The sequence below is a fragment of the Curtobacterium sp. CFBP9011 genome, from assembly GCF_034045095.1.
GTDB lineage: Bacteria > Actinomycetota > Actinomycetes > Actinomycetales > Microbacteriaceae > Curtobacterium.
Window position 1 is genome coordinate 110,889 of record NZ_JAXCWN010000004.1, and the last position, 225,407, is coordinate 336,295.

Below are 225,407 nucleotides of genomic sequence, written 5' to 3' on the forward strand. Positions count from 1 at the left end.
GGACGAACGTCTGCTCCATGTACACGGCGCGCTCGTCCACCCCGAGCACCCGCGACCGGAGCTCGAAGCGCTGCCCCAGCGTCAACGACCGCTTGTACGTGATCGTCTGCGCGGACACCACCGAGTACCAGCCGCGCTCGGCGTACGTGTGCCACGCGCCGGAGCGGAGCAGCAGGTCGAGACGACCGAGGTCGAGCAGCGACAGGTACTTGCCGTTGTTGACGTGCCGGAGCGGGTCCAGGTCGGTGAGCGTCACCCGGAACGGGGTCCGTGACTCGTCCCAGAGCGACAGGCGGCGGGGCGACAGGCGCACGCGCAGGGTCAGCAGCAGGAGCCGGAAGGTCAGGTTCACGGCACGATCCGACCACGTCCAGTACCGGGTCCAGGGCTTTCGGAGACGACCTTCAGCTTCGTTCGGCGATGACGGCCTCAGGCATTCCCACCAGGCGGGCACGGTCAGTGCCTCCCTCCGACGCTGCCAGGGCGAGTAGACCGGGACAGCAGACGAAAGGACCACGCATGCAGACACGCACGCTCGCCGACCTCCAGGTCGGCGCGATCGGCCTCGGCACCATGGGCATGAGCGCCTTCTACTCGGGCGCCGGCTCCGACGACGCCGAGTCCATCCGCACCATCCACCGCGCCATCGACCTCGGTGTCACGCTGTTCGACACCGCCGAGGCGTACGGCCCGTACACGAACGAGGACCTTCTCCGCCGGGCGCTGGAGGGCCGCCGCGACGAGGTCGTCATCGCCACGAAGTTCGGCCTGTACAAGCACGAGGCCGACGAGGAGACGCCGAGCCAGGAGCGCGGGCTGACCTCGGCCCCGCACTCCGTGCGCACCGCCCTCGAAGGGTCGCTCCGCCGCCTCGGCACCGACCACATCGACCTCTACTACCAGCACCGCGTCGACCCGGCCGTGCCGATCGAGGACGTCATCGGGCAGCTCGCCGGCTTCGTGCAGGAGGGCAAGATCCGCCACATCGGTCTGTCCGAGGCGAGTGCCGCGACGATCCGCAAGGCCCACGCCGTGCACCCGATCACCGCGCTGCAGAGCGAGTACTCGCTGTGGACCCGCGACCCCGAGGGCGACGTCCTCGACACGCTGCGCGAGCTCGGGATCGGTCTCGTGCCGTACTCGCCGCTCGGCCGTGGGTTCCTCACGGGCGCCATCACGAAGCCGTCCGACCTGGACGCCGACGACTTCCGTTCCGCCAACCCGCGCTTCCAGGAGGAGGCCTTCGCGGCGAACATGAAGATCGTCGACGCCGTGAAGGGCATCGCGGACGAGGTCGGCGGCACCCCCGCCCAGGTCGCGCTCGCGTGGCTCCTGGCCCAGGGCGACGACGTCGTCCCGATCCCGGGCACGAAGCGCGTCTCGCGGCTCGAGGAGAACGTCGGCGCGGCCGACCTCGCCCTCACGCCCGAGCAGGTCGAGCGCCTCTCGGCACTGCCGCTGCCGACCGGGGACCGCTACCCCGACATGTCGAGCATCGGTCGCTGACCGACGCCACCACCTGACGGACGGGAGGCACGGTGCCAGCTGGCACCGTGCCTCCCGTCTGTCGTCGGGTCGCGTCAGACCTCGGCGGCGAACGCCGCGACCCGCAACTGCAGGTCGTCCATCCGCTGGAGGCGGGCCGCCTCGACGTCGTACCCCTCGTACGCCGGCGGCGGGGTCTTCCGGACGTTCCGCGAACACTGGAAGTCCTGGCAGACCAGCGTGCCGACGGTGTCGCCCTTCCGACCCGCCGGGCCGGAGCGCTTGGCGCTGTAGAAGACGACGTCGTTCGGCAGCTTCACGTCCTGGCACCACGAGCACTGGGCGCGGGAGCGTGGCGAGGCCTCGGCCTGCCGGAACACGATGCCGACCAGCTCGCCGTCCAGGGTCGGGATGACTGCGTAGGCGCGGCGCGGGGTCTTCGGGTCACGCCACCCCAGGAAGGTGAGGTCGTCCCAGCGGACGGCCTCGAGGTCGGGGACGGTCATCTCGGTGACCTCGCGGCGGGAGGCGTTGACGAAGGAGGCGCGGAGGGCCTCGACGGTGATCGGGAGCATGGGTGAGCCTGTCGTTCTGGCACCGGCGCAGCAGGGTGCGTCACGGGTGCGGTTCGTTCGGAGGGTTCGACGACGACGCCGTGTCGGACGACACGGCGGGGGCGTCAGGCCCTGATGCCGGCGCAGGCGCCGACGACCTCCTCGGAACGGTTGCTCACACCAGCACCCTACGGCTGCGCGACGACGAGCACCAGCGAGCCCTCGTACGACGGCTGCACGCGGAGTCGGCCGTACCGGGCGTCCCACGAGCCGTCCTCGAGCGCGGTGCGGAGGGCGGCAACCGACCGGGCCGCGGTCATCTCGTCGACGGCCGCCCAGGCGGGGTCGGCTCGGCGGGCGGCGGCGTCGAGCAGGCGCTCCGGTCGTGCGTAGTACGCCTCGGAGAACCCGTCGACACACGTGAAGGGGATCGGCAGGCGGGTCGTCGAGACCTCGCCGCCCAGGGCATCGGCGATGCGGTCGAGCGTCGGCCAGCGTCGGGCGTCACGGGCCAGGACCTCGGGCGCGTAGGTGGCGAGCCAGTGGTCCTCGATGCGGGCCGGGTCGCGGGTGAGCAGGACGACGGGCCCCCGGGTGACCCGACGGACCTCGGCGAGACCCCGGTCGAGGTCCGACCACTCGGGCCACTCGGGCAGCGAGAAGGCCGACGAGGTGGCGTCGAAGGAGTCGTCGGCGAACGGCAGGGCCTCGGCGGCCGGGTCGACGACCGTGACGTCCCGGTCGCGCGGTGCGTACAGGACGCCCCCGGGGCCTGCGGTGACGTGCAGGACCGAGCGGGCCTGACCGAGCGCCACCCGGATCGCCCGCTCGAAGACCGGCTCCGGACGACGGTGGCGGGACGGGCTCGGACCACCGTCGGCCCCGCCGTGCTCGGCGTCGCCAGCCGGTCCGTCCGCAGTCCTCGTCACGCCGTCAGCCTACGGCGGGCAGGTCGGCGGCAACCGGTTGGTTCGGGGGCGGCTTCGGTCGGTCCGGCCGGTCTCAGTCGACCTGGTCGACCGACTCCGTCGACCGTACGGCGGCCCGCTGCTCCGCCAACTCGGTGGCGGCCCAGGTGCCGAGGAGCGACAGGGACCGCTCGGACTCCGACCCGGCGTCGGCGCCGTAGGTGAACACCGTCAGCCCGGGGTCGGCGACCAGTTCGAGCGCCTCGAACGTCAGCTCGAGCTCGCCGACGATCGGGTGGTGCAGGTGCTTCCGGCCCGAGCGGTGCACGTGCACGTCGTGCTCGGCCCACCAGGTGCGGAATTCCTCGCTCTTCGCCGAGAGCTCGCTGACCAGCGTCATCAGGCCCGGTTCGCACGGGTTCGAGGCCGCCGTGGTGCGGAGGACGGCCACGGCGTCGCGGGCGGTCTGCTCCCAGCGGGGGAAGAAGTCGCGGGCGGCGGGGTCGAGGAACGCGAAGCGCGCGGTGTTGACCGGGCGCCCGGCACCGGCGAACACCGGTGCGTACAGCGCGTGGCCGAGGGTGTTCGCGGCGACGATGTCGAGCCGCTCGTTGCGCACCCACGCCGGGGCACCGGTGATGGCGTCGAGCAGACGCTGCACCGCGGGACGCACCGACGTCGGCACCGGACGGTGGGTGGTCTTCACCCCTGCGTTCGCCAGGTGTGCGAGGTCCGCGAGGTGCGCGCGCTCCGCCTCGTCCAGCTGCAGGGCGTTGGCGAGGCCGTCGAGGACGCCCTCCGAGACGCCCTTGAGGGTGCCGCGTTCGAGTCGCGTGTAGTAGTCGACGCTGACGCCCGCGAGCATCGCGACCTCGTGCCGACGGAGTCCGGGGACTCGTCGGGTGCCGCCGCCGAACGACGGCATGCCCGCCTGGTCCGGGGTGAGCCGGGCTCGTCGGCTGGACAGGAAGTCGCGGATCTCGTTGCGGACGTCGATACCCATGTCCCCAGGCTACGTGCCCGCCGGTGTGCCCGGCTGCGGGCGTCGGACGGGAGGCGCGGCACCGGTCCGGAGGCGCGCCTCCCGTCCGTCGTCGGGTTCCGCCGGCACGGCGCTGCCGGATGCGCTGTGGCTAGAGGGCGCGGCCGGTGTGCGCGGCGAGCCAGGCGGCCGGGTCGATCGGCAGCGTGCCGTCCATGAGGACCTCGAGGTGCAGGTGCGCCCCGGTCGAGACCCCGGAGGACCCGACGCTGCCGATGAACTGGCCGGGCTCGACGCGGTCGCCGACCTTGAGCGGCGACGAACCGGGGATCATGTGGCCGTACAGGGTCGAGACCTTCCGGCCGTCCACCTCGTGGTCGATGATCACGGTCTCGCCGTACGAGAAGTAGATCCCCGACACCCGCACGGTGCCCGCGGCGACGGCGCCGATCGGAGCGCCCATGCCCGGGTTGAAGTCGAGCCCCTGGTGCAGGGACGAGCAGGCGCCACACGGAGCGGTGCGGTACCCGAAGCCGGAGCTCATCCGCACCGGGCCCGGGAACGGCGAGCGGACGTCGCCGCCGTACGTGACCGTCTCGCCGGCCGCCACAGCACCGGCGCCCGTCGAGGCGACACCGCCGCCGACCGTGAAGCCGTCGCGCGAGGTGCTCGGCAGCGCCACCTGGGTGACGGCGAAGTCCTGGGTGCTGACGGCGGGGGCGAGGGTCGCGATGGCGGCGGAGGTGCCGGTGCTGGCGTGCGCGGGCATCGCGGCGGCGCCGAACATCGCGAGTGCGGCGGCGGCGCTCGTCAGGGTGAGGCGGCTGGCGCGGGCTCCGCGGCCGCGGCGGCGGTTCACCGGGGTGGCGGGGTTGGCGGCCGTCTTGCTGGCGACGGCGACCGCGCGGCGGGGGACCCGGCGGATGCGGGTGTCGGCGTGCGCGGCGGCCGGCGTGGTGACGACCGGGGTGGTGCGCGCCTGAGCGGTGACGACCGGGGTCGTGGCGGTCGGCGTGCGCTCGGGTGCCGGTCGCGGTGCACGCGTTCGGGGCTTCGTCGCGGCGGCCTGCTCGGCACGCTCCGCCGCCAGGGCAGCACGACGCGTCAGGTGCACGACGGGCGTGCTGCGGGGGTGGTCTGCGTCAGGGAGAGTCATGGCCGGAGCCCATTCTGCACGAACCTGTCCGGTTGTACAGCCCCTCTTCCCCCGGCCGACCGCGGGCGGGGGTGCGCAGATCGACGGGATCCGGGCCTCCCGGCTGTGGATCAGTAGTGTCGAGACGAGCGACGGAGAGGACCCCTCATGGCCCGATCGCCGCGGGAGCGGCACGAACCCATCGACCTGCGGTCGGCGGAGGTCGTGCTCGCCGGCACCCAGGACCTGCTCCCGATCCTGCGGGCCGCTGCCGTCCGTGCCGGAGTCGATGCAGCGCGGATGCGCGTGGTCGGTGTCGACGACGTGCCGGAGCTGCACGAGACCGCCGATGCGGAGCTCGCGGTCATCGCGATCCGCCGGCCCGGCGAGGACCCCGCGTTCCACCGGGCGCAGGAAGCGGCCGAGCTCCTCGAACCCCTGCTCCGGCCGGGTGCGGTGCGCATCGTGATCACCGTGTCACGGGCGACCCGACTGGCCCCGAAGCTCGAGCGCGCCCTGACCGCCGAGGTCCTGCACCAGCTCGGTGCGGCGAGGGCCTGGTCGGGGTTCCGTCGGCCCTTCCGGAACCTGCGCACCCGGCTCGGGACGGCCGGTCTGCGGGCGGCCGGGCTCCGGGTGTTCCGCCTGACGGTCTGAGCGTTCCGCGGCGGACACGGCTGGTCGCTTCCTCCACAGGTCCGGGGATCACTGGCGCTCCTCCACAGGACGGGTATCTTGATGTCGAGACATCTCACGCCGCGAGTAGCGTGGGGGCACGGACCGCGCGAACAAGGGAGTACCCGCCAGCATGGCCAAGATCATCTACACGCTCACCGACGAGGCCCCGTTCCTCGCCACCCACTCCTTCCTGCCCGTCATCGCGTCCTTCGCGAAGACCGCGGGCGTCGAGGTCGAGACCCGCGACATCTCGCTGTCGGGCCGGATCATCGCCCTGTTCCCGGAGCGGCTCAGTGCTGAGCAGCGCCTGGACGACGCCCTGGCCGAACTCGGCGAGCTCGCCGGGACGCCCGAGGCCAACATCATCAAGCTGCCGAACATCTCGGCCTCGATCCCGCAGCTCAAGGTCGCCATCGCCGAACTGCAGTCGCAGGGCTACGACCTGCCGGACTACCCCGACGAGCCGACCACCGACGACGAGCGCGACGCCCGCGCCCGCTACGACCGCGTCAAGGGCAGTGCCGTCAACCCGGTGCTGCGCGAAGGCAACTCGGACCGTCGTGCACCCCTGTCGGTGAAGAACTACGCCCGCAAGCACCCGCACCGCATGGGCAAGTGGAGCTCCGACTCGAAGACGAACGTCGTCACGATGGGCGTCGACGACTTCCGCTCCAACGAGAAGTCCTGGGTCGCCCCGGCCGACGACACCCTGACCATCACCTTCGTCGGACAGGACGGCAGCGAGCAGGTGCTCAAGCAGTCGATCCCCGTCGTCTCCGGCGAGGTCGTGGACGGCACCGTGCTGCACGTCGCCGCGCTCGAGCAGTTCCTGCAGAAGCAGATCCAGCGCGCCGCGGACGAGGACCTGCTGTTCTCGGTCCACCTCAAGGCCACGATGATGAAGGTCTCGGACCCGATCATCTTCGGGCACGTCATCCGGGCGTTCTTCCCCGACGTGTTCGCGCGGTACGGCGCCGACCTCGCCGCCGCCGGGCTCACCCCGAACGACGGCCTGGGCTCGATCTACGCCGGACTCGACGCGCTGCCGAACGGCGCCGAGATCAAGCGGGCGTTCCAGGACGGCATCGACGCCGGCCCCGACCTCGCCATGGTCGACTCCGACAAGGGCATCACGAACCTGCACGTCCCGAGCGACGTCATCGTGGACGCCTCGATGCCCGCGATGATCCGCACCTCCGGCCACATGTGGGGCCCGGACGGCGACGAGCACGACACCGTCGCGGTCATCCCGGACTCCAGCTACGCCGGCATCTACCAGGCCGTCATCGAGGACTGCCGTGCCCACGGCGCCTTCGACCCGGCGACCATGGGCTCGGTGCCGAACGTCGGACTCATGGCGCTCAAGGCCGAGGAGTACGGCTCGCACGACAAGACCTTCGAGCTGCCGGGCGACGGCGTCGTCCGCGTCACGAACGCCGCCGGCGAGACCGTCCTCGAGCACGACGTCGAGCAGGGCGACATCTGGCGTGCCTGCCAGACCAAGGACATCGCGATCCGCGACTGGGTGAAGCTCGCCGTCACCCGCGCCCGCGCCACCGGTTCGCCCGCCGTGTTCTGGCTCGACGAGACCCGCGCCCACGACGCGGTCCTGATCGGCCTGGTCCGCACGTACCTGCAGGAGCACGACACCGACGGGCTGCAGATCGAGATCCTGTCGCCGGAGGACGCCATGCGCTTCTCCCTCGACCGGATCCGCCGTGGCGAGGACACCATCTCCGTCACCGGCAACGTCCTGCGCGACTACCTGACCGACCTGTTCCCGATCATGGAGCTCGGCACCTCGGCGAAGATGCTCTCCGTCGTCCCGCTCCTCGGCGGTGGCGGCCTGTTCGAGACCGGGGCCGGCGGCTCCGCACCGAAGCACGTCCAGCAGCTGGTGCAGCAGAACTACCTGCGCTGGGACAGCCTGGGCGAGTTCCTGGCCCTCGCGGTCAGCCTCGAGCACCTGGCCGGCGTCACCGGCAACGCCCGGGCGAAGGTCCTGGCGGACACGCTCGACCGCGCGACCGGCACCTTCCTCGACGAGGACAAGTCCCCGGGTCGCAAGCTCGGCTCGATCGACAACCGCGGCAGCCACTTCTACCTGGCGAAGTACTGGGCGGAGGAGCTCGCGGCGCAGACCCAGGACACCGAGCTCGCTGCGGCGTTCCAGGGCCTCGCGACGACCCTCGCCGAGCACGAGGACACCATCGTCGAGGAACTCGTCGCGGTGCAGGGTCACCCGGCGGACATCGGCGGCTACTACCGGCCCGACGACGCCAAGACCAGCGCGGTCATGCGTCCGTCGGCGACGCTGAACGCGGCGCTCGCCAGCCTGTAGGCGCGACCACACGACGGACGGGAGGCCCGGTGCCAGCTGGCACCGGGCCTCCCGTCCTGTGTGTGCGAGCCACGCCGCAGGCCACGTGGCGCGCTGCAGGCCACGCGCAACGCTGCGGGCCACGCGTCACGCCGCGGGCCACCCGCGCGGCGGCTCAGCGGGACGGGACCGGCGGGCCGATCGTCAGCAGGACGCCGAACACGGCGGCCACGAGCACGACCCCGACCAGCGCCGCGAGCACCGGGTGCCGCACGACGACGAAGAGCAGCCGGTCGAGCGGACCCGGGCGCTCCCCGGCCTCGGGGCCGCGACGCCACCCACCGTCGAGCATGCCGCGGCGGGCGACACCGACCTCGAACGGCAGCGTCGTGTACGGCACGACCGCGCTCAGCCAGCCGAGGACCGTCGCGCCGAACGACCACCGCTGGTTCACCGCGACGACCGTCGTGACGACGAGGTACGCCAGGAACACGAAGCCGTGCACCCCGCCACCGATCCGGACGGGCCAGTCACCGGCGCCCAGGCCGTACTTCAGCAGCATGCCCACCAGCAGCAGGGTCCAGGTCACGAGTTCGGCGATCGCGAGGCCGCGGAACAGGGATCGAGGGGTCATGGCCCCCATCGTGGCGGACCCCGGGTGGAAGACGGGTGGACGGCCCCCGCACGCCAGGACGCCCCGGGCCGTTGTGCCCGGGGCGTCCTGTCGTCAGCGGCGGCCGACGACGATCACGACGCTCAGCGGCGGACAGTCACCACCTGCCCGAGACGGTTCACGCCTGTCGTGGCGTCCCACGTACCGACGTTCGCGGTCTGGATCGCGAACGCCGGGTCGCGGGAGACGGACCGCTCGGAGGCGGGCATCGCGAGGGCCACGTCCCACTTGCCGGCCGGCACCCCACGGAGCGACGCGGTCACGGTCGCCGTCGTGCCCGGCTGCCACGAGGACGCGTCGGCACGGACGGGCACGGTGACGTGTCGGTGGCCGTTGGTCAGCACGAGCTGGACCGGGCGGTGGTTGTACGGCGCTGCCCAGCCGTCGTTCCGCACGGACACCGAGACCGCGGCGTGCTTGCCGGAGGTCACCGTGCTCGAGGTCAGCGTGAACCGGTAGCCGAGCTTCTTCGCCGCGTCGGTCATGCCGTCCTGACCCCAGGTCGACAGGACGTCCTTGTTGTAGTCCAGGTTGAGGTAGCTGTAGTGGTACTTCGCCATCTCGGCCGAGGCGGACGGGTACTCGGACCGCGGCGCGTTCACGGCGCAGGTCTCCCCGCCGACCGGGACGTACCGCGAATCGGCGGCCAGGTAGTCCTGGTCGAGCGACAACGGGTCGCTCAGGAAGGTGCCGAAGTCGTCGGGCGAGGCCAGGAAGCAGTCGTTGTGGTGACCGATCCGGGACGCGGCCGACCCGTCGTGCGCCTGCCGTGGTGTGAGTGCCCCGGCGGTGCCCGAGGGGGTCCGGAGCGCGTCCTGCTTCATCTGCATGGTGCGGACCTGGATGGAGCGGCTGGACGGCAGGGCTGCGAGCTCGGCCTGGATGACCTGTCGTCGGGCGTCCTTGTCCGCCTCGGTCAGCACACCGGGGTTGGCCGGGTCGCTGGCGAAGTGGTCGGTGTAGTAGCCCTCGCCCCAGAGGCCGATGAAGCCCTCCTGCAGGGTCGGGATCACGTCGGCGTTCCGGCGGAGGGTCGGCGTGAGCTGCTTGATGTGCGCGAGCACCGTCGGCAGGTCGGCGTCGCCGTACGGAGCCGAGTACGGGTAGCTGCCGCCCTGGACGTAGGCGAAGCGGGTGATCACGCTGACGCCGGCTGCTCGCGCGGTGTCGTAGTCGTGCTGCACCAGCTGCAGCCAGGCGGGGCTGAGTCGCCGCTGGTCGACGAAGGCCTCCATGTAGAACACCCGGACGATCTGGGTGACGCCGTCGGCGCGGTAGCCCTGCAGCGTGCCGGCGTCGAGCGGGGTGTAGCCGCTGCCGTCGGCGCGGTAGTGCGTCTCGGTGGTGTGGTCGAACCCACGCTGGGGGTTCGGGATGACGGCGTCGCTCGCCGTGTAGGACACGGTGGAGCTGGTCGGCGCCGGGTGGTGGTCGCTGTGTGACGACGACGCCCACGCGTTCGTCGGCACGGCGAGTGCGATCACGGCCGCGAGTGCGGCGGTGGTGATGGTGCGGTGCTGCATCGGACGAGCCCCTGACCTCGGCGCAGGTGCGGATCGACACCCCCTGGTGTCGGAACCTGCGCGAATGTGATCTGAAGGTAGGTCAAACGATCAGAAAACACCACCCCCGGTTCCTCGTATCGATTCGACCCGTTTCTCGGTAGCGTGGTCGACATGTCGCAGACGACGGACGCATCGAAGACGCTGCGCGTGGGGGTGGTCGGGCTCGGGTACGCCGGGACGACGCACCTCGACGCCTACACCGCACTCCCCGGCACCGAGGTGGTGGCACTCGCGGGCAAGGAGACCGAGCGGCTCCACGAGCTCGCCGAGACCCGCCACGTGCCGCACACGTACCCGGACTGGCAGGACCTGGTCGCCCGGGACGACCTGGACATCGTCTCGATCGGGGTGCCGAACTCCCTGCACGCCCCGATCGCCATCGCCGCGCTCGAGAGCGGCAAGCACGTCTTCTGCGAGAAGCCCCTGGCCACCACCGGCGCCGAGGCCCAGGCCATGGTCGACGCCGCCGTCGCGAACGACCGCGTGCTCGAGGTCGCCTACAACCACCGCCGCCGTGCCGACGTGCAGTTCCTGGCCGACCACGTCCGCCCCGTCGACGGGCAGGACGGCCCGCTCGGGCACGTCTACCACGCCCGCGCGAGCTGGCGTCGACGCGCCGGCATCCCCGGCATCACGTCGTGGTTCACGAACAAGGACGCCGCCGGCGGGGGCCCGCTCATCGACCTCGGCTCGCACGTGCTCGACATCGCGATGTACCTGATGGGGGAACCCCGGGTCGTCGCCGTCAGCGCCGTCGCGTACAACGAGCTCGGCACCGCCGGCCGCGGTGGCAGCACCGGCGGCGGCCCCGTCTCCGACGCGACCGGTCGCCCGTTCGACGTCGAGGACTTCGCGAACGCCCTGCTCCGCTTCGAGGACGGCTCGAGCCTGCAGCTGCAGGCTTCGTGGGCGTCCTACTCCAAGGACGACGAGGACATCGAGGTCGAGCTCCTCGGGTCCACCGGCGGCGCCCGGCTGTTCGTCCGGAACTACGCCACCGAGGGCACCGTCGAGCTGTACTCCGACATCGACGGCGTCCCCGCGGTCACCCGTCCCGCCGTGCACGTGCCGGCCGGCCACCACCAGCGGGTCATCGAGGAGTTCCTCGCCACCATCCGCTCCGGTGCACACGAGGGTCACCACGGCGAGTTCGCACTGCACCGCACCCGGGTCGTCGACGCCGTCTACGCCTCGGCGCAGGCCGGTCGCGAAGTGGAGGTCGTCCGGTGAACATCGTCGTCTGGAACGAGAACGTCCACGAGACCCGCGGTGACGAGACCGTCCGCGAGCACTACCCCGACGGCATCCACACCGTGGTCGCCGCCGGCCTGGAGGCACGACTCGCCTCCGCCGACACCGTCACGACCGCCACGCTGCAGGAACCCGAACACGGGCTGACCGAGGAGCGTCTGGCCGCGACCGACGTCCTGTTCTGGTGGGGTCACATCGCCCACGACGAGGTCGCGGACGAGGTCGTCGACCGGGTCGTCCGGCACGTGCACGCCGGCATGGGCCTGGTCGTGCTGCACTCCGGCCACTACTCGAAGCCGTTCACCCGGCTGATGGGGACGACCTGCTCGCTGAAGTGGCGCAACGACGGCGAGCGTGAACTGGTCTGGACGATCGCGCCCGAGCACCCGATCGCCGCCGGGGTCCCGCACCCGATCGTCATCGACCGCCAGGAGATGTACGGCGAGTACTTCGACATCCCGCGCCCGGACGAAGAGGTCTTCCTGTCGACGTTCGCCGGCGGCGAGGTGTTCCGCTCCGGCGTCGCCTACCGCCGCGGACTCGGTCGGGTGTTCTACTTCTCGCCCGGTGACCAGGAGTACCCGGTGTACCACCACCCCGACATCCAGCGGGTCCTGGCGAACGCCGCCGGGTGGGCAGCACCGACCGGTCCGCGCCGCCAGCTCACCGCAGACCCCCACCCGAGGGACTGGTTCCTGGACGACGCTTCGCGTAGACAGGGGGGATGACCGGACCGCAGGACGTCGACCACCGCACGGCCCTGGTCGAGGCGCTCGACGTCCTGGGTGCCGGCCCCGAGGAGCGCTTCGACCGGATCACCCGGATGACCCACGACGCGTTCGGGGTCCCGCTGACCTTCCTCAACCTGGTGCACGGCGACCTGGTGACCACGCAGTCGACCTACGGGTGGAACCAGGGCACGAGCGTGCCGGCGAACGAGCAGTTCTGCGCCACCACCGTGCTCACGCCGGAGCCGATGGTGATCCCGGACGCCCGGCTCGACCCCCGCTTCGCGCACACCCCGGCCGTCGCCGAGCACGGCATCCGCTTCTACGCCGGAGCGCCGCTGTCGATGCACGACGGCACCCGCGTCGGCACGCTCTGCATCATGGACGCCGAGCCGCGCACGTTCTCGGCGACGGACCTGGCGCTGCTCCGGGACCTGGCGAGGTGGGCCGAACGCGAGCTCGGCTACGCGATCGAACGCGACCGGCTCGCCAAGGTACGGGAGGCACTGGTGCCGGATCCACTCGACGTCCCGGGGCACGACATGGCGACGCTCGCTGTCCAGCGTCCGGACGGCGGTGGCGGCCTCACCGACTGGCGGATCGCCCCCGACGGCAGCCTGCACCTGACGGTCGGCGCGGTGGTCGCCGGACGCGTGTCGGCCCTCCTGGCCGCCGACGTGCGCGGTGCCCTCGCCGCCCGGACGCGACTGCCGATCACCGAGGCGATCGCCGGACTGGAGGCCCAGGTCGCCCCCGACCTGCGGGTCGCCGACGCGGTGGCCGAGCTGGTGCACGCGCGCATCGACCCGACCACCGGGCACGTCGACCTTGTCGACGCCGGACTCGGCACCGCGGTGGTGGTCGCGGCCGACGGCAGTGTCCGACCGGTCCGCTCCACGGAGCTGCCCGTCGGGCTCGGCACCGCGTCGGCACCCGGGTCCCGCTCGACGCTGTCGGTCGACCTCGCTGCCGGTGACCGGCTCGTCCTGGCGTCCGACGCGTGGGCGACCGTGCCCGGGGTCGAGGGGCCCGAGGCGATCGCAGCCCTCGTCGCCGCGCAGCCGGACGGGGCGGCGGCCGTCGAGCACGTCCGCGCGCTGCTGCCCGAGGGCGACCCGGCGACGGACCTGACGCTCGTGGTCGTCACCCGGCGCTGACTCACCGGACCCCGGTCGGACGCGTCAGCGGTACGACGTGCCGGGCTTCCCGGCGAACGCCGCGACGAGCAAGGTCGCGAGCATCCCGAACCCGGTGAGCACGACCCCGAGCCCTGCGAGCTGCCAGTACGCACTGGCGACGTGCTGCGGTTGCGTGACGATCTGCGGCCACCACGGGTCCAGGAACGGCACCGAGCCCGGGAACGGGTCGAGCCCGAACATCGCCAACCCGCCGAGCAGCAGCACGACCCCGAGGGCAGCCATCGCACCCCGACGTCCGCTGAGCATCCGGACCACGAGTGCCGCCCCCATGCCGACCAGCCCCACGACCGCGAGCGCGAAGGCCGCGACGAACACGGGCTGCGGCACGAGCGAGAACCAGTCGAGCACGGCGATCGGCACGAGCAGCCACCGCCCGGTCCTGGCCCAACGTGCGGGCGTGCGCCATCCATGCATGCCGGGAACGGTACGACACGAACCCGGACGACCGCCCGGCTACCATCGCGACCTGCACCCCTGCAACCTGCTCGTCGAGGCCGGCCCGCAGGGCGACCACCTGTCGGCGGTCGTCGACTTCGGCGACGTGACCGCGGGGGACTCCGCCGTCGACCTGGCGACCGCCTGGCTGACGCTCGACCGGGAGGCCCGGGCCGACTTCCGCCGCCGGGTCACCACCGCGGATGCGAGCCTCGACGAGCACTCGTGGGGGCGGGCCCGCGGTTGGGCGGTGTCGATCGCGTCGGCGCTCGCGGTCAGTGACGAGCCGTCCTTCCGCACGGTCGCGCGGCGGGCGATCGACGCGGTGCTCGACGACTGACGGTGCGTCGGCGTCTCTCGAGATCCCTACTGGCATCCAGAACTGCAATGTTGGTATGTTCGCATGGTCCGCTCACGAAAGGATCACCATGAACAAGCGCCTCACCGTCGCCGGCCTGTCACTGGTCGCCGCGCTCTGCCTCTCGTCGCCTGCTGTCGCCGCCGAGGGCGGGTCGGCGGATGCTGACGCACCTGCCTCCACCCGGTCCATCGTCCGTGTCGGCGGTGGGTACTGGGAGTACGGCACCGCGAACGGCTTCGTCCAGTCCTTCTACAGCCACGCCAGCAAGACCCACAAGGCGACCGCCTGCGACGGCAAGAACCGCTGTGCGTACAGCGGCTGGAAGCCCAAGGGGGCGTACGCCAGCGCCATCCGGGACAAGACCGCGAGCGGCAACACTGCCTACTGGGGCGTGAAGTAACGCGCCAGCGCGCCGCTTCTCCACACCATGCGTCCTGATCGGTCCTCCTGGCTCGTCCTCATGGCGATGACCTTCTCCGCCGCCGTCGCCATCGCGCTCGCCCTGCTCGCGACGCTCGACCGGTCCGAGCAGACCTTCCCCACCGCGCGAACGGTGGTCGTCGTCCTCGATGTCCCGGAAGACGTCGACTTCGCGCGGTTGCTCCGGGAGCAGGCAGACCAGGACCACATCGACTTCTACCGGGTCCAGGCCGACCCCGACCGGGTCGGCCGACGGCTCGTCCACGCGGTCGTCGGGGACCCGGGCGCGTTCACCCGTGTCTTCCGCGACGGCGAGTACCGCGGTGGTGTGGCTGAGCAGCCAGTGGTCCTCAGCGAGCGCGAGACGTCGACGCGTGGTGTGTACTTCTCGACCGCGTCGTCGGATCAGGCTTCGGCGTTCGTCGCCGAGCTCCGCAGCGCGGGTGTCGACGCGCGGAACGAACCGGCTGGCTGGTGGACAGCGATCGTGTTCACGATCGGCCGACCCGGGGTCGGGGTCGCCCTCGGCGCCTCGGGCGTCGCGGTCATGATGCTCGGGCGGCTGTGTGGGAGATCGGCGGCCCGTCGGCTGGGCGTCGCGGAAGTCCTCGGTGTGCCCCGGACACGGTACGCGGAGACCGCCCGAGCACTGCGGTGTCAGATCGTCGTCGCGCTCGCTGCGGCCGCTGCCGGGTCAGCCGCCGCGCTCGTCCTGGTCGGCTCACAACTGCCGGCCGTCCTCGCGGTCGCTGCGTGTGCGTACTGGACCTCCGCCGGCCTGTTCCTCGGAGCGATGGCAACGGGCTGGCCACGCACCGCGGCGGAACGGCTGCGGGCCGGTGGGAGCGCTTGGCGACCGCGGGGCAGTACCGCGCTCGCCACGTCGGTCCTCCGGATCACGGCGGTCACGAGCGTTGCGCTCGTGGCCGGTCCGCTCGTGGACCGCGTCGTCCTGCTCGACCAGTACCGCCTGGCGGGGGAGACCCGCCTCGACTGCTCGCAGTGCGTGACGCCGCTGTTGTCGGGGACGCTGCTCCCCGACGAGATCGAGTCGGCGGCACCGGCGTTCGCTCGTCTCTACCGGACGGTCGACGACGGGCGGTCGGTCTTGGCGAGCCATCCCGTCATGCCGGTCGGGCGCGGCGTGGAGCCGGACGTGGGCAACACGCTCGTGGTCAACCGCGAGTACCTCGACCGTGTGCAGCCCGCGCTCCCCGAGCCGTGGCCGGGGCGGACCAGCACGAGGTCCGGGGAGTGGGCGCTCTTCGTACCGGAGCGCGGCGTCCCGTCGACAGCGGGCGTCGTCGAACAGTGGCGTGAGTGGTTCACGTTCCAGCGCGAGGTCGACCCGACGCTCGCCGTACCGCGCGCCCCGGTGGTCATCGAGTACGCCCCCCGCTCGGTCTTCACCTTCGGCGCGGCGACGGACGAAGCGCCCCTGTTCGCGGACGCACCCGTCATCGCTGTCGTCCCTGCGGCGTCCGAGCTGCTGAGCGGCGACTTCCTGACGGCCGCTGCGTCGAACGGTCAACTGCTCCTCGACGTCGACGACCCGGAGCAGGTCATCCGCGCAGCTGGTCTGGCTGACGCCGTCGGTTCGCTGCATCGTTGGCCGGCGGTGACAGCCGCTCATCGGAGCGCTCTCATGCGGACGGCCCTGGCGGAGGCGATCGCTGTGGCGCTCGTGCTGGCGGTGATCGCCATGGCCGCCTCCACCCGCGCGCAGACGCTCCGCTGGTCGGACGCGATGCGGGTGCGGGAGGCGACCGCTCTGGGCCTCCGCCCGCTCCGTGTCCACGCGCGGACACTCGTCGCCGAGTGCGGCGTCCTCGTCACCTCCGTCGGGGTCGCGGCGGCAGTCTCGCTGGCACTCGGAGCTGCGTCGGCTCCTGCTCTCCTCGCGGCGTCGGTGCTCGCGTGCGCGACGTCGGGAGCCGTCGTCGGGGCAGTGGTCCGGAACGCCGGAGTCGGAGGCGACGCGGATGCGACCTGAGCAGACGGTGGAGGTCCGAGCGCATCGGCATGCGAGGAACGGGCGAGTGCTGGTCGCCGTCCCCGAGGTGGTGTTCGGGCCGTCCACGCTGACGGCGGTCACCGGTGCGAGTGGTGTCGGCAAGTCGACGTTCCTGCGTCTCGTCGGCGGAGTCGAACGTCCGGTACCCCGAGTGGTCCTGGTCGACGGCAACGACCTCGGCCTGCTCTCCGACCGGCGGCTGCGGCGGTTCCGTCGCGACCGGGTCGGTTTCATGTCGCAGGACGCGGGGCTCGTCCCGTCATGGTCCGTGCGCCAGAACCTGGCACTCGCGCAGCGAGCGACGCCGGACCGCCCGGTCAGCCGACCCGCTCCGCCGCTGCAGGCATGCGCGTCGCTCGGCATCGATGCCCTCATGGACACGCCGGTGCATGCCCTGAGCGGGGGCGAACGACAGCGGGTCGCGCTCGCCCGGGTGCTCGTCCGCCGTCCGGGTCTCGTCCTGCTCGACGAGCCGACCGCCGCGTTGGACGCAGGTACCACCGCGGTCGTCGTCGAGATGATCGACGTCCTCCGGAGCGAGGGCGCGACCGTGATCGTCGCGACACACGACGGCGACGTCGTCCGGGCGGCGGACCGGACGCTGTCCCTCGACGGGACCGCACCCGGGCTCCACTTCCCGCAGGAGGGGTGACGGGGGCTACCGCGAGCGCGACGGCGGGGTTAGCGTCTCCCCACACCATCCGTGCACGTGAAGATCGGGAGGGGCCTCATGACCCTCGAGTTCCGCGTCCAGCACGACGTCGCCACTGACGCCGACCCCGCACCCCGGACCGCACCACGCGGTCGGGTACGCCGGGTCCTCGAGCATCTCGCCGCCCGACGGACCGCTGCGCAGCTGCGTCGGCTCGACACGGACCTGGCCGAACTCGCCGACCTGCAGCGCGTGCTCTCCGAGGCCCGGGGCGTCGTCGACCGCGGATGGATCCAGCACGCCTGGTTCGCCTACGTCGACGAGCGGGGCCGGACCCGGACCGCGTCGAGTGCCGCCGCGACCGAGGTGGCCGGCCGTCCCCTGGTCGGTGCGTGCCTGGTCGGGGCCGTCGTGGACGCTGCGGGCGGGCCGCACGCGGTGCACTCGCAGCCGGTGCAGCGTTCCCTGGACCTCGTCTGGCACGCCCTCGCATCGGCCGAGGGATCGCCCGTCACGTGGTGCCCGGCGCCGGACATCCGGATGGGCCGGGTGCGGGACCTGACCCGCTGGAACGACAGCGCGGGACGGACCGCGGAGCAGGTCTCCGGGCTGCTGCTCACGGCGGAGCGGGTGGCGTTGCACGAGTCCGATCGGGTCGCCGGCCTGGCCGGTGCACTGCGGTCCCATAGCGCAGGAGTTCCCGTCCTCAGCTGAGATCGTTACAGACCTCCCAGGGTCGGCCGGGTCGAGTGCTGCTGATCAGGGGTTCTCGCCGCACAGGTTCCGCCGTGGAACCGTCGTTCTCCTGATCGGCATTCGGCGTGGGCTGAGCATCTGCGTAGCTTGGGGCCCGTTCGTGCCCCGATCCGTGGGTCGAACTGCCGACCCGAGGGAGTGCAGAACCGGTGTTCCAGTACATCGCCGAGCGATGGGACCAGATCTGGTTCTCGTCCTGGCAGCACTTCTCACTGGTGGTCCAGTGCGTCGTGCTCGCGACCGTCATCGCCGTGGTCCTCGCGGCGCTCGTCTACCGGGTGCCCGGACTGCGGTCCGCCGCGAACGAGATCTCCACGATCGGCCTGACGCTGCCGTCGTTCGCGGTCATCGGTCTGCTGCTCGTCCCGCTCGGCTTCGGCGTCGTGCCGTCCGTCGTCACGGTGACGTTCTTCGCCGCGCTGCCGATCCTCCGGAACGCGGTCGTCGGGCTCAACGAGATCCCGCCCGCGGTCGTCGAGTCGGCGCGGGGCATCGGGATGAGCCGCTTCCGCACGCTCGTGCAGGTCGAACTGCCGATGGCGTGGCCGATCATCCTCACCGGTGTCCGGGTCTCTGCCCAGATGGTGATGGGCGTCGCCGCGGTCGCCGCGTACGCGCTCGGCCCGGGACTCGGCAGCTTCATCTTCTCCGGACTCTCCCGCCTCGGTGGCGCGAACTCCCTCAACTCCGTCGTCGTCGGCACCGTGGGCGTCGTCCTGCTCGCCCTGGTGCTCGACCTCCTGCTCCTCGGCCTCGGCCGCCTGACCACCTCGAGAGGTATCCGTGTCCAGCACTGACTCCCCGACCACCGCGCCCGACTCCGATGTCACCGGTCGGAGCATCCTGCTCGACCAGGTCACCAAGCGGTACCCCGGTCAGGCGAAGCCCGCGGTCGACGGCATCACGCTCGAGATCCCGGCCGGCAAGATCGTCATGCTCGTCGGCCCGTCCGGCTGCGGCAAGACCACCACGCTGAAGATGATCAACCGGCTCATCGAGCCCACCGAGGGTCGCATCGTCGTCGGCGACGACGACGTGACGAAGATCGACGGCGACGAACTGCGCCGTCGGATGGGCTACGTCATCCAGGCCGGCGGGCTCTTCCCGCACATGACCGTCGCGGCGAACATCGCCGTGGTGCCGAAGATGCTCGGCTGGTCGAAGGACAAGATCGCGGCCCGCGTCGACGAACTGCTCGACCTGGTCTCGCTCGACCCGGACACCTACCGCGACCGGTACCCCCGCGAGCTCTCCGGCGGACAGCAGCAGCGCGTCGGCGTCGCCCGCGCCCTGGCCGCCGACCCGCCCGTCCTGCTGATGGACGAGCCGTTCGGTGCGGTCGACCCGATCACCCGCCAGCGCCTGCAGGACGAGCTCATCCGCATCCAGGCGGAGCTGCACAAGACGATCGTCATCGTCACGCACGACTTCGACGAGGCCGTGAAGCTCGGCGACTGGATCGTCGTGTTCTCCGAGGGCGCGCACATCGTGCAGTACGACTCCCCGGAGCGGATCCTCGCCGAGCCCGCGAACGAGTTCGTCGAGAACTTCATCGGCTCGGGTGCCGGGCTCAAGCAGCTGACGCTGACCCGCGTGCGGGAGGTCGGGCTCGCCGACGCCGTCACGTGCTCCCCGGGCGAGCAGGCCCAGGCCGTGCTGCAGCGGATGCGTGAGGCCGGGGGCCACGGTCACGCCGTGGTCGTCGACCAGCGCCAGCGTCCGATCGGGTGGCCGTCCCGCCGCCAGCTCGAGCGGCTCGACCGGATCCCGGACGGCACCGAGGCGAACCTGCCCGTCGTGTCCGAGGCCTCGACCCTCAACGACGCCCTCGACACCATGCTCGTCTCGAGCGCCGGCGCCGCACTGGTGACCGGTCGACGCGACGCGTTCCAGGGCGTCATCACGGTCGAGACGGTGATGGACGCGATCACCCGCACCCGTGCCGCCGCGGCCGAGGAGCAGGCGTACACACCCGTCGGCACGAACACGAACCCGCTCGAGACGCTGCCGAGCTCCCCCGTCGCCGCCCGGGACGACCAGTGAGCGACGTCGTCACCGCCTCCCCGGCCACCGGGAAGCGGACCAGCTGGCTCGGACTGGTGATCCAGCCCGTGGCGATCCTCGTGGTCCTCGGCGCGTTCGCCCTGTGGCTGGCGAACGCGGACCTGACCGCTTCCGAGCGTTCGACCCTCAACCCCTCGGGGCTGCTCGACCTGACCTGGCAGCACGTCATGCTCACGATCGTGTCGACGGTCATCGTGCTCGTGATCGCCATCCCGCTCGGCATCGCGCTCACCCGCGGTCCGCTGCGGAAGGCGAGCGGGGCGATCCTGGCCGTCGCGAACTTCGGTCAGGCCGCACCCGCGGTCGGGCTCGTCGTGCTCCTGGCGTTCTGGCTCGGCTTCACGTTCTGGGCCGCCGTCGTCGCGCTGGTGCTCTACGCGATCCTGCCGGTGCTCCGGAACACGATCATCGGCATCGAGAGCGTCGACTCCCGACTGGTCGAGGCTGGTCGTGGCATGGGCATGAGCGCCGCCGCCGTCCTGCTGAAGGTCGAACTGCCGCTCGCCGTCCCGGTGATGCTCGCCGGCATCCGCACCGCGCTCGTGCTGCTGGTCGGGTCCGCCGCCCTCGCGACGTTCATCGGCGCCGGCGGCCTGGGCCTCCTGATCACCACCGGTGTGAACCTGTTCCTGCCGAAGGTGCTCGTCTCCGGGGCGCTCCTCATCGCGCTCCTCGCCCTCTCCATCGACTGGCTCGGCCGCATCGTCGAGACGTTCGCCCGACCGAAGGGACTCCGATGACCCGCACGCGCACCACGGGCCGCCGCGCCCGCCGTCTGCTCGCCGCCGTCGTCCTGGCGGGCGCGACCACGAGCCTCCTGGCCGGCTGCGGTCTGCAGCCCGCTGCCGCCTTCGTACCCGCCGCGGCACCCGGCACGATCAAGCACATCGACGGCCTGCCGGAGGACGCGAAGCTCACCGTCACGTCGAAGAACTTCACGGAGCAGCTGGTCCTCGGCAAGATCGCGGTCCTGGCTGCCTCGGCCGCCGGCTTCGACGTCACCGACGAGACGAACGTGCCGGGCTCGGTGGCCGTCCGCCAGCTGATGACCGGGCACGACGCCGACGTCACGTACGAGTACACCGGCACCGCCTGGTTGACCTTCATGGCGCACAAGCAGGGGATCCCGGACAAGACGAAGCAGTGGCAGGCCGTCAAGGACGAGGACGCCGGCAACGGGCTCACCTGGCTGAAGCCCGCTCCGATGAACAACACGTACGCGTTCGCGGTGCGGAAGGAGGCGGTCAAGGACCTCGGCGGCATCACGAAGCTGTCGCAGATCGCCGACCTGCCGGCCGACCAGCGCACGTTCTGCGTGGAGTCCGAGTTCAACTCGCGCGCCGACGGCTTCAAGCCGATGCTCGCGAAGTACGGTCTGACGCTCGGCGGCTCCGGCGACGGGGCGATCCCGAAGGGCAACGTCGACATCCTCGACACCGGCACCGTCTACACGGCGACCGACCGCGGCACGTGCAACTTCGGTGAGGTGTTCACCACCGACGGCCGCATCAAGTCGCTCGGGCTGCAGGTGCTGCAGGACGACCGCGGGTTCTTCCCGGCGTACAACGTCGCCCCGGTGCTCTCGAGCGCGACCCTGGAGAAGTACCCGCAGCTCGAGGGGATCTACGACCAGATCTCGCCGAAGCTGACCGATGCGGTGCTGCAGGAGCTCAACCGGCAGGTCGACGTCGAGGGCCGCGAGCCGGCGGACGTCGCCTTCGAGTGGATGGTCAAGGAGGGCTTCATCACGAAGCCCTAGTCGCGACGTCGCGTCGCGACGTCGCGTCGCGACGCGACCTGCTGACGGACGGGAGGCACGGTGCCAGCTGGCACCGTGCCTCCCGTCCGTCCGTCTGTCGTCCGGTCCGTCTGTGCGACGTCTCGTCATCCTGTCCGGGGGACGCGGTCGACGTTCGGACCGGGCCCATTACGCTGTCCCCGTGTCAGAGCCACGACGGAGTCCGGGCAGCCAAGCTTCACTGCGTGAAGCCAACCGGGGTCGCGTCGTCGCAGCGGTCAAGCGCCACGGCGGTCTGACCCAGGTCGAGTTGGCCGGCGCGACCGGCCTCAGCCCCGCGACGGTGTCGAACATCGTCAAGGAGCTCGTCGCCACCGGTGCCCTGCACGCGACGCCGAGCACCTCGAGCGGCCGCCGAGCACTGCGGGTGACGCTGCCGCACGGCCTCGGCCTGGTCGCCGGCGTGCACGTCTCGCCCCGGCACCTGCGCCTGGCGCTGTCCGACCTCAACGGGACCGTCCTGGCCGAGCGACACATGCCCCTGGCCCGCGACCACCGGGCGGACGCCGAACTCGACAAGACGGCGCTGCTCGTGATGGACATGGCCGAGTCGGTGGAGTCCTCGATGGACGAGGTGCTGGCCGTCGGCCTGGCCGTGGCGGCGCCGATCGACCGGCGGACCGGGATGACCGCGCGGGGCGGGATCTTCCGCGGCTGGGACGGGCTGCCGATCGGGGAGTCGCTCGCACGTCGGGTCGGCAAGCCGGTGCAGGTGGACAACTCGGCGAACCTGTCCGCGCTGGCGGAGCACCGGAGCGGTGCCGCCCGCGGACGGGACACCTCGATCACGCTCGACGTCGGTACCGGCATCGGGGCGGGCCTGATCCTGGACGGCCGCTTGTTCCGTGGGCACCACGGCGTCGCGGGCGAGTTCGGTCACACGCCCGTCGTCCCGCACGGCCCCATCTGCCGGTGCGGCAACCGCGGCTGTCTGGAGGCCGTGGCCGGTGCGCCCGCCGTGCTCGAGAGCATCCGCGACGAGGTCGGGACCCTGAAGACGGCGGACCTGATCCTCCGGGCGATGTCGGGCGACCCGGTGTGCATCCGGGCGATCGCGGACGCCGGGCGGGCGATCGGGACGGCGGCGGTGGGGCTCTGCAACGTGCTCGACCCGGAGCGGCTCGTGGTGACGGGGGAGTTCGCGCGTGCGGGGGAGCTGCTCCTCGGCCCGATGCGGCACGCGCTCGAGTCGATGCTCATCGTCGACGCGGACGGGACCCCGGACGTCGTGCAGGGCCAGCTCGGCGAGAAGGCCGCCGTGACCGGGGCGCTGGCGGTCGCGATCGAAGCGGTGGACGTCCGCCACTGACGATCGCTCGATAACGATTCCGTCACGGCACCGCACCCTTGCGTTCAACTCTTGCAGCCAAGAACCGCCACTGGCACACTCAGGTCACCGCCAACGTGGGCGGTCCACCTGTTGGAGGACATTTCGATGAAGAAAGCCACCACACGAGCCATGCTGGGCGTCGGCGCCCTGCTGCTCGCGATCACCACCCTGGCGGGCTGTTCGAACGGAGCCGGTGCCGGAACGGGCTCCGGCGGCGGCGGGGGCGACGCCTCCAAGGCCAAGATCGGCCTGCTCCTGCCCGACTCCGTCACGGCTCGCTACGCCAGCGCCGACCGCCCGCTCTTCACCGCCGAGGTCAAGAAGCAGTGCAGCGGCTGCTCCGTCGTCTACGCGAACGCGGACGGCGACGCGTCCAAGCAGCTGCAGCAGGCCCAGTCCATGCTCACGCAGGGCGTCAAGGTCCTGGTCCTCGACCCGTTCGACGGTGAGGCCGCAGCCTCGATCGTGCAGCAGGCCAAGGCCAAGAAGGTGCCGGTCATCTCCTACGACCGACTCATCAACAGCCCGGACCTCAGCTACTACATCTCGTTCGACAACGAGAAGGTCGGTCAGCTGCAGGGCGAGGCGCTCATCAAGGCCCTCAAGGCGAAGGACGTCCCCGAAGGCTCCGGCATCATCATGGTGAACGGCTCCCCGACGGACAACAACGCCTCGCAGTTCAAGGCCGGTGCCCACAAGGCGATCGACGACAGCGGTTACAAGGTGCTGGCCGAGTTCGACACCCCCGGCTGGGACCCCGCCAAGGCGCAGGACTGGGCAGCTGGACAGATCAGCAAGCTCGGTGCCGACAAGATCACCGGCGTCTACGCGGCCAACGACGACACCGGCGGCGGCGTCATCGCGGCCCTGAAGTCGGCCGGCGTCTCCGAGCTCCCGCCCGTCACCGGCCAGGACGCGTCCCTCGCGGGCATCCAGCGCATCCTCTCGGGTGAGCAGTACATGACCGTCTACAAGGCGTTCAAGCCCGAGGCGTCGAAGGCGGCCGACCTGGCCATCCAGTTCGCCAAGGGTGAGACCCCGAAGGGTGACACCACCACGAAGACGGCGGGCGGCGCGAGCGTGCAGTCCACCCTCCTCGACCCGGTCGCCGTGACGACCGAGAACGTGCAGGACACCGTCATCAAGGACGGTCTCTACACGGTCAAGCAGGTCTGCACCTCGCAGTACGCCAGCGCCTGCTCGAAGAACGGCATCGAGTAAGCAACACCCCCCGGCCGCCCGGTCCGATCCGGACCGGGCGGCCCGCACGCACTTCCGATCGAGGACGACACCGTGAGCACCGAGCCCCCAGCAGCACACCCCACCACCGAACCCGTGATGTCCCTCCGCGGCATCGACAAGCGGTTCGGTGCCGTCCAGGCCCTCAGCGACATCGACTTCGACGTCTACCCGGGTGAGGTCGTCGCCATCGTCGGCGACAACGGCGCCGGCAAGTCGACGTTCGTGAAGATCCTCGCCGGTGTCTACACACCGGACGGCGGCACGATCACCTTCAACGGCGACGAGGTCACCGTCCCGAACCCGGCAGCGGCCCAGTCGCTCGGCATCGCCACCGTCTTCCAGGACCTGGCCCTCGCCGACAACCTCGACGTGGTGTCGAACCTGTACCTCGGTCGGGAGATCGCCAAGCCCTTCCTCGACGAGGAGGAGATGGAACGCCGCTCGTGGGAGCTCCTGCAGCAGCTCGCCGCGCGGATCCCCTCCGTGCGCATCCCGATCGCGTCCCTGTCCGGGGGCCAGCGGCAGACGGTCGCGATCGCCCGGTCCCTGATCGGCGACCCGCAGGTCGTCATCCTCGACGAACCGACCGCAGCACTCGGCGTCGCGCAGACCGCCGAGGTCCTCAACCTCGTCGAACGTCTCCGTGAGCGCGGCCTCGGCGTCGTCCTCATCAGCCACAACCTCGCCGACGTGCAGGCCGTCGCCGACCGGGTCGCGGTGCTGCGACTCGGTCGGAACAACGGCACCTTCCGCATCGACGACGTCTCCTACGAGGAGATCATCGCGGCCATCACCGGCGCGACCGACAACGCGGTCACCCGTCGTGCCGCGGCCCGGACCGAGCAGGAGACCACCGCATGAGCAAGACCGACGAGACCCTCACCGCGTCGAACCCGACCCCGTCGGCCGCCGACCTGCAGGACGAGCGGCTGCTCCGCGACCAGGGCATCGGCGGCGCCGCGAAGGCGTTCATCCGCCGGGTCCGCGGCGGCGACATCGGCTCGCTGCCGGTCGTCGTCGGCCTCATCGTCATCTGGGCGGTGTTCCAGGCGCTCTCGCCCGACTTCCTGTCCCCGGGCAACCTCGTCAACCTCGCCCTGCAGTGCGCGGCCGTCGGCACCATCGCGATCGGCATCGTCCTGGTGCTGCTCCTCGGCGAGATCGACCTGTCCGTCGGCAGCGTCAGCGGTCTGGCGGCCGCGATCCTCGGTCAGGGGCTGACGTCCCTGGGCTGGCCGCTCTGGCTGGTCATCGTCGTGGCGCTGGCGGTCGGTCTGGCAGCCGGTCTGCTCTACGGTCTGCTCTTCACCCGCTTCGGTGTCCCGAGCTTCGTCATCACCCTGGCCGGTCTGCTCGGCTTCCTCGGCCTGCAGCTGCTCATCCTCGGCCCGAACGGCTCGATCAACCTGCCGTACGACTCGCCGATCGTGCAGTTCGCCTCGGCGTCGTACCTGCCGCCGTGGCTGGCCTACCTGTTCGCCGCGGTCGCCGCCGGTGGCCTGTTCGTCACCGAGGTCCGTCGCGCCGGCCGTCGTCGTCGCGCCGGCCTGTCCACCGGGGCGATGTCCCTGACGATCGCGAAGTCCGCCGCCCTGTTCATCGGGCTCGCCGTGATGGTCTGGTACCTGTCGCAGGACTTCGGCACCGGCACGTCCTTCGTGTTCTTCGTCGTGCTCGTCGTCCTCATGAACTTCCTGCTCAAGCGCACCCGCTGGGGCCGTTCGGTCTTCGCGGTCGGCGGCAACGTCGAGGCCGCCCGCCGCTCCGGCATCCGGGTGAACCGCATCTACATCTCGGTGTTCATGCTCACCTCGCTGTTCGCCACGATCGGCGGCATCCTGGCGGCGGCACGGCTCAACTCGGCCAGCCTGTCCTCGGGTGCCGGCGACACGAACCTCAACGCGATCGCCGCGGCGGTCATCGGTGGGACGAGCCTGTTCGGCGGACGCGGCAGCGCGTGGTCGGCACTGCTCGGCATCATCGTGATCCAGTCGATCTCGAACGGGCTCACCCTGCTCAGCCTCGACTCCTCGATCCGCTACATGATCACGGGCGCGGTCCTGCTGCTCGCCGTCATCATCGACTCGCTGTCGCGTCGCAGCCGCGCCAGCCACGGGGCGGCCTGAGCCGACGGCCTGCGTCGCGACCCGATCCGGACGGGAGGCACGGTGCCAGCTGGCACCGTGCCTCCCGTCCGTCGGTCCACGGCCGCACCGTTCCTCCGCGGTCGGACCGTTCCTCCACAGCGGGCCGGTCCCGCAGCCCGCGGGCACCCGGTCGCCGCTATCGTCGACGCATGGCACTGTTCGGACGACGCAAGCCCGACGTGCGCGATCGGCCCGTCAGCCAGGTCGAACTGAAGCGCGCGGTGGACGAGGGGTTCCTCATCGCCAAGGCGGCGGTGACCGTCGCCGTGGCGAACCGGATCATCACCAACGCCCTGCGCGACCAGGGGTACTTCGACCACGCGCTCATCGCCGACGCCGCACGACAGGAACTGCACCGGATGGCCGAGGAGCAGCGCGGCGACGCCGAGCGGATGCGGGAGATCCGGGTCCGGTCGAGCAAGCAGGGCGGGCGCTCGCAGCACCAGCACGACTACCGACGCGGGGACGACCTGAAGCTCCGCACGCGCGAGGCCACGTACGAAGAACTGGCCAAGCGCCTCGACGCCCGCCGCGACGACCAGCACTTCGTCGACGGCATCGTCCTGGCCGCCCGGGCCCGCGCGTGGGACGACATCGGCACCACCGTCGTCGGGCGTCTCGGGTGGGCCCAGCGCCCGGCCGACGACTACGAGGTCGGGCGTGACGAGCGGGTGCAGCAGCTCCTCGACGAGGACTTCGCGACCCTGGTCGCCGAGCACCCGGTCGGCTCCGGCACCCCCGTCGGCGCCGACGAACCGGACGCCGACGGACCGGACGACGGCACCGACCCGGCCGAGGCGGACACCACCACGAGCTGACGCTCGGCCGTCAACGCACGGGACCGCCTCGACCCGTGTCCAGCCGCCACTCCGTAGGCTCGTCCGCATGGTTGATGCGGTGGTCGTCGGAGCCGGACCGAACGGGTTGGCCGCAGCGGTCACCCTCGCTCGGGCCGGTCTCAGTGTCGAGGTCGTCGAACGGAACGACACCATCGGCGGCGGTGCGCGCACCAAGGAACTCACGCTGCCCGGGTACCTGCACGACGTCTGCTCCGCTGTGCACCCGATGGCGCTGCAGTCCGAGTTCTTCCGCGCCTTCGGCATGGAGCGGCGCATCGAACTCCGCCTGCCCGAGGTGCAGTACGGCCACCCGCTCGACGGCGGCCGGGCGGGCATCGCGTACCAGGACCTCGACCGCACCGCCGATGCCCTGGGGGTCGACGGCCGCGCCTACCGGCAGCTGATGGCCCCGCTGGTCGAGCACGCCGACCGCGTCTCCGACTTCGCCACCGACGCCCTGCTGCACGTCCCGCGGCACCCGGTCACGGTCGCCCGCTTCGGTCTCCGCGCGCTCGAGCAGGGCTCCCGCGCCTGGAACCTCCGCTTCCGGGACGACGTCGCCCCGGCCATGATCAGCGGCGTCGCGGCGCACTCGATCCAGCACATGCCCTCGCTCGCCACCGCGGCCGCGGCCCTGTCGCTCGGCGTCTACGCCCACGCCCGCGGCTGGCCGGTGCCGATCGGCGGCAGCCAGGCGATCGTCGACGCGCTCGCCGCCGACCTCGTCGCCCACGGCGGCACGATCGAGACCGGGCGGGAGGTCCACTCCCTCGGCGACCTCACCCCGGCCAAGGCGGTGTTCTTCGACACCAGCGTCCCGTCGATGCTCCGGATCGCCGGCAACCAGCTGCCGGCGCCCAAGCGCGGAGCCCTGCGGCACTTCCGGTTCGGCAACGCCGCCGCCAAGGTCGACTTCGCCCTGTCCGAGCCGGTGCCCTGGACCAACCCCGAGCTGCACCGCGCCGGCACCGTGCACATCGGCGGCACCCGCGCCGAGATCGCCGAGGCCGAGGCGCAGGTCGCCCGCGGGCAGGACCCCGACCGCCCCTACGTGCTGGGCTCCGAGCCGACCGTCGTCGACCCGAGCCGGGCACCCGAGGGCGGGCACGTCTTCTGGGCGTACGCCCACGTCCCCGCTGGCTCGACCGTCGACCACCAGGAGAGCGTCATCCGGCAGATCGAACGGTTCGCCCCCGGCTTCCGCGACACCATCGTCGCGACGAACAGCAGGACCGCCCACGACATGGAGCAGTACAACCCGAACTACTCCGGCGGGGACATCGCCGCCGGTGCCGCGAGCTTCTGGCAGCTGGTCAAGCGGCCCGTGCTCTCGAGCGACCCGTGGCGGATGGGCGGCGGGATGTACCTGGCGTCGCAGTCCGCGGCGCCCGGGCCCGGGGTGCACGGCATGGCCGGGTGGCACGCGGCGAAGAGCGCCCTCCGGCACACGTACGGGCTGCCGGTGGACGTCGACCTGGCACCGAGGAGCTGACATGGCGAAGAACGTCCGGATCATCCACTGCACCCCGGAGGACGTGTTCGACGTCCTCCGCGACGGCTGGCTCTACCCCACGTGGGTCGTCGGTGCGTCGCGGATGCGCGGCGAGGACCCCGGGTGGCCCGCGGTCGGCACCGAGATCCACCACTCGTTCGGCGTCTGGCCGTTCGTCATCAACGACACCACCACCGTCCTGGAGTACGACGAGCCCCGGCGGATGGTGATCCAGGCCCGCGGGTGGCCGGTGGGGGAGGCCCACGTCGAGGTCGAGGTCGAGCCGCACCCCCGCGGCTGCCGGATCACCCTGCGCGAGAACCCGGTGAAGGGTCCGGGCACGCTCGTTCCCGGATTCCTCGCGCAGCCCGGAATCTGGCTCCGGAACCACGAGACCGCGCGGCGGCTCGGCTGGGTCGCCGCGGGGCGCGCGCGCAGCCGCTGAGCTGTCGCGCTCAGCGCGTGACGGCCGCCTGAGTCGGCGGTGTCTCCGTGGTGCCGGTGCGTGGCGGACGGGAGGGTCGGTGCGGCCCCGCCCCGCGCCTCCCGGCCCGAGACGCCCCCGTCTGTGTGAGACGCCGCGTTCTGCGCGGGACGCCGCCGGAAGTGGCGGCGTCTGGCGCACTCGGCGGTGTGTCGTCGTGGTGCCGGTGTGTGGCGGACGGGAGGGTCGGTGCGGCCCCGCCCTGCGCCTCCCGGCCCGAGACGCCCCCGTCTGTGTGAGACGCCGCGTTCTGCGTGAGACGCCGCCGGAAGTGGCGGCGTCTGGCGCACTCGGCGGCGTCTCGTCGTGGTGCCGGTGTGTGGCGGACGGGAGGGTAGGTCGGTGCGGGCCCGTTCCGCGCCTCCCGGCCCGAGACGCCCCCGTCTGTGTGAGACGCCGCGTTCTGCGGGAGACGCCGCGGGGAGTGGCGGCGTCTCGCGCAAGCGGCGGCGTCTCGCCGTGGTGCCGGTGTGTGGCGGACGGGAGGGTCGGTGCGGCCCCGCCCCGCGCCTCCCGGCCCGAGACGCCCCCGTCTGTGTGAGACGCCGCGTTCTGCGGGAGACGCCGCGGGGAGTGGCGGCGTCTGGCGCACTCGGCGGTGTCTCGCCGCCGTGCCGCCCCACCTACTCCTGGCGGGAGAACGCGCTCGCGCGCGCGACCTGGTCCGCCGTCAACGCGACGCCCGTGTACCGCTCGAACTGGCGCGCTGCCTGCAGCGCGATGACCTCGGCACCCGTGATGACGTGCGCACCGGCGTCGCGGCCGGCCCGGACGAGCGGGGTCTCGGACGGGAACGCGACGACGTCGAAGACGGTGCCTGCCGCGGTGATGCGGTCCGGGGCGAAGGACAGCGCGTCCTCCTGGTCGCCGCGCATGCCGAGCGGGGTGACGTTGACCAGGACGTCGGCGTCGCCGGCCTGCTCCTCGGCGCCCACCCACGCGTACCCGTACTGGTCCGCCAGGGCGCTGCCGGTCGCCTCGTTGCGGGCGACGACGGTGAGGTGCGCGAACCCGGCCCCACGGAACGCCGCCGTGACCGCCTTCGCCATGCCGCCCGAGCCCCGGAGCAGCACCCGGGCGTCGCGGTCGACCCCGTGCGAGTCGAGCAGGGCGGCGACGGCCTCGTAGTCGGTGTTCGACGCGGTCAGGACCCCGGCGTCGTTGACGATCGTGTTGACGGAGCGGATCGCGGCGGCGGACTCCTCGAGCTCGTCGACGAGTGCGATCACGTCCTCCTTGAACGGCATCGACACCGAGCAGCCGCGGATGCCGAGCGCGCGGATGCCGGCGACGGCCCCGGGCAGGTCCGTCGTGGTGAACGCCTTGTAGACGTAGTCCAGCCCGAGCTCGTCGTAGAGGAAGTTGTGGAACCGGGTGCCGATGTTGCTCGGACGGGCGGCCAGCGAGATGCACAGCTGCATGTCCTTGTGGAGGATGGGCATGTCGTCAGTCTCCCACGAGCGGTGCGATGGAGCGGTCCATACCGCCGCTGTCAGCGTGGAGTGCGACGACCGCGGCCGGCCTGGCGTACCGTCTGCGGGGATGACTGCTCTCCCTGACACCATGCGCGCCGTCCGCTTCGAGGAGTGGGGCGACCGTTCCGTCCTGCACGTCGCCGAGGTCCCCGTTCCCGAGGTCGAGCCCGGCCGCGTGCTCGTGAAGGTCCGCGCCGCCGGCATCAACCCCGGCGAGTCCGCCATCCGCCAGGGTGTCGTCGACGACCACGACCCCGAGAAGCTGCCCTCCGGCCAGGGCACCGACCTCGCCGGCACGGTCGCCGCGATCGGCCTCGACGTCGACGGGTTCGAGGAGGGCGACGAGGTCCTCGGCTGGTCGTGGGAGCGCTCGAGCCAGGCGGAGTACGTCTCCGTCCCCGCCGGCCAGCTCGTCCCGAAGCCCCGCCTGCTGTCGTGGGAGGCCGCCGGTGGCCTGGACGTCGCCGCGACGACCGCCGCAGCCGCCGTCCGCGCCGTCGACCCGCGGGCCGGCGAGACCGTCGTCGTCTCCGGTGCCGCCGGTGGTGTCGGTTCCTTCGTCACCCAGCTGCTGACGAACGAGGGCATCGACGTCATCGCGATCGCCTCCGAGTCCAACCACGAGTGGCTGCAGTCCAAGAACGCCCGCCCGGTCGCGTACGGCGACGGGCTGGAGGACCGCATCCGCGAGCTCGCCACGAACGGCATCGACGCCGTCATCGACACTTTCGGCGCCGAGTACGTGCACCTCGGCATCACGCTCGGCGTCCCGGCCGACCGCATCGAGACCGTCATCGCGTTCGAGGCCGCGGCCGAGGTCGGCGCGATGGCGTCGGGCAGCGCGGACACGGCCGACCCCGAGATCCTGTCGGCGCTGGCGAACATGGTCGCCGACGGCTCCGTCGAGGTCCCGATCGCCGCCACCTTCCCGCTCGACGCGGTGCAGGACGCCTACGCCCAGCTCGAGGAGCGCCACACCCGCGGCAAGATCGTCCTGCTGCCGTAGGACGGCGGGCCGGACCAGCCAGGAGGCCCGACCACCGTCCGGCAGGCTCGTCCCGTCTCGGTGGGGTTGTCCCCACCCCGGAGTGGGGGCCTGGCCGGATGCCGCCACGCAGTCTCGACCCGTAGCGTCGAGGACATGACGAACACACTCCACCGCCCCCGCTCCGGTCGCCTGCTCGCCGGGGTCTGTGCCGGTATCGCCGACCGTTTCGGCTGGTCCCGCACCGCCGTCCGCGTGCTCTGGGTCCTGCTCAGCCTGTTCCCCGGGCCGCTCTGGATCGCCTACGTCGTGCTCTGGATCGTGATGCCGACCCAGGGCGGGCGGCGCTGATCCCGCCCGCTCCCGCGGGTCCGTCCGGCGACGCGGACGGGACGGGAACGACGAACAGGGTCCGGACGCATCGCATCCGGACCCTGTTCGTCGTCCAGGCACTCAGCGGCGGCTGCGGCCACCGGCGAAGCGCGTGTAGAGGAGCAGCACGATGATCGCGCCGATGATGGAGCCGATGATGCCGGCCGGCTGGAAGAAGCCGTCCATCGGGTCGTGCTGGAAGATCAAGAAGCCGAGGAAGCCACCGACGAACGAGCCGATGATGCCGAGCACGATCGTCATCACGAGGCTGATGTCCTGCTTGCCGGGGACGATGAGACGGGCGAGTGCGCCGGCGATGAGGCCGACGATGATGAGGCTGAGGATGAGACCGAGCATGGGCTGACTCCTTGGTGCGTTCTGCACGACCGGTAGAAGGGCCGAGCGCGTCCGTCACCCGATCGGGCGACGTCGACAACCCTTCCACCCCCAGGGGTGTTCCGTCTCACCCTTTGGGGTGGAAAGGTAGCCCCATGCCGGTCGACGCTCCCACCACTCCGCTCCTCGTGACGCTCGTCGACGACTACGACGTCGTCCTCAAGGGCCTCGCGCACATGTTCGACGCGCACCGCGACCGGATCGTCGTGGCCGAGATCGACGCCAACGCAGAGCTCGACGACTCGATCGACATCGTGCTCTACGACTCGTTCGCGCAGCCGGAGTCCGACCAGGTCGAGATCGCCGCACTCGTCGCGAACCCACGAGCACGGCACGTCGTCGTCTACACGTGGAACTTCCAACAAGAGCTCGTCGACGCAGCGCTCGCAGAGGGGGTGCACGGGTACCTGTCGAAGACGCTGGGTGCCGCCGACCTGGTGGACGCGCTCGAGCGGATCGCTGCCGGCGAGGTCGTGGTCAGCCGCGCCGGACGTCGCGCCCCGAGCGCCGACGGCCTGGACTGGCCGGGCAAGGGCGTCGGCATCACCGATCGCGAGTCCGAGGTCCTCGCGCTCATCACCCAGGGCAAGAGCAACGCGCAGGTCGCTCAGCTGACCTACCTCAGCCCGAACACGGTCAAGTCACACATCCGTTCCGTCTACCGCAAGATCGGGTCCGACAGCCGCACCCAGGCGGTGCTCTGGGGCGTCGCGAACGGGTTCAGCCCGGACCACCACCGGATCGACCACTGGCTCGGCGGGCCCTGATCCACTGGTGGCAGGCCCGACCAGGCCACTGAGCCTGCCGTCCGGACGGCGTAGGCTCGATGTCGTGCCGGTCTCCGTCTTCGATCTGTTCAGCATCGGTGTGGGGCCGTCGAGTTCCCACACGGTGGGCCCGATGCGCGCCGGCGTCGACTTCGCCGAACGGGTCGCCGACCTGCCGGTCACGAGCATCCGCGTCGACCTCTACGGCTCGCTCGCCTCGACGGGGCACGGACACGGCACACTCGGCGCGGTCGCGATCGGCCTGATGGGTCACCGGCCCGAGGACGTCGACCCCGACGTGATGACGGCGGCGCTCGACGCCCTGGAGTCCACCGGTCGCCTGACCCTGGCGGACGGCCCGACCGTGGCGTTCCGGCTCAGCGACATCGTCCTGCACCCACTGACCATGCTGCCGCGGCACCCGAACGCCATGCGCCTGCGGAGCTTCGACGCGACCGGCACCGAGACCGCCGTCGAGACCTACTACTCGATCGGCGGCGGGTTCATCGCCCGTGACGGTGACGAGGAGCCGGGCGAGGACGTCGCCGGCACCGCGATCCCGGTCGAGACCGACGCGGTGCCCCACCCGTTCTCCAGCGGGGCCGAGCTGTTGGCGGCCTGCTCGACCACGGGCCTCCCGGTCAGCGGCGTCGCCCTCGCCAACGAGACCGCGACCCGCACCGAGGCCGAGGTCCGCGACCGCCTGCTCCGCATCCACGCCGTGATGGAGGACTGCGTCGACCGCAGCGTCCGTCGCACCGGCACGCTGCCGGGCGGCCTCGAGGTCCGACGCCGCGCCGCCGACTGGTTCGAGCAGCTCACCCGCGACGACCCCGGGCACGACCCGCTCTTCGCGATGGAGTGGACGAACCTCACCGCGATGGCGGTCAACGAGGAGAACGCCTCCGGAGGCCGCGTCGTCACCGCCCCGACGAACGGCGCCGCCGGCATCATCCCGGCCGTCCTCTTCTACGCGCTCACCTACGTGCCGACGATCACCCCGGACCGCCGGGACGACGCGATCGTCCGGTTCCTGCTCACCGCAGGCGCCGTCGGCTCGATCTACAAGGAGCGGGCCTCCATCTCCGGCGCCGAGGTCGGCTGCCAGGGTGAGGTCGGCTCGGCCGCCTCGATGGCCGCGGCCGGGCTCGCCGAACTGCTCGGCGGCACCCCGGAGCAGGTCGAGAACGCCGCCGAGATCGCGATGGAGCACAACCTCGGCCTGACGTGCGACCCGATCGGCGGCCTGGTGCAGATCCCGTGCATCGAACGGAACGCGATCGCGGCGAACAAGGCCGTGAACGCCGCCCGGATGGCACTGCGCGGGGACGGCGTGCACCACGTCTCCCTCGACCAGGTCGTCGAGACGATGCGGCAGACCGGCGCCGACATGTCGCACAAGTACAAGGAGACCGCGATGGGCGGTCTCGCGGTGAACGTCCCGCTCTGCTGACGCGGACGACCCCGCACCGAGCTGCGGCCCCGGAACTGGGGCTGCGGCGGGCCGGGAACGCCGGGGTACCGTGCACCGTCCGGCACCCCGGACCGACGGCCAGGGACGGTCGTCGTCCCGGATCCCCGGAAGCGATCGCCGATGCCACGCCGTACCCCGACCCTCCTCGCCGCGACCGCCGTGGCCGTGGCGCTCGCCGTCACCGGCACGGGCCGGCCGGCGCAGGCGCTGCCCGCGGCGACCGCGCCCGTGGCTGCCACGACCACACCGGTCGCCCCCGCGACCGCGGTGCCGGCCGCCGCCGGCGTCCCCGCACCGGCCGACCCCACCGCCGGCGCGACGCCCGGTGACGCCCCGGTCGACCTGACGCTGGTCCTCCGTCCGACGGACCCCGCCGCCCTCGCCGCCCTGCCCACGGCGACCACCGGCGACACCGCCGAGCAGCGCGCGGACGCGGTGGAGGCCGTGGCCCCCGCCGACGACGCCCCGTCGCGCACCCGATCGGTGCTGACCGGCGCCGGCTTCGCCGTGACCGACACCGACACGTGGGAGGTCGAGGCGCACGGCACCGCCGCCCAGGCCGAGGCACTCTTCGGCGTCACCCTGGTCGGCACCGGTGACGGCATGCACCCGACGACCGCGCCGACCGTCCCGCAGTCCTTCGGTGGCGCGGTCGTCTCGGTGCTCGGCCTCGACACCCGTCCGGCCCTGGCGCACGCCGCCGTCCCCGCCGGGTACGCGTCCGCCGACCTCGCCGGTGCGTACCGGTCCACGGGCTCGGCCACGGCGGGTGCCGGCGCGACGATCGCCACCGTGCAGTTCTCCGGGTGGGACCGCAACGACCTCAGCGCGTACGCCGTCGCGAGCGGGCGTCCGCTGCCCGCGCTCGACCAGATCGCGGTCGACGGCGTGGACCCGCACGTCGGCGACGGCTCCCAGGGCGAGACCGAGGTCGCGATCGACCAGCAGGCCCTGCTCGCCGTCGCGCCCGGCGCCCGGCAGCGCGTGTACGTCACCGACAACTCGTTCCAGGGCAGCTACGACGCGTACAGCCGGATCGCGGACGAGGTCCGGAGCGCCGGCATCACCGCCGTCAGCATCTCCTGGGGCAGCTGCGAGACCCGGACCCCGGCGGACGCCCGAGCCGCCCTCGACGCCGCCCTGTCCCGGATCGTCGCCGCCGGCGCGACGGTCTTCGCCGCCACCGGTGACGACGGCGCACGCTGCCCGACCGGCCCGAGGACGACCATCCGCGACGTGTCCTACCCGGCGTCCTCGCCCGCGGTCGTCGGCGTCGGCGGCACCTCGCTCACGAAGACGAAGACCGGGTGGACCGAGGCCGGCTGGTCGAACACCCTCGGTGCCGGTGGTGGCGGGACCTCGAGCGCCTACGCCCGACCCGCGTGGCAGACCGGGACGGGGACCAGCGGCACGAAGCGCCAGCTGCCCGACGTCGCCGCACTCGCCGACCCGGCGAAGGGACTCGGCGTGTACCTGTCGACCGCACACGGGTTCGTGCTCGGCGGCGGCACCAGCCTGGCGTCCCCGGTGCTCGCCGGACAGCTCGCCGTCGCGGTGACCGCCCGCGGGTGCGCCGCCGGCGTCGGTGACGTGCACCAGGCCCTGTACCGGAACCCGGCTGCGTTCCGTGACGTCGTCACCGGCAGCAACGGCACGGCCCGGGCGGCCCGCGGGTGGGACGCGGCGACCGGTCTCGGCTCGCCGAACTGGTCTGCTCTCGGACGGCTGCTCCCGACGGCGGAGGACTGCACGGCCCCGACCACGACGGCCGGGGCGACCGCGACCGCGATCGTCTCGGGGAACCGGACCGTCCCCGGCGGGACCTCGATCCACTCGCCGTCCGGGCAGTACTGGCTCGACCTGCAGGCCGACGGCTCGCTCGTCGAGTGGGGCAACGGCCGCCGTCTCTGGCGTAGCACCGGCTCGGCCGACGGCGCCGTCCTGCGCCTCGATGCGAGCGGGGTGCTCGCGGTGGTCGCACCGTCGGGCACGGTCCTCTGGTCGACGTCGGCCCGCACCGCGTCCGGCGGTGCTCGCCTGACCGTCGACGACACCGGCGACGTCCGGGTCACCGCGCGCGACGGCGCGCTCCTCTGGCACAACGGTGCACCCGGTACGGACCAGCTCGTCCCCGGTGCCACCCTCGTCGCCGGCCAGGCGATCCACGACGCGAGCGGGCTCCGCCGCTTCGCCGTCCGCTCGAACGGGCAACTCGTCGTCACGGTCCGCGGCACCGCCGTGTACCGCAAGGCGGGTGGCGGCGCCGGTGCGTCCCTCCTGCTCCTGCCGAACGGGGACCTCCTGCTCGCCGGGCCCCTCGGCGACCGACGCTGGTCGACCGGTACGGGCGGGAAGGGCGGCACGGGGGTGACCCTGCGCATGGGGTCGGACGGCAACGTCGTGCTCCGGAAGGGCCGCTCCGCGCTCTGGGCGAGCCACACCCGAGGCTGAGCCGGTCGGCTACCCGGCTACCCGGCTACCCGGCGAGCAGCGTCAGCAGCCGGGCGGTCTCGACCGCGACCGCATCACGTCCCGCCGACACGTACCGGCGCGGGTCGACCAGGTCCGGTCGCTCGTCGAGCACGTCCCGCAGCGCTCGGGTGAACAGCCCGTTGAGGTGCGTCGAGATGTTGATCTTCGTCATGCCGGCGCGGACCGCGCCCCGCAGCTCCTCGTCGGACAGCCCGGAGGATCCGTGCAGCACCAGGGGCACCGGCACGGAGGCCCGCAGCCGTTCCACGAGGTCGCGATCGACCGACGCCTCCCGCGTCTGCATCGCGTGCGACGTCCCGACGGCGACCGCCAGGGCGTCGACCCCGGTCGCGGCGACGAACGCCGCGGCGTCGGACGGGTCGGTACGGACCCCGGGGGCGTGCACGCCGTCCTTGCCGCCGACCTCGCCGAGCTCGGCCTCGATCGCGATGCCCGCTGCGTGGCAGCGGTCGGCGAGCTCCCGCGTCGCGGTGACGTTGGCGTCGTAGTCCAGGTGCGAGCCGTCGTACATGATCGAGTCGACACCGAGGTCGATGCCCGCGTGCACGAGTGCGGTGTCCTCGATGTGGTCCAGGTGCACGAGGACCTCGACGTCGGCAGCCCGGGCCACGGCCTGGGTCGCGGTGACGATCGGCGTCAGGCCACCGTGGTAGTGGATGCAGTTCTCGCTGACCTGCAGCACCACGGGCAGCCCGGCCCGCTCGGCGCCGGCGACGATCGCCTCGGCGTGCTCGAGCAGGACGACGTTGAACGCGCCGACACCCCGGCGGGCGGTGCGTGCGGAGTCGAGGAGGCCGGTGAGGGCGAGGGCGGTGGTCATGTGGGGCTCCCGGTTCGGTCGAGCAGGGTGGTGAAGCGGTCGACGGCGGCCAGGTCGACCTCGCCCGCGACGGGACGGAGGACCGCTGCGGCGCCGTACGCGGCAGCGGTGACCAGGGCGTGGCGGAGAGCGGCTGGGGCGAGGGCTGCGGTCGGACGGCTGCCCGGTCCGGTCAGCGCGAGGACGAGCCCGGCGGTGGCAGCGTCCCCGGCTCCCGTGGGGTTGCCGTGTACGTCGGGCACCGCGGGGACGGTCACGACGGCGTCGCGGGTGTGCGCGGTGATGCCCGACGAGCCGGCGGAGACGACGACGACCCCGGCGCCGCGCGCGAGCAGGTCGAGCGCACCCGAGCGTTCGTCCGGCGCTCCCGTGGCGTCGAGGAGTTCCTCGCGGTTGGGCTTGCAGACCGTGGCGCCCGCCGCGGCGGCTTCGAGGAGCGCCGGACCCGACAGGTCGGCGACGACGAGCAGCCCGGCGTCGACCGCGCTGCGGATCCAGGGCGAGACCACGCCGGGGTCGGTGCCGCGGGGCAGTGACCCCGAGACGACGAGCGCGGTCGCGTCCCGCTGGGCCGTGCGGACGGCAGCGGTCACGGTCGCCCACTCTTCCGCCGAGACGACGGGCCCCGGCTCGCCGTACATGGTCGGGTGCGCGTGGTCGTCGACGACGGTGACGGTGGTCCTCGTGTCACCGCCGACCGGCACGGCCGTGGTCGTCAGGCCGTCCTGCTGGAGCGCCGTAGCGACCCAGGTCCCGGACGTCCCGCCGAGCGGCAGGACCGAGGTCGTCACCGTTCCCGCGGCGGCGAGCACCCGGGCGACGTTGACGCCCTTCCCGCCCGGGCGACGGACGACCTCGAGGACACGCTGGGTGACCCCGACGGTCTGCTCGGCGACGCGGTAGGTGACGTCGACGGCGGGGTTCGGGGTGACGACGACGATCACGCGGGGACCTCCAGGACGGTGGGGCGGCCCTCCGGGTCGAGGACGACGAGGTCGGCGGCGGACCCGACCGACAGGGGTGGGCGCAGGCCGAGCAGGGCCGCAGCGTGCACGGACGAGGCGGCCACCGCCTCCCGGACGGCACCGGGGTCCGCGCTGGCCGGACGGGCCTCGCCAGCGCTGGTGGCGGAGGGACCGGCGGCGAGGACCCGGGCGACGGCGTCGCCGACCGTGATCGTGCTGCCGGCGAGCGAGGACCCGTCGGCGAGCATCGCGACCCCGCCCTCGACCACGACGTCGGAGCCGGCGATCCGGTACGCCCCGTCGGCGCAGCCGGTGGCGGCCATCGCGTCCGAGACGAACACCAGGCGGTTGCCAGCGGCACGGCGGACCAGGCCGACGGCGACCGGGTCCAGGTGGTGGCCGTCGACGATGCACTCCACGGTCAGTCGCTCGTCGGTCAGGGCGACCCCGACTGGACCGGGCTCGCGGTGGTGCAGCGGCGGCATCCCGTTGAAGAGGTGGGTGACCAGGGTCGCTCCGGCGTCGACCGCGCGCTGCACCTGCTCGGTGTCGGCGTCGGTGTGGCCGATCGCCGCGATGACGCCGGCGTCGACGAGTCGGCGGACCGCGTCGACCGCGCCGGGGAGTTCGGGGGCGAGCGTGACGATCCGGAGGGCGGGGCCGCCGGCGTCGACGAGGAGCTCGACCTCGGCGGCGGTCGGCGGGTGCAGCAGGGCGGCGGCGTGCGCGCCTCGACGTGCGGGGGCGAGCCAGGGCCCCTCGAGGTGCAGCCCGGCGAGTGTGCCGTCGGCGACGAGCGGGCGGAGCCGGTGGAGCGCGGCGACGGTGTCCGGCACGGTGCCGGTCGCGATCGAGGCGACCAGGTGGGCCGTCCCGCGGTCGGCGTGGTGGGCGACAGCGGCGCGGGCCTCGTCGACCGAGCACGAGGCGAAGTCGTGGCCGAGTGCGCCGTGTGCGTGGAGGTCGACGAAGCCCGGCGCGACGGTGCCGGGTGCCTCGACCACGGCGTCGTGGTCCGGAGCCGGGCCGGTGCCGACCGCGGCGACCCGGCCGTCGGTGACCGCGATCCAGCCGTCGGTGAGGTCGGCCGCGGCGGTGACGACGCGGGGCGCGCGGACGAGCATCGTCACGCCGACACCACCCTCGGGTGGTCGTGGGCGAGGTCGTGGTTGCGCTCCAGGTCGCGGGCGAGCAGCCCCTGCGCGAGGAGGGCCGCGCCGATCGCACCGGCAGCGTCGCCGTGCCGCGCGCCGACCAGCGTCGGGACGCGGACGCCCACCAGACGGTCGGTCACGGCCACGGCGAGGGGGTCGAGCAGGAGCGGGCCGGACTGCGCGAGCCCGCCGCCGATGACCAGGGTGTGGCAGCCGGCGGTCGCCGTCAGCCAGGCGAGCGCGTCGGCGAGGACAGCCACGCACTCGTCCCACGCCCGTCGGGCGACGGGGTCGCCGTCGACGACGCGGAGCATCGCGGCGTGGGCGGACGGGGCGCCGCTCCGGCGGGCGACGGCACCGGCCGAGGCGACCTCCTCGACCCGGAGGCCCGCGTGCGGCCCGGTGGGGATCCGCACCTGGCCGATCTCGCCGGCCCAGCCGTCACCGCTGACGACCCGGCCGTCGACGACCAGGGCGCTGGCGAGCCCGGTGCCGACCGGCACGAACGCGACCGTGCCGTGGTCCAGCCCACCGGACTGCACCTCCGCGAGGGCCCCGGCGCGGACGTCGTGGCCGAAGGCGAGGGGGACGTCGGTGCCCGTCGCCCGGAGTGCCTCGGTGACCCGCTGGCGGACCGGGACGTCCTGCCAGCCGAGGTTCACCGACAGCACCGAACGACCGGCGGCCTCGTCGACCACGCCGGGGACGACCAGGCCGACGGCGTCGAGGGTCGTCCCCTGCTGTCGGGCGACCGAGCGCGCGTGCACCGCGAGCTCGGCCACGACGACGGCGAGGGACTCGGCAGCGGGGTCGTCACGCGGGGTCGGGACGCGCTGCTCGTCGAGCACCTGTCCGTCCGTGCCGGTCAGTCGGGCCTTGATGCCCGTGCCGCCGACGTCGACCCCGAGCACTGCCCCGCGCGCGGCCATCAGGTGAGGATGACCGAACGGGTGAGCGAGCGCGGGTGGTCCGGGTCGAGACCGCGGCGCTCGGCGAGGGCGACGGCGAATCGGTGCACGACGACGAGTCCGGCGAGCGGGTCGAGGTCGTGGTGCACCAGGCGGGCACCGGTGGCGGCGACCTCGTCGGCCAGACCGTCCGGCACAGGGCCGAGCGACCAGACCAGGCGACCGGGCTGTGCGATCGCGATCGGACCGTGACGGTAGTCCATCGCCGGGTACGACTCGGCCCAGAACTGTGCGGCCTCGCGGGTCTTCAGGGCGGCTTCGAACGTCAGGCCCACGGCGGGGCCACGGCCGACGAACGTGACCTGCTCGGCGTCGAGCAGGTCGTCGATCGGCAGCGTCAGCGCGGTCTCGGCCTGGACGGCCAGGGCCTCGACGTCCTCGCCGAGCGAGGCACGGAGCAGTGCGAGTGCGGTGGTGGCGAAGCGGGTCTGCACGACCGAGCGCTCGTCGGCGAACGGCAGCGCGACGACGTCGTCGGCGTCCGCGGCGGCGGGGCTGTCCGGCACGGCCGTGACGAGCACGGTGCGCTGGGTCGGCAGGGCGCGCAGCAGGTCGATGATCTCGGTGGTGGTGCCGGAGCGCGAGATGGTGACGACGCGGTCGTACTGCCGGTCGGCGGGGTACTCGGAGCCGGCGAAGGCGTCGGTCTGCCCGAGGCCGGCGGACTCACGGGCGACGGCGTAGCTCATCGCGATGAACCAGCTCGTGCCGCAGCCGATGACGGCGACGCGCTCGCCGGGCTGGGGCAGGACGTCGGTGAACGAGGGCAGCAGTGCCGCCGCGGAGCGCCAGGAGGCCGGCTGCGATGCCAGCTCGTCGCCCACGAAGGTGTCGGACATGGTGTCCTTCCGGTCGGACCGATCCTTGGTGATCGGATACCGGCCAGCATGACGATCGATCGTGCTCGATGCAAGTGCAAAACGTCATTTCCGATCATCCACGGGCCGGAGGAGCGCCCGTAGGATGACGCCATGACCCCGCAGCAGAGGCTCAACGCCCTCCTCGAGTTGGTGAGCGACCGCGGCAACGTCTCGATCACCGAGATCGGGGACGAGCTCGGGATCTCCGCCGCCACTGCCCGCCGCGACCTCGCCACCCTCGCCGACCAGCGGCTGGTCACCCGGACCCACGGCGGTGCGGCTGCCCTCGGCGCCGGCTACGAGCTGCCGCTGCAGTACAAGATCGCGCGGCAGGCCGAAGCGAAGACCGCGATCGCCCGCGCGACCGCCGCACTCGTGGCCCCCGGGGACACCGTCGGCCTCAATGGTGGGACGACCACGACCGAGGTGGCGCGGGAGCTCGGCAAGAGCGAGCGGTTCATCCGCGCGGACGGCGAGTACGGCATCACGATCGTCACGAACGCGCTGAACATCGGGTACGAGCTGTCGGTCCGGGCGAACGTGAAGATCGTCGTCACGGGCGGAGTCGCACGCCGGCAGTCGTACGAGTTGATCGGGCCACTGGTCCGGGACACGCTCGACGAGTTCGCCCTGGACGTCGTCGTGCTCGGCGTCGACGGGCTGACCGGGCAGTACGGGGCCACGACGATGCACGAGGGCGAGGCCGAGGTCAGTCGACACTTCGCCTCGGTCGGGCGTCGGGTGATCGTGGTCGCCGACTCGACGAAGATCGAGCGTTCCACCTTCGCCCGGATCTGCCCGCTCGACCGCATCGACGTGCTCGTCACGGACCGGGACGTCCCGGCACGGTTCGTCGCGGACCTGGCCGCCGCCGGCGTGGAGCTCGTCGTCGCCGACTGACCGCCGGCCCGCACGTCACACGGGGCGGCCCGTACGGGGTGCCCGGGCGAGCCGCGTCGGCAGCCGGGCCGGCCCCGGGGACGCACCCCGTGCCTCCCGTCCGAGCGCCGTCACGTTACCGGCGTGTTAAACCCTCGCATCTCACTTCCGTGAGCGATCCGTGAGCGCATATTGTGCATTCATGATCGATTTGGCATCATGGCCGTCACAATCACGCAAGGGAGCGAGATGAGCATCACGAGCACGCGCACACTCCGAGTCGGCGTGGTCGGCATCGGTCAGCGGTCGTACATCGCGAACCACGTCGCCGCCGCCGGACTCGACGCCGACGGGGTCGACGCCCGGATCGTGGCCGCAGCCGACGTCACCGGACCCGGCCGCCAGCGCGCCGCCGAGGCCTGGCCCGACGCCACGGTGGTCGACGGCCACCGCGCACTGATCGGCACCGACGGCGCCCCGAACCTCGTGGACGCCGCCATCGTCACCACCCCGGACTGGACCCACGCCGAGATCGCGATCGACCTGCTCCGCGCGGGCATCGCCGTCTACCTCGAGAAGCCCCTCGCCATCACGGTCGAGGACGCCGACGCGGTCCTCAACACCGCCGCCGAGACCGGCACCCCGCTCTACGTCGGCCACAACTTCCGGCACGCGGCCGTCGTCCGCCTGATGCGCGACGTGATCGCCCGCGGCGAGATCGGCGAGGTGAAGGCCGTCTGGGTCCGCCACTTCGTCGGCAACGGTGGTGACTACTACTTCAAGGACTGGCACGCCGACCGCAGCCGGGTGAACTCGCTCCTGCTGCAGAAGGCCAGCCACGACCTCGACGTCGTGCACGCCCTCGCCGGCGCCTACACCAGCCGGGTCGTCGGCATGGGGTCGCTCTCGGTCTACGGGGACGTCACCGACCGCCGCGACCGCAGCGACGAGCTCATGACCGACTGGTTCTCGTTCGACAACTGGCCGCCCGCCGAGCAGACCGGCCTGAACCCGGTCGTCGACGTCGAGGACGTGTCGATGGTCATGATGACGCTCGAGAACGGCGTGCAGGCCAGCTACGAGCAGTGCCACTTCACGCCCGACTACTGGCGGAACTACACGGTCATCGGCACCCACGGGCGTCTCGAGAACATCGGGGACACCGGGGGTGGCGTGGTCAAGGTCTGGAACCACCGCCGCAACTGGGACGTCGCCGGGGACGTCGAGTACCCGATCGACGGCGTCGAGGACGGCCACGCCGACGCCGACCTCCTCACCATGACCGAGTTCCTCCGGTCGCTGGCGTTCGGTGAGCCGACCACCCTGTCCCCGATCGCCGCCCGTGCCGCGGTCGCCGCCGGGGCACTCGCCACCCGCTCGCTCCGCAACGGCTCGGTCCCCATCGACGTGCCGCCCCTCCCTGACGCCACCCTCCGACACTTCGCGACCACTCCCGACCGCGACGACGTTCCCGAAAGGACCACCCGATGACCGCTCCGACCGCCCGCCCGGGCCACGGCCGCCGCCGCGCACTGCTCGGTCTCGCCGCCGCTGTCAGCGCCGTCGCGCTGCTCGCCGGCTGCAGCACCTCGTCCTCCGGCAGCTCCGGCGGCTCCGGCGAGGTCGCGAAGGACACCAAGGCGAACCTGACGTACGCCGTCTGGGACCAGAACCAGGTGAAGGCCATCAAGGCCAACATCAAGGGGTTCAACGAGGAGTACCCCGACATCAAGGTCAACGTCGACGTCACCCCGTACGCCAGCTACTTCACGAAGCTGCAGACGCAGGGTTCGAGCAACACGCTGCCCGACCTGTTCTGGATGAACGGCCCGAACTTCCAGCTGTACGCAGCCAACGGCAAGATCGCCCCGATCACGGACGAGGTGAAGTCCGGTGCGATCGACCCGGACAACTACTCGGCAGCGCTCAACAAGCTGTACACGTACGACGGCACCCAGTACGGCGTCCCGAAGGACTTCGACACGATCGGCGTCTGGATGAACAAGGCCCTGTTCGAGAAGGCCGGCGTGCCCATGCCGTCGAAGGACTGGACCTGGAGCGACTTCCAGAAGACCGGCGCCGAGCTCTCCCAGAAGCTGAAGTCCGACGGCGCGTACGGCGCCGCGGCCGGCATGGACGGCCAGACGACCTACTACGACACGATCTTCCAGGCCGGAGGCTCGGTCATCGACGGCGACAAGTCGGAGTACGACTCGAAGGCCGCCGAAGCCGGGCTAACCTACTGGACCGACCTCATCAAGTCCGGCGCCTCGCCCTCGATCAAGCAGCTGACCGACACCACCGCAGACCAGTGGTTCACCTCCGGCAAGGTCGCGATGTACCAGGGCGGCAGCTGGTTCCGCTCCGCGCTGATCGGCTCCGACATCGAGAAGGACGTCGTCGCCTACCCGCTGCCGAAGGGCAAGGAGCAGGCCACGGTCATCCACGGCGTCTCGAACGTCGTCGCCGAGGGCTCGAAGGACAAGGCCGCCGCGCAGGCACTCCAGGCGTACCTGGCCAGCAAGCCCGCCCAGCAGCAGCAGGGCGACATGGGTGCGGTCATCCCCGCCTACACGGGCACGCAGGACGCCTTCACGAAGACCATGCCGGACGCCGACCTGCAGGTCTTCCTCGACGCGGTCGAGTACGCCAAGCCGCTGCCGGTGTCGAAGAACACCGCCGCGTGGAACACCCTCGAGACGAACCTGCTCCCGAGTGCGTTCGACGGCTCGGAGCCGGTCGACCAGGTCGCGAAGGAACTCGCCCAGAAGATGGACGCAGCACTCGCCAAGGAGTGACGACGAGCCGGCCGGTCGGGCACCCCGACCGGCCGGCCGCCGCACGCCCACCACCCGCAGCATCCGCACCACCCGGACCACCCGATCCGACCGCCCTGGCCGAGGAGCGACCTGATGACGATCCACACCCAGCGACCCGACGCCGCCGAGGCGTCCCCACCGCCCGAGACCCGCCCCGCCGCCCGATCGCGACCGACGCGGGCCCCCCGCACCGACGGCTTCTGGCCGTGGCTGTTCGTCCTGCCGCTGCTCATCGGCGTCGGCACGTTCTTCATCTGGCCGATCCTGCAGACGTTCTACTACTCGTTCACGAGCTGGGGCGTCTTCGGCGGCTCGAGCTTCACCGGTCTGGCGAACTACACCCGCCTGATCGCCGACCCGCAGCTGTACCAGTCGCTGCTCAACACGATCATCTACACGGTGATCGTCCTGCTCGGCATCCCGATCGCGGTCTGGCTCGCCAGCCTGCTGAACACCCCGGGCCTGCGCTTCGCCCAGTTCTACCGGGTGCTGTTCTTCCTGCCCTACGTGGCGATGCCCGCCGCGATCGCGCTGGTCTGGCGCATCATGTTCAACGGTGACTTCGGCATCGTGAACTCGTTCCTCGGGTTGTTCGGCATCGCCGGCCCGTACTGGATCTCCACCCCGGGGTTCGCCCTCGTCGCGGTCTCGCTCGTCGGCCTGTGGTCGTCCCTCGGCTTCTCGATGATCATCCTCGGCGCCGGGCTCAAGGACATCCCGCCGGAGCTGTACGAAGCAGCCGAGCTCGACGGCGCCAGCCGGTGGCGGCAGTTCCGCTCGCTGACCGTGCCGCTGCTCAGCCCGAGCATCTTCTTCGTGCTCATCGTCACGACGATCTCGAGCTTCCAGCTGTTCGACCTGCTCTACGCGATCCTGGGCCCCCTCAACCCGGTGATCCCGAAGACGATGTCCCTCGTCTTCTACTTCTACAACTCCGGGTTCGTCGACGGTGACAAGGGCTTCGCGGCGGCGATCGCGATGGTGATCTTCCTGCTCATCGGCATCATCACGGTCATCCAGTTCCGTGTCCAGAAGAAGTGGGTGCAGTCATGACCGGCATCATCGAAGCGCACGGCAGCAAGCTGTCCGCGGCGACCAAGGCCGCCAGCCGCACCCGTGTCCGTGGCCAAGTCCGTCCCGGTCGTCGCGGCGGCAGCCACTGGTGGATCCACGTGGTGCTCGGCGTCGGCGGGTTCGTGATGGCGTTCCCGTTCCTCTGGCAGATCATCATGGCGCTGTCCACCAACGCGCAGGTGACGTCGCCCACGCCGGTGTTCTGGCCGGGCCAGCTGCAGTGGCAGAACTTCGCGCAGGTGTTCGAGCGGCTGCCCTTCCTGAGCCAGCTCGGCACGTCGATCTGGGTGACCCTGATCCGCACGGCAGCACAGATCGTGCTCTGCACCCTGGCCGGGTACGCGTTCGCGCGGATGCGCTTCCGGGGCCGTGGACTCATCCTGGGGATCGTGCTGTCGATCCTGCTGGTGCCGTCGCAGGTCTACCTGATCTCGCAGTACCAGATCGTGCAGGGCCTCGGCTGGCTCGACACCCTGGCCGGCATCGTCGCGCCGGGCCTGTTCAGCGCGTTCGGCACCTTCCTGATGCGGACCGCGTTCCTGAGCATGCCGGCCGAGCTCGAGGAGGCCGCGCGCATGGACGGCGCGAACCCGTTCCAGACGTTCTGGCGGATCATGCTGCCCCTGGCCCGGCCGTCGATGAGCGTGCTCGCGATCACCACGGTGCTCTGGTCGTGGAACGAGCTCCTCTGGCCCCTGGTGGTGTCCACCCGGGCCGAGGCGATGCCGCTGGCCGCCGGGCTCGCGACGCTCTCGAGCGACCGGACCGTGGACTACCCCGTGCTCATGGCCGCGAGCCTGATGGCGATGGCGCCGGTGCTCATCATGTTCATCGTGCTCCAGCGCCGGGTGATCGACGGGCTCGCCTCCTCGGGTCTCAAGTGAGTCCGGCAGCCGTCGGCCGGGAGGCCCGCCCCGACCCCGTCGCGCTCCTCACCGCCGCCGTCGGGTCGCGTCACGAGCCCGCCGGGCTGGCCCCGGCGCTCGAGGCGGCCGTGCAGCACCTCGGCCCGGCGGGCCGGGAGGCCGCGCTGCTCGCCGCCCTCCGCGCGGTGCTGCCGGTCACCGAGCGGTGGCTCGTCACACACGGCTGCAGCGCCGAGGACGCCGCCGCGAGCGTCGCGGACGTGGACCGGAAGGCCGACCACTACGGGCTCGACGGCACCGGGCTGGACTGGCTGGCGCAGGTCGCGACCGGGCGCGTGGTGGCCGTGGGGCGCCTCCAGTTCGAGCGGGCCGCCCACCTGGCGGACGGGACGCCCGCGTGGGGCGTGCACGTGCCGGAGGCGGGTCCGCTCGCCCCGGCGGCTTGCGACCGGTCCTTCGCGGCGGCACCCGCGGTGCTCCGGCGGCTCGACCCCGACCTGGCGGTCGACACGTTCGTGTGCTCGTCGTGGTTGCTCGATCCCGAGGTCACCGCCGTCCTCGGACCGTCGTCGAACACGGCGCGGTTCGCGGCACGGTTCACCCTGCTGCCGGAGTCGGACGACCCGGACGAGCTGCACGAGTCGCACCACGAGGGTGACGCCTCGATGGCGAAGTTCGTCTTCGGCACGGACCAGGCCTCGGCGCGCCAGGCCGTCCCCGTCGGCCGACTGCAGCACGCCGTCCAGGAGCGGTGGGCGGCCGGCGGGCACTGGTCCGAGCGCACCGGGACCGCCCCGGTCGGCGTACCGTTCCGGACATGAGCGCACCCGACCGAGACCACCTGGACGACGGCGTCGACATGACCTTCGAGGAGCGTCGCCACGACACGTTCCGCCGGATGTCCGGGTCGGACGAGCACGACGAGGCACCCCGTGTCGAGGTCGAGGAGACCGAGTCCGGCGACGTGCGCATCGACGTCGCCGACAGCGCGGCCGTCCGACCGGGCGACTGAGCACCTCCCTGCACCGACACCGCCGAGTTCGCGTTCGTCCACTGAGCGGAGCCCGCGTCCGCCGGTGACGGCGGCGCACGGCAGAATCAACGGCGTGCACCTCGTCCTCGCCCGTGTCGACGGCGGCCTCACCGCGACGCCGCTGACGGACGCGGGAGCGCCGGACGGTCAGCCGACGCGCCTGGACGAGTCGGGCCTCCCGGCCTTCGTCGCCGCGCACGACGGCCCCGGCGTCCGCTGGGTGTGGTCCGACACCGCCCGCTGGTACCCGGCCGTGCTGGCAGCCGGCGGACGCGTGGCTCGTTGCGTCGACCTGCGCCTCGGCCACCGCCTGCTCCGCACCGCGCTCGCCACCCGCGGGTCCGCGCTCGCGCAGGCCCCGGTCAGTGCGTGGGACGCCGCCGCCGCTCCGGAGGCCCGACCCGCGCCCGCCACGCAGGCCTCGCTCTTCGACGACGACCTGTTCACGATCGCCCCGGCCGACGACGACCTCGACCCGGTCGCCGAACTGCGTGCGCAACTCGAGGCGGTCGCGGGAGCGACTGAGCCGGGAGCGCTGCGGCTGCTCCTGGCGGCGGAGTCCGCCGGCGCCCTCGTCGCCGCCGAGATCAAGCACGCCGGTCTGCCCTGGCGGACCGACGTGCACGAGCGGCTGCTCGCCGACGCCCTCGGCCCGCGCGTGCCGTACGGGGTGCGGCCCCGGAAGCTCGAGGAACTCGCCGTCGTCCTCCGTCAGCGACTCGACGACCCCGACCTGAACCCGGACTCGCCCGCCGACGTCCTGCGCTCCCTGCGGCGGGCCGGACTCGTCGTGGACAGCACCCGGAAGTGGGAGCTGGAACGTCTGGAGCACCCGGCGATCGAACCGCTGCTGGAGTACAAGCGCCTCTACCGCCTGCTCACCGCCAACGGGTGGACGTGGCTGGACGAGTGGGTGCAGGACGGCCGGTTCCACCCGGAGTACGTCGTCGGCGGGGTCGTCACCGGACGCTGGGCGGCGAACGGCGGCGGCGCGCTGCAGCTCCCGAAGCAGGTGCGCGGCGCCGTGGTCGCCGATCCGGGCTGGGAGCTCGTCGTGGCGGACGCCGCCCAGCTCGAACCGAGGGTGCTCGCCGCGATGGCCGGCGACACCGACATGGCCGCCGCCGGGGACGGGCAGGACCTGTACGACGGGGTCGTGGCCTCGGGTGCGGTGCAGACCCGCCAGCAGGCGAAGATGGCGATGCTCGGCGCGATGTACGGCGCCACCCAGGGCGAGGGCGGACGGTTCGTCCCACGGCTCGCCCGGGCCTTCCCGCGGGCACTCGACCTGGTCGAGCAGGCGGCCCGGGCGGGCGAGCGCGGCGAACCGGTGACCACCCGGCTCGGTCGGACATCACCGGTGCCGGAGCAGTCCTGGTTCGAAGCCCGGAACCGGGCGTACTCGGTCGACGGCGCTCCGGCGATGCAGCGGGCCGTCGAGTCCCGAGCGCGGAGCTGGGGGCGGTTCACGCGGAACTTCGTGGTGCAGGGGACGGCGGCCGAGTGGGCGCTGTCCTGGATGGGCGGCCTGCGCACCCGGCTGGCCGCGCGGACGGACGGACCGGTCACCGCGGGCCCGCACATGGTCTTCTTCGTGCACGACGAACTCGTGGTGCACGCGCCGGCCGCCGACGCCGAGTGGGTGGCGGAGCAGGTTCGGGCCGCGGCGGTCGACGCCGGGCGGATCATGTTCGGCGGGTTCCCGGTCACCTTCCCGCTGACGGTCGCGGTGGTCCGGTCGTACGACCAGGCGAAGTAGCCACCCCGGCCGTCCCCGCACAGCCGCGGACGGGCAGGGTGGTCGGATGGAACAGCACCACGCCGACGGCCGCCCACCCGTGACCGGCCGCGCACCCGCGATCGGCGGCGCCGAGCGCGAGCGCGTCGACCGGACCGTCGGCGACGTCGACCTCACCCGCTGGCGCACCCGTGCCGGCCGGACGATCGCGGACTCGTGGGCCGCCCTCGGCCGCCGCTTCGGAGCGCTGCCGCTGCTGCTCGTCACCCTGCTCGTCGGGATCGGCATCGCCGCGCTCGCGACGTGGGTGGCGTCCGAGGTCTACGACGCCGTCCGCGAGTCCGACGACGTCGCCGTGCTCGACCGGCCCGTGCTCGACTGGATGATCGCGCACCGCACCCCGGCGCTCGACCAGGGCGTCACGTGGTGGACCGACATCGCCGGCACCATCGGGATGCCGATCGTCGCCGTGCTGTTCCTGGTCGGCCTGACGATCCAACGCCGGGCGTGGACACCGCTCGTGCTCCTCGTCGCCGCGAGTGCCGGCTCCCTCGCCATGACGATCGCCGGCAAGGACCTCATCGGCCGCGCCCGGCCGCCGCTGTCCGACGCCGTCCCGCCGTTCGAGCACTCGCCGTCGTTCCCGTCCGGGCACACCCTCAACGCGACCGTCGTCGTCGGCACGATCGTGTACCTGCTGCTCCTCCGGCAGAGCCGTGTGGTGACCCGGGTCTGGACGATCGTCGTCGGGACGCTGTTCGTGTTGTCCGTCGGGGTCTCGCGGGTGTTCCTCGGGCACCACTGGACCACCGACGTGCTGGCGGCGTGGGCGCTCGGGCTGGCCTGGCTGGCGCTCGTCATCACGGCGCACCGGCTGTACCTGACGGCGTTGCACCGGGGGGCGGAGCCGACCCCGTCGTGAAAACTTGAACAACACGATCGTGAATTCAAGTTCCCGGCGATCGACTTGAACCCCGGTGCCTCTGGTTCAAGTAACGCGCTCGAAACTTGAACCGTGGAAGTCGGCATCCTCGACGAGGTCGAGCGGCAGGGGGTGCGGATGTTCCGCGCCACCGACGTGGTCCGTGTGACCACACGACCGGTCCGTCGTACGCCCCGGTGACGGCGCTGCACCGGGGCGCCGAGCCGACCCCGTCGTGACGCGGCTGCGCGCCCTCGTCAGGTCGGCCCGGTAGGTTTCCCCGCATGGAAGAACGGCTGATCGGCGGCAGGTACCGGGTGACCGGGACCCTCGGGCACGGGGGGATGGCATCGGTGTACCGCGCCGTCGACGAGCAGCTCGGACGAGAGGTCGCGGTCAAGCTCTTCCGCATCGGACCCGTCGACCACGGTGAGCGTGCGCGCGCCGAGGCCGAGATCCACGTGCTCGCCGGCCTCCGCAGCCCGAACCTCGTCACCCTGTTCGACGCGGCCCTCGACACCGACGACGGCGACTCGTTCCTCGTCATGGAGCTCGTCCCGGGCAGCGACCTCGCCACCCGGCTGCGCGAGGGGCCGCTCGACCCGACGACCACCGCCCGCGTCGGCGCCCAGGTCGCCGAGGGCCTGGCCGCCGTGCACGCGCAGGGCATCGTGCACCGCGACGTGAAGCCCGCGAACGTCCTGCTCGAGCAGGACGGCGAGCACGTCAAGCTCGCCGACTTCGGCATCGCCCTGCTCCGCGACGCCGCCCGCGTCACCGGGACCGGCACCGTCATCGGCACCGCCGCGTACCTGGCGCCGGAGCAGGTCCTCGGCCAGCCCGTCACCGGCGAGGCCGACGTGTACGCGCTGGGTCTGATGCTCCTCGAGGCCCTCACCGGCAAGCAGGCGTTCCCGGGCAGCGCGGTCGAGGCCGCCACCGCCCGACTCGCCCGAGCGCCGGAGATCGACCAGCACCTGCCGACGGCGTGGCGCACGCTGCTCCACGTCATGACGGCGCAGCACCCGGGAGACCGCCCGTCCGCCACCGAGGCAGCAGCACGCCTCCGCGCCCTCGGTCGGGACGAGGTCGCGCCCGCCACGCAGCTCCTGCCGGGAGGCCCGGGGGCCGTCACGCGCGCCGCCGCCGGTGCCGGGGTGGCCGGTGCCGCCGCGGCAGCTGCCGCTGCCGGAGGTGACCCCGCGGACGCGGCGACGCGTCAGATGCCGGTGAGCGGTGCCTCCCGTCCGGACGACGCCACGCGCCGACTGCCGGCCCAGTCCCAGCCGTCGCGGAGCGCGGACGACGACGTGGCGACCACGATCCTCGGCACGCCCGGAGCCGCAGCGGCGGGTCCGGGCTCCGGCGGCGGTGGGCGCTCCGGTGGCACCGCCACCCCGGCCCGGCCGCTCGCGATCGACCCCGACGAGCCTCGGCGGAAGCGATGGGTGCTGCCGCTGATCGTCCTGGCGGTCCTCGTGGTCGCCGGCATCGTCGTGGCGGCCCTCGCGTTCAACCGTGACGACAGCAGCACGCCGAACCCGACCGAGTCGACGCAGCAGACCGCACCGACCGACGACCAACCGAGCTCGGAGCCGTCCGACGAGTCGAGCGAGCCGGCGCAGCAGCAGCCGAGCCAGCCGGCCGAGCAGCCGTCCCAGCAGCCCTCCGAGCCGGCGCAGGAGCAGCCGTCCGACGAGCCCTCCGAGCCCACGGACGAGTCGAGCGACCCGACCGACCAACTGCCGACGACCGACCCGGTGCCGGGCAACGACACGACCCTGCCGGTGCAGGACCCGCTGGACACCGGGGTCGACACCACCTCGCGGCAGGGCCCGGGTGCTGGCGGCGGGACCGGTCCCGGCAAGTCCGGCGACGCTCCGGGGCAGAACAAGCCCGCAGGCTGACCTGTCGTTCACCTCGGCGGAGCACACTCGAGCCATGTCGATGAGCGCACCGTTCGATCCCCAGCAGCCGGGCAGCGACGTCCCCGTGGACGGCTCCGACCAGTACGACCTCGAGGTGGAGGAGTCCCGCGGGACGGCCTCGGGCTCCGAGCCGTCCGGAGCTGACGTGACCGGAGCGGACGCGACCGGCGACCCGGCCGACTCCCCGGTCCGGCACGACGACGAGGACGAGGCCGGCGGTGGCCCGGTGTTCCGGCGTCCGCAGCCCGGCGACCGGCTGCACGCGGACGACCTCGACGGCTAGTCAGCTCGACAGCTCGACGGCTGGACAGGCGACGTTGCGGGGACTCCCGGGTCTGCCGTGCATGCTCGTCGGATGTCGATGAGCAGCGCGTTCGACCCGTCGAAGGGTCTCGCCATCCCCGAGGAACAGGTCACCGGCGACGGTCTCGAGCTCGACGAGGACCCGGCAGTGCTCGGGATCCAGTTCGAGGTCGTGTCCGGCGGCACGGCGGACCCCGCGGCGGCCCTGCCCCCGCGCGAGCCGGGCGAGGACGACGCTCCAGCGGGCTGAGGCTGCGCCGGAGCGTCGTCCACGGCGGCGACCGTCAGGGGACGGTGTGTCCCGCCGCGGTGAGCACTCGGTACCACTCCTCGCGGGACAGCTCCACGTCGGAGCCGGCGGCCGAGTCCCGGACGCGCTGCGGGTTCGTCGTGCCGAGGACGACCTGGAAGTGCGCCGGGTGCCGGGTGATCCACGCCACGGCGATGCCGGTCGGGGTGACGCCGTGCGCCGCGGCCAGTTCCTCGAGCGCGTCGTTCAGCTCGGCGTACTGCTCGCGGTCGCCCAGGAAGACCCCGTCGAAGAAGCCCTTCTGGAACGGCGACCAGGCCTGCAGCGTCACGTCGTTCAGCCGCGAGTAGTTCAGGATGTCGTTGTCGCGGTCGATCGCCTGGTCGAGGCCACCCATGTTCGCCACGAGGCCCTGCGTGATGACGTTCGCGTGCGTGATGCTCAGCTGTACCTGGTTGAACGCGAGCGGCTGCTGCACGGACTTCTTCAGCAGCTCGACCTGCCCGGGGGTGTGGTTCGAGACGCCGAAGTGGTGCACCTTGCCGGCCGCGTGCAGCTCGTCGAAGGCCTTCGCGACCTCTTCCGGCTCGACCAGGGCGTCGGGGCGGTGCAGCAGCAGGACGTCGATGTAGTCGGTGCGGAGGGCGGCGAGCGACTCCTCGACCGAGGACAGGATGTGCTCGTACGAGAAGTCGAAGTACGCGCCGCCCGCCGTCGGCCGGATGCCGACCTTGGTCTGCAGCACGATCTCGGCGCGCTCCGCCGGGGTCAGCGTGACCGCGCCACCGAACCGCTCTTCGCAGCCGTGCCAGCCGCCGTACACGGCCGCGTGGTCGAACATGGTCACGCCGGCGTCGCGCGAGGCGGCGTACAGCGACCGGATGTCCTCGTCGCTCATGTCGTTGATCCGCATCAGGCCGACGACGACGTCGGATGCGGTGAGGTCCGTCTGTGGCAACTCCAGTGTCTTCACCCGACCGATCCTGCCAGCGGCCACCCGGGTGAGCCAGGCCCTGGCCGTACCCGCCAGCGCAGGGCGGACTGCCCCGCCAGCGCAGGGTGGACTGCCCCGCCAGCGCAGGGTGGACTGCCCCGCTGTCGCAGGGTGGACTGGCCAGCGCAGCCGGTCTACGGCAGCAGCACCGCGACGACCGCCGAGCCGTCGGCGCCCCAGCCGGCCGTCAGGGTCGCCCCGGCGGGGACGTCGCCCCCGAGCACCCGAAGCACGGCGAGCGTGCCGTGGTCGGTCGTGACGGTGGTGACCGAGCCGTCGGTGCGGGCATCGACCGTCGTGACCGTCGGCGACGTCTGCTCGGTACCGTCGCCGGACGCCCGGCCCTCCTTCTCGAGGGTGCCCGGCCCGGAGGCCCGCTCGAGTTCCGCCTCGTGGCCGCCGGTGGCGATCGCCCGCCGCAGGACGTCGGCGTACACCGGGTCGCCGACGGCGTCGTAGACCCATCGGTGGCCCAGGACCGAGTGCTCCATCTCGGTGACGAGGAACGCCTCGGCACCCGCGAGCGGCGCCCCGCGGTAGGTCAGCGGCACGTGCAGCACGGGGCCGTCGCCGGCGCGCACGAGGTACGTCTCCACGCCGACCTCACCGTCCGGGTCGTCGAACCGGAAACGCCCGACCTGCTCGACCGTGGTGCCGGCGGGGACTGCGCTCCACGGCTGTCCGGGCAGCCAGGCGCTGATCGCGTCGAGCTTGCCGGGGGTGAGAGTCGCTTCGTGGATGACGGCCATGATGGCAACCTACCGGCACGCCCGTACCCTGGACCGGTGCGTGACGACCTGCTGCCCGTGCTCGCGTGCCCGGTGTGCGCCGAGCCGCTCGCCCGCACCGCCCCGGTCCAGGCCGGCTGCCGGAACGGGCACCGCTACGACGAGGCGAAGCAGGGCCACCTGACGCTGCTGCCGGCCAGGCGCCGGGCACTCACCGCGGACACCCCGGCGATGGTCGACGCGCGACTGCGCTTCCTCGGCCGCGGACACTACGCCCCGGTCGAGCGGGCGCTCACCCGCGTGGTCGGCGAGGCGACCGCGCCGGGCGTGGTCCTCGACGTCGGCTCCGGCCCCGGCACCTACCTCGCCCACACCCTCGACGGTGCCGGCGACGACTCTGCCGGCGACGACACCGCCGTCGCCGGTCCGGCCGGGAGGCTCGGGGTCGCCCTGGACCTGTCGGCCGTCGCCGTCCGCCGCGCGGCTCGCATCCACGCGCGTGTCGGGGCCGTCGTCGGGGACGTGACCGAGCGCCTCCCGGTCGTCGACCGTGCCGTAGCCGTCGTGCTCGACGTCTTCGCACCCCGCAACCAGCACGAGTACGCCCGGGTGCTGCACCCGGAGGGCGTGCTCGTCGTCGTCACGCCCCGGGCCGGCCACCTGGCGGAGCTCGCGGCGGCGACGATCAGCGTCGACCCCGAGAAGGAGCGGCGGCTGCACGACAGCCTGACCCCCGCGTTCACACTGCGGGCGAGCGAAGACCTGACGTGGACGATGGCGCTGACAGCCGAAGACGTGCACGACGTCGTGCACATGGGGCCGAGCCACCACCACGTGGCACCCGACACCGTGTTCGCGCCGGAGTCGGTGACGGCGGCGGTGACCGTCAGCACCTGGGCGCCCACGGCCTGAGCGGCGGGCTGCGGTCCGCGGTCAGACGGCCGACCCCGGGCGCTGCCGGGGGTGGCGTCCGACCCGGGCCTCGTACAGCCGACGTGCGACGAAGCCGAGGCCCGCGCCCGCCATCCCCGCGGTCAGGGACACGGGCTGCCCGTGCACACCGGCCGCACCCCAGGCGTTGAACAGGATGCCCCACTGCGCGGCGGCGACCGGCGCGCCGCCCACCGCGTACCGGCTCTGCGCCATCCCGTTCCACCACCCGGTCGGCACCGCCCATGCCAGAGCCAGCGTGACGAGCAGCAACCACGCGGGCAGCGTGCTGGGCGCCGGCAGCACGAAGAACAGCAGGGAGAAGACGAGCAGCCCGACGCTGGCCACACCCGACGGTACGAGGGACGCCCGTTCCGACCGGGTGAGCGGCGCCGGGCGTCGGGGGCGGCTCCGGTCGACGAGCTGCTGCTGTGGCCACGGGGGTGCGGACTGACGCCGTCGTCCGACCAGGAGCCAGCGGACCTGGATGCCGACCATCCACCCGGCGACCAGGCCCACGATCCCTGCGAACACGGCCCCGGGGACAGCTGGTCCGAACGTCAGCTCGGCGACGAAGAAGCTCACGACGATGACGGGGACGCCGATGAGCGGTGGTGCGGCGGCCACCACCAGGGCGCCCCAGACGACACCGCCGGCGATCCCGGTCAGGGCGACGGGGAGCCCGGCCACATCGAGGTCGCCGGGGTCGGCTGCACTGCCGTAGAGCAGGCCGGAGGCGACGGCGACGAGCGCCACCCACCACCCCAGCAGCGGGACGGGCCACCCGCGCCAGTCCATCTGCAGCCGGAGCGCGCGGCGCAGGTCGCGCCGCTTCCTGAGCTTTCGCGCCCGGGCCTTCCGCGCCCGCGCGACTTCCTGCTCAGGTCCTGGTCCCACCGCGGCGCCCGTGTCCCCCATGCCACCAGCATGCCGGTCCGGACGCTCCCGGGATCGTCGGTCAGTACTTCGGCGCGTCCGGGCCCTGCGCGTTCGGCCCCGGCGTCTCGGGTGTGGGCCACGGCTCGGCGGGTCCACGCTGTGCGGGCCAGCCCTGCGGTGCAGCGCCCGGTGCCGGCCAGCCCTGCGTGGCAGCGGCCGGGTACGGAGCGCCCTGTACCGGAGCATTCGGTGCCGGCCGGCCCGGTGCCGGCGCGTTGGCCGCTGGCCAGTTCGCCGCCGGGGTGGCTGCGCCCGCGTAGGCGATCCACGCCCAGGGGGCGCGTTCGGCCAGCCAGGCCTCGAGGTCGGGGTAGCCGATCGCGATCGAGACCGTGTCGAACAGCACGGCACCGTTCGGGTCCCGCGCCTGGATGCCCCCGTACGGGCCGGTCCAGGGGCGGATCGAGGCGATGGCGGTGTGGTGCACCTCGCGTTCGGCCCGGAAGCCCTTCCGTACGATCAACCGGTCCGGCAGCGCGTCGATCCGCGTCCGTGCCAGCGCGCCGGCGAGCAGGACGAAGGCGACACCGGCGAGTAGGGCGAACCCGCCCGTGATGCCCACGGGCAGCGCGTCCGGTTCGTCGGTCGACGTGACCCCGGCGAGCAGCAGCACGGCGCCGACGACCGCGAGGAGGATGCCGATCGTGCGCAGGATCACCCGCTGCCACCGTCGCGGCCGCACGGTGAACAGCGCGTCCGGTGCTGCTCCCGCGAGCACACGCTGGTGCTTCCGCTTCCGGTCCCCCCGGCGGATGGCCGACGTCACCAGTACCGGGACGACGGCGGCGATGACGAAGGCGATGGTCACGGATGTGATCGTGGTCCCCATGCGGTCAGCGTACGGACCGACGGCGTGCGCGTCCGCCTGCGGTCCGCCGTCGGGGAGTGAGCCGTTAGGGCGGTGCACGCGTCACCCACGGGGCCGTGAGGGAACCGTTAGGACCGTCGGTCGCGACCCCGACCGGAGCCACCATCGGATTGCACCACAACCGGTGCGGTCCACGGCAGCTGCCGCGGGCACCTCGATCTCCAGGAGTCCCACGTGTTCGACGTCTTCGTCGTCGCCGGTGTCCTCGCCGTGTTCGGCGTGGTTGCACTGATCGCCAAGGGGGTGGAGCGGCTGTGATCGCCATCACCATCGCCGCCGCCGTCCTCGGCCTCGCCGCTGTCGTGTACCTCGTCTGGGCGCTCGTCCGCCCCGAGAAGTTCTGATGGGCGCCGCGCAGACCTGGGCCGGCATCGCCCAGGTCGCCCTCCTCGTGCTGCTCCTCGTCGTGGCCCACCGGCCGCTCGGCGACTGGATGGCCCGCGTCTTCACGAGCACCCACCACGGCCGCATCGAGCGAGGTGTCTACCGCCTGATCGGTGTCGACCCCGACGCCGAGCAGTCGTGGGCCGCGTACCTCCGCGGCGTGCTGCTCTTCAGCGTCACCGGCGTGCTCCTCGTCTACCTGCTCCAGCGGATCCAGGTGGTGCTGCCGGGTGACCTCGGCCTGCCCGCCGTCGGTCCCGCGCTCGCGTTCAACACCGCGGTCTCGTTCGTCTCGAACACGAACTGGCAGTCGTACTCACCCGAGGCCACCGTCGGGTACACCGTGCAGATGGCCGGCCTGGCGGTGCAGAACTTCCTGTCCGCCGCCGTCGGTCTCGCCGTCGCCGTCGCCCTGGTCCGCGGGTTCGCCCGTCGGAAGTCCGGCACGCTCGGCAACGTGTGGGTCGACGTGGTCCGCGGCGTCGGGCGTCTGCTCCTGCCGCTGGCGTTCGTCTCCGCACTCGTGCTCGTCGCCGGCGGCATCATCCAGTCGTGGGGCGCCGGCACCGACGTCAGCACACTGGCCGGTGGCACGCAGCACATCCCGCAGGGCTTCGTCGCCTCGCAGGAGGCCATCAAGGAGCTCGGCACCAACGGCGGCGGGTACTTCAACGCCAACTCCGCCCACCCGTTCGAGAACCCGCAGGCGTGGACGAGCCTCTTCGAGGTCTTCCTCATGCTCGTCATCCCGTTCTCGCTGCCCCGCACCTTCGGCAAGATGGTCGGCGACACCCGCCAGGGCACCGCGATCGTCTCCGTGATGAGCGGCATCTTCCTGGTGTCCCTCGCCGCGATGTCGATCGCCGAACTCGCCGGTGGCGGGTCCGCGACGCACGCCGCCGGAGCCGCGATGGAGGGCAAGGAGGTCCGCTTCGGCATCCTCGGCTCGACGCTCTTCGCCACCGCGACGACCTCGACGTCCACCGGTGCCGTGAACTCCATGCACGACAGCTTCACCCCGCTCGGCGGCATGATGGCGCTCATCAACATGATGCTCGGCGAGGTCACCCCCGGCGGTGTCGGCTCCGGCCTCTACGGCATCCTCGTGCTCGCCGTCATCACGGTCTTCATCGGCGGCCTGCTCGTCGGCCGCACGCCGGAGTACCTCGGCAAGAAGATCCGCGCCAAGGAGATGACCTACGCCGCGCTGTACATCCTGGTCACCCCGACCGTGGTGCTCACCGGCACGGCCCTGTCGCTCCTGATCCCCGGCGTCCGTGAGCAGGTGCTCGGCACGTCGCTCTTCAATCCCGGCAACCACGGCCTGTCCGAACTGCTCTACGCCTTCACCAGCGCCGGCAACAACAACGGCTCGGCCTTCGGTGGTCTCACCGCGAACACGACGTGGATGAACTCCGCGCTCGGTGTCGCGATGCTGCTCGGCCGCTTCGTGCCGATGGTGTTCGTCCTGGCGCTCGCCGGGTCGCTGGCCAAGCAGGACAAGGTGCCGGCGACCGTCGGCACGCTGCCCACGCACCGGCCGCTGTTCATCGTGCTCCTGGGCGGCGTCGCCGTCATCGTCACCGCACTCACGTACTTCCCGGTGCTCGCACTGGGCCCGCTCGCAGAAGGACTGTCCTGATGACCACCCTGACTCCCGAGACGGAGCAGCACACCGCTGAGCAGCCGGGCCGACGCTCGTCGGCCTTCGGACCCCGCCAACTGGCGGCGGGCCTCCCGGGTGCGTTCCGCAAGCTGGACCCCCGGCTGATGTGGAAGAACCCGGTGATGTTCATCGTCGAGGTGGGGGCCGCCCTGACGACGGTCACCGCCGTCGTCGAGCCCTTCACCCGGTCGGGAGGCGCGGCCGACTCCGGCGCGCCCGTCCCGTCCTCCTTCACCATCGCGATCGCCGTCTGGCTCTGGCTGACGGTCGTCTTCGCGAACCTGGCCGAGTCCGTCGCCGAGGGGCGCGGCAAGGCGCAGGCCGAGACGCTCCGCAAGACCCGTTCGACGACCAGCGCCCGCCGCGTCGTCGGCTACTCGGCGTCCGACCCGGCCGCACTGTCCACCGCCACGGAGGACGTCGCCTCGGTCGACCTGGCGAAGGGCGACCTGGTGGTCGTCGTCGCCGGCGAGGTGGTCCCCGGTGACGGAGACGTCGTCGACGGCATCGCCTCGGTCGACGAGTCCGCCGTCACGGGTGAGTCCGCTCCGGTGATCCGCGAGTCCGGCGGCGACCGCAGCGCCGTGACCGGCGGTACCCGGGTGCTGTCCGACCGGATCGTGGTGCGCATCACCTCGACCCCGGGCGAGACCTTCATCGACCGGATGATCCGCCTGGTCGAGGGCGCCGCCCGCCAGAAGACGCCGAACGAGATCGCGCTGAACATCCTGCTCGCGTCGCTGTCGATCGTCTTCGTGATCGTCTGCCTCACCATGCAGCCGATCGCCGGCCTGGTCGGCTCGACGGTCAGCATCACGGTGCTCATCGCGCTGCTCGTCTGCCTCATCCCGACCACCATCGGCGCGCTGCTCTCCGCGATCGGCATCGCCGGCATGGACCGGCTCGTGCAGCACAACGTCCTGGCGATGTCCGGCCGTGCGGTCGAGGCCGCCGGTGACATCACCACGCTGCTCCTCGACAAGACCGGCACCATCACGTACGGCAACCGCCGCGCCTCCCGGGTCGTCCCGGTGCCGGGCGTGACCGAGCCGGAGCTGATGGCCGCCGCGGCGCTCTCGAGCGCCGCGGACGGGACGCCCGAGGGCCGCTCGATCGTGGACCTGGCGCTCGCCGCCGGGGTCTCCACGCCCCTCCCGGCCGGTGGGGTCGAGGTGCCGTTCACGGCGCAGACCCGGATGTCCGGCGTCGACCTGCCCGACGGGTCCTCGGTCCGGAAGGGTGCTGCTGCGGCAGTGCTCGCCTGGGCGGACACCAGCGACGCCGGTGTCACCGCGGCGATCGACGCAACCGTCGCGGAGATCTCCGACCAGGGCGGCACGCCGCTCGTCGTCGGCCGTCGTGACGCTGCCGGCACGGTCCAGCTGCTCGGCGTCGTGCACCTCAAGGACGTCGTGAAGGACGGCCTGGCCGAGCGGTTCACCGAACTGCGCAGCATGGGCATCCGCACCGTGATGATCACCGGCGACAACCCGCGCACCGCCAAAGCCATCGCGGCCGAGGCCGGCGTCGACGACTACCTCGCCGAGGCCACCCCGGAGGACAAGCTCGCGCTGATCCGCCGCGAGCAGGAGGGCGGCAACCTCGTCGCCATGACCGGTGACGGCACGAACGACGCCCCGGCCCTGGCGCAGGCGGACGTCGGCGTGGCGATGAACACCGGGACGACCGCGGCCAAGGAGGCCGGCAACATGGTCGACCTGGACTCGGACCCGACGAAGCTCATCGACGTCGTCCGGATCGGCAAGCAGCTGCTCATCACCCGCGGTGCGCTCACCACGTTCTCGATCGCCAACGACATCGCCAAGTACTTCGCGATCATCCCGGCGATGTTCCAGGCGACGTTCCCGGGCCTCGGTGCGCTGAACATCATGCACCTGCACTCTCCGGCGTCGGCGATCCTGTCGGCGATCGTGTTCAACGCGCTCGTCATCGTGGCGCTCATCCCGCTGTCCCTGCGTGGCGTCAAGTACCGCGCAGCCTCGGCGTCGTCGATCCTCGGCCGCAACCTGCTCGTCTACGGGCTCGGCGGCGTCATCGTCCCCTTCATCGGCATCAAGTTGATCGACCTCGTCGTCGGTCTCATCCCGGGGTTCTAGTCATGGCTTCCTCTTCTCGCTCCTTCCTCCGCTCCACCGGTGTGGCCGTGCGCCTCACCCTCCTCGCCACCGTCGTCCTCGGCGTCGGCTACCCGCTCGCCGTCTGGGGTGTCGGCCAGGCCGCCTTCCACGACCAGGCGAACGGCTCGATGGTCACCGACTCCTCCGGCACCACCGTGGGCTCGTCGTTGATCGGGCAGTCGTTCACCGGCAAGGACGCGGCCCGCTGGTTCCAGTCCCGCCCCTCCGCAGCCGGCGAGCACGGGTACGACGCGAACGCCTCGTCCGGGTCGAACCTCGGCCCGTCCAACCCCGACCTGACCAAGGCGATCGACGAACGACGTGCCGCGATCGCGAAGGCCGACGGCGTGCCCGCGTCCGAGGTCCCGGCGGACGCGCTGACGGCCTCCGGCTCCGGGCTCGACCCGGACATCAGCCCGGAGTACGCCCGCCTGCAGATCGCCCGTGTTGCCTCGGCTCGCGGCGTCTCCGAGGCCCGGGTCCGTGCCCTGGTCGACGAGCACACCGAGTCCCGGCAGCTCGGGTTCCTCGGCGGCCCGGCGGTCAACGTCCTCGAGCTGAACCTGGCGCTGGCGAAGCTCGGCTGACCCCCCCCGCGAAACACCGGTGTTCGTGCATCGAGCCGCGAGATCCCGCGGCGCGACCGACGAACACCGGTGTCTTGCGGAACCGACAACCACCACGACGCGAGAGGATGAGCGCGTGAAGCGAGGGAAGCTGCGGGTGCTGCTCGGTGCGGCCCCCGGCGTGGGCAAGACCTACACGATGCTCGAAGAGGGCCGCCGGATGGCCGACCACGGCCGCGACGTGGTCATCGCCGTCGTCGAGACCCACGGCCGCGTCGCCACCGCCGCCCTCGTCGACGGGCTCGAGGTCGTCCCCCGTCGCACGGTCGAACACCGCGGGGTCGAACTCGACGACATGGACCTCGACGTCGTCCTGGCCCGCCGACCCGAGGTCGCCCTGGTCGACGAACTCGCGCACTCGAACGCCCCCGGCAGCCCGCACGAGAAGCGCTGGCAGGACGTCGAAGCACTGCGTGCCGCCGGCATCGACGTCATCTCGACCGTGAACGTCCAGCACATGCAGTCCCTCGGTGACGTCGTCCGCGAGATCACCGGCACCGTCCAACGCGAGACCGTCCCCGACGCCGTGGTCCGCGCCGCCGACCAGATCGAGGTCGTCGACCTCTCCCCGCAGGCCCTCCGCGACCGGCTGTCCGACGGGCTCGTGTACCCGGCCGCCCGGATCGACGCGGCCCTGTCGAACTACTTCCGCCTCGGCAACCTCACCGCCCTCCGCGAGATCGCCCTGCTCTGGCTGGCCGACGAGGTCGACGACGCCCTCAAGCGCTACCGCGCCGAACACGGCATCGCGAATCGGTGGGAGACCCGGGAACGCGTGCTCGTCGCCCTGACCGGCGGCCCCGAGGGCGAGACCCTGCTCCGCCGCGGAGCCCGCATCGCCGCCCGCTCGGCCGGCGGAGAGCTCGCCGCCGTGCACGTCACCACCAACGACGGCCTGCGCGAACGGCACCCGGGAGCCCTCGGCAAGCAGCGCGCCCTGCTCGAACAGCTCGGCGGCACCTACCACCAGGTCGTCGGCGACGACGTGCCCACCACCCTGGTCCGGTTCGCCCGGTCGGTCGACGCGACCCAGATCGTGATGGGCATCAGCCGTCGCAGCCGACTCGCCGCCGCCCTCACCGGGCCGGGCATCGGCAGCACCGTCATCCGCGAGTCCGGGGACATCGACGTGCACGTCGTCACCCACGAACGCGCGGGCGGCGGCTTCGCGCTGCCGAAGCTCGGCGGCAGCCTGTCCCGCTCCCGGACCGTGGCGGCGTTCCTGCTCGCCCTGATCGCCGGCCCCGTCCTGACCTGGCTCCTCAGCCTGACCGACGACCCCGACTCGATCACCGTCGACGTGCTCGCCTACCAGCTGCTCGTGCTCGTCGTCGCGCTGATCGGCGGCATGCTGCCCGCCGTGTTCGCCGCCGTCCTGTCCGGGCTGAGTCTCGACTTCTTCTTCGTCCGACCCCTGCACCAGGTCACCGTCCAGCAGCCCTGGCACCTGTTCGCCCTCGTCATGTACGTCGTCAGCGCGGTGCTCGTCAGCTTCGTCGTCGACCGCTCCGCCCGACGCTCCCGCACCGCACGCCGGGCCGCCGCCGAGTCCGGGCTCCTCGTCGGGATCGCCGGCAGCGTCCTCCGCGGGGACGACGCCCTCCAGGCCCTCGTCGAGCGCACCCGCGAGGCCTTCGGCTTCGCCGGGGTCCGGGTCCGCCAGGGCGACGAGGTGCCGGCCACCTCGGGGACGTTCGGCGACGAGCCGGACGCGGCCACGACCCTCCCGTCCGGCGCCGTCCTGGAGTTCGCCGGCGCGCCCGACGACCCCACCCAGCGACGGCTGCTGCGCGTCGTCGAGCAGCAGCTCGACGCCGCCCTGGAACACCGCGCCCTCACCCGCACCGCCGTCGACGCGGAACGCATCGCCGCCGTCGACCGGGTGCGGAGCGCCATCCTGGCGGCCGTCAGCCACGACGTGCGCCGGCCGATCGCCGCCGCCAGCGCCGCCGTCCAGTCCCTCCGCGCAAGGGATGTGCGGTTGGGCGAGGCCGACCGGGAGGCGCTCCTCGCGACCGCCGACGAGAGCCTCCGTCAGCTGGCGGTCCTGTTGGCCGACCTGCTCGACGTCAGCCGTGTGCAGGCCGGAGTGCTCGCCGCCGCCCCCGTCCCCACGGCACTCGACACGGTCGTCGCGCCCGCACTCGACGAACTCGAACTCGGCCCGGAGGACGTCGACCTCGACCTGCCCGCCGAACTGCCGCCGGTCCTCGCCGACCCGGTACTGCTGCAGCGCGTCGTCGTGAACCTGCTCGCCAACGCCGTCCGCTACTCACCCGACGGCGAGCGCGTCCGGATCGCGGCGAGCGCCTTCGCCGGCAGGGTCGAACTGCGCGTCGCGGACCGCGGCCCCGGGATCCCCGAGGACCGCCGCGAAGACGTGTTCCAGCCGTTCCAGCGGCTCGGGGACACGGACAACGAGACCGGACTCGGACTCGGCCTGGCGCTCGCGCGCGGGTTCACCGAGGGCATGGGCGGCACGATCGAGGTCGACGACACCCCCGGCGGTGGGCTCACCGTCGTGGTGCGGCTGCCGATCGCGGGACACCTGGGAGTGGTGGGCAGATGAAGGTCCTGATCGCGGACGACGACGTGCAGCTGGTGCGGGCGCTCGCCGTGACGCTCGGTGCCCGGGGCTACGACGTCGTCACCGCTCGCGACGGTCGGGCCGCCATCGACGCCGTGATCACCGAGCGGCCGGACATCGTGCTGCTCGACCTCGGCATGCCCCGGCTGGACGGCATCGGGGTGCTCGAGGGCATCCGCGGGTGGTCGCAGGTGCCGGTGCTGGTGCTGTCCGGGCGCACCGACTCGAGCGACAAGGTGGACGCCCTGGACGCCGGCGCGGACGACTACGTGACGAAGCCGTTCCAGATGGACGAGCTGCTGGCACGGCTGCGGGCCCTGGGCCGGCGACGGGCACCGGCGGGCGGGACCGAGGCCGCGCCGACGATCCGGATCGGGGACCTCGTGGTGGACCTCGTCGCCAAGCAGGTCACCGCGCCCGACGGACCCGCGATCCGGCTGACACCGACCGAGTGGCGGCTGCTCGAGGTCCTCGTGACGAACCCCGACCGGCTGTTGACGCGCGAGATGCTCCTCACGGAGGTGTGGGGTCCGACGCACGGCACCGACTCCGGGTACCTGCGGCTGTACATGGCGCAGCTGCGGCGGAAGCTCGAGCCGGAGCCGTCGCACCCGCGGTTCCTGGTCACCGAGGCGGGGATGGGCTACCGGTTCGCGCCGGCCGGCTGACCCGTCGTTGCGGCGCGGATCGACGCGGCGCAGTGCGGTGCCGTGTCGCGTGGCGCCGATCGGACCCGCACAACCCTGTCCCGTTCGCGCCGCGGCATCCCGTGGTTCGAGCGGGATGCTGTCGGGCGGCGACATCCGGCGACCGTCCGGAACGGGTGATGCGGCGCTGTCGGGAGGCTGTCGGGTCGCTGTCGTGCAGGTGGCGGGGCCCTGTCGTGGTGCGGATCGGCACCGTTCCCTAGCGTTGCCCCCATGAACGACATGCGGATCACGGAGCTGCGACGACTGCGCGGCTGGACCCAGGAACGACTGGCCGAGGAGAGCGGCATCGCGGTGCGGACGATCCAGCGGGTCGAGGGTGGGAACGACGCCAGCCTCGAGTCGCTGTCCTCGATCGCCCGGGCCCTCGAGGTGCCGGTGCGCGAGCTGTTCGCCGCCGACGGCGTCACCCTGCTGAAACCCGACGTGCAGGGGCTCGACGACCGGACGGCGGCGGACCAGGACCGGCGGGACGCCTTCAGCCGCAGCTGGCGGTACCTCTACTCGGGCGTCGGCATCGCCCTGGCGTTCCTGACGATCGCGCTCATCGCCAGCCGGGTCTGGCCGGGCGTCACGATCCTGCTGCTCGGGGCCTACTGGGTGGTCGGGTCGCTCGTCGGACGGTTCCTCATGACGACGGTCATCGACCCCTGGCTCGACCGCCGCTACCCGCTGTCCCGGTCGCGTCGGTCGGTGGCATCTTCCTGATCCGCCGACCGCCGGGCCGCCGCGGACCACGCGGGCGCCGCTCAGCCGGCGTGGGCGTGCGCTGCGAGCTCCGCCCGGGTCCGGGCACCGTGCTTCCGGAGCAGGTTCGCCACGTGGTACTTCACCGTGTTCACGGTGATGCCGAGGCCGTCCGCGATCTCCCGGTTCCCGACCCCGGTCGCCACGAGCCGCAGCACGTCGAGTTCGCGGGGCGTCAGGTCGGAGTCCTCGGGGGCCGGGGCGGAGGCGACGGGCGGGTCCAGCGGCACGGTCACGTCGATCACGGATCCCCACCCGGGCGTCGAGTCGACCCGCATCTGCCCGGCCAGCGCCGCGACCCGTTCGGCGATCGGCCGCATCGCGTCGTCCTGCACGTCGTGCGTCCCGGCGCCGTCGTCGCGGAGCTGCATGAGCAGGTTCCGGCCGTCGCAGTCCCACTGGATGCGGACCCGGTTCGCCCGGCCCTCGTCCACGAGAGTGAGCACCGCCGTCCGCACCACCGCCCGGGCAGCGTGGGCGACGTCGCCGGGCAGGGCGCGACCGTTCGCAGGCGGCTCGACGAACTGCACGTCCAGGTCACCGAACCGGACCAGGGGGCGCAGGTCGGCCCGCAGGCGCGAGAACGCCCCGGCCACCGGCTCGAGCAGGACCTCCCGCTGCCGGTCCGTCGACGTCCGCAGGTCGACGAGTGCCGCCGAGGCGATCTCGACCGCCTCGGCCCGGGCGGCGGCGTCGCCCACCCGGGGTGAGCGGAGCACGGCCAGGACGGACTCGAGCGTGAGCGTGTGCCGGTCGGCCTGGTCGGCGAGGAGGCGAGCATGCTCGGCGGGGGTGATCCGGGCCTCCCGGCCGGGCTGCGTGTCCATCTGGACGAACCTACCCGCCCTGCCCGTCCGCGGACGGGGAGCCGTCCGAACGGGTGGGACGCCCGCCGTGTCGGGTAGCGGCACCCGCAGGTGCGGGGGAGCACTGTTGTTGCATGACCACACACACGCTCGCTGCCGCGCTCGACCTCGTCAGCCACGAACTCGACGACCTCGTCGACGGCGTGGCCGAGGGCGACCAGGCGGCTGCCGACCGGGCACTCGACCTGCTCGACGGCGCCGAGCGCGTGTTCGTGCACGGCGCCGGACGCTCCGGGCTCGCGCTGCAGATGACCGCGATGCGGCTGATGCACCTCGGGCTCGACGTCCACGTCGTCGGCGAGGTCACGACCCCCGCGATCGAGTCCGGCGACGTCCTGCTCACCGCGAGCGGGTCGGGCACCACCGGCAGCATCGTGCAGGCCGCACGGACCGCCGTGGACGTCGGCGCGCAGGTCGTCGCCGTCTCCACCACCGCGTCGTCGCCGCTCGCCGAACTGGCCGAGGTCACCCTCGTGCTGCCGGCCGCGACGAAGACCGACCGCTCCGGAACGGCCTCGGCCCAGTACGCCGGCGGCCTCTTCGAGCAGGGCGTCGTCCTGCTCGGTGACGCACTGTTCCACGCGCTGTGGCAGCGCAGCGGGCACTCCGCCGACGACCTCTGGCCGCGGCACGCCAACCTCGAATGACCCCTTCGGAAGGAACCACCATGCAGCTCCAGTTCGCCATCGACACCCTCTCCACCGACACCGCCCTCGAACTCGCCGCCGCGGCAGCCCCGCACGTCGACATCCTCGAGCTCGGCACCCCGCTCGTGAAGAGCGCCGGCGTCGCCGCCATCACGGCGATGAAGGAAGCCCACCCGGACAAGATCGTGTTCGCCGACCTCAAGACGATGGACGCCGGTGAGCTCGAGGCCGACATGGCATTCCAGGCCGGCGCCGACCTCGTCACCGTGCTCGGCGTCGCCGGGGACAGCACCATCGTCGGTGCCGTCAAGGCCGCGAAGAAGCACGGCAAGGGCATCGTCGTCGACCTGATCGGCGTCCCCGACAAGGCCGCCCGTGCCCGCGAGGTCACCGAGCTCGGCGTCGAGTTCGTCGAGGTGCACGCCGGCCTCGACGAGCAGGCCGAAGAGGGCTTCACCTTCGACACGCTGCTCGAGGAGGGCAAGGCCTCGGGCGTGCCGTTCTCGATCGCCGGTGGCGTGAAGGCGTCCTCCGTCGCCTCCGTCAAGGCCGCGGGTGCCCGTGTCGCCGTCGCCGGCAGCGCGATCTACAGCGCCTCGGACGTCGGCGCTGCCGCCGCCGAGATCCGCGCCGCGATCGACGCCGCGTAGTCCTTCCGCAAGACGCACCGTGGGCGGTTCCACGCAGCGGTACTCCGTTGCGTGGGGCCGCCCACGGTGCGTTCCGCGGGGAGCCCGGCCGGGAGGCATGTGGCCGGCTCCGTCTTCCGGCTGACCCGGCACCACCGTTCGGCCGATGTCGACGTCCCCCGCGCTGCCTAGCGTTGAGCCATGACTTCGGGGTGGGACGCGTGGGGGCAGGACGACGACTGGGAACGGTGGACGGCCAGGCCGCCACGAGTCGAGCGCGAGCCGAGGGAGCGGGTCGAACGCCCGTCCCGGGAGCGGGCGCGGACGCTGGCCGTCGTGACGAGCGTCGGGGTGCTGCTCTGGTGCGCCGGACTGCTCGCGATCGTCGAGCGCGCCGGAGCCTGGGGTGTCCCGCTCGGCGGCGTGGCACCGAGCAACATCGACGGGGCATCACCGGACCAGATGGACCACGTCCGAGCGGCGTGGGGCATGCTCCAGCTGACGACGCTGCCGGTCATGGTGGTCCTGTCCGCCACGGCGGCGTGGTCGGCCCGCCGACGTCGGATGCGGTGGAGTCCCGCGGTGGCCCTGGTCCTCAGCGGCGTCGGCGTGCTGGTCGGCCTCGGGCTCGTCCTGCAGGGCATCCAGACCTGGGCGCTCAGTCGCTGAAGGCCTCGCACGACGCAACGTGGGCGGTTCCACGCAGCGGTACTCCGTTGCGTGGGGCCGCCCACGGTGCGTTCCGCGGGGAGCCCGGCGCTGTTGTGTCCTCGAAGCGCCGCGATGTCCCCGAGACGCCTCCGAATCCGGGGGCGTCTCGTGCGGTCGGGGGCGTCTCCGGCTGACGGGGGCGTCTCGGCAGCAGGAGGCCCGTGGCCGGCTTCAGCGGCGGTTCAGGCCGCCCGGCCATGCTCGGACGATGCGCGTGCTGGTGGTCGACGACGAGGTCCGGCTCGCCGAGGGCATCCGGAACGGGCTGCAGGCCGAGGGCTTCGCCGTGGACGTCGCCCACGACGGGGTCGACGGCCTCTGGTACGCCCGCGAGAACCCCTACGACGCGATCGTGCTCGACCTGATGATGCCCGGCATGAGCGGCTGGAAGGTCTGCGAGACCCTCCGCGCCGAGCAGGACTGGACCCCGGTGCTCATGCTCACCGCCAAGGACGGCGAGTGGGACCAGGTCGACGCCCTCGACGCCGGCGCCGACGACTACGTGACGAAGCCGTTCTCGTTCCCGGTGCTGGTCGCGCGTCTCCGTGCGCTCGTCCGGCGCGGGTCCCGGGAACGGCCCACGGTCCTCCAGGCCGGTGACCTGCGCCTGGACCCGGCGGCGCGACGGGTGTGGCGGGGCGAGGTCCTGCTCGACCTGACCAGCCGGGAGTTCACGGTCCTCGAGTACCTGATGCGCCATCCCGGGCAGGTGCTGTCGAAGCGCGACGTCATCGCGAACGTCTGGGACGACGACTTCACCGGTGACCCGAACATCGTCGAGGTGTACGTCGGACACCTCCGCCGCGCGGTCGACCGCCCGTTCGGCCGGAACGCCATCGAGACCGTCCGCGGGGCCGGGTACCGCCTCGACGCCGACGGTGGCTGAGCGCACCGCCCGGTCGCGTCGGCCTGCGTCGATCCGCGCACGCGCGACGGGAGGCGCGGCCCTCGTCGTCCTGGTCGCCCTCGTCATCGGGGCGGTCGCCTTCGTCGGGGTCCTCCGCACCTCGCTCACCGACGGCGTGCGGACCGCCGCCGAGCAGACCCTCGACGGCCTGAGCACCCGGGTGGAGGCCGACGGCGCACCCGCAGTGGAGGCGGAGGACGACGACGTGCTCGCCCAACTGCAGGACTCTGACGGCCGGGTGCTCGCCCGCGCTGACGACAGCCCTGCCCGGCCACTCGACACCGCCGAGGAGTCCCGCTCCCGGCACGACGGCGAGCGGTGGCTGCTCGTCGCCGACGACGTCGACCTGCCGGACGGCAGCGAGGGCACCCTGGTCGTCGGCGCACCACTGGAGGACGCCGACGCCGCCGTGCGGACCGTCTCCGTCCTGCTGGTGGTGGCGGTGCCCGTCGTCGTGGCACTGATGTCGCTCGTCACGTGGTTCGTCGTCGGCCGGGCCCTGCGCCCCGTCGACCGGATGCGCCGCGAGGTCGACGCCGTCGAGGGCACGAACCTGCACGCCCGCGTCGACGAGCCGGGCTCCGGCGACGAGGTCGACCACCTCGCCACGACCATGAACCGGATGCTCGGGCGGCTCGAGGCGTCACAGCAGGCGCAGCGGCAGTTCGTCTCCGACGCCTCGCACGAACTGCGCTCCCCGCTCGCGACGATCCGGCAGCACGCCGAGGTCGCCCGCGCCCACCCGGAGGTCACCGGCACCGCGGACCTCGCGGACGTCGTGCTCGACGAGGGCGCCCGGCTGCAGGAGCTCGTCGAGTCGCTGCTCCTGCTCACCCGCGTCGACGAACGCGGCCGCGACCGCGACCGGGCGGTGGACCTCGACGACCTCGTGTTCACCGAGGCATCCCGACCACGCTCCGTCCGCGGGACGGACGGAGCGGCCGTGCGTTCGGACGGCCGCGCGGCCGTCCGGGTGGACGTCTCCGGCGTGACCCCGGCCCGGGTCCGCGGCGACGACCGGTTGCTCGGCCGGGTGGTGCGGAACCTCGTCGACAACGCGGTCCGGCACGCCGAGCGGACGGTCGTCGTGGGGCTCGGGACCGACGGCGGCAGCGCGGTGCTCACCGTGGACGACGACGGGCAGGGTGTCCCCGAAGCCGACCGGTCCCGCGTGTTCGAACGGTTCGTCCGGCTGGACGAGGGGCGGGCGCGGGACGCCGGCGGCTCCGGGCTGGGGCTCGCGATCGTCGACGCCGTCGTCCGGGGGCACGGCGGCGGCGTCGTGGTGTCGGCAGCGCCCGGCGGGGGAGCACGGTTCACGGTGCGGCTGCCGCTCCTGCACGACTGAACGGGCAAGCACAGGCACAGGCGCAGGCCCGACCGGCGCCAGGCGTCGCCCCAGGTCGCTTCAGGTCTGCTTCAGTGCCCGTTGCACAGGGTGGTCCCATGCAGACCACGACGAAGACCACCGCCCGCCGCATCGCCCTCCTCACCGCACTCCCGCTCGTCGGGGCCCTGGCGCTCACCGGCTGCTCGTCGGACGACGACGACCGCGACGACGTGGCCGCACCGGCAGCGTCCGCGCCCGCAGCGTCCGCGCCGTCGGTCGCGTCGGACGGCAGCAGCGCCGCCGCCACCGCCGGCAACGACGCCCTCCCGACCGCCGCCGCGACCGCCCGGAAGGCCGTCGGCTCCGGCACCGTGACCGCGATCGAGCAGGAGGCCGGCGGCACCTCGTGGGAGGTCCTCGTCGTCACCGCCGACGGCCGTGAGCAGGAGGTCCACGTCGACGCCGACGGCCGGCGCACCACGGCCGGCCCGACGAAGGAGACCTCGGACGCGGACGACGTCGCCGAGGCGAAGCGGTTCGTCGGTGCCGCCGACCTGTCCGTCGCCCAGGCGGCCTCCGCCCTGACGAAGGCCGTCTCCGGCACCGTGACCGAGCTCGGCCTCGACGACCACGCCGGCGCGGTCGTCTGGGAGGGCGACGTGCGCGACGCGTCCGGCACGAAGCACAGCATCCGCATCGACGCCGGCAGCGGCGAGGTCGTCACGAACACGGTCGACACCGACGACTGACCCCCGTGTCGTGCGGGTCAGGCGGTGGCAGTAGCGTCGGCGGCGTGAGCACCGACGGACGAACCACGCCAGCCCCCCGCCACCGCGTGCTGCGGATCGGCGGGTGGGTCCTGGCCGTCCTGCTCGTGCTGGTCCTGGTGTTCCTCGTCTGGGCGCACATCGTCATGCAGGGCACCCGCTCGGCCGCCCTCACCGTCTGGCGTGACGACCGGGTGTCCGTCCGCGACGCCGGCGACTCCGTCGTGATGACCCCGACGGGCACCCCGGACGGCGTCGGCGTCGTGTTCGTCCCCGGCGCGAAGGTCGACGCGTACGCCTACATGGCGACCTTCCGGCAGGTGGTCGCCGACGGTACGACGGTCGTGATCACGAAGCCGACCCTCAACCTGGCGTTCTTCGACACCCGGGCCCTCTCGGTCTTCCAGGCGCACGCCCCCGAGGTCCGCACCTGGGCCGTCGGCGGCCATTCCCTCGGCGGCGTCCGCGCCTGCCAGCTGGCCGACGGTCCCGACGTCGCCGGCCTGCTGCTGCTCGGCAGCTACTGCGCGAACGACCTGTCGGCCACCGACCTCGACGTGCTCAGCGTCTCCGGTTCACGCGACGGCCTGTCGACGCCGGACAAGGTCGCCGCTGCCCGCGAGGAACTCCCGTCAGACGCCACGATGACGCGGGTCACCGGCGCGAACCACGCCGACTTCGGCGCGTACGGGGCGCAGCCGGGCGACCGGACGGCGACGATCAGCCCCGACGAGGCACGGCGGGCGATCACCGCCGCGATCGAGAGCTGGGTGCGCGACCTGCGCTGACGCGCACGGGCCAGCGCACGTACAAGGGTCAGCGCGCGGGCCCGGGCTGCGTGGCGGACGTGGGGCGGGCCTCCAGTCCGGCCGGGAGGCCCGCCCCACCCCCGTCAGGAAGCCGACGTCCCCGAGTCGGTGCGGTCGCGACCCCGCGTCGCGCGGGCGACGAAGTACAGGACCACGCCGACCGCGAGCAGGACCGCCGCGTACAGCCAGACCTGCCCGCTCTGCTGGGTGAGCAGCAGGATGCAGGACGCGACCCCGAGCACGGGCACGAACGTCCACACCCGGAAGTGCTCGTGCTCCACCCGGTCCTTCCGCAGCACCAGGACCGCGACGTTCGTGCTGATGAACACGAAGAGCAGCAGCAGCACGACGGTCTCGGCGAGCGTGCCGACGTCCCCGACCAGCGTGAGCAGCATCGCGACCACGGTCGTCGCGACGATCGCCGTCCACGGGGTCTTCCGGTTCGCCAGGACCTTGCCGAGCAGCCGCGGCAGCAGGCGCTGCTCGGCCATGCCGTAGGTGACACGGCTCGCCATGATCATCGTGAGCAGCGCGCCGTTCGCCACCGCGACCAGGGCGATGATGCTGAACACCCAGTCCGGGATCGGCACGCCGGTCGCGGCGACGACCGCGAGCAGCGGGCCGCTCGAGTCGGACAGCTCGGACGCGGGCAGGGCGATCGAGCTCGCGAGTGCGACGAGCACGTAGACGACGCCGGCGGTGGCGAGGGAGCCGAACAGGGCGCGCGGGTAGACCTTGCGGGGTTCCCGGACCTCCTCGGCGACGTTGGCGGACGTCTCGAAGCCGACGAACGAGTAGTAGGCGACGATGGCCGCGCTGAGGGTCGCGAGGGCCGGGTTCGCCTCGGCCGGGAACGCCCCGACGCGCGAGACGTCACCGCCGCCGCCACCCATCATCACCGCGACCGTGACGATCACGATGACCAGGCCGGACAGCTCGATGATCGTCATGACGACGTTGCTCCGCAGCGAATCTGAGATGCCGCGGGCGTTGAGGCAGGCGACGAGGGCCAGGAACACGATCGCGGCCGGCACCGGCGGGACGTCGATGAACGTGCCGAGGTAGTCGCCGGCGAAGGCGAGCGACAGCCCCGCGGCACTCGTGACCCCGGCGGCGAGCATCGAGAACCCGACCAGGAACGACACCAGCGGCACCTTGTACGCCCGCTCGGCGAACACCGCGGCGCCGCCGGCCTTCGGGTACTTCGTGACGAGTTCGGCGTAGGAACCCGCGGTCAGCAGGGCCAGCAGCAGGGCGAGCACGAGCGGTGCCCAGAGTGCGCCGCCGACGTCCTTCGACAGGGTGCCCATCAGGGCGTAGATGCCCGCCCCGAGCACGTCGCCCAGGATGAACAGGAACAGCAGAGGGCCGGTGATCGCCTGCTTCAGCTTCGATCCGGTCCCGTCCTGCGGCGGCGCTACGGTGTCAGAGGTCATGCCCGCGAGCGTCCCGGCACCCGGCTGGACGGTGGTCCAGATCCGCGCTCCCCGGACCGGGCGGCACACTCCCCAGCGTGGAACACGCGGCGGCGGAGCGGTCCTAGAGTTGACCCCGCAGCAAACGTGTTCGACACCGCTCCCCTGGAAGGTCTGCCCATGACGTCGTCGGATCGGCGAACCCCTGCACCGCTCGCTGACCAGCGAGCCCTCCTCTTCGACCTGGACGGCGTCCTGACGCCCACGGCCGAGGTGCACATGCGTGCCTGGAGTCGCCTCTTCACGCCCTACCTCGAGCACCACGGGGTCGCGCCGTACACGGAGCAGGACTACTTCGCGTACGTCGACGGCAAGCCCCGGTACGACGGGGTCAGGTCGCTGCTGCAGGCCCGCGGCATCGACGTCCCCGAGGGCACCCCGGACGACGACCCCACGCTCGACACCGTGTGCGGGCTCGGCAACCGGAAGAACGCCGAGTTCACCGCCGAGCTGCAGGAGCACGGCGTCTCGCCGTACCCGGGGTCGCTGCGGTTCCTCACCGCGGCGATCGACGCCGGGTACGAGGTCGCTGTGGTCTCCAGCTCCGCGAACGCGAAGCAGGTGCTCCGGACCGCGGGCATCATCGACCGCTTCGACGTCATCGTCGACGGTGCCGTGGCCCGCGCCGACGGTCTGGCCGGCAAGCCCGCGCCGGACACCTACCTGGACGCCGCGACGCGGTTCGGCCTGACCGCCGCCGAGTGCGTCGTGGTCGAGGACGCCACCAGCGGGGTCGAAGCCGGCCGCAACGGCGCGTTCGGGCTCGTCATCGGGGTCGACCGCGGCGCCGGTGCCGACGCCCTCCGCGAGCACGGTGCGGACCTCGTCGTGACGGACCTCGCCGACCTGCTGCCCGACCTGTCTGCTGCCGACTCCGGGAAGACCGCATGAACCCCATCACCTCCGACCCCCTCGACCGCGTCCGGTACCCGGTCGACGAGTGGGCGTTGATCGAGACCGAGTACGCGGACGAGCAGGGCGTCGACGAGACGAACTTCGCCGTCGGCAACGGGTACCTCGGTCTCCGCGGCAACTTCGACGAGGGCCGCGGCGGCGTGCAGTACGGCACGTACATCAACGGCTTCCACGAGACCTGGCCGATCCGGCACGCCGAGACCGCGTTCGGCTTCGCGAAGACCGGGCAGACGATCATCAACGTCCCCGACGCCAAGGTCATCCGGCTGTACGTCGACGACGAGCCGCTCGTCCTGTCCGAGGCCGACATCCTCCGCCACAGCCGCCGGCTCGACTTCCGCGGCGGCTACCTGCTGCGTGAGACCGAGTGGTCGACGCCGTCCGGCAAGCGGGTGCTCATCCGCTCCCGGCGCCTGGTGTCCTTCGTCGAGCGGCACCTCGCCGTCATCGACTACGAGGTCACCATGCTCGACCACGACGCCTCGGTCCTGCTGTCGAGCCAGGTGCTCAACCGCCAGGACGTCGCCGACGAGTACCACGCCGGCATGAAGGCGGCCGCAGCGGCGTTCGACCCGCGCAAGGCCGAGTCCTTCACCGACCGGGTGCTGCAGCCGCGGCTCAAGCGGAACGCGGGTTCGCGGTCCCTGCTCGGCTACCAGGCGGCCAGCTCGGGCATGACGATCTGCGTCGGCGTCGAGCACCGGCTCGAGACCGAGAACAGCTGGGACGAGACCTCGAGCATCGAGGACGACCTGGCGAAGCACGTCTACCGGGTGCAGGCGAAGGCCGGGCAGCCGATCCGCCTGGTCAAGAGCGTCGTCTACCACACGTCCCGCGGGGTCCCGGCGCGCGAGCTCGCCGACCGCTGCGACCGCACCCTGGACCGCGCGAAGTACGAGAGCGTGGAGCAGGTCTTCGGCGAGCAGCGCAAGTGGCTCGACGACTACTGGGCCCGCAGCGACGTCGAGGTCGCCGGCCAGCCCGAGGTGCAGCAGGCCGTCCGCTGGAACCTGTTCCAGCTGGCGCAGGCGACTGCCCGCACCGACGGCCACGGCATCGCGGCGAAGGGCGTCACCGGCTCCGGCTACGGCGGCCACTACTTCTGGGACATGGAGATCTACGTCCTGCCGTTCCTGTCGTACACGGCACCGATCGTCGCCCGGAACGCCCTCCGCTTCCGCTACAACATGCTCGACGCCGCACGGTCCCGTGCCCGCGAGCTGAACCAGCGCGGTGCCCTCTTCCCGTGGCGCACGATCAACGGTGAGGAGTCCAGCGCGTACTACGCCGCCGGCACCGCGCAGTACCACATCGACGCCGACATCGCCCATGCCCTGATGCAGTACGTGCGGGCCTCCGGCGACACCGACTTCCTCAAGCGCGGTGCGATCGACATCCTGGTCGAGACCGCCCGTCTGTGGGAGGACCTGGGGTTCTGGCGTTCGAACGGCGACCAGAAGTTCCACATCGACGGCGTCACCGGCCCGGACGAGTACACGACCGTCGTCGACGACAACATGTACACGAACGTGATGGCCCGGGCGAACCTCTGGTCCGCCGTCAACGCCTGCCGCCACCTCGCCGTGGACGACCCGGACGAGTACGCGCGGATGATCCGTCGGACCGGCCTCGACCAGTCCGAGGTCGAGAGCTGGGAGCGCGCGGCCGAGTCGATGGAGATCCCGTTCGACCCGCACCGCGGCATCCACCCGCAGGACGCCCAGTTCCTCGACAAGGAGCTGTGGGACCTCGAGCGCACGCCCGAGTCCAAGCGGCCGCTGCTGCTGCACTACCACCCGCTGGTCATCTACCGGTTCCAGGTGCTCAAGCAGGCCGACGTCGTGCTCGCCCTGTTCCTGCAGGGCCACGAGTTCACGCCGGCCGAGAAGCGTCGTGACTTCGACTACTACGACGCCCTGACCACGGGCGACTCGACGCTGTCGGCCGTCGTGCAGTCGATCATGGCGGCCGAGGTCGGCTACCACGAGCTCGCCGGCCAGTACTTCCAGACGGCGCTCTACGTCGACCTCGCCGACCTGCACGGCAACACCACCGACGGCGTGCACATCGCGTCGACCGGCGGCATCTGGGGTGCACTCGTCAACGGCTTCGGCGGCATGCGCGACCACGGCGGACGACTGTCGTTCAACCCGCGGCTGCCGGTCGACTGGGACCGTCTGACGTACCGGATGACCGTCCACGGTTCACGGGTGCGCGTCGACCTCGAGCAGAAGGTGCTGACCTTCACGGTCGAGACCGGTGACGGCTTCGACGCGTGGGTCCACAACCAGCAGATCGAGGTCCGCCCGGGCGACCCGACCGTCGTCCCGCTGCCGCACCAGGGTCCGCGGATGGCCGGCCACGCGCCGACCACCAGTGACATCCAGGGGACGCTCCGCGCCGATGGTTCGGTGATCACCGCCTCCATCCCGACGATCTCGCTGGAACGCGACATGGAGAACGAGGACACCACCGCCTGATCGCCTGATCGCCTGATCGCCTGATCGCCTGATCGCCTGATCCGGCCGGGAGGCCCGCCCTCCGTCCGCCACCGATGCCCGCCTCCGCCTGGACTCCCGTCCAGGGCGGGGCGGGCACCGTGGTCTCCCGTGTCCTCCGGGCCGACGGTGTCCCTGACGAGGGGACCACCGACGCGAGAGGAAGACACCATGGGCAAGCGGTTCGAGGGCAAGGTCGCGATCGTCACCGGCGCGGGGTCCGGCATCGGCGAGGCCACCGCACGCGCGTTCGTCGCGGAGGGTGCCGGGGTCGTCCTGGTCGACAGCGTCGAGGACAAGGTGCGCGACGTCGCCGACTCCCTGCCGACGGAACAGGCACTGTGGCTGCAGGCCGACGTCGCCGACCCGGACGCCTGGCAGACGATCGTCGACGCGGCGATCGACCGGTGGGACCGGCTCGACGTGCTGGTCAACAACGCCGGGACGTTCACCTCGGGCGACATCACGGACATCTCGCCCGCCGAGTGGCACCGTGTCGTCGAGACGGACCTGTCGAGCGTGTTCTACGGCACCCGGGTGGCGCTGCCGTTCCTCCGCGAGACGAAGGGCTCGATCGTGAACACCTCGTCGGTGTCCGGTGAGGCCGCGGACTGGCGGATGAGCCCCTACAACGCGGCGAAGGGCGGCGTCTCGAACTTCACGAAGGCGGCGGCGCTCGACAACGGCGGGTTCGGCGTCCGCGTGAACGCCGTCGCCCCGGGCCTGATCTGGACGGACCTGACGCAGTCGCAGGCGGAGGACGAGGAGCTGAAGCGGGAGTTCTCGGAGCGGATCGCCCTCGGCCGCGGCGGCCGGTCCGAGGAGGTCGCGGCGGCGGTGCTGTTCCTGGCGAGCGACGAGGCGTCGTTCATCACGGGCGCGATCCTGCCCGTCGACGGCGGCACGATGGCGAGCAACGGGCAGCCGGCGCAGGCCTGATCCCAGCTGCTCCGGTCAGAGCAGCTTGCGGAGCGTGTTCGTGTTGCGGGCCGTCGTGGTCCGCTTGAACCGGGCAGCTGCGGCGCGCTTCGCGAAGGCGGTCGACGTGCTCGACCCCTTCGGGCACGACCAGTAGACGACGCCGTCCCCGCGGGCGACCTGCTCGACCGACGGATCGAGGTCGAGTCCGGCGAGCAGGTCGTCGAGAGCCGCGGGGTCGGAGGCGAACACCACGGAGTCGTGCCGGTCGGCCGTCGATGCGAAGGGGAACCCCGCGACGAGGCCGGCCAGGGCGTCGTGGCGCACGAGCACGATCCAGGCGTCGTAGCCGAAGCGCTTGCGGAGTGCCTGCTCCACGGACGACCGCAGCGCCGCGGGCTCGACGGGGTCCGCCGCGGTGAACACGACGTTGCCCGAGGCCAGGACCGTCCGGACGTCGATGTGCCCCAGGGAACAGAACAGCTCGGCCAGGTCGGCGCTCCGGATCGTGATGCCGTTCACGTTGACCCCGCGCAGCAGGGCGACCCAGGTCGTCATGCGGTGACCGTAGCGCGGCGTCGGGTCGGGGTCCACACCCACCCGGTGCTCACGTCCACGTCCGGGCGACGGTCCACCCGCTGCCGTCCGGGACGATGTCGACCACCAGGGTCTCGCCGTCCTCGGCGGTCGCCTGGAAACGCCACCCGGCGGTGCGTTCCGGTGCGTGGGTGATCGCGGTGGGCAGGTCGGTCGGGGTCGTGGTCAGTCGGGTCGGGACGTCGGTGACGCGCCAGCGCCGGCCCAGCCAGACCAGTCGGACGGGTGTGCCACCGGTCCACCACACGGTGACCGCGGTGTCGACGATCATCATCAGGAGCCTCCTCGTTCGAACGTGTGTTCGAATGCTAGGTCGGCCATCCGACACCCGCAACCGCTCCGGCGCGCCGCGTTCGTCCCGTGGCGGACACCGACAACGGGCCGAGGAGCAGTCGTGTAGACGAGCATCATGACGAACGACGACAGCCAGGGTCCCGACGCCGCACACCAGGTCCCGGACGGGGTCTCCGAAGCGACGGTCGAGGCGCTCGGCAGCCTGTCCGCGGCGCTCGAGGTCATCGAGCACGCCCGCGGTCTGCTCTACGGGTTCCACCGACTGACCGGCACCGCCGACCTGAACATCGGCGAGGCGGTGGAGCAGCTGCGGAAGGCCGGACACACCGAACTTGCGGACCGCATCGACACCGAGCTCGTCGGCCGGAACGTGATCGCCGGACGGTGGACGTTCCAGATCGTCGAGGACTACGACGACGGCTACTACGCGACCGTCAAGGAGCTGGAGCGGACCGCACGCGAGCAGCTCGTCGGCGGCAGGCGCCACCTGTTCGAGGCGGGCATGAAGGAGGACCGGCGCACGCCGGCCCACCGCCACCACGAGGCGACGCCCACCGACCTGCCGGACTGAGCCGCGCCTCCCGTCCGTCCCGGGTCGGGTCAGCCGACTCCGAGCGCCGTCTCCAGCGGGCCGCGGGCGAAGTAGAGCAGGAAGCCCGCGGCGACGACGTACAGCAGCCACGAAACCTGCCGGCCCTTGCCGGACAGCGCCTTGATGAGCACCCAGCTGATGAAGCCCGCGCCGATGCCGTTCGCGATCGAGTACGTCAGCGGCATCACGACGATGGTCAGGAACGCCGGCAGCGCCGAGCCGAAGTCCGACCAGTCGATGTCCGCGACCTGCGCGACCATGAGCGCGCCGACCACGACGAGTCCGGCGGCGGCGACCTCGAGCGGGACCACCTGTGTCAGCGGCGTGAGGAACATCGACGCCAGGAACAGCAGGCCGGTCACGACCGAGGCCATGCCGGTCCGGGCGCCCTCGCCGATGCCGGCGGCGGAGTCGATGAACACCGTGTTCGACGACACCGAGGCGCCACCACCGGCGATCGCACCGGCACCCTCGACGACGAGCGCGGCGCGGAGACGGGGGAATGTGCCGTCCTTCTCCGCGACCCCGGCGGCCTTCGCGAGCCCGGTCATCGTGCCCATGGCGTCGAAGAAGTTCGTGAAGACCAGCGTGAAGACGAGCATCGACGCGGCGAGCGGGCCGATCCGGGCGAAGGCGCCGAAGTCGAACTGACCGACGAGCGACAGGTCGGGCAGGGCGAACAGGGCGCTCGGCAGGCCCGGGGCGTTGAGGTTCCAGCCGGTCTTCGAGTCGACCGAGGTCGGCACGTGGAACACCGCCTGCAGGATGATCGCGATGATCGTCGTCGCGATGATGCCGATGAGCAGCGCGCCCTTGACCTTGCGGGCCATCAGCGTGCCGATGATCACCAGGCCGATGAGGAACACGATCGTCGGCAGGGCCCCGACCGAGCCGTCCTCACCGAGCTGCAGCGGCGGCGAGGCGAGCCCCGAGGAGCGCACGAAGCCGGAGTCGACCAGACCGATGAACGCGATGAACAGGCCGATGCCGACCGTGATCGCCGCCTTGAGCTGCGCGGGCACGGCGGTGAAGATCATCGTCCGGATGCCCGTCAACGCCAGGATCACGATGATCACGCCGTTGATGACGACGAGGCCCATCGCCTCGGCCCACGTCACCTGGTGGACGACGCTGACGGCGAGGAACGAGTTGATCCCCAGGCCCGCCGCGATGCCGAACGGCAGGTTCGCGACCACACCCATCGCGATGGTCATGAGACCGGCGACCAGGCCGGTGGCCGCGGCCACCTGAGCGTTCTCGAGCCATCCGCCATTGACGTCCTTGGCGGCCTGGTCGGCGCTGAACCCGCCGAGGATGAGCGGGTTGAGGATGACGATGTAGGCCATCGTCACGAAGGAGACGAGACCACCACGGATCTCTCGGGGGATCGTCGATCCGCGCTTCGTGACCGAGAAGAAGCGGTCGAGGCCGGATGCGACGCTGTTCCGGGGCGGGCTGGATGTCTGCGGGGCGCTCACCGGGGGAGTTTAAAGGAACCTGGGACCGCCGGCACGTCGCGGCCGCAGGGTAGCCATCCGGGAGGCCCGTTCCCCGTGATCGGGGTACGTCACCGCGTTCCGTGTCCAGTCGCACCCCCGCCGGGCGGTGTTGGATGACCGGGTGACGCAGCGCATGGACCGTGCCCGTGTCGAGGCCGCCGTGCGAGAGCTGCTGGCGGGCATCGGCGAAGACCCCGACCGACCCGGACTGGAGCGGACCCCGCAGCGGGTCGCCGACGCCTACACGGAGTTCTTCCGCGGGCTCGACCAGGACGCGACGCAGATCGCCCGCGACGGCACGGTGCCCGCCGGCGACGGCGAGCGCGGTGACCTGGTGATCGTCCGCGACATCCTGTTCCGGTCGGTGTGCGAGCACCACCTGCTGCCGTTCCTCGGCACCGCGCACCTGGCGTACGCCCCGGGCGAGCGGCTCATCGGCCTCGGGACGCTGGCGCGGGTGGTGGAGGCGCTGGCCTCCCGCCCGCAGCTGCAGGAGCGTCTCGGCGAGCAGGTCGTCCAGGCGGTGCAGGACGGCCTCGAGGCGCGCGGCGTCCTGGTCGTCCTCGACGCCCAGCACCAGTGCGTGACGACCCGGGGGGAGCGGCAGACGAGCTCCACGACCGTCACCGTCGCGGCGAGCGGGATCCTCGCCGACGCGGCGGGCCGGGCCGAGGCGATCGCGCTGATCGGCAGCGGAGCAGGAGCTAGCAGCGGCACCGGCAGCAGCACCGACACCGGGGCGGACGCCTGATGCGCGTCGGACTCGGCACGGGCCTCCCGTCCGGTGCGGCCGCGTCGTCCGGACCCGGGTGGGTGGTGCCGGACCTGCGCGAACCCGTCCGCACCATCGGCCGCCGCACCTTCGACTTCGACCACCGCATCGCCGTGATGGCGATCGTGAACCGCACGCCGGACTCGTTCCATGACAAGGGCCGGACCTTCGCGCTCGACCGCGCGGTCGAGGCCGCCGTCACCGCCGCCGAACAGGGCGCCGACTGGGTCGACATCGGCGGCGTGAAGTTCGCCCCCGGGCCGGAGCTGTCCGCCGCCGACGAGATCGAGCGCGTCCTGCCCGTCGTCGAGCAGGTCGCGCAGCAGTCCGACGTCACGATCAGCGTCGACACCTTCCGGCCCGAGGTCGCGGCCGCCGCGATCGCCGCCGGTGCCAGTGTGGTCAACGACACCACCGGCCTGGCCGACCCGCGGATGGCCGCCGTCGTGGCGGACTCGGATGCGACGATCGTCATCACGCACTCGCTCGCGGCACCGCGCCAGCAGTACCCGAAGCCGCAGTACGCCGACGTGGCGGGCGAGATCGCGGCCTTCCTGCGGCTGCGCGTCGACCGGGCGCTCGAGGCCGGCATCCCCGAGGACCGGATCATCATCGACCCCGGACACGACCTCAACAAGACGACCGTGCACACGCTGGAGCTGACCCGGCGTCTGCCGGAGGTCGTCGCCCTCGGCTACCCGGTCCTCGCCGCGGTGTCGAACAAGGACTTCGTGGGGGAGAGCCTCGGCCGTCCCCGCGGTGAACGGCTGTCCGGGTCGTTGGCGGCCGCGACGGTCAGCGCCATGCTCGGTGCCCGCATCGTCCGGATGCACGACGTCGTCGAGTCGGTCGACGCGATGCGCATGGTCGAGACCGTCCTCGGCTGGCGCGCCCCCCTGGAAGCGAGGCACAACACGTGACGCACCTGCCCGACCCGATCGCCGACCTGTCCGACGACGAGCTGCTCGCCGCCTACACCGACGGTGCCGAGGGCACCGCTGACGGCGGCTGGCTCCGCGTGAACTTCGTCAGCTCCCTCGACGGATCCGCCACCGCGGCCGGCAAGTCCGGCTCCCTCGGCGGTGACGACGACCTGCGCGTGTTCGACCTGCTGCGCCGCGTCGCCGACGTCGTCCTGGTCGCCGCGGGCACCGTCCGCGACGAGGGGTACGGGCCGATGGTGCTGCACGACGCCGACGTCGCTTGGCGTCGAGAGCACGGACTGCCCGACCACCCGGTGTTCGCGATCGTGACGGGGTCGCTCGGCCTCGACCCGGCCTCGCGGGTGTTCACCGAGGCGCCGGTCCGACCGGTCGTCCTCACCTCGGCGTCCGCGGACCCGGAGCGGCGGCACGCGCTCGAGGCCGTCGCCGACGTGGTGTCCTGCGGCGACGACGCCGTCGACCCGGCACAAGTCCGGGCCGCCCTGGTCGACCGGGGCCTCCGCACGATCCACTGCGAGGGTGGGCCGTCCTTCCTCGGCGCCCTGGTGGCGGCCGACCTGGTCGACGAGCTGTGCCTGTCGATCGACCCGTCGCTCGAGGGCGGCGACGGCGGCCGCATCGTGCACGGGTCGTCGCCAGAACTCCGGCCGATGCGGCTCGCGCACGTGCTGCACGGGGCCGGGGACGTGCTGTTGACGCGGTACGTCCGGGCGCGCTGACGAGGACCCCCCTGCTCGTCCCGCTGCACGTCACGCCTGCCGGGTAGGGTCGGGCGCGTGATCGACGTCGTGGTGTCCGGGGTCCTGTTCGACATGGACGGGACGCTCGTCGACTCGACCGCCATCGTCGAGGGTGCGTGGGGCCGCTTCGGTGCCGAGCACGACCTCGACCCGCAGACGATCCTCGGCTTCTCGCACGGCCGACAGACGATCGACACGATCCGCCACTTCCTGCCCGACCTGGCTCCCGACGAGCAGCGCCGGGTCGCGCTCGAGCTCGTCAACGACGAGGTCGAGAACACCGACGGCATCATCGAGGTCCCCGGCGCCGGTGCGTTCGTCCGACGGCTCCTGGCCGCAGGTGTGCCGGTCGCGCTCGTCACCAGCGCCCCGCGGGACCTCGCCGTGAACCGGATGCGGGCCGCCGACGTGCCCGTCCCGGACGCCGTGGTCGCCGCCGACGACGTCGAGCACGGCAAACCCCACCCGGACGGCTACCTGCGCGGTGCCGCCCTGCTCGGCGTCGCGGCCGAGGACTGCCTGGCCTTCGAGGACGCCCCGGCCGGACTGGAGGCCGCGCTCGCCTCCGGTGCGACGACCGTCGCCGTCGGGACGCTCGCCTCCGCCGACCTGCCGGCGGACCTGGTGCGCATCACGGGGTACGACGGGGTCACCGTGACGGCCGAGGGCGACGGGTTCCGCATCCGGGGCTGACGGCAGGCCCGGTCCGGACCGGACCGTCAGGCCGGTCCGCGCACTCCGGCTGAGCGTCCCCTGCGCTCTGCGAACACACCCAGCGGCGTCCGACGACCGTGGTGTGCGCAGCCGGAGACCCCGGCCTGCGGAAGGAGTGACCATGGCAGCCCTCGACGGCAAGAAGATCCTCGTCATCGCGACGAACTACGGCGTGGAGCAGGACGAGATCGTCGTCCCCACCGACCAGCTCCGTGGGCGCGGCGCCACCGTGACGGTCGCCGCGAAGGAGTCGGGCTCGATCCAGACCCTGGTCGGCGACAAGGACCCGGGCAAGGACGTCGACGTCGACACCACCCTCGACGGTGTCTCGGCCGGCGACTTCGACGCCCTCGTGGTCCCCGGCGGCACGATCAACGCCGACACCATCCGCCAGGAGGCCACCGCGATCGACCTCGTGAAGGCGTTCGTCGAGGCCGGCAAGCCGGTCGCGGCGATCTGCCACGGCCCGTGGACCCTGGTCGAGGCCGGTGTCCTGCCGGGTCGCACGATCACCTCGTTCCCCTCGCTGCAGACGGACGTCCGCAACGCCGGTGCCGAGTGGGTCGACCAGGAGGTCCAGGTCGACGAGACCGGCAGCACGATCATCACGTCACGGAACCCCGGCGACCTGCCGGCGTTCGTCGACGCGATCCAGGCTGCCCTCGCCTGACCCCTCGCAACACGCAACGTGGGCGGCATCGCGCAGCGGTACTCCGTTGCGCGGAGCCGCCCACGTTGCGTTCCGCGGACCCACCAGGCGGCGCGACTCAGCCGGCGGGGACCGGGTGCGCGGTGCGGAGCACGGCGTGGCCGAGGGTGAGCACGCCGTCGGATTCCGGGTCGCAGCGCACCCCGCCGCGGCCGCGCATCGCCCGGAACGCCCCCGGCGCAACCTCGGTGTCCATCCACGCGCACGGGTTCGCCGGCCGGTAGCCGCGGAAGAGCACCGGGCCGTCACCGGAGTCCAGGGCGAACGGCTCGCCCCGCAGTGCCTCGACGTCGACGCCGCGCAGGAACACGTTCCGTCGGGTCGCCGCCGGGTCGATCGACACCCCGAGCTCCCGTCCCACCGCCTCGAGCCCCGCGAGCCCGATCAGGGTCACCGACGCGTGCACGTGCGCCCGGGCCGCGAAGTAGCGGTCGCCGACGATGCCGAGTCCGGCGCGCAGTTCGATGCGGTCACGGAGCTCCTCCTCGTCGGCCGGTGTCGCCCCGTCCGCGGGACGGCCCTCGTAGCGGTGCCCCCGGGAGACCAGCAGCATCGTCACCTCGACGTCGCGGGCGTGCGGCAGCGCGACGGAGGCGACCGGGTCGAGGACGGGAGGCATGCGGTCGACGGTAGCCGCGCCTCCCGGCCGTCCCGTCCACCCGGGGTGCTGCGACGTCCGATTCCCGCCAGTCCGGTGTCGTCGGCCCGTGCCAGGCTGACCGCATGACGACCACCGGAGCCGACGCGCCGCTCGACGCGCCGCTCGACGCGCAGCCCGTCTCGCAGCCAGTCTCACAGCACGACGAGCGGTACCGGATCGCGGCCTCGCGGGACGCGCGGTTCGACGGTCAGTTCGTCACCGCCGTGCACTCCACCGGCATCTACTGCCGCCCAAGTTGCCCCGCCCGCACGCCCCGCTCGACCGGCGTCACCTTCTACCGGACGAGCGCCGCCGCGCACCTCGCCGGCTTCCGCGCCTGCCGCCGGTGCCTGCCCGAGGCGACGCCGGGCAGCCCGGAGTGGGACCTCCGCGAGGACGTCGCCGCCCGCGCGATGCGCCTGGTCGTCGACGGCGTCGTCGACCGGGAGGGCGTCCCCGGCCTCGCCAGCCGCGTCGGCTACTCGGAACGACAACTCAACCGGATCATGACCGACGAGCTCGGCGCCGGACCGAAGGCCCTCAGTCGCGCGCACCGGGCGCAGACCGCGCGGACCCTGCTCACCTCGTCCGACCTGCCGATGACGGACGTCGCGTTCGCCGCCGGGTTCGCGAGCGTCCGCCAGTTCAACGACACCGTGCGCGAGGTCTTCGCGCTCACGCCCACCGAACTGCGGTCCCGACGGCGGGTCGCGCCGGGCGGTGACGGCGCGCTCCGCGTGCACCTGCCGGCGCGGCCGCCGTTCGACGTGCAGGGGCTGCTCGAGTGGCACGCGTTGCACGCGCTCGCCGGCATGGAGCAGGTCGGTTTCGACGCTGCTGGGCGGGTCGCGTCGTACGGGCGGGTGCTGGACCTGCCGGGAGGCCCGGGCTGGTTCCGCGCGACGGCCACGGACCACGACGGGGTCGCGTCCGGTACCGCCGGGGCCGGGGCCGGGGCCGGGGCCGGGTCCGGTTCCGGCGCCTCCGGCGCGCGTTCCGGTCGGGGGCGGACCGGGCTGGACCTGCTCGTCCGGCTCACCGACCTGTCCGACCTGCCCACCCTCGTGGCCCGGGTGCGATCGTTGTTCGACCTCGACGCCGATCCGGTGGCGGTGGACGCGGCCCTCGCGGCGGTGCCTGAGCTCGCACCGGTCGTCGCACGGGTGCCCGGCATGCGCCTGCCGGGGGCGGTGGACCCGCATGAGGTGGTGTTCCGCACCCTCATCGGGCAGCAGGTGTCCGTCGCGGCGGCCCGGACGGCGCAGACGCGGCTCGTGGCGGCGCTGGGGGAGCAGGTGGCGGCGGGACTCGTGCCGGAGGTGCCGGGAGCGCCCGGTGCTCTGCGTTCTCCCGGTTCGCCGGACGTCGGTGAGCCCGTCGTCCGGCTGTTCCCCCGTGCCGCGGTGATCGCCGAGCGCGGGCGGGAGGTCCTCCGCGGCCCCGCAGCCCGCGTCGACACGATCATGCGCGTCGCAGCGGCGCTCGCGGACGGCAGCCTCGTCGTCCACGGTGGTCAGTCGCTCGACGAACTCCGCTCCGGCCTGCTCGCCGTGAAGGGCATCGGCCCGTGGACGGCGGACTACGTCGCACTCCGGGTCCGGCACCACCCCGATCTCTTCCTGCACAGCGACCTCGCCGTGCGGAACGGTGCACAGGAACTCGGGCTGCCCGGGACGGCGCGTGAACTCTCCCTATGGTCGGAACGGGTGGCCCCCTGGCGGAGCTACCTCACGATGCACTGCTGGCGGCCGATCATCGATCGCGCGATGGACCGGACCGCAGCGACCTCCACGAACTCCGGGAAGGAACCCCGATGACCGACGCCGTCCTCACCACCCTCTCCACCCCCGACGGGCCCTTCACCGTGCTCGAAGACGACCGCGGGCGGGTCCTCGCCTCGGGGTGGACCGCCGACCCCGACCGGATCCTCGCGCGCCTGGCCGAACGGCACCGGCCGACCCGGGTCCTCGACGGGCAGGTCCGCGCGGCCGAGGCCGTGGACGCCTACTACGCGGGCGAGCCCGAGCACGCCATGCAGGTGCCCGTCCACCAGGTCGGCACCGAGCTCTTCGCCGAGGGCTGGCGGCGGCTCCGGGACATCCCCGCGGGGTCCACGTTGACGTACACGGCGTTCGCCAGCGCGATGGGGCGCCCGGACGCCGTCCGTGCTGCCGCCAGCGTCTGCGCCCGGAACGCTCCCGCCCTCTTCGTGCCCTGTCACCGGGTCCTGCGCTCCGACGGCTCACTCGGGGGGTTCGCCTGGGGGCTCGACGTCAAGCGGTCGTTGCTCGAGCGCGAGTCCGTGGCCGCCGACGCCCTCGTCTGAGCGCCCCTCGGACAGGTCACGCGTTCACAGGGAGCATCAAGCGCTCCCCCAGGACGTGGGTGGTGACGCGGAGGCCCGGGCCTGTCAGACTCACGACGACGGCGTGGTCCACGGAACTCCGTGGACCGAGATCAGCGTCGAGCGCGATGCGTGTCGTACCCTCCGGGTGCCGCACGACCGGGGGCGCGCCACTCGCCGTCGAGACCGAACGAGGACGCCATGACGACCACCGCCGACCGATCGGTGCTGTCAGCGGACGGCACACGGATCGCGGTCTCGTCGAGCGGGGACGGCCCCGCGCTCGTCCTCGTGGGCGGAGCCTTCGACCACCGGGGCACCCCGTTCGTGGACGGTGTCGTCGCCGCGTTCGCCGACCGCTACCGGGTCGTCACGTACGACCGCCGCGGCCGCGGAGAGAGCGGTGACACCCGGCCCTGGTCGGTCGCGCGAGAGGTCGAGGACCTCGCCGCCGTGGTCGCCGACGTCGGCGCTCCCGTCGACCTCCTCGGCATCTGCGTCGGTGCCGCCGTCGTCCTACACGCCGTCGCCACCGGCGTCCCGGTCGGCCGTGCCGTGCTCTACGAACCGCCGTACCGCGCGAGCGTCGACGCGCACGCCGACGACGTCCTCTTCGCCGACCGCCTCGACGAGATGATCGCCGGCGGCCGCCGAGCCGCCGCGGTCCGCGCCTACCTCACCCGGGTGCTCGGCATCCCGATGCTGCAGGTCTCCGCCGTGCCCCTCAAACCGAAGCTGTGGAAGGCCCTGCTCGCCGACGCCGGGGTCCTCGGCCGTGACGTCCGGGTCCTCAGTGGCCTCGTCGTGCCGGAGCGGGCACTCGCCGCGGTGGGGATCCCGGTGCTCGTCGCCGCGGGCACCACCGGACCCACCTGGACCCGGGCGGCCGCGCGCGCGGTGGTCGAGACGGTGCCCGGCTCGACGGCCGTGGTGCTCGAAGGGCAGGGCCACGTGCCGGACCCCGCGGTGCTGCGGAGCACGGTCGACGGGTTCCTCCAGACCCAGCCCAGTCCAGACGCGCACTGAACCGCACGCCGCGCCGTGGCTGCGCCCGCTGACCTACGCCAGGATGGACGGGTGAACGCACCCCGCCTCGGACTCCTGCTCGACGTCGACGGCCCGATCGCCAGCCCGCTCTCGCGGACCATCGCGATCCCGAGCATCGTCGAGGACCTCGTCGCCCTGGCGGCCGAGGGCATCCCCGTCGTGTTCAACACCGGACGCAGCGACGCCTTCATCCGGGAGCAGGTCGTCGGCCCCCTCCTCGCCGGCGGTCTCGCCGCGGGCGGACGGGTGCACGCGGTGTGCGAGAAGGGTGCCGTCTGGTGCTCGATCGGCCCGCAGTTCCCCGACGGCATGGGAGACCTGACCGTCGCCGAGGACCTGGCGCTGCCGCGGGACTTCGCCGACGAGATGCGCGAGCTCGTCCGCGACGAGTACGCGGACCTGGTGTTCTTCGACGAGACCAAGCACGCCATGGTGTCGATCGAGCAGCTGGTCGACGTCGACAGTGCGGCGTACCTCGCGCGGCAGCCCGCGTTCGACGCGCAGGCGATGGCCGCACTCGAGCGCCGGGGCCTCGGCGTCCGCCGCCTCGACGACGTGCGCCCGGACGAGCACGGCGCGGTCGCGTGGCGGGTCGACCCGACGATCATCTCGACCGACGTCGAGTCCGACCGCAGCGGCAAGGACCTCGGCGCCGAGCGGGCACTCGAGCTCCTGGCCGAGGACGGCGACCTGCCCCTCGAGTGGCGGACGGTCGGCGACTCCCGCAGCGACTACGCGATGGCGGACTGGCTGCACGCGAACGGGCACCGGGTCGCGCACGTCGACGTCCGACCGGCCGACGGTGTCCCCGAGACGCCGTACCCGGTGCTCACCGCGCCGGACGGGGTCATCCACGACGAGGCCGGTGCCCGGTTCCTCCGTGCGTGGCGCGAGGGGCGCTCCGACGCTGCCGTCTGATCGGCGCCTCGCGGTCCCCGGTTGCACCGTCGTCCGGTATACCACTACCCTTCCGGGGTCCGCCTGCTCCGATGACGGGAACGTCCCATGGCCCTCCGCACCAAGTCCATCGAGGCGTCGCTCGCCGACGCCGACGAGAAGGGGCGCTCGCTCAAGCGCTCCCTGAAGACGTTCGACATCGCCGCGATGGGGATCGCCGTCGCGGTCGGCGCCGGCATCTTCTCGGTCGGCGCGAACGCCGCCGCGAACTTCGCCGGCCCCGGCGTGATCGTGTCGTTCCTGCTCGCCGCCGTCACGTGCGGCCTGGCGATCATGTGTTACGCCGAGTTCGCCTCGACGATCCCGGTCGCCGGCTCGGCGTACACGTTCACCTACGCCACGATGGGCGAGCTGCTCGCGTGGATCGTCGGGTGGGACCTGATCCTCGAGACCCTGACCGCCAGCGCCGTCATCGCGAAGTACTGGGGCATCTACCTCAGCACCGCGTTCGACGTGTTCGGCGTCACGCTGCCGAGCACCATCGCGATCGGCCCGATCGGCTTCACCTGGGGTCCGGTCCTCATCGTCGGCGTCTTCACCGCGCTGCTGGCGTTCGGTACCCGCCTGTCCAGCCGGGTCTCCGCGGTCATCACCGTCATCAAGGTCGCGATCGTCCTGTTCGTCATCGTGGTCGGTGCCTTCTTCGTCAAGGCCGCGAACTTCACGCCGTTCATCCCCGCCGCGGAGCCGACCAAGGGTGCCGAGGGCAGCGTGCTGACCCAGTCGCTCGTCTCCTTCGTGACCGGTGCGGCACCGGCGCAGTACGGCGTCTTCGGCCTGCTCGCCGCGGCGTCGCTGGTCTTCTTCGCCTTCATCGGCTTCGACGTCGTCGCCACGAGTGCCGAGGAGACCGAGAACCCGCAGAAGACCCTGCCCCGCGGCATCTTCATCGGGCTCGGCATCGTCACGCTGCTCTACGTCGGCGTCAGCATCGTGATCACCGGCATGGTGTCGTACAAGCAGCTCGCTGAAGAGAAAGCGCCCTCGCTGGCGTCCGCGTTCGACATCGTCGGGCTGCCCTGGGCGGCCGGCATCATCGCCATCGGCTCCCTGATCGGCCTGACCACGGTCGTCATGGTGCTGCTGCTCGGCCTGTCCCGCATCGTGTTCTCGATGAGCCGCGACGGCCTGCTGCCCCGCTGGTTCTCGGTCACGAACCCGAAGACGCAGACCCCGGTCCGCGTGCAGGTCGTCGCCGGCATCGTCGTCGCGTTCCTCGCCGGGTTCACCGCGGTCGACAAGCTCGAGGGCATGATCAACATCGGCACGCTCTCCGCCTTCGTGCTCGTGTCGATCGGCATCATCGTGCTCCGGAAGTCCCGCCCCGACGCTCCCCGCGCATTCCGGGTGCCGTGGTCGCCGGTGGTCCCGATCCTGTCCGCGGTGCTCTGCTTCTGGCTGATGCTCAACCTCGAGGTCGAGACCTGGATCCGGTTCGTCGTCTGGCTCGTCATCGGCTTCGCGATCTACTTCGGCTACAGCCGCCGCAACAGCCGCGTCGGCCGCGCGATGCGCGAGTAACCAGTCCCTGCGGAACACCGGTGTTCGTCCTCCGCGCCGCGCAGAGTCGCGATGCGACAGACGAACACCGGTGTTTTCCGTTTCTCGTCAGGCGCCGAGGAGCAGCGTCAGGCCGAAGGCGAGCATCACGACGGCGACCAGGGCGTCGAAGACCCGCCAGGTCAGCGGCTTCGCGAACAGCGGGCGCAGCAGTCGGCCCCCGAAGCCGAGGGCCCCGAACCACAGGCAGCTCGCCGCGACCGCCCCGACGGTCCACCACCACCGGTCGTCGACCCCCTGCTGGTTCGCGACCGACCCGAGGAACACCAGCGTGTCCAGGTACACGTGCGGGTTCGCCCACGTGAACACCAGCATGGTCAGGACCGCGGCGCGCATCGTCGGCCCCGCCGGGTCGCCTCCCGGACGCCGACCATCCACGTGCCGGTCGCCCAGACCGGCCCGGCCGGGAGGCACGCCCTCCCCCCGCAACGTCGGTGCAGCCTCCAGACCGTCGGCCCCAGGGCCCGCACCCGCCGAGACGGGCACCCCGTCCTCGGCGGCCCGCTCGTCGAGACGGATCGCCTCGCCCGAGGGCCGCAGCGCCCGCCGGGCCGCGAGCACCCCGTACGTCAGCAGGAACGCCGCGCCGACGAACCGGATGACCAGCAGTGCTGCCGGGACCCGTTCGACGACGGCCCCGACGCCGAGCACCCCGGCGATGATGAGGGCCGCGTCCGACAGTGCGCAGACGGCCACCGCGACGGCGACCACCCCGAGTCGCGCGCTCACCGCGAGCCGCAGCAGGTACGTGTTCTGCACCCCGATCGCGACGATGAGGGCGAGCCCCGTGCCCAGGCCGGACAGGGCGGGGAGCAGGGCGTCGAGCGGTGTGGTCACAGGGGAACGCTAGGCCGGTGCGCTCCCGTAGACCAGCTCAGGTTCCTGGTGCGCCGTAAGCTGCGCTGATGGTGCAGTTCCAGCGTGACCACCTCGAGACCCTCCTGGCCGCCGTCGACGCGGGGACCTTCGACGCCGCCGCCCGCGAGCTGTCGATCACACCGTCGGCGGTGTCCCAGCGAGTGAAGGCGATGGAGCAGCTCGTCGGCCGGGTGCTGCTGCAGCGGACCACGCCGATCGTGCCGACGCCGGACGGTGAGGTCGTCCTCCGCCACGCACGACAGGTGCGGCTGCTCGACGAGGAGACCTCCCGGGCGCTCGACGTGCCGGACGCCGACGTGCCGGGACGCACGCCGTCGATCCCACTCGCCGTCAACGCGGACTCACTCGCGACGTGGTTCCTCGACGCCCTCGCGATCGTCCGTGCCGACACCGAGGTGGTCTTCGACCTGCACCGTGAGGACCAGGACCGCACCGCCGAGCTCCTCCGCGCCGGCACGGTGATGGCCGCGGTGACGGCCGAAGCGGAGCCCGTGCAGGGGTGCTCGTCGGTGCCGCTCGGGGTGGACCGCTACCGGGCCGTCGCCGCACCGTCGTTCGTCCGGCGGTACCTCGACGGCGCGGACACCGAGCGGCGGATGACGGCCCGCCTGGACCGGGTGCCGCTCGTGGACTACGACCGCGACGACGACCTGCAGCAGGGGTTCCTCCGGCGGGTGCTCGGCCACGCGCCCCGCGGTCCGCGGCACTTCGTCCCGAACTCGGCGGACTTCGCGCGGGCGGTGCAGCTCGGTTTCGGGTGGGGGTTGTTGCCGGAGGCGCAGTGCCTCGGGGCGATCGAGCGGGGCGACCTGGTCGAGCTCACCCCGGGACGTCGGGCGGACGTGGCGCTCTGGTGGCAGCGGTGGAACCTGGCGTCGCCGCTGCTCGAACGGGTGACCGAGGCCGTGCGGGCGGTCGCGGCGGAGCGGCTGCACCAGCCAGCGGCCGTGTGATGCAGCCGCGGTGATGTGACTCTTGCGACCCCGTCGACGCCGTGGCAGCATCATGTTCCCGGTGGAATACTGCCGGTGGGGACGGGTCTCCGGCTCCCGCGCGACCGAACAGCTGGGTGACTGGCTGCTCGCGAACGAGGCGGCCTCGGCGGAGCGGGACGTCCTCGACCCGGACCTGCGGCCGTTCCCCGGGTTCCAGCACACCGTCGTCTCCCTGAACTGGGGTGGCAAGCGGGACCACGCCACCTGGTTCAGTGCGGACCCGGCGGCACCGGCCGGCATCGAGCTCATCCCGATGCCCGCCGTCGCCGCGGACTACGTGGCCGCCGGCGGCAAGGAGCAGATCGGGAAGGTCCTCGACGAGGCCGTGCCGGAGGGCGACTACGCGGTGCAGTTCGGGGACTACCTGCTGATGTACCGGGCGTTGGCCTCCGGCAGCCAGGCGACGGCAGCACTCGCCCTCGCCCGGGACCTGCCGGCGGAGGACATCGACACGGGCAACACCCGGTCGTACCTGCTGGCGTGGATCATGTCGCACCAGTAGCGGGAGCGGACCCGTGTGCCGGGCCCTCGTGTGCCGGAGCCACGGGACGCACTCCTGGGCTCCGGCACACCTCGGTCCGCCTACCGTCCACGCCATGAGCACGCGCGCGAAGACCACTGCCACCCTCGTCGGCCTCGCCACCGTCGCCATGCTGCTGGGCGGCTGCTCGAACGCCGGCGCCCAGAACGGCGACCCGGTCGCGAAGGTCCCGGGCTCCGAGGAGTCCGCCACCCGCACCGACCCCGGTCAGCGCAACAGCGCCCCCTGCCAGGTCGCCTCGAGTGCCGCCGTCGACGCGATCGACCAGGCCGTGGGCCCGCACGACAACACGGACGTCGCGAGCGTCACGAAGGGCGAGGCCGGCTGGTACCTCGGCGTCTCGGTCGCCCCGAACCAGAGCGACGACCCCAACGACGACGAGGTCGCGGTCTTCGGCACCGAGTCCGACCCGACCGCCGAGGACTTCGACGGCATGGTCGTCCCGGTGAACGAGGTCGCCGAGGACGTCGTCGCCGACGAGAGCACCGCCACCGCGGCACCGGCCGACTTCTCCGAGACCTCGGACGCGGCGAAGCAGGTCCAGAGCTGCATCGCCGAGGCCGTCGACCACTGACGCCCGATCACGACCAGACCTGACCAGTCAGGTCTGGTCCGCGGTCAGCTCTGTCCTCCGCGGTCAGGTCTGGCAGCGCGGGCACCAGTAGGTGTCCCGCAGCGTCAGCTCCGACTCGCCCAGGTCGCCCGATCGGACCCGGGTCCCGCAGCGCAGGCAGGGCTTGCCCGCCCGGTTGTAGACCCAGAAGCGCTGCCCCGGGCGGTCCACGCCCGTGGCCACCCGGTTGCTCCGGTCGCGGTTCGCGACGATCAGCCGGGAGGCCATGGTCACCATCCGCGCCGGGTCCCGCACCTCGCTGACCGGCCGGGTCGGCAGCACGCCCCGGAGGAAGCAGAGCTCGTTCCGGTAGACGTTGCCGAGCCCCGCCATCACCCGCTGGTCGAGGAGCGCCAGGCCGACGGGTCGGTCCGGGTCCGCGGTGAGGTTCCGGAGGGCGACGTCGGCGTCCCAGTCCGGTCCGAGCAGGTCCGGGCCGAGGTGCCCGACGACCTCGGACTCACGGTCGCGCGGGACGACCTCCAGGACCCCGAGGGTGAAGCCGACGGTCGAGACGTCGGCGGCGTCCAGGACGACCCGCGCCTGGAACGCCGGTCGGCGCCAGCGCTCACCCGGGGCGTAGACGTCCCATCGGCCCTCCATCTTGAGGTGCGAGTGCACGGTCAGGTCGCCGATCCGGTGCAGCAGGTGCTTGCCGCGCGGGACGACCTCGTCGACGGTGCGGCCGACCAGGTCGAGGGTGGCGAACGCGGGTACCCGGAAGTCGCTGCGCGTCAGCACCTTGCCCGCCAGCGCCGTGTGCAACCGGGCCGCCGCGCGGAAGACGGTGTCGCCCTCAGGCACGGAGCCGCAGTCCCTGGGGCGTGGCCGTGAAGCCCGCGGTGCGGAGGGCGTCCCCGAGCGGGGCTTCCAGTACGAAGACGCCGTCGACCCGTTCGACGGACAGCTTGCCGAGGCCGCTCCGGACGGTCGCCGCGATCGAGATGGCGGCCGCTGCCAGGTCGGCCGGGTCCTCCGTGAACGTCAGCACGCTCTTGCCGCCGCGTTCGACGTAGACGGCCAGCCGACCGTCGACGAGCACGACGAGCGCGCCGGCCTTGCGACCCGGACGGTGGCCGCGGGCACCGCCCTTCGCGGATGTCGTGCTGATGCTGGTCTGGGCGACCGGACCGGCGCTCGCGGCCTCGGCCGGTTGCGCCGCCACGGCCGGGTCATCGGGGTCGACCGGTGCGGGTTCGTGCGGCCAGGGCAACGAGGCGCCGAAGGGGTTCGCCGGGTCGGTGGCCGACAGCGTCAGGGCCTCACGGGCGCGGTCCGGGTCGGCGCGCTCCTCGTCGTCCAGGTCTCGGGCGTACGTGCGGAGTCGGTCGACGGTCGGGCCGGTGGCGAACTGCGCGGCACCGAGCCCCTCGACGAAGTACCCGCGTCGGGCGCGGCCGGACTCCTCGAACTTGGCGAGCACGCGGTAGACCCCGGCGAAGCCGCCGCGCACGCCCTCGACCTGCACGGCCCCGCGGGTGACGACGCCGTAGCGCTCGAGCAGCAGTTCCGCGGTCGCCGCTGCCCGGACGGTGGCGTCGGGTTCGGCGAGCGGCAGCAGTGACCAGCGTCCGCCGACGTTCGGCGGACCGGACTGGCTGGGCAATGTCGGGCGCCGGCGTCCCCGGTAGGCGCGGGTGCGCGGTGCGCTCGAGGTCCGGGCCTTGCCGCCGAGCATCGCCCGCAGCGGGGCGAAGGTGTCGTTGGTGATCTGCCCGGCCCACACCAGGTCCCACAGTGCGGTGGTCAGGCCGGAGTCGTCGGTGCTGCCGACGGCCTGCCCGAGCTGCCGGAAGAAGTACGCGCCGCCGCCGGCCAGGGCACCCAGGACGTCGCGCTGCAGTTCGGTGGTCTCGTCGCCCGCTGCCTCGGCCAGGGTGGTCGCGGCGGTGTCGGCGAGGTGCAGCCGGACCCAGCCGTCGTTGCCGGGCAGGGTGCCGCCACCGGACCAGAGGACCTCGCCGGTGGCGGTCAGTTCGTCGAGCATGCTCGGGGCGTAGTCGGAGACGCGAGCCGGCAGCACGAGCGACTCCCACGAGCTGGCGGGCAGGGCGACCCCGGACAGCTGGTCGACCACCTGCAGCACGCCGTCGATGCCGCGCAGCCCACCGCGGGACCCGGGGACACGGACGTGCTGCCACGCGGGCAGGAAGCGGGCGAGGGCGTCCGGTGCGACCGGTTCGACCTCGTGCCGGAGCGCAGCGAGCGACTTCGTCCGGATGCGTCGGAGCACCTCGGAGTCGCACCACTCGGCACCCTGGCGGTCGGGTCGGAACTCGCCCTCGACCAGGCGTCGGTCGGCGGTCAGACGGCGCAGGGTGTCCTGCACCACCGCGACGCCGAGCCCCAGACGCGACGCGGCCTCCTGCGCGCCGAACGGACCGTGGCTGCGGGCGTACCGGCCGACCAGGTCACCGAGCGGGTCGGCGACCGGCTCGACGAAGGCGGTCGGTACGCCGATCGGCAGCGGAACCCCGAGGGCGTCGCGGAGTCGGGAGGCGTCCTCGATCACGGCCCAGCGGGTGGCCCCGGCATGCGAGAAGGCGAGGACACGGCGGTCGCGCTCGAGGGCCTCCAGCGCCGTGCGGAGCGTCGCCTGGGCCTCGCTGCGGTCCGTGGCGTCGGCCAGCCAGCTCCGGTCGACCAGCTCGTCGAGGTCGAGCGCCCCGACCAGCCGGAGGACGTCGACCATGCCCTCGACGTCCCGCGCGCGGCGGTCCGGGGAGAGCCGCTGCAGGTCGCGTTCGACACCGTCGATGACGGCCGGGTCGAGCAGTTCGCGCAGTTCCGCACGACCGAGCAGCTCGCTGAGCAGGGTCGAGTCGAGGGACAGCGCGGCGGCCCGGCGTTCGGCGAGCGGCGAGTCCCCCTCGTACATGAAGGCCGCGACGTACCCGAACAGCAGGGTGCGGGCGAACGGCGAGGGCTGCTCGGTCTCGCTCTCGACCAGGCGGATCCGCCGCCGGGCGATCTCGTCCGCGATGCCGAGCAGGGCGGGGACGTCGTACACGTCCTGCAGCACCTCGCGCACGGTCTCGAGCAGGATCGGGAACGTCGGGTACTTCTGCGCCACCTCGAGCAGCTGCGACGCACGCTGGCGCTGCTGCCAGAGCGGGGACCGGCGCCCCGGGTCACGGCGGGGCAGCAGGAGCGCCCGGGCCGCGCACTCGCGGAAGCGTGCGGCGAACAGCGCGGAGCCGCCGACCTCGTCGGTGACGATGGTCTCGAGGTCGTCGCGCTCGAAGACGAAAAGCTCCGCTCCGGGAGGCTCGGCGTCCGTCTCCGGGATCCGCACCACGATCCCGTCGTCCGCGGCCATGGCGCCGCCGTCGATCCCGTGCCGCTCCCGCAGTCGGGCCGCGACCGCCAGGGCCCACGGCGCGTGCACGGTCATGCCGTAGGGGGAGTGCAGGATGAGCCGCCAGTCGCCGAGCTCGTCGCGGAAGCGTTCGACGACGAGCGTCGTGTCGCTCGGCACGTGACCGGTGGCGGCGCGCTGGTCGCGGAGGAACGCGATGAGGTTCGTGACGGCCCGTTCGTCGAGGCCACCGGCGGCGACCCGGGCCCGGGCGTCCTCGTCCGAGGCGGACTCGACCTCCCGCACGAAGGCACCGGTGGCACGGCCGAGTTCGGCGGGCCGTCCGAGTCCGTCGCCCTTCCAGAACGGCACCCGGCCGGGCTGCCCGAACGCCGGGCTGACGAGGACCCGGTCGTGCGTGATCTCCTCGATCCGCCAGCTGGTGGCGCCGAGGGCGAAGACGTCGCCGACGCGGGACTCGTAGACCATCTCCTCGTCGAGCTCGCCGACGCGGGACGCCCGTTCGCCGACCATGAAGACGCCGAACATGCCACGGTCCGGGATCGTGCCACCGCTCGTGACGGCCAGGCGCTGCGCTCCGGGGCGCCCGGTGAGGGTGCCGTGCACGCGGTCCCAGACCAGGCGTGGTCGGAGTTCGGCGAACTCGTCGCTGGGGTAGCGGCCGGTGACCAGGTCGAGCGTCGCCTCGAACGCCGAGCGGGGCAGGCCGCTGAACGGGGCGCTGCGTCGGACGAGCTCGAACCAGTGCTCGACGTCGACCGTGTCGATGGCCCCGGCCGCGACGGTGTGCTGCGCCAGGACGTCGAGCGGGTTGGCGGGCACCGAGATCGACTCGATCTGCCCGCTGACCATGCGCTCGACGGTGACGGCGCTGTTGACGAGGTCGGCCCGGTGCTTCGGGAAGAGCACGCCCCGGGATATCTCGCCGACCTGGTGGCCGGCGCGGCCGACGCGCTGCAGGCCGCTGGCGACCGAGGGCGGCGCCTCGACCTGGATGACGAGGTCGACCTCGCCCATGTCGATGCCGAGTTCGAGCGAACTGGTGGCGACGACGCAGCGGAGTCGTCCGGACTTCAGGTCGTCCTCGATGATCGCGCGCTGGTCCTTGGACACCGAGCCGTGGTGGGCGCGGGCGAGCACCGGGATGTTCCGGTCCGAGCCGCCGCCGTCGGTCTGGCCGGACCCGCCGATCAGCTGGGCCGGCGGCCGGGTGGGCTGGGGCACCGGCGCATGTGCCGACGCCCGCCCCGGTGACTGCGAGACCACCGGCACGCCGACACCGGCACCCACGGGTTCGGCCACGTCCGTCGTCGCCAGGGCCCGTTCCTCGTGGATCTCGTTGAGCCGGGCGGTCAGGCGTTCGGCCAGCCGGCGGGAGTTGGCGAAGACGATCGTCGACCGGTGCTGCTCGATGAGGTCCACGACCGACTCTTCGACGTGCGGCCAGATCGAGCCGTTGGTCGGGCTGGAGGTCGCGTCGGCGCCGACCGGCGGGGCGCCGAGCTCGGTCATGTCGTCGACCGGCACGACGACGCGCAGGTCGAAGGTCTTCTGCGCGGGCGGCGCGATGATCTGCACCGGGGCCCGACCGCCGAGGAACCGCGCCACTTCTTCCGCCGGGCGGACAGTCGCGGACAGCCCGATGCGCTGGACGGGTTTCTCGAGCAGGTCGTCGAGGCGTTCCAGCGAGACGGCGAGGTGTGCGCCACGCTTGGACGCCGCGACCGCGTGCACCTCGTCCACGATGACGGTGTCGACGTTGACCAGGGTCTCGCGCGCCTTCGACGTCAGCATCAGGTAGAGCGACTCGGGCGTGGTGATGAGGATGTCCGGCGGCAGGCGCAGCAGTTTCTGCCGGTCGGACGAGGGGGTGTCACCGCTCCGGACGCCGACCGTGACGTCGGGCGGTTCGAGCCCGAGCCGCTTGGCCGTCTGCGTGATGCCGACGAGCGGGGAGCGCAGGTTCCGTTCGACGTCGACGCCGAGGGCCTTGAGCGGCGAGACGTAGAGCACGCGGGTGCGCTGCTTGGCGGGCGGGGTGTCCGACGCCGAGATGAGCCGGTCGATCGACCACAGGAACGAGGCCAGGGTCTTGCCGGAGCCGGTCGGGGCGATGACGAGCGCGTGCTGCCCGGTCGAGATGGCGTCCCATGCGCCGGCCTGCGCGGCCGTCGGTTCGCGGAACGCCCCCCGGAACCACTCGGCGGTGGCGGGGGAGAAGCGCTCGAAGACGTCCGTCATGGTCCGGTCCATCCTGCTCCTCACCACCGACAGGAGCCCGGGGCGGATCGGTGCTTGACAACGAGAACACTACCGATCTATCGTTACTGCATCGCGACCGGTCCTGAACAGGTCGCGAACCAACTTCGAGAAAGGAGTCGTCATGCGCCCCATCGACGACGAGAACAGCTCCACGTCCCCCCGCGGCCCCTTCGGTCGCGGCCAGCGCGGGCCCCGCTTCGGCAGCGCCCGCCAGCACCACGGCACCGGGTTCCCCGGCCGTGACCACGGTGACCACGAACACGGCCGCGGTGGCCGCGGTGGGCGGGGCTTCGGTCCCGGCTTCGGCGGACCGGGCTTCGGCGGTCCGGGGTTCGGCCCCGGCTTCGGCGGCGGCTTCGGTCCGGGCTTCGGCCCCGGCCGTGAACGACGCCGCCGCGGCGACGTCCGCCTCGCCATCCTCGGACTCCTCGCCGAGGGCCCGCAGAACGGCTACGCGGTCATCAAGACGATCGCCGAGCGCACCGGCGGCGCCTGGAAGCCGAGCCCCGGCTCGGTCTACCCGACGCTCCAGCAGCTCGTCGACGAAGACCTCGTGGTCTCGACGGGCGACGGTCGGAAGACCCTCTTCGAGCTCACCGACGCCGGTCGGGCCGAGGCCGAGTCCAAGGCCGACGAGATCGCCGCCGCGTGGGAGTCCACGCCCGGCATGCCGGACTCGCAGCGCGAGCTGTTCGAGTCGCTCCGCAAGCTCGCCAGCGTCATGCACGTGTTCCGCACGAGTGCGACGGACGAGCAGACGAAGGCCGCCACCGAGAAGATCGACGGCCTGCGCCGCGACCTGCTCCAGGTCCTCAGCGACTGAGCGGTCCGCACCACCGGACCCCGGCGCCGCAGCACCACAGACGAACGGGAGGCCCGTTGCCAGCTGGCAACGGGCCTCCCGTCCGTCTGTGGCCGGTTCCGGCGGTGTCAGCCGGCCGCGGGCGGGACCACGTCCCAGTGCTCGCGGATCAGGCCACCGTCGACACGGAACAGGTCCGCGGCGAGGAAGGGGCTGTCCGCCGAGGCACCAACCGGGCGGGAGAACGTCCACACCAGGTCGCCGTCGGACAGGGAGACCACCGACTCCTGCGCCGGGAACCCGGTGCCGCCGCCGAACAGCTTCTTCAGCGCGGCCGTGCCGTTCGGCGCGACCGGGTTGTGCTGCAGGTACCCCGGGTCGAAGTCGCGGTCGAGCACCGACACGTCGTGGTCGCGGAACAGGGTGTCGTAGGCGCTGACGGCGAAGCGGCGGTTCCGCTCCTCCTGCCGCTCCGACGGGTGTCGCTGCGCGGCCGGGGCCCGGTACAGGTCACTGAACATCGTGTTGGTGTTGCCGCTGGCCGGCGTCCCGGTCGCCACCGGCTGGGCGAGCGACCAGTGCTCGACGACCCGACCGCCGCTGACCCGGAAGAGGTCGACCGCGGCCTCGCCCTGCCGTTCGTCGTGGACGTCCGCGGTGAGCTGCCAGTGCACCGCGACCAGGTCCCCGTCGGCCGCCAGGTGCTTGACGACCGCGTGGGCCCCGGCGATCCGGGCGTGGTCGGCACGGAACGCGGCGAGGAGCCCGGCCGGCCCGGACTCCCCGCCGTGGGAGACGGCGTCCGGTGCGACGATGCGGCCCGCGGTCCGGACTGCGGCGGCACTGGACGGGGCCGGGAAGACCTGGGTGAACAGCCGCCGGACCAGGCTGGCGTCGGCGTGTTCGGCGGCGGCGTCCAGGCGGTTCCCGGTGCCGCCGGACGCGGACCCGGACGCCGACCCGGTCGCGGCAGAGGTCGTCGCGGGGGACGTGGTGGTCGAGGGGGCGGCCGAGGCCGGACCGGCGGAGCAGCCGGCGAGCAGGGCGGCGCCGGCGGCTGCAGCGGCAGCGCGCGCGAACAGGAGTGCTGTCGTTCGTGGTGTCGTCATGGGCTCACCCTCGGGGCGGGGGCTGGGCCCTGCCGGCGAGACCCCGGTCCCGCTCGTGAGGACCCGCTCATCACGAGCACCGCTCACCCGGACGCAGCGCCGACCCAGCGACGAGCAGGGCGCACCGAGGACCGGGAGCGCACCGCGGCCGGGTCCGTTGCCGAGTTCGCCGCCGGGCCTGGTAGGAACGGTGCATGTCCTCGACCCGCACCCCTGATCCCGATCCCGACTCCGGCTCCGGCTGGCTGTCGGACGAGGAACTCGCGTCCGTCCGCCGTCGTCTCCCGATCACCTACGTCGAGGCGGTGCCCGTGCGGCTCGACGGCCTCGGGGTCGTGACCGAGGTCGGCGTCCTGCTGCGGGTGTCGCCCAGCGGCTCGATCGCCCGCACGCTCGTCTCCGGCCGGGTGATGTACGGCGAGTCGATCCGCACCGCGCTGTTCCGCCACCTCGAGAAGGACCTCGGCCCGATGGCGTTCCCGCAGCTGCCGGCGAGCCCGAACCCCTTCACGGTCGCCGAGTACTTCCCGCTGCCCGGCGCCTCGGTGTACACCGACGAGCGGCAGCACGCGATCTCGCTCGCCTACGTCGTCCCGGTCACCGGGACGTGCGAGCCCCGGCAGGACGCCCTCGAACTCACCTGGATGACTCCGATGGAGGCCGCGTCCGACGCCGTCGCGGACGAGATGGAGGGCGGCCGCGGCACGCTCCTCCGCGGGGGCCTGGCCTCGGTCGGCGCGCTGCACTGAGTCGCGCTGCACTGACCGGCGCTGCACCTGGCACACGACGAAGCCCCCGGATCCGATCGGATCCGGGGGCTTCGCAGCACGGCCTGTGGCCGGCTTGGTTACTTGTCGTTCTTGAAGCTGTCGGCGACGCCGTGCGCCGCGTCCTTCACGTCCGTGACGCCCTGCTTGGCCGAGGCCTTGCCCTGGTCGGTCTGGCCTTCGGCCTTCAGACGGTCGTTGTCCGTGGCGTTGCCGAGGGCTTCCTTGGCCTTGCCTGCCGCCTTCTCAGCGGCGTTCTTGATGTCTTCGATCCCAGCCATGTGCGCTCCTCTCGACAACGGAAAAAGTCGCCGGCAGGTGCTCGCGCTCCCGCCGGTGACCAGAACCGTACGCTCGTCGTCCGTGGTCTTCGGAGGAAGCGTTCAGGACCAGGGTCAGCGACCGGTACCGGCCGGACGGGAGGCGCGGCGCGAGCCACCACGACGGCCTGCGGGAGCAGCGTCGTCGCGCGGGGCGCGGCCGGCGCTGTAGCCGCCGTCCGAGGACCAGACCGACGCCGAGCCACCGCGGGTGGTGTCGGAACCGGCACGACGCGGGGCGCCGCCACGCTGACCGGCGGAGGCGCCACGACGGTCGTCACGACCGGCGCCCTCGGCGCGACCGCCACGGCGGGCACCGGAGCCGGCCGAGTCGGAACCGGCGGCGGAGCGTCCGGCGGAGGACGAGCCTCCCGAACGGCCACCGGTGCCACCGGCGGGGGCGCCACGACCACGCGAGCGGCCACGGCCCTGGCCGGCGGCGTCACCGGACGACTGACGGCGCGGCTGCTGCTGCTGCGGTGCCGGGGTGGTGTCCTCGCGGTACGGGGCCACCTCGCCGACGAGCTCGGTGACCGCCGCGGAGGTCGCGGTGACGTGCTGCGGGCTGACCTTGATCGCTGCGGCACGCATCATCTGCGCGACGTCGCGACGCTCGGCCGGCATCGTCACGGTGACGACGTCGCCCGACGAACCGGCACGGGCGGTGCGGCCGGAACGGTGCAGGTACGCCTTGTGCTCGGTGGGCGGGTCGACGTGCACGACGAGCTCGACGGCGTCGACGTGCACACCGCGGGCGGCGACGTCGGTCGCGACGAGGACCAGGGCGTCGCCGGAGGAGAACCGGGCGAGGTTCCGCTCACGGGCACCCTGCGACAGGTTGCCCTGCAGGTCGACGGCCGGGATGCCCTGGCTGGAGAGCTGCTTGGCGAGGCGCTTGGCGTGGTGCTTGGTGCGCATGAAGAGGATGCGACGGCCGGTGCCGGAGGCGAGGGCCTTGACCAGGTCCTTCTTGGCGTCGGCGTCCGCGACCTCGAAGAGGTGGTGGGTCATCGCCTCGACGGGGCTGTTCTCGTCGTCGACCGAGTGCATCACCGGGTCGTGCAGGAACTTCTTGACGAGCTTGTCCACGCCGTTGTCGAGCGTGGCGGAGAACAGCAGGCGCTGGCCCTTGACCGGGGTCGCCTGCATGATCTTGGTGACGCCGGGCAGGAAGCCCATGTCGGCCATGTGGTCGGCCTCGTCGAGGACGGTGACCTCGATGGCGTCCAGGTGCACGTGGCCCTGCTGCATGAGGTCCGCCAGGCGGCCGGGGCAGGCCACGACGATGTCGACGCCGCGGTTGAGGGCCTCGACCTGACGGCCCTGGCCGACACCACCGAAGATGGTCGTCGTGTTCAGGCCCATCGCCTTGGCGAGGGGGGCGAGCGTCGCGTCGATCTGCGTCGCGAGCTCACGGGTCGGGGCGAGCACGAGGGCACGGGGGCGACCGGCGCGACGGTTGCGGGACGACGCTGCCAGGCGGGCGGCGAGGGGGATCGCGAAGGCGATCGTCTTGCCGGAGCCGGTGCGTCCGCGGCCGAGCACGTCCTTGCCCTGGAGCGAGTCGGGCAGGGTGTCGACCTGGATCGGGAAGGCCTTCTCCTTGCCCTGGCCGACGAGGACGTCGACCATCGGGGCGGGGACACCGAGGTCGGCGAACCGGACGTCGGTGCTGTCAGCGCTCTGTGTCGTGCTGGAGTTCTGGGTGGTCATGGTGACCTCTCGGGCCCGGGAGGGCCGGAAGGGCGCGCGGTCGAGGCCGGCGCGGGCGGGAGCGCATCCGCTCAGCGGTCCGGGTCCTGGTGGACGTCGGTGCTGGAGTGCGGGTGCTGTCGCCGCAGCAGAGAGCCTGGCACCGGGATCTGCGCCACCGGACGGATTCCGGGGCGAGGGTGGTGCGCGATACACATCGGTGTCGGTTCCGCACGCGATCCGACCAGACACGGGAGTCTGTTCGGGTGTGCGGGACACCGGGAGGTTTCGGGGGCGTCCGTACGACGCACGAGGCGATCGGCGCCTCGAGTGGTCCCAGCATAGCGGCCTCGGGCGTCGGAACGGGAGGGGTGTTCGCGTCGGGCGTTGCGATCCGGTCTCGACGACGGCGGCACAGGCGGGTCACCGCCACGTGCGAGGATGCCTCGTGCTCTTCCGCAGGACCCTCGTCACCACCGCGCTGCTCGCCGTCGCCCTCACCGGCCTGACAGCCTGCGCCGCCCCCTCCGGTTCCGCGGGCACCACCCCCGGCGCGCACCGCACCGTCGACGACGCCGGGACGGGAGGCGCGACCGCCGGTGCCGACGTCGCCGCGCGTGCCCTGCCCACCGGCGGCGTCCCCGACTACCAGCTCGGCGGCTCGTACACGCCACCCGCCGGCGTCACCGTGGTCGAGCGGGACAGCACCGAGAAGGCCGCCGCCGGCGTGTACGGCATCTGCTACGTCAACGGGTTCCAGACCCAGCCGGAGGACCGGGCGTCCTGGCTGTCCGAACACCCCGACGCCGTCCTCCGCACGGCCGCCGGCAAGCCCGTCATCGACCCGGGCTGGCCGGACGAGCTCATCCTCGACACCCGGACCGTGAGCGCCCGGGCCACGATCACCTCGGTGCTGTCACGGTCGATCGCCCGCTGCGCCGACCACGGGTTCGACGCCGTCGAGTTCGACAACCTCGACTCGTGGACCCGTTCCGGCGGCCGGATGACCCGCTCGGGGAACCTGGCGCTCGCCGCGTCGCTCGTCCGGGTCGCCCACCAGCACGGCCTGGCCGCCGCGCAGAAGAACACCCCGCAGCTCGGCGCCGCCGGACGGGAGCGCACCGGGTTCGACTTCGTGGTCGCCGAGGAGTGCGTGCAGTACGACGAGTGCGCCGCATACACGGACGTGTACGGGGCGCGCGTGATCGACGTCGAGTACGCGGACACGCTCAAGGGGAAGTGGTCCGCGGTGTGCGCGATGACCGACCGCCCGCGGATGACGATCCTCCGCGACCGGGACCTCGTGCCGGCCGGCGAGGACGGGTACGTCTTCCGCCACTGCTGAGCGCGGCGGGCGTGGTTCGCGGCGGGCGCGGTTCGCGCTGGGCGACACCGCTCGTGTGTGGCGGGCCGCGCGCTGTCGCTCAGCGCGAACCGGGCCGGACCGGCTACGCGGGCCAGGCGTCGTGCAGCGCGGCCGCGGTCTGGTCGGCCGACAGCCCGGCCTCGCGTGCGGCGGCGACCAGGGCGGCTGCGGCGTGCGTGACCGACTCCGGCACCGCGGCCGGTCGGACCACCCGGGTGCCGGCACCGCGTGCGGTCTGCACGAGCCCCGCTTCCTCGAGCAGCTGGTAGGCCTTCGCGACCGTCCCGGCGGCCAGCCCGAGTTCGGCGGCCAGTCCGCGGACACTCGGCAGGCGCTCCCCGTCGACCAGGTACCCGGCGGCGATCTGGGCGGCGAGCTGCGAGCGCACCTGTTCGAAGGGCGGCACGCGGCCACCGGCGTCGATCGCGACGAATCCGGACATGCGGTCCACCCTAGGAGCCGTACCGCTCGCCGACCGGGACCGCCACGGGCAGGGTGTTGCCGGGAGGCGCGAGCGGGCACGCCCACGCCGGGTCGTACGCACACGACGGGTTGTACGCGAAGTTGAAGTCCAGGACGAGCTCACCGTCCGCGTCGCCGAGGTCGGAGCCCTTGATCGTGTCGATCAGGTAGCGCCCGCCGCCGTAGGTGCCACCGGGCTTGCCGGCGCTGGCGTCCTTCACCGGGACGAACAGGCCGCCCGCGTAGCCGCCGTGCTTCCAGACGTCGAGCGATCCGACCCCGGGGACCTGCACGACACCGAGGCGGTCGAAGTGCACGATGCCGTCGGTGCCGGTCTCGACGTCGAGCACCTTCGGCTCGGCCTCCTCGATCCGGGCGTGGAAGCGCCAGGCCGGGTCGTAGGCCGGGAAGGGCAGCGACGTGAAGCCCTCGGCGTCCTCGGGCAGCAGCGGGCTGGCCGGGTGCCCCGCGAACATCGCGTCACGACCCTCGCGCCACAGCGTGTGTGCCGCCTCGGGCTCGGGCGTGGCCCGGACCCGGCGGAAGAGGTCGAACGTCTCGCGGCGCCAGTCGGCGGTGGCGAGGGCGGTGCGGACGCGGTCGGTGGTCTCCGTCTGGGTCACGTCGACGAGCGTACGCTCACGCCCGCCAGGTGGGGGCGAGGGCGCGCATCCGGAACGCCCGCCACTGCCAGATGACCCACATGCCGGGCCAGAGCGCGATGCCGAGGAGCGCCGGGCGCGTGCGGTAGGTCAGGCGGTCGCGGAACAGGGTCCGGCCGTCGGGGAGGGCGGAGACGGCCATCCGGTGGCGCATGTCCATCCGCGCGAACAGGCCGCTCGTGCCACCGCCGCGGTCGACCTGGATCGGCACGCCGTCGGTCTCGTGCAGGTCGATGTCGACGTGGCTCGTCCCGCTCGGCACCAGGCCGAACGTGGACGCACCGATCGGGTGTGGCTCGTCCGGGGTCCAGTGCTCCGGGAACCCGGCGGGGTCGAGCGAGCGGTAGACGAGGAACGGCTTGGTGACGGCGACCATCACGGACGGCCGGAGGAGGGCATCCCGGACGGCGTCGACGGGAGCGTCCAGGACGATGCGGAGACCGACGTGCATGCGGCGGACGCTACGCGGACCGGCTGGGGTCCGGCCGCACCGACCGGCTGCGGGGCGGGACGGCCAGGTGTGGCGGGTTCGGGTGTGGCGGGGCTCAGGCGTGGCGTGCCGACCGGCGGCGGGCACCCTCGGCCCGGTCGTGGCTGCGCAGACGTTCAGACAACGACAGACGGACCGTCGGCCACTCCGACTGGATGACCGAGAACACGACGGTGTCGCGCATGCTGCCGTCCGGCCCGACCGAGTGGTTCCGGAGGACGCCGTCCTGCTTCGCACCGATCCCGGCGATGGCCGCTCGGGACCGCGTGTTGTGCCAGTGCGTGCGGAACTCCACGGCGATGCACTGCCACGTCTCGAAGGCGTGCGAGAGGAGCAGCAGCTTCGCCTCGGTGTTGATGCCGGTGCGCTGCGACGAGGCGGCGAGGAACGTCGACCCGATCTCCACCCGGCGGTTCGCGTCGTCGAGGTGCAGGAACGTGGTGGCCCCGACGACCCGCCCGGTCGGCCGGTCGCGCACGGCGAAGGGCACCATCCGGCCCGCCGACTGCTCGGCCAGCCGTCGTTCGATCTCCGTCTCGACCTGCGACGGCGCGGGGACCGAGGTGTACCAGGCACGCCAGAGGTCCCCGTCCGCCACCGCGGCCCGCAGGTCGTCCGCGTGCTCGAGCGACAGGGGCTCGAGCGTGACGCGGTCGCCGGTGAGGGTGGGCGCGGGGTCGGTCTCCATGGCATCGGATCGTACCGGCCGGCGCGGACACCCCGGCTGCGAGCACCCCCTGCCGTCTCGGTATCGTGTCTGCGTGCAGGAGCGAGGGCAGCGGGGGTACCAGGTGCGGTTCGGCTGGGGCGCGGCGGGTGCCGCACGGATCGCGGCGGACGCGCACCTCCTCGTCTGGGTCGACGTGCTCCCGGCAACGGCAACGGCAACGGCACCGCGCCCCGGGTCGGACGGCACGCGCGCACCCCTCGCGTTGCTGCCGGACGGACCGGAGGTCGTGCTCGGCCACCTGGGGAACGTGACGGCCGTCGCAGAACGGGTGCTGCGCCTCCAGGTCGACCGGGGGGACCGCTGTGTCGTGGCGGTCGTCGCGGCTGGCCACCTCGACGAGCCGGTCGGCGGCGGCACGGCGGACGACGCCGGCGAGTTCCCCGACGTGCCCGCGGTGCCGGAGTTCGCGGTCGAGGACCTGCTCGCGGCCGGCGCGGTCGTGGACGCCCTCGTGACCAGCGGCGTCGACCACACCTCGCCCGAGGCGGCGGCGGCCTGTGCGGCGTGGACGGGCCTCCGGCAGGCGGCCACGCACCTGGTGACCGCGTCCGAGTCCGCCGGTGCGCTCGATGTCGACCGGGTGCACGCAGCCCTCGCCGTCGGACCGCAGCTGGTCACGCTGCGGCCGTCCACCGAGCAGGCGTAACGTCCCGAGTCGACCGCCGTCCCACCGACGGCGAAGAACGAGGAGTGAGCCATGCAGGCACTGATCGGTGACACCGTCATCGCGGAGGCCCCGGAGACGGACCTCATCCAGATCGAGGGAAACTGGTACTTCCCGCCGGCGAGCGTGAAGACCGAACTCTTCAGCGAGAGCCCCACGCAGTACCACTGCCCGTGGAAGGGCGACACGCAGTACTGGACCGTGACCGTGGACGGGCAGCAGCACGTCGACGCCGCATGGTCCTACCCGCAGCCGATCCCGACGTCGTTCGACCGCGTCGGCAAGGACTACAGCGGGTACGTCGCGTTCTGGAAGGACGCCAAGGTCTCCGAGTGAGACCCCGCGACCGCACCGCCGTCGGGCGGTGCGGTCGCCACGCCTGCCCGGTGTGATCAGCCCGTGACGGTGAGCACGATCAGCGCGATGTTCAGCGCGACGATCACCGCCGCGATCAGCCACGCGAGCACCTTCGTGCCGAGCGCGTTGACGTCGTCACCCATGACGCTCGGCCGGGACGTGTAGGCCACCAGGGGGACGATCGCGAAGGCGATCCCGAAGCTCAGCACCACCTGGCTGATCACCAGCAACTGCGTCGGGTCGTACCGCAGCGCCAGCAGGACGATCGCCGGCACGAGCGTGACGAGGCGCCGCACGACGAGCGGGACCCGCACGTGCAGCAGCCCGTGCATGATCTCCGCCCCGGCCATGCAGCCCACCGAGGTGGACGCGAGGCCGGACGCCAGCAGCCCGACCGAGAAGAGCACCCCGACCACGGGGCCGACGTTCTCGGCGATGGCGTGCTGCGCTCCCGGGATCGAGTCGGTGCCGGACACCCCCTGCAGCGTGGCCGCGGCGAGGACGAGCATCGCGATGTTCACCCCGCCCGCGAGGACGAGCGCCAGCGCCACGTCCCACCGGGTGGCGACCAGGATGCGCCGACGCTCCGGGCCGACCGGGGTGTCGCCGTGCCGGTCGCGCGCCAGAGCCGAGTGCAGGTACACCGCGTGCGGCATCACCGTCGCGCCGAGCATCGACGCGGCGAGCAGCACCGAGCCGGAGTCGGCGAACCGCGGGGCGATGCCGGCGACGAGTGCCGCGGGGGAGACCTGCGCGAACAGCAGTCCCGCGCAGAACCCGACCGTCAGCACCGCGAGCATCGCCGTGACGACGGCCTCGAAGGTCCGGGCGCCCCGGTGGTGCTGCAGCAGCAGGATCGCCATCGAGACCACGCCGGTGATGAGCCCGCCGACGACCAGGGGGACGCCGAAGAGCAGGTGCAGGGCCAGGGCGCCGCCGATCACCTCGGCGACGTCGGTGGCGGCGGCGACGACCTCGGCCTGGGCCCAGAACAGCAGGCGGGGCGTGCGGCGCATCCGCAGGCCCAGCAGTTCCGGCAGGGACCTGCCCGTGACGATGCCGAGCTTGGCGGAGAGGTACTGGACGACGACGGCACTGGCGTTCGCGGCGATCAGGACCCAGAGCAGCAGGTAGCCGTAGCGGGCGCCGGCGGTCAGGTTCGCGGCGACGTTGCCGGGGTCGACGTAGGCGATGGCCGCGACGAACGCCGGACCGAGGAGCCCGAGTCCGGCGGCGCGGCGACCGGGCGGGCGCTGGCCCCCAACCGGGGTGGCGGTGTCCGTCATGCACCCACCATGCCAGAGGTTTCGGTACGCCGAATCCAGACTTTCGGTGTGCCGTCCGTGCTGCGCGGATCCTCGCCCACGCTGCCGACGGCCGCGCGCTGCGCTCGGTTCAGACGGCCGCGCGGCGGGCCCGGTGGGCGCGGACCTTCGCGCGGTTGCCGCAGCGCTGCATCGAGCACCAGCGACGGGTGCCGCCGCGCGAGGAGTCGTAGAACACGAGCCCGCAGTCCGGCGCGGAACAGCGGCTCAGACGCGCCGGGCGTCCGTCCGCCTCGACGTCGTCGAAGCCGACCTCGGTGAGCAGGGCCACCGCGTCGCGCGCGACACTCGACAGCGCCTGCGCCAGCCGCACCCGGTTCGCCCCGGCGCGGCGTCGGCCACCCGGGAGGCTCGGGGGCACGTCCGGCAGGGCGGCGAACAGGTTCACCGTGTCGATGTCGTCCGGCACCGGACGCGTCCGGCCGGTCCCCGCGCGGAGTCCTGAGGCGACCGCGGTCCGCTCGGCGGCGGAGTCGGCGGAGTCGGCGGGTGCCGGGGCAGCGGCGGTGGCCAACCGGGCGATCGCGGCCCGGAGCGCCCGAGCGTCCTGCAGCTCGCGGGCGGTCGCGCCGACGTCGATCGGTTCGGTGTGCAGCCCCAACCACTCGTCGAGGTCGGCGGGGGTGGCCAGCAGCTCCCCGAGGTGTCCCCGGGGGCGTCGGCGGTCCGGGTCGTCCGCGAACCCGCCGGTGTGTGCGAAGTCCAGGGCGATCCGACCCGCGTCGAAGAACCACGAGGACCCGGCATCGGTCCGGATGTCCTGGCCTGTTCGCATCCGCCCAGGCTAACGGGTGAGCGGCGCGCCTCCGGCACGATCTGCCGAAGCTGGGGTAACCGTCCCGCTTCGACGGCGCCAGGTGATGACGTTGCGCTCGTCGAACCGCCGCCCGCAGCGTGCACACGCCAGCGGTCGGGTGGGCGTCCGGTACCGGAAGTGCTCGTGCCCCGCGGGGCAGGTCCCCACCCACGGCGCCAGCTCGCTGGCGATCGGGCCGTCGTGCAGCCGTGAGCCCGTGTACCCGAGGCCCTGGGCCGTTCGCCGCCACGTGGGACCGTGGCCGGCGCGCGGCCCGCTCAGCGCGTGCGCGATCTCGTGCAGCAGCACCTGCTCGACGTCCTCCGGGGTGAACCGGACCGCCAGGTGCCGGCTCACCGTGATCCGCCGCCGCGCGAAGTCGCACTGGCCGGCGCGGGTCTTCGCGTTGTCGAACGCGAAGGTCCACGAGCCGTCGGGCAGGTGGTCGCCCATCAGTTCCGCGGCACGGGTCCGTACGTCGTCGAGCAGCGTCACTCGTCCCGGTCCGTGCGCGACGGACGGGCCAGTCGACCCCAGAGCGAGTCGCCCTCGGTCCGCGCGGCGTCCGGAGCGCCGAGCACCCGTCGCGGGGTCGTCGGCAGCGGCGTGGCCGGCTCGGCCGCACGCGGTGCGGGTTCGGCGTCGGTGCGCACCGCGAAGTCGCGGGCGGTCCGGGGACGCTCGGCTTCGGGTTCCGCCGCCGGCTGCGTCATTGAGGCCCGGAGTGCGGCCTCGACGGCGGTCCGGAGCGCCTCGGTGCGCTCCGCCGGGGCGCCGGCAGCGCGGAACGCGTCGTACGACCGGCTGAGGACGGCGCGGGCCTCCTCGAAGCGGGACAGTTCGTAGAGGGACCAGCCCTCGAGTTCGGCGGCGGCGCCCTCGAGCTCCGGCCACTCCTCGGTCGCGGCGGTGTCCCGCGCCATCGAGGCCTCGGTCGCGGCGCGCTCGTAACGGCCGAGGTCGTGCAGGATGTGGGCGCGGCGGATCCGTGCGGACACCTTGTCCTGGCGCTCGCCGGTGAACATCGTCAGGCGGAACACCTCTTCCGCGACGGTCAGCGCCTCGTCCAGGCGGCCGAGCAGCCGGAGCAGCTCGGCCCGTTCGGCCAGCGCGTCGGTGCTGCGGCTCTGCCCGAGGTCGCGCAGGCGGTCCTGCACTGCCTGGACGTCGACGGAGGGGCGCAGGCTGATCGGCGCGAAGGTGCTGCCCGGGCTGACCCCGGCGGTCACCGGGGCAGCATGACGGGGCTCCCGGGCCTGGTCGGCGCGGTCGTGGTCTCGGCGTTCGTCGGGCGGGAGGGACATCAGGGTCGAGGGTATCCGCGTCGCCCCGGGAGGTGACCGTGCCACGCGCACGAACGCAGACGGCCCGCCCCGGGAGTCCGGGACGGGCCGTCTGCGTGAGCGCTGTCGGTCACATGCCGGTCATGGAGCTGGCGGCGACGCCGATGTACACGGCGCCGGCCACGATGGCGGCCACGACCGCGAGGATGATCGCCAGGACTCCCCAGAGCCGGCCGCGCTTCGCGACGATCGCCACGATGCCCTGCACGATCGCCCACAGGCCGAAGACCGACCCGACGAGCATCAGGACCGAGCCGGTACCGAGGCCCGCCATCGACTCCGGGTCCTGCATGAGCTGACGCTGCAGCTCCTGCGTGTCCGCGGGGTTGCCGGAGCCGCCGTTCTGCGCGTAGTCCTGCAGCACCTGGCTGTTCGACAGGGCCGTGCCGAGCAGGTACCCGCCGACGGCGCCGATCACGAGGGCGACCACTGCCGCGAGGAACGCGATGACGCCGACCGTCTTCTTCTTCTTCTTCTCCTCGGGCTCGTCGTACGAGTGCCAGGCGGGCGCTCCGGCCTGCTGCTGGTTGCCGTACTGCTGCGGCTGCTGGCTGTACTGCTGCTGCCCGTACTGGTCGCCCGGCTGCCCGTACTGCTGCTGCCCGTACTGCTGGTGCTGCTGCTGGTCGTGCTGACCCCACTGCGGCGCCGACTGCTGCTGGTACTGCTGCGTCGGCTGGTCCTCGGAGCGGAGTGCGCCGCCCTGCTCCGGGCTGACGCGCTCGCCGTAGCGCGGCTGCTGCGGCTCGCCGTAGCGGGGCTGTTCCTCGTTGCGATCGTCGTTGGTCATCGGCGGCCTCCTCGTGGTGTGCGGTCGCGCGCTGGCGCGGCGTGCTCCGACCATCCTGGCAGCGTCCCCCGCCCGGGGTACGGCGCCCGCGCGATCCGCAGCGAGGCCCCAGGTCGGCGCGTGCCCGATCGTGTTCAGGCGCCGAAGACCGACTTGTTCGGCTCGGGCGACCCGACGGCCGTGGTGTCGGTGACGATCGGGGCCCCGGCGATGAAGGCCCGCAGCTCGTCGCCGTGCACGACCTTGCTCGGCAGCGGGTCGGACGAGTACCGCCGGGGCATGTCCGCGATCGGCAGCTCGCCGGGGGAGCCGAGCAGCACGATGTTGCCGAAGCGCCGACCCTTGAGCATGCCGGTGTCCGCGACCGCCGCCACCGAGGGCAACACCGACTGCAGCGTCGACGCCTGCCCCCGGGCGAAGGCCAGCCCGGCCCCGTCCGCGACGTTCACCGCGACCATCCCGGTCGGGGACAGGAACGACGCGACGGACCGGTAGAACTCGACACTCGTCACGTGCGCCGGCGTGCGGGCGCCCGAGAACACGTCGACGACGGCCAGGTCGACGGTGCCGCGGAGACCGGCCGGCAGCTTCTCCATGACCTCGCGGGCGTCGCCGTACCGCACCCGGATCGAGGCGCCGCGGGGGAACGGCAGGGCGTCTCGGACGTGGTCGACCAGGTCCCGCTCGAGCTCGATGATCTGCTGCCGCGAGCCCGGCCGGGTCACCGCCACGTACCGCGGCAGGGTCAGCGCACCGGCGCCGAGGTGCAGCGCCGTGACCGGCCCAGGCGGCAGCAGGTCGATCGCGTGCCCGATCCGTCGGATGTACTCGAACGCCAGGTGCGTCGGGTCCTCGAGGTCGACGTGCGACTGCGGCGTCCCGTCCACCACCAGGGTGAACGACCCCGGTCGGTGCCGGTCCGGCTCGACGACCGCGTACCCCGCACCCACCCGGAACCCGTCGAACGCATCAGCCATGCGTCCATGGAACACCACCCGGACCCCCGCCCGGTCCCCACCCGTGGGTGGTGGGCCGGCGGACGCCCCCTGGCGACGATTGGACCACCGGCGGGGAACACCCCGCCGGACCACGACCGGGAGGCCCACCCCATGTCCGTCCAGCTCCTCACGAACGTCGTCATCGGACTCGCACTCGTCGGGTACCTCGCCTGGAAGCAGTCCACCTGGCAGTTCCTGGACCCGGCCCGGATCTGTCGCGGCCCGGTCGTGATGGCGGGCATCGGCATCGTTGTCCTCGCCCAGAGCGCCGCCACGATCGACCCGCAGGACGTCGTCTTCCTCGGCATCGAGGCGCTGCTCTCCGTCGGCATCGGCCTGGCGATGGGCAGCCGCACACGCTTCCGCACCGTCAGCGCCCCCGACGCGAAGGGACGCACCCTGCAGTCCCGCACCGGCTGGATCGGTGCCGCCCTCTGGGTCGCCCTGATCGTCGTCCGCATCGGCCTCGACGTCGTCGGCGCCCACCTCGGTGCACACCTGCTCACCTCGACCGGCGTCATCCTCCTCATGCTCGCCGTCAACCGTGCCGCCCGTGCCCTGGTCGTCGACCAGCGCCTCCAGCACGACGCCCGCTCCGCTCGCGGCATGATGGTGGGATGACCGACCTCCGCGGCCCCGAGGGGCGTGCCGCCGGGACCGACTCCGCACGGGGCCGGTCCCGCGCCGGGTTGTCGATCGGGCTCAACGCGGTCGGCATCGTCGTCGTGGCCTTCTGGTTCGTCCGGAACGGCGTCGCCCAGGAGCTGCCCGTCTGGGTCTGGGTGACCGGCGCCGTCGCGCTCGCCGCCTGGGCCGTCCGCGAGTACGGACCACCCCGCATCGCCGTGCCCGCCGCCGTGCTGATGGTCGGCGTCGGGTCGCTCGCGGTCGTCCACACCGACGGGCTCCTGCTCGTGCCGGTCATCATCGGGCTCGTCGTCCTCGAGGCCGCGCCGACCCTCCCCGTCTGGGTCGCCGTCGTCGCCGCGCTCGCCGCCGTCGTGGTCGTCGCCGCGGTCGCCACGGCCGCCGGCACTTCGGTCGCCCTGGTGCTCGGCACCGCGCTCGGCCTGGCGCTCGGCGTCGTGATCGGCGTCAGCCGCCGACAGCTCCGGGTCGCCGCCGAGCAGGCACGCGTCCTCGAGGAACAGGCCCGCCAGGCGGACCGCGACCAGCAGCGGGCACGTCTGCTCGCCGACCGGGCGCGGGTCGCCCGGGACGTGCACGACGTGCTCGCGCACTCGCTCGGCGGCCTGGTCCTGCAGCTCGACGCGGTGGAGGCGCTCCTCGAAGCGGGCCGCGTCGAGGACGCCCGGCAGCGCGCGACCGACGCCCGGGCCCTCGCCGCCGACGGACTCACCGAGGCGCGTCGGGCGGTCCGCGCGCTCCGCGACGACCAGCCCGACGACGCCGCTCCCTCGGGTACCCCCGGACCGGACGCGGGTGGTGTGGCGGAGTCGCCACGGGCCTCCCGACCGGCTGGCGACGGCATCGCCGCCCTCGTCGACGCACACCGCTCCTTCGGCGGCACCGCCGTCGTGCAGGGCGACCTCGACCTGCCCGACGTCGACGAGGCCACCCGCGCGGTCGTCGTCTCCGCCGTCCGGGAGGCCCTCAGCAACGCCCGCAGGCACGCCACCGGCCGCCCCGTGTCCCTGTCCGTCATCCGGGACGGCGACGCCGTGGACGTCGTCGTCGCGAACCCCGTCGCCGCCGACGGACACGGTCTGCTCGGGATGCGCGAACGGTTCGCCGAACTCGGCGGGGACGCGACCGTCGAGGCCGAACGGTCCGACGGCGAGTTCGTCGTCGCGATGCACGTGCCGGTCGCCCAGGACGTCGAGCGTCCGGCCGTCGGCGGCACGAGCGGTCGGACCTCGTGACCATCCGGGTCCTGGTCGCCGACGACCAGGCGATCGTCCGCGACGGTCTGGTCACGGTCCTGTCGCTCGTCGACGACCTGCAGGTCGTGGGCGAAGCCGAGGACGGCGCGGCCGCGGTGGCGATGGTCGCGGCGCTCGCCCCGGACGTGGTGCTCATGGACCTGCGGATGCCCGTCCTGGACGGAGCCGCGGCGACCGGGCGGATCACCGCCGAGCACCCGGGGACCGCGGTCCTCGTGCTGACGACGTACGCGGACGACGACTCGATCCTCACCGCGCTCGCCGCCGGCGCCCGGGGGTACCTGACGAAGGACGCGGGGCGGGCGGAGATCGCCACCGCGATCCGGGCGGTGGCGTCGGGGCAGACGACCTTCGATGCGACCGTGGGCGCGATGGTCCTGGCACGGTTGGCGGCCGGGGCCACTGGTGTCGGAGCGGCTGCTGGTGCTGGTGCTGGTGCTGGTGCCGGTGCCGGTGCCGGTGCTGGTTCTGGTGCTGGGGAGCCGAGCGCGGCGGCCGGGGCGCCCGACGTGCGGCAGCGGTTCCCGGAGCTGACCCCGCGCGAGGCCGACGTGCTGACCCGCATCGCCGAGGGTCGCACCAACCCGGAGATCGCCGCCGAGCTGTTCCTCACCGTGCCGACCGTGAAGTCGTACGTCAACCAGGTCTTCGCGAAGCTCGGTGTCCGCAGTCGGGCGGAGGCGGTCGCCCGCGTCCTGCGCTGACGCTGCCCGTCGCCCGCGGCGATCCTGCGCCCGGTGGCGGCTCCTCGCCCGTGCTGGCTCAGGTCCTGGTCGATGCTCCTGCATCGACGGACAGGAGACGTCAAGCCTCGCGACGTACCGTGGACGGGTCCTCGCGGCGACGAGCGACGCGACCGCGGATCCCCACCGACCGGTCGTGCCCGTCGTCCCGGACCCGCTCAGACCGCGTCGTCGACTGCCCGCCACCGGCAGCCGCCCGCGCGTCCGTCGGGACCGACCCGGACGCCTGCCCGACGACGAGCCCCGCGCCCGTCGCGGGTCCCGACGACGTGCTCCGCGTCCACCCGCACCGCTGCGACCGCACCGCCCTCACCAGCACCGCGGCCAGCACACCCCGCACGACGTCCGGGCGCCCACGCCCGAAGGAGCACCCCCATGACCGCCGACACCCTGTCCGTCCCCGTCCGACCGAGCCGACCGGGCTGGACCCCGACGCACGCTCCGGCCCGGGTGCGGAGCGAGGCGGGGGCGGGTCGGGCCTCCCGTCCGCTCGTCGAGGACCACCAGGGCGCACCGATCTGGATGCGCGCCGTCGGCGGGGTCGTCCTGGCGGCCGGGCTCGCGCTCACCGCGGCCGTCCTGGCCTGGCCGGGGGACGCGCCCGAGTCCGCCCTGCTGATCCCGGGCCTCGTCGCGGTCGTCGTCGGTGTCCTGGCGCTCGTCGCCCGGGCCGGCCTGACCGTCACCGAGGACGCGGTCGTCCTGCACTTCCGCCCACTCCCGCCGCGGCGCATCGCCCGCCGGGCCATCACGGCGGTCCGGGTGACCGAGGCGGACGCGCACACATACGGCGGCATCGGCCTGCGGATCGGTCGTCGCCGGCGTGCACTCGTGCTGACGCCGGGGCCCGGCGTGGAGATCACCGACGTGTCGGGGCGGACGACGTTCGTGCGGAGCGACCGGCCCGAGGACGCGGTGCGGGCGCTGGTCGGGGCTGCCCGATCGGGCTCCGCTCTGGCTCCCGCCGAGGGCTCCGCTCTGGCTTCCGCCGCGGGATGAGACAGGTCGTCCGGCGCTTATACACGCCGGACTCGATCTCGGTCAAGCCAGGGACTGGACAGCGCACTGCCGAGCCACCTATGATGACAGTTCGCGCTCCCTGGCATCCGTGTCGTCATATTGCGGTCGACCGAGTTCCACGAAGACGCCTCTCAGCAGGTGCTTCGCTGAACACGCCTGGTGATGCCGGTCCCGTATATGGCGGCGGGACCCGCTCACCGATCATCCCACACGCGGCTCCGGACCCGGAGCACACCGTACTCGTGTCCTGATCACCGGGTTGCGCCGAGCGATCTATCCACTCACCTACACACTGCTTCGTCAGTGTCGGCCCGACGGGGCCTACCGGAGGTCACACCCTTGGCTGCTGCGCCCAACGCATCCACCAACCCCAAGAACGGTCGCAACCACTCGCGACTCTCGTTCGCCAAGATCACGGACACCCTCACGGTTCCTGATCTGCTCGCCCTCCAGACGGAGAGCTTCGACTGGCTCGTCGGCAACGACGCATGGAAGGCCCGCCTCGCCGAAGGGCAGGAGCAGGGTCGTACCGACCTCGCGCTGCACTCCGGCCTCGAGGAGATCTTCGAGGAGATCTCCCCGATCGAGGACCTCGGCGAGACCATGCAGCTCTCGTTCACGTCCCCGGAGCTCGAGGACCCGAAGTACTCGATCGACGACTGCAAGGAGCGCGGCAAGACCTACGCCGCTCCGCTGTACGTCAACGCCGAGTTCATGAACCACATGACCGGTGAGATCAAGACGCAGACGGTCTTCATGGGCGACTTCCCGCTCATGACCGAGCGTGGCACGTTCATCATCAACGGCACCGAGCGTGTCGTCGTCTCGCAGCTCGTCCGCTCGCCGGGCGTGTACTTCGAGCGTGCGCAGGAGAAGACGTCCGACAAGGACATCTACTCGGCGCGCATCATCCCGTCGCGTGGCGCCTGGCTCGAGTTCGAGATCGACAAGCGCGACCAGGTCGGCGTGCGCATCGACCGCAAGCGCAAGCAGTCCGTGACCGTCTTCCTCAAGGCCCTCGGTCTGACGAGCGAAGAGATCATGGAGGAGTTCCAGGGCTTCGCGTCCATGGAGTCGACCCTCGAGAAGGACGCCGTCCTCACGAAGGAAGAGGCGCTCAAGGACATCTACCGCAAGCTGCGCCCGGGCGAGCAGGTCGCTGCCGAGGCCGCGCGTGCGCTCCTCGACAACTTCTACTTCAACTCCAAGCGCTACGACCTGGCGAAGGTCGGTCGCTACAAGCTGGACCGCAAGCTCGGCATCGACGCCCCGCTGTCCGACTCGGTGCTCACCGTGCAGGACATCGTCGCGACGATCAAGTACCTGGTGTCCCTGCACGCCGAGCGCACCACCATGGACGGCGTCCGTGACGGTGAGCCGGTGCAGCTCCGCCTCGACGTGGACGACATCGACCACTTCGGCAACCGTCGCATCCGTGCGGTCGGCGAGCTCATCCAGAACCAGGTGCGCACCGGTCTGTCCCGCATGGAGCGCGTCGTCCGCGAGCGCATGACCACGCAGGACATCGAGGCCATCACGCCGCAGACGCTCATCAACGTGCGTCCCGTCGTCGCTGCGATCAAGGAGTTCTTCGGGACGTCCCAGCTGTCGCAGTTCATGGACCAGAACAACCCGCTCGCGGGTCTGACGCACAAGCGTCGCCTGTCGGCCCTCGGCCCGGGTGGTCTGTCCCGTGAGCGTGCCGGCGTCGAGGTCCGTGACGTCCACCCGTCGCACTACGGCCGCATGTGCCCGATCGAGACCCCGGAAGGCCCGAACATCGGCCTGATCGGCTCGCTCGCGTCCTTCGGTCGGATCAACTCGTTCGGCTTCATCGAGACCCCGTACCGTCGCGTCGTCAACGGCGAGGTCACGAAGACGATCGACTACCTGACCGCCTCGGAAGAGGACGAGTTCGTCGTCGCGCAGGCCAACGCCCCGCTGACGAGCACGTTCCACTTCGCTGACGACAAGGTGCTCGTCCGCAAGAAGGGCGGCGAGGTGGAGCTCGTCGGCAAGGACGAGGTCGACTACATGGACGTCTCGCCGCGCCAGATGGTGTCGGTCGCGACCTCACTCATCCCGTTCCTCGAGCACGACGACGCGAACCGCGCCCTCATGGGTGCGAACATGCAGCGCCAGGCCGTGCCGCTCCTCCGCTCCGAGTCGCCGCTCGTCGGCACCGGCATGGAGGGCTACACCGCCATCGACGCCGGCGACGTCATCACCGCCGACAAGGCCGGTGTCGTCTCCGAGGTCTCGGCCGACGCCGTGACCCTGCAGCTCGACGAAGGTGGTACGCAGACCTTCTACCTGCGCAAGTTCGACCGCTCGAACCAGGGCACCAGCTACAACCACCGCGTGATCGTCAGCGCCGGTGAGCGTGTGGAGCAGGGCGAGGTCATCGCCGACGGCCCCGCGACGGAGAACGGCGAGCTCGCGCTCGGCAAGAACCTCCTCGTCGCGTTCATGCCGTGGGAGGGCTACAACTACGAGGACGCGATGATCCTGTCGCAGAACCTCGTGAAGGACGACACGCTCTCCTCGATCCACATCGAGGAGTACGAGGTCGACGCCCGCGACACCAAGCTCGGCAAGGAAGAGATCACCCGCGACCTGCCGAACGTCAGCCCGGACCTCCTGGCCGACCTCGACGAGCGCGGCATCATCCGCATCGGTGCCGAGGTCCGCCCCGGCGACATCCTCGTCGGCAAGGTCACGCCGAAGGGCGAGACCGAGCTGTCCGCCGAGGAGCGCCTGCTCCGTGCCATCTTCAACGAGAAGTCGCGTGAAGTCCGCGACACCTCGCTCAAGGTGCCCCACGGTGAAGAGGGCACGATCATCGGCGTCAAGGTGTTCGACTCGCAGGACGGCGACGACGAGCTCGGCTCGGGCGTCAACCAGCGCGTGGTCGTCTACATCGCCCAGAAGCGCAAGATCACCGCGGGCGACAAGCTCGCCGGTCGTCACGGCAACAAGGGCGTCATCTCGACGATCCTGCCGGTCGAGGACATGCCGTTCCTCGCGGACGGCACCCCGGTCGACATCGTCCTCAACCCGCTCGGCGTCCCCGGACGCATGAACTTCGGCCAGGTGCTGGAGATCCACCTCGGGTGGCTCGCCAAGCAGGGCTGGCAGGTCGAGGGCATCCAGGAGTGGGCCGAGAACCTGCCGGAAGCCGCGCACAGCGCAGCCCCCGGCACGAAGGTCGCCACCCCGGTGTTCGACGGTGCGTACGAGCGCGAGATCGAGGGTCTCCTCGACTCCACGCTCCCGAACCGCGACGGCGAGCGTCTGATCGGTTCCTCGGGCAAGGCACAGCTCTTCGACGGCCGCTCCGGCGAGCCGTTCCCGGAGCCCGTGTCGGTCGGCTACATGTACATCCTGAAGCTGCACCACCTGGTCGACGACAAGATCCACGCCCGTTCGACCGGCCCGTACTCGATGATCACGCAGCAGCCGCTGGGTGGGAAGGCGCAGTTCGGTGGACAGCGCTTCGGCGAGATGGAGGTGTGGGCGCTCGAGGCATACGGTGCCGCGTACGCCCTCCAGGAGCTCCTGACGATCAAGTCCGACGACATCCTCGGCCGCGTGAAGGTCTACGAGGCGATCGTCAAGGGCGAGAACATCCAGGAGCCCGGCATCCCGGAGTCGTTCAAGGTCCTCATGAAGGAGATGCAGTCGCTCTGCCTGAACGTCGAGGTCCTCTCGGCGGACGGCCAGGCGGTCAGCCTGCGCGACACGGACGACGAGGTCTTCCGTGCCGCTGAAGAGCTCGGCATCAACATCTCCTCGCGGTTCGAGTCGTCGTCCGTCGACGACATCTGATCCCGCCCGCTGAACACGTTTCGAACCAGCAAGAGAGAAGAACATTGCTCGAAGCAACTTCCTTTGACGCCATTCGGATCGGCCTCGCTACCGCCGAGGACATCCGCCAGTGGTCGTACGGCGAGGTCAAGAAGCCGGAGACGATCAACTACCGCACCCTGAAGCCCGAGAAGGACGGTCTGTTCGGTGAACAGATCTTCGGTCCGTCCCGCGACTGGGAGTGCGCCTGCGGCAAGTACAAGCGAGTCCGGTTCAAGGGCATCGTCTGCGAGCGCTGCGGCGTCGAGGTCACCAAGTCCTCGGTCCGTCGTGAGCGCATGGGCCACATCGAGCTCGCCGCACCCGTCACGCACATCTGGTACTTCAAGGGCGTTCCGTCGCGCTTGGGCTACCTGCTGGACATGGCCCCGAAGGACCTCGAGAAGGTCATCTACTTCGCGGCGTACATGATCATCAGCATCGACGAGGAGGGCCGTCACGCTGACATGCCCGGCCTCGAGAACGAGATGCGCCTCGAGATCAAGACGCTCGAGGGTCAGCGCGACTCGATCATCGCCGACCGCCTCAAGAAGCTCGAGGACGACCTCGCAGCGCTCGAGGAAGAAGGCGCCAAGGCCGACGTGAAGCGCCGGACCAAGGACACCGCCGAGAAGGAGATGTCCCAGGTCCGCAAGTCCTTCGACGAGGACATCACCCGTCTCGAGCGTGTGTGGGAGGACTTCCGCAACCTCAAGGTGGGCGACCTCAAGCCCGAGGACGCCGTGTTCCACGAGCTCCAGGACCGCTTCGGGATCTACTTCGACGCCTTCATGGGCGCCGAGGCGATCAAGCTGCGGCTCGAGGCCTTCGACCTGGCCGCCGAGGCCGAGGCACTGCGTCTGCAGATCGCCGAGGGCAAGGGCCAGAAGAAGATCCGTGCGATCAAGCGTCTGCGCGTCGTCAGCTCCTTCCTCGCCACCGGCAACTCGCCGGCCGCGATGGTGCTCGACGTCGTGCCGGTCATCCCGCCGGAACTGCGCCCGATGGTGCAGCTCGACGGTGGCCGCTTCGCCACGTCGGACCTCAACGACCTCTACCGTCGTGTGATCAACCGCAACAACCGTCTCCGCCGCCTGCTCGACCTCGGTGCCCCCGAGATCATCGTGAACAACGAGAAGCGCATGCTGCAGGAAGCGGTCGACGCGCTGTTCGACAACGGTCGTCGTGGCCGCCCCGTCACGGGTACCGGCAACCGCGCCCTGAAGTCCCTGAGCGACATGCTCAAGGGCAAGCAGGGTCGTTTCCGCCAGAACCTGCTCGGCAAGCGCGTCGACTACTCGGGTCGTTCGGTCATCATCGTCGGCCCGCAGCTCAAGCTCCACCAGTGCGGTCTGCCCAAGCAGATGGCGCTCGAGCTGTTCAAGCCGTTCGTCATCAAGCGCCTGATCGACCTGTCGCACGCGCAGAACATCAAGTCGGCCAAGCGCATGGTCGAGCGTTCGCGTGCCCAGGTGTGGGACGTGCTCGAGGAGATCATCCGCGAGCGCCCCGTCCTGCTGAACCGTGCGCCCACGCTGCACCGTCTCGGCATCCAGGCGTTCGAGCCGCAGCTCGTCGAGGGCAAGGCCATCCAGCTCCACCCGCTGGTCTGTGCTGCGTTCAACGCGGACTTCGACGGCGACCAGATGGCCGTGCACCTGCCGCTGTCGGTCGAGGCCCAGGCCGAGGCCCGCATCCTGATGCTCGCCTCGAACAACATCCTGAAGCCGTCCGACGGCCGCCCGGTGACCCTGCCCGCACAGGACATGATCATCGGTCTGCACCACCTGACGACCGTCCGCGAGGGCGCCGTCGGTGAAGGCCGTTCGTTCTCCTCGGTCGCCGAGGCGATCATGGCGAAGGACCAGAACACGCTGCACCTCAACGCGATGGTGAAGATCCGCATGTCGGGTGTCCACTTCGCCGAGGGTGAAGCACCCGAGGGCTACGAGGTCGGTCAGTCGATCCTCCTCGAGACCACCCTCGGTCGCGCGCTGTTCAACGAGACCCTCCCGACGGACTACCCGTTCGTCCAGAAGGTCACCGACAAGGGCACGCTCTCCGCGATCGTCAACGACCTCGCCGAGCGCTACTCCAAGACGGAGACGGCCGCTGCACTCGACCGGATCAAGGACGCCGGCTTCTACTGGGGCACCCGCTCCGGTGTGACCGTCGCCCTCTCGGACGTCGTGACGCCTCCTCGCAAGAAGGAGATCATCGCGGGCTACGAGATCCAGGCCGCCAAGGTCCAGGGTGAGTTCGACAAGGGTCTGATCACGGACTCGGAGCGTCGCGCCGACCTGATCAAGATCTGGACCGAGGCCACGAACGAGATCGCGCAGGAGATGCGCGACAACTTCCCGAAGGACAACACCATCAACCGCATGGTGTCCTCGGGTGCTCGTGGAAACTGGCTGCAGGTGCGCAACATCGCCGGTATGCGTGGTCTGGTGAGCAACCCGAAGGGTGACATCATCGCCCGCCCGATCATCAACTCGTACCGCGAGGGCCTGACCGTGGCGGAGTACTTCATCGCCACGCACGGTGCTCGCAAGGGTCTGGCGGACACGGCTCTCCGTACCGCCGACTCGGGGTACCTGACCCGTCGTCTCGTGGACGTGTCGCAGGACGTCATCATCCGTGAGGACGACTGCGGGACGACCCGTGGCCTCGAGCTGCCGATCGCGACGATGGGTGCCGACGGCAAGCTCGTCCGCGACCCGCGTGTCGAGAACACCGTCTACTCGCGCACCCTCGCGACCGAGGCCGTCGACGCCTCGGGCACCGTGGTGGCCGAGGGCGGCGAGGACGTCGGTGACGTCCTCCTCGACAAGCTGCTGGCAGCCGGTGTCGAGAGCATCAAGGTGCGCTCGGTCCTGACCTGCGAGTCGGCCGTCGGTGTCTGCGCTCAGTGCTACGGCCGTTCGCTCGCCACGGGCAACCTGGTCGACATCGGTGAGGCGGTCGGCATCATCGCCGCCCAGTCCATCGGTGAGCCCGGTACCCAGCTGACGATGCGTACCTTCCACACGGGTGGGTCGGCCTCGGCCGACGACATCACGCAGGGTCTGCCCCGCGTGACCGAGCTCTTCGAGGCTCGCACCCCGAAGGGCGCGTCCCCGATCGCCGAGGCCCCCGGCCGCGCCACGATCGAGGACACGGACAAGGGTCGTCGGATCATCCTCACGCCGGACAACGGCGACGAGCCGTTCATCTACCCGGTGCTCAAGCGTGCGACCCTCCTCATCGAGGACGGCCAGCACGTCGAGCTCGGCGAGCAGTTCATCGCCGGCACCGTCGACCCGAAGGAAGTCCTCCGGGTCAAGGGTGTCCGAGAGGTCCAGAAGCACCTGGTCAACGGTGTGCAGGACGTCTACGGCTCGCAGGGTGTGCCGATCCACGACAAGCACATCGAGGTCATCGTCCGTCAGATGCTCCGCAAGGTCACCGTCGTCGACCACGCCGACACCGACCTGCTGCCGGGTGAGCTCGTCGACCGGTCGCGCTACAACGCGATCAACCGGGCTGCGCTGCAGGAGGGTCGCAAGACCGCCTCGGCTCGCCAGGAGGTCATGGGCATCACGAAGGCGTCCCTCGCGACCGAGTCGTGGCTGTCCGCCGCGTCCTTCCAGGAGACCACCCGCGTCCTGACGCAGGCGGCCATGGAGGGCAAGCAGGACCAGCTCGTCGGCCTCAAGGAGAACGTCATCATCGGTAAGCTCATCCCCGCCGGGACGGGCCTCAGCCGGTACCGTGACGTGGACGTGAACGCGACGGAAGAAGCGAAGGCGGAGCGGTACCCGAACCGCATCTTCGCGGACGACTCGTCGTTCTCGGACGCCGACCTGAGCTTCGTCGACTTCGACAGCTTCTCGTCGGACGACTTCACGCCGGGTACGTACAACTGAACCGAGTGAGTCCCTGAGGAGGGCCCCGCATCCAGTCGGATGCGGGGCCCTCCTTCGTTCGTCGGTGGTACTGATATGTTGGCGCTCATGTCGTCATCTGCTCCGACGCGTGCCCGATCCGCCGGGTTCCTGGCAGCGGCCGCAGTCGTGATCGCCCTCTGGGCTCCGGTGGCTGCCGTCACCGGGCTGCCGTTCGCGGTGGCCGCCGGCGCGAGCGGCGTGGGTCTCAGCGCGCTGGCCGACGTAGTCGATCGCGACGACCGCCGAGCGCCGGGTGCCTTCCTCGTCTGTCTGGCGATCGTCGGCGTCGCGCTCGTCCTGCACGTCACACGCTGAGACGGGCGAGCGACTTCTTCGGGTCGCCACGGTGACGGACGGGAGGCGCGGGGCGGACCCGCCACGTGCCTCCCGTCCGGGTCTGTCTGGGTCCTAGACCGAGCGCCCGGCGTCGCTGTCGCGTCCGCCGGAGCCGCGGCCACTCTCGTCGGCGAGTGAGTAGAGGCTGAGGACGTTGCCGTCGGGGTCGCGGGCGTCGAACCAGTCGACGGCTCCGTCGACGCACTCGATCGGTCCGACGTCGATGCCGAGGGCCGCGATGCGCGCGTGCTGGGCGGCGACGTCGTCCACGCCGAAGCGGACGATGACGGGGTTGTCGTCGGCGTCGGGGTCCTCGAGGAGCTGGATCCAGATGCCGCCGACCTCGTACTCGGCGACGCCCTCGGTCGGTTCGAGGTCGGGCTCGAGCCGTTCGAACACCGCGCCGTACCAGAGGCAGGAGGCCTCGAGGTCGGTCACGGGCAACCCCACGGTCACGCTCGTGATGTCCATGTCTCATCATGGTCCGTCGATGCCGGGCGCGTCGAGGGGTAGGGCATGCTGGAGGCATGGCGACGCTGCGCGAACGGGTCACGGCTCCGGCTCACCTCGACTTCCCCGAGCCGGTCGGCGGGCTGACGTTCCGGCCGGCCACGATGGGGGACCTGCCGGCCGTGCACGGCATCGCCCTCGAGTCGGCGGCGGTCGACGAGCCGCACGCGCATCCCTCCACAGAGGACTTCGTGCACCGGCTGTCCACAGAAGGGCTCGACCCCGAGCGTGACACGGTCGTCGGGATCGATGCTGACGGGCATGTGCACGCGTACGCCATCGTCATCCCCGTCCCGACCAGGGACACCGCTGCCCGGATCCTCCTGGGCGGCTCGGTGCGCCCCACCTACCGCGGTCAGGGCATCGGCCGACGGGTGCTCGCCTGGCAGACCGTGCGGGCACGACAGCACCTCGCCGGGCTCGACCTCGATCTGCCCGGTGCCGTCGACCTCACTGCTCCGCAGGGGTCGTCCGCGCTCGCGCTGGCCGCACGGGCTGGACTCCACCCGGTGCGCACCTGGGTCGACATGCAGGTCGTGCTCGACGGTGACGAGCGCGCTGCGGAACGGGACTCCCTGCCGGCGCTGTCGGACGGCCTCGTGCTGCGCGCGGCGACCGGAGACGACATCGAGCCGATGCGGGCGGCCAAGAACGACGCCTTCCGCGACCACTGGGGCTCCCAGCCGATGGTCGAAGCGGACTGGCGCGGGTACCTCACCGCCGAGAAGAGCCGGCTGGACCTGTCTCGCGTGGTCGTGGACGAGCAGGGGGACGTCCTGGCGTTCACGGTGGTCGAGTCCGACCCCGGTGCCTTCGCCGCCCGCGGACGGAGCTTCGGGTACATCCACTGGGTCGGCGTCGTCCGTCGAGCACGCGGGCGGGGCCTCGCACCGCTGGTCGTCCGGGCCACCCTCGACGCCCTGCGCGACGCCGGACTGTCCGCGGCGTCCCTCGAGGTCGACGCTGAGAACCCGAGCGGTGCCGTGGCGCTCTACGAACGACTCGGGTTCGTCGGCGGGAGCGCCACGATCACGACCTCGATGGCGCTCTAGGCCCCACCCACGGATCTCGATACCCGCGGGTACCCCTGTTCTGGGTCCAGTCAGAACCCCTCCGGCCCCTCCTTCTGGGACTGCTCCGCGGCCGGGCGCCAGACGTACCGTGGTCGAGCGCCGCAACCCTGGCGGCGCCCATCGATCCACGCCGATCCGTCGCGCGCGCAAGCAAGGAGGTACAGGGCACATGGCAACCCTGTCCGAGATCCTGATCCTCAACGGCGCCCTCCCGATCGAGTACCTCGACGCGATGACCGGTCACGAAGACGTCGACGAGCAGGCGATCCGCTCACTCGTCGAGCAGGGCGTCGTGAGCGAGGCGCAGTACATCACCGCGCGTGCGGCGTCCCACAACTCGAAGACGGTCCCGCTGACCGACTACCCGGTGGACGGCACGGCCGTCTCGGTGCTCCCCGCGCCGCTGTGCCGCCGGCACGCGGTACTCGGCATCGGGTTCGAGGGCGAGACCCTCGTGCTCGCCATGGTGAACCCGGCGAACGTCCTGGCGATCGACGACGCCCGCACGGCGTCGGGCCGGCCGATCAAGCCGCTGCAGGTGGACGAACGGGACCTGCTGTCGGCGTTCGACCGGTACCTGCGCGCCGACGACGAGCTCAACGACCTCACCTCGTCGCTCGAAGAAGAAGCACGGACCACCGAGCACCAGGCCGACATCGGTGACGGCTCGCTCGACGACGTCCCGATCGTCCGCTTCGTCAACCTGCTGGTCTCGCAGGCGATCCAGGACCACGCGTCCGACATCCACATCGAGCCCGGCGAGCACGAGGTCCGGGTCCGCTACCGCATCGACGGTGTCCTGCACGAGATGACCCCGGCGCCCAAGAACATCCAGAACGGCGTCATCAGCCGGCTCAAGATCATGAGCGACATCGACATCGCCGAGCGGCGGAAGCCCCAGGACGGCCGCATGTCCGTCCGGCACGGCGGCCGACAGATCGACCTCCGCGTGGCGACGCTGCCGACGGTGTGGGGCGAGAAGGTCGTCATGCGCATCCTCGACAACACGAACACGTCGTTGACGCTGAAGGACCTCAACCTGCTCGACCGGAACGCCGCTGCCTACCAGCGCTCCTACTCGAAGCCGTACGGCATGATCCTGGTCACCGGTCCCACCGGTTCCGGCAAGTCGACCACGCTCTACACGACCCTGAACGCGGTCGCCAAGCCCGAGATCAACGTCATCACCGTCGAGGACCCGGTCGAGTACCGGATGGCGGGCGTCAACCAGGTGCAGGTCAACCCGAAGGCCGGACTGACCTTCGCGTCGGCGCTCCGCAGCATCCTCCGCTCCGACCCCGACGTCGTCCTGCTCGGTGAGATCCGTGACCACGAGACCGCGCAGATCGCGATCGAGGCGTCGCTGACCGGCCACCTCGTGCTCTCCACCCTGCACACCAACGACGCCCCGTCCGCGATCACCCGGCTCACCGAGATGGACATCGAACCGTTCCTCGTCGGGTCCGCACTCGACTGCGTGGTCGCCCAGCGTCTGGCCCGCAAGCTCTGCGACCGGTGCAAGGCCCCCGCGTTCTACGAAGCCGAGCAGCTGCACGCCCTCGGGTTCCTCGACAGCGCCGCCGCCGAGGTGCCGGACTTCTTCGCGCCGATCGGCTGCTCCGTCTGCTCGAACACCGGGTACCGCGGACGCATCGCCCTGCACGAGGTCATGACCGTGTCCGAGGAGATCGAGCGCCTCGCGGTGTCCCGGGCCTCGAGCGCCGAGATCAGCCGCGTCGCCCAGGAGCAGGGCATGCTCACCCTCCGCATGGACGGGTGGGAGAAGGTCAAGCTCGGGCTGACGAGCGTCGACGAGATCCTGCGCGTGGTCGCGTAGGCGTGGGAGACGGACAGATGACGGACTCCGTGTACGACCTGACCCCTGCCGGCGACGAACCCGTCGACGGTTGGCACCCCGGGACGCCCGGCCTGGAGGTCGGCGGCCGCCGGGCCGCACGCCTGGCGCAGGCCGCGCAGCAGCACCCCGTGCAGCCCTCCGAACCCGCCACCCCGCACGCCGGCGCCGCACCCGCGGTGCCGGCCACCCCCGTCTACGACCTGAGCGACGATCTCGCCGGCTGGTGCGCCCCGAGCGGCGCACCCGTCGCCGTCCCGGTCGCCCAGCCGTACGCCGTGCCGGCCACCCCGCCCGCGGCGGTGCCGCCGTCGACCGCGAGCTACGGCTACGCACCGGACTCCGCACTCGGGTACCAGGCGACCGAACGGCTGCCGGTCGTGCCTGCGGTCGCGACCACGAACCTCCAGGCCGTCGCCGCACCGCCGGTGCCGATGGCCGCTCCGTCCGGCAGCGCCGAGATCAACTTCACGCGCCACGCGCGGGAGGACGCCGACGCCGACCTCGTCACCGCACTCGCCCAGGTCGTCTACCAGGGCGCGTCCGACCTGCACGTCACCGCCGACGCGCCGCCCACGGTCCGCGTCGACGGCTCGCTCCGTCCCGCCGTGCCGGGAGGCCCGTGGGCGCGCAACAAGGTCATCGCAGCCCTCAAGACCCTGATGTCCGCCGAACAGGCGGCGCAGTTCGATCAGGAACAGGAACTCGACTTCGCGTACTCGCTGTCGCCCGAGTTCCGCTTCCGCGTGAACTACTACCAGCAGCGCGGCAACTGGGGTGCGGCCTTCCGCATCATCCCCACGAAGATCAAGACCCTCAAGCAGCTCGGCATCCCCGAGCACGTTGGGGAGTTCGCCAAGCTGCCGCGCGGTCTCGTGCTCGTCACCGGCCCCACCGGCTCCGGCAAGTCGACCACCCTCGCCGCGCTCATCGACCTGGTCAACGAGACCCGGGCCGACCACATCGTGACGGTCGAGGACCCGATCGAGTTCATGCACGACCACAAGAAGGCGATCATCAACCAGCGCGAGGTCGGCGCGGACACGCAGTCCTTCGCCCGCGCGTTGAAGCACGTGCTGCGCCAGGACCCGGACGTCATCCTCATCGGCGAGCTCCGCGACCTCGAGACGATCTCCGTCGCCCTCACCGCCGCCGAGACGGGCCACCTGGTGTTCGCCACCCTGCACACGCAGAGCGCTCCCGGCACCATCGACCGCGTCATCGACGTGTTCCCGCCGCACCAGCAGGGGCAGATCCGCACCCAGCTCGCCGCCACCCTCGAAGGTGTCGTGTGCCAGACCCTCGTCCCCAAGGCCAACGGCACCGGGCGGATCGTGTCCACCGAGATCATGAAGACGACCCCCGCGATCGGCAACCTCATCCGCGAGGGCAAGACCTACCAGATCACCTCGGCCATGCAGGCCGGGCGTGACGCGGGTATGCACACGATGGACCAGGACCTGGCCGAACTCGTCAACGTCGGCACCATCACCCGCAAGGCGGCGCTCGAGAAGGTGCACGACCTCGAGGGCTTCGACCGACTGGTGCAGCGCGTCGAGTCCCCGTCCGACGCGTCCGCCGACGCCATCGCCGCGAGCGGGATCGACTTCGGCGACAAGTTCTCCGGAGGCTACTGATGTCCCTCGCATTCGACTACCGCGGACGGGACGGCGCGGGGAAGCTCGTCAAGGGCCGCGTCGACGCCGCGTCCGAAGGCGCCGTCGTCCAGCGCCTGCGCGGCATGGGCGTCTCGCCGATCGCCATCACCGAGGCGAACGCCGGCACCGGGCTGCAGACCGAGATCAAGATCCCGGGCTTCGAGAAGGGCGTCGGGCTCAAGGACCTGGCGATCATGTCGCGGCAGGCGTCGACGATGTTGTCGTCGGGGTTGTCGCTGCTTCGCGCGCTGACGATCCTCGCCGACCAGACGGAGAACAAGAAGCTCAAGGTCATCCTGGGGAAGGTGCGCGACGAGGTCGAACAGGGCGTCTCGTTCTCCGATGCGGTCGGCAAGCACCCGGTCGACTTCCCGCCGATCATGATCAACATGATCCGCGCGGGGGAGACCGGTGGGTTCCTCGACCAGGCCATGGACTCGATCGCGACGAACTTCGAGAAGGAGCACAAGCTCCGGTCGACGATCAAGTCGGCGATGACCTACCCGGTCGTGGTGCTCTGCATGTCGCTGGCAGCGGTCGTGATCATGCTGGTGTTCATCGTCCCGATCTTCCAGAAGATGTTCTCGTCGCTCGGCGGCCAACTTCCGCTGCCGACCATGGTGCTCGTCTACGCCTCGCATGCGATGGTCTACGTCGGCCCGGTGCTCGCGGTGGTCGGCTTCTTCGGATGGCTGTGGTGGCGGGCGAACAAGAACACCGAGCGCGTCCGTGCGGTGGTGGACCCGATCAAGCTGAAGATGCCGGTGTTCGGGCAGCTCAACCAGAAGATCGTCATCGCACGTTTCTCGCGGAATCTCTCGGACATGATCGGTGCCGGTGTCCCGATCCTGCAGGCATTGCAGATCGCCGGCGAAGTCTCGAACAACCACGTCGTCGACAAAGCCCTCGGAAGAATCGCGGAATCGGTTCGGAAGGGTGAATCAATCGCGGCTCCGCTGGAAAAGGAAACAGTCTTCCCGGCGATGGTCTCGCAGATGATCGCCGTGGGCGAAGACGCCGGTTCCCTCGAGGTGATGCTCGAGAAGATCGCTGAGTTCTACGACAACGAGGTCGAGACGACCACTGATGCCCTGACCTCCCTGATCGAACCGCTCCTCATCGCCTTCCTCGGCGTGGTGGTGGGCGGCATGATCGTCGCGCTCTACCTCCCGATCTTCCAGATCACTTCGCTGGTCAAATGAGGACGTTCTGCCCCCTCCACGGGGGCAGAACGTACTCGTGCTGCCCCCGGTAATGGGGGTATTTCGTTCGGATGTGCCCCCCGTTCTCGGGATTATGCGACTGGCGTGTCCGCATTACCTTTGACATCGCGGCGGAGCAGTCCCCGGCACAATCCCCCATTGCATTCCCACGAAACGGAAACCACCATGTACTTCGCTCTCATGGGCAAGCTCGACGCTCGCCGCAAGGGTCTCCTCGAGGACAAGGAGAAGGGCTTCACGCTCATCGAACTCCTGGTCGTCGTCATCATCATCGGCATCCTGGCCGCCATCGCGATCCCGGTGTACCTGAACGTCCAGAACAACGCGAAGGACGCCTCCGCGAAGTCGGACCTCCAGAACGCGAAGACCGCGGTGATCGCGAGCTTCACGCAGAACAACACTTTCCCGACCTCCCTCGCTTCGCTCAGCGGTTACAGCGCGAGCGGTACCTACGCGTCCCCGGGCGTTGCCCCGGACATCAAGAAGTCCGATGTCACCGCAGGTTCGTTCTGCATCCAGGTCACGAGCAACACCGGCAAGCCCTTCTTCGTCAACCAGGACGGCGGAGCCAAGGACGGGAGCTGCCCGGCCTGATCCAGGAGGTGTGCGAGCGGGCTCTGATGACGTCAGGGCCCGCTCGTTCGATCGTCGGCCCTGACTGGACCGACCGACCCGGACCAGAGCGGAAGGAGAGACCATGCTGCGCATCACGACCCTGCTCGACCGAGCCCGTGAGCGGGACGAGGGTGTCTCCATCGTCGAGGTCCTCGTCGCGATGACGGTCTTCGCCATGATCGCCGCCGGCGTCGCGATGGGCATCGCCAGCTCGCTGTTCCTGGCGCACGGATCGCGCTCACGCGAAGTCGCGATCAACTTGGCACAGGACGCCGTCGACAGTGCTCGGACGAGCGCCAACCTCTTCTCCGTCGTCGACGGGACGACCACCCCGACGGTCGGCGGCCTGCGGTACACGGTCAAGCAGACCGCCCGGTGGGTCCCCGCCTCCGGGTCAGCGAACGCCTGCGGCGCGACCGGTGTGACCGGTGGCCCCCTTGCCTACAAACGGATCTCCCTCACGGTGTCGTGGGCGTCTGCCGGCAAGCAGTCGGTCTCGATGAACAGCCTCGTGGCACCGACCTCCTCGGTGACCGCCGCGAACCTCGGCACGATCATCGTCTCGGCCAGTTTGGTGAGCGGCTCCGGCAACGCCGGGGCCGCCGTTTCGATCGCCCCGGCCGTCACGAACCCGGGCGGGGCAGGCGCCATCACCGCGACGATCCCGAAGACCGATGCGAACGGCTGTTCGTACGCGCTGAACGTCAAGCCCGGGCGGTACGACGTCAAGCTGACCGAACCCGACAACATCGACGACGGGACCTCCTCCGGCTCGCTCGGGGCACAGACCGCGACGCCGTCGACCACCGTCACCGTGCAGGCGAACCAGACCTCGGCGGCGAACTTCAACTACGACCAGGCACTCACCGTCGTGCCGCAGTGGTCCGACCCGAACGCGAGCGCGCGACCGTTCACGACGCCGACGAGCACCACGGTCTCGCTCCGTCGGAAGTCCGCCGACTACGGGCCGTACCCCACGGGCGTGACGACGCAGGTCTTCCCGTACACCGACGGCTACAAGGCGGTGGCGGGGTCCCCGAGCACCTGCCTCAGCGTCGACCCGGAGAACTGGACGCCGACGAGTGGTACGGCCGTCGCCCCGCGGAACGCCCCACAGCCGGAAGCCGGGACGAACGCGGTGAAGGCTCCTGTCCAGACGCTCGCAGTCAAGCTCAACGGCAAGCTGGACAACTCGCTCCGAGCAGTGTCGGTGGCTCCCGATGCGGGCAACGGCGACCCAGGATGCGCAACGGCCGCGACCTACACCTTCACCAACCTGCCGGCCAACGGCACGGTGACCATCGCCCTGCCCTACGGCACCTGGTCGCTGCAATCGGGGACCGTGGTCTCGATCCTGCCCAACCTCGTCAACATCACCTTCTCGGTCACACCGCCCACCGTGGCCGCCGCGGCCGGGGTCACGCCGATCGCCGCCGGCAAGGTGCTCCTCGACCCGCGGAGGACTCCGTGATGCGCGCCCTCGCTCGCCTTCGTCGGGACGAGCGGGGCGTCTCGCTCGCTGAACTGATCGTCGCGATGAGCGTCAGCATCTTGGTGCTGACGATGGCCGGCGCGTTCTTCGTCTCGGTGTCGCGGGCCTCCAGCACGACCACCGGTGTCGACAGCAACACTCGCGTGGCGTCGACGACGATGCTCGAGGTGCAGCGGATGTTCCGCGTGGCCTCGAACAACCCGGTCGCCAGCGGCATCGACACACAGCTCGCCTTCCAGTACGCGTCACCGACGTCGGTCCGTTTCTTCGCGTACATCAACCTCAATTCGACGTCCGACGTCCAGCCGGTCGAGGTGCAGTTCTCACTCGACGCGACGAAGCGCACGATCGTCGAGACGAAGTGGAACGGCGTGGCGACGGACCTCTCTCGTACCTACTTCGACTTCCCGCGGTCGAACACGCCGACGCTGTCGAACACACCGACGTCACGGCTCACGCTCGCGTCCTCGGTCGTCCCGGGTCCGCTCTTCTCCTACGCCGATGCCGGCGGCAACCCGCTCGTTCCGGGCGTCGCCGGGCTGAGCGCCACCGACCTGCAGGCGGTCCGGTCCGTGGCCGTCTCGCTCACTGTGGGCGAACCCGACCTGGCTCGTCCTGCTGCCCGTGACAACGTCACGCTCACGAGCACCGTGGCCATGCCCAACCTCCGGATCTGACATGCGCCGTCTCCTCGTTCTCCTCCGCCGCCACGACGATGACCGCGGGGTCGCCCTCGCCGCGGTCATCGGGCTCGGGATGATCGTGATGATCCTCGCGGCGACCATGGTCGGCATCTCGACCTCGGGCGCCGTGAAGACGACCTCGGACCGGGACTACGCCAACGCCATGGCGGCGGCCTACGCCGGTCTGGCCGAGTACCAGTCGCGCGTGAACGGTGACAACACCTACGCCACGAAGTACGGCGATGCGGCGCAGGGGTTCAGCTCCGGCGACGTGTTCCCGAACAAGACCGGCGGGAACCCGGCCTTCACGAGCTGGGTCACCGTGCCGGACTCCAGCGGCGCTGGCGGATCGACCGCGTACCGCTACGCCGTCGACAACAGCATCTACGGCCAGCAGGGGATCGTCCGCGTGCAGGTCACGGGTCGAGCGGGGAAGACGACCCGCACCCTCGTCGCGAACGTCAAGCCGGACGGCTTCTCGAACTACCTGTACTGGACGGACTACGAGTCGGGGGACCCGGACATCACGGGCGAGGACTGCCGGAACGTGTACCAGAACGCCACGTTCACCGCCCCGTCGATCGGTGGCAAGCCGGTCTGCTCGCGGATCCAGTTCCAGGACGGCGACACGCTCAACGGGCCGATCCGCTCGAACGACGTGATGCTCATCTGCGGTGGGACGTTCAAGAGCACGGTCCAGTCGGCCGTCGGGACGACCGACTCCGGCTGCTCCCCGAAACGGACCCCGTCGTACCAGCTGTACGCCGGGTACCAGCCGGAGGTCGTCGGGTCCTACACGCCTCCGTCGACGATCAGCGCCGGCCGCGACCGCATGTCCTCGGACGACCCCACTGTCACGGGCACCACCCCGGGAACGGGCTGCCTGTACACCGGCCCGACGCAGATCACGTTCAACGGCGACGGCACCATGAAGATCCGTTCGCCACTCACCCTCGCGACGAACCTGCAGCAGACCAGCCCGTACGGCTCCAACCCGTTGAAATGTGGGGCGGTCAGCGACTTGCAGGGCGCCGGAGCGACCGTGAGCACGAACCTGCTCGCGAACAACCTCCTGTACGTGCAGGACGAACCCGCGTCGGCCGGCAGCGGGAGCACGACCAACCCGAACTACTACTGGTCGAAGTACACGACACGGAACGCCCCGTCCGCGTGCATGCGCAGCTCGTCGGTGACCGACAACGGCCTCGGGTTCCCCTTCACCGGTCAGGCGTCCGGCTACTCCGGCACCTACACGGAGGCGAATCCGCGGAACGCACAGGGCGGTTCGGTTGCCTTCAGCACCGCCTACGGATGCAGCAATGGCGACCTCTTCGTCTCGGGCAAGGTCGACGCGTCGGTGACCTTGGTAGCGGAGAACTACGTCTACGTCACGGGTGACCTGAAGTACACGACGGGTCGCGCGGCGTCGACCGTGCTCGGACTCGTCGGCCAGGAGGCGGTCATCGTCTGGAACCCGATGTTCGACCGCAGCACTTCGTACCTCGGCACGACCCCCACGCCGTTCCTGCCCGACAACCGCACCGTCTCCGGTGCGATCCTGTCCAACCAGGGCACCTTCACCGTGCAGAACTACGCCTACGGCGGCGACCGGGGTTCGCTCACTCTGAACGGGTCCATCGCGCAGCGCTACCGCGGCGCGGTCGGCAAGGGCAGCAACGGGTACCTCAAGGCCTACGGCTACGACACGAGTCTCGCGAGCTACACGCCACCGTTCTTCCCACAACCGGTGATCACCACCTACAAGGTGACGTCACAGGTCGAGGTCAAACCCGCCTACGACGCGAACGGCAACCCGCGGTGAGTCTCGTCATCGTCACGCTCGCAGCGGTCCTCGGACTCGCCGTGGGCTCGTTCCTCAACGTGGTCGTGTACCGCGTCCCGAACGGCCTCTCGGTGGTGGCCCCCGCGAGCGCCTGCCCCTCCTGCGGTCACGAGATCCGGGCACGGGACAACGTCCCGGTGCTCTCGTGGTTGGTGCTTCGTGGCCGTTGCCGCGATTGCTCCGCGCCGATCTCGGCCCGGTACCCGCTCGTGGAGATGGCCACCGCCGCCCTCTTCGCGCTCGTCGCAGGACTCGCAGCACCCGCCGTCGACAGCGCGCCGACGAGCCCCTCGACTGCCGTCCCGTTCATCGTCCTCATCGCACTGCTGTACTTCATGGCCATCTCCATCGCCCTGGCGCTCATCGACGCCGATGTCCACCGGCTACCGAATGCCATCGTGCTCCCGGCGTACCCGGTGCTCGCCGCCTTGCTCGTGTTGAGCAGCGCTGCCAGCGGCGACTGGGTCGCGCTCGGTCGTGCCGGCATCGGCCTGGCCGCGCTCGGGGGGATGTACCTGGCGCTGGCACTGGTGGTGCCGGGCGGCATGGGGCTCGGGGACGTGAAGCTGGCCGGCGTACTCGGCATGGTGCTCGCGTACCTCGGATGGGGACCCCTCGCAGTGGGAGCTTTCGGTGCCTTCGTCCTCGGCGGTAGCTTCGCCATCGGCCTCGTGTTGGCCGGTCGGGCTCGACGTGGATCCGGCATCCCGTTCGGCCCCTGGATGCTCGCGGGGGCATGGCTCGGTGTGTTCATCGGCCAGCCACTGCTCGACGGGTACCTGCGGATCATCGGACTGGCCTGAGGAAGGACCATGCACATGGCGAAGAGCGTCGTCGGAGTCGACATCGGTGGGACCTCCATCCGCGGGGTCGAGGTCCTCCGTCCGGGACGGCCCGAGCCCGTGATCCAGCGGGTTGCCGAGGTGCCGCTCCCGGTGGGTGCCACGAAGCGCGGTGAGGTGTTGGAACCGAACACCATCGCAGCGGCACTGCGCGAACTGTGGCAGGTCGGACGCTTCCGATCGAAGAACGTGGTGCTCGGCGTGGGGAACCAGCGCGTGCTGTCGCGGGACCTCACGGTGCCGAAGGCGTCACTCGCGCAGATCCGTGAGTCGCTGCCGTTCCAGGTGCAGGACATGCTCCCCGTCCCCGTTGGGGATGCGATCCTCGACTTCTACCCGGTCTCCGAGAGCACCGGCCCGGACGGCCCCGTCGTGCACGGTCTGCTCGTCGCAGCGATCAAGGACGCCGTCCTGGCCAACGTCCGCGCCGTGCAGCTCGCCGGGCTCAAGCCGGTCGGGGTCGACCTCATCCCGTTCGCACTCACCCGGGTGTACCTGCCGGCGGCTCGGTTCCGCGGGACGCACGCCCTGGTCGAGATCGGCGGGAACACCACAACGGTGATCATCGCTTCCGACGGCGTCCCGCAGTTCGTCCGGATCATCCCGACGGGCGGCGAGGACGTCACCTCGGCGTTGTCGGCCTCCCTGGAGATCCCGGCCGAGCAAGCCGAAGCCGTCAAACGGTGGATCGGCATGGGCTCCAACGTCCAGACGCCCGACGACCTGCGTGCGGCTGCATCGATCCGCGAGCGCAGTGGGGAGCTGCTCACGAGCCTCCGGAACACCGTCAGCTACTTCGCGAGTACCCGCGCGGACGTGTCCGTGTCGAGCATCGTCCTGGCCGGCGGCGGTGGGCAGCTGTCCGGGTTCGCCGACGCCCTGCAGTCGCAGACCCGGATCCCGGTCTCGGTCGGCGATGCCTTCGTCGAGGCCGCGACCTCACGCGCTCTCCGCCGTGAGGACATCACTTCACGGGGGACGTCAGCAGCCGTCGCCTGGGGCCTGGCCGTCGGGAGCACCGCCGTATGAGCAAGACACTGGATGCGCCGAAGGCGAGACGCCGTCGCGGGGCTGCATCGAACGAAGTCCGTATCGCGGCCGAGGTCGCGCAGCGCACGAAGCGGCAGGGTCGCGGCGCTGCCCAGGCGCTCCTGGTCGGTGGGGTTCCACGTGTCGACCTGCTCCCCACCGAGGTGCTCGTCGACCGGCGACAGCGCGCGGTCGTCCGACGGGTCTGGCTCGGCGTGGTCCTCCTCACCGCGGCAGCCGGAGGCGTGGTGCTCCTGACCGCTGCGGATGCGATCCAGCAGGACGCCCACCTCGCTGACGTGCGGCGCGAGACGGATTCGCTGCTTCTGCAGCAGCAGCAGTACCGGGACGTGCGCAGCGTCGAGACCCAGTCGGGCCTGCTCCGGGCTGCCCAGTCGGTCGGTGGGTCCACCGAGATCGACTGGCAGGCCACGCTCCGGGGCGTCCAGAACTCGCTGCCGACCGGCGTGGCGATCACCGGCGTGCAGATCGACTCCGCCACTCCGCTCGAGGCCTACACACAGTCGACAGGTCCCCTGCAAGGGCAGCGCGTCGCCACCTTGACTGTCGATGCCGCCAGCCCGACCCTCCCGTCCGTGCCGTCCTGGCTCGACGCGGTCAAGAGCCTCCCGGGGTACGTGGACGCGAACGCGAACTCGGTGACGCTCGACACGTCGACCGGCATCTACACGGTCGACATGACGATCCATCTCGACAAGACCGTCTTCGACGGCAAGTACACAGCGAAGGACAAGTCGTGAGCCGGAACCGTTTGATGCTGCTCCTCGCCGCGCTGACAGCCGTCGTCGTGATCGTCGGCGGTTTCTTCCTCGGAGTCCGGCCGCAGCTCGACCGCGCCGCTGCGGCCCGCTCGGACGCATCCAGCATCGACGCGACGAATGCCGTCACACGGGCCGAGCTCGACCGCCTCCGCGATCAGGCGAAGACGCTCCCGCAGCAGAAGGACGAACTGGCTGCGCTCCGTCGTTCCGTCCCGAGCACCGCGAGCTCGTCGGCATTCATCAGCGCGCTGAACACCACCGCTGACCAAGCCGGGGTGACGGTGTCGTCCCTCACCGTCGGTGACGCGCAGGCGTACATGCCGCCGGTGGCGGCCGACGCGAACTCGACCGCCGGGACGGACTCCGCGTCGGCGACGCCCTCACCGTCTGTCACCGCGGCACCGGCTGCCGTCGGTGCACAGGTGCCGGCAGCGCTGGCACCGACGACCAGCAGCAGCATCACGGCGCAGAACTTCTCCGTGGTACCGGTCTCGGTGTCGGTGAACGGCGACTTCGCGCAGGCGCTCGCCTTCGTCAAGGGAGTGCAGACCAGCGACCGGCTCTTCCTCATCACGTCCATCTCGTCGTCGATGTCGGCCCCCTCCGAATCCGACGGGGCGGGAGCGGCAGCTCCGAGCTGGTCGTTCAGTGGCTCGGTCTACGTCTTGGCGGACGCGGTCCAGGCGGGAGTCTCAGCAACCCCGACGCCTGCTCCGGCCGGCTGACCTCTCGACACCCCACCCCGCCACGCCGCTCGCACTTCCGCCACGCCGCCGGCCCCGTTTACGATGCTGCTCGGGCCCGCGCTCGCGGCCGCCCATCTCCCTCTCGGACGCCCGCGAAACGGGTGCTCCTCGTCGTGCCCGGAGTCGCGCGTGTTCGTCGGTGTCATCGAGTTCCTCGGTTGGTTCGGAGCAGGAACCGTCCTCGCCGGTTATCTGCTCTTCTCGCTCGGCAAGATCCCGAACGGCCCGGTGTACCAGCTGTTCAACCTCGTCGGAGGGATCGCCGTCGCCGTCAACGTGGCCGCTCACCACGCGGTCCCGTCGACGATCGTGAACGGCATCTGGGCGGTCGTCGCAGCCGTGGTCCTCGTCCGGATGCGTCTCCGCCGGCGACGCAGCAGCACGAGTGGGGTGCCCACTGCCCGGTCCACCGACCTCCACGCCGAGCTCCCGACGACCACGGCGGTCCTGCCGATGATCGGCCCGGCACTGCGTGACCACGAGGCGGACGTCACCGCGACCCCGGAGCCGGCCCCGGGCCTCCCGGCCGTGTCCGGCGGCAGTACCGGAACCGGCATCGACGCCCCCGCCCCGATGACCGAGAGCGTCCCCGTCATCACCGCGACGATCGCGCTCGCGCTCGTCCGCGCGGCCACAGAGCAGCACGCCATCCAGCAGCAGGACACAGAGCAGCACGCCATCCAGCAGCAGGCCACCCAGCAGCAGGCCACCCAGCAGTACGCGACGCCGCAGCGCGCCGCTCAGCACCACGCACCCGAGCCGGAACGCGCCGACGCCCCGTAGCCGCCACCCCGACCGTCGGCGGGTGAGGGCTACGATCAGCCCATGTCCCGGTGGTTGGTGGCGACGATGACGTCCGTCCTGTTCATCGCGCTCGTCATCGCCGTGGCGGGCTTCGAAGCGCTGCTCGCCGACGCCGAGGCGATCCGCCAACCCGACGCCACCCCGTACCTCGGGCCGGGCATGGTGGTCGGCGCCGCGATCGTGGTGTTCCTCGCGACCGCGACGGGCGCCCGTGAGGGCAACCCCGGCATCACCGGTCTGGTCGCCGCCGCGACGACGTACCTGGTCATGCTCGGCGTGGGCGCGGTGGGCTACGCCCTGGTCCGGTCCGACGTCGCCGAGCTCCTGGTGTTCCCCGCGGGCTACGCCCTCAGTCCCTTCGTGGTCGGTGCGGTCGTCGTCGCCCTCCTGACCGTCGTCGGCGGCATCTCCGCCGTGCGCTGGCAGGCGAGTCATCCACAGGAGCCCCAGCAGCCGCCGGTCCGTCCACAGGACTGACGGGAGGTCCGCACCACCCCCGCCTCGGCCGGTACGATTCCGGGGAAGCGCTGACCAACGCACCATGGGGGACCGATGACCGACCGAGCTGACCGCACGCCGGGCTGGGAGTCGGTGCCGGACGACGAATCACTGCACGGTGACCGCGCCCTGCCACCCGCCATGACGGCTGTCCAGCCGACGCCGGGCACGACCGGGCGGCGGCGTGGACTGCGCCGCGGTGCGGTCGTCGGCATCGTGGCCGGGGCTGCGGCACTGGTCCTGCTCGTGGTCGCCGGGGGCATCGGCTGGTCCGTCGGATCGGACGCGCACTCGGCGGAGCGCCCGGTGCAGTCCTTCCTCGACGACGTCGAGCACGGCCACCTCTCCGCCGCACTCCGAACGGCCGGCATCGACCGCGAGAAGAGCGACGTGCTGCTGACCGACGCGGTCTACGCCCGTGCCGGCGACAAGATCACGGCGCACCGGATCACCTCGGTGGACCAGCAGTCGGACCACGCGACCGTCCGGACCGTCCTGACCCAGGCCGGGCGGATCATCCCGGCGACGTTCGAACTCGAACGCACGGGCACCGACTGGGGCGTCTTCCCGGTGTGGTCGCTGCGGGCGCCGGTGCTCGGGTCGGTACAGGTAGCGGTGCAGGGGCCGCCTCGGAGCACCGTGCAGGTCGCGGGCGCCGACGTCCGGACCGACTCGTCCGGCACCGCTTCGCTCCGGGCGTTCCCGGGGTCGTACGGGGTGCACCTCGACGGCGGCAAGTGGTTCACCGCGACGGACTCGACGGCGCCCGTCCCGGGGTTCGGCGCGACCGGGACCCCGGTGGTGGTGGCGACGACCCTGACGGAAGCCGGGTCGACGGCGGCGTCGGCCGCGGTGGACGCATGGGTGGACGCCTGCGTGGCCGCAGCGACCGCGGCTCCCGACGGCTGCAGCTTCTACGCCTACGGCGAGGACCCGGACAACACCTACACCGACCAGAAGTGGACACTCGAGTCCCGCCCATCCGTCGCCGTCGGGGGATGGGCGTCGAAGGGCTGGGCGGTCTCGACCCGTTCGGCGGGTTCCGCGACGTTCCGCGCACAGTTCACGGGTCCCGAGGGCCGCGGCACCGCGACCGCCGGGCCGATCACCGTGCGCGCGTCCGGCTGGATCACGGGGTTCGGCGCCGACGGGGCGACGTTCGTGTCGGCCGTCGGCAACGCGCAGTCCGAGTCGGGGTCCTGACGCCCGTCAGGAGCTCGTCGCCGCCGTCAGGCCGACAGCGGACGGGCCGGTCGGCGGGTTACCGCGGATTGACCTCGTCTGTCACGACGGCTAGGCTCTTCTGGGTGTGCGCCTTCGGGCGCGCCCAGATCTTGCAGGCCTCCGGCCTCCCGATCACTCCATCCCCCATCTCCCTCCGCCGTCAGGCGTTGGTCCGCGTGGGATGAGGAAGCCGACGGACCGCGTCGGCCAGAGAGCACGAGCGAAGAACCAGGAGAACAGTTGCCTACCATCCAGCAGCTCGTTCGCAAGGGTCGTACGCCGAAGGTCGTCAAGACCAAGGCGCCGGCACTGAAGGCGAACCCCCAGCAGCGTGGCGTGTGCACCCGCGTCTACACGACCACCCCGAAGAAGCCGAACTCCGCCCTGCGCAAGGTCGCTCGTGTGAAGCTCTCGAACGGCACCGAGGTCACGGCTTACATCCCCGGTGAGGGCCACAACCTCCAGGAGCACTCGATGGTGCTCGTCCGCGGCGGTCGTGTGAAGGACCTCCCGGGTGTGCGCTACAAGATCATCCGCGGTGCCCTGGACACCCAGGCCGTCAAGAACCGTAAGCAGGCTCGTAGCCGCTACGGTGCGAAGAAGGGTTGAGTTAGATGCCTCGTAAGGGTCCCGCCCCGAAGCGCCCCGTCGTCGCCGATCCGGTCTACGGCGCCCCCGTCGTCAGCCAGCTCGTCAACAAGATCCTCCTCGACGGCAAGAAGGGCCTCGCCGAGCGCATCGTCTACGACGCGCTCGAAGGTGTCTCGTCGAAGAACGGCCAGGACGCCGTCGTCACGCTGAAGAAGGCGCTCGACAACGTCCGTCCGACCCTCGAGGTCCGTAGCCGCCGCGTCGGTGGCTCGACCTACCAGGTCCCGGTCGAGGTCAAGCCGCACCGCGCGAACACCCTCGCGCTCCGTTGGCTCACCTCGTACGCCAAGGGCCGTCGCGAGAAGACGATGACCGAGCGTCTCATGAACGAGATCCTCGACGCGTCGAACGGTCTCGGTGCCGCGGTCAAGCGCCGTGAGGACACCCACAAGATGGCCGAGTCGAACAAGGCCTTCGCGCACTACCGCTGGTAGTCATCCGGCACCGTCCGGGTGCCTCGGCCAAGAGCCGCGGCACCCGGACGGCCGCCACCCTCTCCTACAACTCTCCCGGAGGAACCTGTGGCACAGGACGTGCTCACCGACCTGAACAAGGTCCGCAACATCGGCATCATGGCGCACATCGATGCCGGCAAGACCACGACGACCGAGCGCATCCTGTTCTACACGGGCATCACGCACAAGATCGGTGAGGTCCACGACGGCGCTGCCACGATGGACTGGATGGCGCAGGAGCAGGAACGCGGCATCACGATCACGTCGGCCGCGACGACCTGCTTCTGGGACAACAACCAGATCAACATCATCGACACCCCGGGTCACGTGGACTTCACGGTCGAGGTGGAGCGTTCGCTCCGCGTCCTCGACGGTGCCGTCGCCGTCTTCGACGGCAAGGAGGGCGTCGAGCCCCAGTCCGAGACCGTGTGGCGTCAGGCGGACAAGTACAACGTCCCGCGCATCTGCTTCGTCAACAAGATGGACAAGCTGGGCGCCGACTTCTACTACACCGTCGACACCATCGTGAACCGCCTCGGTGCGGAGCCCCTCGTGCTCCAGTTGCCGATCGGTGCCGAGAGCTCCTTCGAGGGCATCGTCGACCTGGTCGAGATGCGTGCACTCACGTGGCGCGGTGACGCCAAGGGTGACGTCGAGATGGGTGCGAAGTACACCATCGAGGAGATCCCGGCCGACCTGGCCGACCGTGCCGCCGAGTACCGCGAGAAGCTCATCGAGCGCGTGGCCGAGGCGGACGACGCGCTCATGGAGCGCTACCTCGACGGCGACACCGACTTCTCGGTCGCCGAGATCAAGGCCGCCATCCGCGCCCTCACGGTGAGCAGCACGCTCTACCCGATCCTCTGCGGCTCGGCGTTCAAGAACCGTGGCGTGCAGCCGATGCTCGACGCGGTCATCGACTACCTCCCCTCGCCCCTCGACGTCCCGCCGATGATCGGTCACGACGTCAAGGACGAAGAGGTCGAGATCATCCGCAAGCCGGAGTCCTCCGAGCCCTTCTCGGCTCTCGCGTTCAAGGTCGCGGTGCACCCGTTCTTCGGTCGCCTCACCTACGTCCGCGTGTACTCCGGTCACATCGACTCCGGTGCCCAGGTCATCAACTCGACCAAGGGCAAGAAGGAGCGCATCGGCAAGATCTTCCAGATGCACTCCAACAAGGAGAACCCGGTCGACTCGGTCACCGCGGGCCACATCTACGCGGTCATCGGCCTCAAGGACACGACCACGGGTGACACCCTGTGCGACCCGTCCAACCAGGTCGTCCTCGAGTCGATGACGTTCCCGGAGCCGGTCATCGAGGTCGCCATCGAGCCGAACACGAAGGCCGACCAGGAGAAGCTCTCGGTCGCCATCCAGAAGCTCGCTGAAGAGGACCCGACGTTCCGCGTCGAGCAGAACGCTGAGACCGGTCAGACGACGATCAAGGGCATGGGCGAGCTCCACCTCGACATCCTCGTCGACCGCATGAAGCGTGAGTTCAAGGTCGAGGCGAACGTCGGCAAGCCGCAGGTGGCCTACCGCGAGACCCTCACCAAGGTCGTCGAGCGCTACGACTACACCCACAAGAAGCAGACCGGTGGATCCGGTCAGTTCGCGAAGGTGCAGATCGCGCTCGAGCCGATGCCCGTCACCGCCGAGAAGGTGTACGAGTTCGTGAACGGCGTGACCGGTGGTCGCGTTCCTCGCGAGTACATCCCGTCGGTCGATGCAGGCATCCAGGACGCGATGCAGGTCGGCGTCCTCGCCGGCTTCCCGACCGTCGGTGTCAAGGCGACCCTCAAGGACGGCGCGGCGCACGACGTCGACTCGTCCGAGATGGCGTTCAAGATCGCCGGTTCGATCGCGTACAAGGAAGCGGCCCGTAAGGCCGGTCCCGTGCTGCTCGAGCCGATCATGGCCGTCGAGGTCCGTACGCCCGAGGAGTACATGGGCGACGTCATCGGTGACCTGAACTCGCGTCGTGGGCAGATCTCCGAGATGACGGATGCGTCCGGCGTCAAGGTGGTCCGTGCAAGCGTCCCGCTGTCCGAGATGTTCGGCTACGTTGGCGACCTGCGCTCCAAGACCTCTGGTCGTGCTGTCTTCTCCATGGTGTTCGAGACCTACAACGAGGTCCCGCGCAACGTGGCAGACGAGATCATCCAGAAGAGCACCGGGGCCTGACGCTCCCGCGTCATCCCCAGGCGAGGGTGCCCGGCGACGGGCCCCTCGCCACCAGTTAAAGTAGATACACACAACCGCGCGCCAACAGCGCAGGACCGACCAGGTCCTGCCGGGGGCGACGCATCCGAGTCCTGAGGAGGACCCACAGTGGCCAAGGCCAAGTTCGAGCGGACCAAGCCGCACGTCAACATCGGAACCATCGGTCACGTCGACCACGGCAAGACCACGCTCACGGCGGCGATCACCAAGGTTCTGCACGACCAGTACCCGGACCTCAACGAGGCCCGCGACTTCGCGCAGATCGACAACGCTCCCGAAGAGCGCCAGCGCGGCATCACGATCAACATCTCGCACGTCGAGTACCAGACCGAGAAGCGCCACTACGCGCACGTCGACGCTCCTGGTCACGCTGACTACGTGAAGAACATGATCACCGGTGCGGCCCAGATGGACGGCGCGATCCTCGTGGTCGCCGCCACCGACGGCCCGATGCCCCAGACGCGTGAGCACGTGCTGCTCGCCCGCCAGGTCGGCGTCCCGTACATCGTCGTCGCGCTGAACAAGTCCGACATGGTGGACGACGAGGAGATCCTGGAGCTCGTCGAGCTCGAGGTCCGCGAGCTCCTCGGCTCGCAGGAGTTCGACGAGGACGCCCCCGTCGTGCAGGTCTCGGCGCTCAAGGCGCTCGAGGGCGACGAGAAGTGGGTCAAGTCCGTCCAGGACCTGATGGCCGCCGTCGACGAGAACGTCCCGGACCCGGTGCGCGCCACCGACCAGCCGTTCCTCATGCCGATCGAGGACGTCTTCACGATCACCGGTCGTGGCACCGTCGTCACCGGTCGCGTCGAGCGTGGCGAGCTGGACCTCAACTCCGAGGTCGAGATCGTCGGCATCAAGGCGACCCAGAAGACCACGGTCACGGGCATCGAGATGTTCCGCAAGCTGCTGGACAAGGCAGTCGCCGGTGACAACACCGGTCTGCTCATCCGTGGCCTCAAGCGCGAAGACGTCGAGCGCGGCCAGGTCGTCGTGAAGCCGGGTTCGGTCACGCCGCACACCGAGTTCAGCGCGAACGCGTACATCCTGAACAAGGAAGAGGGCGGTCGTCACAACCCGTTCTACGCGAACTACCGTCCGCAGTTCTACTTCCGCACCACGGACGTCACCGGCGTCATCACGCTGCCCGAGGGCACCGAGATGGTCATGCCCGGTGACACCGTCGCCATGACGGTCGAGCTGATCCAGCCGATCGCCATGGAAGAGGGCCTCCGCTTCGCCATCCGTGAGGGTGGCCGCACGGTCGGCGCTGGCACGGTCGAGAAGATCATCAAGTAACTCCAGTCACTTGCGCGAGCGGGGTCGGACCTTCGGGTCCGGCCCCGCTTCCGTTTGCCCGGCGCTGCTGCCGTGGGCCGGTCCACCAGACGCACCGGGGTACGTTCCTGCTCCGTCGGGCAGCGCCCGTGGTGTTGCATCGGGATCGTGACACGTCTTCGCCGTTCCTCGACCAAGGGTCGTGGCTACCACCGGGTCCGGAGTGGCACGGGCTTCTCCTACAAGGACCCCCACGGCACGACCGTGACCGATCCGGAAGTGCGGAAGCGCCTCGAGGACCTCGTGATCCCGCCGGCCTGGGACGACGTCTGGATCTCCCCGTACGAGAACGGGCACATCCTGGCGACCGGGATCGACGGTGCCGGGCGTCGCCAGTACATGTACCACCCGTCCTGGCGCGACCGGATGGACAAGATCAAGTACGACCGGGCACTCGCGCTGGCCGAGTCCCTGCCGACCGCCCGGCGGATGGTGACCCAGGACCTCCGCCGTCCGGACCCCGACCGTCGTCGCGCCCTGGCCGCTGCCTTCCGGATGCTCGACCAGGGTTCGCTCCGCGTCGGGTCCGAGCGCTACGCCACCGAGCACGGCAGCCACGGGCTCTCCACGCTCCTCTGCACGCACGCGCACATCTCCGGGGACGACATCGAGCTCGAATTCCCCGGAAAGAGCCACCAGGCGTGGTCGTCGACGATCCACGACGCCGACCTGGCCCGTGTCCTCGTCGGCATGAAGCGTCGGGGGCCGACCGCGCGTCTGCTGTCGTTCCGGGAGCGCCGCGGTGACGACTGGGAGCCGGTGACGGCGGAGGACATCAACGCCTACGTCAAGGAGCGTGCGGGGGAGGACTTCACCGCGAAGGACTTCCGGACGCTGCACGGGACGGTGGCGGCGGCGGTCGACCTGGCTGAGACGGGCGTGCTGTCGAGCCAGGCGAAGCGGAAGAAGGCGATCTCGCACGCCGTCAAGGCCGCCAGCGAGGTGCTGGGCAACACACCGACCGTCGCGAGACAGAGTTACATCGACCCCAGGCTGCTCGACGCGTACGAACACGGCGAGACGTTCGACCCCGACCGACTGCACGCGGCCGAGTCCGAGGTCCGGGCGCTGCTCTACCGACAATGACGAGGTGGGATCGTGAACGGTCGTCGGCGGCGCCGGGATGACGTAGCGTTGGTGGTCGTGCCCGCTCACCCCACGAGGCACGGAAGGACCCATCAGTCGTGACCGACGAGTGCATCCACGGTTTCCCCATCGAACTCTGCGACATCTGCTCCCCACGGCAGCGTGATCCGGAAGACATCATCAAGACCCCGACGCCACGGCGGACCCGTGTGACCACGTCGCTGCGGTCGACCCCGTCGACGCCGGGTGGCAAGGTCCCCGAGCAGGTCCTGCCGGCGACCCGTGACTTCGGTGCGCTACGCGCCCACCACGTCACCCACATCGACAACCTCGCCGGCATCGTCGCCGAGGGCGCCGTCCTGGCGTCCGACCAAGCGACGCCGGCGGTCGACGTCAGCTCCGCCGCCACCCGGGAGGCTCGTGGTGCGGCCACTGCCCCCGACGGTTCCAGCGTGGCCGGCCACGTGCCGTTCACCCTCTCGCCCGACGCCCGCCGGTGGGACGAGCTCCGCTCCGGCGCGGAGGAGGACCGCTGGTCGGATGCCGCTCGTCGGACGCGGGCGACCGAGTTCGTCGTCCTCGTGGTGCCGACGACCGCCTTCGGTGCGTCCGTGATCCTGGCGGACACCGACGCCGACGACCCGGACGTGCGCTTCGCGGTCGGCCCGGACGCGGCGACGAACCTCCTCCGCCGCACCGACATCACCGATCCGTCGATGCACGGCGTGGAGCTGCTGGCCGGGCCGCGCGTGCCGCTGTCGTCGGTCGCCCTGGTGGGTGTGCCGAACGACCGGGTCCGCCAGCAGGTGAAGGCCGTCTTCGCCGAGCAGGGTGGTCCCGCCCCCCGTGTGGCGGTCTTCCCGCCGTGGTTCGTCCCGCCGCTGCCCGAGGACTGATCCCCGGATGCCGAGAACGCCCCGGACCGCACGAGCGGACCGGGGCGTTCGGTGTTCTCCGTCCGGAGGTCAGGCGTTCCGGCGACTGCGGGCGTAGAGGACGATGCCGGCGACGACGGAGACGTTGAGCGACTCGACACGACTGTCGATCGGGACCGAGACGGTGTCGGCCGCGAGGCCCTGCAACACGTCCGACGCGCCGGTCTTCTCGGCGCCGAGCAGCAGCGCGACGTCGCCCTCCAGCGCGCCGAGCGACTCGGGGGAGAGCGAGCCGTCCATGTCGACGTCGACGACCCGCAGGCCGGACTCGCCGAGCCAGCGGGCCACGCGTTCGCGGGACTCGAGCAGCACCGGGACCGAGAACACGTGCCCACGGCTGGCGCGGACCACACGGCGGTCGGCGACGGTCGCCAGGTCGCTGTCGACGAGGACGACTCCGCGAGCTCCGAGACCGACGGCGGTGCGGACGATGGCACCGATGTTGCCGACGATCTTGACCCCGTCGAGGACCAGCACGTCACCGGTGCCCTCCGCCAGCGCCGAGAAGCGCGCGGGCGCCGGGATGTTCGCGACGCCGAAGACCTTCGGGCGCTTCTCGCTCCGGAACACCTTCGTCAGCACCGCGGGTTCGACGAGCCGCACCGGCACCTCGAGTTCGGTGCACAGGGCGGCCAGGTCGTCGGGGAACGCGCGCGTGGACTCGCCGTAGACCTCGACGAACCGGACGCCGGCGCGCAGGGCCTGCACGAGCGGCTCCTGGTCCTCGACGATCGCGGTCCGGACGGTGCCGCGTGCGGGCTTGGCGAGGTCGCTGAGCCGCTGGACAGCAGGGTCGGAGGGGTCGGCGAGCACATCGAGTTCGGGCATGTCCGAAGGCTAACAGCGGTGCCGCGGAGCCTCGGTGGTGAGCCGGACCGGCGGGCGTGACCCGAGCCTCCAGACCGGCTCCGGACAGCCGTCGGGAGGCGGTCCGGGAGGCCCGTGGCGGGCTCTGCGACACGCCGCCCAGATCGCGACACGCCCGGGTTGCACGGATGCGGGGCCTATGGGAGACTTGTCCGGTTCCGAAGTTCCGCGGGTGCTCGCGCCCGTGGGGTCACTGCTCTGACAGTGCACAACCCCCTTGTCCAGCAGGGCTGGGTTGGGCCGCAGGCAGCAGAACACGTTCGACATCCGCCAGCACCTCGGTGCGCGGGTGGCGACATGCCCACGCGTGTGCCCCGGGTACTCGCGCGGTTGACAGGAGAACAGCGGTCATCCCCTGCGGTGGAGCCGGTGGTTCACGTAAACAGCCGGGCACGCGACAGCGGAGCCCCGGCGGCGTCAGGCGGCCTGAGGGTGCGCGGCGCAGAGAGGACAGGAAAACACATGGCGGGACAGAAGATCCGCATCCGGCTCAAGTCGTACGACCACGAGGTCATCGACACGTCGGCCCGGAAGATCGTCGACACGGTGACCCGTGCCGGTGCAACTGTGGTCGGCCCGGTGCCGCTCCCCACCGAGAAGAACGTGATCCCCGTGATCCGTTCCCCTCACAAGTACAAGGACTCGCGCGAGCACTTCGAGAAGCGCACGCACAAGCGGGTCATCGACATCGTCGACCCGACGCCGAAGGCCGTCGACTCGCTCATGCGTCTCGACCTCCCGGCCGACGTCAACATCGAGATCAAGCTGTAAGGGGGCTGGAACTCATGGCGAACTCAACCAAGACCGTCAAGGGCCTCCTCGGCAAGAAGCTCGGGATGACCCAGGTGTGGGACGAGAACAACAAGTTCATCCCCGTCACCGTGATCGAGGTCGGCCCGAACGTGGTCACCCAGATCCGCAACATCGAGCGCGACGGCTACGAGGCGATCCAGATCGCCGCGGGCCAGATCGACCCCCGCAAGGTGAACAAGCCGGCCGCTGGCCACTTCGAGGCCGCCGGTGTCACGCCGCGTCGCACCCTCACCGAGATCCGCACGAACGACTCCGCGGAGTACTCGCTCGGTCAGGAGCTGACCGTCGACACGTTCGAGGCCGGCCAGAAGGTCGACGTCGTCGGCACCAGCAAGGGCAAGGGCTTCGCCGGTGTCATGAAGCGTCACAACTTCGCCGGTGTCTCCGCCTCGCACGGTTCGCACCGCAACCACCGCAAGCCCGGTTCGATCGGCGCCTCCTCGACCCCGTCGCGTGTCTTCAAGGGCATGCGCATGGCCGGTCGTATGGGTGGCGACCGCGTGACCGTCCTCAACCTCACGGTCCACGCCGTCGACGCCGAGAAGGGTCTGCTGCTCGTCAAGGGCGCCGTCCCCGGTGCTCGTGGCCGTTCCGTCTTCGTCCGCACCGCCGTGAAGGGTAAGTGATCATGGCCACCACGACCGCAACCACGATCGACGTCCTCGACGCCTCGGGCGTGAAGTCCGGCTCCGTCGAGCTCCCCGCAGCGATCTTCGACGTCGAGACCAACGTCCCGCTCATCCACCAGGTCGTCACCGCGCAGCTCGCCGCCGCGCGTCAGGGCACCCACAAGACCAAGAACCGTGGCGAAGTCCGCGGCTCGGGTCGCAAGCCGTTCAAGCAGAAGGGCACCGGCCGCGCCCGTCAGGGTTCGGTCCGCGCTCCGGAGCACACCGGTGGTGGCGTCGTCCACGGACCGACCCCGCGTGACTACTCGCAGCGCACCCCGAAGAAGATGATCGCCGCAGCTCTGCTCGGCTCGCTCTCGGACCGCGCCCGCGGTGGCCGCATCTCCGCTGTGGAGGGCTTCGTCGAGGCAGAACTGCCGTCGACCAAGACCGCTCGCACGCTGCTCGAGAAGGTCGCACCCGTCAAGCACGTGCTCATCGTGCTCGAGTCGGGCGACGAGCTGACGCTCAAGAGCGTCCGCAACCTGCCGAACGTCCACGCGCTCTCGTACGGCCAGCTGAACGCCTACGACGTCCTCCGTGCGGACGCCGTCGTCTTCAGCAAGAGCGCCCTCGACGCCTTCATCGCGTCGAAGACCGCGAAGGAGATCACCGCATGAGCGGCTTCAACAAGGACCCGCGCGACATCATCATCTCGCCGGTCGTGTCGGAGAAGAGCTACGGCCTCATCGACCAGGGCAAGTACACGTTCCTCGTGGACCCCCGTGCGAACAAGACCGAGATCAAGCTCGCGATCGAGAAGATCTTCGACGTCAAGGTCGCCGGGATCAACACGCTGAACCGTCCGGGCAAGACCCGCCGGACCAAGTTCGGGATCGGCAAGCGCAAGGACACCAAGCGCGCCATCGTGACGCTCAAGTCCGGTTCGATCGACATCTTCACGGCTGTCGGCTGAGGACCAGAGGGATAAATCATGGCTATTCGTAACTACAAGCCCACGACCCCCGGTCGTCGCGGCTCCTCGGTCTCCGACTTCGCCGAGATCACTCGTTCCACCCCGGAGAAGTCCCTGCTCCGTCCGCTGCCGAAGACCGGTGGCCGGAACAGCTCGGGCCGCATCACGACCCGTCACATCGGTGGTGGCCACAAGCGCCAGTACCGCGTGATCGACTTCCGTCGTGCGGACAAGGACGGCGTCGACGCCAAGGTCGCTCACATCGAGTACGACCCGAACCGCACGGCGCGCATCGCGCTCCTGCACTTCGTGGACGGCACCAAGCGCTACATCATCGCGCCGAACAAGCTCAAGCAGGGCGACGTCGTCGAGACGGGCCCCGGCGCTGACATCAAGCCCGGCAACAACCTGCCGCTGCGCAACATCCCGGTCGGTACGGTCGTGCACGCGATCGAGCTCCGCCCCGGTGGCGGCGCCAAGCTCGCCCGCTCCGCCGGCGCCTCGGTGCGTCTCGTCGCCAAGGACGGCCCCTACGCGCAGCTCCGTCTGCCGTCGGGTGAAGTCCGCAACGTCGACGCCCGCTGCCGCGCCACGATCGGCGAGGTCGGCAACGCCGAGCAGTCGAACATCAACTGGGGCAAGGCCGGCCGCATGCGCTGGAAGGGCGTCCGCCCGACGGTGCGTGGTGTCGCGATGAACCCGGTCGACCACCCGCACGGTGGTGGTGAAGGCAAGACCTCCGGTGGCCGTCACCCGGTCAGCCCCTGGGGCCAGGCCGAGGGTCGTACGCGCAAGCCGAACAAGCCGAGCGACAAGCTCATCGTCCGTCGCCGTAACGCCGGCAAGAAGCGCAAGTAGGAGTTCCGAAGATGCCACGCAGTCTGAAGAAGGGCCCCTTCGTCGACGAGCACCTGCTCCGCAAGGTCGTCACGCAGAACGAGGCCAACACCAAGAACGTGATCCGCACGTGGTCGCGACGGTCGATGATCGTCCCGAACATGCTCGGTCACACCATCGCCGTGCACGACGGCCGGAAGCACATCCCGGTCTTCGTCACCGAGTCGATGGTCGGTCACAAGCTCGGCGAGTTCGCGCCGACCCGCACCTTCCGCGGCCACGTGAAGGACGACAAGAAGGGCCGTCGCCGCTAACGCGGCGACGCAGAGGAGGAACGAAATGGTGGAGTCGATCGCACGCGTGCGACACATCCGCGTCACGCCTCAGAAGGCCCGTCGCGTCATCCAGCTGATCCGCGGCAAGCAGGCCCACGAGGCGCTCGCCATCCTGAAGTTCGCCCCCCAGGGCGCTTCCGAGCCCGTGTACAAGCTGGTCGCCTCGGCGATCGCGAACGCACGGGTCAAGGCGGACTCGACGAACAGCTTCCTCGACGAGCGCGACCTCTACGTGAGCAGCGTCTTCGTCGACGAGGGCACGACCCTGAAGCGGTTCCAGCCGCGCGCCCAGGGCCGCGCCTTCCGCATCAACAAGCGCACGAGCCACATCACGGTCGTCCTCGCGACGCCGGATGAGGCCGAGGCCGCCGCGACGAGCAAGAAGGCGAGCAAGTAATGGGCCAGAAGGTCAACCCGTACGGCTTCCGTCTCGGGATCACGACGGACCACATCTCCCACTGGTTCGCCGACAGCACGAAGAAGGGTCAGCGTTACGCCGACTTCGTGGCCGAGGACGTCAAGATCCGTCAGTTCCTGACGAAGAGCCTCGACCGCGCGGGCGTTGCCCGCATCGAGCTGGAGCGCACCCGTGACCGCGTCCGCGTGGACATCCACACGGCGCGCCCGGGCATCGTCATCGGTCGCCGCGGCGCCGAGGCGGAGCGCATCCGGAGCGAGCTCGAGAAGCTCACCAAGAAGCAGATCCAGCTCAACATCCTCGAGGTCAAGAACCCCGAGACCGAGGCCCAGCTCGTCGCGCAGGGCATCGCCGAGCAGCTCTCCGCTCGTGTCGCGTTCCGTCGCGCCATGCGCAAGGGCCTGCAGGGTGCACAGCGCGCCGGCGCCAAGGGTGTCCGCATCCAGGTGTCGGGCCGCCTCGGTGGCGCCGAGATGTCCCGCTCGGAGTTCTACCGCGAGGGCCGCGTGCCCCTGCACACCCTCCGCGCGAACATCGACTACGGCTTCTACGAGGCTCGGACCACCTTCGGTCGTATCGGCGTGAAGGTCTGGATCTACAAGGGCGACATCACGAACAAGGAGCTCGCTCGCGAGCAGGCGAACCAGCGTTCGTCGCGCCCGGAGCGTCGTGGCGGCGGCAACGACCGTCGTGGCGGCGGCCCCCGTGGCGACCGCAACGAGCGCGGTGGCGACCGTCGCGAGCAGCAGGCCCCGCAGGACGCGCCGGCCGGCGCAGGAGTTGAGGCGTAACCATGCTTATCCCCCGTCGAGTCAAGCACCGCAAGCAGCACCACCCGAAGCGTTCGGGCCAGGCGACCGGTGGCACGAAGGTCTCCTTCGGTGAGTACGGAATCCAGGCGCTCACCCCGGCCTACGTGACCAACCGTCAGATCGAGTCCGCTCGTATCGCCATGACGCGTCACATCAAGCGTGGCGGCAAGGTGTGGATCAACATCTACCCGGACCGCCCGCTGACCAAGAAGCCGGCTGAGACCCGAATGGGTTCCGGTAAGGGTTCGCCCGAGTGGTGGGTCGCCAACGTCAAGCCGGGTCGCGTGCTCTTCGAGCTCGCCGGTGTGAGCGACGAGGTCGCTCGCGAGGCACTGACCCGTGCAATTCACAAGCTGCCCCTCAAGGCACGCATCATCAAGCGCGAGGAGGGCGACGCATAATGGCGATCGGTTCCAAGGAGCTCCGTCCGACGGAGCTCGACACGTTCGAGAACGAGCGTCTCGCTGACGAGCTGAAGAAGGCCAAGGAGGAGCTGTTCAACCTCCGCTTCCAGTCGGCCACCGGCCAGCTGGAGAGCCACGGCCGTCTCCGTGCCGTCAAGCGCGACATCGCGCGCATCTACACCGTGCTCCGTGAGCGCGAGCTCGGCATCCGTGCCACGCCCGCGCCCGTCGAGACCGCCCCGAAGGCCAAGAAGTCGTCGAAGAAGGCCGAGAAGCCGGCTGAGTCGACCGAGGCCGCGACCGCCGAGGAGAACTGATGGCCACCGAAGAGAAGGACTCCGCCGCCGTCACCCGCGGCTACCGCAAGACCCGTCGTGGCTACGTCACGAGCGACAAGATGGACAAGACGATCGTCGTCGAGGTCGAGGACCGCGTGAAGCACCCCCTCTACGGCAAGGTCATCCGTCGCACGTCGAAGGTCAAGGCCCACGACGAGCAGGGTTCCGCCGGTGTCGGCGACCTGGTCGTCATCAGCGAGACCCGTCCCCTCAGCGCCACGAAGCGCTGGCGCCTGGTCGAGATCCTCGAGAAGGCCAAGTAGGCCTCGGCCCGCTTCGGAACAGGAGACAACAGTGATTCAGCAGGAATCCCGCCTGAAGGTGGCTGACAACACGGGCGCCAAGGAGATCCTCACCATCCGTGTTCTCGGCGGCTCGGGTCGTCGCTACGCCGGCCTCGGTGACGTCATCGTCGCCACGGTGAAGGACGCCATCCCCGGCGGCAACGTGAAGAAGGGTGACGTCGTCAAGGCGGTCATCGTTCGCACCAAGAAGGAGACCCGTCGTGCCGACGGCTCCTACATCAAGTTCGACGAGAACGCGGCAGTGATCCTCAAAGCTGACGGCGACCCGCGCGGAACCCGTATCTTCGGGCCGATCGGTCGCGAGCTCCGTGACAAGAAGTTCATGAAGATCATCTCGCTCGCGCCGGAGGTGCTGTAAGCCATGGCGAACATCAAGAAGGGTGACCTGGTCCAGGTCATCACCGGTGCCACGCAGGAGCGTGGCGGTGACCGCGGCAAGCAGGGCAAGGTCATCGAGGTCCGCGGCGACCGTCTGGTCGTCGAGGGCATCAACTTCGTGACCAAGCACGTCCGCGTCGGTCAGACCCAGCGCGGCTCGAAGACCGGTGGCATCGAGCAGCACGAAGCTCCGATCCACGTGTCGAACGTCGCGATCGTCGACCCGAAGACCAAGAAGCCGACCCGCGTCGGCTTCCGCAACGAAGAGGTGGAGAAGGACGGCGTCACCAAGACCGTCCGCGTCCGCTACGCCAAGAAGTCTGGTGAGAAGCTCTGATGACCGACACGACTGCCGCGACTGCTGAGAAAGTTCAGCCGCGCCTGAAGCAGAAGTACCGCAACGAGATCAAGGCGGCCCTGACCGAGCAGTTCGGTTACGGGAACGTCAACCAGGTCCCCGGCCTGGTCAAGGTCGTCGTCAACACCGGTGTCGGTGAGGCCGCTCGCGACTCGAAGATCATCGAAGGTGCCATCAAGGACCTCACGGCGATCACGGGTCAGAAGCCCCAGGTCACGCTGGCCCGCAAGTCCATCGCGCAGTTCAAGCTGCGTGAGGGCCAGGCCATCGGCGCACACGTCACCCTCCGCGGTGACCGTGCGTGGGAGTTCCTGGACCGCTTGCTGTCGCTGGCGCTCCCGCGCATCCGCGACTTCCGTGGTCTGAGCGACCGCCAGTTCGACGGCAACGGCAACTACACCTTCGGTCTCTCGGAGCAGAGCGTGTTCCACGAGATCGACCAGGACCGCATCGACCGCGTGCGTGGCTTCGACATCACTGTCGTCACCACCGCGAAGACGGACGACGAAGGCCGCGCGCTGCTCCGCCAGCTCGGCTTCCCGTTCCGTTCGGGCGAGCAGACGGTCTAAGCTACTCCGGGCGGTGCGGGCCGGAGGAGTTCATCTCCTCCGGCCCGCACGCACGAAGTCACACCGATCCCGGGGAACCGCCCTGGGATCACATCGATCGTCGAGGTCGGCACTCGTGGAACGGGTGATCGAAACCGGACGAAGAACGGATACGCATCATGACGATGACTGATCCGGTCGCAGACATGCTGACCAGATTGCGGAACGCGAACTCGGCGCACCACGACGCCGTCTCGCTTCCGAGCTCCAAGCTCAAGCAGACCATCGCTGACATCCTCAAGCGTGAGGGTTTCATCAGCGAGTGGAAGGTCGAGGATGCCCGCGTCGGGCAGACCCTGACCATCGAACTCAAGTACGGCCCCGATCGCGAGCGTTCGATCGTCGGCATCAAGCGCGTCTCGAAGCCGGGCCTCCGTGTCTACGCGAAGTCGACCGAGCTGCCCCGGGTCCTCGGTGGCCTCGGTGTGGCGATCCTGTCGACCTCCTCGGGGCTCCTGACCGACCGCGAAGCCGAGCAGAAGGGCGTGGGTGGGGAAGTCCTCGCCTACGTTTGGTGATCGATCATGTCTCGTATCGGACGTCTCCCCATCGACATCCCGGCCGGAGCGACCGTCTCGGTCGACGGCCAGAACGTCGCCGTCAAGGGCCCGAAGGGCGAGCTCACGCTCGTCATCGCTGAGCCCATCCAGGCCACCGTCGAGGACAACCAGGTCCTCGTCAGCCGCCCGGACGACGAGCGTTCCTCCCGCGCGCTGCACGGCCTCACCCGGTCGCTCATCGCGAACCAGATCATCGGCGTCACCCAGGGCTACTCCAAGGGCCTCGAGGTCGTCGGGACCGGTTACCGCGTCGCCGCCAAGGGCAGCGACCTCGAGTTCGCGCTCGGGTACTCCCACCCGATCACGGTCAACCCGCCGGCAGGCATCAGCTTCGCCGTCGAGGGCAACAACAAGGTCACCGTGAACGGCATCGACAAGCAGCTCGTCGGTGAGGTCGCGGCCAACATCCGCAAGCTGCGCAAGCCCGAGCCCTACAAGGGCAAGGGTGTCCGCTACGCCGGCGAGATCGTGCGCCGCAAGGCCGGAAAGTCAGGTAAGTGATCATGGCCATCGGAACTCGTACTCGAGGCAAGAGCAAGGCGGCAGCCAAGGCCCGCCGCCACAACCGTCTCCGGAAGAAGATCACCGGGACCGAGACCCGTCCCCGCCTCGCCGTCACCCGGTCGTCACGTCACGTGTTCGTCCAGGTCATCGACGACGCGAAGGGTCACACCCTCGCCAGCGCATCGACGATGGAGGCCGACCTCCGCTCGTTCGACGGCGACAAGACCGCCAAGGCCCGTCGTGTCGGCGAGCTCGTCGCCGAGCGTGCGAAGTCGGCTGGCGTCGAGGCCGTGGTCTTCGACCGCGGTGGTAGCAAGTACGCCGGTCGCGTCGCCGCGATCGCCGACGGTGCCCGTGAAGGAGGGCTGAACCTGTGAGCGACATCGCGAACACCAACGACGACGCCGAGGTCAAGGCCGAGGCCACGACCGACGCCGAGGTCGACACGACCGCTGCGGCGCCGACCGAGGCGGACACCGCCACGGAGAGCACCGACGCTGCCGAGACGACTGACGCAGACGCCAAGGCCCCCGCGGCCAAGGAGCCTGAGGTCCCCGTCGTCGAGCGTCCCGTCGAGACTGCGGCGGGTTCGGCTTCGAACAACCGCGACTCCGTCGACAACCGTGGCCGCCGTGGTGGCGGCAGCGGTGGCGGCCGTGACCGCCAGCAGGGTGGCCGCGGCGGCAACGACCGGAGCGGGCGAGGTGGCGACAGCCAGTTCCTCGAGCGCGTCGTCACCATCAACCGCGTCTCCAAGGTCGTCAAGGGTGGTCGTCGCTTCAGCTTCACCGCACTCGTCGTCGTCGGCGACGGCAACGGTCTGGTGGGCGTCGGCTACGGCAAGGCCCGCGAGGTCCCGACCGCCATCTCGAAGGGTGTCGAAGAGGCCAAGAAGAACTTCTTCCGCGTCCCCCGCGTCGGCAACACGATCCCGCACCCGGTGCAGGGTGAAGCCGCCGCTGGCGTCGTCCTCCTGCGTCCGGCCGCGGCCGGTACCGGTGTCATCGCCGGTGGTCCGGTCCGCGCCGTGCTCGAGTGCGCCGGCATCCACGACGTCCTGAGCAAGTCGCTCGGCTCGTCGAACACCATCAACATCGTGCACGCCACGGTCGAGGCCCTCAAGCAGCTCGAGGAGCCCCGCGCCGTCGCAGCACGTCGTGGCCTCCCCGTCGACCACGTCGTGCCGGCTCGCCTGCTGAAGGCCGAAGCAGCTGCGCGTACCGCCGCGAACGAGAAGGCAGGTGCCTGATGGCCATGCTGAAGATCACGCAGACGAAGTCCGTCATCAGCGAGAAGCAGTACCAGCGCGACACGCTCCGCAGCCTGGGTCTCAAGCGCATCGGCCGTACGGTCCTGCGTGAGGACAACGCCCAGAACCGCGGGTACGTCGCAACGGTGGCGCACCTCGTGAAGGTCGAGGAGGTCGACGCATGAGCGACGAGAAGAACGAGCGCGTCCAGATCCTGAAGGTGCACCACCTTCGTCCGGCCGCTGGCTCGAAGAAGGACCGCACCCGTGTCGGTCGCGGTGAGGGCTCGAAGGGCAAGACCGCCGGCCGTGGTACCAAGGGCCAGAAGGCTCGTTACCAGGTCAAGGTCGGCTTCGAGGGTGGGCAGATGCCGCTGCACATGCGCACCCCGAAGCTCCGCGGGTTCAAGAACCCGTTCCGTGTCGAGTACCAGCCCGTGAACCTGGACAAGATCGCGGAGCTCTACCCGAACGGTGGCGACGTCACCGTCGCGGACCTGGTCGCCAAGGGCGCCGTCCGCAAGAACGAGAAGGTCAAGGTTCTCGGTCAGGGTGACATCAGCGTGAAGCTCACGGTCACGGTCGACAAGGTCTCGGCATCCGCCGAGGAGAAGATCGTGGCGGCGGGCGGCACCGTCACCAAGTAGTCCCCCGTCGGCGGCCCGCGCATTGCGCGCGGCCCGCCGTTACGGTTTCCTTGATGGCAGGCCCGACAAGACGGCGTCGTTCGACGTGCGTCAACGGGCCACGGGGTCGGCGCTTCCGGCCACGGGCACCTCGCCCGGCTCGACCGGCCAGACCGGTCACAGAAGTTCGGAGTAACTCGTGTTCAGAGCGGTCGCGCGCATCATGCGCACCCCAGATCTTCGCAAGAAGATCGGCTTCACCCTGGCGATCATCGCGCTGTTCCGCCTGGGCTCGTACATCCCCGCACCGTTCGTCGACTACGCCAGCGTCCAGGCCTGCCTGGCGTCCGCGTCGTCGTCCGGCGGCCTCTACGACCTGATCAACCTGTTCTCCGGCGGGGCGCTGCTGAAGCTCTCGGTCTTCGCGCTCGGGATCATGCCGTACATCACGTCGTCGATCATCGTGCAGCTGCTGCGCGTGGTCATCCCGCACTTCGACTCCCTCTACAAGGAGGGCCAGTCCGGTCAGGCCAAGCTGACGCAGTACACGCGCTACCTCACCATCGCGCTGGGCGTGCTGCAGTCCACCACCCTGATCACCGTCGCCCGCTCGGGCGCGCTGTTCGGTACGAGCGCCTCGGCGTCCTGCACGTCGATCATCTCGAACGACAGCTGGTACGCGATCCTGCTGATGGTCATCACCCTGACCGCCGGTACCGGCCTCATCATGTGGATGGGCGAGCTCGTCACCGAGCGCGGCATCGGCAACGGCATGTCGCTCCTCATCTTCACCTCGATCGCCGCGCAGTTCCCGTCCGCGCTCTGGGCCATCGAGCAGTCGCAGTCCTTCGAGCTCTTCCTCTTCGTGATCCTGGTCGGACTGGTGATCATGATGGCCGTCGTGTTCGTCGAGCAGTCGCAACGACGGATCCCGGTGCAGTACGCCAAGCGCATGGTCGGGCGGCGGACCTACGGCGGAAACAACACCTACATCCCGATCAAGGTGAACATGGCCGGCGTCGTGCCCGTCATCTTCGCGTCGTCGCTGCTCTACCTGCCGGCGCTGATCGCCCAGTTCAACCAGCCCTCGGACGGTTCTGCGCCGGCCCCGTGGGTGACCTGGATCCAGAGCAACCTGACCTCGGGTGACAACTGGTTCTACATGGTCCTGTACTTCCTGCTCATCGTCGGCTTCACGTACTTCTACGTCGCGATCACCTTCAACCCCGAAGAGGTCGCCGACAACATGAAGAAGTACGGCGGGTTCATCCCGGGCATCCGTGCCGGACGCCCGACCGCTGAGTACCTCGACTACGTCCTGACCCGGGTCACGCTGCCCGGCGCGCTGTACCTCGGTCTCATCGCCCTCATCCCGCTCGCAGCACTGGCGCTGTTCGGCGCGAACCAGAACTTCCCGTTCGGCGGTGCCAGCATCCTGATCATCGTGGGTGTCGGTCTCGAGACGGTGAAGCAGATCGACTCGCAGCTGCAGCAGCGTCACTACGAAGGGCTTCTCCGTTGAGCGCACGTCTCATCATCGTCGGACCTCCCGGAGCCGGGAAGGGCACGCAGGCCGGGCGGATCGCGTCGTCGTTCGGGATCCCCGCGATCTCGACCGGTGACATCTTCCGGAAGAACGTCGCCGAGGGCACACCCCTCGGGCAGCGTGCGAAGGCGATCATGGACGCGGGCGAGTACGTCCCGGACGAGCTGACGAACGAACTGGTGCGCGACCGCCTGGCCGAGCCGGACGCCGCACAGGGCTTCCTGCTCGACGGCTACCCGCGGACGCCCGCTCAGGTGGAGTACCTGGACGGACTGCTCGCCGAGCACGGCACCGGGATCGACGCCGTCGTGCAGCTCGTTGCCGACCAGGACGCCCTGGTCGGTCGGCTCATGAACCGTGCGAGCGAACAGGGTCGCGCGGACGACAACGAGCAGATCATCCGTCGGCGCCAGCAGGTGTACCAGGAGCAGACCGCCCCGCTCGTCGCCGTGTACCAGCAGCGTGGACTGGTCGTGGACGTCGACGGCCTCGGCGGCGTCGACGAGGTCGGCGACCGGATCGCTGCGGCACTGTCCGCCCGCGGTCTCGCCGCTTCGGTCTGACCAGGCAGTCCGTGTCACGCTTCCGGAAGCCCTCGATCTACAAGACTCCCGAGGAGCTCCGCGCCATGGTGCGGCCCGGGCTCCTCACCGCACAGGCGCTCGACGCCGTGCGTGCCGCGATCCGGCCGGGTATCACCACGGGTGAGCTCGACGCGATCGCCGAGCAGACGATCCGCGACGGCGGCGGTGTGCCGAACTTCCAGTTGGTGCCCGGCTACCGACACACCCTGTGCGTGTCGGTGAACGACGAGATCGTGCACGGCATCCCGGGGGACCGCGTGCTCGAACCGGGCGACATCGTCTCGGTCGACGCCGGTGCCGAGGTGGACGGATGGAACGGGGACAGCGCCTTCAGCACCGTCGTCCCCGGCGGCGACGCGGACACGACGGCGGCCCGCCAGAAGCTGTGCGACACCACCGAGCGGTCGCTCTGGCACGGGGTCGCCGCGCTGGCGCACGCGAAGAACCTGCACGAGGTCGGTGCGGCGGTCGAGGACGCCATCGACGAGACCGGCGAGTGGGGCATCGTCGAGGACTTCACCGGTCACGGCATCGGTCGTTCGATGCACGAAGAGCCGCCGGTCTTCAACTACCGCGTCCGCGGGGCGGGTCCCGCCGTCAAGCCCGGCCTGGCCGTCGCGATCGAGCCGATGGTGACCGCGGGCACGATCGACAGCTCGACGGACGCCGACGAGTGGACGGTGCGCACGCTCGACGGGTCCGACGCTGCTCACTGGGAGCACAGCGTCGCGGTGCACGCGGGTGGTATCTGGGTCCTGACGGCCGCCGACGGCGGTGCAGCGGCGCTCGAGCCGCTGGGCGTGACCCCGGTCCCGGTGCCGTAGCGCTCCGAGCGGAGCAGGCCGGGCCGAGCGGCCCCGAGTGGCCCCGAGCGGTCCGATCCGGGCCGTCCGTCCTGTCGGCTCCGGAGAGCGCGCCCCGGCGAACACGCACCGACGAACACGCACCGACGAGCCTGCGTCGAGCAGCCCGCTTCGGCGAGCACGCATCAACGAGTCTGCGCCAGCGAGCATGCGTCGACGAGCGCGCGGCCGGTGCCAGCGCACCACCCGCATGACGGGAGGCCCGTCGCCAGCTGGCAACGGGCCTCCCGTCATGTCGTGGCCCGGCCACGTCGTCGCCGCGAGACGACGGTCAGTTGCCCACCGAGCAGGTCTGTTCGGCTGCGCTCTGCCCGGTGATCGACGACGGCAGCGGCGTCGAGGACGGGCTGCTCGTCGTCGTGGTCTCCGGAGCCGGTGTGCCGGACTCGGAGGTCGCCGCGGAGGAGGAGCCCGCCGGGGTGGACGGAGCGGACGTCGGCGACGGACTCGCGGTGCCGGACGACTCCCGGGACGCACGGCCCGTCGAGGAGTCGCTCAGCGACGTCCGCTCGTCCGTCTGCAGGGCCACGTTGAGGGCATGGGCGTTCGTCTCGTCCACGACCACCCGGGCCGGGTCCGCGGGGTCGTCGACGACCGGGTACTGCACGAAGAGCATGCTCGACGTGCTCATGCCGCGCAGGGTGGAGGCGAGTCCGACGAGGGTCCGGGTCTGGGCGAGGCCGTCCGACAGGGTCATGTTCGACAGTGCGGCACCGGCCAGTTTGTAGAGCGTGAGCGGGTTCGAGAGCGTGCCGTTCGACGTCACCTGACGGAGGAGTGCCGACAGGAACACCTGTTGCGAGCTGATCCGGGCCAGGTCGCTGCCGTCACCGACGCCGTGCCGGGAACGCAGGTAGGCGAGTGCGTCCGTGCCCTGCAGCGAGTGCGCGCCGGCGCTGAGGTGCAGCCCGGTGAAGGAGTCGTCGATCGGGGACGCCACGCAGACGTCGACCCCGCCGAGGGCGTTCGACATCTCGATGACGCCGTCGAAGGTGATGAGTCCGGCGTAGGGGACGGTCAGGCCGGTGAGGTTCTCGACGGTGTCGACGACGCACGAGACGCCGCCGTTGCCGAGCGCGGTGTTGAACTGCGCGGATGCCGCTGCGGGGTAGGTGGTGCCGGTCTCCGGGTTGGTGCACGCCGGGATCGGGACCATGAGGTCACGGGGGAAGCTGACGGCGGTGAGCTGCTGGTGGTCCTCGGAGACGTGCACGAGCATCGTGACGTCGTTGCGGGCACCCTCGACGTCCTCGTCGGAATCGAACTGTCCGACGCGGGTGTCACTGCCGATGAGCAGGATGTTCGCGCCGCCCTTGATGGCGGTGATGTCGGCGGTCTTCGCGGTGCTCTGGTCATCGGTGCTCAGCGGCACGGTCCTGGTCGAGGTGGCGAGCTGCGCGGCGGCGATCGTGGCGACGCTGGTGCCGCTGACCAGGACCACCGCGGCCGCTGCGGCGACGACGGTGAGGAGGGTCGTCCACCCGCGTCGGCGGGGGAGTCGACCGTGGCGCGCGACGGGGCGCGGGCGGCCGGGGGCGTCGGGCACGGGTGTCCTCCTTCGGTCACTGCTCCCGTCACCGTACGGCTCCGGGCTCCGTGTCGACGACGGAGAAGGCATGAGGTCGCTGTGGAACGGCGTCCCTGCGCACCGCGGAGCGCGCTCCGTCCCCTGCACTGGGGTGCTCCTCGGGCTCTGGACGGGCCCCCGACTCGCGGAAGGTCGAACCAGCACTTGGCAATCCGCCGTCTACCACATAAGATCGATCTTTGGTGTGCCATGCCTTCTGGCGTGGCGCCCGAACCCGCAGACCGGCTCGGGGATCACACCGGTAATCCAACCAAGCGACAGTGAGGCTATGGCCAAGAAAGACGGCGTCATCGAGATCGAAGGCTCGGTGCTCGAAGCTCTGCCCAACGCGATGTTCCGCGTTGAGCTGACCAACGGACACAAGGTCCTCGCGCACATCTCCGGGAAGATGCGCCAGCACTACATCCGCATCCTCCCTGAGGACCGCGTGATCGTCGAGCTGAGCCCGTACGACCTGACCCGCGGCCGGATCGTCTACCGCTACAAGTGATCCGCGAGCTGGAAAGGAACGGCAAGGCGAACCCGCCGAGCACGAAGCCAGCGAGCACGAGGAACGAACAATGAAGGTCAACCCCAGCGTCAAGGTCATCTGCGAGCACTGCCGCGTCATCCGCCGCAAGGGCCGCGTCATGGTGATCTGCAAGAGCAACCCGCGTCACAAGCAGCGCCAGGGCTAGTCCCTGACGGACCAGCGAGAGCTGCTCCGGAACGGACTCCGGTCCGGCTGCACGACCGGGGCCGCCGGTCGCGAGACTGCCAGCGGCTCGAGCACGACCCACAACTGAACATCGACAACGCAGTGTCAGATCCCGTCCGCATCAGCGGGTGGGGGACACCTCGGGTCGGAGGCCCGGGCACCGGCACTGCGCCACACCTCCATCGACAACAGGAGCAGCCAGCACAATGGCACGTCTAGCAGGCGTCGACATCCCGCGCGAGAAGCGCGTGGAGATCGCACTCACCTACATCTACGGGGTCGGCCGTACCCGCGCCGTCCAGACGCTCGCGGAGACCGGCATCTCCGGCGACATCCGCGTCAAGGACCTCACCGACGACCAGCTCGTCGCCCTCCGCGACTTCATCGAGGGCACCTTCAAGGTGGAGGGTGACCTTCGCCGTGAGGTCGCCGCCGACATCCGCCGCAAGGTCGAGATCGGTAGCTACGAGGGTCTCCGCCACCGTCGCGGTCTCCCGGTGCGCGGTCAGCGCACCAAGACGAACGCTCGTACCCGCAAGGGTCCGAAGCGCACCGTGGCAGGCAAGAAGAAGGCTCGATAGGAGATCACGATGGCTACCCCCAAGACCGCCGCGCGCAAGCCGCGCCGCAAGGAGAAGAAGAACGTCGCTGTGGGCCAGGCCCACATCAAGAGCACGTTCAACAACACCATCGTCAGCATCACCGACCCGTCGGGTGCCGTCCTCAGCTGGGCGTCCTCCGGGGCCGTCGGCTTCAAGGGCTCGCGCAAGTCGACGCCGTTCGCGGCGCAGCTCGCCGCCGAGTCGGCTGCTCGTCAGGCAGCGGAGCACGGCGTCAAGAAGGTCGACGTCTTCGTCAAGGGGCCGGGTTCCGGTCGTGAGACGGCGATCCGTTCGCTCCAGGCCGCTGGCCTCGAGGTCGGTTCGATCAACGACGTGACGCCGCAGGCGCACAACGGGTGCCGCCCGCCGAAGCGCCGCCGCGTCTGACGCGAGGAGCAACAGGCCGTTCCCCGCTCGTTCCCTGACCGGGACGAGTGGGGGCGGCCATTCCTGGTCGTTCGATCGCGCACTCCTGTGCGCGTGATCACAACTGAAACAGACCCGTCGGGGCCCGGCCGGCCCCGTCGTACCGCCAAGTGTCATATAGCGGACACTTCGCCGAAAGGAATTCCACAGTGCTCATTGCACAGCGCCCCACCCTGAACGAGGAGTCCATCTCCGAATTCCGCTCGCGCTTCGTCATCGAACCGCTCGAGCCGGGCTTCGGGTACACCCTCGGCAACTCGCTGCGCCGCACGCTCCTCTCGTCCATCCCCGGTGCTGCAGTCACGAGCATCCGCATCGACGGTGTCCTCCACGAGTTCAGCACCGTTCCCGGTGTCAAGGAAGACGTCACCGAGATCATCCTGAACATCAAGAGCCTGGTCGTCTCCAGCGAGCACGACGAGCCGATCACCGCCTACCTGCGCAAGCAGGGTGCCGGTCAGGTCACCGCCGCGGACATCTCCGCGCCGGCCGGTGTCGAGATCCACAACCCGGACCTCGTCATCGCGACCCTGAACGACTCCGCCCGCTTCGAGCTGGAACTGACGATCGAGCGTGGCCGCGGCTACGTCTCGGCGACCCAGAACCGCTCGGAGTTCAGCGAGGCCGGTCAGATCCCGATCGACTCGATCTACTCGCCCGTGCTCAAGGTCACCTACCGCGTCGAGGCGACGCGTGCCGGTGAGCGCACGGACTTCGACCGTCTGGTCGTCGACGTCGAGTCGAAGCCGGCCATCACGCCGCGCGACGCCATCGCGTCGGCCGGTCGGACGCTCGTCGAGCTGTTCGGTCTCGCCCGCGAGCTGAACACCGCGGCCGAGGGCATCGAGATCGGCCCCGCGCCGGTCGACGCCGTGCTCTCGAACGAACTGCAGACCCCGATCGAGGACCTCGACCTGTCGGTCCGTAGCTACAACTGCCTGAAGCGCGAGGGCATCAACACGGTGTCCGAGCTCGTCGCCCTCTCGGAGACGCAGCTCATGAACATCCGCAACTTCGGCCAGAAGTCGGTGGACGAGGTCAAGGACAAGCTCACCGAGCTCGGCCTGTCCCTCAAGGACACCGTCCCCGGATTCGATGGTGCCCACTTCTACAGCGGGTACGACGAGGACGAGTCCAGCAACTGACCTCGCGCTGACGCGCACGCGCTCCTGACACGGGGCGCACCAACATCACCACTGGAGAACTGACATGCCGAAGCCCACCAAGGGCCCCCGCCTCGGTGGCGGTCCCGCCCACGAGCGCCTGCTCCTGAGCAACCTCGCCAACGCCCTGTTCACGCACGGCCGCATCACCACGACCGAGACGAAGGCCAAGCGCCTCCGCCCGGTCGCCGAGCGACTCATCACGTTCGCGAAGCGTGGCGACCTGCACGCTCGTCGTCGTGTGATCGCAGCCCTGCGCGACAAGACCGTCGTGCACACGCTGTTCACGGAGATCGCGCCGCAGGTGGCCGACCGCCAGGGCGGTTACACCCGCATCACGAAGCTCGGCTTCCGCAAGGGCGACAACGCTCCCCTCGCCTCGATCGAGCTCGTCCTCGAGCCCGTCTCGAGCACGCCGGCTCCGGTCTCGCGCAAGGCTGCTCCGGCCGCCGCTGCGCCGGCCGCGACGGAGACCGACACCACGGAGGCCCCGGTCGACGAGACCGAGACCACCGAGGAGTCGGCCCCGGTCGCCGAGGAGACCACGACCGACGCTGCTGCCGAGGTCGAGGCCGACGCCGCTGCCAAGTCGGACGACGCCGCGGACTCGTCCAAGTAGTCGCACCGCACCACCAGGAGGGCCCTCGCAGCGCAGGCTGCGGGGGCCCTCCTGCACGTCCACGGGTCCCCGCCCCGACGGCCCCGACCCCGGAGGCCCGACCAGCGGCCGCCGCGTAGCGTGTCGGCCGACGAGATGAGAGCACCCATGCAGTTCCAGCACATCGCGGGGGTCGGCACGCGCGTCTGGCGGTGGAGCCGGAGTTCCGGCACGCAGCCGCGCCTGCTCCACGCCGCCAAGGCCGCCGCTGCCGCAGCGATCGCATGGGTCGTCGCCCGGTACGTTCCCGGAGTCGCGTCCGACTACCCGTACTACGCCCCGCTCGGCGCCGTGGTCGCGATGCAGACGACGGTGTTCGCGGGCCTCCGGAGCGGCGTGCAGACCCTGGTCGGCATCGCACTGGGCATCGCGGTGGCCGCCTTCACGATGTGGGTGGGGGACCCCGGTGTCCTCGCGGTCGCGCTGGCGGTCGGGGTCGGGGTGCTCGTGGGCGGGTTCCGGATCCTCGGCGAGGGCAGCTCCTGGGTGTCGACGGCGGCGCTGTTCGTCCTGCTGGTCGGCGGTGCGCACGCCGAGGGGTACTCGCTCGGGTACCTCGTGCAGATGGCCGTCGGCGTGGTCGTCGGCCTGCTGGTGAACTTCCTGGTGTTCCCGCCGCTGCGCTTCTGGGACGCCGAGCGACGTATCGACCAGGTGAACAGTGTTCTGGCCGAGCACCTCGACGGCCTGGCCGACGTCCTGGAGCAGGGCGAGCGGGACGAGCGGGCCTGGGACCGGGCGCAGGACCGCCTGGACCGGGCCATCGCCGACGTCCGCAGCCGGGTGTCGATCGCGCAGGAGAGCCGGCGCATCAACCCGCGCGGCGCTCTGCGGGGATCACGGGCGCGGCTGCAGCACGACGGGTCGCGCTTCCGGGCGCTCGAGCGGGTCGCCTGGTACACGACGGACCTCACCGAGCTCGTGGCCCGGTCGGGTCCGGTGTCCTCGAACCTCGGTCGGCCGGACGAGGCGTTCACCGAGCCCCTCACGACGGCGATCCGGCAGGTCGCGGCGATGGTGCGCGGCGACCACCCGCCGGAGGAGGGCGACCGGGCGATCTCGGAACTCGAGCACGCACTCGACGCCTCCCGCGAGAACCCGTCCGACGTGGCGGTGACGTCGTCGGCGCTGGTGTCGCTCCGGGGGATCGTCGAGTCCGAGCGTCGGGCGACGCAGGACGTCGACACCGAGACCGGACCGTCGACCTGACGGGCTCGCCCTGACCGGCTGGCCCTGACGGACCTCGCGCCTAGACTCCTCACGTGTCCGCGCCGCGCATCGCCGTCCTCGGTCCGGTGCTCGCCGAGGACCCCACCGGCACGCTCGTGCCGCTGCCCGGGGCACTGGCACGCACCTTCCTCACCGCACTCGTGCTGGCGCGCGGCCGCGCCGTGACCACCGGCTCCCTCATCGACGACCTGTGGGGTGACGAACCCCCGAAGGGCGCCCGAGCGGCCCTGCAGACCCTCGTCTCCCGCCTCCGCCGCGCGATCGCCGACGGGCTCGTCGTCTCGACCGCCGCCGGGTACGCCCTCGGGGTGGATGCCGACGCGACGGACCTGGGGGCGGCCGAACGGACGCTCGACGGCCCCCCGGACGCATCCGGGGACGCCGCGGCGCTCCGTGCAGCACTGGACCGCTGGCGCGGTGAGCCCGGCGGCGACCTCGAGGGTCCGGTCGGGACGGCACTCGCCGACCGCGCGAGCGCGGTCCGACGAGACCTCCGTCGACGACTGGCCACGCTCCTCCAGTCCGACGGCCAGCCGGACACCGCCGCCGCGATCTGGCGCGAGGAGGCTGCGGCCGACCCCTTCGACGAGGCCGTCGTCGCCGGGCTCGTCCGGGCACTCGCGGCCGGCGGCCAGTCGGCGGAGGCGCTCGCCGTCTTCGCCGCGCACCGTGACCGGCTGTCCGACGAACTGGGCGCCGACCCCTCGGCCGACCTGGTCCGACTGAACGCCGACGTGCTCCGGAGCGCCGGACCCGCCAGCGGCTCGGTCCGTCGGGTCGGGCTCCGGGCCGCCCCGAACGCACTCATCGGACGGGAGGCCGACCTCGCCGCCGTCACGCGCCTCCTGTCCGCCGCGCGGCTGGTGACGATCCTCGGAGCCGGTGGACTCGGCAAGACCCGACTGGCCCAGGCTGCGGCGGCGACCGTGCCGGCGGACTGCGGGGTCGTCGTCGTCGAGCTCGCACCGCTCACCACCGGCGAGGACGTCGTCCCCGCGATCGGCGCGCTCCTGGGGCTCGCCGAGGTGCGCAGTGCGCGGAGCCTCCGGGACGCGGTGATCGCCGACCTGCGCACCCGCGTGGTCCGGGCGCTCGGCGAGGAACCCACGCTGCTCGTGCTCGACAACTGCGAGCACATCCTCGAGCCGGTCGCCGCGTTCGCCGCGGACCTGCTCGCGGTGCTGCCCGGACTGCGGATCCTGACCACCTCGCGCGCGCCGCTCGCGGTCGCCGGCGAGGTCGTCGCGCCGCTGGCACCGCTGCCGGTCGAGGCCGACGGGGCCGCCGTCCGCCTGTTCACCGACCGGGCACGGGCCGCTCGACCGGGGGCGGTGCTGCCGGTCGACGCGGTCCGCCGGATCTGCACCCGGCTGGACGGTTCACCGCTGGCGATCGAACTCGCCGCCGCCCGGATCCGGGGGATGAGCGTCGACGAGATCGAGCGACGACTCGACGACCGCTTCGCGCTGCTCCGGGGCGGCGACCGGTCGGCGCCCGAGCGACACCGGACCCTGCTGGCGGTGATCGAGTGGAGCTGGCGGCTGCTCGACGCCGGTGCCCGGGACCTGCTGACCCGCCTCGCGCTGTTCCCGGACGGGCTGTCCGTCGACGCCGTCGAAGCGGTCGCCGCGCCGGAGCGTGTCCACGACGCCCTCGACGACCTGGCGGAACTGGTCGAGCAGTCCCTCGTGCAACTCGTCGAGCAAGAGGGGGAGCCGGTCCGCTACCGCCTGCTCGAGACCGTCCGTGAGTTCGGTGCCGCACGACTCGAGGAGTCCGGGGCGACCGCCGACGTCCGCGCCGCGATGACGCGCTGGGCCTGCCGGACCGCCGCCGGGCACGACCTGTTCATCGTCCGGACCACGGACCAGGTCGCCCGCTTCCGGGTCCTGGAACGCGAGGCCGACAACCTCGTCACGATGCTGCGCTGGGCCCTCCGCGCCGGGGACCCGGTCGCGGTCGCCCCGCTCTTCTCGGCGCTCGCCGGGTACTGGTCGTTCCGCGGGGCGCACGGCGAGGTCGCGGCCATCGCACCGGACGTCGTCGCGGCGCTCCGGACACTGGGACCTGGCGGCGGCGACCCGGCGAACGCGCTCGCGAGCGACCCGGGCGTCCGCACCGCGGCGGTCCTCGGCCTCGTCATCGCCTGTGCGACCGCGGCCTTCACGGACCGCCGCACCTCGGTCCGTGCCCGCGCGGCGCTCCGTCGCCTCCGTCGGACGGGGGTGACCGGCGTGCCGGTGGTCGACGCGCAGGCCGAACTGCTGCTCACCCTCGGGCGTCGGAGCGTCGGTGAGGCCGCACTGGCCCGGCTCCGCGAGGACCCGGACGCCGGGGTGGCCTGCCTGGCACACCTGCTCAGCGCCCCGCTGACCGAGAACGACGGCGAGCTCGAACGCGCCCTGGGCTTCGCGACCCGTGCGCGGGTGCTCGCCGAGCAGGCCGGGGACGTCTGGACCTCGGGCACCGCGGCCGTCTCGGTGACGCAGCTCGCCGGGCAGCTCGGGCGGTACGACCAGGCGCTCGACGCAGCCGACGCGGCCCGTGCGCGACTCGAGCAGTTCGGCGCCGAGGACGACCTGATCGAGGTGGGGTGGAGCGTCGGGCTGAGTGCCGCGGCGACCGGGGACGTCGAGCGCGCCCGGACGCTGGCCACCGAACTCGCCGCGCTGCCGGCGTCCCCCGGCGTCGGGCCGGTCGGCGGACCGGGCGGTGGCCCCGGCGGCGAACGTGCGCAGATGGGGTTGCTCGCGCACGCGGTCCGCGCCGAGGTCGCGCGCGCCGAGGGCGACCCGGTCCGTGCGGTCGGGGAGTACCGACGGGCGTGGGACGGCGTGCTGCCGCACCGACGTGCGGCGAGCCAGTGGGTGATGATCGTCGGCGCCGCCCTGCTGGCGGCGCAGGACGAGGTGGCGCAGGACGAGGCGGCGGCGGGCGAGGCGGGGGTGGGCCGGTCCGCCGGGGCCGGGACGGGCCTCCAGGACGGCCGGGAGACCCGTGCGGACGTCGCCCGACAGGTCCGGGTGAGCGCCCTGGTCGGCCTCCGCACCCCGGCACTCTGGAACGACCTGCCCGTGGTGGGGACGGCCGTCCTCGGCGCCGCACTCGAGGCGATCAGGCGCGGTGCCGACGCGCCCACCCCCGCCCTCGTCGCCGCAGCCTGGGGCAGCGCGCTCCGGCTCGGTGCGCGGCAGGACTTCGCGGTCCTCGGCCACCGACGCCTCCGGCCGCTGGTGGTCGCCGCGGTCGGCGAGGCACTCGTGGCGGACGCCGAGACGGCCTCGGCCGGGACGTCCCGGGCCGAGGCCGTCGCTGCCGCGCGTGCGGTGCTCGAGGCGATCAGGCCTTCCGCATGTACGCCCGGACGGTGAGCGGGGCGAACACCGCGACGATGATCGCCGCACCGAGCAGGCTCAGCCACAGGTCGCCGCCGACCGTGCCGTGGTTGACCAGGTCGCGGACCGCCGTGATGAGGTGCGAGACCGGGTTCACGTCGGAGAACCAGTGCAGCCAGTCCGGCAGGGTGTCCGCAGGGACGAACGCGTTCGACAGGAACGTCAGCGGGAAGAGCACCAGGTTCGAGATACCGGAGACACTCGACGCCGTCCGGGCAATCACGCCGAAGTAGGCGAAGACCCAGCTGATCGCCCAGGCCACGACGACCACGAGCAGGCCGGCGAGGAGCACCGCACCGATCCCGCCCGCGGGACGGAGCCCCATGATGAAGCCGACCGTGAACGTGATCGTGGTGGCGATCGCGTAGCGGACGGTGTCGGCGAGCAGGGCTCCGGCGAGCGGGGCGATGCGGGCGATCGGCAGGGACCGGAAGCGGTCGAACACGCCCTTGTCCATGTCCTCGCGGAGCTGCACGCCGGTGACGATCGACGACGTGATGTTCGTCTGCACGAGGATGCCCGGGATGATGATCGGCAGGTAGCTGCTGACGTCGCCGGCGATCGCGCCACCGAAGATGTACGTGAACATCACGGTGAAGACGATCGGCATGAGCGTCACGTCGAACAGCTGCTCCGGTGTGCGCCGGACCTTGATGAGCCCGCGGTACGCCATCGTGAGGGACTGCCGGACGGTCGCGCTGAGGCCGGAACCGCCGACGCCCGGCCGCGGGGTGATGCGCGGTGCGCCGGACGTGGCCGAGGCCAGGTCGGGGGTGGTGAGCGTGGTCATGCGTTGCTCCCTTCGAGCGTGCGGTCGGCGGGTGCGGACGCATCGGCGCCCACCCCTTCGCCGGTGATGGTGAGGAACACTTCGTCGAGCGTCGGCTTCTGCACGCTCATCTCGGTGAGGGAGATGCCGGCGTCCCGGAAGGACACCAGCAGGTCCGTGACACGGTCCGGGTCCGCCATCGGCGCGGTGAGCCGGGAGCCCTCGGGACTCGCGACCGCCGCGGTGCCGAGCACGCGGAGCACCAGGTCGGACGCCTCGGCCAGACGTGGCGGGGTGGAGTCGGCCAGCCGGAGCTGCAGCGACGCGGTACCGATCGAGGCCTTGAGCTCGTCGCTCGTGCCCTCGGCCACCACCCGCCCGTGGTCGATCACCGCGATCCGGTCCGCGAGCTGGTCGGCCTCGTCCAGGTACTGCGTCGTCAGCAGCACGGTCGAGCCGGTGGCGACGAGCTCCCGGATCGTGTCCCACATCTGCGCCCGGGTCCGCGGGTCGAGGCCCGTCGTCGGCTCGTCGAGGAAGATCAGCGGCGGCTGCGCGATGAGGCTCGCCGCCAGGTCCAGTCGTCGGCGCATCCCCCCGGAGAACCCGCGGAGCGGTCGTCGGGCGGCCTCGCTCAACCCGAAGCGCTCGAGCAGCTCGGTCGACTTCCGCTTCGCCTCGGTCCGTGACAGCCCGAGCAGCCGGCCGAAGACGACGAGGTTCTCGGTGGCGCTCAGCGTCTCGTCGACGCTGGCGTACTGGCCGGTCACGCCGATGAGCTGGCGCACCACGTGGGGCTCCCGGCGGACGTCGTGGCCGAACACTCGCGCCTCGCCGCCGTCCAGGCGGAGCAGGGTCGCGAGCATGCTGATGGTGGTGGTCTTGCCGGCGCCGTTCGGTCCGAGCACCCCGTAGACCGTGCCGGCCTCCACGCGGAGGTCGACCCCGTCCACGGCCCGGTTGCTGCCGAACGTCTTCACGAGGCCAGTGGCCTCCACCGCGAGGGGTGTCGTGGTCATCGTCGTGTCCTTCCGTCGACGTCGTGTACGGGGACGACACTGCCGAGGCCCGCTCACGCGGCACTGACGTGGCGCTGACATCGGTACCGTGGAGGGCGTGAGCGAGACGGCCCGGACACCAGACGACCCCGGCGCGGACGGCACCGGCGCGCGACTCCGGATCGACCTGGCGTACGACGGCTCCGGCTTCTCCGGGTGGGCACGCCAGCCCGCACTCCGGACCGTGCAGGGTGTGCTCGAGGACGCCCTCGCCACCGTCTTCACCCGGTGGGGCGAACCGCCCCAGCTCACGGTCGCGGGCCGCACCGACGCCGGCGTGCACGCCACCGGACAGGTCGCGCACCTCGACCTCAGCCCGGACCAGTGGGCCGCGCTGACCCGGCCGAAGCGCCCCAGCGCCGACGGCACCGTCCGCGATGCCTTCAGCGGACTCCTCCGGCGGCTCAACGGGCTCGCGGGTGGCGACGGGGACATCGTCGTCCGCAGCGTGCGCGTCGCCCCGGCCGGGTTCGACGCGCGGTTCTCCCCGCTCTGGCGGCGCTACCGGTACCGGGTCGCCGACGTCGACGCCCTCCGCGACCCACTCCGCCGTGGACACACGACCTGGTACCCGGGGCGCCTCGACCCGGCGGCGATGGAGCGGGGTGCGCTGCGGCTGCTCGGGTTGCACGACTTCGCGGCGTTCTGCAAGCCGCGCGTCGGCGCGACCACGATCCGGACCCTGCAGCAGTTCCGCTGGGAACGTGAGCCGGACGGCGTACTGGTGGCGAGCCTCCAGGCCGACGCGTTCTGCCACTCGATGGTGCGGGCGATGGTCGGCGGCACCCTCGCCGTCGGCGAGGGCCGGCTGACGCCGGACGAGCTCGACGAGCTGCGGGTCGCGGCGGAACGGACCAGCGCCTTCACGACCGCCCCGGCACGCGGACTCACCCTCACCGAGGTGGGGTACCCGGACGACGACGCCCTGGAGGCGCGGGCCGCCCAGACACGCGCCCGTCGCGACGCGGAGGGACACCGGCCCGGCGACGTGCCGGACGAGGACGGGCGGTAGCGTCGGGGCATGGCTCCTCGTGCTCCGCGCTCCGTCGTCTCCGTCGCACCCGGTGTGGTCTTCGTCGAGGGGCCGGTGTCGAACTGGGTCGTCCTGGCGGAAGAGGACGGCGTCGCCCTCATCGACGCGGGCTACCCGGCCGACACCGACCTGGTGCTCGACAGCGTGCTGCTCGCCGGCCACGACCTCGACGAGCTCCGCCGCGTCTACGTCACCCACGGCCACGTCGACCACGTCGGCGGGCTGCCCGGGATCCTCGAGCGCTTCCCGCACGTCGAGGTCCTGGCCCACGCGGACGAACTCGACAACGTCCGCGGACCGACGCGCCAGCAGGTGACGCCGGCCGAGATCGGCGGACGGCTCGCCGCACCCCGCGTGCTCCGCTGGCTCGGCCGCGCGATCGCCTCGGACGCACTCCGCCCGACGACCGTGCCGAGCGCCCGCGCCTTCACAGCCCGCGACTTCGAGGGCCGGGCGATGACGCCGCTGCCCGTCCCGGGGCACACCGACGGCTCCACCGCGTACCTGCTGCCCGCGGCCGACGCGATCGTCACCGGCGACGCCGTCGTCACGCACCACGACACGCAGCCCGGGTCGTGGGCACCGCGGCCCCGGATGATCACGCCGTTCTTCACGGCGGACCCGGCGCTCGCCGTGGAGTCCGCCCGGGCGCTGGCCTACCCGGCGATCGTGCTGCCGGGGCACGGGCCGGCGGTGCACCGGGTGGGGGCGGAGTGGGTGCCGATCCAGGGGTGACGCTCTGCCGCACGTTCTGCTGGTATTTCAGCGAGGTATCTGACATGGTGGTCTCGAGGCTGCGAAGGAGCCGCCCTTCACGAGGGGAAACACCATGAAGAAGATCCGTACGAGCGCGCTCGTCGCAGCGATCGTGGGCGGTGCGATGCTGAGCACGGTCGGGGCGACCGCTGCTTCGGCTCAGCCCATCAGCACGAGTGCTTCCAGCGTCGCCAGTTCCTCGGCGATCGTCGTCTCGCTACCAGCGGTGCCGTCATCGTCCACGCCTGGGACGACCGGTGGGTCGTCGACCGACGGAGTCCCGATCAGACCGATCGTCGACTGGCTCAAGCACAACGCGTCGTCCGTCATCCCAGCGCTCAAGACCGCGCTCCGGAACGGGCTGAACACCTTCAAGAACTGGTGGAACGGGCTCGCGGGCTGGATCCGTGCGGGCATCAACGCGCTCGCGCACCTGACCGTCCAGGAGCTGTTCAGCGCCCTCTGGAACTACTTCTTCGGTTGATCTGCGCTCGGATGCGGCGGACCGGTCCATCCGGTCCGCCGCTCTGCGTCGAAAGGAACGAGCAATGATCCAACTCCGGGAGGTCGGTCTGCGTGGCCACGACCGACCTCGTCTCCAGGACGTCTCCATCGAACTACGCCCAGGGCGTGTGTACGGTCTGATCGGCCCGAACGGCGCTGGGAAGTCCACGCTCCTCGCCGTTCTCGCCGGTCTCGTGCGCATCGACCGGGGCTCCCTCCTCGGATCGCCGTGGCAGCGGGGGGAAGCGGTCGGTGCCGTTTTCGGCGACGCCGACCTGCACCGCGGTAGGACCGTCCGGGAGACCTTGCTGCTCCGGGCTCGGTTCGTCGGGGCTGACGGCTCAGCAGCCGACGAGATGGCGCGTCGCGTCGGTCTGCATGCGGTCTTGCGGCGCCGGGTCAGAGCGCTCTCGCTCGGTATGAGGATGCGACTTGCGATCGGCGTGGCACTCCTCGGGTCGCCGCCCCTCGTCCTCTTCGACGAGCCGATGAACGGTCTCGATCCGAATGGCATCGCCTGGCTCCGGAGCATCGTGTCCGACCTCCGGAGGGGCGGGGTGACGGTGGTCGTGTCGAGCCACCTGCTCGGAGAACTCGAGACGATGATCGACGACGCCGTCATCGTCAGCCGAGGAAGGATCGCGCGCGTCGAGCCGGTGGAGTCTGCCGAGGCCGGGGCCTGCGAGATTCGGGTGGGGGACGCAGCGGAGTTCCTGGCGGCCGTGACGAAGCGGGGCGTCGAGACGGCCGTCGAAGGCTGCGTGATCCAGCTCTCGATTCCTGCGGCGGAAGCCGTCCGAATGGCAGTGGAGGTCGGCGTCGACGTCCTCGCGGTGGCACCGGCGGCAAGGTCTCTGGAGGCGCTGTACGAAGAGGTCTCCATCGCTGAGTTCGAGTCGGAGGTCGTCGGATGATCGGGTTCGTCGGCGTCGCCCGGCTCGAGGTGCGCAAGCGCGTCGACACGGTGAGTGCTGTGGTCGGGTTCGGTGTCCTGGCACTGCTCGTCCTGGTGTGCTGCGCCCTGAGCGTGTCGCTCGTCACCCGGGCGGGGAGCTTCACGGTCGGTGAGGTGGTGGTGACCACCGGGCTCCCAGTCGCGCTGGCGGCATCGGTCGTCGGCGTCGTGGTCGGTGTGGGCGATGCCTCGTGCGGCGGCGAACGCGACGGCCTGCTGTCGGGGCACTCCCGGCTGGTCATGTACCTCGCGAGACTTGCAGCGTGCGGCGTGCTCATCGCCGTCGTCGTCCTCTTCTCTGTACTCCTCGGGGTCGTTGGGGCTGGGGTTGCCGTCGTGCTCGGCGGCCGACTGGCCTCGATGGACGCCATCCATCCCGTCGCGCAGCTGGCCGCTCTGTCGTTCTCGTCTGCGGCGTTCGGGTTCGGCATCGGCGCGACGTCCCGTTCGCTCCCGCTCGGGCTGGTGGGCGTGCTCGCCGTGACGCTCGTGCTCGACGTGGTCCTCGCCTTCTTCGGGGCGTGGACTGCCTACATCCGGTTCGGCACGGCGCAGAGCGGGTTGACGGGGGACGCTGACGCCCTTCCTGCGATCAGCTCGGGTCTGCTCTGGGTCGTTCTCCCCGTCGTGGCCGGCTGGATGCGAGCAGAGCGGGTCGCGACATGAGTGACGTTCCCGGGCCGAACCGTCGCGATAGCGCTCGCAGGGCGGCCCTGGGGCTCCTTGTCGTCATGGCGACACTGGGCTGTTGCATCGTCGGCGTGGCAAACCAGAAACCGACGATCCGCGCGATCGCGGCCGTGGCGACCGTGGTCCTCATGGCGGGTTCACTGGCGCTCGCGAGGAAGCGCGGGAACCTCATCGGGTGGTACGTCGTGGCGATCGGGACGACCGTCCTGCGCGTGCTCTCCGATCTGTGACGGAACCGACGGCCGCCGCAGCAAAGCCTGGAGTGTGTCCGTTTCGACGCGCCGGACCGATCGGTCGGTCGTATGTGCGCGAGGGGCAGGATTTCACTGCGACGTAACCTGAGCGTCCCCACAAGTCCGTAGCGTGGCGAGGTCCCTCCCGACTCCGAACCGAAGGTCCCCATGCCACGAACCGTCGGACGCACCCTGCTGTGCGCCACGGCTGCCGCGACCCTGATCGCCGCACCGCTCGTCACCGTCACCGCCGCCTCCGCGAACCCGACGGGCACCGGACTCGTCATCTCCGAGGCGTACCTCAAGGGCGGCAGCGCGAACCAGCCGTTCACCAACCGGTTCGTCGAGATCGGCAACCCGACCGGCGCCGCGGTGTCCGTCGACGGATGGTCGCTGCAGTACCGCTCGGCGACGAGCACGGGAGCATCGAGCACCGTCGTGCCGCTCACCGGGTCCGTCCCGGCGAACGGCACGTACCTCGTGCAGGGAGCGTCGAACGGGACGGTCGGCGCTGCACTCCCCACGCCCGACGTCGTCTCGACGTTGAACGCCTCCGGTGCGAGCGGGACACTCGTCCTCTCCGACCAGTCGACGGCGCTGGCGCTGCCCGCGGGCGCGGTCACGACGGCGACGCCCGGCGTGGTGGACCTGCTCGGGTACGGCGCCTCGAACACGTCGGAGACTGCTCCCGCCACGAACCCCTCGGGCGCGAACGGCACCCCGGACGCCCTCGTCCGGCAGGGGACGACCGACACCGACGCGAACGCCGCGGACTTCACCCTGACGCGGACGATCACCCCGCGGAACGCCGCTGGCGAGACGGCAGCGGGCGGCACGACGCCGACGCCGGGCGGCGGTGGCACCACCCCGCCGACCACGCCCCCCGTGGCCGCGACCATCCCGGAGATCCAGGGCACGACGGACACCTCACCGCTCGCCGGCTCGAACGTCACCACCAGCGGCGTCGTGACCGCGGTCTACGCCACCGGCGGGCTGAACGGCTACACGATCCAGACCCCGGGGACGGGAGGCGCGACCACCCTGGCAGCGCGGACCGCCTCCGACGGACTGTACGTCTACTCCGCCGCCACGGTCGGACTGGTCGCGATCGGCGACCACGTCCAGGTCACCGGCGCCGTGTCCGAGTTCAAGGGGCTCACCGAGCTCACCGTCGCGGAGACCGCCGGGCTGACGGAGCTCACCACCCCGGCAGCCGCTCCGGTCCCGGCCGCCGTGGCGTTCCCCCGCACGGACGCCGAGCGTGAGGCGCTCGAGAGCATGCTCGTCGCACCGCAGGGCGACTACACGGTCGCCGACAACTACACGACGAACCAGTACGGCGTGGTCACGCTCGCCACGGGTCCGGGCCGGCTGCTGCAGCCGACCGAGGTCGCCCGCCCGGGCAGCGCCGAGGCCGCCGCGGTGGTCGCCGACAACGCCGCCCGCACGGTCACGCTCGACGACGGCGCGAGCACGAACTTCCTGCCGCGCGACGGCCAGGACCAGTCGGCCCGGTCGATCCCGGTGCCGTGGCTGACGAACGCGGGCCCGGTCACGGTCGGCGCCGCCACGACGTTCACCGAGCCCGTGGTCCTCGACTACCGGAACGACGTCTGGACGTTCCAGCCGACGACGCCGATCACCGGTGCGACCGCGAAGGCCGACCTGCCCGCGACGTTCTCGGACGTCCGCACCACGGCGCCCGCCGCGGTCGGCGGCGACCTGAAGCTCGCCGGGTTCAACGTGCTGAACTACTTCCCGACCACGGGCGACCAGCTGACCGGCTGCACGTACTACCGCGACCGCGCCGGTGACCCGCTCACGGTCAACTCCGGCTGTGACGCCCGCGGTGCTGCCGAGGCGGAGGACCTGGCGCGCCAGCAGGTGAAGATCGTGAAGGCGATCAACAGCCTGGGCGCCGACGTGGTCTCGCTCGAGGAGATCGAGAACTCGGCGGCCTTCGGGCAGGACCGTGACGCCGCGGTGGCCACCCTCGTCGACGCGCTCAACGCCGCCACCGGGTCCGACACCTGGGCGTACGTCCCGTCGCCGACGAAGCTCGCCGCCGACGAGGACGTCATCCGCCTGGCCCTCATCTACAAGAAGGCCCGGGTCGCGCCGACCGCCGAGTCGACGATCCTCACCGACTCGGACGTCTTCCAGCGGCAGCCGGTCGCGGACGCGTTCCGCCCGGTCGGTGGGACCGCGGACGACGACTTCCTGGTGATCGCGAACCACTTCAAGTCGAAGGGCTCCGGCACCGGCGAGAACGCCGACCAGGGTGACGGCCAGGGCGCCTCGAACGCCGACCGGGTGCGCCAGGCCCGAGCCCTCACGACCTTCTCCACCGCGATGCAGGCGCAGTACGGCACCGACAAGACCTTCCTGATCGGTGACTTCAACGCGTACAGCGAGGAGGACCCGATGGTCGTCCTCCGCGACGCCGGCTACACCGACCTGGCCCCGGCCCGCGACCAGACCGAGTACTCGTACGTCTTCAGTGGGCTCAGCGGGTCGCTCGACCACGTGCTGGCGTCCCCGGCGGCACTGGCGAGCGTGACGGGCGTGGACATCTGGAACATCAACTCGACCGAGTCGGTGGGCCTGGAGTACAGCCGGTACAACGTGAACGTCTCGGACCTGTACACGGACGACGTGTACCGCGCGAGCGACCACGACCCGATCCTGGTCGGCTTCGACCTGACCGCGGCCGAGGTGCCGGGCGACCCGACGCCGGAGCCCACGCCGGAGCCCGGCACGGACGACCCGGCAGGCGACCCCACCGCTGACCCGACCCCGGCGCCGATCGCCGGTGGTGCGGGGACGACCCCGGGGGCCGGCGTGACGCCGACCACGGGTGGCGGCAGCCTGGCGTTCACCGGCGCGGAGATCGGCGGCGGCCTCGCGGCGGCCCTCGCGCTCCTGGCCGCCGGTGGCGGGCTCCTCGCCCTCCGTCGCCGCCGGACGACGGGTGGCAGCGCCGAGTGACCTCGCGCTGAACGCGACCACCGACGGGAGGCGCGGCACGGGTCCGACCCGTGCCGCGCCTCCCGTCCGTGGTGTCGGGGAGCGGCGCGCGGTTGACCGGGACGATCGGCGTCGGCTAGGCTCATCTCTTGGTCTGCGCGCTCTGTTGCGCCAGACAGTCAGATGGGCCCTCCACCGGGTCGTTCAGCGGGCATCTGCCCGCGGGAACGCCCACCGGAGTGGGATTCACGGACTCCTCACCTCGACACGAAAGCAGCACTCCTGTGACTCGTACGTTCTCCCCGAAGCCGGCAGACGTCCAGCACGACTGGATCGTCATCGACGCGACCGACGTCGTGCTCGGCCGCCTCGCTTCGCACGTCGCCGCCCTCCTCCGCGGCAAGCACAAGGCCACCTTCGCCCAGCACATGGACATGGGTGACTACGTCATCATCGTGAACGCCGACAAGGTCGCCCTGACCGGGTCGAAGCTCGCCAAGAAGGTCTACTACCGTCACTCCGGTTACCCGGGCGGCCTCACGGCCACGAGCTACCCGGAGATGCTGGAGAAGCACCCGACCCGCGCCGTCGAGAAGGCGATCCGCGGCATGCTGCCGAAGAACACCCTCGGTCGCGAGCAGCTCAAGAAGCTCAAGGTCTACGCAGGCGCTGAGCACCCCCACGCGGCGCAGCAGCCCAAGCCGTACACCTTCGACCAGGTCTCGCAGTAACAGCGGCCACGACGACTTCCAGGAACGAGAAAACACTCATGGCTCAGATCGCTGACTCCATCGACCAGACCCCGGAGACCTTCACCACCGAGAGCGCACCCGTCGCGTCGGAGGCGGCTCCCCGTCAGATCCTCAACGTCTCGGGCGGTGCCGTCGGTCGCCGCAAGGAGGCCATCGCCCGCGTGCGTCTCGTCCCGGGCTCCGGCACGTTCGTCGTGAACGGCCGCACGCTCGAGGACTACTTCCCGAACAAGCTGCACCAGCAGCTCATCAACGACCCGTTCAAGGTGCTCGAGCTCCTCGGCTCGTACGACGTCACCGCCCGCATCACGGGTGGCGGCCCCTCGGGTCAGGCCGGCGCGCTGCGTCTCGCCATCGCCCGCACCCTGAACGAGATCGACCGCGAGAACAACCGCGCGACCCTCAAGAAGGCCGGCTTCCTCACCCGTGACGCCCGCGTCATCGAGCGCAAGAAGGCCGGTCTCAAGAAGGCCCGCAAGGCGTCGCAGTTCTCGAAGCGCTGATCGCCTGACGGCGGGAGATCGCATGCCGCGTCTGTTCGGTACCGACGGCGTTCGTGGCCTCGCCAACGGCGAGTTGACGGCCGCGCTCGCACTGGGTCTTGCCCAGGCGAGCGCGGCCGTGCTCACGCACGGACACCATGCGGACGCTCGACGAGCGTCCGGTCGCACGCGCCCCAAGGCCGTGCTGGCGCGCGACCCGCGCGTCTCCGGCGAGTTCCTGGGTGCCGCAGTGGCAGCCGGGCTCGCCTCCGCCGGCGTCGACGTCCTCGACGCCGGGGTCATCCCCACCCCCGCAGCGGCGTACCTCGTCGCGGACATCGACGCCGACTTCGGCGTGATGATCTCCGCGTCGCACAACCCCGCGCCGGACAACGGGATCAAGTTCTTCGCCGCTGGTGGGCGCAAGCTGCCGGACGAGGTCGAGGACCGCATCGAAGCGGCCATGCACGACGAGTCCGCACCGACCCCCACGGGCGCCGAGGTGGGTCGCATCACGCGGTTCGCCGACGCCGAGGACCGCTACGTCGTGCACCTGCTCGGCACCCTGCCGCACCGGCTCGACGGCATCCACGTCGTACTCGACTGCGCCAACGGTGCTGCCTCCGGGGTCTCGCCCGAGGTCTTCGTGAACTCGGGCGCGAAGGTCACGCTGATCGGTGCCGACCCGAACGGCATCAACATCAACGACGGGGTCGGCTCGACCCACATCGACAACCTGGCACGCGCCGTCCTCGAGGCCGGAGCCGACGTCGGCATCGCCCACGACGGCGACGCGGACCGGTGCCTGGCGGTGGACGCCGAGGGCAACGCGGTGGACGGCGACCAGATCATGGCGATCCTCGCGCTGTCCCTCAAGGAACGCGGCCGACTGGTCGACGACACCCTCGTCGCGACGGTGATGTCGAACCTCGGGCTGAAGCGGGCGATGGCGGACGCGGGCATCACCGTGATCGAGGCCGGCGTCGGCGACCGCTACGTGCTCGAGAAGATGAACGAAGGTGGCTACTCGCTCGGTGGCGAGCAGTCCGGTCACATCATCTTCAACGACTTCGCGACGACGGGTGACGGGGTCCTGACGGGCCTCCACCTGGTCGCCGAGATGGCGCGCACCGGCAAGTCGCTCGGCGAGCTCGCCGCGTGCATGACCGTGTTCCCGCAGGTGCTGCTCGCCGTCAAGGGCGTCGACCGGCACGGGCTGCAGGACCAGGGCGTGCAGGACGCGATCGCTGCGGCGACCGCGGCGCTGGGCGACACCGGCAGGGTGCTGCTGCGTCCCTCCGGTACCGAGCCGGTCGTCCGTGTCATGGTCGAGGCCGCGTCGCAGGAGGACGCCCAGCGCGTCGCCGAGGAGCTCGCCGAGGTCGTCCGCGAGCGTCTGACGCCCGAGGCCGCGTAGCCCGCCGGAGCCCCGGCCGCGGAGCCCGGCCGCGCCCGCTGGCGTGTTCCGGCCACGCACAACAGGAACCCGCTCGAACCACGGACGTCTGCGGTTCGAGCGGGTTCCTGTTGTGCGACGCCACTCCGAACCGACCCGGGAGAGGACCCCGCCGGTCAGATCTTGCGGAGCAGGACGCTCGTCACCTTGTGGTCGGCGGCCTTCTTGAGCACGAGTGTCGCCCGGGAGCGCGTCGGCAGCACGTTCTCGAGCAGGTTCGGTTCGTTGATCGCGCGCCACACCCCGGTCGCCGTGGCCACCGCGTCCTCGCGGGACAGTGCTGCGAAGCGGTGGAAGAACGAGTCCGGGCTCGAGAACGCCTGCTCCTGCAGCGCCAGGAACCGGTCGACGTACCAGGACTCGATGTCCTTGGTCTTCGCGTCGACGTAGATCGTGAAGTCGAACAGGTCGGAAAGTGCCAGCCGACCGTGCACCGGCGGCGCCAGCACGTTGAGCCCCTCGACGATGAGGATGTCCGGCTGTCGCACCACGATCTCGGCGTCCGGCACGATGTCGTAGACCAGGTGCGAGTAGTACGGCGCCCGGACCTCGGTCGCGCCGCTCTTCACCTGGCTGACGAAGCGCAGCAGGGACCGGCGGTCGTACGACTCCGGGAAGCCCTTGCGGTCCATGATCCCGCGGCGCTCGAGTTCCGCGTTCGGGTACAGGAAGCCGTCGGTGGTCACGAGTTCGACCCGCGGGGTGTCCGGCCAGCGCTTCGTCAGTTCGCGCAGCAGACGCGCGACGGTGCTCTTGCCCACGGCGACGGACCCGGCGACACCGATCACGAACGGCGTCCGTCGGGCGCGTTCGCCGAGGAAGCGGCTGGTCTCCGCGTGCAGGTCCCGCGCGCCGGCCGCGTACAGCGTCAGCAGCCGGGAGAGCGGCAGGTACACGTCCTGCACCTCGGTCAGGTCGAGTCGGTCCCCGAGTCCACGCAGCTGCACGATCTCGGTCTCGGTGAGCGAGAGGTGTTCCTTCGGCGCGAGCTGCGACCACTCGTCCCGCGGGATCTCCACGAAGGGGGTGGGGTGCGCGACGGTCGTCTCCGGGATCGGCATGGGATCGAGCGTACCCAGCCGGGAGGCCCGCCACCGGTCAGCGACGTCGGCTGCGGTGGACGGGCCTCCTGTCCGTCAGCGGGTGCACCTGCCGATCAGGCGGGGAGCGCCGCCTCGATGGCGGCGACGACCTCGGGGGCGTCCGGCTTGACCGTCGGGCGGAAGCGCGTGACCGTGCCGTCCGGGGCGACCAGGAACTTCTCGAAGTTCCAGATGACCCGTCCGGCCTTGCCCGAGGCGTCCGGAGCCTGTGTGAGCTCGCGGTAGAGCGGGTGCGCCGAGCGGCCGTTCACCTTGACCTTCTCGGACATCGGGAAGCTGACGCCCCACGTGGTGGAGCAGTACTCCTCGATGGCCTCGGACGAGCCGAGCTCCTGCAGGAACTGGTTGCTCGGGAAGCCGAGCACGGTGAACCCCCGCGGGCCGTACGTGCGCTGCAGTTCCTCGAGCTGTTCGTACTGCGGGGCGAGGCCGCAGCGCGAGGCGACGTTCACCACGAGCACCGCCTTGTCACCGAAGCTGCCGAACGTGGTGGTCTCGCCCTTGATGGTGGTGATCTCGATGTCGTCGAAGCGTCCCATGCCCGGAGGCTATCCCCACCCGCCGTGCGGTTCGCAGGGTGCTCCCCGCGCTGCCCGTAGGATCGATCCCATGTGTGGAATCGTCGGATACGTCGGCAGCAACAGCAGCACGGACGTCCTCCTCGGAGGCCTGCGTCGCCTCGAGTACCGCGGCTACGACTCGGCCGGCATCGCCGTCGTCGATCCGGCCGGAGACCTGACCTCGGCGAAGAAGGCCGGCAAGCTCCAGATGCTCATCGACGAGCTCGACACCAACCCGATCGCGGACGGCGGCACCGGCATCGGCCACACCCGCTGGGCGACGCACGGCGGCCCGACCGACGAGAACGCACACCCGCACCTGGCGGACGACGGCAAGCTCGCGCTGATCCACAACGGCATCATCGAGAACTTCGCCCCGCTGAAGGACGAACTGCTCGCCGAGGGCGTCGTCTTCCACAGCGAGACCGACTCCGAGGTCGCCGCGCACCTGGTCGCGCGCGAGTTCCGCGAGACCCACGACCTGACCGAGGCGATGCGGCGCACGGTCGCCCGACTCGACGGCGCCTTCACGCTCCTCGTCGTGCACTCCGACCAGCCCGGCGTCGTCGTCGGTGCCCGTCGCAACTCGCCGCTCGTGGTGGGTCTCGGCGACGGCGAGAACTTCATGGGCTCCGACGTCGCAGCGTTCGTCGCGTACACGCAGCGCGCCCTGTCGATCGGCCAGGACGAGATCGCCACGATCCGTCCCGACGGCGTCGACGTCATCCACTTCGACGGCACCCCCGCCGACCGCAACGAGTTCGAGGTGAACTGGGACGCCTCGGCCGCCGACAAGGGCGGTTGGTCCTCGTTCATGGCGAAGGAGATCAGCGAGGAGCCGGAGGCGGTCCGCAACACGGTCCTCGGCCGCGTGCACGAGGGTGCGGTCACGCTGACCGACCTCGAGCCGATCGCCGAGCGCCTGCAGCAGGTCGACCGCGTCATCGTCATCGCGTGCGGCACCGCGGCCTACGCCGGCATGCTCGGCAAGTACGCGATCGAGCAGTGGGCCCGCGTCCCCGTCGAGGTCGAGCTGGCCCACGAGTTCCGCTACCGCGACCCCGTGTTGAACGAGCGCACGCTCGTCGTCTCGATCAGCCAGTCCGGCGAGACGATGGACACGCTGATGGCGGTGAAGTACGCCCGCGAGCAGGGTGCCCAGGTCCTCTCGATCTGCAACACCCAGGGCGCGACGATCCCGCGCGAGTCCGACGCCGTGATCTACACGCACGCCGGCCCCGAGGTCGCGGTCGCGTCGACGAAGGCGTTCCTGGCGCAGGGCGTCGCGCTCTACCTGCTCGGGCTGCACCTCGCCACGCTCCGCGGCACGATGACGGCGGAGCAGATCGCCGCCCAGGTCGCCGAGCTCGAGGGGCTGCCGGAGAAGCTGCAGCAGACCATCGAGGACGCCTCCGGGGTCGCCGAGCTGGCCAAGTGGATGGCGGACACCCGCAGTGTCCTGTTCCTCGGCCGGCACGTCGGGTACCCGATCGCACTCGAGGGCGCGCTGAAGCTCAAGGAGCTCGCCTACATCCACGCCGAGGGCTTCGCCGCCGGTGAGCTGAAGCACGGTCCGATCGCGCTCATCGAGCCCGGCCAGATCGTCTTCGTCATCGTCCCGTCGCCGCGTGACGCCCGGTCGCTGCACCCGAAGGTCGTCTCGAACATCCAGGAGATCCGCGCCCGCGGTGCCCGGGTGATCGCCATCGCGGAAGAGGGCGACGCCGCCGTGCTGCCCTTCGCCGACGAGGTCCTGCGGATCCCGCTCGCGACGCCGCTGTTCGAGCCGCTGCTCGCCGTGGCGCCGCTGCACATGTTCGGCATGGAGCTCGCCGCGGCCAAGGGCCTCGACGTGGACCAGCCGCGCAACCTCGCGAAGTCGGTCACCGTCGAGTAAGCGGACGTGATCATCGGCATCGGGGTCGACGTGGTCGACCTGGAACGGTTCGAGCGGGTCCTGACACGGACCCCCGCGATGCGGTCGCGGCTGTTCACCGACGCCGAGCAGCTGCGGGACGGTGAGCCGCGCCCGGTGGCGTCGCTCGCCGCCCGGTTCGCCGCGAAGGAGGCCCTGATCAAGGCCTTCGGGTCGAGCGCCGGCCTGAGCTGGCGGGAGCTCGAGGTCGTCGCGGACGACCAGCGGAACCCGTCGCTCACCCTGCACCAGGGTGCGCAGCGGGTCGCCGACGAGCGCGGCGTCGGGCACGTGCACCTCTCGCTGTCGCACGACGGCGGGATCGCGACGGCGTTCGTCGTCATCGAGGGCCGGGACCGGCCCGCAACGGAAGGACCGATCGCGTGAGCGCGTTCACGGGGGTGACCGTCGACCGGGAGGCGTTGATCGCCAACTACGCCACGGTCGCGGAACAGGTGGCTCCGTCCGGCGTCGTCGCGGTGGTGAAGGCCGACGCGTACGGGCACGGCGCCGTCGAGGTCGCCCGGGCCCTGGTGGACGCCGGCGCGGACTGGCTCGGGGTCGCGGACCTCGACGAGGCGGTCGCGCTCCGGGAGGCCGGCATCGACGAGGGCGTCCGGATCCTGGCGTGGCTGCACGCCCCCGACGAGGACTTCCGCCGTGCGGCCCGGTACGGCATCACCCCGGCGGTCTCCAGTGTCGAGCAGCTCTCCACCGCGGCCGACGCCGACGTGCCGGAGGTGCACCTGGTCGTGGACACCGGCCTCAGTCGCAACGGAGCGGTCGAGTCCGAGTGGCCCGAGCTCTTCGCGACGGCCGCGGCCCTGACCCGGAACGGCGACCGCACCCGCATCGAGGGGCTGATGTCGCACCTGTCGAACGCCTCACGCTCGGACGACCTCGACCAGGACGCCGCACTGCAGCGGGCGCTCGACGGCCTGGCAGCGGTCGGCATCCGCCCCGACGTCGTGCACCTCGCCGCCAGCGCGGGCAGCCTGGCGCTGCCGGAGACCCGCCGCGACCTGGCCCGGGTGGGCCTGGCGTTGTACGGACTCAGCCCGTTCCCGGACCGGACCTCGGCCGACCTCGGCCTGCGGCCCGCGATGCGGGTGACCGCCGCGGTGCTGCGGACGGTCGCGGTGCCCGCGGGGGACGGTGTCTCGTACGGGTACACCTGGCGTGCCGAGCAGGACACCCGGCTCGCGGTGATCGGGCTCGGGTACGCCGACGGCTTCGACCGGGCGTACGGCAACCACGTCTCGGTGCGGATCGGGGACCGGCGGTTCCCGGTCGTCGGACGGGTGGCCATGAACGCGATGCACATCGACATCGGGGACGCGGACGTCGCGATCGGGGACGAGGTCGTGCTCTGGGGTGACCCGGCGAACGGCGACCCCGCGGTGGAGGACTGGGCCGCCGCGATCGGCACCATCAACTACGAGGTGGTCGCCCGGGTCGGCCGCAGCGTCGAACGGAGGACGACGTGAGCGCAGGACTGCGCCGGGCGGTCATCGACCTGGACGCCTACCGCGCCAACCTCGACCTGGTCCGGTCGTGGATGCAGCCGGTCGAGGTGATGGCGATCATGAAGGCCGACGCCTACGGGCACGGCCTCGAACCCATCGCCCTGACCGCGGTCGACGCGGGCATCCGGTGGATCGGTGTGCTGACGGTGCCCGCGGCGCTGCGGCTGCGCGCCATCGGCGTCGGCGAGGACGTCCACCTGTTCACCTGGCAGCACGACCCGGCGCTCGACTTCCGCGACGCCATCGACTCGGCCGTCGACCTCGGTGTCTCCAACGTCGCGGAGCTGCGTCGCATCGTCGACGCGGTCGACCAGCGTCCGGCGCGCGTGCACCTGGGCGTCGACAGCGGCCTGCACCGCGACGGCGCGACCGCCGAGGACTGGACCGCACTGGTCGAACTGGCGCGCGACGCCCAGCGCGACGGCCGCATCGAGGTCGTCGCCGCGTACACGCACCTGGCGGAGTCCTCGGACGCCGACGACTCCGCCGCCGTGGCGCACTTCGACGCCATGGTCGAGCAGGCCGAGGACCTGGGGCTCGACATCCGGTGGGAGCACGTCGCCGCGTCGCTCGCCGGCCTGGAGCGCAAGGAGTTCCGGAAGGACATGGTCCGGATGGGCGCCAACCTGTTCGGCATCCCCGGTGCCGACGGGGTCTCCGCCGCCGACCTCGGCCTGACGCCCGTGATGACGCTCTCCGCCTCCGTCGCGAAGACGAAGCGCGTCCCGGTCGGCACCGGCGTCTCCTACGACTACACGTACCGCACCGACACCGAGACGACCCTGGCGCTCGTGCCGGTCGGCTACGCGGACGGCGTCCCCCGTGCCGCCCAGGGGCGCCTCGAGGTCGCGATCGACGACACCCGGTACCCGATCGCGGGCCGCGTCGCGATGGACCAGTTCCTGGTCGACGTCGGCGACGACGACGTCCGGGTCGGTGACACCGTGACGCTGTTCGGCACCGGTGAGGACGGCGAGGCCACGGTCCTCGAGTGGGGCCGGGCACTCGACACCATCGGCGAGGAGATCGTCTGCCGGATCGGCAGCCGGGTCCCGCGCGTGTACGAGGGGCACTCCGGCGAGGGCCGCGTGGGGGAGTACCTGCGGGGCGAGCGGTCGTGACCGTCCTCCTCGACACCACGGTCGCCACGACGGACGAGATGGGCGCGCTCGGTGCCCGGATCGCCGCCGTGCTGCGGGCGGGGGACCTGGTCGTCCTCACCGGGCCCCTGGGCGCCGGCAAGACCACGATGACCCGGGGACTCGGCGCGGCGCTTGGCGCCCGCGGGCAGGTGTCCAGCCCGACGTTCGTGCTCGCCCGGACACATCCGACGACGGCGGGTCCGGACCTGGTGCACGTGGACGCGTACCGGTTGTCCGACCCGGTCGAGCTCGACGACCTGGACCTCGACTGGGACGGCTCGATCGTCGTCGTCGAGTGGGGCCGCGGGATGGTCGACGGGGTCGGTGACAGTGTCCTGGACGTCGAGATCACCCGGCCGACCGGTGGCGGGGGCGCGGACGATGACGACGACGTCGATCCGGACGAGGTGCCGGACGAACCGCGCCGGGTCGTCGTGACCGGGACCGGGCCGCGGTGGCAGGACTGCACGCTCTGACCGTGGCGCGGACCGTCGGCTGACGCTCGTCGTCCTGGACGGGAGGCCCGGATCACCGGGCCCGTGTGGCGGACGTCGGGTGGGCCTCCCGTCCCGCTCTCCGCGGAGATCGGACAACCCGATCCGGAACGCTTGGCCGGTGGGACCGGGAAGCGTAGCGTCGCCCGCGCTACACCGCGGACCCTGGCCGCGGTCGCCCGTCCCCCCCCTACCGGGTCGGACATCGTCGTGCGCCAACGTCGTACCCGACGGCGTCGTAGCGCGAGGACGCCTGTCGCGTGACCCGAACTCGAGGCAGGCGTCCTCGACCTCGTCGTCCTCGCCCTCGTCGTGCGCGCCCGGAGCGCCCTGGACCGGCGGGGTGCGGACGTCAGCGGCGGGAGCGTCCGAGCAGGAGCACACCGAACAGCACGACGACGGCCACGACGACCACGACGGTGACGAACACGCCGGTCGCGTCCAGGGCACCGCCGCCGCCGTCGTTGCACGGCACGTTCTCCAGCGCACACGATGCTGTGGCCCACACGGCGTCCATGCGGTGACGGTACCGCCAGGCGAGCGGTGCGGACCAGGACCCGGCGGTGACGATCCGGCCACGAACGGTGACCGGTGCCGGTCAGTCGCGGCCCGCCCGGGTCCGCAGGCCGCAGCTCCGCCGCTCGAGGTCCGCCAGCGCCGCGACCGTCTGCGGGTCCCGCCCGCGCCACCGGTCCACCACACCGGGCCCGAGGGCGACGACGGCGTCCCGACCGACGAGGGCCCGCAGCGCGAGGAGTTCGGCTCCGTCCGGCGACCGGTCGACGCGGCTGGTGGCACTCGCGACCCGGACGAAGCGCCCACGGGTCCGGACCCACACCAGCAGCAGCAGGGCGATGACGACGACGGTCAGCCCGCCGCCGACCAGGTGCGCGAGGTGCAGGGCCGTGTCGTGCTGCTGGGCACCGGCGGCTGCGACGGCGCCCGCGTGCTCGCTGGCCTTCCGGAGCGGACTGCTGACGGCGTCCCCGGCGAGCGGGATCCGCGACAGTGCACGTGCGGTGGCGGAGAGCTGCTGCTGGAACGCGGTCCCCTCGGACTGCACCCGGGTGCCGATCGTGGCGAGCCGGGCGATGGAACCGGCGACGTCGCGGCCGATGACCACCGCCAGGACGATGCCGACCAGCACGAGGACGTCCCCGACGAGTTGCCGGGCACGTCGGATCGGGCGGCTGTCGTACACGACCATCACGGGCCTCCTGTCGGGGGACCGGCGCCGGGTCCGGCGGGACGGTCGACGTCCCAGTCTGCTGACGTTGCCTGTGCGCCGTCCCGTCGTACTAGGCTCGCTCTCCGGCCTCGGACCCGCCGGGCGGCAGCGATGCCGGACCACGACGATCGGAGGCCACGCGCATGCTCGTGACCATCACCACCCGCGGCGACGCGGCCCCGGACCTCTCCCACCTGCTGCACAAGCACCCCGGGCGGGCCCAGTCCTTCGACCTGAGCGTCGGCACGGCGTACGTCTTCTACCCGGCGGACACCCCCGACGAGTGCACCGCCGCCCTGCTGCTCGAGGTCGACGCGATCGCCCTCGCCCGCAGCAAGCGGTACGGCGCCGATGCGCAGGCGCTGTCGCGGTACGTCAACGACCGTCCGTACGCGTCGACGTCGATGCTCGCGTTGGCGATCGGGCAGGTGTTCCGCAGTGCGATGGGCGGACGCAGCACCTCGCGGCCGGAGCGCGCCGCCGAGCCGATGGACCTCGAACTCGGCCTGACCAGCGTGCCGAGCGAGGTCGACGAGCACGGGGTGGGCCTCGCCACCCGGCTGTTCGCGCCGCTCGGCTGGGACGTCGAAGAGCGCCGCCGGCCGCTCGACGACACCCGTCCGGATTGGGGCGACGCCGCCACCGTCGGGCTGCGGCTGCGCGGCCGGGTCCGGCTGGCCGACGCGCTCCGCCAGCTCACCGTGCTGCTGCCGGTGCTCGACGACGCCAAGCACTACTGGGTCGGCGACGACGAGGTCGGCATGCTGCTCCGGCGGGGCGAGGGGTGGCTGGCCGAGCACCCGCTCCGCGAGCTCATCACGACGCGGTCGCTCGCGCACCAGCGGTCCCTCGTCGACGACGCGACCGGACGGCTGCTCGGGCTCGACGGCACGGCCGGGGACGGTGGTTCGGTGGACGCGCCCGTCGACGAGGGTCCCGCCGAGGACGACAGCACGGCGGCTGCCGAGACGCCCCTGTACCGCCGCCGAGCCGACGCGGTCCTGACGGCGCTCGCCGACGTCCAGGCCCACACGGTCGCCGACGTCGGCTGCGGCGAGGGTGCCCTGCTCCGACACCTGTTCGCCGACCGTTCCTTCACGACGATCATCGGTACCGACGTCGCACCCCGCGAACTCGCACGGGCCGAGCGGCGCCTGCGACTCGACGACGTCAGCGACGAGCAGCGGGCCCGCGTGCGGCTGCTGCAGTCCTCGGTCACGTACTCCGACGACCGGATCGCCGGCCTCGACGCGGTGGTCCTGATGGAGGTCGTCGAACACGTCGACCCCGAGCGGCTGCCGGCACTCGAGGCCTCGGTGTTCCAGGCCGCCCGGCCCGCCGCCGTCGTCGTGACCACCCCGAACGCCGAGCACAACGTCCGCTTCGCATCGCTGGCGGCCGGTCGGTTCCGGCACCCGGACCACCGGTTCGAGTGGACCCGCGACGAGTTCCGCACGTGGGCGCAGGGCGTCGGCGACCGACACGGCTACACCGTCGAGCACCGACCCGTCGGCGACGACGACCCCGAGGTCGGCCCACCCACCCAGCTCGCACTGTTCCGCCGCCACACGACCGGCGGCCCGACGACCACCAGCGCGACGACCACCAGCCCGACGACCACCAGCCCGACGACCGGAGGCACCGCCGCATGACCGCCCTGACCGTCCCCACCATGTCCCTGGTGCTGCTCGTCGGCACGAGCGGTTCCGGCAAGTCCACGTTCGCCGCGCAGCACTTCGGTCGCTTCGAGACCCTGTCCAGCGACTTCTTCCGGGGCCTCGTCTCGAACGACGAGGACGACCAGGCCGCGACCCCCGCCGCGTTCGAGGCACTGAAGCACGTCGCCGCCCAGCGCCTGCGCGCCGGACTGCTCACCGTCGTCGACGCGACGAACGTGCAGGCCGAGGCCCGTCGCGACTTCGTGCAGCTCGCCCGCGAGCACGACGTGCTGCCGGTCGCGATCGTCCTCGACGTCCCCGAGTCGGTCTGCATCGCCCGCAACGCCGCCCGCACCGGTCGGGACTTCGGCCCCGAGGTCATCCGACGCCAGCAGGGGCAGCTCCGCCGCGGGCTCAAGGCCCTGGGCAAGGAGGGGTTCCGCCGCGTCCACGTGCTGCACGGCGAGGACGAGATCGCCGCCGCCACCATCGTCCGTGAGCCCCTGCTCAACGACCGCACCGGCGAGCACGGTCCCTTCGACGTGATCGGGGACGTGCACGGTTGTCGCTCCGAGCTCGAGACGCTCCTCGGCCGGCTCGGCTGGACCCTGGTCCGCGACGACCTCGGCCGACCCGTCGACGCCGTGCACCCGGAGGGCCGTCAGGCGCTGTTCCTCGGCGACCTGGTCGACCGCGGCCCGGACTCCCCGGGGGTCCTGGGGCTCGTGATGGGCATGGTGCGGAACGGCCACGCCCTCGCCGTCCCCGGCAACCACGAGGACAAGCTCGTCCGTGCGCTCGACGGTCGCAAGGTCCAGACGTCGCACGGGCTCGCCGAGACCCTCGCGCAGCTCGCCGCCGAACCGGACACCTTCCGCGACGAGGTCCGCGAGTTCTGCCGCGCGCTCGTCGGGCACCTGGTGCTCGACGACGGCCGGCTCGTGGTCGCGCACGCCGGGCTGAAAGAGCAGTACCAGGGCCGGGCCTCCGGCCGCGTGCGGTCCTTCGCGCTCTACGGCGACACCACCGGGGAGAGCGACGAGTACGGCCTGCCCGTCCGCCTGCCGTGGGCGGACGCCTACCGCGGGAAGGCGACGGTCCTCTACGGCCACACGCCGACGGTCGACGCCGAGTGGATCAACGGCACGATGTGCCTCGACACCGGGTGCGTGTTCGGCGGCAAGCTCTCCGCGCTCCGCTACCCCGAGCGCGAGGTCGTCCAGGTCCCCGCCGAACGGGTCCACTACGCCGCCGCCAAGCCGCTCGAGCCGCTGCGCGGACCGGGCACGTCGACGACGGGTGCCGCCGGTGCGGACGTGGGGCGTGCCTCCAGTCCGGCCGGGAGGCCCGTGGCCGGCCCCGCTGCACCGCGACGCGTCCCCGGCCTGCTCCCGATCGAGGACGTCACCGGCAAACAGGTCGTCGAGACCCGACACCACGGCCGGATCGGCATCCGTGCCGAGAACGCGGCCGGCGCCCTCGAGGTGATGAGCCGGTTCGCCGTCGACCCGCGCTGGCTGCCGTACCTGCCGCCGACGATGAGCCCGGTCGCGACCTCGGCGCACCCCGACCACCTGGAGCACCCGGACGAGGCGTTCGCGTACTACCGGGGCCAGGGCGTCGACCACGTGCGGATGGAGGAGAAGCACATGGGCTCCCGCGGCACCGTGCTGCTCGCACGCGACCCGGACCGCTTCGGTGCACCGGCGGACTGGAACGGCGTCGTGACGACCCGCACCGGCCGGGCGTTCTTCGACGCCGCCGACTCCCGGACCTTCCTCGGGCGGCTCGACGCAGCGGTCGAGGCAGCCGGCCTCTGGGACGAGCTGGACACCGACTGGCTGCTGCTCGACGGCGAGGTGCTGCCGTGGGCGGTCAAGGCCGAGGGCATGATCCGCGATTGGTACGCCGAGGTCGGTGCCGCTGCCGGCGGAGCGTTCCCGGACGCCCTGGCCGCGCTCGCCGCAGCACATGACCGCGGCATCGACGTCACCGACCTGCTGGCCCGGACCCAGCAGCGCGCCGTCGACGCCACCGCCTACACCGAGTCCTACCGCCGGTACGCCGACCCGGCGACCGGCCTCGACGACGTGCGGTTCGCGCCGTTCCAGGTCTTGGCAGCCCGGGGACGGACGTTCGCGGACCGGCCGCACGGCTGGCACATGGCGGTCGCCGACCGCCTGGCCGCCGCCGCGCCCGACGTGGTGCGGGCGACCCGGTCGTTGCTCGTGGACGTGCGGGACGAGACGAGCCGTGCGGCTGGGGCCGAGTGGTGGCAGGACCTGACCGGTGCCGGGGGCGAGGGTGCCGTCGTGAAGCCCGAGTCGAACCTGACCCGCGGGCCGAAGGGACTCGTGCAGCCGGGCGTGAAGGTCCGCGGGCGGGAGTACCTGCGGATCATCTACGGGCCGGAGTACACCGAGCCGGGCAACCTGGCGCGCCTGAAGGACCGGGACCTCGGGCACAAGCGGTCGATGGCGCTGCGCGAGTACGCCCTCGGGCTGGAGTCGCTCGAGCGCTTCGTCGAGGGGGAGCCGCTGTGGCGCGTGCACCAGGCCGTGTTCGGCGTGCTGGCGATGGAGTCGGAGGCCGTCGACCCGCGGTTGTGAGCGGTGCCGGTGAGCGGTGCCGGGCTGAGGTTCGCGCTGAGCGACAGTCCTCGTGGCCGGCGGCCCGAGCGCTGTCGCTCAGCGCGAACCACGCTGGCGGTCGCTCCACCGTGTCAGAGCGTCGGAGGCGGGATCACCCAGGCACGCTACTGTCGATGCACAGTCCCGCAGTCGAACGGCTGCTCGGGTTCTGGAAGCCGTCGTGGTCCCTCGGGTCACGGCGGCTTCACCCGTCTCCGGGCGTGCGGATGTCCGGCCGTCGAACCCGCGAGCGGTACCGGATGTCTGCGGACTCCCGCGGGGCGAAACGCTCGGCGAAGTCGTGGTCGTTCGGGGTCCAGACGTCACGCCACAGCTCGTCGTGCGACCGTCCGAGTTCGCGGTCCCGAGCGATCCCGCGCCGGGCTGCCTCGTCGAGGTCGACGTCGCACCAGACCGCCAGGTCCAGCAGCCCCCGGACCTCCGGGTGGAAGAGCCCGATCAGGTCGACGACGAGCAGGTCGGTGGTCGGCAACGGCTCCGGTGCTCCGAGCGTGTGGGCGGACCAGTCGAACCGGCGGAACGTGCTCGCCCGACCGGCGCGGTGCGGCTCGAGGACCTCGGCAGCGAGCCGCAGGCGCTCGACCCCGTCCCAGTCCGTCGACCGCCGGTGAGAACGGGTCGGATCGAGGAAGTCGTCACCCCGGATCCGGACCGCCCTGGGCAGCGCGTCGACGAGCGCACGGGCAATGGTCGACTTGCCGGACCCGCAGTGGCCGGACACCCCGACGACGAGCGGCGACCGTGCGGCTCCGCGGAGTGTCCGGACGTGCTCGAGCAGGGCATCGCGGTCCATCCCGTCAGCGTAGGGCGGGCGCTGGTCCGCGCCTACGATGGACGGGTGCTGCTCGCGATCGACACCTCCGCCGGGACCTCGGTCGCCGTCGTCGACCCGTCGACCCGTCGGGTCCTGGCCGAACGCGAGACCGAGGACACCCGTCGTCACGCCGAGGTGATCGGACCGTTCCTCGACGAGACCCTGCGCGCCGCCGGCATCACGCCCGCCGACGTCACGGCAGTCGTCGCCGGCATGGGCCCCGGGCCGTTCACCGGGCTCCGCGTCGGCATCGCCGCCGCCCGCACCTTCGCCGCTGCCCGCGACGTCCCGTTCCTCCCGCTCGTCAGCCACGACGCCGTGGCCGCCGGCGAGCAGGGCCCCCTCGTCGTCCTCACCGATGCCCGCCGCCGCGAGGTCGCGTGGAGCGCCTACGACGCCGACGGCGTCCGCGTCGCCGGCCCGGGTCTCGCCAGGCCGGCGGACCTGGACGACGTGCTGCGCGCCTCCCGTCCCGACCTCGTCGACTGGCCCCGGCACACCGCCGTCACCATCCCGGCCGGGAGGCTCGGGGTGCTCGCCGCCGGCCGGCTCGCCTCCGGCACACCCCTGGCCGCGGACACGCCGGTGTACCTGCGGGAGCCCGACGTCACCGTCCCCGGCGCACCGAAGCGGGTCGCCCGGTGACGCTCGCCCTGCCGGACGGTCTGCGCCTGCGTCGGGCGCACCCGGAAGACCTCGACGACGTCATGTGGCTGGAGCGCGTCTCGTTCCCCACCGACGCGTGGTCGGCGTCGCAGATGTCGGAGGAACTGCACTCCCCGCACGGGTACTACGTCGTCATCGAGACCACTGGTGACGACTCCGCGCCCACGGTCGTCGGGTACGCGGGACTGTCGTCGCTGCCAGGCAACCCGGTCGCCGACGTGCAGACCATCGCCGTCGCTGCGGACCAGCGGGGGCGGGGCCTCGGCCGGCTGCTCTTCACCGAGCTCCTCGACGAGGCCCGGCGCCGTGGCGTGCACGAGGTGTTCCTCGAGGTCCGCGCCGACAACCCGGTCGCGCAGACGATGTACGTCGGCTTCGGGTTCACGCACATCGCCACCCGGCCGCGGTACTACCAGCCCGACGGGGTCGACGCGTGGGTGATGCGTGCCGCACTCGAGCCCGCGGCGCCCGCGGTACCCACGGGTCCGGCCTCCGGTCCCGGCCCGATCGGACAGGAGGCCCTCGATGAGCGCGACTGAACCCCTGGTGCTCGGCATCGAGACGAGCTGCGACGAGACCGGCGTCGGCATCGTCCGCGGCACATCCCTGCTCGCCAACGTCATCGCATCGAGCATGGACGAGCACGCCCGCTACGGCGGCGTCGTCCCCGAGGTCGCCGCCCGTGCGCACCTCGAGGCGATGACCCCGACCCTGCAGCAGGCACTCGCGCAGGCCGGCGTCACGCTCGACGAACTCGACGCCGTCGCCGTCACCGCGGGCCCCGGGCTCGCCGGCGCCCTGATGGTCGGGGTCGGTGCGGCGAAGGCGCTCGCCGTGGCCACCGGCAAGCCGCTGTACGGCGTGAACCACCTGGTCGGCCACGTCGGGGCGGACGTGCTGCGACCGGACGGCTCCGAGATCGACCTGCCGACCGTGGCGCTGCTCGTCTCGGGTGGTCACACGTCGCTGCTCCTCGTGCGGGACCTGGTCGGGGACGTCGAGCTGCTCGGCGAGACCATCGACGACGCCGCGGGCGAGGCGTTCGACAAGGTCGCGCGGCTCCTCGGCCTGCCGTACCCCGGCGGCCCGCAGATCGACCGGGCCGCGGCGGACGGCGACCCCACCGCGATCCGGTTCCCGCGCGGGCTGACGCTGCCGAAGGACATGGCGGCGCACCGCTACGACTTCTCGTTCTCCGGGCTCAAGACCGCCGTCGCCCGCTGGGTCGAGCGCTGCCGTGACGAGGGCCGGGAGGTCCCGGTCGCCGACGTCGCCGCGAGCTTCCGGGAGGCCGTCGTCGACGTGCTGCTCACCAAGGCACTGAACGCCTGCCGGGACACCGGGGTCGACCGGCTGCTCCTGGGCGGTGGGGTCGTCGCGAACGCCCGACTGCGGCAGGTCGCCGAGGAACGCTGCGCCGCCGCCGGTGTCACCCTGCGGATCCCGCCGTTCGACCTCTGCACGGACAACGGGGCCATGATCGCGGCCGTCGGGGCACGGCTCGTCGCCGAGGGCCACGCGCCGAGCGACCTCCGCATCGCCGCGGACTCCACCCTGCCGGTGACGACCGTCCAGGTCTGACCTCGTCTCCTGAACCGCTCAGGCACGCCTGTGGGAAGATCGGGGACGGCGGTCGAGTGGCTGCCAGGAGGGTGCGACGTGTCCGATCTGAACGACCGATCGAAGCCGGACGAGACGTCCCGGCAGGCGCGGCAGGACCCGTACGGGCAGCAGAGCCAGGGCTGGCAGCAGCCGGGGCAGTACGGCCGGCCGCAGCAGCACGGCCAGCCGCAGCAGTACGGCCAGGCGCAGCAGTACGGCCAGTACGGCGCCGCCCAGCAGAACCCGTACGGTGCGCACGACCCGTACGCGAAGCAGAACCCGTACGCGGCGCCGCAGTACGGCGCCGGTGATCCCTACCAGGCCAGCACCCACAACCCGTACGCCCCGCGGCCGACCAGCACGCTCGCGATCCTGTCGATCGTCTTCGCCTTCGGTGGCATCGTCCTCGGGCCGCTCCTGATCCTCACCAGCCCGGCCGGCGCGATCATGGGCCACGTCGCCCTCGGTCGCATCAAGCAGACGGGCGAGCAGGGGCGGGGTCTGGCGCTCGCCGGCATCATCGGCGGATGGGTGTTGACCGGCCTCTTCATCCTGCTCGTCATCGCGCTCATCGCGATCATCGCCGCCTCGCCCGGCTCGGTCGGGTCTGAGTGGGACAGCTCCGGCGGCGGTGTCGGCGCGCTCATCGGCTGACCCGGACCGATCCCGCCGCGACGCGCGACGAACGCGCCGCGGGACAGCGCCCGGCGCGCGACACCGCCCAGCGCGACCAGCGCGGGACACCGCCCGGCGCGCTGCTCAGCCGGCCACGTCGGTGAGCCGTTCGCACAGGACGGCGGTGTGTCGTCCCTCCAGTCGGGTGAGCAGGAGCGTCACGCGACCACGGCCCCGCAGACGCAACCGCTTGCGGAACTCGGCGGGGTCGACGTCGACCCCGCGCTTCTTGATCTCCACGGTCCCGATGTCGTCGGCGGCCAGCCGTGCGGCCAGGCGCTTGACGTCGAGCGGCATCGTGTCGAGCACGCGGAACCCCTGCGCGAACGGGGTGACGACGGCCTGGTCCGAGGTGACGTACGCGATGCCCTCGGAGAGCATCCGGCCGTCGATCGAGCGGGCGAGGTCCCCGATCAGCCGCGCGCGGATCACGGCGCCGTCGGGCTCGTAGAGGTAGTCCCCGAGCGGCCCGACCTCGACGTCCTCGGCGTCGGCTGGGCCGGTCAGCTCGGCGATGCCGTGCGGGCCGACGACGGTCGCGGCCCGGCGGATCCCGGGCCGGGCGAGGGGCCCGAACCACAGGGCGAGTTCGACGACCTCCCGGTCGACGGAGGTCCACTGCGCCTCGGCCGTGTCGGGGATCAGGTCGCGGTCGATGCCCGGGCCGAGCTTCACGCCGGTCGGGGTGGTCGTGGCCGCCGCGAACACGGTGTCGAGCGAGGGCGACCAGTCGTCCGGGTCGGCCAGGCGTCGGGTGTCGGAGTGCCCGCTGGTCCGCCGGGCCGGGTCCATCCAGACGCCGTCGACGGTGGACAGGTCGAACGCGGCGGCGTCCCCGAGGGTGACCCGGGCGTTCGGCCACGGCGCCAGGTTGTGCGTCGCGACGGCCGCCGTCACCTCGTCGCGGTCGACCGCCGTGACGTCGAGGTCGAGCGCCGCCATCGCGAGCGCGTCCCCGCCGATGCCGCAGCCGAGGTCGGCGACCCGCTGCAGTCCGGCGGCGGCGAAGCGCCCGGCGTGCTGCGCGGCGACCTGCAGCCGGGTGGCCTGCTCGAGGCCCGCTTCGGTGAAGAGCATCCGTGCCGCGAAGTCGCCGAACTTGCCGCGGGCCTTCTGCCGCAGCTTCGCCTGGGTCAGGACCGCCGCCACCAGGGCGGGGTCGTGGCCCTCGGCCCGCAACCGGGAGACCACCCGGACGATCTCGCCACCGTCGGAGACCGAGGGCGTACGGTCGAGCAGGTCCATCCCGGCCGGGGTCAGCAGCTGGGTGAGTTCGGCGGCGTCCATGCCCCGATCCTCCCAGGCGGCGGACACGGCCGTGGCGCACTGGCACTCGGATTGACCGAGTGCCAGTGACGTCCTACAGTTGGGGTTGGCACTCTCCCGCGGGAAGTGCCAACCCGGTTTTCGTCAGTACCGAACACGTACCGAGAAAGAAGAGGTCACCGTGGCCGTCAGCATCAAGCCGCTCGAAGATCGCATCGTCATCCGTCAGGTGGAGGCGGAGCAGACCACCGCGTCCGGTCTGGTCATCCCGGACACCGCGAAGGAGAAGCCCCAGGAGGGCGAGGTCGTCGCCGTGGGCCCGGGTCGCATCGACGACAACGGCAACCGCGTGCCGCTCGACGTCGCCGTCGGCGACAAGGTCATCTACTCGAAGTACGGCGGCACCGAGGTCAAGTACTCGGGCGAGGACCTGCTGGTCCTCTCCGCCCGCGACGTCCTCGCGGTCATCGAGCACTGACACCTGCTCCACGAACGCCCCGTCGGCCTGGCCGGCGGGGCGTTCGTCGTCTGCCGGGAGGCCCGCCACCAGCACCCGACGTCGGCTCGCCTTCCTAGGATGGTTCCGTGAGTGAACCGAGTTCCACGCGCCCGGCGCGCAGCGAGGCATCCGTCGGCGTCGTGCAGGCGCTCGTCGCCTACGGACTCTGGGGCCTGATGCCCCTGCTCTTCGCCGCGATGGCCCCCGCCGGTGCGTTCGAGATCGTGTCGTGGCGGATCGTCTTCGGCCTGGTGTTCTGCGCCGTCGCGATCCTCGCCACCCGCTCCTGGCTGCGGACCCGTGCCCTGCTCGTGCAGCCCCGGGTGATGGGGATCATGGGCATCGCCGCCGGACTCATCCTGGTGAACTGGACCGTGTACGTCGCCGCGACGACCACCGGCCACACCGTCGAAGCGGCCCTCGGGTACTTCATCAACCCGCTCGTCACCATCGCCCTGGGCATCGTGGTGCTCCGCGAGCGCCTGCGTCCGCTGCAGTGGATCGCGGTCGGCATCAGCGTCGTCGCGGTCGTCGTCATCGCGGTCGGCTACGGGCGGATGCCGTGGATCTCCCTGGCGCTCGCGTTCTCGTTCGGGCTCTACGGCCTGGTGAAGAAGCGCGTCGGCGGCACCGTCGACGCCCTGAGCGGGCTGACGATCGAGACCGTGTGGCTGCTGCCGATCGCCGTCGGGGCGCTCGTGGTGCTCGGGGTGACCGGGCTCGCCGGTGGCGTGACGTTCGCGAGTGCGGGCGGCGTGCACGTCCTGATCACGGTGCTGACCGGGCCGGCGACCGCGGTGCCGCTGCTGCTGTTCGCGTCCTCGGCCCGTCGGGTCAGCCTGTCGACCCTCGGGTTGACGCAGTACCTCGCCCCCGTGATGCAACTGCTCGTCGGGGTGCTCGTGCAGCACGAGGCGATGTCGCCCTCGCGGTGGGTCGGCTTCGGCGTGGTCTGGTTCGCGCTGGTGCTCCTCACGATCGACTCGTTCACCGCTGCGCGGCGGAGTGCCCGACGCGACCCCGTGCCGGAGCCGGCCTGAGCTGACGGGGGTGGGGCGGGCCTCCCGTCCGTCACCTGTCCGGCCGGTGCCGGGTGCACGCGAACGGCCCCCGGCAGCTGCTGCTGCCGGGGGCCGTCGTGGTGCTGGTGCGGTTACTTCGAGACCGAGCCCTGGATGGCGCTCTGGTAGACCGGCTTGTTGTCCTTGTCGAACTTGTAGATGCCGATGTAGGCGCTCGACGGGTCGTTCTTCTTGTCGAACGGGCCGATGCCGGACGGGCCGGTGTAGTGGATGTCCTTCACACTGTCCAGCAGGGCCTTGCAGTCCTTGAACGTCGAGCACTCGGTGCCACCGTCAGCGCCGGACACCGCAGCCATGTTGGCCTGGATGGTGCCGGAGTCGGTGCCCTTGCCCTTCACCGCGGCGAGGGCGGCGAGGGTCGTGGCGTCGTAGGACTCAGCCGCGTACGAGAAGTCCGCGAGGTCCTTGCCGGACGACTTCTTGTAGAACGCGACCAGACGCTGCTTCAGCTCGTCCTTCGGGCTGGCACCGGGGATGGTGCCCTGGGCGCCGTCGAGGGTGCCCTTGTCGAAGTCCTTCGAGTAGTCCGCGGTGTTGCCGTCGGACATGTAGATCTTCGCCTTGTTCCCCTGCGAGACGAGCTCGGGGATGATCGACTTCGTCTCGTCGAAGGCCAGGACGACGATCGCGTCGGGCTTCGTGGCGAGTGCCGCGGTCACCTCGGACGAGAACGTGGTCTGTCCGGGCGGGAACTCCTGGCCCTTGCCCTTGGCGCCGTAGACGACCTGGCCGCCGGCGGCCTCGACCGCCTCCTGGACGGAGTTGCGGAGACCGGTGCCGTAGGTGTCGTTGAAGACCAGGAACGCGACCTTGGCGTTGCCGTCACCCGTGATGAGCTGGCCGAGCGCCGAGCCCTGCACGGAGTCCGGCGGAGCGGTGCGGTAGTAGTGCGACGAGTAGCCGGACAGGTCGGTCGCCGTGTTGGCCGGCGAGATCTGCACCATGCAGTTGCTCGTGAGCTGGTCGATCACGTTGAGCGTGACGGACGAGGACTCGGCGCCGATGACGACCGGGACCTTGGCGTTGACGAGCTTCGTCGCGGCCGAGCTGGACACGGTCATGTCGTTGCTGTCGCCGGAGTCGGTGGCGGGGTCGATCGTGACGTCCTTGTCGAGCACGCCACCAGCGGAGTTGATGTCCTCGACCGCCAGGCCGACGCCGGACTCGGCGGGCGGGTTCAGGTAGGCGAGCGACCCGGTCAGCGGCAGGATCGTGCCGATCTTCAGGGGGTCGGTGCCGGGCGACGAGGGGGCCTGGCAGCTCGCGGCCGGGTCCTTCTTGGCACCGCCGGCCGAGGCCGACTCGGAGGAGCCGCCACCGGCGTTGCTCGAGGTGGAACAGGCGGCGAGGAGCACCGCTGCGGCTCCCGCCAGTGCCAGCGCCGTGGTGGCGCGGGTGGTTCTGATCATCCGTGGAACCCTTTCTCTGCGCGGAGGCCCCACCGCATCGGGTCGAGCGCGGCGTCTCCGCGTGGGATGTGGAGAAAACTAGGGTCGATGTGTTTCGCCCGTGTGACGGAAGTGCACACCTGGGTGTTTCGTTACAGACCCGTGACACTTCTGAACGGCCTCACCGGAACCCCTGATCAGGAGTCCGTCCGGACGGTCTCCACGGATCCGGAAGACTGTCGCGGAGGCCCGCGGTGCCCGAGACGCCCCCGTCTGTACCCGAGACGCCCCCGTCTGTACTGGGCGCCCGTATCGCGCCGAGACGCCGCCGACTTCCGCGGCGTCTCGGCAAGTCAGACGTGCGACGTGCAGACAGGGGTGTCTCGGCGCACCCGTCGGGCCTCTCATCTGCGCTGTGCCCAACCGCGTCCGATCGGCAGTCCGGCGGCGACGAGGAGCGCACCCAGGCTTGCCGGGTCCCCGGCCTCCGCCATGCCCCACCGCGCGAACCCCCGAACGCGGCTCGCGCGGCGGAGGGCGTCCTCGCGCCGCTTCTCGTGCCAGAGCACATCACGGTCGTCGTACTTCACCCGCCCGTCGAACTCACCGATGACACCGGCATCCGGCCACCAGAAGTCGACGCGGAACACGCCGCGGTCGGTGTCGAACCGGTGCTGCAGGACGGGAGCAGGGGCTCCGAGGCGTTCGACCGTGACCCGGCTGATGGACTCGCCGGGCGACTCGGCGGCCGCATCGGCGAAGTCCAGCGCCGCAGACGCCTGGCGGACGCCTCGACGTCCGGCGCAGGCGGTGAGCGCATGCTCGAGGACGGACCGGTCGAGCGCTCCGACGTGGAGGACGTGGTCGAGCACGACGACGGCGTGTTCGAACGTCGACGTGCGCGCGACGTCGACGACGGTCCGGAGCATCGAGGTGATCCGGATCCCGCCGAGCAGGACCACGTCGCGCTCATCGATCGATCCGACGTGCCGGACGACCCCACGACCCGCGTGCGTCTTCGTCGTCCGCGGGTCGATGACGTGGAGGCGCCAGTCGGTCCTGCCGTGCTCGGGGAGTCCCCACAGTGCTGCGGCGGAGCGGTGTGACACGACCCCGTGCGCCTGCAGCCTGGCGGCACGAGCCCGGACCACGAGCTGCCGCCGCTCGAGCGGGCCGAGGGCCGCCCAGTCGCCACGCTCCACTGCGACTCCGTGGAACAACCGGACCGGGTCGTCCAGCGTGGACGGCAGCGCTGTGAGGATCGTTGATCGCATCTCCATGCAGCGACGGTGCTCCCGGCCGTGTGACCAGCGGGATCCGCGAGGCGGAGCTGTGGAGAGCCTCCCGGCAGTCTGCCGGTGTGCAGGACCAGCTGACACGCCCCCGTCAACGCGAGACGCCGCCACACGCACGAGACGCCGCCGGGATCGGCGGCGTCTCACGCACATGGCGGCGTCTCGGCGCCCGGCGCTCGGCACCCGGCGCCCGCCTGCTAGCCGCGGTAGTTCGGCGCCTCGACGACCATCTGGATGTCGTGCGGGTGCGACTCCTTCAGCCCGGCCGCGGTGATGCGGACGAACTTGCCCCGCGCCTTGAGCTCCGGGATCGTCCGACCGCCGACGTAGAACATCGACTGCCGCAGCCCGCCGACGAGCTGGTACACGACGTTGCCGACCGAGCCGCGGTAGGGGACCTGGCCCTCGATGCCCTCGGGGATGAGCTTCTCGTCGGAGGGTACGTCCGCCTGGAAGTAGCGGTCCTTCGAGTACGAGGTCTTCTTGCCGCGGGTCTGCAGCGCGCCGAGGGAACCCATCCCGCGGTACGCCTTGAACTGCTTGCCACCGACGAACACGAGCTCGCCCGGGGACTCGTCGGACCCGGCCAGCAGCGAGCCGAGCATGACGGTGTCCGCACCGGCGACCAGGGCCTTGGCGATGTCGCCCGAGTACTGCAGGCCACCGTCGGCGATGATCGGGACGCCGGCCTCCCGCGCGGCGAGCGACGCCTCGTACACGGCGGTCACCTGCGGCACGCCGACACCGGCGACGACGCGGGTGGTGCAGATCGAGCCCGGACCGACGCCGACCTTGACGGCGTCCACCCCCGCGTCGATGAGCGCCTGCGCACCGGAGCGGGTCGCGACGTTGCCGCCGATGACGTCGATCGCGTCGAAGGACCGGTCGGCCTTGAGCCGACGGACCATGTCGAGCACGCCTTCGCTCTCGCCGTTCGCGGTGTCGACCACGAGCACGTCGACCCCGGCGTCACGCAGTGCCTCGGCACGCTGCCAGGCGTCGCCGAAGAACCCGATCGCCGCGCCGACACGCAGGCGGCCCTCGTCGTCCTTCGTGGCGTCCGGGTACTTCTCGCTCTTGTCGAAGTCCTTGACGGTGATGAGCCCGCGGAGCTTGCCCGCCGGGTCGACCAGCGGCAGCTTCTCGATCTTGTGCTGGGCGAAGATCGCGATCGCCTCTTCGGGGTCGATGCCCTCCGGAGCGGTGATCAGCGGTGCCTTCGTCATGACGTCACGGACCAGCGTCGTGGCCATCTCGAACGGGGCGACGAACCGCATGTCCCGGTTCGTGATGATGCCGACGAGCGTGCCGTCGGACTCGACGACCGGCAGGCCGGAGACGCGGAACTGCCCACAGAGCGCGTCGACCTCGGCCACGGTGGCGTCCGGGGCGGTGGTCACCGGGTTGGTGATCATGCCCGACTCGGAGCGCTTGACCTTGTCGACGTAGGCCGCCTGGTCCGCGATCGAGAGGTTGCGGTGCAGGATCCCGATGCCGCCCTGCCGCGCCATGGCGATGGCCATGCGGGACTCGGTGACGGTGTCCATCGCCGCGGAGAGCAGCGGCACGTTGACCGAGATCCGCTTGGTGAGCCGGGACGCGGTGGACGCCTCGCTCGGGATGACGTCGGTGTGCCCCGGCAGGAGCATGACGTCGTCGTACGTGAGTCCGATGAATCCGAACGGATCCGGCTGGTCCATGGGTCCCCTTCGTGGGCGTGCGTGTGAAGTGGTCGAGACACCGGGAACGCTGCGGTGGGCTCCGGATAGGACATGGTAACGCGCGGGCTGCGCGCGCCATTCCGGGGCTCCGACCCCTCCGGAAGTCGCTGTACCGGCCGGACGGGAGGCTCGTCCCCGGAATGCAAATCGACGCGCCTGTGCAACATCACGGTTCCGGCACGATTTGTGCAGGGAACGTGCCGGAAACACGGGGGACACAAAAAATCCCTATGGTCCTCGACTATCCGAACGAGAGGCTCATCCGTGGGTTCCATCACTCCGCCGGGGTCAGTGCTCGCGCACCGATTCCGCCGCGGGGCACCAGGCCGCCGTCGCCTGGTCCTCGCCGCCGTGCTCTTCCTCGCCTTCCTCGCCACCTTCGCGGTCGACTGGGCTCTCGCTCCCGTCGCCGGTGCAGCGACCAGCAGCCCGACCTCCAGCAGCGCACCCGCGAGCACCGGGCCCTGCGTCGTCAGTACCTCGAACGGCTGCATCCAGGGCACCATCCTCGACTCCGACCGGAAGCCCACCGAGGGCGTCGCCGTGGCGGTCACCGGACCCGGCTCGTTCACCGGATCCTCGACCACGAACGCCGACGGCCGCTGGTCCGTCAGTATCCCCGCCGCCGGCGCCTACACGGTCAAGGTCGACCAGGACTCGCTGCCGAAGGGGCAGTACCTGACCGACGCGAAGGACGCCGCCCGCACGGTCCAGGGCAACGTCAACGCCAACGCCGGCACGATCTTCCAGCTCTCCGACCAGGAGGGTGCGACGACCTCCACCGCCGCCACGAGCGTCACGGCCGCCCGGTTCTGGCAGCAGTTCGCCTCCGGCATCCGCCTGGGCCTGCTCATCGCCCTCGCCTCGATCGGCCTCTCGTTGATCTACGGCACGACCGGGCTGTCGAGCTTCTCACACGGCGAGCAGGTCACCCTCGGCGGGCTCCTGGCCTACGTCTTCGCGAACCAGCTCGGATGGAACATCTGGCTCGCCGGGATCGTGACCGTGCTGCTCTGCGCCGCCTCCGGGTACCTGCAGGACGCCGGCATCTGGAAGCCGCTCCGGAAGCGCCGGATCAGCCTCACCCAGCTGATGATCGTGACGATCGGCCTCTCGATCGCCGCCCAGTACGCCTTCCAGTACTTCTTCGGCGCCGCGACCGTCCGCATCCAGCAGGGCAACCCGGAGACGGTGACCTTCGCCGGCATCACCCTCACCGTGCAGTCCTACGTCGCGATGGGCATCGCGCTCGTGGTCCTCATCGGCACCGGGCTCTTCCTGGCGAAGACCCGCTTCGGCCGCGCCACCCGAGCCGTGTCCGACAACCCGGCGCTGGCCGCGGCCTCGGGCATCGACGTCGACCGCGTGATCCGCTTCGTGTGGACGCTCGCCGCGGGTCTCGCCGGACTCTCCGGTGTGATGCTCGGCCTCGTGCTCAACGGCGTGAACTGGCAGACCGGTCTGCAGCTCCTGCTCCTGATGTTCGCCTCGGTCACGCTCGGTGGGCTCGGGACGGCCTACGGCGCCCTCGTCGGCTCGATGATCATCGGCATCGTCGTGGAGCTGACCAACCTGGTGCTGCCCGGCGACTTCAAGTACGCCACCGCACTCGTCATCCTCATCCTCATCCTGCTGTTCCGTCCGCAGGGCATCTTCGGCCGTGCCGAGCGGATCGGTTAAGGGAGCACCCGCATGGACTACATCCTCCAACTCCTCAGCTCCCTGACGCAGGAAGCACTCGCCCCGACGACCGCGGCGTTCGCCCTCGCCGCGATCGGCCTCAACGTCCACTTCGGCCTCACCGGCCTGGTCAACATGGGCCAGGCGGCGTTCCTGCTGCTCGGCGCCTACGGCTTCGCGATCTCGATCACGAACGGGCTGCCCTTCGGCATGGCCGTGCTCGTGGCCCTGGCCATCTCGATCGTGTTCGCGGTGATCCTCGGCATCCCGACCCTGCGGTTGCGGGGGGACTACCTGGCGATCGTCACGATCTCCGGCGCCGAGATCATCCGCATGGTCGGCCGCTCGAGTCTGCTGACGGACACCACCGGTGGCTCGAACGGCATCACCGGCTCCAGCTACCGCGACCCGTTCAACGCCCTGAGCTTCCTGCCCGACGGCACCACGACGATCCTCTGGTTCAGCTACTCGAACAACGGCGTCAACGGCTGGTGGATCCGCATCGTCGGCTGGGGCCTCGTCGCCCTGTTCACCCTCGTGCTGTTCCTGCTCATGCGCAGCCCCTGGGGTCGTGTCGTGAAGGCGATCCGCGAGGACGAGGACGCCGTCCGCTCCCTCGGCAAGAACGTCTACTCGTACAAGATGCAGGCGCTCGTCTTCGGTGGCGCGCTCGGTGCTCTGGGCGGCATCATCTACGTCCTGCCGAGTTCGGTACAACCGGACGCCATGGGCCGCTCGATGACGTTCTTCATCTGGACGGCGCTCATCCTCGGTGGTGCCGCGACCGTGTTCGGCCCGGTGCTCGGGTCGATCCTGTTCTTCGTCCTCCGGCTGTTCATCCGCACCATCGCGGGTGACTTCATCCCGAACTCGATCATGAACGCCCAGCAGGCCGAGCAGTTCTCCTACGTGCTCGTCGGCGTCGCGCTCATGCTCCTCATCGTCTTCCGCCCGCAGGGACTCCTCGGGAACAAGAAGGAGCTGACGTTCAGTGTCTGAACCGACCACCACCCCCGGCGTCCCCACCGCCCTCACCGCGGTGCAGCACGCTCCGGGCTCCCCGAAGCCCGACGCGATCCTGACGGTCGACAACATCACCCGGCGCTTCGGCGGCATGACCGCCGTCGACGTCGGCCACCTCGAGGTGCAGCGCGGCGCCATCACGGCCCTCATCGGCCCGAACGGTGCCGGCAAGACCACGTTCTTCAACCTGCTCACCGGCTTCGACAAGCCGTCGAGCGGCAAGGACGCGCGGTGGCAGTTCAACGGGAAGACGCTCGGCAACACCGGGGCGGCGAAGGTCGCCCGGGCCGGCATGGTCCGCACCTTCCAGCTGACCAAGGCGCTGTCCCGCCTGACCGTGATGCAGAACATGCTGCTCGGCGCGAAGGACCAGCCGGGGGAGAACTTCTTCGCCGCGCTGATCAGCCCGTTGTGGAGGAAGCGCGAGCAGGAGATCACGGCGAAGGCCGAGGACCTGCTCGACCGCTTCAAGCTGCTCGAGAAGAAGGACGACTACGCCGGGTCGCTCTCCGGCGGCCAGCGGAAGCTCCTCGAGATGGCCCGCGCACTGATGTCCGACCCGACGATGATCATGCTCGACGAGCCGATGGCCGGCGTGAACCCGGCGCTGACCCAGTCGCTGCTCGGGCACATCCAGTCCCTCCGCGACGACGGCATGACCGTGCTGTTCGTCGAGCACGACATGCACATGGTCCGGCACATCTCGGACTGGGTGGTCGTGATGGCCGAGGGCAAGGTCGTCGCCGAGGGCCCGGCCGCCACGGTGATGGACGACCAGGCCGTCATCGACGCCTACCTGGGCGCGCACCACGACACCGACCTGGGTGACGACTCGCTCCTCAACGAGGAGACCTACGAGGAACTCGCCGACGAGGTCGCAGAAGAGGACGCGGCGGACACCGCCGACGAAGGGAAGGCGACCCGATGACGGACGCGACGAACGGCACCGGCGCGGACCGGGCCTCCAGTCCGGAGCCGGCGGCGGTGGCCGCCACCCCCGGCACGCCGACCCCGCGTGCCGCGCCCGGTGGCGCGACCGCCGTGCAGGACCGCGAGCCGGTGATGCGGGCCGACAACGTGGTCGCCGGGTACCTGCCGGGCGTCAACATCCTCAACGGCTGCGACCTGGTCTGCTACCCGGGCGAGCTCATCGGCATCATCGGCCCGAACGGTGCCGGCAAGTCGACGCTCCTCAAGGCGCTGTTCGGTCTCGTCAACGTCCGCGAGGGCGCCGTGACGCTGCAGGGTGAGGACATCACGAACCTCAAGGCGAACAAGCTCGTGCAGGCCGGCGTCGGCTTCGTCCCGCAGACGAACAACGTCTTCCCCTCGCTCTCCATCGAGGAGAACCTGCAGATGGGGCTGTACCTGCGGCCGAAGAAGTTCAGCGAGCGGCTCGAGGTCATCTACGACCTGTTCCCCGTCCTCGGACAGCGCAAGGGCCAGCGTGCCGGGTCGCTCTCCGGCGGTGAGCGACAGTCGGTCGCGATGGCCCGTGCGCTGATGATGGACCCGAAGGTGTTGCTGCTCGACGAGCCGAGCGCCGGACTGTCGCCGGTGCGTCAGGACGAGACGTTCATCCGCACCCGCCGCATCAACAAGGCCGGCGTCTCCGTGATCATGGTCGAGCAGAACGCCCGCCGCTGCCTGCAGATCTGCGACCGCGGCTACGTCCTCGACCAGGGGCGGAACGCGTACTCGGGCACCGGGAAGGAGCTGGCCGACGACCCCAAGGTCATCGAGCTCTACCTCGGGACGCTCGCCAAGGACGTCGACGCCACCAAGTAGGGCGTCGACACCGCGGGTGCCGCTGTGGGGGCAGCACCCGCGACCGGTGGGGCCGTGCAGGCTGCGCATGCGCGCCGCACGGCCCCGCTCTCGTTCCCGGCGCGCCGCCGTCTCGCTGAGACGCCGCGGTCGCGCTGAGACGCCGCGGTCGCGCTGAGACGCCGCAGGATCCGGCGGCGTCTCGCGCGCTCGGCGGTGCCGCGCGCAGACGGGAGCGTCGTGGGGGACGTGCGCCGGGCCTCCTGTCCGTCCCGTCCCCGCCGTCTGGCCGGGAGGCCCGCCCCACCCCCGCCGGTCGGGTACCGTTCCAGCGTGCAACGCTTCGCGGACCGCGCGATGGACGCCCTGGTGTGGGTGGTGTTCGTCGTCCTCTTCATCGGTGCGGCCCTGCTCGTGAAGGTCGCGGCCGCGCTGCTCGTCGTGCTCGTGGTGCTGGCGCTGCTGCTGGGACTGACGCTCCGGGTGCTGCGCCGGACGCGGTCGACCCGTGGCCCGCGGACGCCGCGTGCCACTCGGCCGCCCCGTTCCGCTCGGCCACCCCGGCGCCGCGGCCCGCGCTGACCCGCTCCGCCGCACGCACGGACCGTCCGGCCGTGCCACCCGCACAGCCCGCCCGGTAGGGTTGCCGGGTGAGCGAAGTCGAGATCGGTGCAGGCAAGCGCGGACGTCGGGCGTACGCGTTCGACGACATCGCGGTGGTCCCCTCCAGGCGGACGCGTGACCCGCGCGACGTCAGCGTCCAGTGGTCGATCGACGCGTTCACCTTCGAGTCGCCGATCCTGTCGGCACCGATGGACTCCGTCGCCTCGCCCGCGACCGTCATCGAGATGGGCCGTCTCGGCGTCCTCGGGGTCCTGGACCTCGAAGGACTCTGGACCCGCTACGAGGACCCGGAGCCGTACCTGGCCGAGATCCGCACCCTGACCGACGGCAACGTCACGAAGCGCATGCAGGAGATCTACGCCGAGCCGGTCAAGGCCGAGCTGATCACCCGCCGCCTGGCCGAGATCCGCGCCGCCGGTGTGCCGGTCGCCGGCTCGCTCAGCCCGCAGCGCACCGCCGAGTTCTCGCAGACCGTCGTCGACGCCGGGGTCGACCTGTTCGTCATCCGCGGCACCACGGTCAGCGCCGAGCACGTGTCGCAGAACCAGGCGCCCCTCAACCTCAAGAAGTTCATCTACGAGCTCGACGTCCCCGTGATCGTCGGCGGTGCCTCCACCTACACGGCGGCGCTGCACCTCATGCGCACCGGTGCCGCGGGCGTGCTCGTCGGCTTCGGCGGCGGCGCGGCCTCGACGACCCGTGCGGCACTCGGCATCCACGCCCCGATGGCGACCGCCGTCGCGGACGTCGCCGGTGCCCGCCGCGACTACATGGACGAGTCCGGCGGCCGGTACGTGCACGTCATCGCGGACGGCGGCCTCGACACCGCCGGCGACGTCGTCAAGGCGATCGCGATGGGTGCCGACGCGGTCATGCTCGGCACCGCCCTGGCCCGTGCGCAGGAAGCGCCCGGCGGCGGCTTCCACTGGGGTGCCGAGGCGCACCACCCGGAGCTGCCCCGCGGCCGCCGGGTCGAGGTCGGCACCATCGGCTCGCTCGAGAGCATCCTGTTCGGTCCGACCCCGTCGTGGGACGGCCGCGCCAACCTCGTCGGTGCCCTGCGCCGCTCGATGGCGACCACCGGATACTCCGACGTCAAGGAGTTCCAGCGAGTAGAAGTGGTCGTGGCGCCGTACCACCGCTGACGGCGGTGCGCCCGCGGAGGTCCTGCGGGTGTCGCTCCGGTGCCGATCGGCGACGGAGGCGAGCATGACAACCACGGTCACAGGCCAGAAGGCACCCCGCGGAGCATCGACCACGGCGGGGTTCGACCCCGCCACGAAGCTCGGTCCCGATGAACGCGCCGCCGCGATCGAGACCCTGAAGTCCACCGAGCTCGACGTCCTGGTGGTCGGCGGCGGCATCGTCGGTGGTGGTGCCGCACTCGACGCCGTCACGCGTGGCCTGTCGGTCGGCATCGTGGAGGCCCGCGACTGGGGATCGGGCACGTCCAGTCGGTCGTCGAAGCTCGTCCACGGCGGCATCCGCTACCTCGAGCAGCTCAACTTCACGCTCGTCCGCGAGGCCCTCATCGAACGCGGTCTGCTGCTCCAGCGCATCGCCCCGCACCTGGTGAAGCCCGTGCGCTTCCTCTACCCGCTCAACCACCGGGTCTGGGAGCGGTTCTACATCGGCATCGGCATGGCGATGTACGACGTGTTCAGCTGGTCCGGTGGTCGCCCGCCCGGTGTGCCGCACCACCGCCACCTCACCCGCTCGCAGGTGCTCCGCTCGATGCCGTCGCTGAAGAAGGACGCGTTCGTCGGCGGGATGACCTACTACGACGCCCAGGTCGACGACGCGCGCTACGTCGCCTCGCTCGTCCGCACCGCCGCCTCGTACGGCGCGCACGCGGCCTCCCGGGTCCGGATCGAGGGCTTCATCAAGGTCGGCGAGCGGGTCGTCGGGGCACACGCGCACGACATCCAGACCGGTGAGCACTTCGACATCAAGGCGAAGCAGGTCGTCAACGCGACGGGTGTCTGGACCGACGACACCCAGGCGATGGTCGGCACGCGTGGGCAGTTCAAGGTCCGCGCGTCGAAGGGCGTGCACCTCGTCGTCCCGCGCGACCGCTTCCAGTCGAACTCGGGCATGATCCTCCGCACCGAGAAGAGCGTCCTGTTCGTGATCCCGTGGGGCCGGCACTGGTTGATCGGCACGACCGACACCGACTGGTACCTCGACAAGGCGCACCCGGCGGCGACCGCGGCGGACATCGACTACATCCTCGAGCACGTCAACAAGGTGCTCGCCGTGCCGCTGACCCGCGAGGACGTCGAGGGTGTCTACGCCGGACTCCGGCCGCTGCTGGCGGGGGAGTCCGAGGCGACCTCGAAGCTCAGCCGCGAGCACGTCGTCGCGCACACCGCACCCGGACTCGTCGTCGTCGCCGGCGGCAAGTGGACCACCTACCGCGTGATGGGCAAGGACGCCATCGACGAGGCGGTCGCGGCGATGGACGGCAAGATCCCGGAGTCGACGACGCAGGACATCCCGCTGCTCGGCGCCGAGGGCTACCCCGCCGCGTGGAACAAGCGCGGCCGGACGGCGAAGTCGTCGGGCGTGCACAAGGTCCGCATCGAGCACCTGCTCAACCGCTACGGCACCCTCGCCACCGAGGTCCTGCAGCTCGTCGAGGACGACCCCTCGCTGGCCGATGCGCTGCCCGGGGCCGACGACTACATCGGCGCCGAGGTCGTGTACGCGGCCTCGCACGAGGGCGCCCTGCACCTGGAGGACGTCCTGGCCCGCCGCACCCGCATCTCGATCGAGGCGTGGGACCGCGGCGAGTCGGCAGCGCCCGTCGCTGCCCGGCTGATGGCGGGCGTGCTCGGCTGGGACCAGGAGACGACCGAGAACGAGGTCGCGAACTACCTGAAGCGCGTCGCGGCCGAGCGGGAGTCGCAGATGCAGCCCGACGACGAGTCCGCGGACCGCGTCCGGCTCGAGGCGCCCGACATCGCGTTCGGGTTCGAGGAGGACGACGTGGTCGTCGGCGGTGGCCGCTCGAGCGGCGCCGAGGGCGCGACGGCGGACGACGAGCAGGTCGTCGGCGAGAAGACGACCGAGCCCAGCTGACCCACTGACGGACGGGAGGCGCGTGGCACCCCCGCCACGGGCCTCCCGTCCGTCACTCCCGCGGAACGCAACCCGGACGGCGGAACGCAATTCGATCGCGTGGCGTCATGCCGCCGGAGTTGCGTTTCGCGAGCCGTCCACCGGCCGGATGACCTGTGGAGAACGGAATGGCGCGGCCCTCCCGGTGGTTAGCATGGGAGTCCTGGGAAAGGGAGCCATCATGGTCGACGTCCATCGCGTCAAACTCCCCGGCGTCGGCGTGCTGCACAGCTTCTACACCGACGACGGTGGCAAGTGTGGTGTCATCACGCACCGGTCGGGTCACTCCGACCTCATCTCGTTCGCGGACGTCGCCGACGGGGCGGACAAGTCCGAGAAGGTCTCGCTCCGCCTCAGTGAAGACGAAGCGCACACCCTCGCCGAACTCCTCGGCGGCACCCGGATCACCGAGGGCCTCGACAAGCTCGACGAGATCCCCGGGCTCTCCATCGACTGGTTCAGCGTCGACTACGACGACGCCATCGCGGGCAAGCCCCTCGGTGACCTGCACGACTCCGGCTTCATCGGCCTGACCGTCGTCGCGGTCGTCCGTGGCGACAGCGCCAACCCGGCTCCCTCGTCGGACTTCGTCGTGTTCCCCGGGGACACGATCGTCGTCGCGGGTGCGCCGGAGAAGGTCGCGAAGGCGTTCTCCTTCTACCGCAGCGGTCAGTTGGCAGCGGCCGCTGCCGAGGCGCCGCCCCGGAGCTAGGGCATGCACCTGGGTGGTGAGCTGCTGACCATCGGCGGCCTGTTCCTCATCGCCTACGTCCTCGGGCGGCTCGGCAAGACCATCGGTCTGCCGGCGATCCCGGTCTACATGGTGGTCGGGCTCATCGCGAGCCCGCACACCCCGTGGATCGGCCTGAGCGTCGAGTCGCACACGATCGAGCTGATCGCGACGTTCGGCCTCATCCTGCTGCTGTTCAACCTCGGGTTGGAGTTCGACCAGGAAGAGTTCTACGGCAACGCCGGCAAGCTCCTGGTCTCTGGCGGCACCTACGTCGCCATCAACATGGGCGTCGGCTTCGCGTTCGGGTTCTCGCTCGGCTGGGGAACGCGCGAAGCCCTGATCATCGCGGGCATGACGGCGACGTCGTCGAGCGCGATCGTGACGAAGCTGCTCATCGAGCTCCGGCGCCTGGCCAACGACGAGACCCCGATGATCCTCGGCGTCACCGTGATCGAGGACGTCTTCATCGCGGTGTACCTGGCGATCGTCTCCGTGGTGCTCTCCGGCGACACGAACCTGTGGGCGGTGATCGGCAAACTCGGGCTGGCGTTCGGGTTCCTCATCGTCATGTTCAGCCTGGCGCGCTGGGGCGGCAAGCAGGTCTCGAAGATCTTCGCCACCCGCGACGACGAGCTCTTCACGATCCTGTTCTTCGGCCTCGCGGTGATGTTCGGCGGCATCGGCGACCTGCTCGGCGTGACCGACGCGATCGGTGCGTTCGTCATCGGTCTGCTCTGCGGTGCCACCCGCTACCGGGACCGCATCGAGCAGCTGGCCCTGCCGATGCGCGACGTCTTCGCGGCGTTCTTCTTCGTCAACTTCGGGCTCGGCCTCGACGTCTCGACCTTCGGCGAGGTCCTCTGGCCGGTCGCCGGCGCGATCGGCATGACGGTCGTGCTCAACGCCGTCGCCGGCCAGCTCGTGGCCCGGATGAACGGCTTCAGCGTCCAGCAGGGCATCAACACCGCCGTGATCCTGGTGAACCGTGGCGAGTTCGCGCTGATCCTCGCGACCCTGTCAGCGGCCGCCGGACTGGAGGCACGGATCACCGCGTTCGCGGGCCTCTACGTCCTGGTGATGGCCGTGTTGGGTCCGCTGCTCGCCGTGAACTCCGACCGCATCGGCACGCTCGTACTCCGGCCGGGTCGGGTGCGCAAGCTCCGCGGCCGGGAACTCGCCGCTGCACAGGCCGCCGCCGCACGCAAGGCCGAGCGGGACGCGAAGTTCGCCGAGGAGATCGCCCTCGTGGAGGCTGCGGGCAGGGAAGAGCGCGACAATGGTGCACCGGAGACGACGCCGTCGCGCGAGGACCCGGCCACCCCGGAACCCGTGAGCGCGAGCACGTCGTCGATCGAGGTCCCCGCCGAGCGTCCCGAGCGCCCGGCCCGCGTACGTGATCCGGAGTACTGATTCAGATGTGGGCCGTTGCCCGACGACCGAAGTGGATCGCCCTGCTGCTGCTGGCGATCCTGCTGGCAGGCGTGTTCGCCGCACTCGGCAAGTGGCAGCTCGAGCGCAGCATCGAGAACGGCAAGCCGCTGCCGGCCTCGACCGAGACGCGGAAGACCCTCGACGACGTCACCACGCCGGAGAAGCCGGTCGGGTCCACGCTGGCCGGGCAGAAGATCACGGTCTCGGGACGCTTCGTCGCCGGTGACACGACGGTCCTCACCGGCCGCAGCGGGGGTGGGAAGTACCAGACCGTCGGGCACCTGGTCGACGACGCGACGGGGGCGAGCCTCCCGGTCGTGATCGGCTGGTCCGACCAGCGTTCCGCCGCGGTCGCCGGTGGTGACCGCCTGGTCGACGACGCGTCGATGACCATCCGCGGTCGGTACTACCCGGCGGAGTCGCCGGACCAGGACACGTTCGAGCAGCACGAGTACTCGGCCGTCGCCCCGGCCCGGTTCGTCAACACCTGGAAGGCCTTCGACGACCGGATGTACGGCGGGTACGTCGTCGCCGACCGGACCACCGCAGACGCCGCCGACCTCGGCACCATCGCCGACCGGGCCCCCACGCGGGAGGTCCAGTTCGACTGGCTGAACCTGTTCTACGCGGTCGAGTGGGTCGTGTTCGCCGGGTTCGCCGTCTTCCTCTGGTACCGCTTCGTCAAGGACGCATGGGAGCGCGAACAGGACGAGGCGCGCGAGGCCGCCGAGGCAGCTGGCGCCGATCCTGTGGACGACGACGCCGAGCCTGTGGACGAGCCCGTGGTCCCGACGGACGACGCCCGGGCCGAGCCGGGTCGCCGGTAGGATCGACCACATGGCTCTGACCGTCCGGACCCGCGACATCCCCAAGATCCCGGGGGCCGTGCGGTTCTACCGCATCTCCGCGTACGTCACCGGCGTGCTCCTGCTCGCCCTGGTCGTCGAGGTCGTCATCAAGTACACCCCGATCCAGCGTGAGATGCAGCTCGGCGGTGGCGCGTTCTTCGTCCCGAACGGCACCGCGGGCGAAGCACCCGGCACGTTCAACCTGTCGATCGCGATCCTCATCGCGCACGGGTGGCTGTACGTCGTCTACCTGTTCGCGGACTTCCGCCTCTGGAGCATCATGCGCTGGCGGCCGTCGCGCTTCCTGCTCATCGCCCTCGGCGGCGTGATCCCGTTCATGTCCTTCGTGGTCGAGCACCGCATGCAGCAGACCGCACTGACCACCTACCACGAGCTGACCGCGCAGCAGTCGCGGGAGAAGGAGAGCGCTCGGTGAGCGAGACCGAACAGCGTCCCGTCCTCGTCGTCGACTTCGGCGCGCAGTACGCGCAGTTGATCGCACGACGCGTCCGCGAGGCCAACGTCTACAGCGAGATCGTCCCCCACTCGGTCACCGCAGCGGAGATCCGTGAGAAGAACCCGGCGGCGATCGTCCTGTCGGGAGGCCCGTCCTCCGTCTACGAGGACGGCGCACCGTCCCTGGACGGCGAGATCCTGGACCTCGGTGTCCCGGTGCTCGGCATCTGCTACGGCTTCCAGGCCATGGCGAAGTCCCTCGGCGGCGAGGTCGCCAACACCGGCCTCCGCGAGTACGGCGCCACCGCCGTCACGGTCAGCGGCACCGACAGTGTCCTGCTCGGCGGCCAGCCCGCAGCGCAGACCACGTGGATGTCGCACGGCGACGCGGTGTCGAAGGCTCCCGAGGGCTTCGAGGTCCTGGCGTCGAGCGAGTCGACCCCGGTCGCCGCCTTCGCCTCCGACGAGCGCAAGCTGTACGGCGTGCAGTGGCACCCCGAGGTCAAGCACTCCGCGTTCGGCCAGGCCGTGCTCGAGAACTTCCTGCACCGTGCCGCCGGACTGCCGGGTGACTGGAACTCGGCGAACGTGATCGACGAGCAGGTCGAGCGCATCCGCACCCAGATCGGGTCGTCGCGCGTGATCGCCGGGCTCTCCGGTGGAGTCGACTCCGCCGTCGCCGCAGCCCTCGTGCACAAGGCCGTCGGGGACCAGCTCACCTGCGTCTTCGTCGACCACGGGCTCCTCCGCGCCGACGAGCGCAAGCAGGTCGAAGAGGACTACGTCGCCTCGACCGGTGTGCGCCTGGTCACGGTCGACGCCCGGGAGCAGTTCCTGGACGCCCTCGCCGGTGTCAGCGACCCCGAGCAGAAGCGCAAGATCATCGGCCGCGAGTTCATCCGCACCTTCGAGGCCGCGGCGGAAGCGCTCGTCCTCGAAGCGCGCGCCTCGGACGGTGACGCCGAGGTGAAGTTCCTCGTGCAGGGCACCCTGTACCCGGACGTCGTCGAGTCGGGCGGCGGGTCGGGCACCGCGAACATCAAGTCGCACCACAACGTCGGCGGACTGCCCGACGACATGACGTTCGAACTCGTCGAGCCGCTGCGCACCCTGTTCAAGGACGAGGTCCGTGCGGTCGGTCGCGAGCTCGGGCTGCCCGAGGTCATCGTCGGACGCCAGCCGTTCCCCGGCCCGGGCCTCGGCATCCGCATCGTCGGTGAGGTCACCGCCGAGCGCCTCGAGATCCTGCGGGCCGCCGACGCCATCGCCCGCGCCGAGCTCACCGCGGCCGGCCTCGACGACGAGATCTGGCAGTGCCCGGTCGTCCTGCTCGCCGACGTCCGCTCGGTCGGGGTCCAGGGCGACGGCCGCACCTACGGGCACCCGATCGTGCTCCGTCCGGTCTCGTCCGAGGACGCCATGACCGCGGACTGGACGCGCCTGCCGTACGACGTGCTCGCGAAGATCTCGAACCGCATCACGAACGAGGTGCGCGACGTCAACCGGGTCGTGCTGGACGTCACGTCGAAGCCGCCGGGGACGATCGAGTGGGAGTGATCCTCCTCTGACGCCCGAGGGCCCGGTACGCGACTGCGTGCCGGGCCCTCGCTCGTCCTGCGGGGCCGGCCCGGGCCTCCCGCCCGTCGCCCGCGCGCCGAGGTCGCGCGTCCTGCCGGGTCCCGCGCGCCGAGGTCGCGCGTTCTGCCGGGTTCGGCGCGCCGAGGTCGCGCGTTCTGCCGCCGGGTCGGCTCGCTGACGGCAGTTCGTGCGACCCCGGCGAACCGGTTGCGGCATGTCGTGCGACCTGGCGGCGGAGCGGGCCAGTGTGCGGGAGATGCGGCTGGTGCGCCCGAGGTCGCACGATCTGTCGCTCGGGCATCCGCACGGCGGTTGCGCGACCTCGGCGAACCGACTGCGGCATGTTGCGCGACCTCGGCGGGCAGACGTGCCGGACGGGAGGCGCGGGTCGAGCCCGTCTGTCGCGCCCGGCCCCGTTCCGCCGACTGGTCACGAATCGTCGTTCTCGCCCGTGCTGAGCGACGATTCGTGACCGCTCGGCGGAGGTGAGCGGGGTGTCGTGACCGCTCGGGCCCGCGGGACGGCCGCGTCGAGCTGGGTCGAGCCCGTCTGCCGCGCCCGGCTGCCTTCCGCCGACTGGTCACGAATCGTCGTTCGGACCGGTGTTGAGCGACGGTTCGTGACCGCTCGGCGGAGGTGAGCGGTGTGTCGTGACCGGTCGGGCCGCACCGCTCGGCGCGCGCAGCACCCGGCGGGCACGCACGACGAAGGGCCCCGGCGGAAGCCGGGGCCCTTCGGGTGGGAACGCTAGTTGCGGGAGCTGCTCGCGAGGATCGCCAGGATGCGCAGGATCTCGAGGTAGAGCCAGACCAGCGTGACGATGAGCCCGAAGGCCGCCGTCCACGCGTAGACACGGGGAGCGCCACGCTCGACGCCGGTCTTGATCTGGTCGAAGTCGAGGATCAGCGAGTACGCCGCCATCAGCACCACGAAGATGCCGATCAGGACGCCGAGCGGGATGCCGAACAGCGTGACGCCGAGGAGGCCGAAGGCGCTCTGGGTCACACCGGTGAACATGAGCACGATGTTGACGAGCGAGAACGCCATGTAACCGACCATCGCGACCAGGAAGAACCGGGTCAGCTTCGGCGTCGCACGGACCTTGCCGGACGAGAACAGCAGCAGCGTGACGGCGAAGACACCGAGGGTGCCGAACACCGCCTGCGTGACGATGCCGTCCCACATCGTGTTGTACATGTTCGAGATGCCACCGACGAACAGGCCCTCGAAGAAGGCGTACGCCAGCACGAGTGCCGGCGACGGCTTCTTCTTGAAGGTGTTCACCAGGGCGAGGACGAACCCGACGATCGCGCCGACGATCCAGACGACCGGCGGCAGGTTCCAACCGGCGACCGAACCGACGATGAGCACGCCGAACGCCAGGAGCGTCTTGACGATCGTGTCCTCGTACGACATACGGCCGGTGTCGACCTTGTCGGCCGAGGGGCGGTCGTACATGTCACGGAGCTGGTCCGGCGACATGCCGGGCTGCTGCGGCGCCTGACCCCAGCCGGTCTGGCCGGACGGGGCCTGCGGGTAGCCGCCCTGCTGCGGGTACCCCTGCTGCGGGTACCCCTGCTGCGGGTAGGC

The 225,407-nt window shown here is 71.3% G+C and carries 226 protein-coding genes (2 of these 226 cut by a window edge); 170 read left to right on the top strand and 56 right to left on the bottom strand.

Going from position 1 to position 225,407, the window contains the following annotated elements; genetic code table 11:
• Positions 1-352: the 5' portion of a thioesterase family protein gene (locus SOM35_RS10165; RefSeq protein WP_320515309.1), read on the bottom strand. Its footprint begins 182 nt before the window's first position; the window shows 352 of its 534 coding nt (coding positions 1-352); it begins with the start codon at positions 350-352; its stop codon lies beyond the left edge, outside the window.
• A 167-nt stretch (positions 353-519) separates the two neighbouring features.
• Here SOM35_RS10165 and SOM35_RS10170 point away from each other — a divergent pair, with 167 nt between their 5' ends.
• On the top strand, positions 520-1,506 hold the full coding sequence (locus SOM35_RS10170; RefSeq protein ID WP_320515310.1) for an aldo/keto reductase: 987 nt from the start codon (positions 520-522) through the stop codon (positions 1,504-1,506).
• 74 nt (positions 1,507-1,580) lie between these two features.
• Here SOM35_RS10170 and SOM35_RS10175 read toward each other — a convergent pair whose 3' ends face one another.
• From SOM35_RS10175 to SOM35_RS10190, 4 genes are all read right to left on the bottom strand, one after another.
• The gene (locus tag SOM35_RS10175; protein WP_320515311.1) at positions 1,581-2,060 is read right to left on the bottom strand and encodes an FBP domain-containing protein; all 480 of its coding nucleotides are present in this window, start codon (positions 2,058-2,060) and stop codon (positions 1,581-1,583) included.
• 167 nt (positions 2,061-2,227) lie between these two features.
• Positions 2,228-2,968, bottom strand: a complete 741-nt coding sequence (locus SOM35_RS10180; RefSeq protein WP_320515312.1) for a class I SAM-dependent methyltransferase — start codon at positions 2,966-2,968, stop codon at positions 2,228-2,230.
• A 73-nt stretch (positions 2,969-3,041) separates the two neighbouring features.
• A complete protein-coding gene (locus tag SOM35_RS10185; protein ID WP_221851274.1) occupies positions 3,042-3,950 on the bottom strand; it encodes a helix-turn-helix transcriptional regulator in 909 nt (302 codons plus the stop codon).
• A 130-nt stretch (positions 3,951-4,080) separates the two neighbouring features.
• Complete coding sequence (locus tag SOM35_RS10190; protein WP_320515313.1) at positions 4,081-5,085, bottom strand: M23 family metallopeptidase; 1,005 nt, start codon at positions 5,083-5,085, stop codon at positions 4,081-4,083.
• A 147-nt stretch (positions 5,086-5,232) separates the two neighbouring features.
• Between SOM35_RS10190 and SOM35_RS10195 the strand changes: the two genes are divergently transcribed.
• The gene (locus tag SOM35_RS10195) at positions 5,233-5,721 is read left to right on the top strand and encodes a hypothetical protein (protein WP_221851268.1); all 489 of its coding nucleotides are present in this window, start codon (positions 5,233-5,235) and stop codon (positions 5,719-5,721) included.
• 151 nt (positions 5,722-5,872) lie between these two features.
• Complete coding sequence (locus SOM35_RS10200; protein ID WP_111074070.1) at positions 5,873-8,083, top strand: NADP-dependent isocitrate dehydrogenase; 2,211 nt, start codon at positions 5,873-5,875, stop codon at positions 8,081-8,083.
• A 154-nt stretch (positions 8,084-8,237) separates the two neighbouring features.
• Here the strand turns inward: SOM35_RS10200 and SOM35_RS10205 are convergent, their stop codons facing one another.
• The gene (locus SOM35_RS10205; RefSeq protein WP_320515314.1) at positions 8,238-8,696 is read right to left on the bottom strand and encodes a DUF3817 domain-containing protein; all 459 of its coding nucleotides are present in this window, start codon (positions 8,694-8,696) and stop codon (positions 8,238-8,240) included.
• Between the two features lie 122 nt (positions 8,697-8,818).
• Entirely contained in the window at positions 8,819-10,258 is a 1,440-nt protein-coding gene (locus SOM35_RS10210; protein ID WP_320515315.1) for a DUF4832 domain-containing protein, read from the bottom strand.
• Positions 10,259-10,411: 153 nt separating this feature from the next.
• On the opposite strand from SOM35_RS10210, the gene SOM35_RS10215 reads away from it, so the two are divergent.
• Genes SOM35_RS10215 through SOM35_RS10225 form a run of 3 tightly spaced genes read left to right on the top strand, consistent with a single transcriptional unit; the run spans position 10,412 to position 13,436 of the window.
• Complete coding sequence (locus SOM35_RS10215) at positions 10,412-11,530, top strand: Gfo/Idh/MocA family protein (RefSeq protein WP_320515316.1); 1,119 nt, start codon at positions 10,412-10,414, stop codon at positions 11,528-11,530.
• On the top strand, positions 11,527-12,279 hold the full coding sequence (locus tag SOM35_RS10220; protein WP_320515317.1) for a ThuA domain-containing protein: 753 nt from the start codon (positions 11,527-11,529) through the stop codon (positions 12,277-12,279). The genes SOM35_RS10215 and SOM35_RS10220 overlap by 4 nt, the downstream gene beginning before the upstream one ends.
• Positions 12,276-13,436 carry a PP2C family protein-serine/threonine phosphatase gene (locus SOM35_RS10225; protein ID WP_320515318.1) on the top strand — a complete coding sequence of 387 codons (1,161 nt, stop codon included), beginning with the start codon at positions 12,276-12,278 and terminating at the stop codon, positions 13,434-13,436. The genes SOM35_RS10220 and SOM35_RS10225 overlap by 4 nt, the downstream gene beginning before the upstream one ends.
• A gap of 24 nt (positions 13,437-13,460) precedes the next feature.
• Here the strand turns inward: SOM35_RS10225 and SOM35_RS10230 are convergent, their stop codons facing one another.
• Entirely contained in the window at positions 13,461-13,892 is a 432-nt protein-coding gene (locus tag SOM35_RS10230; RefSeq protein ID WP_320515319.1) for a hypothetical protein, read from the bottom strand.
• Between SOM35_RS10230 and SOM35_RS10235 the strand changes: the two genes are divergently transcribed.
• From SOM35_RS10235 to SOM35_RS10310, 16 genes are all read left to right on the top strand, one after another.
• A complete protein-coding gene (locus SOM35_RS10235) occupies positions 13,891-14,253 on the top strand; it encodes a phosphotransferase (RefSeq protein WP_320515320.1) in 363 nt (120 codons plus the stop codon). The two genes, SOM35_RS10230 and SOM35_RS10235, sit on opposite strands and share 2 nt — an antisense overlap.
• An 88-nt stretch (positions 14,254-14,341) precedes the next feature.
• Positions 14,342-14,674 carry a lactococcin 972 family bacteriocin gene (locus tag SOM35_RS10240; protein WP_320515321.1) on the top strand — a complete coding sequence of 111 codons (333 nt, stop codon included), beginning with the start codon at positions 14,342-14,344 and terminating at the stop codon, positions 14,672-14,674.
• 27 nt (positions 14,675-14,701) lie between these two features.
• Positions 14,702-16,687 carry a hypothetical protein gene (locus SOM35_RS10245; RefSeq protein ID WP_320515322.1) on the top strand — a complete coding sequence of 662 codons (1,986 nt, stop codon included), beginning with the start codon at positions 14,702-14,704 and terminating at the stop codon, positions 16,685-16,687.
• Between the two features lie 46 nt (positions 16,688-16,733).
• Positions 16,734-17,360 carry an ATP-binding cassette domain-containing protein gene (locus SOM35_RS10250; protein WP_320515323.1) on the top strand — a complete coding sequence of 209 codons (627 nt, stop codon included), beginning with the start codon at positions 16,734-16,736 and terminating at the stop codon, positions 17,358-17,360.
• 57 nt (positions 17,361-17,417) lie between these two features.
• Complete coding sequence (locus tag SOM35_RS10255) at positions 17,418-18,074, top strand: DUF6197 family protein (protein WP_320515324.1); 657 nt, start codon at positions 17,418-17,420, stop codon at positions 18,072-18,074.
• Positions 18,075-18,265: 191 nt separating this feature from the next.
• Entirely contained in the window at positions 18,266-18,913 is a 648-nt protein-coding gene (locus tag SOM35_RS10260; protein ID WP_111074059.1) for an ABC transporter permease, read from the top strand.
• Positions 18,900-20,159 carry an ABC transporter ATP-binding protein gene (locus SOM35_RS10265; RefSeq protein ID WP_301223240.1) on the top strand — a complete coding sequence of 420 codons (1,260 nt, stop codon included), beginning with the start codon at positions 18,900-18,902 and terminating at the stop codon, positions 20,157-20,159. Before SOM35_RS10260 ends, SOM35_RS10265 begins: the two co-directional genes overlap by 14 nt.
• The gene (locus tag SOM35_RS10270) at positions 20,156-20,920 is read left to right on the top strand and encodes an ABC transporter permease (protein WP_320515325.1); all 765 of its coding nucleotides are present in this window, start codon (positions 20,156-20,158) and stop codon (positions 20,918-20,920) included. Before SOM35_RS10265 ends, SOM35_RS10270 begins: the two co-directional genes overlap by 4 nt.
• Entirely contained in the window at positions 20,917-21,939 is a 1,023-nt protein-coding gene (locus SOM35_RS10275; RefSeq protein ID WP_320515326.1) for a glycine betaine ABC transporter substrate-binding protein, read from the top strand. Before SOM35_RS10270 ends, SOM35_RS10275 begins: the two co-directional genes overlap by 4 nt.
• A 181-nt stretch (positions 21,940-22,120) precedes the next feature.
• On the top strand, positions 22,121-23,287 hold the full coding sequence (locus tag SOM35_RS10280) for an ROK family transcriptional regulator (RefSeq protein WP_221852639.1): 1,167 nt from the start codon (positions 22,121-22,123) through the stop codon (positions 23,285-23,287).
• Between the two features lie 126 nt (positions 23,288-23,413).
• Positions 23,414-24,529 carry a sugar ABC transporter substrate-binding protein gene (locus SOM35_RS10285; protein ID WP_111074054.1) on the top strand — a complete coding sequence of 372 codons (1,116 nt, stop codon included), beginning with the start codon at positions 23,414-23,416 and terminating at the stop codon, positions 24,527-24,529.
• Between the two features lie 117 nt (positions 24,530-24,646).
• Entirely contained in the window at positions 24,647-25,411 is a 765-nt protein-coding gene (locus SOM35_RS10290; protein WP_221852642.1) for an ATP-binding cassette domain-containing protein, read from the top strand.
• Positions 25,408-26,676 carry a sugar ABC transporter permease gene (locus SOM35_RS10295; RefSeq protein ID WP_111074052.1) on the top strand — a complete coding sequence of 423 codons (1,269 nt, stop codon included), beginning with the start codon at positions 25,408-25,410 and terminating at the stop codon, positions 26,674-26,676. The genes SOM35_RS10290 and SOM35_RS10295 overlap by 4 nt, the downstream gene beginning before the upstream one ends.
• A 170-nt stretch (positions 26,677-26,846) precedes the next feature.
• Positions 26,847-27,515: a hypothetical protein gene (locus SOM35_RS10300; RefSeq protein WP_253465480.1), complete on the top strand. Its 669-nt coding sequence runs from the start codon at positions 26,847-26,849 to the stop codon at positions 27,513-27,515.
• A gap of 67 nt (positions 27,516-27,582) precedes the next feature.
• Positions 27,583-29,028, top strand: coding sequence for a phytoene desaturase family protein (locus SOM35_RS10305; RefSeq protein ID WP_111074050.1), 1,446 nt, complete (start codon positions 27,583-27,585; stop codon positions 29,026-29,028).
• Between the two features lies 1 nt (position 29,029).
• Positions 29,030-29,473 carry an SRPBCC family protein gene (locus SOM35_RS10310; RefSeq protein ID WP_320515327.1) on the top strand — a complete coding sequence of 148 codons (444 nt, stop codon included), beginning with the start codon at positions 29,030-29,032 and terminating at the stop codon, positions 29,471-29,473.
• Positions 29,474-30,135: 662 nt separating this feature from the next.
• Here the strand turns inward: SOM35_RS10310 and SOM35_RS10315 are convergent.
• A complete protein-coding gene (locus SOM35_RS10315; RefSeq protein WP_253465471.1) occupies positions 30,136-30,954 on the bottom strand; it encodes a shikimate 5-dehydrogenase in 819 nt (272 codons plus the stop codon).
• A 100-nt stretch (positions 30,955-31,054) separates the two neighbouring features.
• Between SOM35_RS10315 and SOM35_RS10320 the strand changes: the two genes are divergently transcribed.
• The gene (locus SOM35_RS10320) at positions 31,055-31,993 is read left to right on the top strand and encodes an NADP-dependent oxidoreductase (protein ID WP_320515328.1); all 939 of its coding nucleotides are present in this window, start codon (positions 31,055-31,057) and stop codon (positions 31,991-31,993) included.
• 135 nt (positions 31,994-32,128) lie between these two features.
• Positions 32,129-32,323 carry a PspC domain-containing protein gene (locus tag SOM35_RS10325; protein ID WP_111074046.1) on the top strand — a complete coding sequence of 65 codons (195 nt, stop codon included), beginning with the start codon at positions 32,129-32,131 and terminating at the stop codon, positions 32,321-32,323.
• Between the two features lie 102 nt (positions 32,324-32,425).
• Here the strand turns inward: SOM35_RS10325 and SOM35_RS10330 are convergent, their stop codons facing one another.
• Complete coding sequence (locus SOM35_RS10330; RefSeq protein WP_204606634.1) at positions 32,426-32,701, bottom strand: GlsB/YeaQ/YmgE family stress response membrane protein; 276 nt, start codon at positions 32,699-32,701, stop codon at positions 32,426-32,428.
• Positions 32,702-32,835: 134 nt separating this feature from the next.
• Here SOM35_RS10330 and SOM35_RS10335 point away from each other — a divergent pair, with 134 nt between their 5' ends.
• From SOM35_RS10335 to SOM35_RS10345, 3 genes are all read left to right on the top strand, one after another.
• Positions 32,836-33,507: a response regulator transcription factor gene (locus SOM35_RS10335; protein WP_320515329.1), complete on the top strand. Its 672-nt coding sequence runs from the start codon at positions 32,836-32,838 to the stop codon at positions 33,505-33,507.
• Between the two features lie 64 nt (positions 33,508-33,571).
• Positions 33,572-34,960: an L-serine ammonia-lyase gene (locus SOM35_RS10340; RefSeq protein ID WP_320515330.1), complete on the top strand. Its 1,389-nt coding sequence runs from the start codon at positions 33,572-33,574 to the stop codon at positions 34,958-34,960.
• 141 nt (positions 34,961-35,101) lie between these two features.
• On the top strand, positions 35,102-37,432 hold the full coding sequence (locus tag SOM35_RS10345) for a S8 family serine peptidase (RefSeq protein WP_320515331.1): 2,331 nt from the start codon (positions 35,102-35,104) through the stop codon (positions 37,430-37,432).
• A 25-nt stretch (positions 37,433-37,457) separates the two neighbouring features.
• On the opposite strand, the gene SOM35_RS10350 is transcribed toward SOM35_RS10345, so the two are convergent.
• Genes SOM35_RS10350 through SOM35_RS10370 form a run of 5 tightly spaced genes read right to left on the bottom strand, consistent with a single transcriptional unit; the run spans position 37,458 to position 42,220 of the window.
• On the bottom strand, positions 37,458-38,294 hold the full coding sequence (locus SOM35_RS10350) for a class II fructose-bisphosphate aldolase (protein ID WP_320515332.1): 837 nt from the start codon (positions 38,292-38,294) through the stop codon (positions 37,458-37,460).
• Positions 38,291-39,238, bottom strand: a complete 948-nt coding sequence (locus tag SOM35_RS10355) for a 1-phosphofructokinase family hexose kinase (RefSeq protein ID WP_320515333.1) — start codon at positions 39,236-39,238, stop codon at positions 38,291-38,293. Before SOM35_RS10355 ends, SOM35_RS10350 begins: the two co-directional genes overlap by 4 nt.
• Entirely contained in the window at positions 39,235-40,383 is a 1,149-nt protein-coding gene (locus tag SOM35_RS10360; protein WP_320515464.1) for an N-acetylglucosamine-6-phosphate deacetylase, read from the bottom strand. Before SOM35_RS10360 ends, SOM35_RS10355 begins: the two co-directional genes overlap by 4 nt.
• Positions 40,384-40,385: 2 nt before the next feature.
• Positions 40,386-41,342: an ROK family protein gene (locus SOM35_RS10365; protein ID WP_320515334.1), complete on the bottom strand. Its 957-nt coding sequence runs from the start codon at positions 41,340-41,342 to the stop codon at positions 40,386-40,388.
• Positions 41,342-42,220, bottom strand: coding sequence for an SIS domain-containing protein (locus SOM35_RS10370; RefSeq protein ID WP_111074037.1), 879 nt, complete (start codon positions 42,218-42,220; stop codon positions 41,342-41,344). Before SOM35_RS10370 ends, SOM35_RS10365 begins: the two co-directional genes overlap by 1 nt.
• 132 nt (positions 42,221-42,352) lie before the next feature.
• On the opposite strand from SOM35_RS10370, the gene SOM35_RS10375 reads away from it, so the two are divergent.
• The 12 genes from SOM35_RS10375 to SOM35_RS10430 all read left to right on the top strand — a co-directional run bounded on the left by SOM35_RS10375 (position 42,353) and on the right by SOM35_RS10430 (position 54,053).
• The gene (locus SOM35_RS10375) at positions 42,353-43,141 is read left to right on the top strand and encodes a DeoR/GlpR family DNA-binding transcription regulator (RefSeq protein WP_301223261.1); all 789 of its coding nucleotides are present in this window, start codon (positions 42,353-42,355) and stop codon (positions 43,139-43,141) included.
• A 228-nt stretch (positions 43,142-43,369) separates the two neighbouring features.
• A complete protein-coding gene (locus SOM35_RS10380) occupies positions 43,370-44,611 on the top strand; it encodes a Gfo/Idh/MocA family protein (RefSeq protein ID WP_320515335.1) in 1,242 nt (413 codons plus the stop codon).
• A complete protein-coding gene (locus SOM35_RS10385) occupies positions 44,608-45,918 on the top strand; it encodes an ABC transporter substrate-binding protein (protein ID WP_320515336.1) in 1,311 nt (436 codons plus the stop codon). The genes SOM35_RS10380 and SOM35_RS10385 overlap by 4 nt, the downstream gene beginning before the upstream one ends.
• Positions 45,919-46,032: 114 nt before the next feature.
• Complete coding sequence (locus tag SOM35_RS10390; protein WP_320515337.1) at positions 46,033-46,992, top strand: carbohydrate ABC transporter permease; 960 nt, start codon at positions 46,033-46,035, stop codon at positions 46,990-46,992.
• The gene (locus SOM35_RS10395; protein WP_253465442.1) at positions 46,989-47,897 is read left to right on the top strand and encodes a carbohydrate ABC transporter permease; all 909 of its coding nucleotides are present in this window, start codon (positions 46,989-46,991) and stop codon (positions 47,895-47,897) included. The genes SOM35_RS10390 and SOM35_RS10395 overlap by 4 nt, the downstream gene beginning before the upstream one ends.
• Positions 47,894-48,700 (top strand): hypothetical protein, encoded by an 807-nt coding sequence (locus tag SOM35_RS10400; RefSeq protein WP_320515338.1) that lies wholly within the window; start codon positions 47,894-47,896, stop codon positions 48,698-48,700. The genes SOM35_RS10395 and SOM35_RS10400 overlap by 4 nt, the downstream gene beginning before the upstream one ends.
• On the top strand, positions 48,697-48,891 hold the full coding sequence (locus SOM35_RS10405) for a multidrug transporter (protein ID WP_110824332.1): 195 nt from the start codon (positions 48,697-48,699) through the stop codon (positions 48,889-48,891). The genes SOM35_RS10400 and SOM35_RS10405 overlap by 4 nt, the downstream gene beginning before the upstream one ends.
• A gap of 94 nt (positions 48,892-48,985) precedes the next feature.
• Positions 48,986-50,671, top strand: a complete 1,686-nt coding sequence (locus SOM35_RS10410; protein WP_320515339.1) for a bifunctional 3'-5' exonuclease/DNA polymerase — start codon at positions 48,986-48,988, stop codon at positions 50,669-50,671.
• A gap of 46 nt (positions 50,672-50,717) precedes the next feature.
• The gene (locus tag SOM35_RS10415; RefSeq protein WP_320515340.1) at positions 50,718-51,572 is read left to right on the top strand and encodes a phosphatase PAP2 family protein; all 855 of its coding nucleotides are present in this window, start codon (positions 50,718-50,720) and stop codon (positions 51,570-51,572) included.
• Positions 51,573-51,856: 284 nt separating this feature from the next.
• Positions 51,857-53,479: a serine/threonine-protein kinase gene (locus tag SOM35_RS10420; protein ID WP_320515341.1), complete on the top strand. Its 1,623-nt coding sequence runs from the start codon at positions 51,857-51,859 to the stop codon at positions 53,477-53,479.
• Between the two features lie 34 nt (positions 53,480-53,513).
• A complete protein-coding gene (locus SOM35_RS10425; protein WP_320515342.1) occupies positions 53,514-53,783 on the top strand; it encodes a hypothetical protein in 270 nt (89 codons plus the stop codon).
• Positions 53,784-53,855: 72 nt separating this feature from the next.
• Entirely contained in the window at positions 53,856-54,053 is a 198-nt protein-coding gene (locus SOM35_RS10430; protein WP_301223105.1) for a hypothetical protein, read from the top strand.
• A gap of 34 nt (positions 54,054-54,087) precedes the next feature.
• Here the strand turns inward: SOM35_RS10430 and SOM35_RS10435 are convergent, their stop codons facing one another.
• Positions 54,088-55,026, bottom strand: coding sequence for an aldo/keto reductase (locus tag SOM35_RS10435; RefSeq protein ID WP_320515343.1), 939 nt, complete (start codon positions 55,024-55,026; stop codon positions 54,088-54,090).
• 155 nt (positions 55,027-55,181) lie between these two features.
• Positions 55,182-55,796: a CG0192-related protein gene (locus SOM35_RS10440; protein ID WP_320515344.1), complete on the bottom strand. Its 615-nt coding sequence runs from the start codon at positions 55,794-55,796 to the stop codon at positions 55,182-55,184.
• A gap of 36 nt (positions 55,797-55,832) precedes the next feature.
• On the opposite strand from SOM35_RS10440, the gene SOM35_RS10445 reads away from it, so the two are divergent.
• Positions 55,833-56,687, top strand: a complete 855-nt coding sequence (locus tag SOM35_RS10445) for a putative RNA methyltransferase (RefSeq protein ID WP_320515345.1) — start codon at positions 55,833-55,835, stop codon at positions 56,685-56,687.
• Positions 56,688-56,708: 21 nt separating this feature from the next.
• Here SOM35_RS10445 and SOM35_RS10450 read toward each other — a convergent pair whose 3' ends face one another.
• Both SOM35_RS10450 and SOM35_RS10455 read right to left on the bottom strand, forming a co-directional pair.
• Complete coding sequence (locus SOM35_RS10450) at positions 56,709-57,623, bottom strand: hypothetical protein (RefSeq protein WP_320515346.1); 915 nt, start codon at positions 57,621-57,623, stop codon at positions 56,709-56,711.
• A gap of 40 nt (positions 57,624-57,663) precedes the next feature.
• Entirely contained in the window at positions 57,664-58,473 is an 810-nt protein-coding gene (locus tag SOM35_RS10455; protein ID WP_320515347.1) for a hypothetical protein, read from the bottom strand.
• A 293-nt stretch (positions 58,474-58,766) separates the two neighbouring features.
• Between SOM35_RS10455 and SOM35_RS10460 the strand changes: the two genes are divergently transcribed.
• The 7 genes from SOM35_RS10460 to SOM35_RS10490 all read left to right on the top strand — a co-directional run bounded on the left by SOM35_RS10460 (position 58,767) and on the right by SOM35_RS10490 (position 67,328).
• Entirely contained in the window at positions 58,767-58,856 is a 90-nt protein-coding gene (locus SOM35_RS10460) for a potassium-transporting ATPase subunit F (protein ID WP_111074018.1), read from the top strand.
• Positions 58,856-60,538, top strand: a complete 1,683-nt coding sequence (kdpA, locus tag SOM35_RS10465) for a potassium-transporting ATPase subunit KdpA (protein WP_320515348.1) — start codon at positions 58,856-58,858, stop codon at positions 60,536-60,538. The genes SOM35_RS10460 and kdpA overlap by 1 nt, the downstream gene beginning before the upstream one ends.
• Positions 60,538-62,679, top strand: a complete 2,142-nt coding sequence (gene kdpB / locus SOM35_RS10470) for a potassium-transporting ATPase subunit KdpB (RefSeq protein ID WP_320515349.1) — start codon at positions 60,538-60,540, stop codon at positions 62,677-62,679. The genes kdpA and kdpB overlap by 1 nt, the downstream gene beginning before the upstream one ends.
• Before the next feature lie 2 nt (positions 62,680-62,681).
• Positions 62,682-63,287: a potassium-transporting ATPase subunit KdpC gene (gene kdpC / locus SOM35_RS10475; protein ID WP_320515350.1), complete on the top strand. Its 606-nt coding sequence runs from the start codon at positions 62,682-62,684 to the stop codon at positions 63,285-63,287.
• Between the two features lie 115 nt (positions 63,288-63,402).
• On the top strand, positions 63,403-65,895 hold the full coding sequence (locus SOM35_RS10480; protein ID WP_320515351.1) for an ATP-binding protein: 2,493 nt from the start codon (positions 63,403-63,405) through the stop codon (positions 65,893-65,895).
• Complete coding sequence (locus SOM35_RS10485; protein ID WP_320515352.1) at positions 65,892-66,581, top strand: response regulator transcription factor; 690 nt, start codon at positions 65,892-65,894, stop codon at positions 66,579-66,581. Before SOM35_RS10480 ends, SOM35_RS10485 begins: the two co-directional genes overlap by 4 nt.
• A 252-nt stretch (positions 66,582-66,833) precedes the next feature.
• The gene (locus tag SOM35_RS10490; RefSeq protein WP_320515353.1) at positions 66,834-67,328 is read left to right on the top strand and encodes a helix-turn-helix domain-containing protein; all 495 of its coding nucleotides are present in this window, start codon (positions 66,834-66,836) and stop codon (positions 67,326-67,328) included.
• Between the two features lie 41 nt (positions 67,329-67,369).
• On the opposite strand, the gene SOM35_RS10495 is transcribed toward SOM35_RS10490, so the two are convergent.
• Entirely contained in the window at positions 67,370-68,194 is an 825-nt protein-coding gene (locus SOM35_RS10495; RefSeq protein ID WP_221848981.1) for a LuxR C-terminal-related transcriptional regulator, read from the bottom strand.
• 113 nt (positions 68,195-68,307) lie between these two features.
• Between SOM35_RS10495 and hxlB the strand changes: the two genes are divergently transcribed.
• From hxlB to SOM35_RS10530, 7 genes are all read left to right on the top strand, one after another.
• On the top strand, positions 68,308-68,880 hold the full coding sequence (hxlB, locus tag SOM35_RS10500) for a 6-phospho-3-hexuloisomerase (RefSeq protein ID WP_111074011.1): 573 nt from the start codon (positions 68,308-68,310) through the stop codon (positions 68,878-68,880).
• A 20-nt stretch (positions 68,881-68,900) separates the two neighbouring features.
• Positions 68,901-69,530 (top strand): 3-hexulose-6-phosphate synthase, encoded by a 630-nt coding sequence (hxlA, locus tag SOM35_RS10505; protein WP_111074010.1) that lies wholly within the window; start codon positions 68,901-68,903, stop codon positions 69,528-69,530.
• A 180-nt stretch (positions 69,531-69,710) separates the two neighbouring features.
• Positions 69,711-70,178 carry a hypothetical protein gene (locus SOM35_RS10510; RefSeq protein ID WP_320515354.1) on the top strand — a complete coding sequence of 156 codons (468 nt, stop codon included), beginning with the start codon at positions 69,711-69,713 and terminating at the stop codon, positions 70,176-70,178.
• 250 nt (positions 70,179-70,428) lie between these two features.
• Complete coding sequence (locus tag SOM35_RS10515) at positions 70,429-71,106, top strand: response regulator transcription factor (protein ID WP_204606670.1); 678 nt, start codon at positions 70,429-70,431, stop codon at positions 71,104-71,106.
• Positions 71,099-72,475 carry a sensor histidine kinase gene (locus tag SOM35_RS10520; protein WP_320515355.1) on the top strand — a complete coding sequence of 459 codons (1,377 nt, stop codon included), beginning with the start codon at positions 71,099-71,101 and terminating at the stop codon, positions 72,473-72,475. The genes SOM35_RS10515 and SOM35_RS10520 overlap by 8 nt, the downstream gene beginning before the upstream one ends.
• Positions 72,476-72,573: 98 nt before the next feature.
• Positions 72,574-73,206, top strand: coding sequence for a PepSY domain-containing protein (locus SOM35_RS10525; protein ID WP_320515356.1), 633 nt, complete (start codon positions 72,574-72,576; stop codon positions 73,204-73,206).
• Positions 73,207-73,250: 44 nt separating this feature from the next.
• Positions 73,251-74,012 (top strand): alpha/beta hydrolase, encoded by a 762-nt coding sequence (locus tag SOM35_RS10530; RefSeq protein WP_320515357.1) that lies wholly within the window; start codon positions 73,251-73,253, stop codon positions 74,010-74,012.
• A gap of 104 nt (positions 74,013-74,116) precedes the next feature.
• On the opposite strand, the gene SOM35_RS10535 is transcribed toward SOM35_RS10530, so the two are convergent.
• Positions 74,117-75,469, bottom strand: coding sequence for an APC family permease (locus SOM35_RS10535; protein WP_320515358.1), 1,353 nt, complete (start codon positions 75,467-75,469; stop codon positions 74,117-74,119).
• 159 nt (positions 75,470-75,628) lie between these two features.
• Here SOM35_RS10535 and SOM35_RS10540 point away from each other — a divergent pair, with 159 nt between their 5' ends.
• The 3 genes from SOM35_RS10540 to budC all read left to right on the top strand — a co-directional run bounded on the left by SOM35_RS10540 (position 75,629) and on the right by budC (position 79,860).
• On the top strand, positions 75,629-76,399 hold the full coding sequence (locus SOM35_RS10540; RefSeq protein ID WP_221848975.1) for an HAD family hydrolase: 771 nt from the start codon (positions 75,629-75,631) through the stop codon (positions 76,397-76,399).
• A complete protein-coding gene (locus SOM35_RS10545; protein WP_320515359.1) occupies positions 76,396-78,903 on the top strand; it encodes a glycoside hydrolase family 65 protein in 2,508 nt (835 codons plus the stop codon). The genes SOM35_RS10540 and SOM35_RS10545 overlap by 4 nt, the downstream gene beginning before the upstream one ends.
• A gap of 189 nt (positions 78,904-79,092) precedes the next feature.
• Positions 79,093-79,860 carry a meso-2,3-butanediol dehydrogenase gene (gene budC / locus SOM35_RS10550; RefSeq protein WP_320515360.1) on the top strand — a complete coding sequence of 256 codons (768 nt, stop codon included), beginning with the start codon at positions 79,093-79,095 and terminating at the stop codon, positions 79,858-79,860.
• Between the two features lie 15 nt (positions 79,861-79,875).
• Here budC and SOM35_RS10555 read toward each other — a convergent pair whose 3' ends face one another.
• On the bottom strand, positions 79,876-80,397 hold the full coding sequence (locus tag SOM35_RS10555) for a DUF1697 domain-containing protein (RefSeq protein WP_320515361.1): 522 nt from the start codon (positions 80,395-80,397) through the stop codon (positions 79,876-79,878).
• A 49-nt stretch (positions 80,398-80,446) separates the two neighbouring features.
• Entirely contained in the window at positions 80,447-80,710 is a 264-nt protein-coding gene (locus SOM35_RS10560; protein ID WP_111074002.1) for a hypothetical protein, read from the bottom strand.
• Between the two features lie 135 nt (positions 80,711-80,845).
• On the opposite strand from SOM35_RS10560, the gene SOM35_RS10565 reads away from it, so the two are divergent.
• Positions 80,846-81,301, top strand: a complete 456-nt coding sequence (locus SOM35_RS10565; protein WP_320515362.1) for a hypothetical protein — start codon at positions 80,846-80,848, stop codon at positions 81,299-81,301.
• Positions 81,302-81,330: 29 nt separating this feature from the next.
• Here SOM35_RS10565 and SOM35_RS10570 read toward each other — a convergent pair whose 3' ends face one another.
• Positions 81,331-82,800 carry an NCS2 family permease gene (locus tag SOM35_RS10570; protein WP_320515363.1) on the bottom strand — a complete coding sequence of 490 codons (1,470 nt, stop codon included), beginning with the start codon at positions 82,798-82,800 and terminating at the stop codon, positions 81,331-81,333.
• 154 nt (positions 82,801-82,954) lie between these two features.
• Between SOM35_RS10570 and folE the strand changes: the two genes are divergently transcribed.
• The 5 genes from folE (at position 82,955) to SOM35_RS10595 (ending at position 86,661) form a co-directional block, all read left to right on the top strand.
• A complete protein-coding gene (folE, locus tag SOM35_RS10575) occupies positions 82,955-83,572 on the top strand; it encodes a GTP cyclohydrolase I FolE (RefSeq protein ID WP_320515465.1) in 618 nt (205 codons plus the stop codon).
• A complete protein-coding gene (gene folP / locus SOM35_RS10580) occupies positions 83,572-84,513 on the top strand; it encodes a dihydropteroate synthase (RefSeq protein WP_320515364.1) in 942 nt (313 codons plus the stop codon). Before folE ends, folP begins: the two co-directional genes overlap by 1 nt.
• Positions 84,510-85,256, top strand: coding sequence for a pyrimidine reductase family protein (locus tag SOM35_RS10585; protein ID WP_320515365.1), 747 nt, complete (start codon positions 84,510-84,512; stop codon positions 85,254-85,256). Before folP ends, SOM35_RS10585 begins: the two co-directional genes overlap by 4 nt.
• Positions 85,257-85,313: 57 nt before the next feature.
• Positions 85,314-85,970: an HAD-IA family hydrolase gene (locus tag SOM35_RS10590; RefSeq protein WP_253465334.1), complete on the top strand. Its 657-nt coding sequence runs from the start codon at positions 85,314-85,316 to the stop codon at positions 85,968-85,970.
• A 142-nt stretch (positions 85,971-86,112) separates the two neighbouring features.
• Entirely contained in the window at positions 86,113-86,661 is a 549-nt protein-coding gene (locus SOM35_RS10595) for a type 1 glutamine amidotransferase domain-containing protein (protein WP_320515366.1), read from the top strand.
• 97 nt (positions 86,662-86,758) lie between these two features.
• Here SOM35_RS10595 and SOM35_RS10600 read toward each other — a convergent pair whose 3' ends face one another.
• Entirely contained in the window at positions 86,759-87,319 is a 561-nt protein-coding gene (locus tag SOM35_RS10600) for a molybdenum cofactor biosysynthesis protein (RefSeq protein WP_320515367.1), read from the bottom strand.
• Between the two features lie 104 nt (positions 87,320-87,423).
• On the opposite strand from SOM35_RS10600, the gene SOM35_RS10605 reads away from it, so the two are divergent.
• The 5 genes from SOM35_RS10605 (at position 87,424) to SOM35_RS10625 (ending at position 93,209) form a co-directional block, all read left to right on the top strand.
• Positions 87,424-89,157, top strand: coding sequence for a DNA-3-methyladenine glycosylase 2 family protein (locus SOM35_RS10605; RefSeq protein ID WP_320515368.1), 1,734 nt, complete (start codon positions 87,424-87,426; stop codon positions 89,155-89,157).
• Positions 89,154-89,666 (top strand): methylated-DNA--[protein]-cysteine S-methyltransferase, encoded by a 513-nt coding sequence (locus tag SOM35_RS10610; RefSeq protein WP_111073992.1) that lies wholly within the window; start codon positions 89,154-89,156, stop codon positions 89,664-89,666. Before SOM35_RS10605 ends, SOM35_RS10610 begins: the two co-directional genes overlap by 4 nt.
• A 219-nt stretch (positions 89,667-89,885) precedes the next feature.
• Positions 89,886-90,710 carry an alpha/beta fold hydrolase gene (locus SOM35_RS10615; protein ID WP_320515369.1) on the top strand — a complete coding sequence of 275 codons (825 nt, stop codon included), beginning with the start codon at positions 89,886-89,888 and terminating at the stop codon, positions 90,708-90,710.
• A gap of 51 nt (positions 90,711-90,761) precedes the next feature.
• Positions 90,762-91,649, top strand: a complete 888-nt coding sequence (locus SOM35_RS10620; RefSeq protein ID WP_221848963.1) for a hypothetical protein — start codon at positions 90,762-90,764, stop codon at positions 91,647-91,649.
• A gap of 87 nt (positions 91,650-91,736) precedes the next feature.
• A complete protein-coding gene (locus SOM35_RS10625; RefSeq protein ID WP_320515370.1) occupies positions 91,737-93,209 on the top strand; it encodes an APC family permease in 1,473 nt (490 codons plus the stop codon).
• Positions 93,210-93,296: 87 nt separating this feature from the next.
• On the opposite strand, the gene SOM35_RS10630 is transcribed toward SOM35_RS10625, so the two are convergent.
• Positions 93,297-94,085 (bottom strand): LysE/ArgO family amino acid transporter, encoded by a 789-nt coding sequence (locus SOM35_RS10630; RefSeq protein WP_320515371.1) that lies wholly within the window; start codon positions 94,083-94,085, stop codon positions 93,297-93,299.
• A 68-nt stretch (positions 94,086-94,153) separates the two neighbouring features.
• On the opposite strand from SOM35_RS10630, the gene SOM35_RS10635 reads away from it, so the two are divergent.
• The 3 genes from SOM35_RS10635 (at position 94,154) to SOM35_RS10645 (ending at position 96,237) form a co-directional block, all read left to right on the top strand.
• Positions 94,154-95,080 carry a LysR family transcriptional regulator ArgP gene (locus SOM35_RS10635; RefSeq protein WP_320515372.1) on the top strand — a complete coding sequence of 309 codons (927 nt, stop codon included), beginning with the start codon at positions 94,154-94,156 and terminating at the stop codon, positions 95,078-95,080.
• Between the two features lie 52 nt (positions 95,081-95,132).
• The gene (locus tag SOM35_RS10640; RefSeq protein ID WP_320515373.1) at positions 95,133-95,624 is read left to right on the top strand and encodes a hypothetical protein; all 492 of its coding nucleotides are present in this window, start codon (positions 95,133-95,135) and stop codon (positions 95,622-95,624) included.
• Positions 95,625-95,718: 94 nt separating this feature from the next.
• Positions 95,719-96,237, top strand: coding sequence for a hypothetical protein (locus SOM35_RS10645; RefSeq protein ID WP_320515374.1), 519 nt, complete (start codon positions 95,719-95,721; stop codon positions 96,235-96,237).
• A gap of 63 nt (positions 96,238-96,300) precedes the next feature.
• On the opposite strand, the gene SOM35_RS10650 is transcribed toward SOM35_RS10645, so the two are convergent.
• Positions 96,301-97,080, bottom strand: a complete 780-nt coding sequence (locus tag SOM35_RS10650) for an Fpg/Nei family DNA glycosylase (RefSeq protein ID WP_320515375.1) — start codon at positions 97,078-97,080, stop codon at positions 96,301-96,303.
• The gene (locus tag SOM35_RS10655) at positions 97,073-101,836 is read right to left on the bottom strand and encodes an ATP-dependent helicase (protein WP_320515376.1); all 4,764 of its coding nucleotides are present in this window, start codon (positions 101,834-101,836) and stop codon (positions 97,073-97,075) included. The genes SOM35_RS10650 and SOM35_RS10655 overlap by 8 nt, the downstream gene beginning before the upstream one ends.
• Positions 101,837-101,978: 142 nt before the next feature.
• On the opposite strand from SOM35_RS10655, the gene SOM35_RS10660 reads away from it, so the two are divergent.
• Positions 101,979-102,680: a PadR family transcriptional regulator gene (locus SOM35_RS10660; protein ID WP_320515377.1), complete on the top strand. Its 702-nt coding sequence runs from the start codon at positions 101,979-101,981 to the stop codon at positions 102,678-102,680.
• 107 nt (positions 102,681-102,787) lie between these two features.
• On the opposite strand, the gene SOM35_RS10665 is transcribed toward SOM35_RS10660, so the two are convergent.
• The gene (locus SOM35_RS10665; RefSeq protein ID WP_320515378.1) at positions 102,788-103,768 is read right to left on the bottom strand and encodes a nuclear transport factor 2 family protein; all 981 of its coding nucleotides are present in this window, start codon (positions 103,766-103,768) and stop codon (positions 102,788-102,790) included.
• A gap of 194 nt (positions 103,769-103,962) precedes the next feature.
• On the opposite strand from SOM35_RS10665, the gene SOM35_RS10670 reads away from it, so the two are divergent.
• Positions 103,963-104,517 carry a DUF4916 domain-containing protein gene (locus SOM35_RS10670; protein ID WP_320515379.1) on the top strand — a complete coding sequence of 185 codons (555 nt, stop codon included), beginning with the start codon at positions 103,963-103,965 and terminating at the stop codon, positions 104,515-104,517.
• A gap of 98 nt (positions 104,518-104,615) precedes the next feature.
• Here the strand turns inward: SOM35_RS10670 and SOM35_RS10675 are convergent, their stop codons facing one another.
• Together SOM35_RS10675 and SOM35_RS10680 are read right to left on the bottom strand one after the other, a co-directional pair.
• On the bottom strand, positions 104,616-104,816 hold the full coding sequence (locus SOM35_RS10675; RefSeq protein ID WP_111073976.1) for a CsbD family protein: 201 nt from the start codon (positions 104,814-104,816) through the stop codon (positions 104,616-104,618).
• A 114-nt stretch (positions 104,817-104,930) separates the two neighbouring features.
• Complete coding sequence (locus SOM35_RS10680) at positions 104,931-106,568, bottom strand: DEAD/DEAH box helicase (RefSeq protein WP_320515380.1); 1,638 nt, start codon at positions 106,566-106,568, stop codon at positions 104,931-104,933.
• Between the two features lie 427 nt (positions 106,569-106,995).
• Between SOM35_RS10680 and SOM35_RS10685 the strand changes: the two genes are divergently transcribed.
• A complete protein-coding gene (locus SOM35_RS10685; protein ID WP_320515381.1) occupies positions 106,996-107,892 on the top strand; it encodes an endo alpha-1,4 polygalactosaminidase in 897 nt (298 codons plus the stop codon).
• Positions 107,893-107,995: 103 nt separating this feature from the next.
• Here the strand turns inward: SOM35_RS10685 and SOM35_RS10690 are convergent, their stop codons facing one another.
• The 4 genes from SOM35_RS10690 to SOM35_RS10705 all read right to left on the bottom strand — a co-directional run bounded on the left by SOM35_RS10690 (position 107,996) and on the right by SOM35_RS10705 (position 110,215).
• Positions 107,996-108,355 (bottom strand): GntR family transcriptional regulator, encoded by a 360-nt coding sequence (locus SOM35_RS10690; RefSeq protein WP_111074195.1) that lies wholly within the window; start codon positions 108,353-108,355, stop codon positions 107,996-107,998.
• Between the two features lie 10 nt (positions 108,356-108,365).
• Entirely contained in the window at positions 108,366-108,998 is a 633-nt protein-coding gene (locus SOM35_RS10695) for a DUF1684 domain-containing protein (protein ID WP_320515382.1), read from the bottom strand.
• Between the two features lie 16 nt (positions 108,999-109,014).
• A complete protein-coding gene (locus SOM35_RS10700) occupies positions 109,015-109,488 on the bottom strand; it encodes a hypothetical protein (protein WP_221849469.1) in 474 nt (157 codons plus the stop codon).
• A 94-nt stretch (positions 109,489-109,582) separates the two neighbouring features.
• Complete coding sequence (locus tag SOM35_RS10705) at positions 109,583-110,215, bottom strand: GNAT family N-acetyltransferase (protein WP_111073971.1); 633 nt, start codon at positions 110,213-110,215, stop codon at positions 109,583-109,585.
• 73 nt (positions 110,216-110,288) lie between these two features.
• Between SOM35_RS10705 and SOM35_RS10710 the strand changes: the two genes are divergently transcribed.
• The gene (locus SOM35_RS10710; protein ID WP_320515383.1) at positions 110,289-110,903 is read left to right on the top strand and encodes a 2-phosphosulfolactate phosphatase; all 615 of its coding nucleotides are present in this window, start codon (positions 110,289-110,291) and stop codon (positions 110,901-110,903) included.
• A gap of 51 nt (positions 110,904-110,954) precedes the next feature.
• Positions 110,955-111,257, top strand: coding sequence for a DUF427 domain-containing protein (locus tag SOM35_RS10715; RefSeq protein WP_111073969.1), 303 nt, complete (start codon positions 110,955-110,957; stop codon positions 111,255-111,257).
• Positions 111,258-111,313: 56 nt separating this feature from the next.
• Here the strand turns inward: SOM35_RS10715 and SOM35_RS10720 are convergent, their stop codons facing one another.
• From SOM35_RS10720 to SOM35_RS10745, 6 genes are all read right to left on the bottom strand, one after another.
• Entirely contained in the window at positions 111,314-112,564 is a 1,251-nt protein-coding gene (locus tag SOM35_RS10720) for an Nramp family divalent metal transporter (RefSeq protein ID WP_320515384.1), read from the bottom strand.
• 109 nt (positions 112,565-112,673) lie between these two features.
• Positions 112,674-113,378: a CGNR zinc finger domain-containing protein gene (locus SOM35_RS10725; protein ID WP_320515385.1), complete on the bottom strand. Its 705-nt coding sequence runs from the start codon at positions 113,376-113,378 to the stop codon at positions 112,674-112,676.
• Between the two features lie 9 nt (positions 113,379-113,387).
• A complete protein-coding gene (locus tag SOM35_RS10730; RefSeq protein WP_308118727.1) occupies positions 113,388-113,894 on the bottom strand; it encodes a SprT-like domain-containing protein in 507 nt (168 codons plus the stop codon).
• Positions 113,891-114,703: a hypothetical protein gene (locus SOM35_RS10735; protein ID WP_320515386.1), complete on the bottom strand. Its 813-nt coding sequence runs from the start codon at positions 114,701-114,703 to the stop codon at positions 113,891-113,893. Before SOM35_RS10735 ends, SOM35_RS10730 begins: the two co-directional genes overlap by 4 nt.
• Before the next feature lie 109 nt (positions 114,704-114,812).
• Positions 114,813-115,532 carry a hypothetical protein gene (locus SOM35_RS10740; protein WP_320515387.1) on the bottom strand — a complete coding sequence of 240 codons (720 nt, stop codon included), beginning with the start codon at positions 115,530-115,532 and terminating at the stop codon, positions 114,813-114,815.
• Between the two features lie 134 nt (positions 115,533-115,666).
• Positions 115,667-116,509 (bottom strand): spermidine synthase, encoded by an 843-nt coding sequence (locus tag SOM35_RS10745; protein WP_320515388.1) that lies wholly within the window; start codon positions 116,507-116,509, stop codon positions 115,667-115,669.
• A 132-nt stretch (positions 116,510-116,641) separates the two neighbouring features.
• On the opposite strand from SOM35_RS10745, the gene SOM35_RS10750 reads away from it, so the two are divergent.
• From SOM35_RS10750 to SOM35_RS10780, 7 genes are all read left to right on the top strand, one after another.
• Positions 116,642-117,151, top strand: coding sequence for a hypothetical protein (locus SOM35_RS10750; protein ID WP_320515389.1), 510 nt, complete (start codon positions 116,642-116,644; stop codon positions 117,149-117,151).
• On the top strand, positions 117,148-118,413 hold the full coding sequence (locus tag SOM35_RS10755; protein ID WP_320515390.1) for a sensor histidine kinase: 1,266 nt from the start codon (positions 117,148-117,150) through the stop codon (positions 118,411-118,413). Before SOM35_RS10750 ends, SOM35_RS10755 begins: the two co-directional genes overlap by 4 nt.
• Positions 118,410-119,138: a response regulator transcription factor gene (locus SOM35_RS10760; protein ID WP_320515391.1), complete on the top strand. Its 729-nt coding sequence runs from the start codon at positions 118,410-118,412 to the stop codon at positions 119,136-119,138. The genes SOM35_RS10755 and SOM35_RS10760 overlap by 4 nt, the downstream gene beginning before the upstream one ends.
• Positions 119,139-119,552: 414 nt before the next feature.
• Positions 119,553-120,176 carry a hypothetical protein gene (locus SOM35_RS10765; RefSeq protein WP_320515392.1) on the top strand — a complete coding sequence of 208 codons (624 nt, stop codon included), beginning with the start codon at positions 119,553-119,555 and terminating at the stop codon, positions 120,174-120,176.
• Positions 120,177-120,536: 360 nt separating this feature from the next.
• Positions 120,537-124,025: a DNA-directed RNA polymerase subunit beta gene (gene rpoB, locus SOM35_RS10770; RefSeq protein WP_111073959.1), complete on the top strand. Its 3,489-nt coding sequence runs from the start codon at positions 120,537-120,539 to the stop codon at positions 124,023-124,025.
• Positions 124,026-124,069: 44 nt separating this feature from the next.
• Positions 124,070-127,951: a DNA-directed RNA polymerase subunit beta' gene (locus tag SOM35_RS10775; protein ID WP_111073958.1), complete on the top strand. Its 3,882-nt coding sequence runs from the start codon at positions 124,070-124,072 to the stop codon at positions 127,949-127,951.
• Positions 127,952-128,038: 87 nt separating this feature from the next.
• Complete coding sequence (locus SOM35_RS10780; RefSeq protein WP_320515393.1) at positions 128,039-128,287, top strand: hypothetical protein; 249 nt, start codon at positions 128,039-128,041, stop codon at positions 128,285-128,287.
• A 93-nt stretch (positions 128,288-128,380) separates the two neighbouring features.
• Here SOM35_RS10780 and SOM35_RS10785 read toward each other — a convergent pair whose 3' ends face one another.
• Entirely contained in the window at positions 128,381-128,779 is a 399-nt protein-coding gene (locus SOM35_RS10785; RefSeq protein ID WP_253465249.1) for a VOC family protein, read from the bottom strand.
• 56 nt (positions 128,780-128,835) lie between these two features.
• Here SOM35_RS10785 and SOM35_RS10790 point away from each other — a divergent pair, with 56 nt between their 5' ends.
• From SOM35_RS10790 to SOM35_RS10890, 21 genes are all read left to right on the top strand, one after another.
• Positions 128,836-129,870 carry a GNAT family N-acetyltransferase gene (locus tag SOM35_RS10790; protein WP_320515394.1) on the top strand — a complete coding sequence of 345 codons (1,035 nt, stop codon included), beginning with the start codon at positions 128,836-128,838 and terminating at the stop codon, positions 129,868-129,870.
• A gap of 190 nt (positions 129,871-130,060) precedes the next feature.
• Positions 130,061-131,728, top strand: coding sequence for a GspE/PulE family protein (locus SOM35_RS10795; RefSeq protein ID WP_111073953.1), 1,668 nt, complete (start codon positions 130,061-130,063; stop codon positions 131,726-131,728).
• Positions 131,729-131,745: 17 nt separating this feature from the next.
• Positions 131,746-133,383 carry a type IV pilus twitching motility protein PilT gene (locus SOM35_RS10800; RefSeq protein ID WP_320515395.1) on the top strand — a complete coding sequence of 546 codons (1,638 nt, stop codon included), beginning with the start codon at positions 131,746-131,748 and terminating at the stop codon, positions 133,381-133,383.
• Positions 133,383-134,606 (top strand): type II secretion system F family protein, encoded by a 1,224-nt coding sequence (locus tag SOM35_RS10805; RefSeq protein WP_320515396.1) that lies wholly within the window; start codon positions 133,383-133,385, stop codon positions 134,604-134,606. Before SOM35_RS10800 ends, SOM35_RS10805 begins: the two co-directional genes overlap by 1 nt.
• Before the next feature lie 186 nt (positions 134,607-134,792).
• On the top strand, positions 134,793-135,221 hold the full coding sequence (locus SOM35_RS10810) for a type IV pilin protein (protein ID WP_320515397.1): 429 nt from the start codon (positions 134,793-134,795) through the stop codon (positions 135,219-135,221).
• Positions 135,222-135,324: 103 nt separating this feature from the next.
• Positions 135,325-136,713, top strand: coding sequence for a type IV pilus modification PilV family protein (locus SOM35_RS10815; RefSeq protein ID WP_320515398.1), 1,389 nt, complete (start codon positions 135,325-135,327; stop codon positions 136,711-136,713).
• Positions 136,713-137,411 (top strand): PulJ/GspJ family protein, encoded by a 699-nt coding sequence (locus tag SOM35_RS10820; RefSeq protein ID WP_320515399.1) that lies wholly within the window; start codon positions 136,713-136,715, stop codon positions 137,409-137,411. Before SOM35_RS10815 ends, SOM35_RS10820 begins: the two co-directional genes overlap by 1 nt.
• 1 nt (position 137,412) lies before the next feature.
• On the top strand, positions 137,413-139,239 hold the full coding sequence (locus SOM35_RS10825) for a hypothetical protein (protein ID WP_320515400.1): 1,827 nt from the start codon (positions 137,413-137,415) through the stop codon (positions 139,237-139,239).
• On the top strand, positions 139,236-140,063 hold the full coding sequence (locus SOM35_RS10830; protein ID WP_320515401.1) for a prepilin peptidase: 828 nt from the start codon (positions 139,236-139,238) through the stop codon (positions 140,061-140,063). The genes SOM35_RS10825 and SOM35_RS10830 overlap by 4 nt, the downstream gene beginning before the upstream one ends.
• 15 nt (positions 140,064-140,078) lie before the next feature.
• Entirely contained in the window at positions 140,079-141,131 is a 1,053-nt protein-coding gene (gene pilM, locus SOM35_RS10835) for a type IV pilus assembly protein PilM (RefSeq protein WP_320515402.1), read from the top strand.
• A complete protein-coding gene (locus tag SOM35_RS10840; RefSeq protein WP_320515403.1) occupies positions 141,128-141,892 on the top strand; it encodes a hypothetical protein in 765 nt (254 codons plus the stop codon). Before pilM ends, SOM35_RS10840 begins: the two co-directional genes overlap by 4 nt.
• Positions 141,889-142,638, top strand: a complete 750-nt coding sequence (locus tag SOM35_RS10845) for a hypothetical protein (RefSeq protein ID WP_320515404.1) — start codon at positions 141,889-141,891, stop codon at positions 142,636-142,638. The genes SOM35_RS10840 and SOM35_RS10845 overlap by 4 nt, the downstream gene beginning before the upstream one ends.
• A 150-nt stretch (positions 142,639-142,788) precedes the next feature.
• The gene (locus SOM35_RS10850) at positions 142,789-143,442 is read left to right on the top strand and encodes a CBU_0592 family membrane protein (protein ID WP_320515405.1); all 654 of its coding nucleotides are present in this window, start codon (positions 142,789-142,791) and stop codon (positions 143,440-143,442) included.
• Between the two features lie 42 nt (positions 143,443-143,484).
• On the top strand, positions 143,485-143,940 hold the full coding sequence (locus SOM35_RS10855; RefSeq protein WP_221849448.1) for a DUF6121 family protein: 456 nt from the start codon (positions 143,485-143,487) through the stop codon (positions 143,938-143,940).
• 75 nt (positions 143,941-144,015) lie between these two features.
• Positions 144,016-145,164, top strand: coding sequence for a hypothetical protein (locus SOM35_RS10860; protein WP_320515406.1), 1,149 nt, complete (start codon positions 144,016-144,018; stop codon positions 145,162-145,164).
• Positions 145,165-145,425: 261 nt separating this feature from the next.
• Positions 145,426-145,794, top strand: a complete 369-nt coding sequence (rpsL, locus tag SOM35_RS10865) for a 30S ribosomal protein S12 (RefSeq protein WP_058728453.1) — start codon at positions 145,426-145,428, stop codon at positions 145,792-145,794.
• 5 nt (positions 145,795-145,799) lie between these two features.
• A complete protein-coding gene (gene rpsG / locus SOM35_RS10870; protein WP_110903576.1) occupies positions 145,800-146,270 on the top strand; it encodes a 30S ribosomal protein S7 in 471 nt (156 codons plus the stop codon).
• Between the two features lie 87 nt (positions 146,271-146,357).
• Complete coding sequence (gene fusA, locus SOM35_RS10875; protein WP_111073942.1) at positions 146,358-148,475, top strand: elongation factor G; 2,118 nt, start codon at positions 146,358-146,360, stop codon at positions 148,473-148,475.
• A 147-nt stretch (positions 148,476-148,622) separates the two neighbouring features.
• Positions 148,623-149,810 carry an elongation factor Tu gene (gene tuf / locus SOM35_RS10880; protein ID WP_111073941.1) on the top strand — a complete coding sequence of 396 codons (1,188 nt, stop codon included), beginning with the start codon at positions 148,623-148,625 and terminating at the stop codon, positions 149,808-149,810.
• A gap of 147 nt (positions 149,811-149,957) precedes the next feature.
• Positions 149,958-150,935, top strand: coding sequence for a DNA topoisomerase IB (locus SOM35_RS10885; protein ID WP_320515407.1), 978 nt, complete (start codon positions 149,958-149,960; stop codon positions 150,933-150,935).
• Between the two features lie 98 nt (positions 150,936-151,033).
• On the top strand, positions 151,034-151,831 hold the full coding sequence (locus tag SOM35_RS10890) for a DarT ssDNA thymidine ADP-ribosyltransferase family protein (RefSeq protein ID WP_111073939.1): 798 nt from the start codon (positions 151,034-151,036) through the stop codon (positions 151,829-151,831).
• A 69-nt stretch (positions 151,832-151,900) separates the two neighbouring features.
• Here SOM35_RS10890 and SOM35_RS10895 read toward each other — a convergent pair whose 3' ends face one another.
• Positions 151,901-152,698 carry a TrmH family RNA methyltransferase gene (locus SOM35_RS10895; protein WP_320515408.1) on the bottom strand — a complete coding sequence of 266 codons (798 nt, stop codon included), beginning with the start codon at positions 152,696-152,698 and terminating at the stop codon, positions 151,901-151,903.
• Between the two features lie 501 nt (positions 152,699-153,199).
• Between SOM35_RS10895 and rpsJ the strand changes: the two genes are divergently transcribed.
• The 23 genes from rpsJ (at position 153,200) to map (ending at position 165,819) form a co-directional block, all read left to right on the top strand.
• Positions 153,200-153,508: a 30S ribosomal protein S10 gene (gene rpsJ, locus SOM35_RS10900; protein ID WP_110824248.1), complete on the top strand. Its 309-nt coding sequence runs from the start codon at positions 153,200-153,202 to the stop codon at positions 153,506-153,508.
• A 14-nt stretch (positions 153,509-153,522) separates the two neighbouring features.
• Complete coding sequence (rplC, locus tag SOM35_RS10905) at positions 153,523-154,176, top strand: 50S ribosomal protein L3 (RefSeq protein ID WP_110903570.1); 654 nt, start codon at positions 153,523-153,525, stop codon at positions 154,174-154,176.
• Between the two features lie 2 nt (positions 154,177-154,178).
• Entirely contained in the window at positions 154,179-154,838 is a 660-nt protein-coding gene (gene rplD / locus SOM35_RS10910) for a 50S ribosomal protein L4 (protein WP_111043491.1), read from the top strand.
• Entirely contained in the window at positions 154,835-155,134 is a 300-nt protein-coding gene (gene rplW, locus SOM35_RS10915; protein ID WP_110824245.1) for a 50S ribosomal protein L23, read from the top strand. Before rplD ends, rplW begins: the two co-directional genes overlap by 4 nt.
• Positions 155,135-155,152: 18 nt before the next feature.
• Positions 155,153-155,992 carry a 50S ribosomal protein L2 gene (gene rplB / locus SOM35_RS10920; RefSeq protein ID WP_111073937.1) on the top strand — a complete coding sequence of 280 codons (840 nt, stop codon included), beginning with the start codon at positions 155,153-155,155 and terminating at the stop codon, positions 155,990-155,992.
• An 11-nt stretch (positions 155,993-156,003) separates the two neighbouring features.
• A complete protein-coding gene (gene rpsS / locus SOM35_RS10925; protein ID WP_017885529.1) occupies positions 156,004-156,285 on the top strand; it encodes a 30S ribosomal protein S19 in 282 nt (93 codons plus the stop codon).
• 25 nt (positions 156,286-156,310) lie between these two features.
• Positions 156,311-156,703, top strand: coding sequence for a 50S ribosomal protein L22 (gene rplV / locus SOM35_RS10930; protein WP_110903567.1), 393 nt, complete (start codon positions 156,311-156,313; stop codon positions 156,701-156,703).
• On the top strand, positions 156,703-157,515 hold the full coding sequence (gene rpsC / locus SOM35_RS10935) for a 30S ribosomal protein S3 (RefSeq protein WP_111073936.1): 813 nt from the start codon (positions 156,703-156,705) through the stop codon (positions 157,513-157,515). Before rplV ends, rpsC begins: the two co-directional genes overlap by 1 nt.
• Positions 157,516-157,517: 2 nt before the next feature.
• A complete protein-coding gene (gene rplP, locus SOM35_RS10940; RefSeq protein ID WP_111073935.1) occupies positions 157,518-157,937 on the top strand; it encodes a 50S ribosomal protein L16 in 420 nt (139 codons plus the stop codon).
• Complete coding sequence (rpmC, locus tag SOM35_RS10945) at positions 157,937-158,257, top strand: 50S ribosomal protein L29 (RefSeq protein WP_110903564.1); 321 nt, start codon at positions 157,937-157,939, stop codon at positions 158,255-158,257. The genes rplP and rpmC overlap by 1 nt, the downstream gene beginning before the upstream one ends.
• Entirely contained in the window at positions 158,257-158,541 is a 285-nt protein-coding gene (gene rpsQ / locus SOM35_RS10950) for a 30S ribosomal protein S17 (protein WP_111073934.1), read from the top strand. The genes rpmC and rpsQ overlap by 1 nt, the downstream gene beginning before the upstream one ends.
• 31 nt (positions 158,542-158,572) lie before the next feature.
• Positions 158,573-158,941, top strand: coding sequence for a 50S ribosomal protein L14 (gene rplN / locus SOM35_RS10955; RefSeq protein ID WP_110903562.1), 369 nt, complete (start codon positions 158,573-158,575; stop codon positions 158,939-158,941).
• A gap of 3 nt (positions 158,942-158,944) precedes the next feature.
• Entirely contained in the window at positions 158,945-159,298 is a 354-nt protein-coding gene (gene rplX, locus SOM35_RS10960) for a 50S ribosomal protein L24 (protein WP_111073933.1), read from the top strand.
• Entirely contained in the window at positions 159,298-159,888 is a 591-nt protein-coding gene (gene rplE, locus SOM35_RS10965) for a 50S ribosomal protein L5 (protein WP_111073932.1), read from the top strand. The genes rplX and rplE overlap by 1 nt, the downstream gene beginning before the upstream one ends.
• Positions 159,889-160,046: 158 nt before the next feature.
• Positions 160,047-160,445 (top strand): 30S ribosomal protein S8, encoded by a 399-nt coding sequence (gene rpsH / locus SOM35_RS10970; protein WP_111073931.1) that lies wholly within the window; start codon positions 160,047-160,049, stop codon positions 160,443-160,445.
• Positions 160,446-160,451: 6 nt separating this feature from the next.
• On the top strand, positions 160,452-160,988 hold the full coding sequence (gene rplF, locus SOM35_RS10975) for a 50S ribosomal protein L6 (protein WP_111073930.1): 537 nt from the start codon (positions 160,452-160,454) through the stop codon (positions 160,986-160,988).
• 2 nt (positions 160,989-160,990) lie between these two features.
• Positions 160,991-161,368: a 50S ribosomal protein L18 gene (rplR, locus tag SOM35_RS10980; protein ID WP_110824233.1), complete on the top strand. Its 378-nt coding sequence runs from the start codon at positions 160,991-160,993 to the stop codon at positions 161,366-161,368.
• Positions 161,365-162,240, top strand: a complete 876-nt coding sequence (gene rpsE, locus SOM35_RS10985; RefSeq protein WP_111073929.1) for a 30S ribosomal protein S5 — start codon at positions 161,365-161,367, stop codon at positions 162,238-162,240. Before rplR ends, rpsE begins: the two co-directional genes overlap by 4 nt.
• Positions 162,240-162,425, top strand: a complete 186-nt coding sequence (gene rpmD, locus SOM35_RS10990; protein ID WP_022906355.1) for a 50S ribosomal protein L30 — start codon at positions 162,240-162,242, stop codon at positions 162,423-162,425. The genes rpsE and rpmD overlap by 1 nt, the downstream gene beginning before the upstream one ends.
• Positions 162,422-162,886, top strand: a complete 465-nt coding sequence (gene rplO, locus SOM35_RS10995; RefSeq protein ID WP_110903556.1) for a 50S ribosomal protein L15 — start codon at positions 162,422-162,424, stop codon at positions 162,884-162,886. The genes rpmD and rplO overlap by 4 nt, the downstream gene beginning before the upstream one ends.
• Positions 162,887-163,064: 178 nt before the next feature.
• Positions 163,065-164,387: a preprotein translocase subunit SecY gene (gene secY / locus SOM35_RS11000; protein WP_110824231.1), complete on the top strand. Its 1,323-nt coding sequence runs from the start codon at positions 163,065-163,067 to the stop codon at positions 164,385-164,387.
• Entirely contained in the window at positions 164,384-164,974 is a 591-nt protein-coding gene (locus SOM35_RS11005; protein WP_320515409.1) for an adenylate kinase, read from the top strand. Before secY ends, SOM35_RS11005 begins: the two co-directional genes overlap by 4 nt.
• Positions 164,975-165,039: 65 nt before the next feature.
• Complete coding sequence (gene map, locus SOM35_RS11010) at positions 165,040-165,819, top strand: type I methionyl aminopeptidase (protein WP_414648569.1); 780 nt, start codon at positions 165,040-165,042, stop codon at positions 165,817-165,819.
• 310 nt (positions 165,820-166,129) lie between these two features.
• Here map and SOM35_RS11015 read toward each other — a convergent pair whose 3' ends face one another.
• Positions 166,130-167,404, bottom strand: coding sequence for an LCP family protein (locus SOM35_RS11015; RefSeq protein ID WP_320515410.1), 1,275 nt, complete (start codon positions 167,402-167,404; stop codon positions 166,130-166,132).
• 310 nt (positions 167,405-167,714) lie between these two features.
• On the opposite strand from SOM35_RS11015, the gene infA reads away from it, so the two are divergent.
• From infA to SOM35_RS11055, 8 genes are all read left to right on the top strand, one after another.
• Entirely contained in the window at positions 167,715-167,936 is a 222-nt protein-coding gene (infA, locus tag SOM35_RS11020; protein ID WP_017885509.1) for a translation initiation factor IF-1, read from the top strand.
• A 70-nt stretch (positions 167,937-168,006) separates the two neighbouring features.
• Positions 168,007-168,123: a 50S ribosomal protein L36 gene (gene rpmJ, locus SOM35_RS11025; protein WP_111073925.1), complete on the top strand. Its 117-nt coding sequence runs from the start codon at positions 168,007-168,009 to the stop codon at positions 168,121-168,123.
• 226 nt (positions 168,124-168,349) lie between these two features.
• Entirely contained in the window at positions 168,350-168,724 is a 375-nt protein-coding gene (gene rpsM, locus SOM35_RS11030) for a 30S ribosomal protein S13 (RefSeq protein WP_110903552.1), read from the top strand.
• A gap of 9 nt (positions 168,725-168,733) precedes the next feature.
• The gene (rpsK, locus tag SOM35_RS11035) at positions 168,734-169,132 is read left to right on the top strand and encodes a 30S ribosomal protein S11 (RefSeq protein WP_110824227.1); all 399 of its coding nucleotides are present in this window, start codon (positions 168,734-168,736) and stop codon (positions 169,130-169,132) included.
• A gap of 188 nt (positions 169,133-169,320) precedes the next feature.
• Positions 169,321-170,316 (top strand): DNA-directed RNA polymerase subunit alpha, encoded by a 996-nt coding sequence (locus tag SOM35_RS11040; protein ID WP_110824226.1) that lies wholly within the window; start codon positions 169,321-169,323, stop codon positions 170,314-170,316.
• 64 nt (positions 170,317-170,380) lie between these two features.
• On the top strand, positions 170,381-170,953 hold the full coding sequence (rplQ, locus tag SOM35_RS11045) for a 50S ribosomal protein L17 (RefSeq protein WP_320515411.1): 573 nt from the start codon (positions 170,381-170,383) through the stop codon (positions 170,951-170,953).
• A 147-nt stretch (positions 170,954-171,100) separates the two neighbouring features.
• On the top strand, positions 171,101-172,201 hold the full coding sequence (locus SOM35_RS11050; RefSeq protein ID WP_320515412.1) for an aromatic acid exporter family protein: 1,101 nt from the start codon (positions 171,101-171,103) through the stop codon (positions 172,199-172,201).
• Positions 172,202-172,254: 53 nt separating this feature from the next.
• Complete coding sequence (locus SOM35_RS11055; protein ID WP_320515413.1) at positions 172,255-175,593, top strand: AfsR/SARP family transcriptional regulator; 3,339 nt, start codon at positions 172,255-172,257, stop codon at positions 175,591-175,593.
• On the opposite strand, the gene SOM35_RS11060 is transcribed toward SOM35_RS11055, so the two are convergent.
• Positions 175,562-176,407, bottom strand: coding sequence for an ABC transporter permease (locus SOM35_RS11060; RefSeq protein WP_320515414.1), 846 nt, complete (start codon positions 176,405-176,407; stop codon positions 175,562-175,564). The genes SOM35_RS11055 and SOM35_RS11060 overlap by 32 nt on opposite strands.
• Complete coding sequence (locus SOM35_RS11065) at positions 176,404-177,405, bottom strand: ATP-binding cassette domain-containing protein (RefSeq protein WP_320515415.1); 1,002 nt, start codon at positions 177,403-177,405, stop codon at positions 176,404-176,406. Before SOM35_RS11065 ends, SOM35_RS11060 begins: the two co-directional genes overlap by 4 nt.
• A gap of 97 nt (positions 177,406-177,502) precedes the next feature.
• Between SOM35_RS11065 and SOM35_RS11070 the strand changes: the two genes are divergently transcribed.
• The 10 genes from SOM35_RS11070 (at position 177,503) to glmM (ending at position 187,233) form a co-directional block, all read left to right on the top strand.
• Entirely contained in the window at positions 177,503-178,456 is a 954-nt protein-coding gene (locus tag SOM35_RS11070; protein ID WP_221849438.1) for a tRNA pseudouridine synthase A, read from the top strand.
• Positions 178,457-178,465: 9 nt separating this feature from the next.
• Entirely contained in the window at positions 178,466-179,212 is a 747-nt protein-coding gene (locus tag SOM35_RS11075; RefSeq protein ID WP_320515416.1) for an MBL fold metallo-hydrolase, read from the top strand.
• Between the two features lie 94 nt (positions 179,213-179,306).
• Entirely contained in the window at positions 179,307-179,717 is a 411-nt protein-coding gene (locus SOM35_RS11080) for a hypothetical protein (RefSeq protein WP_320515417.1), read from the top strand.
• Between the two features lie 64 nt (positions 179,718-179,781).
• Positions 179,782-180,651: an ABC transporter ATP-binding protein gene (locus SOM35_RS11085; RefSeq protein ID WP_320515418.1), complete on the top strand. Its 870-nt coding sequence runs from the start codon at positions 179,782-179,784 to the stop codon at positions 180,649-180,651.
• Positions 180,648-181,358 carry a hypothetical protein gene (locus SOM35_RS11090; protein ID WP_320515419.1) on the top strand — a complete coding sequence of 237 codons (711 nt, stop codon included), beginning with the start codon at positions 180,648-180,650 and terminating at the stop codon, positions 181,356-181,358. The genes SOM35_RS11085 and SOM35_RS11090 overlap by 4 nt, the downstream gene beginning before the upstream one ends.
• A 95-nt stretch (positions 181,359-181,453) precedes the next feature.
• The gene (locus SOM35_RS11095) at positions 181,454-181,612 is read left to right on the top strand and encodes a hypothetical protein (RefSeq protein ID WP_320515420.1); all 159 of its coding nucleotides are present in this window, start codon (positions 181,454-181,456) and stop codon (positions 181,610-181,612) included.
• Positions 181,613-181,783: 171 nt separating this feature from the next.
• On the top strand, positions 181,784-184,603 hold the full coding sequence (locus SOM35_RS11100; RefSeq protein ID WP_320515421.1) for an ExeM/NucH family extracellular endonuclease: 2,820 nt from the start codon (positions 181,784-181,786) through the stop codon (positions 184,601-184,603).
• A 263-nt stretch (positions 184,604-184,866) separates the two neighbouring features.
• On the top strand, positions 184,867-185,313 hold the full coding sequence (gene rplM, locus SOM35_RS11105) for a 50S ribosomal protein L13 (protein WP_111073916.1): 447 nt from the start codon (positions 184,867-184,869) through the stop codon (positions 185,311-185,313).
• Between the two features lie 38 nt (positions 185,314-185,351).
• Positions 185,352-185,837, top strand: a complete 486-nt coding sequence (gene rpsI, locus SOM35_RS11110) for a 30S ribosomal protein S9 (RefSeq protein WP_111073915.1) — start codon at positions 185,352-185,354, stop codon at positions 185,835-185,837.
• A gap of 22 nt (positions 185,838-185,859) precedes the next feature.
• Positions 185,860-187,233: a phosphoglucosamine mutase gene (gene glmM / locus SOM35_RS11115; RefSeq protein WP_320515422.1), complete on the top strand. Its 1,374-nt coding sequence runs from the start codon at positions 185,860-185,862 to the stop codon at positions 187,231-187,233.
• A 155-nt stretch (positions 187,234-187,388) separates the two neighbouring features.
• On the opposite strand, the gene coaA is transcribed toward glmM, so the two are convergent.
• Both coaA and SOM35_RS11125 read right to left on the bottom strand, forming a co-directional pair.
• On the bottom strand, positions 187,389-188,333 hold the full coding sequence (coaA, locus tag SOM35_RS11120) for a type I pantothenate kinase (RefSeq protein ID WP_111073913.1): 945 nt from the start codon (positions 188,331-188,333) through the stop codon (positions 187,389-187,391).
• A 95-nt stretch (positions 188,334-188,428) separates the two neighbouring features.
• Positions 188,429-188,914: a glutathione peroxidase gene (locus tag SOM35_RS11125; RefSeq protein ID WP_111073912.1), complete on the bottom strand. Its 486-nt coding sequence runs from the start codon at positions 188,912-188,914 to the stop codon at positions 188,429-188,431.
• A gap of 70 nt (positions 188,915-188,984) precedes the next feature.
• Between SOM35_RS11125 and glmS the strand changes: the two genes are divergently transcribed.
• From glmS to tsaE, 5 genes are read left to right on the top strand one after another with little or no spacing between them, the layout of a single operon-like run.
• On the top strand, positions 188,985-190,832 hold the full coding sequence (glmS, locus tag SOM35_RS11130) for a glutamine--fructose-6-phosphate transaminase (isomerizing) (RefSeq protein ID WP_320515423.1): 1,848 nt from the start codon (positions 188,985-188,987) through the stop codon (positions 190,830-190,832).
• Positions 190,833-190,838: 6 nt separating this feature from the next.
• The gene (locus SOM35_RS11135; RefSeq protein WP_290157779.1) at positions 190,839-191,237 is read left to right on the top strand and encodes a holo-ACP synthase; all 399 of its coding nucleotides are present in this window, start codon (positions 190,839-190,841) and stop codon (positions 191,235-191,237) included.
• The gene (alr, locus tag SOM35_RS11140) at positions 191,234-192,337 is read left to right on the top strand and encodes an alanine racemase (protein ID WP_320515424.1); all 1,104 of its coding nucleotides are present in this window, start codon (positions 191,234-191,236) and stop codon (positions 192,335-192,337) included. The genes SOM35_RS11135 and alr (SOM35_RS11140) overlap by 4 nt, the downstream gene beginning before the upstream one ends.
• Positions 192,334-193,497: an alanine racemase gene (gene alr / locus SOM35_RS11145; protein WP_320515425.1), complete on the top strand. Its 1,164-nt coding sequence runs from the start codon at positions 192,334-192,336 to the stop codon at positions 193,495-193,497. Before alr (SOM35_RS11140) ends, alr (SOM35_RS11145) begins: the two co-directional genes overlap by 4 nt.
• A gap of 38 nt (positions 193,498-193,535) precedes the next feature.
• Positions 193,536-193,994, top strand: a complete 459-nt coding sequence (tsaE, locus tag SOM35_RS11150) for a tRNA (adenosine(37)-N6)-threonylcarbamoyltransferase complex ATPase subunit type 1 TsaE (RefSeq protein ID WP_320515466.1) — start codon at positions 193,536-193,538, stop codon at positions 193,992-193,994.
• 370 nt (positions 193,995-194,364) lie between these two features.
• Here the strand turns inward: tsaE and SOM35_RS11155 are convergent, their stop codons facing one another.
• Positions 194,365-194,529, bottom strand: a complete 165-nt coding sequence (locus tag SOM35_RS11155; protein WP_320515426.1) for a hypothetical protein — start codon at positions 194,527-194,529, stop codon at positions 194,365-194,367.
• Between the two features lie 81 nt (positions 194,530-194,610).
• Complete coding sequence (locus tag SOM35_RS11160; RefSeq protein WP_320515427.1) at positions 194,611-195,219, bottom strand: hypothetical protein; 609 nt, start codon at positions 195,217-195,219, stop codon at positions 194,611-194,613.
• Between the two features lie 164 nt (positions 195,220-195,383).
• Between SOM35_RS11160 and SOM35_RS11165 the strand changes: the two genes are divergently transcribed.
• Positions 195,384-196,892 (top strand): 3' terminal RNA ribose 2'-O-methyltransferase Hen1, encoded by a 1,509-nt coding sequence (locus tag SOM35_RS11165; protein WP_320515428.1) that lies wholly within the window; start codon positions 195,384-195,386, stop codon positions 196,890-196,892.
• Positions 196,889-199,507: a polynucleotide kinase-phosphatase gene (locus tag SOM35_RS11170; protein ID WP_320515429.1), complete on the top strand. Its 2,619-nt coding sequence runs from the start codon at positions 196,889-196,891 to the stop codon at positions 199,505-199,507. Before SOM35_RS11165 ends, SOM35_RS11170 begins: the two co-directional genes overlap by 4 nt.
• Before the next feature lie 226 nt (positions 199,508-199,733).
• On the opposite strand, the gene SOM35_RS11175 is transcribed toward SOM35_RS11170, so the two are convergent.
• The gene (locus SOM35_RS11175; RefSeq protein ID WP_320515430.1) at positions 199,734-200,342 is read right to left on the bottom strand and encodes a uridine kinase family protein; all 609 of its coding nucleotides are present in this window, start codon (positions 200,340-200,342) and stop codon (positions 199,734-199,736) included.
• Between the two features lie 45 nt (positions 200,343-200,387).
• On the opposite strand from SOM35_RS11175, the gene tsaB reads away from it, so the two are divergent.
• From tsaB to SOM35_RS11195, 4 genes are all read left to right on the top strand, one after another.
• A complete protein-coding gene (gene tsaB / locus SOM35_RS11180) occupies positions 200,388-201,008 on the top strand; it encodes a tRNA (adenosine(37)-N6)-threonylcarbamoyltransferase complex dimerization subunit type 1 TsaB (RefSeq protein ID WP_320515431.1) in 621 nt (206 codons plus the stop codon).
• Positions 201,005-201,568: a ribosomal protein S18-alanine N-acetyltransferase gene (gene rimI, locus SOM35_RS11185; protein WP_320515432.1), complete on the top strand. Its 564-nt coding sequence runs from the start codon at positions 201,005-201,007 to the stop codon at positions 201,566-201,568. The genes tsaB and rimI overlap by 4 nt, the downstream gene beginning before the upstream one ends.
• A complete protein-coding gene (gene tsaD / locus SOM35_RS11190) occupies positions 201,555-202,610 on the top strand; it encodes a tRNA (adenosine(37)-N6)-threonylcarbamoyltransferase complex transferase subunit TsaD (protein WP_320515433.1) in 1,056 nt (351 codons plus the stop codon). Before rimI ends, tsaD begins: the two co-directional genes overlap by 14 nt.
• A gap of 78 nt (positions 202,611-202,688) precedes the next feature.
• A complete protein-coding gene (locus tag SOM35_RS11195) occupies positions 202,689-203,285 on the top strand; it encodes a DUF4190 domain-containing protein (RefSeq protein WP_320515434.1) in 597 nt (198 codons plus the stop codon).
• Positions 203,286-203,390: 105 nt separating this feature from the next.
• On the opposite strand, the gene SOM35_RS11200 is transcribed toward SOM35_RS11195, so the two are convergent.
• Positions 203,391-204,593, bottom strand: a complete 1,203-nt coding sequence (locus SOM35_RS11200; protein ID WP_320515435.1) for a class I SAM-dependent methyltransferase — start codon at positions 204,591-204,593, stop codon at positions 203,391-203,393.
• Between the two features lie 160 nt (positions 204,594-204,753).
• Between SOM35_RS11200 and groES the strand changes: the two genes are divergently transcribed.
• Both groES and rarD read left to right on the top strand, forming a co-directional pair.
• Entirely contained in the window at positions 204,754-205,050 is a 297-nt protein-coding gene (gene groES / locus SOM35_RS11205) for a co-chaperone GroES (protein WP_071292506.1), read from the top strand.
• A 107-nt stretch (positions 205,051-205,157) separates the two neighbouring features.
• Positions 205,158-206,111: an EamA family transporter RarD gene (gene rarD, locus SOM35_RS11210; protein WP_320515436.1), complete on the top strand. Its 954-nt coding sequence runs from the start codon at positions 205,158-205,160 to the stop codon at positions 206,109-206,111.
• A gap of 113 nt (positions 206,112-206,224) precedes the next feature.
• On the opposite strand, the gene SOM35_RS11215 is transcribed toward rarD, so the two are convergent.
• The 3 genes from SOM35_RS11215 to guaB all read right to left on the bottom strand — a co-directional run bounded on the left by SOM35_RS11215 (position 206,225) and on the right by guaB (position 210,536).
• Positions 206,225-207,562, bottom strand: coding sequence for an ABC transporter substrate-binding protein (locus SOM35_RS11215; protein ID WP_320515437.1), 1,338 nt, complete (start codon positions 207,560-207,562; stop codon positions 206,225-206,227).
• A 383-nt stretch (positions 207,563-207,945) separates the two neighbouring features.
• The gene (locus SOM35_RS11220) at positions 207,946-208,821 is read right to left on the bottom strand and encodes a hypothetical protein (RefSeq protein ID WP_320515438.1); all 876 of its coding nucleotides are present in this window, start codon (positions 208,819-208,821) and stop codon (positions 207,946-207,948) included.
• Between the two features lie 212 nt (positions 208,822-209,033).
• The gene (guaB, locus tag SOM35_RS11225) at positions 209,034-210,536 is read right to left on the bottom strand and encodes an IMP dehydrogenase (protein ID WP_320515439.1); all 1,503 of its coding nucleotides are present in this window, start codon (positions 210,534-210,536) and stop codon (positions 209,034-209,036) included.
• Between the two features lie 372 nt (positions 210,537-210,908).
• On the opposite strand from guaB, the gene SOM35_RS11230 reads away from it, so the two are divergent.
• The 12 genes from SOM35_RS11230 (at position 210,909) to guaA (ending at position 223,796) form a co-directional block, all read left to right on the top strand.
• Positions 210,909-212,237 carry a branched-chain amino acid ABC transporter permease gene (locus tag SOM35_RS11230; protein WP_111073896.1) on the top strand — a complete coding sequence of 443 codons (1,329 nt, stop codon included), beginning with the start codon at positions 210,909-210,911 and terminating at the stop codon, positions 212,235-212,237.
• Between the two features lie 12 nt (positions 212,238-212,249).
• Positions 212,250-213,236, top strand: a complete 987-nt coding sequence (locus SOM35_RS11235) for a branched-chain amino acid ABC transporter permease (protein ID WP_111073895.1) — start codon at positions 212,250-212,252, stop codon at positions 213,234-213,236.
• Positions 213,229-214,188 (top strand): ABC transporter ATP-binding protein, encoded by a 960-nt coding sequence (locus SOM35_RS11240; RefSeq protein ID WP_320515440.1) that lies wholly within the window; start codon positions 213,229-213,231, stop codon positions 214,186-214,188. Before SOM35_RS11235 ends, SOM35_RS11240 begins: the two co-directional genes overlap by 8 nt.
• Before the next feature lie 134 nt (positions 214,189-214,322).
• Positions 214,323-215,048 carry an ABC transporter ATP-binding protein gene (locus tag SOM35_RS11245; RefSeq protein WP_239539992.1) on the top strand — a complete coding sequence of 242 codons (726 nt, stop codon included), beginning with the start codon at positions 214,323-214,325 and terminating at the stop codon, positions 215,046-215,048.
• A gap of 312 nt (positions 215,049-215,360) precedes the next feature.
• Positions 215,361-215,609, top strand: coding sequence for a hypothetical protein (locus tag SOM35_RS11250; protein WP_320515441.1), 249 nt, complete (start codon positions 215,361-215,363; stop codon positions 215,607-215,609).
• 68 nt (positions 215,610-215,677) lie between these two features.
• The gene (locus tag SOM35_RS11255) at positions 215,678-216,796 is read left to right on the top strand and encodes a GuaB3 family IMP dehydrogenase-related protein (RefSeq protein ID WP_111073891.1); all 1,119 of its coding nucleotides are present in this window, start codon (positions 215,678-215,680) and stop codon (positions 216,794-216,796) included.
• Positions 216,797-216,860: 64 nt separating this feature from the next.
• On the top strand, positions 216,861-218,732 hold the full coding sequence (locus SOM35_RS11260) for a glycerol-3-phosphate dehydrogenase/oxidase (protein WP_320515442.1): 1,872 nt from the start codon (positions 216,861-216,863) through the stop codon (positions 218,730-218,732).
• A gap of 220 nt (positions 218,733-218,952) precedes the next feature.
• The gene (locus tag SOM35_RS11265) at positions 218,953-219,483 is read left to right on the top strand and encodes a cation:proton antiporter regulatory subunit (RefSeq protein WP_110903510.1); all 531 of its coding nucleotides are present in this window, start codon (positions 218,953-218,955) and stop codon (positions 219,481-219,483) included.
• A 3-nt stretch (positions 219,484-219,486) separates the two neighbouring features.
• On the top strand, positions 219,487-220,914 hold the full coding sequence (locus SOM35_RS11270) for a cation:proton antiporter (protein WP_221850151.1): 1,428 nt from the start codon (positions 219,487-219,489) through the stop codon (positions 220,912-220,914).
• Between the two features lie 5 nt (positions 220,915-220,919).
• Complete coding sequence (locus SOM35_RS11275; protein WP_111073887.1) at positions 220,920-221,762, top strand: SURF1 family cytochrome oxidase biogenesis protein; 843 nt, start codon at positions 220,920-220,922, stop codon at positions 221,760-221,762.
• A gap of 10 nt (positions 221,763-221,772) precedes the next feature.
• On the top strand, positions 221,773-222,219 hold the full coding sequence (locus SOM35_RS11280; protein WP_111073886.1) for a DUF3817 domain-containing protein: 447 nt from the start codon (positions 221,773-221,775) through the stop codon (positions 222,217-222,219).
• Entirely contained in the window at positions 222,216-223,796 is a 1,581-nt protein-coding gene (gene guaA, locus SOM35_RS11285; RefSeq protein ID WP_320515443.1) for a glutamine-hydrolyzing GMP synthase, read from the top strand. Before SOM35_RS11280 ends, guaA begins: the two co-directional genes overlap by 4 nt.
• A 768-nt stretch (positions 223,797-224,564) precedes the next feature.
• On the opposite strand, the gene SOM35_RS11290 is transcribed toward guaA, so the two are convergent.
• Positions 224,565-225,407 carry the 3' portion of a Bax inhibitor-1/YccA family protein gene (locus SOM35_RS11290; protein WP_320515444.1) on the bottom strand. It continues 90 nt past the right edge of the window, so only the last 843 of its 933 coding nucleotides appear in the window; its start codon lies off the right edge, out of view; its stop codon occupies positions 224,565-224,567.

Coding starts and splice junctions, on each gene's coding strand:
- SOM35_RS10170 (WP_320515310.1), top strand. CDS start 520: ATGCAGACACGCACGCTCGCCGACCTCCAGGTCGGCGCGATCGGCCTC.
- SOM35_RS10175 (WP_320515311.1), bottom strand. CDS start 2,060: ATGCTCCCGATCACCGTCGAGGCCCTCCGCGCCTCCTTCGTCAACGCC.
- SOM35_RS10185 (WP_221851274.1), bottom strand. CDS start 3,950: ATGGGTATCGACGTCCGCAACGAGATCCGCGACTTCCTGTCCAGCCGA.
- SOM35_RS10190 (WP_320515313.1), bottom strand. CDS start 5,085: ATGACTCTCCCTGACGCAGACCACCCCCGCAGCACGCCCGTCGTGCAC.
- SOM35_RS10195 (WP_221851268.1), top strand. CDS start 5,233: ATGGCCCGATCGCCGCGGGAGCGGCACGAACCCATCGACCTGCGGTCG.
- SOM35_RS10200 (WP_111074070.1), top strand. CDS start 5,873: ATGGCCAAGATCATCTACACGCTCACCGACGAGGCCCCGTTCCTCGCC.
- SOM35_RS10205 (WP_320515314.1), bottom strand. CDS start 8,696: ATGACCCCTCGATCCCTGTTCCGCGGCCTCGCGATCGCCGAACTCGTG.
- SOM35_RS10210 (WP_320515315.1), bottom strand. CDS start 10,258: ATGCAGCACCGCACCATCACCACCGCCGCACTCGCGGCCGTGATCGCA.
- SOM35_RS10215 (WP_320515316.1), top strand. CDS start 10,412: ATGTCGCAGACGACGGACGCATCGAAGACGCTGCGCGTGGGGGTGGTC.
- SOM35_RS10225 (WP_320515318.1), top strand. CDS start 12,276: ATGACCGGACCGCAGGACGTCGACCACCGCACGGCCCTGGTCGAGGCG.
- SOM35_RS10235 (WP_320515320.1), top strand. CDS start 13,891: ATGCCGGGAACGGTACGACACGAACCCGGACGACCGCCCGGCTACCAT.
- SOM35_RS10230 (WP_320515319.1), bottom strand. CDS start 13,892: ATGCATGGATGGCGCACGCCCGCACGTTGGGCCAGGACCGGGCGGTGG.
- SOM35_RS10240 (WP_320515321.1), top strand. CDS start 14,342: ATGAACAAGCGCCTCACCGTCGCCGGCCTGTCACTGGTCGCCGCGCTC.
- SOM35_RS10245 (WP_320515322.1), top strand. CDS start 14,702: ATGCGTCCTGATCGGTCCTCCTGGCTCGTCCTCATGGCGATGACCTTC.
- SOM35_RS10275 (WP_320515326.1), top strand. CDS start 20,917: ATGACCCGCACGCGCACCACGGGCCGCCGCGCCCGCCGTCTGCTCGCC.
- SOM35_RS10285 (WP_111074054.1), top strand. CDS start 23,414: ATGAAGAAAGCCACCACACGAGCCATGCTGGGCGTCGGCGCCCTGCTG.
- SOM35_RS10290 (WP_221852642.1), top strand. CDS start 24,647: ATGTCCCTCCGCGGCATCGACAAGCGGTTCGGTGCCGTCCAGGCCCTC.
- SOM35_RS10295 (WP_111074052.1), top strand. CDS start 25,408: ATGAGCAAGACCGACGAGACCCTCACCGCGTCGAACCCGACCCCGTCG.
- SOM35_RS10300 (WP_253465480.1), top strand. CDS start 26,847: ATGGCACTGTTCGGACGACGCAAGCCCGACGTGCGCGATCGGCCCGTC.
- SOM35_RS10305 (WP_111074050.1), top strand. CDS start 27,583: ATGGTTGATGCGGTGGTCGTCGGAGCCGGACCGAACGGGTTGGCCGCA.
- SOM35_RS10310 (WP_320515327.1), top strand. CDS start 29,030: ATGGCGAAGAACGTCCGGATCATCCACTGCACCCCGGAGGACGTGTTC.
- SOM35_RS10315 (WP_253465471.1), bottom strand. CDS start 30,954: ATGCCCATCCTCCACAAGGACATGCAGCTGTGCATCTCGCTGGCCGCC.
- SOM35_RS10320 (WP_320515328.1), top strand. CDS start 31,055: ATGACTGCTCTCCCTGACACCATGCGCGCCGTCCGCTTCGAGGAGTGG.
- SOM35_RS10325 (WP_111074046.1), top strand. CDS start 32,129: ATGACGAACACACTCCACCGCCCCCGCTCCGGTCGCCTGCTCGCCGGG.
- SOM35_RS10330 (WP_204606634.1), bottom strand. CDS start 32,701: ATGCTCGGTCTCATCCTCAGCCTCATCATCGTCGGCCTCATCGCCGGC.
- SOM35_RS10335 (WP_320515329.1), top strand. CDS start 32,836: ATGCCGGTCGACGCTCCCACCACTCCGCTCCTCGTGACGCTCGTCGAC.
- SOM35_RS10345 (WP_320515331.1), top strand. CDS start 35,102: ATGCCACGCCGTACCCCGACCCTCCTCGCCGCGACCGCCGTGGCCGTG.
- SOM35_RS10350 (WP_320515332.1), bottom strand. CDS start 38,294: ATGACCACCGCCCTCGCCCTCACCGGCCTCCTCGACTCCGCACGCACC.
- SOM35_RS10360 (WP_320515464.1), bottom strand. CDS start 40,383: ATGCTCGTCCGCGCGCCCCGCGTCGTCACCGCCGCGGCCGACCTCACC.
- SOM35_RS10365 (WP_320515334.1), bottom strand. CDS start 41,342: ATGGCCGCGCGCGGGGCAGTGCTCGGGGTCGACGTCGGCGGCACGGGC.
- SOM35_RS10370 (WP_111074037.1), bottom strand. CDS start 42,220: ATGTCCGACACCTTCGTGGGCGACGAGCTGGCATCGCAGCCGGCCTCC.
- SOM35_RS10375 (WP_301223261.1), top strand. CDS start 42,353: ATGACCCCGCAGCAGAGGCTCAACGCCCTCCTCGAGTTGGTGAGCGAC.
- SOM35_RS10380 (WP_320515335.1), top strand. CDS start 43,370: ATGAGCATCACGAGCACGCGCACACTCCGAGTCGGCGTGGTCGGCATC.
- SOM35_RS10385 (WP_320515336.1), top strand. CDS start 44,608: ATGACCGCTCCGACCGCCCGCCCGGGCCACGGCCGCCGCCGCGCACTG.
- SOM35_RS10390 (WP_320515337.1), top strand. CDS start 46,033: ATGACGATCCACACCCAGCGACCCGACGCCGCCGAGGCGTCCCCACCG.
- SOM35_RS10395 (WP_253465442.1), top strand. CDS start 46,989: ATGACCGGCATCATCGAAGCGCACGGCAGCAAGCTGTCCGCGGCGACC.
- SOM35_RS10405 (WP_110824332.1), top strand. CDS start 48,697: ATGAGCGCACCCGACCGAGACCACCTGGACGACGGCGTCGACATGACC.
- SOM35_RS10415 (WP_320515340.1), top strand. CDS start 50,718: ATGGAACAGCACCACGCCGACGGCCGCCCACCCGTGACCGGCCGCGCA.
- SOM35_RS10420 (WP_320515341.1), top strand. CDS start 51,857: ATGGAAGAACGGCTGATCGGCGGCAGGTACCGGGTGACCGGGACCCTC.
- SOM35_RS10425 (WP_320515342.1), top strand. CDS start 53,514: ATGTCGATGAGCGCACCGTTCGATCCCCAGCAGCCGGGCAGCGACGTC.
- SOM35_RS10430 (WP_301223105.1), top strand. CDS start 53,856: ATGTCGATGAGCAGCGCGTTCGACCCGTCGAAGGGTCTCGCCATCCCC.
- SOM35_RS10440 (WP_320515344.1), bottom strand. CDS start 55,796: ATGGCCGTCATCCACGAAGCGACTCTCACCCCCGGCAAGCTCGACGCG.
- SOM35_RS10450 (WP_320515346.1), bottom strand. CDS start 57,623: ATGGGGGACACGGGCGCCGCGGTGGGACCAGGACCTGAGCAGGAAGTC.
- SOM35_RS10455 (WP_320515347.1), bottom strand. CDS start 58,473: ATGGGGACCACGATCACATCCGTGACCATCGCCTTCGTCATCGCCGCC.
- kdpA (WP_320515348.1), top strand. CDS start 58,856: ATGGGCGCCGCGCAGACCTGGGCCGGCATCGCCCAGGTCGCCCTCCTC.
- kdpB (WP_320515349.1), top strand. CDS start 60,538: ATGACCACCCTGACTCCCGAGACGGAGCAGCACACCGCTGAGCAGCCG.
- kdpC (WP_320515350.1), top strand. CDS start 62,682: ATGGCTTCCTCTTCTCGCTCCTTCCTCCGCTCCACCGGTGTGGCCGTG.
- SOM35_RS10485 (WP_320515352.1), top strand. CDS start 65,892: ATGAAGGTCCTGATCGCGGACGACGACGTGCAGCTGGTGCGGGCGCTC.
- SOM35_RS10490 (WP_320515353.1), top strand. CDS start 66,834: ATGAACGACATGCGGATCACGGAGCTGCGACGACTGCGCGGCTGGACC.
- SOM35_RS10495 (WP_221848981.1), bottom strand. CDS start 68,194: ATGGACACGCAGCCCGGCCGGGAGGCCCGGATCACCCCCGCCGAGCAT.
- hxlB (WP_111074011.1), top strand. CDS start 68,308: ATGACCACACACACGCTCGCTGCCGCGCTCGACCTCGTCAGCCACGAA.
- hxlA (WP_111074010.1), top strand. CDS start 68,901: ATGCAGCTCCAGTTCGCCATCGACACCCTCTCCACCGACACCGCCCTC.
- SOM35_RS10510 (WP_320515354.1), top strand. CDS start 69,711: ATGACTTCGGGGTGGGACGCGTGGGGGCAGGACGACGACTGGGAACGG.
- SOM35_RS10515 (WP_204606670.1), top strand. CDS start 70,429: ATGCGCGTGCTGGTGGTCGACGACGAGGTCCGGCTCGCCGAGGGCATC.
- SOM35_RS10525 (WP_320515356.1), top strand. CDS start 72,574: ATGCAGACCACGACGAAGACCACCGCCCGCCGCATCGCCCTCCTCACC.
- SOM35_RS10535 (WP_320515358.1), bottom strand. CDS start 75,469: ATGACCTCTGACACCGTAGCGCCGCCGCAGGACGGGACCGGATCGAAG.
- SOM35_RS10540 (WP_221848975.1), top strand. CDS start 75,629: ATGACGTCGTCGGATCGGCGAACCCCTGCACCGCTCGCTGACCAGCGA.
- SOM35_RS10545 (WP_320515359.1), top strand. CDS start 76,396: ATGAACCCCATCACCTCCGACCCCCTCGACCGCGTCCGGTACCCGGTC.
- budC (WP_320515360.1), top strand. CDS start 79,093: ATGGGCAAGCGGTTCGAGGGCAAGGTCGCGATCGTCACCGGCGCGGGG.
- SOM35_RS10555 (WP_320515361.1), bottom strand. CDS start 80,397: ATGACGACCTGGGTCGCCCTGCTGCGCGGGGTCAACGTGAACGGCATC.
- SOM35_RS10560 (WP_111074002.1), bottom strand. CDS start 80,710: ATGATGATCGTCGACACCGCGGTCACCGTGTGGTGGACCGGTGGCACA.
- SOM35_RS10565 (WP_320515362.1), top strand. CDS start 80,846: ATGACGAACGACGACAGCCAGGGTCCCGACGCCGCACACCAGGTCCCG.
- folE (WP_320515465.1), top strand. CDS start 82,955: ATGGACCGTGCCCGTGTCGAGGCCGCCGTGCGAGAGCTGCTGGCGGGC.
- folP (WP_320515364.1), top strand. CDS start 83,572: ATGCGCGTCGGACTCGGCACGGGCCTCCCGTCCGGTGCGGCCGCGTCG.
- SOM35_RS10595 (WP_320515366.1), top strand. CDS start 86,113: ATGGCAGCCCTCGACGGCAAGAAGATCCTCGTCATCGCGACGAACTAC.
- SOM35_RS10600 (WP_320515367.1), bottom strand. CDS start 87,319: ATGCCTCCCGTCCTCGACCCGGTCGCCTCCGTCGCGCTGCCGCACGCC.
- SOM35_RS10605 (WP_320515368.1), top strand. CDS start 87,424: ATGACGACCACCGGAGCCGACGCGCCGCTCGACGCGCCGCTCGACGCG.
- SOM35_RS10610 (WP_111073992.1), top strand. CDS start 89,154: ATGACCGACGCCGTCCTCACCACCCTCTCCACCCCCGACGGGCCCTTC.
- SOM35_RS10615 (WP_320515369.1), top strand. CDS start 89,886: ATGACGACCACCGCCGACCGATCGGTGCTGTCAGCGGACGGCACACGG.
- SOM35_RS10625 (WP_320515370.1), top strand. CDS start 91,737: ATGGCCCTCCGCACCAAGTCCATCGAGGCGTCGCTCGCCGACGCCGAC.
- SOM35_RS10635 (WP_320515372.1), top strand. CDS start 94,154: ATGGTGCAGTTCCAGCGTGACCACCTCGAGACCCTCCTGGCCGCCGTC.
- SOM35_RS10640 (WP_320515373.1), top strand. CDS start 95,133: ATGTTCCCGGTGGAATACTGCCGGTGGGGACGGGTCTCCGGCTCCCGC.
- SOM35_RS10645 (WP_320515374.1), top strand. CDS start 95,719: ATGAGCACGCGCGCGAAGACCACTGCCACCCTCGTCGGCCTCGCCACC.
- SOM35_RS10655 (WP_320515376.1), bottom strand. CDS start 101,836: ATGACGGACGTCTTCGAGCGCTTCTCCCCCGCCACCGCCGAGTGGTTC.
- SOM35_RS10660 (WP_320515377.1), top strand. CDS start 101,979: ATGCGCCCCATCGACGACGAGAACAGCTCCACGTCCCCCCGCGGCCCC.
- SOM35_RS10665 (WP_320515378.1), bottom strand. CDS start 103,768: ATGACGACACCACGAACGACAGCACTCCTGTTCGCGCGCGCTGCCGCT.
- SOM35_RS10670 (WP_320515379.1), top strand. CDS start 103,963: ATGTCCTCGACCCGCACCCCTGATCCCGATCCCGACTCCGGCTCCGGC.
- SOM35_RS10675 (WP_111073976.1), bottom strand. CDS start 104,816: ATGGCTGGGATCGAAGACATCAAGAACGCCGCTGAGAAGGCGGCAGGC.
- SOM35_RS10680 (WP_320515380.1), bottom strand. CDS start 106,568: ATGACCACCCAGAACTCCAGCACGACACAGAGCGCTGACAGCACCGAC.
- SOM35_RS10690 (WP_111074195.1), bottom strand. CDS start 108,355: ATGTCCGGATTCGTCGCGATCGACGCCGGTGGCCGCGTGCCGCCCTTC.
- SOM35_RS10700 (WP_221849469.1), bottom strand. CDS start 109,488: ATGCACGTCGGTCTCCGCATCGTCCTGGACGCTCCCGTCGACGCCGTC.
- SOM35_RS10705 (WP_111073971.1), bottom strand. CDS start 110,215: ATGGAGACCGACCCCGCGCCCACCCTCACCGGCGACCGCGTCACGCTC.
- SOM35_RS10715 (WP_111073969.1), top strand. CDS start 110,955: ATGCAGGCACTGATCGGTGACACCGTCATCGCGGAGGCCCCGGAGACG.
- SOM35_RS10720 (WP_320515384.1), bottom strand. CDS start 112,564: ATGACGGACACCGCCACCCCGGTTGGGGGCCAGCGCCCGCCCGGTCGC.
- SOM35_RS10725 (WP_320515385.1), bottom strand. CDS start 113,378: ATGCGAACAGGCCAGGACATCCGGACCGATGCCGGGTCCTCGTGGTTC.
- SOM35_RS10735 (WP_320515386.1), bottom strand. CDS start 114,703: ATGTCCCTCCCGCCCGACGAACGCCGAGACCACGACCGCGCCGACCAG.
- SOM35_RS10740 (WP_320515387.1), bottom strand. CDS start 115,532: ATGACCAACGACGATCGCAACGAGGAACAGCCCCGCTACGGCGAGCCG.
- SOM35_RS10745 (WP_320515388.1), bottom strand. CDS start 116,509: ATGGCTGATGCGTTCGACGGGTTCCGGGTGGGTGCGGGGTACGCGGTC.
- SOM35_RS10750 (WP_320515389.1), top strand. CDS start 116,642: ATGTCCGTCCAGCTCCTCACGAACGTCGTCATCGGACTCGCACTCGTC.
- SOM35_RS10755 (WP_320515390.1), top strand. CDS start 117,148: ATGACCGACCTCCGCGGCCCCGAGGGGCGTGCCGCCGGGACCGACTCC.
- SOM35_RS10765 (WP_320515392.1), top strand. CDS start 119,553: ATGACCGCCGACACCCTGTCCGTCCCCGTCCGACCGAGCCGACCGGGC.
- SOM35_RS10780 (WP_320515393.1), top strand. CDS start 128,039: ATGTCGTCATCTGCTCCGACGCGTGCCCGATCCGCCGGGTTCCTGGCA.
- SOM35_RS10785 (WP_253465249.1), bottom strand. CDS start 128,779: ATGGACATCACGAGCGTGACCGTGGGGTTGCCCGTGACCGACCTCGAG.
- SOM35_RS10790 (WP_320515394.1), top strand. CDS start 128,836: ATGGCGACGCTGCGCGAACGGGTCACGGCTCCGGCTCACCTCGACTTC.
- SOM35_RS10795 (WP_111073953.1), top strand. CDS start 130,061: ATGGCAACCCTGTCCGAGATCCTGATCCTCAACGGCGCCCTCCCGATC.
- SOM35_RS10800 (WP_320515395.1), top strand. CDS start 131,746: ATGACGGACTCCGTGTACGACCTGACCCCTGCCGGCGACGAACCCGTC.
- SOM35_RS10805 (WP_320515396.1), top strand. CDS start 133,383: ATGTCCCTCGCATTCGACTACCGCGGACGGGACGGCGCGGGGAAGCTC.
- SOM35_RS10810 (WP_320515397.1), top strand. CDS start 134,793: ATGTACTTCGCTCTCATGGGCAAGCTCGACGCTCGCCGCAAGGGTCTC.
- SOM35_RS10815 (WP_320515398.1), top strand. CDS start 135,325: ATGCTGCGCATCACGACCCTGCTCGACCGAGCCCGTGAGCGGGACGAG.
- SOM35_RS10820 (WP_320515399.1), top strand. CDS start 136,713: ATGCGCGCCCTCGCTCGCCTTCGTCGGGACGAGCGGGGCGTCTCGCTC.
- SOM35_RS10825 (WP_320515400.1), top strand. CDS start 137,413: ATGCGCCGTCTCCTCGTTCTCCTCCGCCGCCACGACGATGACCGCGGG.
- pilM (WP_320515402.1), top strand. CDS start 140,079: ATGGCGAAGAGCGTCGTCGGAGTCGACATCGGTGGGACCTCCATCCGC.
- SOM35_RS10840 (WP_320515403.1), top strand. CDS start 141,128: ATGAGCAAGACACTGGATGCGCCGAAGGCGAGACGCCGTCGCGGGGCT.
- SOM35_RS10855 (WP_221849448.1), top strand. CDS start 143,485: ATGTCCCGGTGGTTGGTGGCGACGATGACGTCCGTCCTGTTCATCGCG.
- SOM35_RS10860 (WP_320515406.1), top strand. CDS start 144,016: ATGACCGACCGAGCTGACCGCACGCCGGGCTGGGAGTCGGTGCCGGAC.
- rpsG (WP_110903576.1), top strand. CDS start 145,800: ATGCCTCGTAAGGGTCCCGCCCCGAAGCGCCCCGTCGTCGCCGATCCG.
- SOM35_RS10895 (WP_320515408.1), bottom strand. CDS start 152,698: ATGCCCGAACTCGATGTGCTCGCCGACCCCTCCGACCCTGCTGTCCAG.
- rpsJ (WP_110824248.1), top strand. CDS start 153,200: ATGGCGGGACAGAAGATCCGCATCCGGCTCAAGTCGTACGACCACGAG.
- rplC (WP_110903570.1), top strand. CDS start 153,523: ATGGCGAACTCAACCAAGACCGTCAAGGGCCTCCTCGGCAAGAAGCTC.
- rplD (WP_111043491.1), top strand. CDS start 154,179: ATGGCCACCACGACCGCAACCACGATCGACGTCCTCGACGCCTCGGGC.
- rplW (WP_110824245.1), top strand. CDS start 154,835: ATGAGCGGCTTCAACAAGGACCCGCGCGACATCATCATCTCGCCGGTC.
- rplB (WP_111073937.1), top strand. CDS start 155,153: ATGGCTATTCGTAACTACAAGCCCACGACCCCCGGTCGTCGCGGCTCC.
- rpsS (WP_017885529.1), top strand. CDS start 156,004: ATGCCACGCAGTCTGAAGAAGGGCCCCTTCGTCGACGAGCACCTGCTC.
- rplV (WP_110903567.1), top strand. CDS start 156,311: ATGGTGGAGTCGATCGCACGCGTGCGACACATCCGCGTCACGCCTCAG.
- rpsC (WP_111073936.1), top strand. CDS start 156,703: ATGGGCCAGAAGGTCAACCCGTACGGCTTCCGTCTCGGGATCACGACG.
- rplP (WP_111073935.1), top strand. CDS start 157,518: ATGCTTATCCCCCGTCGAGTCAAGCACCGCAAGCAGCACCACCCGAAG.
- rpmC (WP_110903564.1), top strand. CDS start 157,937: ATGGCGATCGGTTCCAAGGAGCTCCGTCCGACGGAGCTCGACACGTTC.
- rpsQ (WP_111073934.1), top strand. CDS start 158,257: ATGGCCACCGAAGAGAAGGACTCCGCCGCCGTCACCCGCGGCTACCGC.
- rplX (WP_111073933.1), top strand. CDS start 158,945: ATGGCGAACATCAAGAAGGGTGACCTGGTCCAGGTCATCACCGGTGCC.
- rplE (WP_111073932.1), top strand. CDS start 159,298: ATGACCGACACGACTGCCGCGACTGCTGAGAAAGTTCAGCCGCGCCTG.
- rpsH (WP_111073931.1), top strand. CDS start 160,047: ATGACGATGACTGATCCGGTCGCAGACATGCTGACCAGATTGCGGAAC.
- rplF (WP_111073930.1), top strand. CDS start 160,452: ATGTCTCGTATCGGACGTCTCCCCATCGACATCCCGGCCGGAGCGACC.
- rplR (WP_110824233.1), top strand. CDS start 160,991: ATGGCCATCGGAACTCGTACTCGAGGCAAGAGCAAGGCGGCAGCCAAG.
- rpmD (WP_022906355.1), top strand. CDS start 162,240: ATGGCCATGCTGAAGATCACGCAGACGAAGTCCGTCATCAGCGAGAAG.
- rplO (WP_110903556.1), top strand. CDS start 162,422: ATGAGCGACGAGAAGAACGAGCGCGTCCAGATCCTGAAGGTGCACCAC.
- map (WP_414648569.1), top strand. CDS start 165,040: ATGGTGCGGCCCGGGCTCCTCACCGCACAGGCGCTCGACGCCGTGCGT.
- infA (WP_017885509.1), top strand. CDS start 167,715: ATGGCCAAGAAAGACGGCGTCATCGAGATCGAAGGCTCGGTGCTCGAA.
- rpmJ (WP_111073925.1), top strand. CDS start 168,007: ATGAAGGTCAACCCCAGCGTCAAGGTCATCTGCGAGCACTGCCGCGTC.
- rpsM (WP_110903552.1), top strand. CDS start 168,350: ATGGCACGTCTAGCAGGCGTCGACATCCCGCGCGAGAAGCGCGTGGAG.
- rpsK (WP_110824227.1), top strand. CDS start 168,734: ATGGCTACCCCCAAGACCGCCGCGCGCAAGCCGCGCCGCAAGGAGAAG.
- rplQ (WP_320515411.1), top strand. CDS start 170,381: ATGCCGAAGCCCACCAAGGGCCCCCGCCTCGGTGGCGGTCCCGCCCAC.
- SOM35_RS11050 (WP_320515412.1), top strand. CDS start 171,101: ATGCAGTTCCAGCACATCGCGGGGGTCGGCACGCGCGTCTGGCGGTGG.
- SOM35_RS11060 (WP_320515414.1), bottom strand. CDS start 176,407: ATGACCACGCTCACCACCCCCGACCTGGCCTCGGCCACGTCCGGCGCA.
- SOM35_RS11065 (WP_320515415.1), bottom strand. CDS start 177,405: ATGACCACGACACCCCTCGCGGTGGAGGCCACTGGCCTCGTGAAGACG.
- SOM35_RS11075 (WP_320515416.1), top strand. CDS start 178,466: ATGGCTCCTCGTGCTCCGCGCTCCGTCGTCTCCGTCGCACCCGGTGTG.
- SOM35_RS11080 (WP_320515417.1), top strand. CDS start 179,307: ATGAAGAAGATCCGTACGAGCGCGCTCGTCGCAGCGATCGTGGGCGGT.
- SOM35_RS11085 (WP_320515418.1), top strand. CDS start 179,782: ATGATCCAACTCCGGGAGGTCGGTCTGCGTGGCCACGACCGACCTCGT.
- SOM35_RS11090 (WP_320515419.1), top strand. CDS start 180,648: ATGATCGGGTTCGTCGGCGTCGCCCGGCTCGAGGTGCGCAAGCGCGTC.
- SOM35_RS11100 (WP_320515421.1), top strand. CDS start 181,784: ATGCCACGAACCGTCGGACGCACCCTGCTGTGCGCCACGGCTGCCGCG.
- rpsI (WP_111073915.1), top strand. CDS start 185,352: ATGGCTCAGATCGCTGACTCCATCGACCAGACCCCGGAGACCTTCACC.
- glmM (WP_320515422.1), top strand. CDS start 185,860: ATGCCGCGTCTGTTCGGTACCGACGGCGTTCGTGGCCTCGCCAACGGC.
- coaA (WP_111073913.1), bottom strand. CDS start 188,333: ATGCCGATCCCGGAGACGACCGTCGCGCACCCCACCCCCTTCGTGGAG.
- SOM35_RS11125 (WP_111073912.1), bottom strand. CDS start 188,914: ATGGGACGCTTCGACGACATCGAGATCACCACCATCAAGGGCGAGACC.
- glmS (WP_320515423.1), top strand. CDS start 188,985: ATGTGTGGAATCGTCGGATACGTCGGCAGCAACAGCAGCACGGACGTC.
- tsaE (WP_320515466.1), top strand. CDS start 193,536: ATGGGCGCGCTCGGTGCCCGGATCGCCGCCGTGCTGCGGGCGGGGGAC.
- SOM35_RS11155 (WP_320515426.1), bottom strand. CDS start 194,529: ATGGACGCCGTGTGGGCCACAGCATCGTGTGCGCTGGAGAACGTGCCG.
- SOM35_RS11160 (WP_320515427.1), bottom strand. CDS start 195,219: ATGGTCGTGTACGACAGCCGCCCGATCCGACGTGCCCGGCAACTCGTC.
- SOM35_RS11165 (WP_320515428.1), top strand. CDS start 195,384: ATGCTCGTGACCATCACCACCCGCGGCGACGCGGCCCCGGACCTCTCC.
- SOM35_RS11170 (WP_320515429.1), top strand. CDS start 196,889: ATGACCGCCCTGACCGTCCCCACCATGTCCCTGGTGCTGCTCGTCGGC.
- SOM35_RS11175 (WP_320515430.1), bottom strand. CDS start 200,342: ATGGACCGCGATGCCCTGCTCGAGCACGTCCGGACACTCCGCGGAGCC.
- tsaD (WP_320515433.1), top strand. CDS start 201,555: ATGAGCGCGACTGAACCCCTGGTGCTCGGCATCGAGACGAGCTGCGAC.
- SOM35_RS11200 (WP_320515435.1), bottom strand. CDS start 204,593: ATGGACGCCGCCGAACTCACCCAGCTGCTGACCCCGGCCGGGATGGAC.
- SOM35_RS11215 (WP_320515437.1), bottom strand. CDS start 207,562: ATGATCAGAACCACCCGCGCCACCACGGCGCTGGCACTGGCGGGAGCC.
- SOM35_RS11220 (WP_320515438.1), bottom strand. CDS start 208,821: ATGGAGATGCGATCAACGATCCTCACAGCGCTGCCGTCCACGCTGGAC.
- guaB (WP_320515439.1), bottom strand. CDS start 210,536: ATGGACCAGCCGGATCCGTTCGGATTCATCGGACTCACGTACGACGAC.
- SOM35_RS11235 (WP_111073895.1), top strand. CDS start 212,250: ATGGACTACATCCTCCAACTCCTCAGCTCCCTGACGCAGGAAGCACTC.
- SOM35_RS11245 (WP_239539992.1), top strand. CDS start 214,323: ATGCGGGCCGACAACGTGGTCGCCGGGTACCTGCCGGGCGTCAACATC.
- SOM35_RS11260 (WP_320515442.1), top strand. CDS start 216,861: ATGACAACCACGGTCACAGGCCAGAAGGCACCCCGCGGAGCATCGACC.
- SOM35_RS11265 (WP_110903510.1), top strand. CDS start 218,953: ATGGTCGACGTCCATCGCGTCAAACTCCCCGGCGTCGGCGTGCTGCAC.
- SOM35_RS11270 (WP_221850151.1), top strand. CDS start 219,487: ATGCACCTGGGTGGTGAGCTGCTGACCATCGGCGGCCTGTTCCTCATC.
- SOM35_RS11275 (WP_111073887.1), top strand. CDS start 220,920: ATGTGGGCCGTTGCCCGACGACCGAAGTGGATCGCCCTGCTGCTGCTG.
- SOM35_RS11280 (WP_111073886.1), top strand. CDS start 221,773: ATGGCTCTGACCGTCCGGACCCGCGACATCCCCAAGATCCCGGGGGCC.